Annotated in this window: 211 protein-coding genes, 4 tRNA genes, 1 pseudogene and 1 other annotated feature (1 of these 217 cut by a window edge); of the genes and pseudogenes, 73 read left to right on the top strand and 143 right to left on the bottom strand. The window is 59.7% G+C overall.

The window, feature by feature from the left end; all coding sequences use genetic code 11:
* Both RC54_RS01075 and RC54_RS01070 read right to left on the bottom strand, forming a co-directional pair.
* On the bottom strand, positions 1–24 hold the start of the coding sequence (locus RC54_RS01075) for a high affinity choline transporter 1 (RefSeq protein ID WP_061790599.1). The gene continues 1434 nt to the left of window position 1, outside the view; 24 of the gene's 1458 nt are visible here — the first part of the coding sequence; the start codon lies at positions 22–24; its stop codon lies off the left edge, out of view.
* Between the two features lie 276 nt (positions 25–300).
* On the bottom strand, positions 301–1188 hold the full coding sequence (locus RC54_RS01070; protein ID WP_061790600.1) for a hypothetical protein: 888 nt from the start codon (positions 1186–1188) through the stop codon (positions 301–303).
* Here RC54_RS01070 and RC54_RS24965 point away from each other — a divergent pair.
* A complete protein-coding gene (locus RC54_RS24965; RefSeq protein WP_156425785.1) occupies positions 1187–1447 on the top strand; it encodes a hypothetical protein in 261 nt (86 codons plus the stop codon). The two genes, RC54_RS01070 and RC54_RS24965, sit on opposite strands and share 2 nt — an antisense overlap.
* A 52-nt stretch (positions 1448–1499) precedes the next feature.
* Here RC54_RS24965 and lysA read toward each other — a convergent pair whose 3' ends face one another.
* Both lysA and lptM read right to left on the bottom strand, forming a co-directional pair.
* Positions 1500–2792, bottom strand: a complete 1293-nt coding sequence (gene lysA / locus RC54_RS01065; RefSeq protein ID WP_061790601.1) for a diaminopimelate decarboxylase — start codon at positions 2790–2792, stop codon at positions 1500–1502.
* Between the two features lie 97 nt (positions 2793–2889).
* On the bottom strand, positions 2890–3132 hold the full coding sequence (lptM, locus tag RC54_RS01060) for an LPS translocon maturation chaperone LptM (RefSeq protein ID WP_058893912.1): 243 nt from the start codon (positions 3130–3132) through the stop codon (positions 2890–2892).
* Positions 3133–3181: 49 nt separating this feature from the next.
* Between lptM and cyaY the strand changes: the two genes are divergently transcribed.
* From cyaY to RC54_RS01045, 3 genes are all read left to right on the top strand, one after another.
* Positions 3182–3514 (top strand): iron donor protein CyaY, encoded by a 333-nt coding sequence (cyaY, locus tag RC54_RS01055; protein WP_061790602.1) that lies wholly within the window; start codon positions 3182–3184, stop codon positions 3512–3514.
* A 113-nt stretch (positions 3515–3627) separates the two neighbouring features.
* Positions 3628–4095 carry a type II secretion system major pseudopilin GspG gene (gene gspG, locus RC54_RS01050; RefSeq protein ID WP_058893910.1) on the top strand — a complete coding sequence of 156 codons (468 nt, stop codon included), beginning with the start codon at positions 3628–3630 and terminating at the stop codon, positions 4093–4095.
* A 152-nt stretch (positions 4096–4247) separates the two neighbouring features.
* The gene (locus RC54_RS01045) at positions 4248–6389 is read left to right on the top strand and encodes a TonB-dependent receptor (RefSeq protein WP_061790603.1); all 2142 of its coding nucleotides are present in this window, start codon (positions 4248–4250) and stop codon (positions 6387–6389) included.
* Positions 6390–6428: 39 nt separating this feature from the next.
* Here the strand turns inward: RC54_RS01045 and RC54_RS01040 are convergent, their stop codons facing one another.
* The 6 genes from RC54_RS01040 to putA form a co-directional block, all read right to left on the bottom strand.
* Positions 6429–7964, bottom strand: a complete 1536-nt coding sequence (locus RC54_RS01040) for a tetratricopeptide repeat protein (RefSeq protein ID WP_061790604.1) — start codon at positions 7962–7964, stop codon at positions 6429–6431.
* Between the two features lie 569 nt (positions 7965–8533).
* On the bottom strand, positions 8534–9709 hold the full coding sequence (locus tag RC54_RS01030) for a porin (RefSeq protein ID WP_058893906.1): 1176 nt from the start codon (positions 9707–9709) through the stop codon (positions 8534–8536).
* Between the two features lie 329 nt (positions 9710–10038).
* Positions 10039–10242: a hypothetical protein gene (locus RC54_RS01025; protein WP_058893905.1), complete on the bottom strand. Its 204-nt coding sequence runs from the start codon at positions 10240–10242 to the stop codon at positions 10039–10041.
* Positions 10243–10274: 32 nt separating this feature from the next.
* Positions 10275–11621, bottom strand: coding sequence for an ATP-dependent protease ATPase subunit HslU (hslU, locus tag RC54_RS01020; RefSeq protein ID WP_058897450.1), 1347 nt, complete (start codon positions 11619–11621; stop codon positions 10275–10277).
* A 64-nt stretch (positions 11622–11685) separates the two neighbouring features.
* Positions 11686–12222: an ATP-dependent protease subunit HslV gene (gene hslV / locus RC54_RS01015; protein WP_017451826.1), complete on the bottom strand. Its 537-nt coding sequence runs from the start codon at positions 12220–12222 to the stop codon at positions 11686–11688.
* A gap of 199 nt (positions 12223–12421) precedes the next feature.
* The gene (gene putA, locus RC54_RS01010) at positions 12422–16120 is read right to left on the bottom strand and encodes a trifunctional transcriptional regulator/proline dehydrogenase/L-glutamate gamma-semialdehyde dehydrogenase (protein WP_061790605.1); all 3699 of its coding nucleotides are present in this window, start codon (positions 16118–16120) and stop codon (positions 12422–12424) included.
* A 372-nt stretch (positions 16121–16492) separates the two neighbouring features.
* On the opposite strand from putA, the gene RC54_RS01005 reads away from it, so the two are divergent.
* The 5 genes from RC54_RS01005 (at position 16493) to RC54_RS00985 (ending at position 23712) form a co-directional block, all read left to right on the top strand.
* A complete protein-coding gene (locus RC54_RS01005; protein ID WP_123020495.1) occupies positions 16493–19273 on the top strand; it encodes a type VI secretion system Vgr family protein in 2781 nt (926 codons plus the stop codon).
* 6 nt (positions 19274–19279) lie between these two features.
* Positions 19280–21550 carry a peptidoglycan DD-metalloendopeptidase family protein gene (locus RC54_RS01000; RefSeq protein WP_061790731.1) on the top strand — a complete coding sequence of 757 codons (2271 nt, stop codon included), beginning with the start codon at positions 19280–19282 and terminating at the stop codon, positions 21548–21550.
* Positions 21547–22257 carry a hypothetical protein gene (locus RC54_RS00995; RefSeq protein ID WP_061790730.1) on the top strand — a complete coding sequence of 237 codons (711 nt, stop codon included), beginning with the start codon at positions 21547–21549 and terminating at the stop codon, positions 22255–22257. The genes RC54_RS01000 and RC54_RS00995 overlap by 4 nt, the downstream gene beginning before the upstream one ends.
* 4 nt (positions 22258–22261) lie before the next feature.
* Positions 22262–22951: a hypothetical protein gene (locus tag RC54_RS00990; protein WP_061790729.1), complete on the top strand. Its 690-nt coding sequence runs from the start codon at positions 22262–22264 to the stop codon at positions 22949–22951.
* Positions 22952–23040: 89 nt separating this feature from the next.
* Positions 23041–23712 (top strand): hypothetical protein, encoded by a 672-nt coding sequence (locus RC54_RS00985; protein WP_061790728.1) that lies wholly within the window; start codon positions 23041–23043, stop codon positions 23710–23712.
* 159 nt (positions 23713–23871) lie between these two features.
* On the opposite strand, the gene RC54_RS00980 is transcribed toward RC54_RS00985, so the two are convergent.
* The 7 genes from RC54_RS00980 to RC54_RS00950 form a co-directional block, all read right to left on the bottom strand.
* Positions 23872–24597, bottom strand: a complete 726-nt coding sequence (locus RC54_RS00980) for an ABC transporter ATP-binding protein (RefSeq protein ID WP_017455455.1) — start codon at positions 24595–24597, stop codon at positions 23872–23874.
* A 15-nt stretch (positions 24598–24612) separates the two neighbouring features.
* Positions 24613–25380 (bottom strand): ABC transporter ATP-binding protein, encoded by a 768-nt coding sequence (locus RC54_RS00975; RefSeq protein WP_061790744.1) that lies wholly within the window; start codon positions 25378–25380, stop codon positions 24613–24615.
* Between the two features lie 15 nt (positions 25381–25395).
* Complete coding sequence (locus tag RC54_RS00970) at positions 25396–26610, bottom strand: ABC transporter permease subunit (protein WP_058893898.1); 1215 nt, start codon at positions 26608–26610, stop codon at positions 25396–25398.
* A gap of 87 nt (positions 26611–26697) precedes the next feature.
* Positions 26698–27627, bottom strand: a complete 930-nt coding sequence (locus RC54_RS00965; RefSeq protein ID WP_058893897.1) for a branched-chain amino acid ABC transporter permease — start codon at positions 27625–27627, stop codon at positions 26698–26700.
* A 160-nt stretch (positions 27628–27787) separates the two neighbouring features.
* Complete coding sequence (locus RC54_RS00960; protein ID WP_058893896.1) at positions 27788–28726, bottom strand: delta(1)-pyrroline-2-carboxylate reductase family protein; 939 nt, start codon at positions 28724–28726, stop codon at positions 27788–27790.
* 47 nt (positions 28727–28773) lie between these two features.
* Positions 28774–29784, bottom strand: coding sequence for a trans-3-hydroxy-L-proline dehydratase (gene lhpH / locus RC54_RS00955; protein WP_061790550.1), 1011 nt, complete (start codon positions 29782–29784; stop codon positions 28774–28776).
* A gap of 214 nt (positions 29785–29998) precedes the next feature.
* Complete coding sequence (locus tag RC54_RS00950; RefSeq protein ID WP_058893894.1) at positions 29999–31135, bottom strand: branched-chain amino acid ABC transporter substrate-binding protein; 1137 nt, start codon at positions 31133–31135, stop codon at positions 29999–30001.
* A 311-nt stretch (positions 31136–31446) separates the two neighbouring features.
* Here RC54_RS00950 and RC54_RS00940 point away from each other — a divergent pair, with 311 nt between their 5' ends.
* Complete coding sequence (locus RC54_RS00940) at positions 31447–31911, top strand: Lrp/AsnC ligand binding domain-containing protein (RefSeq protein WP_008334229.1); 465 nt, start codon at positions 31447–31449, stop codon at positions 31909–31911.
* Here the strand turns inward: RC54_RS00940 and RC54_RS00935 are convergent.
* Positions 31901–32878, bottom strand: a complete 978-nt coding sequence (locus RC54_RS00935) for a cupin domain-containing protein (RefSeq protein ID WP_058893892.1) — start codon at positions 32876–32878, stop codon at positions 31901–31903. The genes RC54_RS00940 and RC54_RS00935 overlap by 11 nt on opposite strands.
* Before the next feature lie 168 nt (positions 32879–33046).
* Between RC54_RS00935 and RC54_RS00930 the strand changes: the two genes are divergently transcribed.
* On the top strand, positions 33047–33580 hold the full coding sequence (locus tag RC54_RS00930; RefSeq protein ID WP_058893891.1) for a carboxymuconolactone decarboxylase family protein: 534 nt from the start codon (positions 33047–33049) through the stop codon (positions 33578–33580).
* Positions 33581–33738: 158 nt separating this feature from the next.
* On the opposite strand, the gene RC54_RS00925 is transcribed toward RC54_RS00930, so the two are convergent.
* The 7 genes from RC54_RS00925 to gpmA form a co-directional block, all read right to left on the bottom strand.
* Positions 33739–35793: a TonB-dependent receptor gene (locus tag RC54_RS00925; RefSeq protein WP_061790551.1), complete on the bottom strand. Its 2055-nt coding sequence runs from the start codon at positions 35791–35793 to the stop codon at positions 33739–33741.
* 159 nt (positions 35794–35952) lie between these two features.
* Positions 35953–36393 carry a hypothetical protein gene (locus RC54_RS00920; RefSeq protein ID WP_061790552.1) on the bottom strand — a complete coding sequence of 147 codons (441 nt, stop codon included), beginning with the start codon at positions 36391–36393 and terminating at the stop codon, positions 35953–35955.
* Positions 36394–36538: 145 nt separating this feature from the next.
* Positions 36539–37024 carry an RNA polymerase-binding protein DksA gene (dksA, locus tag RC54_RS00915; RefSeq protein WP_017453054.1) on the bottom strand — a complete coding sequence of 162 codons (486 nt, stop codon included), beginning with the start codon at positions 37022–37024 and terminating at the stop codon, positions 36539–36541.
* Between the two features lie 478 nt (positions 37025–37502).
* Positions 37503–38258 carry a HesA/MoeB/ThiF family protein gene (locus tag RC54_RS00910; protein WP_061790553.1) on the bottom strand — a complete coding sequence of 252 codons (756 nt, stop codon included), beginning with the start codon at positions 38256–38258 and terminating at the stop codon, positions 37503–37505.
* Positions 38259–38332: 74 nt separating this feature from the next.
* Entirely contained in the window at positions 38333–39829 is a 1497-nt protein-coding gene (locus RC54_RS00905; protein ID WP_061790554.1) for a S41 family peptidase, read from the bottom strand.
* A gap of 3 nt (positions 39830–39832) precedes the next feature.
* Positions 39833–41251 (bottom strand): murein hydrolase activator EnvC family protein, encoded by a 1419-nt coding sequence (locus RC54_RS00900; protein WP_058893887.1) that lies wholly within the window; start codon positions 41249–41251, stop codon positions 39833–39835.
* Positions 41252–41334: 83 nt separating this feature from the next.
* Complete coding sequence (gene gpmA / locus RC54_RS00895) at positions 41335–42081, bottom strand: 2,3-diphosphoglycerate-dependent phosphoglycerate mutase (RefSeq protein WP_058893886.1); 747 nt, start codon at positions 42079–42081, stop codon at positions 41335–41337.
* 154 nt (positions 42082–42235) lie between these two features.
* On the opposite strand from gpmA, the gene RC54_RS00890 reads away from it, so the two are divergent.
* The 5 genes from RC54_RS00890 (at position 42236) to RC54_RS00870 (ending at position 45066) form a co-directional block, all read left to right on the top strand.
* Entirely contained in the window at positions 42236–42649 is a 414-nt protein-coding gene (locus RC54_RS00890) for a rhodanese-like domain-containing protein (RefSeq protein WP_017453049.1), read from the top strand.
* A complete protein-coding gene (gene grxC, locus RC54_RS00885; RefSeq protein WP_017453048.1) occupies positions 42646–42906 on the top strand; it encodes a glutaredoxin 3 in 261 nt (86 codons plus the stop codon). The genes RC54_RS00890 and grxC overlap by 4 nt, the downstream gene beginning before the upstream one ends.
* A gap of 52 nt (positions 42907–42958) precedes the next feature.
* A complete protein-coding gene (gene secB / locus RC54_RS00880; protein WP_044529629.1) occupies positions 42959–43453 on the top strand; it encodes a protein-export chaperone SecB in 495 nt (164 codons plus the stop codon).
* Positions 43454–43571: 118 nt separating this feature from the next.
* The gene (locus RC54_RS00875) at positions 43572–44021 is read left to right on the top strand and encodes an SH3 domain-containing protein (RefSeq protein ID WP_058893885.1); all 450 of its coding nucleotides are present in this window, start codon (positions 43572–43574) and stop codon (positions 44019–44021) included.
* A 40-nt stretch (positions 44022–44061) separates the two neighbouring features.
* Positions 44062–45066, top strand: a complete 1005-nt coding sequence (locus RC54_RS00870) for an NAD(P)H-dependent glycerol-3-phosphate dehydrogenase (RefSeq protein ID WP_061790555.1) — start codon at positions 44062–44064, stop codon at positions 45064–45066.
* A gap of 153 nt (positions 45067–45219) precedes the next feature.
* On the opposite strand, the gene RC54_RS00865 is transcribed toward RC54_RS00870, so the two are convergent.
* The 6 genes from RC54_RS00865 to RC54_RS00840 form a co-directional block, all read right to left on the bottom strand.
* Positions 45220–45474: a hypothetical protein gene (locus tag RC54_RS00865; protein ID WP_058893883.1), complete on the bottom strand. Its 255-nt coding sequence runs from the start codon at positions 45472–45474 to the stop codon at positions 45220–45222.
* Between the two features lie 439 nt (positions 45475–45913).
* On the bottom strand, positions 45914–46504 hold the full coding sequence (locus RC54_RS00860) for a GNAT family N-acetyltransferase (RefSeq protein WP_058893882.1): 591 nt from the start codon (positions 46502–46504) through the stop codon (positions 45914–45916).
* A 67-nt stretch (positions 46505–46571) separates the two neighbouring features.
* Entirely contained in the window at positions 46572–47219 is a 648-nt protein-coding gene (locus RC54_RS00855; protein ID WP_058893881.1) for an HAD family hydrolase, read from the bottom strand.
* A gap of 64 nt (positions 47220–47283) precedes the next feature.
* Positions 47284–48438 carry a c-type cytochrome biogenesis protein CcsB gene (gene ccsB / locus RC54_RS00850; RefSeq protein WP_061790556.1) on the bottom strand — a complete coding sequence of 385 codons (1155 nt, stop codon included), beginning with the start codon at positions 48436–48438 and terminating at the stop codon, positions 47284–47286.
* 100 nt (positions 48439–48538) lie between these two features.
* Positions 48539–50692 (bottom strand): cytochrome c biogenesis protein ResB, encoded by a 2154-nt coding sequence (locus tag RC54_RS00845; protein ID WP_061790557.1) that lies wholly within the window; start codon positions 50690–50692, stop codon positions 48539–48541.
* A gap of 283 nt (positions 50693–50975) precedes the next feature.
* Complete coding sequence (locus RC54_RS00840; protein WP_017453039.1) at positions 50976–51638, bottom strand: c-type cytochrome; 663 nt, start codon at positions 51636–51638, stop codon at positions 50976–50978.
* 205 nt (positions 51639–51843) lie between these two features.
* Here RC54_RS00840 and yihA point away from each other — a divergent pair, with 205 nt between their 5' ends.
* The 4 genes from yihA (at position 51844) to RC54_RS00820 (ending at position 55432) form a co-directional block, all read left to right on the top strand.
* A complete protein-coding gene (gene yihA, locus RC54_RS00835) occupies positions 51844–52554 on the top strand; it encodes a ribosome biogenesis GTP-binding protein YihA/YsxC (protein WP_044529622.1) in 711 nt (236 codons plus the stop codon).
* Between the two features lie 292 nt (positions 52555–52846).
* Entirely contained in the window at positions 52847–53866 is a 1020-nt protein-coding gene (gene hemB, locus RC54_RS00830) for a porphobilinogen synthase (RefSeq protein WP_061790558.1), read from the top strand.
* 22 nt (positions 53867–53888) lie between these two features.
* Complete coding sequence (gene sigJ, locus RC54_RS00825) at positions 53889–54848, top strand: RNA polymerase sigma factor SigJ (protein WP_061790559.1); 960 nt, start codon at positions 53889–53891, stop codon at positions 54846–54848.
* 122 nt (positions 54849–54970) lie between these two features.
* A complete protein-coding gene (locus RC54_RS00820; RefSeq protein WP_061790560.1) occupies positions 54971–55432 on the top strand; it encodes a carboxymuconolactone decarboxylase family protein in 462 nt (153 codons plus the stop codon).
* 144 nt (positions 55433–55576) lie between these two features.
* Here RC54_RS00820 and RC54_RS00815 read toward each other — a convergent pair whose 3' ends face one another.
* From RC54_RS00815 to RC54_RS00805, 3 genes are all read right to left on the bottom strand, one after another.
* Positions 55577–56788 (bottom strand): ABC transporter substrate-binding protein, encoded by a 1212-nt coding sequence (locus RC54_RS00815; RefSeq protein ID WP_058893875.1) that lies wholly within the window; start codon positions 56786–56788, stop codon positions 55577–55579.
* A gap of 117 nt (positions 56789–56905) precedes the next feature.
* Positions 56906–58495, bottom strand: coding sequence for an aldehyde dehydrogenase (NADP(+)) (locus tag RC54_RS00810; RefSeq protein ID WP_058893874.1), 1590 nt, complete (start codon positions 58493–58495; stop codon positions 56906–56908).
* A gap of 143 nt (positions 58496–58638) precedes the next feature.
* The gene (locus RC54_RS00805; RefSeq protein WP_058893873.1) at positions 58639–59778 is read right to left on the bottom strand and encodes an iron-containing alcohol dehydrogenase; all 1140 of its coding nucleotides are present in this window, start codon (positions 59776–59778) and stop codon (positions 58639–58641) included.
* 201 nt (positions 59779–59979) lie between these two features.
* On the opposite strand from RC54_RS00805, the gene RC54_RS00800 reads away from it, so the two are divergent.
* The gene (locus tag RC54_RS00800; protein WP_044528188.1) at positions 59980–60924 is read left to right on the top strand and encodes a LysR family transcriptional regulator; all 945 of its coding nucleotides are present in this window, start codon (positions 59980–59982) and stop codon (positions 60922–60924) included.
* An 80-nt stretch (positions 60925–61004) separates the two neighbouring features.
* Here RC54_RS00800 and RC54_RS00795 read toward each other — a convergent pair whose 3' ends face one another.
* The 63 genes from RC54_RS00795 to RC54_RS00480 form a co-directional block, all read right to left on the bottom strand.
* Positions 61005–62471 carry an IS1182 family transposase gene (locus RC54_RS00795; protein ID WP_058896034.1) on the bottom strand — a complete coding sequence of 489 codons (1467 nt, stop codon included), beginning with the start codon at positions 62469–62471 and terminating at the stop codon, positions 61005–61007.
* 99 nt (positions 62472–62570) lie between these two features.
* Positions 62571–63209, bottom strand: a complete 639-nt coding sequence (locus RC54_RS00790; RefSeq protein ID WP_044528189.1) for a peroxiredoxin — start codon at positions 63207–63209, stop codon at positions 62571–62573.
* 111 nt (positions 63210–63320) lie between these two features.
* The gene (gene dsbD / locus RC54_RS00785; protein WP_061790647.1) at positions 63321–65111 is read right to left on the bottom strand and encodes a protein-disulfide reductase DsbD; all 1791 of its coding nucleotides are present in this window, start codon (positions 65109–65111) and stop codon (positions 63321–63323) included.
* Between the two features lie 29 nt (positions 65112–65140).
* Positions 65141–65488 carry a divalent-cation tolerance protein CutA gene (gene cutA / locus RC54_RS00780; RefSeq protein WP_058893871.1) on the bottom strand — a complete coding sequence of 116 codons (348 nt, stop codon included), beginning with the start codon at positions 65486–65488 and terminating at the stop codon, positions 65141–65143.
* 151 nt (positions 65489–65639) lie between these two features.
* A complete protein-coding gene (gene rplQ / locus RC54_RS00775; protein ID WP_008334167.1) occupies positions 65640–66035 on the bottom strand; it encodes a 50S ribosomal protein L17 in 396 nt (131 codons plus the stop codon).
* Positions 66036–66223: 188 nt separating this feature from the next.
* A complete protein-coding gene (locus RC54_RS00770) occupies positions 66224–67201 on the bottom strand; it encodes a DNA-directed RNA polymerase subunit alpha (RefSeq protein ID WP_006464909.1) in 978 nt (325 codons plus the stop codon).
* Positions 67202–67307: 106 nt separating this feature from the next.
* Complete coding sequence (rpsD, locus tag RC54_RS00765) at positions 67308–67931, bottom strand: 30S ribosomal protein S4 (protein WP_017453027.1); 624 nt, start codon at positions 67929–67931, stop codon at positions 67308–67310.
* A 172-nt stretch (positions 67932–68103) separates the two neighbouring features.
* Positions 68104–68508 carry a 30S ribosomal protein S11 gene (gene rpsK / locus RC54_RS00760; RefSeq protein ID WP_006464911.1) on the bottom strand — a complete coding sequence of 135 codons (405 nt, stop codon included), beginning with the start codon at positions 68506–68508 and terminating at the stop codon, positions 68104–68106.
* Positions 68509–68550: 42 nt separating this feature from the next.
* A complete protein-coding gene (gene rpsM / locus RC54_RS00755; RefSeq protein WP_006464912.1) occupies positions 68551–68916 on the bottom strand; it encodes a 30S ribosomal protein S13 in 366 nt (121 codons plus the stop codon).
* 28 nt (positions 68917–68944) lie between these two features.
* Positions 68945–69058 (bottom strand): 50S ribosomal protein L36, encoded by a 114-nt coding sequence (gene rpmJ, locus RC54_RS00750; RefSeq protein ID WP_006464913.1) that lies wholly within the window; start codon positions 69056–69058, stop codon positions 68945–68947.
* Between the two features lie 30 nt (positions 69059–69088).
* Positions 69089–69307: a translation initiation factor IF-1 gene (gene infA, locus RC54_RS00745; RefSeq protein ID WP_005663428.1), complete on the bottom strand. Its 219-nt coding sequence runs from the start codon at positions 69305–69307 to the stop codon at positions 69089–69091.
* Positions 69308–69340: 33 nt separating this feature from the next.
* On the bottom strand, positions 69341–70672 hold the full coding sequence (secY, locus tag RC54_RS00740; protein ID WP_017453026.1) for a preprotein translocase subunit SecY: 1332 nt from the start codon (positions 70670–70672) through the stop codon (positions 69341–69343).
* 19 nt (positions 70673–70691) lie between these two features.
* On the bottom strand, positions 70692–71126 hold the full coding sequence (gene rplO / locus RC54_RS00735) for a 50S ribosomal protein L15 (RefSeq protein ID WP_006464915.1): 435 nt from the start codon (positions 71124–71126) through the stop codon (positions 70692–70694).
* 26 nt (positions 71127–71152) lie between these two features.
* Complete coding sequence (rpmD, locus tag RC54_RS00730; RefSeq protein ID WP_006464916.1) at positions 71153–71332, bottom strand: 50S ribosomal protein L30; 180 nt, start codon at positions 71330–71332, stop codon at positions 71153–71155.
* A gap of 10 nt (positions 71333–71342) precedes the next feature.
* On the bottom strand, positions 71343–71861 hold the full coding sequence (gene rpsE / locus RC54_RS00725) for a 30S ribosomal protein S5 (RefSeq protein ID WP_006464917.1): 519 nt from the start codon (positions 71859–71861) through the stop codon (positions 71343–71345).
* Between the two features lie 12 nt (positions 71862–71873).
* Complete coding sequence (gene rplR / locus RC54_RS00720) at positions 71874–72236, bottom strand: 50S ribosomal protein L18 (protein ID WP_008334143.1); 363 nt, start codon at positions 72234–72236, stop codon at positions 71874–71876.
* 12 nt (positions 72237–72248) lie between these two features.
* Complete coding sequence (gene rplF, locus RC54_RS00715; protein WP_008334141.1) at positions 72249–72782, bottom strand: 50S ribosomal protein L6; 534 nt, start codon at positions 72780–72782, stop codon at positions 72249–72251.
* A 10-nt stretch (positions 72783–72792) separates the two neighbouring features.
* Positions 72793–73188, bottom strand: a complete 396-nt coding sequence (rpsH, locus tag RC54_RS00710) for a 30S ribosomal protein S8 (RefSeq protein ID WP_006464920.1) — start codon at positions 73186–73188, stop codon at positions 72793–72795.
* A 14-nt stretch (positions 73189–73202) separates the two neighbouring features.
* Positions 73203–73508, bottom strand: coding sequence for a 30S ribosomal protein S14 (rpsN, locus tag RC54_RS00705; RefSeq protein WP_006464921.1), 306 nt, complete (start codon positions 73506–73508; stop codon positions 73203–73205).
* 7 nt (positions 73509–73515) lie between these two features.
* Positions 73516–74055 (bottom strand): 50S ribosomal protein L5, encoded by a 540-nt coding sequence (rplE, locus tag RC54_RS00700; RefSeq protein ID WP_006464922.1) that lies wholly within the window; start codon positions 74053–74055, stop codon positions 73516–73518.
* 5 nt (positions 74056–74060) lie between these two features.
* Positions 74061–74375 (bottom strand): 50S ribosomal protein L24, encoded by a 315-nt coding sequence (gene rplX, locus RC54_RS00695; RefSeq protein WP_061790646.1) that lies wholly within the window; start codon positions 74373–74375, stop codon positions 74061–74063.
* A 9-nt stretch (positions 74376–74384) separates the two neighbouring features.
* On the bottom strand, positions 74385–74753 hold the full coding sequence (gene rplN, locus RC54_RS00690) for a 50S ribosomal protein L14 (protein WP_006464924.1): 369 nt from the start codon (positions 74751–74753) through the stop codon (positions 74385–74387).
* Positions 74754–74949: 196 nt separating this feature from the next.
* Entirely contained in the window at positions 74950–75222 is a 273-nt protein-coding gene (gene rpsQ, locus RC54_RS00685; RefSeq protein ID WP_006464925.1) for a 30S ribosomal protein S17, read from the bottom strand.
* The gene (gene rpmC, locus RC54_RS00680) at positions 75219–75413 is read right to left on the bottom strand and encodes a 50S ribosomal protein L29 (protein WP_006464926.1); all 195 of its coding nucleotides are present in this window, start codon (positions 75411–75413) and stop codon (positions 75219–75221) included. Before rpmC ends, rpsQ begins: the two co-directional genes overlap by 4 nt.
* 13 nt (positions 75414–75426) lie before the next feature.
* The gene (gene rplP, locus RC54_RS00675) at positions 75427–75846 is read right to left on the bottom strand and encodes a 50S ribosomal protein L16 (protein WP_008334136.1); all 420 of its coding nucleotides are present in this window, start codon (positions 75844–75846) and stop codon (positions 75427–75429) included.
* Positions 75847–75848: 2 nt separating this feature from the next.
* Positions 75849–76667: a 30S ribosomal protein S3 gene (rpsC, locus tag RC54_RS00670; RefSeq protein WP_058893869.1), complete on the bottom strand. Its 819-nt coding sequence runs from the start codon at positions 76665–76667 to the stop codon at positions 75849–75851.
* A 9-nt stretch (positions 76668–76676) separates the two neighbouring features.
* A complete protein-coding gene (rplV, locus tag RC54_RS00665) occupies positions 76677–77009 on the bottom strand; it encodes a 50S ribosomal protein L22 (protein WP_008334132.1) in 333 nt (110 codons plus the stop codon).
* Positions 77010–77015: 6 nt separating this feature from the next.
* On the bottom strand, positions 77016–77291 hold the full coding sequence (rpsS, locus tag RC54_RS00660; protein ID WP_007875308.1) for a 30S ribosomal protein S19: 276 nt from the start codon (positions 77289–77291) through the stop codon (positions 77016–77018).
* A gap of 10 nt (positions 77292–77301) precedes the next feature.
* A complete protein-coding gene (rplB, locus tag RC54_RS00655) occupies positions 77302–78129 on the bottom strand; it encodes a 50S ribosomal protein L2 (RefSeq protein ID WP_006464931.1) in 828 nt (275 codons plus the stop codon).
* Complete coding sequence (gene rplW, locus RC54_RS00650; protein ID WP_006464932.1) at positions 78129–78446, bottom strand: 50S ribosomal protein L23; 318 nt, start codon at positions 78444–78446, stop codon at positions 78129–78131. The genes rplB and rplW overlap by 1 nt, the downstream gene beginning before the upstream one ends.
* Positions 78443–79063 carry a 50S ribosomal protein L4 gene (gene rplD, locus RC54_RS00645; protein ID WP_006464933.1) on the bottom strand — a complete coding sequence of 207 codons (621 nt, stop codon included), beginning with the start codon at positions 79061–79063 and terminating at the stop codon, positions 78443–78445. Before rplD ends, rplW begins: the two co-directional genes overlap by 4 nt.
* A gap of 3 nt (positions 79064–79066) precedes the next feature.
* Positions 79067–79735 (bottom strand): 50S ribosomal protein L3, encoded by a 669-nt coding sequence (gene rplC / locus RC54_RS00640; RefSeq protein WP_174526153.1) that lies wholly within the window; start codon positions 79733–79735, stop codon positions 79067–79069.
* A gap of 151 nt (positions 79736–79886) precedes the next feature.
* Positions 79887–80204: a 30S ribosomal protein S10 gene (gene rpsJ, locus RC54_RS00635; RefSeq protein ID WP_006464935.1), complete on the bottom strand. Its 318-nt coding sequence runs from the start codon at positions 80202–80204 to the stop codon at positions 79887–79889.
* Positions 80205–80303: 99 nt separating this feature from the next.
* Positions 80304–81494 carry an elongation factor Tu gene (tuf, locus tag RC54_RS00630; protein WP_034312043.1) on the bottom strand — a complete coding sequence of 397 codons (1191 nt, stop codon included), beginning with the start codon at positions 81492–81494 and terminating at the stop codon, positions 80304–80306.
* Positions 81495–81603: 109 nt separating this feature from the next.
* Positions 81604–83709, bottom strand: a complete 2106-nt coding sequence (gene fusA, locus RC54_RS00625) for an elongation factor G (RefSeq protein ID WP_017454493.1) — start codon at positions 83707–83709, stop codon at positions 81604–81606.
* A 127-nt stretch (positions 83710–83836) separates the two neighbouring features.
* Positions 83837–84307: a 30S ribosomal protein S7 gene (gene rpsG / locus RC54_RS00620; protein ID WP_017454494.1), complete on the bottom strand. Its 471-nt coding sequence runs from the start codon at positions 84305–84307 to the stop codon at positions 83837–83839.
* A 155-nt stretch (positions 84308–84462) separates the two neighbouring features.
* A complete protein-coding gene (rpsL, locus tag RC54_RS00615) occupies positions 84463–84846 on the bottom strand; it encodes a 30S ribosomal protein S12 (RefSeq protein ID WP_006465490.1) in 384 nt (127 codons plus the stop codon).
* 327 nt (positions 84847–85173) lie between these two features.
* Positions 85174–86298 carry a hemin-degrading factor gene (locus tag RC54_RS00610; RefSeq protein WP_061790644.1) on the bottom strand — a complete coding sequence of 375 codons (1125 nt, stop codon included), beginning with the start codon at positions 86296–86298 and terminating at the stop codon, positions 85174–85176.
* Entirely contained in the window at positions 86295–87353 is a 1059-nt protein-coding gene (locus RC54_RS00605; protein WP_244216426.1) for a TonB-dependent receptor plug domain-containing protein, read from the bottom strand. Before RC54_RS00605 ends, RC54_RS00610 begins: the two co-directional genes overlap by 4 nt.
* Positions 87354–87704: 351 nt before the next feature.
* Entirely contained in the window at positions 87705–91946 is a 4242-nt protein-coding gene (gene rpoC, locus RC54_RS00600) for a DNA-directed RNA polymerase subunit beta' (protein WP_017455600.1), read from the bottom strand.
* 285 nt (positions 91947–92231) lie between these two features.
* The gene (rpoB, locus tag RC54_RS00595) at positions 92232–96338 is read right to left on the bottom strand and encodes a DNA-directed RNA polymerase subunit beta (protein ID WP_061790643.1); all 4107 of its coding nucleotides are present in this window, start codon (positions 96336–96338) and stop codon (positions 92232–92234) included.
* Between the two features lie 279 nt (positions 96339–96617).
* A complete protein-coding gene (gene rplL / locus RC54_RS00590; RefSeq protein ID WP_017455602.1) occupies positions 96618–96998 on the bottom strand; it encodes a 50S ribosomal protein L7/L12 in 381 nt (126 codons plus the stop codon).
* 96 nt (positions 96999–97094) lie between these two features.
* A complete protein-coding gene (gene rplJ, locus RC54_RS00585; RefSeq protein ID WP_006465496.1) occupies positions 97095–97592 on the bottom strand; it encodes a 50S ribosomal protein L10 in 498 nt (165 codons plus the stop codon).
* A gap of 334 nt (positions 97593–97926) precedes the next feature.
* Entirely contained in the window at positions 97927–98622 is a 696-nt protein-coding gene (gene rplA, locus RC54_RS00575) for a 50S ribosomal protein L1 (protein WP_006465497.1), read from the bottom strand.
* Complete coding sequence (gene rplK, locus RC54_RS00570; RefSeq protein WP_013232178.1) at positions 98622–99053, bottom strand: 50S ribosomal protein L11; 432 nt, start codon at positions 99051–99053, stop codon at positions 98622–98624. The genes rplA and rplK overlap by 1 nt, the downstream gene beginning before the upstream one ends.
* A 160-nt stretch (positions 99054–99213) precedes the next feature.
* The gene (nusG, locus tag RC54_RS00565; RefSeq protein ID WP_017455605.1) at positions 99214–99804 is read right to left on the bottom strand and encodes a transcription termination/antitermination protein NusG; all 591 of its coding nucleotides are present in this window, start codon (positions 99802–99804) and stop codon (positions 99214–99216) included.
* Between the two features lies 1 nt (position 99805).
* Positions 99806–100186 (bottom strand): preprotein translocase subunit SecE, encoded by a 381-nt coding sequence (gene secE / locus RC54_RS00560; protein WP_017455606.1) that lies wholly within the window; start codon positions 100184–100186, stop codon positions 99806–99808.
* 31 nt (positions 100187–100217) lie between these two features.
* Positions 100218–100293 (bottom strand) — tRNA-Trp (locus RC54_RS00555).
* A gap of 73 nt (positions 100294–100366) precedes the next feature.
* Entirely contained in the window at positions 100367–101557 is a 1191-nt protein-coding gene (gene tuf, locus RC54_RS00550; protein WP_034312043.1) for an elongation factor Tu, read from the bottom strand.
* Positions 101558–101637: 80 nt separating this feature from the next.
* A tRNA-Thr gene (locus RC54_RS00545) sits at positions 101638–101712 on the bottom strand.
* A gap of 46 nt (positions 101713–101758) precedes the next feature.
* Positions 101759–101832: transfer RNA gene (locus RC54_RS00540), tRNA-Gly, on the bottom strand.
* Between the two features lie 80 nt (positions 101833–101912).
* Positions 101913–101998, bottom strand: a tRNA-Tyr gene (locus tag RC54_RS00535).
* Between the two features lie 129 nt (positions 101999–102127).
* Complete coding sequence (locus RC54_RS00530; protein ID WP_061789858.1) at positions 102128–103390, bottom strand: AmpG family muropeptide MFS transporter; 1263 nt, start codon at positions 103388–103390, stop codon at positions 102128–102130.
* A gap of 120 nt (positions 103391–103510) precedes the next feature.
* Positions 103511–104113 carry a methionine biosynthesis protein MetW gene (metW, locus tag RC54_RS00525; protein WP_061789859.1) on the bottom strand — a complete coding sequence of 201 codons (603 nt, stop codon included), beginning with the start codon at positions 104111–104113 and terminating at the stop codon, positions 103511–103513.
* Positions 104110–105249: a homoserine O-succinyltransferase MetX gene (metX, locus tag RC54_RS00520; protein ID WP_061789860.1), complete on the bottom strand. Its 1140-nt coding sequence runs from the start codon at positions 105247–105249 to the stop codon at positions 104110–104112. The genes metW and metX overlap by 4 nt, the downstream gene beginning before the upstream one ends.
* Before the next feature lie 315 nt (positions 105250–105564).
* Entirely contained in the window at positions 105565–107355 is a 1791-nt protein-coding gene (gene ptsP / locus RC54_RS00515; RefSeq protein ID WP_017452638.1) for a phosphoenolpyruvate--protein phosphotransferase, read from the bottom strand.
* Between the two features lie 240 nt (positions 107356–107595).
* Positions 107596–107865: an HPr family phosphocarrier protein gene (locus tag RC54_RS00510; RefSeq protein ID WP_017452639.1), complete on the bottom strand. Its 270-nt coding sequence runs from the start codon at positions 107863–107865 to the stop codon at positions 107596–107598.
* A 73-nt stretch (positions 107866–107938) separates the two neighbouring features.
* Positions 107939–108349 (bottom strand): PTS sugar transporter subunit IIA, encoded by a 411-nt coding sequence (locus tag RC54_RS00505; RefSeq protein ID WP_171426925.1) that lies wholly within the window; start codon positions 108347–108349, stop codon positions 107939–107941.
* A 65-nt stretch (positions 108350–108414) separates the two neighbouring features.
* A complete protein-coding gene (gene gshB, locus RC54_RS00500; RefSeq protein ID WP_058893862.1) occupies positions 108415–109383 on the bottom strand; it encodes a glutathione synthase in 969 nt (322 codons plus the stop codon).
* 43 nt (positions 109384–109426) lie between these two features.
* A complete protein-coding gene (gshA, locus tag RC54_RS00495; protein WP_017452642.1) occupies positions 109427–110725 on the bottom strand; it encodes a glutamate--cysteine ligase in 1299 nt (432 codons plus the stop codon).
* A 403-nt stretch (positions 110726–111128) separates the two neighbouring features.
* Positions 111129–112664: an ammonium transporter gene (locus RC54_RS00490; RefSeq protein WP_058893861.1), complete on the bottom strand. Its 1536-nt coding sequence runs from the start codon at positions 112662–112664 to the stop codon at positions 111129–111131.
* A gap of 15 nt (positions 112665–112679) precedes the next feature.
* On the bottom strand, positions 112680–113018 hold the full coding sequence (locus tag RC54_RS00485; RefSeq protein WP_006713297.1) for a P-II family nitrogen regulator: 339 nt from the start codon (positions 113016–113018) through the stop codon (positions 112680–112682).
* 12 nt (positions 113019–113030) lie between these two features.
* Entirely contained in the window at positions 113031–113810 is a 780-nt protein-coding gene (locus RC54_RS00480) for a TorF family putative porin (RefSeq protein ID WP_058893860.1), read from the bottom strand.
* Positions 113811–114242: 432 nt separating this feature from the next.
* Here RC54_RS00480 and RC54_RS00475 point away from each other — a divergent pair, with 432 nt between their 5' ends.
* From RC54_RS00475 to RC54_RS00445, 7 genes are all read left to right on the top strand, one after another.
* Positions 114243–114488, top strand: coding sequence for an accessory factor UbiK family protein (locus RC54_RS00475; RefSeq protein ID WP_008334075.1), 246 nt, complete (start codon positions 114243–114245; stop codon positions 114486–114488).
* A 73-nt stretch (positions 114489–114561) separates the two neighbouring features.
* Positions 114562–116097: a YifB family Mg chelatase-like AAA ATPase gene (locus tag RC54_RS00470; RefSeq protein ID WP_061789861.1), complete on the top strand. Its 1536-nt coding sequence runs from the start codon at positions 114562–114564 to the stop codon at positions 116095–116097.
* 206 nt (positions 116098–116303) lie between these two features.
* Entirely contained in the window at positions 116304–116918 is a 615-nt protein-coding gene (locus RC54_RS00465) for a CDP-alcohol phosphatidyltransferase family protein (protein WP_082685951.1), read from the top strand.
* A complete protein-coding gene (locus tag RC54_RS00460) occupies positions 116915–118666 on the top strand; it encodes a bifunctional alpha/beta hydrolase/class I SAM-dependent methyltransferase (RefSeq protein ID WP_058893858.1) in 1752 nt (583 codons plus the stop codon). The genes RC54_RS00465 and RC54_RS00460 overlap by 4 nt, the downstream gene beginning before the upstream one ends.
* Positions 118663–120537, top strand: coding sequence for a phosphatase PAP2/dual specificity phosphatase family protein (locus tag RC54_RS00455; RefSeq protein ID WP_061789862.1), 1875 nt, complete (start codon positions 118663–118665; stop codon positions 120535–120537). The genes RC54_RS00460 and RC54_RS00455 overlap by 4 nt, the downstream gene beginning before the upstream one ends.
* A gap of 20 nt (positions 120538–120557) precedes the next feature.
* A complete protein-coding gene (locus RC54_RS00450; protein ID WP_082685950.1) occupies positions 120558–121178 on the top strand; it encodes a lysophospholipid acyltransferase family protein in 621 nt (206 codons plus the stop codon).
* Between the two features lie 17 nt (positions 121179–121195).
* Positions 121196–122137, top strand: coding sequence for a phosphatidate cytidylyltransferase (locus RC54_RS00445; RefSeq protein WP_373281445.1), 942 nt, complete (start codon positions 121196–121198; stop codon positions 122135–122137).
* Positions 122138–122156: 19 nt separating this feature from the next.
* Here RC54_RS00445 and RC54_RS00440 read toward each other — a convergent pair whose 3' ends face one another.
* Positions 122157–124163, bottom strand: a complete 2007-nt coding sequence (locus RC54_RS00440) for an OPT family oligopeptide transporter (RefSeq protein WP_061789900.1) — start codon at positions 124161–124163, stop codon at positions 122157–122159.
* 147 nt (positions 124164–124310) lie between these two features.
* On the opposite strand from RC54_RS00440, the gene RC54_RS00435 reads away from it, so the two are divergent.
* The 9 genes from RC54_RS00435 to RC54_RS00395 all read left to right on the top strand — a co-directional run bounded on the left by RC54_RS00435 (position 124311) and on the right by RC54_RS00395 (position 133087).
* Positions 124311–124838 carry a hypothetical protein gene (locus RC54_RS00435; protein WP_061789863.1) on the top strand — a complete coding sequence of 176 codons (528 nt, stop codon included), beginning with the start codon at positions 124311–124313 and terminating at the stop codon, positions 124836–124838.
* 175 nt (positions 124839–125013) lie between these two features.
* Complete coding sequence (locus RC54_RS00430) at positions 125014–125358, top strand: DUF1840 domain-containing protein (protein WP_061789864.1); 345 nt, start codon at positions 125014–125016, stop codon at positions 125356–125358.
* Positions 125359–125535: 177 nt separating this feature from the next.
* Positions 125536–126855 (top strand): 16S rRNA (cytosine(967)-C(5))-methyltransferase RsmB, encoded by a 1320-nt coding sequence (gene rsmB / locus RC54_RS00425; RefSeq protein ID WP_208652668.1) that lies wholly within the window; start codon positions 125536–125538, stop codon positions 126853–126855.
* The gene (locus tag RC54_RS00420; RefSeq protein WP_373281446.1) at positions 126852–127484 is read left to right on the top strand and encodes a DUF4390 domain-containing protein; all 633 of its coding nucleotides are present in this window, start codon (positions 126852–126854) and stop codon (positions 127482–127484) included. The genes rsmB and RC54_RS00420 overlap by 4 nt, the downstream gene beginning before the upstream one ends.
* Positions 127481–129760, top strand: coding sequence for a sensor histidine kinase (locus RC54_RS00415; protein ID WP_061789867.1), 2280 nt, complete (start codon positions 127481–127483; stop codon positions 129758–129760). Before RC54_RS00420 ends, RC54_RS00415 begins: the two co-directional genes overlap by 4 nt.
* A 166-nt stretch (positions 129761–129926) precedes the next feature.
* Positions 129927–130673: a response regulator gene (locus tag RC54_RS00410; RefSeq protein ID WP_017452657.1), complete on the top strand. Its 747-nt coding sequence runs from the start codon at positions 129927–129929 to the stop codon at positions 130671–130673.
* Between the two features lie 497 nt (positions 130674–131170).
* Positions 131171–131428, top strand: a complete 258-nt coding sequence (locus RC54_RS00405; RefSeq protein WP_006713246.1) for a BTH_I0359 family protein — start codon at positions 131171–131173, stop codon at positions 131426–131428.
* A 133-nt stretch (positions 131429–131561) separates the two neighbouring features.
* Positions 131562–132245: a tRNA (guanine(46)-N(7))-methyltransferase TrmB gene (gene trmB / locus RC54_RS00400; RefSeq protein WP_061789868.1), complete on the top strand. Its 684-nt coding sequence runs from the start codon at positions 131562–131564 to the stop codon at positions 132243–132245.
* On the top strand, positions 132242–133087 hold the full coding sequence (locus RC54_RS00395) for a DMT family transporter (RefSeq protein ID WP_061789869.1): 846 nt from the start codon (positions 132242–132244) through the stop codon (positions 133085–133087). Before trmB ends, RC54_RS00395 begins: the two co-directional genes overlap by 4 nt.
* Before the next feature lie 60 nt (positions 133088–133147).
* Here the strand turns inward: RC54_RS00395 and RC54_RS00390 are convergent, their stop codons facing one another.
* From RC54_RS00390 to RC54_RS00370, 6 genes are all read right to left on the bottom strand, one after another.
* Positions 133148–133870: an amino acid ABC transporter ATP-binding protein gene (locus RC54_RS00390; RefSeq protein ID WP_017452660.1), complete on the bottom strand. Its 723-nt coding sequence runs from the start codon at positions 133868–133870 to the stop codon at positions 133148–133150.
* Between the two features lie 5 nt (positions 133871–133875).
* Positions 133876–134628, bottom strand: a complete 753-nt coding sequence (locus RC54_RS00385; RefSeq protein WP_058893848.1) for an amino acid ABC transporter permease — start codon at positions 134626–134628, stop codon at positions 133876–133878.
* 123 nt (positions 134629–134751) lie between these two features.
* Positions 134752–135531: a basic amino acid ABC transporter substrate-binding protein gene (locus RC54_RS00380; protein WP_058893847.1), complete on the bottom strand. Its 780-nt coding sequence runs from the start codon at positions 135529–135531 to the stop codon at positions 134752–134754.
* A 97-nt stretch (positions 135532–135628) separates the two neighbouring features.
* Positions 135629–135778 (bottom strand): hypothetical protein, encoded by a 150-nt coding sequence (locus tag RC54_RS24960; protein WP_156481311.1) that lies wholly within the window; start codon positions 135776–135778, stop codon positions 135629–135631.
* A complete protein-coding gene (gene rocF, locus RC54_RS00375) occupies positions 135778–136692 on the bottom strand; it encodes an arginase (protein ID WP_058893846.1) in 915 nt (304 codons plus the stop codon). Before rocF ends, RC54_RS24960 begins: the two co-directional genes overlap by 1 nt.
* A gap of 181 nt (positions 136693–136873) precedes the next feature.
* The gene (locus RC54_RS00370; RefSeq protein ID WP_061789870.1) at positions 136874–138775 is read right to left on the bottom strand and encodes a potassium transporter Kup; all 1902 of its coding nucleotides are present in this window, start codon (positions 138773–138775) and stop codon (positions 136874–136876) included.
* A 455-nt stretch (positions 138776–139230) separates the two neighbouring features.
* Between RC54_RS00370 and RC54_RS00365 the strand changes: the two are divergent.
* From RC54_RS00365 to RC54_RS00350, 4 genes and pseudogenes are all read left to right on the top strand, one after another.
* Positions 139231–140260: pseudogene (locus RC54_RS00365) on the top strand (ABC transporter substrate-binding protein).
* Between the two features lies 1 nt (position 140261).
* Complete coding sequence (locus RC54_RS00360; protein WP_061789871.1) at positions 140262–141278, top strand: ABC transporter substrate-binding protein; 1017 nt, start codon at positions 140262–140264, stop codon at positions 141276–141278.
* A complete protein-coding gene (locus RC54_RS00355) occupies positions 141259–142128 on the top strand; it encodes an ABC transporter ATP-binding protein (protein ID WP_061789872.1) in 870 nt (289 codons plus the stop codon). Before RC54_RS00360 ends, RC54_RS00355 begins: the two co-directional genes overlap by 20 nt.
* 24 nt (positions 142129–142152) lie before the next feature.
* Positions 142153–143019 carry an ABC transporter permease gene (locus RC54_RS00350; RefSeq protein ID WP_058893841.1) on the top strand — a complete coding sequence of 289 codons (867 nt, stop codon included), beginning with the start codon at positions 142153–142155 and terminating at the stop codon, positions 143017–143019.
* A 65-nt stretch (positions 143020–143084) separates the two neighbouring features.
* Here RC54_RS00350 and RC54_RS00345 read toward each other — a convergent pair whose 3' ends face one another.
* Complete coding sequence (locus RC54_RS00345; RefSeq protein WP_058893840.1) at positions 143085–143657, bottom strand: methylated-DNA--[protein]-cysteine S-methyltransferase; 573 nt, start codon at positions 143655–143657, stop codon at positions 143085–143087.
* Positions 143658–143799: 142 nt separating this feature from the next.
* Here RC54_RS00345 and RC54_RS00340 point away from each other — a divergent pair, with 142 nt between their 5' ends.
* Together RC54_RS00340 and RC54_RS00335 are read left to right on the top strand one after the other, a co-directional pair.
* Positions 143800–144018 (top strand): ribbon-helix-helix protein, CopG family, encoded by a 219-nt coding sequence (locus RC54_RS00340; protein ID WP_017452670.1) that lies wholly within the window; start codon positions 143800–143802, stop codon positions 144016–144018.
* Complete coding sequence (locus RC54_RS00335) at positions 144012–144377, top strand: type II toxin-antitoxin system VapC family toxin (RefSeq protein WP_017452671.1); 366 nt, start codon at positions 144012–144014, stop codon at positions 144375–144377. Before RC54_RS00340 ends, RC54_RS00335 begins: the two co-directional genes overlap by 7 nt.
* A gap of 73 nt (positions 144378–144450) precedes the next feature.
* On the opposite strand, the gene RC54_RS00330 is transcribed toward RC54_RS00335, so the two are convergent.
* Complete coding sequence (locus tag RC54_RS00330) at positions 144451–144816, bottom strand: hypothetical protein (protein ID WP_044528012.1); 366 nt, start codon at positions 144814–144816, stop codon at positions 144451–144453.
* 358 nt (positions 144817–145174) lie between these two features.
* On the opposite strand from RC54_RS00330, the gene RC54_RS00325 reads away from it, so the two are divergent.
* Positions 145175–146380, top strand: coding sequence for a threonine ammonia-lyase (locus RC54_RS00325; RefSeq protein ID WP_058893838.1), 1206 nt, complete (start codon positions 145175–145177; stop codon positions 146378–146380).
* Positions 146381–146395: 15 nt separating this feature from the next.
* Here the strand turns inward: RC54_RS00325 and RC54_RS00320 are convergent, their stop codons facing one another.
* Genes RC54_RS00320 through RC54_RS00310 form a run of 3 tightly spaced genes read right to left on the bottom strand, consistent with a single transcriptional unit; the run spans position 146396 to position 148760 of the window.
* Positions 146396–146680 carry a DUF6587 family protein gene (locus tag RC54_RS00320; RefSeq protein ID WP_058893837.1) on the bottom strand — a complete coding sequence of 95 codons (285 nt, stop codon included), beginning with the start codon at positions 146678–146680 and terminating at the stop codon, positions 146396–146398.
* Positions 146677–148506: a ferrous iron transporter B gene (gene feoB, locus RC54_RS00315; protein ID WP_061789873.1), complete on the bottom strand. Its 1830-nt coding sequence runs from the start codon at positions 148504–148506 to the stop codon at positions 146677–146679. Before feoB ends, RC54_RS00320 begins: the two co-directional genes overlap by 4 nt.
* Complete coding sequence (locus RC54_RS00310) at positions 148503–148760, bottom strand: FeoA family protein (RefSeq protein WP_061789874.1); 258 nt, start codon at positions 148758–148760, stop codon at positions 148503–148505. The genes feoB and RC54_RS00310 overlap by 4 nt, the downstream gene beginning before the upstream one ends.
* Before the next feature lie 496 nt (positions 148761–149256).
* Between RC54_RS00310 and RC54_RS00305 the strand changes: the two genes are divergently transcribed.
* Positions 149257–149745 (top strand): hypothetical protein, encoded by a 489-nt coding sequence (locus RC54_RS00305; protein WP_058893834.1) that lies wholly within the window; start codon positions 149257–149259, stop codon positions 149743–149745.
* A 148-nt stretch (positions 149746–149893) separates the two neighbouring features.
* On the opposite strand, the gene RC54_RS00300 is transcribed toward RC54_RS00305, so the two are convergent.
* Complete coding sequence (locus tag RC54_RS00300; RefSeq protein WP_058893833.1) at positions 149894–150247, bottom strand: hypothetical protein; 354 nt, start codon at positions 150245–150247, stop codon at positions 149894–149896.
* Between the two features lie 305 nt (positions 150248–150552).
* Positions 150553–151572 (bottom strand): zinc-dependent alcohol dehydrogenase family protein, encoded by a 1020-nt coding sequence (locus tag RC54_RS00295; RefSeq protein WP_082803147.1) that lies wholly within the window; start codon positions 151570–151572, stop codon positions 150553–150555.
* 198 nt (positions 151573–151770) lie between these two features.
* Between RC54_RS00295 and RC54_RS00290 the strand changes: the two genes are divergently transcribed.
* Complete coding sequence (locus RC54_RS00290) at positions 151771–152697, top strand: LysR family transcriptional regulator (protein WP_058893832.1); 927 nt, start codon at positions 151771–151773, stop codon at positions 152695–152697.
* Here RC54_RS00290 and RC54_RS00285 read toward each other — a convergent pair whose 3' ends face one another.
* Positions 152698–153447 (bottom strand): glutamine amidotransferase, encoded by a 750-nt coding sequence (locus tag RC54_RS00285; RefSeq protein WP_061789875.1) that lies wholly within the window; start codon positions 153445–153447, stop codon positions 152698–152700.
* 482 nt (positions 153448–153929) lie between these two features.
* Here RC54_RS00285 and RC54_RS00280 point away from each other — a divergent pair, with 482 nt between their 5' ends.
* A complete protein-coding gene (locus RC54_RS00280; RefSeq protein WP_058893830.1) occupies positions 153930–154334 on the top strand; it encodes a DUF4148 domain-containing protein in 405 nt (134 codons plus the stop codon).
* A gap of 551 nt (positions 154335–154885) precedes the next feature.
* Positions 154886–155176: a DUF4148 domain-containing protein gene (locus RC54_RS00275; RefSeq protein ID WP_061789876.1), complete on the top strand. Its 291-nt coding sequence runs from the start codon at positions 154886–154888 to the stop codon at positions 155174–155176.
* A gap of 303 nt (positions 155177–155479) precedes the next feature.
* Here the strand turns inward: RC54_RS00275 and RC54_RS00270 are convergent, their stop codons facing one another.
* The 3 genes from RC54_RS00270 to RC54_RS00260 all read right to left on the bottom strand — a co-directional run bounded on the left by RC54_RS00270 (position 155480) and on the right by RC54_RS00260 (position 159999).
* Entirely contained in the window at positions 155480–156610 is a 1131-nt protein-coding gene (locus tag RC54_RS00270) for a mechanosensitive ion channel family protein (protein ID WP_061789877.1), read from the bottom strand.
* A 92-nt stretch (positions 156611–156702) separates the two neighbouring features.
* A complete protein-coding gene (locus RC54_RS00265) occupies positions 156703–158835 on the bottom strand; it encodes an FUSC family protein (RefSeq protein ID WP_061789878.1) in 2133 nt (710 codons plus the stop codon).
* 267 nt (positions 158836–159102) lie between these two features.
* The gene (locus RC54_RS00260) at positions 159103–159999 is read right to left on the bottom strand and encodes a LysR substrate-binding domain-containing protein (RefSeq protein ID WP_026052107.1); all 897 of its coding nucleotides are present in this window, start codon (positions 159997–159999) and stop codon (positions 159103–159105) included.
* Positions 160000–160184: 185 nt separating this feature from the next.
* Between RC54_RS00260 and RC54_RS00255 the strand changes: the two genes are divergently transcribed.
* Positions 160185–161687 carry an acetyl-CoA hydrolase/transferase family protein gene (locus RC54_RS00255; protein ID WP_058893826.1) on the top strand — a complete coding sequence of 501 codons (1503 nt, stop codon included), beginning with the start codon at positions 160185–160187 and terminating at the stop codon, positions 161685–161687.
* A 261-nt stretch (positions 161688–161948) separates the two neighbouring features.
* Here RC54_RS00255 and RC54_RS25655 read toward each other — a convergent pair whose 3' ends face one another.
* Both RC54_RS25655 and RC54_RS25650 read right to left on the bottom strand, forming a co-directional pair.
* Positions 161949–162470 (bottom strand): hypothetical protein, encoded by a 522-nt coding sequence (locus RC54_RS25655; RefSeq protein ID WP_244216425.1) that lies wholly within the window; start codon positions 162468–162470, stop codon positions 161949–161951.
* A complete protein-coding gene (locus RC54_RS25650) occupies positions 162454–163707 on the bottom strand; it encodes a hypothetical protein (RefSeq protein WP_244216424.1) in 1254 nt (417 codons plus the stop codon). The genes RC54_RS25655 and RC54_RS25650 overlap by 17 nt, the downstream gene beginning before the upstream one ends.
* A gap of 708 nt (positions 163708–164415) precedes the next feature.
* On the opposite strand from RC54_RS25650, the gene RC54_RS00245 reads away from it, so the two are divergent.
* Positions 164416–167025 (top strand): hypothetical protein, encoded by a 2610-nt coding sequence (locus RC54_RS00245; RefSeq protein ID WP_231738873.1) that lies wholly within the window; start codon positions 164416–164418, stop codon positions 167023–167025.
* Positions 167026–167061: 36 nt separating this feature from the next.
* Here RC54_RS00245 and RC54_RS00240 read toward each other — a convergent pair whose 3' ends face one another.
* The 3 genes from RC54_RS00240 to RC54_RS00230 all read right to left on the bottom strand — a co-directional run bounded on the left by RC54_RS00240 (position 167062) and on the right by RC54_RS00230 (position 170298).
* Positions 167062–168798, bottom strand: a complete 1737-nt coding sequence (locus RC54_RS00240) for a methyl-accepting chemotaxis protein (RefSeq protein WP_061789879.1) — start codon at positions 168796–168798, stop codon at positions 167062–167064.
* Positions 168799–168878: 80 nt separating this feature from the next.
* Entirely contained in the window at positions 168879–169076 is a 198-nt protein-coding gene (locus RC54_RS00235; RefSeq protein WP_231738869.1) for a hypothetical protein, read from the bottom strand.
* Positions 169077–169323: 247 nt separating this feature from the next.
* Positions 169324–170298 carry a LysR family transcriptional regulator gene (locus RC54_RS00230; RefSeq protein ID WP_058893823.1) on the bottom strand — a complete coding sequence of 325 codons (975 nt, stop codon included), beginning with the start codon at positions 170296–170298 and terminating at the stop codon, positions 169324–169326.
* 133 nt (positions 170299–170431) lie between these two features.
* On the opposite strand from RC54_RS00230, the gene RC54_RS00225 reads away from it, so the two are divergent.
* From RC54_RS00225 to RC54_RS00205, 5 genes are all read left to right on the top strand, one after another.
* Complete coding sequence (locus RC54_RS00225) at positions 170432–171688, top strand: MFS transporter (RefSeq protein WP_058893822.1); 1257 nt, start codon at positions 170432–170434, stop codon at positions 171686–171688.
* Between the two features lie 274 nt (positions 171689–171962).
* Positions 171963–172214, top strand: coding sequence for a hypothetical protein (locus RC54_RS00220; RefSeq protein WP_058893821.1), 252 nt, complete (start codon positions 171963–171965; stop codon positions 172212–172214).
* A 30-nt stretch (positions 172215–172244) separates the two neighbouring features.
* Entirely contained in the window at positions 172245–172883 is a 639-nt protein-coding gene (locus RC54_RS00215; RefSeq protein ID WP_061789881.1) for an ABC transporter ATP-binding protein, read from the top strand.
* 131 nt (positions 172884–173014) lie between these two features.
* Positions 173015–173386, top strand: a complete 372-nt coding sequence (locus RC54_RS00210; RefSeq protein ID WP_231738865.1) for a TetR/AcrR family transcriptional regulator — start codon at positions 173015–173017, stop codon at positions 173384–173386.
* A 203-nt stretch (positions 173387–173589) separates the two neighbouring features.
* Complete coding sequence (locus RC54_RS00205; RefSeq protein WP_061789882.1) at positions 173590–175194, top strand: methyl-accepting chemotaxis protein; 1605 nt, start codon at positions 173590–173592, stop codon at positions 175192–175194.
* Positions 175195–175211: 17 nt separating this feature from the next.
* Here the strand turns inward: RC54_RS00205 and RC54_RS00200 are convergent, their stop codons facing one another.
* The 4 genes from RC54_RS00200 to RC54_RS00185 are packed head-to-tail and all read right to left on the bottom strand — an operon-like array spanning position 175212 to position 181077.
* Positions 175212–175478: a PAAR domain-containing protein gene (locus RC54_RS00200; RefSeq protein ID WP_058893818.1), complete on the bottom strand. Its 267-nt coding sequence runs from the start codon at positions 175476–175478 to the stop codon at positions 175212–175214.
* Positions 175479–175507: 29 nt separating this feature from the next.
* Positions 175508–176596 (bottom strand): T6SS immunity protein Tli4 family protein, encoded by a 1089-nt coding sequence (locus RC54_RS00195; protein ID WP_061789883.1) that lies wholly within the window; start codon positions 176594–176596, stop codon positions 175508–175510.
* Positions 176593–178338, bottom strand: coding sequence for an esterase/lipase family protein (locus RC54_RS00190; protein WP_244216423.1), 1746 nt, complete (start codon positions 178336–178338; stop codon positions 176593–176595). Before RC54_RS00190 ends, RC54_RS00195 begins: the two co-directional genes overlap by 4 nt.
* A 3-nt stretch (positions 178339–178341) precedes the next feature.
* Positions 178342–181077 (bottom strand): type VI secretion system Vgr family protein, encoded by a 2736-nt coding sequence (locus RC54_RS00185; RefSeq protein ID WP_061789902.1) that lies wholly within the window; start codon positions 181075–181077, stop codon positions 178342–178344.
* A gap of 341 nt (positions 181078–181418) precedes the next feature.
* On the opposite strand from RC54_RS00185, the gene RC54_RS00180 reads away from it, so the two are divergent.
* Entirely contained in the window at positions 181419–183038 is a 1620-nt protein-coding gene (locus RC54_RS00180) for an acyl-CoA synthetase (protein WP_061789903.1), read from the top strand.
* A gap of 23 nt (positions 183039–183061) precedes the next feature.
* Here the strand turns inward: RC54_RS00180 and RC54_RS00175 are convergent, their stop codons facing one another.
* Positions 183062–184339 carry a DUF445 domain-containing protein gene (locus tag RC54_RS00175; RefSeq protein WP_058893815.1) on the bottom strand — a complete coding sequence of 426 codons (1278 nt, stop codon included), beginning with the start codon at positions 184337–184339 and terminating at the stop codon, positions 183062–183064.
* Positions 184340–184597: 258 nt separating this feature from the next.
* Here RC54_RS00175 and RC54_RS00170 point away from each other — a divergent pair, with 258 nt between their 5' ends.
* Positions 184598–184858 carry a helix-turn-helix domain-containing protein gene (locus RC54_RS00170; protein ID WP_017452712.1) on the top strand — a complete coding sequence of 87 codons (261 nt, stop codon included), beginning with the start codon at positions 184598–184600 and terminating at the stop codon, positions 184856–184858.
* 39 nt (positions 184859–184897) lie between these two features.
* On the opposite strand, the gene RC54_RS00165 is transcribed toward RC54_RS00170, so the two are convergent.
* Both RC54_RS00165 and RC54_RS00160 read right to left on the bottom strand, forming a co-directional pair.
* On the bottom strand, positions 184898–186307 hold the full coding sequence (locus tag RC54_RS00165) for a heavy metal sensor histidine kinase (protein ID WP_061789885.1): 1410 nt from the start codon (positions 186305–186307) through the stop codon (positions 184898–184900).
* Complete coding sequence (locus RC54_RS00160) at positions 186304–186975, bottom strand: heavy metal response regulator transcription factor (protein WP_061789886.1); 672 nt, start codon at positions 186973–186975, stop codon at positions 186304–186306. Before RC54_RS00160 ends, RC54_RS00165 begins: the two co-directional genes overlap by 4 nt.
* Positions 186976–187197: 222 nt before the next feature.
* On the opposite strand from RC54_RS00160, the gene RC54_RS00155 reads away from it, so the two are divergent.
* The gene (locus tag RC54_RS00155) at positions 187198–187488 is read left to right on the top strand and encodes a DUF4148 domain-containing protein (RefSeq protein WP_058893813.1); all 291 of its coding nucleotides are present in this window, start codon (positions 187198–187200) and stop codon (positions 187486–187488) included.
* A gap of 17 nt (positions 187489–187505) precedes the next feature.
* On the opposite strand, the gene RC54_RS00150 is transcribed toward RC54_RS00155, so the two are convergent.
* The 3 genes from RC54_RS00150 to RC54_RS25645 all read right to left on the bottom strand — a co-directional run bounded on the left by RC54_RS00150 (position 187506) and on the right by RC54_RS25645 (position 192277).
* Positions 187506–189839, bottom strand: coding sequence for an EAL domain-containing protein (locus tag RC54_RS00150; protein WP_061789887.1), 2334 nt, complete (start codon positions 189837–189839; stop codon positions 187506–187508).
* 27 nt (positions 189840–189866) lie between these two features.
* Positions 189867–190754 carry a hypothetical protein gene (locus RC54_RS00145; protein WP_061789888.1) on the bottom strand — a complete coding sequence of 296 codons (888 nt, stop codon included), beginning with the start codon at positions 190752–190754 and terminating at the stop codon, positions 189867–189869.
* 467 nt (positions 190755–191221) lie between these two features.
* On the bottom strand, positions 191222–192277 hold the full coding sequence (locus tag RC54_RS25645; protein WP_164471183.1) for a YgjP-like metallopeptidase domain-containing protein: 1056 nt from the start codon (positions 192275–192277) through the stop codon (positions 191222–191224).
* 61 nt (positions 192278–192338) lie between these two features.
* Here RC54_RS25645 and RC54_RS25945 point away from each other — a divergent pair, with 61 nt between their 5' ends.
* From RC54_RS25945 to RC54_RS00115, 5 genes are all read left to right on the top strand, one after another.
* Positions 192339–192791 carry an HNH endonuclease gene (locus RC54_RS25945; protein WP_082803150.1) on the top strand — a complete coding sequence of 151 codons (453 nt, stop codon included), beginning with the start codon at positions 192339–192341 and terminating at the stop codon, positions 192789–192791.
* 702 nt (positions 192792–193493) lie between these two features.
* The gene (locus tag RC54_RS00130) at positions 193494–193952 is read left to right on the top strand and encodes a hypothetical protein (RefSeq protein ID WP_244216422.1); all 459 of its coding nucleotides are present in this window, start codon (positions 193494–193496) and stop codon (positions 193950–193952) included.
* A 121-nt stretch (positions 193953–194073) separates the two neighbouring features.
* The gene (locus RC54_RS00125; RefSeq protein ID WP_082803151.1) at positions 194074–195657 is read left to right on the top strand and encodes a recombinase family protein; all 1584 of its coding nucleotides are present in this window, start codon (positions 194074–194076) and stop codon (positions 195655–195657) included.
* Between the two features lie 2 nt (positions 195658–195659).
* Complete coding sequence (locus tag RC54_RS00120) at positions 195660–196556, top strand: plasmid partitioning protein RepB C-terminal domain-containing protein (protein ID WP_061789890.1); 897 nt, start codon at positions 195660–195662, stop codon at positions 196554–196556.
* Positions 196553–197434 (top strand): plasmid partitioning protein RepB C-terminal domain-containing protein, encoded by an 882-nt coding sequence (locus RC54_RS00115; protein ID WP_061789891.1) that lies wholly within the window; start codon positions 196553–196555, stop codon positions 197432–197434. Before RC54_RS00120 ends, RC54_RS00115 begins: the two co-directional genes overlap by 4 nt.
* Positions 197435–197761: 327 nt before the next feature.
* Here the strand turns inward: RC54_RS00115 and RC54_RS00110 are convergent, their stop codons facing one another.
* From RC54_RS00110 to RC54_RS00085, 6 genes are all read right to left on the bottom strand, one after another.
* A complete protein-coding gene (locus RC54_RS00110; RefSeq protein ID WP_244216421.1) occupies positions 197762–198001 on the bottom strand; it encodes a hypothetical protein in 240 nt (79 codons plus the stop codon).
* Between the two features lie 35 nt (positions 198002–198036).
* Positions 198037–199878, bottom strand: coding sequence for a TniQ family protein (locus RC54_RS00105; RefSeq protein ID WP_061789892.1), 1842 nt, complete (start codon positions 199876–199878; stop codon positions 198037–198039).
* Positions 199875–200861, bottom strand: a complete 987-nt coding sequence (locus tag RC54_RS00100) for a TniB family NTP-binding protein (protein ID WP_244216420.1) — start codon at positions 200859–200861, stop codon at positions 199875–199877. Before RC54_RS00100 ends, RC54_RS00105 begins: the two co-directional genes overlap by 4 nt.
* A complete protein-coding gene (locus tag RC54_RS00095) occupies positions 200858–202888 on the bottom strand; it encodes a transposase (protein ID WP_061789893.1) in 2031 nt (676 codons plus the stop codon). The genes RC54_RS00100 and RC54_RS00095 overlap by 4 nt, the downstream gene beginning before the upstream one ends.
* A complete protein-coding gene (locus RC54_RS00090) occupies positions 202885–203655 on the bottom strand; it encodes a hypothetical protein (protein ID WP_061789894.1) in 771 nt (256 codons plus the stop codon). Before RC54_RS00090 ends, RC54_RS00095 begins: the two co-directional genes overlap by 4 nt.
* A 432-nt stretch (positions 203656–204087) precedes the next feature.
* Positions 204088–204417 (bottom strand): hypothetical protein, encoded by a 330-nt coding sequence (locus RC54_RS00085; RefSeq protein ID WP_208652666.1) that lies wholly within the window; start codon positions 204415–204417, stop codon positions 204088–204090.
* 180 nt (positions 204418–204597) lie between these two features.
* Here RC54_RS00085 and RC54_RS00080 point away from each other — a divergent pair, with 180 nt between their 5' ends.
* Entirely contained in the window at positions 204598–205548 is a 951-nt protein-coding gene (locus tag RC54_RS00080; RefSeq protein ID WP_061789895.1) for a hypothetical protein, read from the top strand.
* A 300-nt stretch (positions 205549–205848) separates the two neighbouring features.
* Positions 205849–206325: a 3'-5' exoribonuclease gene (locus RC54_RS00075; RefSeq protein ID WP_061789896.1), complete on the top strand. Its 477-nt coding sequence runs from the start codon at positions 205849–205851 to the stop codon at positions 206323–206325.
* 163 nt (positions 206326–206488) lie between these two features.
* Here the strand turns inward: RC54_RS00075 and RC54_RS00070 are convergent, their stop codons facing one another.
* Both RC54_RS00070 and RC54_RS00065 read right to left on the bottom strand, forming a co-directional pair.
* Positions 206489–207061 (bottom strand): hypothetical protein, encoded by a 573-nt coding sequence (locus RC54_RS00070; RefSeq protein WP_061789897.1) that lies wholly within the window; start codon positions 207059–207061, stop codon positions 206489–206491.
* Positions 207062–207937: a DUF4747 family protein gene (locus RC54_RS00065; protein ID WP_061789898.1), complete on the bottom strand. Its 876-nt coding sequence runs from the start codon at positions 207935–207937 to the stop codon at positions 207062–207064.
* A gap of 294 nt (positions 207938–208231) precedes the next feature.
* Here RC54_RS00065 and RC54_RS24955 point away from each other — a divergent pair, with 294 nt between their 5' ends.
* From RC54_RS24955 to RC54_RS00055, 3 genes are read left to right on the top strand one after another with little or no spacing between them, the layout of a single operon-like run.
* Positions 208232–211057: a hypothetical protein gene (locus RC54_RS24955; protein WP_156481312.1), complete on the top strand. Its 2826-nt coding sequence runs from the start codon at positions 208232–208234 to the stop codon at positions 211055–211057.
* A 2-nt stretch (positions 211058–211059) separates the two neighbouring features.
* Positions 211060–212124, top strand: coding sequence for a hypothetical protein (locus RC54_RS24950; protein WP_164471182.1), 1065 nt, complete (start codon positions 211060–211062; stop codon positions 212122–212124).
* A gap of 23 nt (positions 212125–212147) precedes the next feature.
* Positions 212148–217040, top strand: coding sequence for a DEAD/DEAH box helicase (locus RC54_RS00055; protein ID WP_123020396.1), 4893 nt, complete (start codon positions 212148–212150; stop codon positions 217038–217040).
* On the opposite strand, the gene RC54_RS00050 is transcribed toward RC54_RS00055, so the two are convergent.
* Positions 217001–218232 (bottom strand): IS3 family transposase gene (locus RC54_RS00050; protein ID WP_373281464.1). Its coding sequence is split into 2 segments (ribosomal slippage): positions 217001–217950 and positions 217950–218232, totalling 1233 coding nucleotides; the frame shifts between segments, so codons are not numbered across the junction. The genes RC54_RS00055 and RC54_RS00050 overlap by 40 nt on opposite strands.
* Positions 217835–217951, bottom strand: a sequence feature (AL1L pseudoknot). Its footprint overlaps the gene before it by 117 nt.
* Before the next feature lie 60 nt (positions 218233–218292).
* Here RC54_RS00050 and RC54_RS00045 point away from each other — a divergent pair.
* Entirely contained in the window at positions 218293–219009 is a 717-nt protein-coding gene (locus RC54_RS00045) for a DUF1998 domain-containing protein (RefSeq protein ID WP_208652665.1), read from the top strand.
* Between the two features lie 53 nt (positions 219010–219062).
* On the opposite strand, the gene RC54_RS00040 is transcribed toward RC54_RS00045, so the two are convergent.
* Positions 219063–220241, bottom strand: a complete 1179-nt coding sequence (locus tag RC54_RS00040; protein WP_082803157.1) for a Druantia anti-phage system protein DruA — start codon at positions 220239–220241, stop codon at positions 219063–219065.
* Positions 220242–220986: 745 nt separating this feature from the next.
* Here RC54_RS00040 and RC54_RS00035 point away from each other — a divergent pair.
* The 4 genes from RC54_RS00035 to RC54_RS25940 all read left to right on the top strand — a co-directional run bounded on the left by RC54_RS00035 (position 220987) and on the right by RC54_RS25940 (position 224453).
* Positions 220987–221421 carry a protein kinase family protein gene (locus RC54_RS00035; RefSeq protein WP_156481316.1) on the top strand — a complete coding sequence of 145 codons (435 nt, stop codon included), beginning with the start codon at positions 220987–220989 and terminating at the stop codon, positions 221419–221421.
* Positions 221422–221564: 143 nt separating this feature from the next.
* Complete coding sequence (locus RC54_RS00030) at positions 221565–222065, top strand: hypothetical protein (RefSeq protein WP_156481317.1); 501 nt, start codon at positions 221565–221567, stop codon at positions 222063–222065.
* A gap of 781 nt (positions 222066–222846) precedes the next feature.
* On the top strand, positions 222847–223671 hold the full coding sequence (locus RC54_RS00025) for a hypothetical protein (protein ID WP_123020393.1): 825 nt from the start codon (positions 222847–222849) through the stop codon (positions 223669–223671).
* A 188-nt stretch (positions 223672–223859) separates the two neighbouring features.
* Positions 223860–224453 carry a hypothetical protein gene (locus RC54_RS25940; RefSeq protein WP_061790043.1) on the top strand — a complete coding sequence of 198 codons (594 nt, stop codon included), beginning with the start codon at positions 223860–223862 and terminating at the stop codon, positions 224451–224453.
* 453 nt (positions 224454–224906) lie between these two features.
* Here the strand turns inward: RC54_RS25940 and gyrB are convergent, their stop codons facing one another.
* The 3 genes from gyrB to dnaA all read right to left on the bottom strand — a co-directional run bounded on the left by gyrB (position 224907) and on the right by dnaA (position 230686).
* Positions 224907–227405, bottom strand: a complete 2499-nt coding sequence (gene gyrB, locus RC54_RS00015) for a DNA topoisomerase (ATP-hydrolyzing) subunit B (protein WP_058893792.1) — start codon at positions 227403–227405, stop codon at positions 224907–224909.
* A gap of 136 nt (positions 227406–227541) precedes the next feature.
* Entirely contained in the window at positions 227542–228648 is a 1107-nt protein-coding gene (gene dnaN / locus RC54_RS00010) for a DNA polymerase III subunit beta (protein WP_058893791.1), read from the bottom strand.
* 634 nt (positions 228649–229282) lie between these two features.
* Entirely contained in the window at positions 229283–230686 is a 1404-nt protein-coding gene (gene dnaA / locus RC54_RS00005; RefSeq protein ID WP_044530170.1) for a chromosomal replication initiator protein DnaA, read from the bottom strand.

The following is a 230686-nucleotide window of genomic DNA, read 5'->3' as shown; positions in this document are numbered from 1 at the left end:
GACGAACCAGAGCAGTGCATTCATGCCTTTTCCTTGCAGGGGGGTGGTGAGAAAAACGCGCATTATAGCGGCAACTACCGTGCGCAAAGCCGCTTGTGGCAAGACTTTTCATCTGTCGCTGCCGGGCCACAGCCGCGCTGGCGGCACGGCGTCGATGAGCCTTTGCGCAAGCAAGAATTGCTCCCGCCCGCAGGGGCGGGGGGAGTCAGGATTTCGTCAGGGAATCAGCGCAACAATGAAGAGGAGCTTGCGCCGCCAGGCGCGGCGGCACGGGGGACGATACCGGGATGCCGGGCCGGCTCAGGCGCCTTCGTTGCTATGCTCGTAGGAGGGGCAGCCGTTCTTGCCCCACTGGCCGTCGCACAGTTTCCACAGGCAGCTTTCACGGGCAAACAGCGACAGGGTGCTGCATTGCTTGACCTGCTCGGCCAGCGAGGGCACCGGCACGACCTGCACCACTTCCGGCTGCGGCAGCGCGGCCTGGGCGCGTTCGGCCTTGGCGCGGGCATTGGCCAGTTGCGCCTCGGCTTCCCGGCGGCGCTGTTCGCGCACGGCCAGGGCGGCATCCTCGCGGCGCTGGCGGGCCTCGGCAGCGGCCCGTTTCTGGCTCAGCAGGTTGGCTTTCTGTTCGGCTTCCTGCTGCAACTGGGCGATCACCTCCGGGCCGGGAGCAGCTTGGCTGCTGGCAGGCTCGGCGGAGGGCGCCGGATCCGTGGTGACGGCGGACTGTGCCGGCAATTGCGGCAACACTGGTTTCAAGGAGCGCTGCGGCCACTGAGCCGCGGCCCAGACGGCCAGACCGATGATGACCAGGGTCAACAGCGACACCAGCAAGGCGCGGCGGGTGGAAACCTGGATCGGCGCCGGCTCGCGGGGACCACGCGGGCCCCGGCTGACAACCTGGGGACTGGCCTCGGGCTGCGGCGCGTCCTGGTCCGGGGTAGCTGATGTGGCTGTTGGAGAGCTGGCCGCTGCGGTCGCTACGGCAGCTGTCACTGCGGCCGCGGCGACGGCAACCGCGGTCATCTGCGAGGCGTGCACTTCGAGTTCGTCGGCGCTCAGGTGCGAGGCCGACGGCAGCCCATGGGCCCCGGTCTGGGCGCTGCCGCTGATTTGGCTGGCGCGTGCGGCGGCATCGGTGGTCGCGCGTCTGTCGCGATCTTCCCCTGTGCGTTCCAAGACTTGCATGGAATTCCCCTGTAAAGCACTACCGACCACCCTCCCGGTAGCCATGGTGTTCTCCCTTGCGTCCGTATTGCTGTGCCTGGCCTCGGGTGGCGCAGTAGCGCCTCAGGCGATTGTGATGAATCGTTTGTTTTTTGGACGGACGGTTATTTTGCGCCAAAATTTCCGAAAGGCAAAACAAAAATGCGGCTCTGCAAAAAATTTCTGCAACCCCGACCCGCTGGGTGTTGCCGGGCAATTAAGAAGTGATATCCAAAAATAAACGGCAGCCGCGTTTCCGCGGGCTGCCGTTGATCAAACAATCAACAATATGCTCAGTTGACGATCTTTTCGAGTGCGAACAAGTCAGCCGGGTTTTCACGGGCACGGACCAGGTGTGCCTGCTGGCCATCGACCAGCACTTCGGCAGCGCGGCCGCGGGTGTTGTAGTTGGAGGCCATGGTCATGCCATAGGCGCCGGCCGACATCAGCGCCAGCAGATCGCCTTCCCCGATGGCCAGTTCGCGCGCACGGGCCAGCCAGTCGCCGGATTCACATACCGGGCCGACGACGTCGTAGATGCAGGGCTGGCCGGCGTTTTCCTTCACTGTCTGGACGCCATGCCAGGCTTCGTACATGGCCGGGCGCATCAAATCGTTCATGGCAGCATCGACCACGGCGAAGTTCTTTTCTTCACCATGCTTGAGGTATTGCACCTCGGTGAGCAGCAGGCCGGCATTGCCGACCACCGAGCGGCCCGGCTCGAACATCACCTGGATCGGGCGACCATCGTACTTCTTGGCACGCCAGGCATCGACGCGGGCGAACACGCGCGCCAGATAGCCGCCGATGGCGACCGGTTGCTCATCGTCGTAACGGATGCCGATGCCGCCACCGATGTCGAGATGGTGGATGGGGATGCCTTCGGCTTCCAGTGCGTCGACCATGTCGATGATCTTGTCCAGCGCTTCCAGCAATGGCGAGTCATCCAGCAATTGCGAACCGATGTGGCAATCGATGCCGACCACTTCGATGTGGGGCAATGCCGCAGCGGTGCGGTAGCAGTTCAGTGCATCTTCATAGGCCACGCCGAACTTGTTTTCCTTCAGGCCCGTGGAGATGTAGGGATGGGTCTTGGCATCCACGTTGGGATTCACCCGCAGCGAGATGCGCGCGCGCTTGCCCAGCGCGCCAGCCACTTCATTCAGGCGGGCCACTTCCGGGATCGATTCGACGTTGAAGCACAGGATGTCGTGTTCCAGCGCCAGCTTCATTTCATCGCGGCCCTTGCCCACGCCCGAGAAAATCACCTTGCGCGCATCGCCACCGGCGGCCACCACACGCAGCAGTTCGCCAGCGGACACGATATCGAAGCCCGATCCCAGCTTGCCCAGCAGATTCAATACCGCCAGGTTGGAATTGGACTTGACCGAGTAGCACACCAGCGCGCCCCCCTTGGCACCATCGGCGCGGCCGGCAGTGCGGCAGGCGTTGGCATAGGCCGAGAAGTTTTCTACCAGGGCCGCCTTGGAATAGACGTAGAGGGGCGTACCGAACTGTTCGGCCAGCGCCTGCAAGGAAACCTGTTCGGCGTGCAAGGCGCCGTTGCGATAGGAAAAGTGGGACATGGAGATCCGGAAAATTCAGTGCTGTTGGGAAATCCGGCACGGTCCGCGTCATCGCTGGGACCGGCCGTTATATGGCGTACTGTGTTTCAGCCTGGCATCATCGTTTGGGCGAGTCGGCGTCCCGCGGGGTGGCTGTCACGCCATCAGCCTTTTCATTGGCGGGGGCGTCTGCCGCAGGCGCCGCCTGCGCCGGTTTGGCCGGCTGGGTGCGCACGAAGGGATCGGGCGGCACCTTGGGCATGTACAGCGGGCCTTTCTGGCCGCAGCCGGCCAGTACCAGGACGGCGGCGCACAGCGCCAGGGAAGCTGCACAACGGGCGGGAGAATAGTGTGACTTCACGATAAAATGTCGGATTACATCAAAATCTTAGAATGCCTTGGAGTGTAGCATGACCGAATCGGAATTCCTGGACCTGGCTGACGCCACCCTTAACGCCATCGAGACGGCCCTGGAAGACGCCTGCGACGCCAGCGACCTGGACGTGGAATGCAGCCGCAGCGGCAATGTGCTGGAAATCGAATGCGTGGAAAACGGCTCCAAGATCATCATCAACAGCCAGGCTCCCATGCAGGAAATGTGGCTGGCTGCGCGCTCGGGCGGTTTCCACTACAAGTATGACGGTCGCCACTGGCTCAACACCCGCGACGGCAGTGAACTGTACGCCACCTTGTCAGAGGTGGTCAGCAGCCAGGCCGGGGTACCGGTAAGCCTGCAAGCCTGAGTCAAGGTCTGCGTGTGCGCGCCGGATCGCCATCCGGTGCGGCGGCGCGCTTATCGCGCTTATACTTGCGACTTTGACACCTCTACCGTTGACTCAATCAACCAGCAGCATTCATGCGCCGTTCTCTTTTGCCCTCGCGGCGACATCCTGCCTTCTTGTTCCTGCAGCGCGGCCTGGCGCGCCTGCGCTGGATCCTGATACTGACCGTGCTGGCAGTGGCGGCCGCCTTGCTGGTACCGCCCTTGGTGGCGCGTTTCAACCACGACCATAGCCCGCAGGCGCTGGCTGCCGAAAAGGACATGCAAGCCATCGCCGCCGGCCTGGAACGCTACCGCCAGGACAACGGACGCTATCCCAGCGCCGCGCAAGGCTTGCTGGCGCTGGTGATCAAGCCCACGCGCGCGCCCGTACCGGGCAACTGGCAGATCGGCGGCTACGTCGACCGCCTGCCGCGCGATCCTTGGGGCAACTCCTACCAATATGGTGCCGATGACGATGGCACCAGCTACGAGCTGTATTCCTTCGGCCAAGCCGGGCCGGATGGCGACCCCGACGGCGAAGATGTACTGCGCCAGCACTGAAGCTGGCCGCGCTACTCCCCCATCAAACGCTTTTTCCCGCCAGCTAGGACTGGTGTGGCTTTGCGCGCGGTTTATATTTACAAGTTCTTACAATTGACATTTAATACGAATAATAATTATTCCTATTAATTCAACCAATTGTGAAGAATGTGATGAATTTCCATCTGCATCCCCTCGCCTTGGCCGCGTTGGCCACCTGTTCAGTCACTTCCCTGGCCCATGCCCAGCAGGCCGCCAGCGCCCTGCCCACCATCGAAGTCAGCGGCGCGCGCGCCAACGATGGCTACGTGGCGCCGACCGCCGTGAGCGGTACCAAGAGCGAGGCACCGTTGCGCGACGTGCCGCAGACCATCAACGTGGTACCGGCCCAGGTAATACGCGACCAGAACGCCATGTCAATGCAGGATGTGCTCAAGAACGTTCCCGGTCTCGGCTTGTCCACCGGCGATGGCCAGCGCGACCAGGTCTTCATCCGCGGCTTCACCGCCATCGGCGACCAGTTCGTGGATGGTTTCCGCGATGACGCGCTGTATTTCCGCGACCTTTCCAATGTGGACCACGTGGAAGTGATCAAGGGACCGGCTGCCGTGCTCTATGGCCGCGGGTCCTCGGGCGGGCTGATCAACCGGGTGAGCAAGAAGCCTGGGGACGACGTCAGCGACATCGGCTTAAGCGCCAACAGTACGGCAGGTCGCCGGGCCGAACTGGACCTGGGACGGGGCACCGACGATGGCATCCTGTCTTGGCGCCTGACCGGTGCGGTGGAACGCGGCGATGGCTATCGCGCCCAGCAATTCATCGACCGCACCGCGCTGGCCCCATCGATCGCCTTGCGCTTCTCGGCCGATACCCAGCTCTTGTTGCAGGCCGACTATCTGGAAGACCGGCGCGTGATGGACTTCGGCATTCCGTCCTACCGGGGCCGTCCGGTGGCGGTCGACCCCGGCACCTACTTCGGCGCGCGCAATGCCCGCGATGCCGACTTCGTGCAGGCGCGTGTGGCGTCCACTACGGCCACCTTCACGCATCGCTTCAATCAGGAATTCTCCTTGCGCAACGCTCTGCGCTATTACGACTACCACCTCAATCGCAACAGCACCAACATCAACGGCAACGTCAATGAAACCACGGCCACCATGGCCCTGAATCACGCCAGACTGGTGCGCGATGAAAATGGCTGGTTCAACCAGAGCGAACTGACCCAGAAGCTGACGCTGGGCCCAACCAAGCATGAAATCCTGTACGGGGTGGAAGTGGGCAGTCAAAGCAAGGACGCTGCCACCTATGGTGGCGTGCCGGTGGCAGGGAGCAGCTCGGGGTTGCCAGCGGTGTCGATCTTCAATCCGGTGCTACCGGTGGTCAATCCCAACCGCCTGGGTGCGGCCGCGCTGACCTACGGCACCTACGACACCTTCGCTGGCTATCTGCAGGACAGCATGAGCCTGAGCCCGCAATGGAAAGCGCTGATGGGCCTGCGCTATGACAGCTTCCGCCAGCAGTCACGGCTTTTGGCCGCCAATGGCGCGCCCAGCAACCTGGCGCGCACCGATACCGCCTACAGCCCGCGTGCCGGATTGGTGTGGCAGCCCAGCCAGACGCAATCCTATTACCTTTCGTGGAGCCGTTCGTTCCAGCCCTCCGGCGAAAATTTTGCGCTGGCCACCAACAATGCTGACCTGGCCCCCGAACAGACGCGCAATACCGAAGTGGGTGCCAAGTACGATTTCTGGGAAGGTCGCGCCAGCGCGACGCTCGCGGTATTCCGCCTGGAGCGCGACAACATCAAGTCTACCCTGCCCAACAACACCATCATCCCGGTCGGCAAGCAGCGTACCGATGGTGCTGAATTAACCTTCAGTGCCGACCTCAAGCAAGGCTGGAAACTGCTGGCCGGGTATGCCTGGCTGGATGCGGTAATCACCGATTCCTCTTCCTTCGATACCAGTGTCACCGCTGCTGGTAGCGTTCCCTTCAAGGGCAAGAACGCCACCCTGACACCACGCCACAGCGCCAACCTGTGGCTGACCAAGGAGCTGGGCGATGGCTTCGTGGTCGGTGCCGGTGCCAACGCCGTGGGCGCACGCTTTGCCAATCCGGGCAATACCGTCACCCTGCCCGGCTACGTGACCACCGATGCAATGGCGGCCTACCGCACCGCCAAATACGAGGTGCAACTCAACATCGGTAACCTCTTCAACACCGGCTACATCGTCTCCGGCCATGGCAGCAGCCCCAACCTCAGCCTGCCCGGCGCGCCGCGCAGCGTGGCGCTGAGCCTGCGCTACCACATGTAAGCCCCGCGCCAGCAGCCAGTGCAAGACCTGGCTGCCCTCCTACGCTGCCTCGGGAAAGGCGGTACGCAAGCGATACTGACGCTGCCGGTAATTGCCTTCCGGCCCGCTGAAACCGCAATCGACATCGCCGAACAGGCGGCTGACGCGATTGATGGCCGCGCGTTGCGCTTCACTCTGCACCGCGATCAGGCGCCGCTTGCTGCGGGCGTGATGCGCGCAGATATCCACCACCAGGCAGTGGCCGTAGTCGGCTTGCTTGATGTCGATGAGCAGCGCCTCCGGCTTGGTCAGCCCGAAGATGGCAGCCAGTTCGATGCGGGCACTGAGGAAGGGACTGCTGTTGCGCAGCTTGTCGCTGAGCTGGGCACGCGCCTGCTGGGCCCAACCTTGTGCCTGTTGCTCGACCGTAAAGGGCTGCAAGGCAGCCAGCGCCGCCGCATCCCCTTGGGCGGCCGCCTGCTGCCACCAGTACAGCGCCTTGACGTCATGCATGGGGTCGTCACGACGATTGCGCCAAAAGATCTGGGCCAGTTCGCTTTGTGCCTCGACCAGGCCGGCTTCGGCAGCCTTTTCCAGGTATTGCTGTGCCACCTGCAGATTGCGCTGCGAATAGATGGAACGCGAATAGATGCGCGCCAGCGCGTGCCAGGCCGGCGCCGAACCGCCCTCACCTGCTAGCACCAGCCAGTGCAGTGCCTTCTTGAAATTGGCCAGACCCAGTTCCATGAAGACCCGATTGCCGGCACGGTCGATCTTGGCGCATAGCAGTCCCAGCTCCAGCCGGGCCTCGATCTCGCCGGCCACCGCAGCCAGTTCGAACAAGCGCATCAACTGGGTCAGCTCAGGCGTCTGGGCACGCGCCAGCCATTGTCCGTAGCGCAGCAGTAGCGTTGCTTCTTCAGCGCTCAGCTGCACCAGGCCGGTGGCGTCGGCATCCTTGTCCAGTTGCGCCAGCGCGCCACTGTTGCGCTCAAAGAGGCGCGCCACCAACGGTGCCGCGCCACGTGCGAAGGCGTCGCCCTGGCCTTGCTGCCAAGCCTTGTCGAGCAATGCGTATTGCGCCTGTTCGATGCCGGCGCGTGCGGCTTCCTGCATCAAGCGCTCTTCCACTGCCGAGCCGGCCGCCCCCGGCACTACCGGCTGCCCGTGGCGCTGCATCTGCTGTGCCAGCAGCCACTGGGCCTGGTGGTCATCACGGCTGGCCAGTAGCGACAGCGCCGCGATGGCGCGGGCGTGGGTATTGCTGTCGAACTGCTCACTATGGTCCAGCACCAGGCGCGCGAAGATCAGACCGGCTTGCGGCACGCCGGCCTCAAAAGCCTTCTCGTACCACACCGCTGCTTCCTGTGGAGGAGACAACTCCTTGACTTGTTCGTAGGTGATGTTGCGGCCGATGATCATCCAGGCATCGTCCACACCCTGCTGCGCAGCACGTCGCAACCAGTAGAACGCCGTGCCCTTGCTGCGCGGCAGGCCACTGCCGCCGTTGAGGTAGCGCCGGCCCAGGGCCAGTTGCGCACGCGATTCACCCGCGCGGGCGGCCTTGATGACTGCCAGCTCTTCTCTTGTCGCCATGTCGTTTCCTTTCGTTGCAGGTCCGCAGCCAGAATCTGCGGACAAAGACTTCCCCTCCGGCGCAGCAAGCTGCGTCGGTCCGGTGAGCACCAAAACCTTAGAATTTGATGCAGCCCCGCCAGTCCGTGGAGGAGCGATACGATGCGCAGTTCATTGAAGAGCTTCAGCTCTGCGCGCATCGGCGGTGGCGTCCATTAGAGCAGTGCGCTGCGCAAAAGTGCGCGATCCTGGAGCCTTATTACGCTTTCTTTACAGTCATCAAGATCCGCTCCCAGAGCGTATTTCAAGATGTTTTTGCGACTGGAAAGCGAGCTTTTCGCAATGCCAAAAATGAGCTCTCCTATTGGTCAAGAGAAAACCTGCCATGCCGAACCCGAGTGCAACACGAAGAATATTATTTTTCCTTTTTTGACGACCGGCACGAGATCAGAACACGTTACAAAATCTAACAAAATGCAAAAAAGAAGCGCGCATAAAAAAAGCGCCGCATGAACCTCATGCGGCGCTTCTTCCTGCTCTGTTGTGCATCAGCTTGCTTGACCCGCAAAGGTCAAGCAGTGCAAGTCACATTAGAACTTGTGACGGATACCCACGGCGACAGCGCCTTGGTTGCCATCGGTACCGGTGCTGTCGGAGACGCCCGGGTTAGCCATATCGCTAGCCTTGGTGTAAGCCAAGAAGGCATACAGGTCGGTGCGCTTGGACAGCCAGTAGTCAGTACCCAGGCTGACTTGGGTCAGCTTGGTCTTGTTGGTCACGCCGTCGAAGTTGGCACGGGTGTGATCAACAGCCGCCAGCAGCTTGAGCGAGGGGCTCAGGGAGTAAGCGGTACCGATTTCATAGATGTCAGCCTTGTTGGAACGGGCCAAGGTACGGTTGGTCAGCGAGGTCAGCGAACCGACGCCAATGGCGGTCAGGTTGGCCTGGGTGTTGAGGTCTTGCTTGACGCGCGAGTAGTTACCGTACACACGGGCAGGACCGAACTGGTAGGAAGCTGCCACGTTCAGGACCTTCTGTGCGGTGTCACCAGCGAGGGTGCTGGTGGTACCCACGCTGCTGGCACCGGAAGCGCCCAGCAGAGAGGTGTCAGACGCGGTCGAACCAGCCTTGGACTGGTAGTAGTTGATGCCCAGACCCAGCGGACCGTTGTCGTACTTGCCGCCGATGCCGAAGGATTGACCAGCCGAGGTTTGGCCAGCGGTTTCGCCGAAGCCGTACATCAGGTTACCGGTGAAGCCGTTCAGGTTGGCAGTGGTGTAGCTGATGGAGTTGTTGGTACGGGTGCCTTGCAGGCGATCCAGACCGGAGCCGGAGTTGCTGACCCAGCCACCGAAGTCGTTCACAGCGGTGTAAGCGGAGATGGTGTCAGCGAAGTCGGTTTGACGACCCAGCAGCACGCTACCGAAGCCACCGGTCAGACCGACCACAGACTTGCGACGGAACAGGGTATTGCTGGTCTTGGAATCGTCCAGAGCGCCGGTGTCGTTGGAGAAGCCTGCTTCCAGGTTGAACACGGCCGACAGACCGCCGCCCAGATCTTCAACACCCTTGAAACCAATACGCGAACCCTGGATGATGCCCGAGTTCAGGCTGAACTTGGTGCCGGTGCCGCCAGTAGCGGTGGCAACCTTGCTTTGGTAGACAACACCGGTATCGACGATACCGTAGATCGTGACGGAGCTTTGCGCATGTGCTGCGCCTGCGAACGCGCCCAGAACGGCGAGTGCCAGCAGAGATTTTTTCATGTGACGTCCTTCTCTAAAAATAGTCTTGAGGATCCGCACTTGCAGTCGGATGGGCAAACATTAATGCTTCTGGTCGCGCATGACTGCACCTTGGTCGATAGAAGTCATTTTTTAGACGGGAGCGAAAGATTGAAATGGCAATTGTTGTATTTTTTTATCGCCACTTTGTCCGGCTCTTGCATTGCCCTGCTTCGCAAATAGCCTGTAGCAAGGAAAAAGCGCCGGTATCTCTACCGGCGCTTTCATCAAATCCTAACATTTTGAAACATCTTGCTGGCACCAGGTGAAGCAGTTGCACAGACGTGTATAGGTCGGCTTAGGCGTGGTTCTCACTCATCCTTGTCGCCACCGACCAGCTTCTTCAACAGCTCCGACTTCAATTGCTGCCGTTGTGCCGAGGCATTCTTGCGATGTGGCCCGGCCCCGCCTGCGCGCTGCTGGGCTGCCACGACCACTGGATTGCGCGGTCGGGATTGCGATGGCTCCACGCGAAAACTCAGCTTCTGCCGCGTTCCTAGAGTCTTGTTGGCCATCGCATTCTCCTCGGCGACACGCAATGCTTCAATTACAGCACGTAGCGCGACATGTCTTCGTCCACGGCCAGTTCACCCAGGCGTTCGTTGACATAGTCGGCATCGATCTCCAGCCCCTCCACGCCGGCTTCTCCGGCCGTGAAGGAAATCTCTTCCAGCAGCTTTTCCATCACCGTATAGAGACGACGCGCACCGATGTTCTCAGTCTTTTCATTGACCGTGTGCGAGATCTCGGCAAGGCGTTTGATGCCGCTGTCGGCGAACGCGATCTTGACGCCTTCGGTGGCCAGCAGCGCCTCGTATTGCTTGGTGAGGCAGGCATCGGTACCGGTCAGGATGCGCTCGAAGTCGGCAATGGACAGCGAATCCAGTTCGACGCGGATCGGGAAGCGGCCCTGCAATTCGGGGATCAGGTCCGACGGCTTGGACAAATGGAAAGCACCCGAGGCAATGAAGAGAATGTGATCGGTCTTGATCATGCCGTACTTGGTATTGACGGTGGTGCCTTCCACCAGCGGCAGCAGGTCGCGCTGCACGCCGGCGCGCGACACATCGGCATTGCCGTTCTGCGAACGGGTGGCGATCTTGTCGATCTCATCGAGGAAGACGATGCCGTTCTGCTCCACGTTGGCAATGGCCTTCTGCTTCAGCTCTTCCTCGTTGACCAGCTTGGCCGCCTCTTCCTCGATCAACAGCTTCATGGCTTCCTTGATCTTGATCTTGCGCGCCTTCTTGCGCTGGTTGCCCAGGCCCGAGAACATGGACTTGATCTGCTCGGTCATTTCTTCCATACCGGGAGGCGCCATGATTTCCATCGACGGCGCGGCGTCATTCAATTCCAGTTCGATCTCGCGATCATCCAGTGCCCCTTCGCGCAGGCGCTTGCGGAAGGTCTGGCGGGTGGTGTTCTTGTCGTCTTTCTCGCCGCCGGCATGGCTGCCATCGGGGGTGAAACCGAAATCGCGTGCTGGGGGCAGCAGCACGTCCAGGATGCGGTCCTCGGCGGCATCCTCGGCGCGGGTGCGGACCTTGCGGGTTTCCAGTTCACGCGTCTGCTTGATGCCGATATCGACCAGGTCGCGAATGATGGTATCCACATCGCGCCCCACGTAACCCACTTCGGTGAACTTGGTGGCTTCGATCTTGATGAAGGGCGCATCGGCCAGCTTGGCCAGGCGGCGTGCAATCTCGGTCTTGCCCACACCGGTGGGGCCAATCATGAGGATGTTCTTGGGCGTGATCTCATGGCGCAGCGGCTCCTCGATCTGCTGCCGGCGCCAGCGGTTGCGCAGGGCGATGGCTACCGCGCGCTTGGCGCGGGCTTGGCCGACGACGTGCTTGTCGAGTTCGGAGACGATTTCCTTGGGGGTCATATTCATGGTGGTGATCTTTTCGCTGTGACGATTCATCAGGGGAATGGGCGCAAAAGTGGCTGCGCGTGGCTTATTCCAGCGTCTCGATGATGTGGTTCAGGTTGGTGTAGATGCACAGCTCGCCGGCGATGGTCAGGGATTTCTTGACGATGTCGGCCGGCGCCAGGTCGGTGTTGTCGTACAGGGCCTTGGCCGCCGATTGCGCATAGCTGCCACCGGAGCCGATGGCGCCAATACCGTCATTGGGTTCGAGCACGTCGCCGTTGCCGGTGATGACCAGGGTGGTCTCCTTGTCGGCGCACAAGAGCATCGCCTCCAGACGGCGCAACATGCGGTCGGTACGCCAGTCCTTGGCCAGTTCCACCGACGCCCGCATCAGGTTGCCCTGGTGCTTTTCCAGCTTGGCTTCGAACAGGTCGAGCAGAGTGAAGGCGTCGGCCGTGCCGCCGGCGAAACCGACCAGAACCTTGCCGTGGTAGAGCTTGCGCACCTTGCGCGCACTGCCCTTCATGACGATGTTGCCAAGCGTCACCTGGCCGTCACCGCCCAGCGCGACCTGATTGCCGCGACGGACGGAAAGGATGGTGGTACCGTGAAATTGTTCCATGCTTGCCTCTGTTCAATATGTGCCTGGGAGCTGCAGACACTGCGTGCCGTGTCCGCGTTCCTGACGAGATGGGGCTGGCCAGCCGGATTGCAAGTCATGCGACCCGGCCGCCGCCGTCGAGGCCGATATTGTACGCCCGCAACAAAAACGGGCGCCCTGGCCTCATGGCCGGGGCGCCCGTCTCGCACGGTAGGAGTGCTTACACGGAAATGGTCATCAGGCTGGCGTTGCCACCCGCGGCCGTGGTGTTGACGCACAGCGCGCGCTCGGCCAGCAGACGCCACAAGGGAATGGCACCGTCTTCACGGCACAGGATCAGCGGCACCAGCGCGCCCTCACGCGCGGCCAAACGCACGCGCCAGGAAGCCGCCTGGTGGCTCTCCACCAGCGCCGCCTGCAGCGGCTCGGCATCGAGCTGGCTGGCACAACGGATGGCCGTGCGCACCGGCGCCGGCAAGCCCGCCGGCAGCAGTGCGGCGCTCGCCTCATCGACCAGCACCGTGTTACCGGTGGCAAAGGCGGCGGCCAGTTGATTCAACAGCGTACCGACGCTGCCAGCCACGCACAGCACCAGACCGCGCGGGGCAAAGCCCAGGGTATTGCGCTCGCCGGTAGGGCCAGGCAGCAGCAGACTGCGTTGCAAGAGGCTGTCGCGGTGATAGCGCTGGCCGCTGGCGGCCAGGCGTTCGTGGCCATGGGTACGGGCCCAGTCCAGCAGGCTGTCCAGCAGCGTATTGGGCACTTGTGCAGGTTGCGCACGGGTCAGTTCCTCGTGCAGTTGCGCATTGCGTTGCAGACGCTTCAAATAGAGCGGACCACCGGCCTTGGGACCGGTGCCGGACTTGCCTTCGCCGCCGAAGGGCTGCACGCCCACCACGGCACCGACGATGTTGCGGTTGACGTAGATATTGCCCACGTGCGCGCGCTGGGCCACGAAGTCGATGGTCTCATCGATGCGCGAATGTACGCCCAGAGTCAGGCCATAACCGGTGGCATTGATGGCATCGATCAGTTGCGGCAGCGCATCGCGGCGATAGCGCAGCACGTGCAGGATCGGGCCGAAGACTTCGCGCTGCAACTGCGCCAGGTCATCGATCTCGATCACGGTTGGCGCGACGAAGGTGCCATGCTGGCACTCTTCTCCCAGCGGCAATTGGTGTACCGCGCGAGCGGTGGCGCGCATGTGCTCGATGTGGGCCAGCAGCTTGTTGCGTGCATCGGCATCGATGACCGGCCCGATGTCGGTGGACAGGCGATCAGGGCGCCCCACCCGCAACTCCGCCATGGCGCCCTTCAACATCTCCAAGGTGCGGTCTGCGATATCTTCCTGCAGACACAGGATGCGCAGCGCCGAACAACGCTGGCCGGCGCTGTCGAAGGCCGAGGACAGCACGTCCTGCACCACCTGTTCAGCCAGGGCGGAGGAATCGACGATCAACGCATTCTGGCCACCGGTCTCGGCAATCAGCGGCACCTCGCCATGTTCACCGCTGCCATCACCATCATCATGCTTGCGCTGGGCCAGGGTGCGATTGATCAGTTGCGCCACTTCGGTGGAGCCGGTGAAGATCACGCCCTTGACGCGCACATCCGAAGTCAGTGCCGCCCCCACGGTCTCGCCACGGCCCGGCAGCAATTGCAGGGCCGCACGCGGCACGCCAGCTTGGTGCAGCAGTTGCACGGCGCGGTGGGCGATCAAGGCGGTCTGCTCGGCCGGCTTGGCCAGCACCACGTTGCCGGCGGCCAGGGCCGCGCTGACTTCACCGATGAAGATGGCCAGCGGGAAATTCCACGGGCTGATGCACACCACCGGGCCCCAGGCCAGCACATTGCCGTCATGGCGCGAGGCAACGGCGTAGTAACGCAGGAAATCCACGGCTTCGCGCACCTCGGCAATCGCATTGGGCAATGACTTGCCGGCTTCGCGCACGGCCAGCGCCATCAGTTCGGCGATATGCGCTTCGACCAGGTCGGCCGCGCGTTCCAGCATGGCGGCGCGTTCAGCGGCTGGCGTCGCTTGCCATTGCGGCGCATAGGCAGTCGCTGCCGCGAGTGCGGTATCGACATCGGCCACGCTGGCTTCGATGACCTGGCCCACCACTTCGCGATGATCGGCCGGATTGCGCACGGTCTGGGCCTCCTGCGCAGACAGTTCGCCCACGATCAGCGGTGCGGCTTGCCACTGTTGGTCGGCCATCGAAACGAACAACTGGCCCAGCTGCTGCAGGCGCGATTCATTGGACAGATCGATACCGACCGAATTCTTGCGCTCCTGGCCATACAGTTGATGCGGCAAAGCGATGGCCGGATGCGGCACGCCACCTTGGGCGCGCACGGTCTCGATGGGATCGGCCACCAGGCGCTCCAACGGCACGGCTTCATCGACGATCTGGTTGACGAAGGAAGAGTTGGCGCCATTTTCCAGCAAGCGACGCACCAGGTAGGCCAACAAGGTCTGGTGCGAGCCGACCGGCGCGTAGATGCGGCAAGCCTTACCCAGCTTGTCGGCACCGACCACCTGGTCGTACAGGGTCTCGCCCATGCCGTGCAGGCACTGGAATTCGTAGTTATCGATCTGATGCTGGCGTGCCCAGTGGTAGATGGCCGCGAGCGTGTGCGCATTGTGGGTGGCGAACTGCGGATAGATCACGTCGGTTGCCGCCAGCAGCTTTTGCGCGCAACTCAGGTAGGACAGGTCGGTGTGCACCTTGCGGGTATAGACCGGGTAGCCTTCCAGGCCATCAACCTGGGCCCGCTTGATTTCGCTATCCCAGTAGGCGCCCTTGACCAGGCGGATCATCAGGCGGCGGCCATGACGGCGCGCCAGGTCGACCAGGTAGTCGATCACGAAGGGGCAGCGCTTCTGGTAGCCCTGCACCACGAAACCCAGGCCCTCGAAGCCGGCCAGGTCGGGATCGGCCACCAGCACTTCCATCATGTCCAGCGACAGCTCCAGGCGATCAGCCTCTTCGGCATCGATGTTCAGGCCGATATCGTATTGCTTGACCAGCAGCAGCAGTTGCTTCAGGCGCGGCAGCAACTCGCCCATCACGCGCGCACGTTGGGCGCGCGAATAGCGCGGATGCAGCGCGGAGAGTTTCACCGAGATGCCCGGCCCGTCCTTGATGCCACGGCCATTGGAGGCGCGGCCGATGGCGTGGATGGCTTGTTCGTAGGATTGGTAATAGGCATCGGCATCCTGCATGGTCAGCGCCGCTTCGCCCAGCATGTCGTAGGAATAGCGATACCCGCGCTGTTCGTTGTCACGGCTGTTTTCCAGCGCTTCGTCGATGGTCTGGCCGGTCACGAACTGGTTGCCCAACATGCGCATGGCCAGGTCCACGCCCTTGCGGATGAGCGGCTCGCCGCCCTTGCCGATCAGGCGGGTAATGGCTTGCGTGAGGCCGCTTTCGCTGCTGGTGGAGACCAGCTTGCCGGTGATGAGCAAGCCCCAGGTGGCGGCGTTGACGAACAGCGAGGGCGACTCGCCCAGATGCTTGCGCCAATCGCCCTTGCTGATCTTGTCGGCGATCAGGCGGTCGGCGGTCTGGCGGTCGGGAATGCGCAGCAGCGCCTCGGCCAGGCACATCAGGGCCACGCCCTCTTCCGAGGACAGCGAGAATTCATGCATCAACGCATCCACGCCGGAAGAGCGGGTGCGTTTCTCGCGCACTTGCTGCACCAGCTTCTTGGCCAATTGCTGGGTGGCTTCCTTCCAAGGCTGCTCACCCTGCACCTGCTGCAGCAACCACTGCACGGCCTCGCGCTCATCGCGGCGATAGGCGGCAGTGATGGCCGCACGTAGCGAGCTGGGGGCCGCCAGCAACTCGGTCTGGAAAACGCCGAAAGGCAGGCTGGAAGCGATGGCCGCAGGCGCGGCGGAGGCGACGGTAGTCATGGTCTGGAGTCGGAAGCGGATCAGAATCGGTAGGAATTGGGCAAGCGGATTCTATGTGCTTGTTGCCAATATTAATTCTGAATTTCAGGCAGATATCCAATATTTAATTCGGCAACTTTTATTAATACGAGTTTAAATTTTTCACAACAGTAGCGCATCGACGCCATTTCCAGACCTGTCGCGGCTTCCGGTGCGGTGCGTGCTCTCAATTGGCCTGCGCTAATGCACTAAGGGTCAGGCCGGCACAAATCCCAAATTATTCGAGGGATTCTTCGGTTCCTTTCGAGCTTTACCCAGGATTTTCGTGGTTTTTCTGGCAAGACATACTTGCCGAACAAGAATGTTGGCCCGTCATTGCGCCTGACCACATTCATGGATATCGCCGACTCGTTGTTGTCCCGCCTGATCCGCTTTTCTGCTGCGACGCGGCTATATCGCCTGCACGTCAGCGACCAGGACGAAGATCGCTTCCTGGTCGAAGCCTATGCCGCACTCGACGCTTTACATGCGGTGGGGAGCAGCGAGTTGATCGTCCTGAGTCTGGAGGCGGAACCATCGCCCGCGTCCCTGCTGGGCTGCCGCGCCACGCTGGAGATGCGCCTGGCCGATGGTGGCCTGCATCGCTGCAGCGGCCTGCTCCATGAAGTCACCAAACTGGGCGGCGACGGCGGCTTCTGCCGCTACCGCCTGCGCATGGCGCCTTGGCCCTGGCTGCTGGGACAGTCCAGCACCAGCCGCGTGTGGCAAGACAAGCGCCTGCTCGACGTGATCGAGGATGTCTTCCGAGAATTTCCACAACATGCTGACTGGCACTGGTCCGCCGATGCGCTGGCCTACCTGGATCGCTTGCCGCTGCGCAGCTACACCGTGCAATACCGGCAGACCCATCTTGATTTCATCAGCCGCCTGCTAGCCGGAGAAGGGCTTTCCTGGCGTATCGAGGAACATGCGGCCAGCCCGCAGGGACATCGCCTGCTGATCTTTGGCGACAGCACTGCGCGTAGCGCCTTGCCCGAGGATCCCACCAGCGCGGCCCATGGCGGCATCCGCTTTCACGGCGCCAGGGAGCAGCAACAGCAGGACGGCGTCCAGGCCCTGGCCGCTTGCCGCAGCCTGCAAGCGACCAGCTACACGCTGCTGTCCTACGATGACCAGAACAAACAAGCCATCGCCGCCAGCATCCCCACCCATCACGCCTTCGGCAGCCGCACTGCACCTCGTCTGGAGAGCTACGACAGCGTCGGCCTGGATGCCCATGAAGACAGCCAGGCCGCAGACCGCCATGCGCGCCTGATGATGGAAGCCGCCGAAGCCCGCAACAAGCTCTGGCGCGCACGCAGCACGGTGCGTAGCTTGCGCGCTGGGACGCGCTTGACCTTGATGCAAGGACCACTGGCCGGGAAGGAACGCGAATATGCCGTGCTCGCACTGCTCAGTGTGGGCGTCAACAACTTGCCAGCCGACACCGAAGCTGCCCTGGCCGAGTTGTTCGGTCCCTTGCCGGTCTTGCTGGAAGACGCTATCGCTGCCTGCCTCAAGGCCAGCTCTGCTAACACGCTCACGACGCTGGCCCCTGATCAAGGCTTGATCGATCTGGCGCGCCGCATGGGCCATGCCAATGTCTTCGAAGCAATCCGCGCCGACATCCCCTGGCGTCCGGTGCTGGCCGATGGCACCGGCCTGCAGCGGCGTCCCCATGCCCTGGCGCGCGGCAGCCAGAGCGCGATCGTGGTCGGCTACTGGGGCGAAACCCAGGCCAACGGACCCGATGAAATCTGCTGTGACCGGCTGGGCCGCGTGCGCATCCGTTTTCATTGGCAGGGCCGGCATGACGATGCTGGGGCCACCTGCTGGGTGCGGGTAGGCCAGGGCTGTGCTGGACCAGGCATGGGGCTGCAATTCCTGCCCCGCATCGGACAAGAAGTCCTGGTGCAGTTCATCGAAAACGACCTGGAGCGACCGATTATTCTCGGGGCGCTCTACAACGGCCGTGGGGAGGGGGGCGTGATACCGACGCCGGGAGGCGAGGTGAAGGATTGTTCCAGCATGGAGGTCTTCGCCATGGCCAGCGATACCGGCATCAGCGGACAAGGCAACCTGGCCGGCACCCAGGCACCGACCTGGCATGGCGCCAGCGCCGACCGTGACGGACATCGCAACCCGGCTGCGCAATGGGGCATCCGCTCCAAGGAATTCGGTGGCTGGGGCTACAACCAGTTGCTCTTCGATGACAGCGACGGCCAGGGGCGGCTCCAGTTCAAGACCACGCAGGCTGGCAGCGAACTGAACCTGGGCCACCTGATCCACAGTGCCGACAATTATCGCGGCAGTTTCCGCGGCACCGGTCTGGAACTGCGCACCGATGCTTATGGCGTGATCCGTGCCGGAGCAGGCATCCTGTTTTCCAGCTACCGGGTGGAGCATCGTGCCCACCATCGTGATCCGGCGGCGGACAACACGGGCCTGCGGGCCATGGCGCGACAGGCCGCGCACATCAGCAAGAGCTTCGACGAGGCAGCCCGCACGCACCGCACCGTAGGCATGAGCCAGGGGCTCGATGCGATGAATGCGATGAAGCAGGCCGTTGCCAGTCAGGCAGAAATAGCGGGACAGACGCTGCCTGGCAGCAGTACGCCGCTCATCCAGATCGCCGCCAAGGAAGGACTTGGTGTCGTGGCAGGGCAGCATCTGCAATTGGCCAATGGCAGCAGCGTCAGCCTGATGGCCGGCCAGGATGCGCAGCACATCAGCGGTCACCAGTTCCGACTGCACACGCGGCAGGCCATCGGGCTGCTGGCGGGGGCCAGTGCTGCCGGTGACCAGGGTATCGGCTTGCAGATGATCGCCGCGCAAGGTGATGTCGCGGTACAGGCGCAGGCTGATGGCATGAGCGTGCAGGCGCGCGATCAGTTGATGGTGGTCAGCGCCAATGCCGGCGTCAACTGGGCTGCGGCGAAGAAGATCAGCTTGTCCACCGCGGGTGGGGCCAACATCACCATCGAGGGCGGCAATATTACCGTGCAGTGTCCGGGGGAGCTGACGGTTCATGCGGGGCAGATCTGGTTGGATGGCCCCGCGCGCATCACCACTGAACTTCCGCTCATGCCGCAGACCACGCCGGAAGAACAGAATCGATCCCCTTTTTCCACATGAGCCGATATGCTGCTAAGTCCTCCCTTCCTGCCGCCACGCTCCAACGACCTGTCCGATGCCGCATGGCTCAACACACTCCTGCCCGATCCAGCGGCAGGTACCGGGCTGTTTCCGATCAGCCGCGATCTCAACTGGCATGGTGGATTGCACGTCGAAGCCCCGCCTCATGCAAACGGCACCGAATGGGTTCACGCCATTGCGGACGGCACCATCATCTTCAGTCGTAGCGCTACACGGAAAAACGATGATACTGAGCATCCGCTGAATTACCTGGGCTGGACTGATGACGGTTGCATCGTTATCCGCCATGAAACCGATATCGGAGAGGGCACAGCGGCTACCGGCATCGTCTTCTATTCGCTCTATATGCATCTGAGCCAGATAGAAGCCGCCTTGAAACCAGGCAAGAGGATCTATCGGAAAGACCTTCTCGGGATCGCCGGTCAATCTCACAACAGTTCGCGCAAGCTGATCCACTTCGAAATCGTCTGTGACGACGACAATCTGAAAAAACTGATCGGCCGCAGCGATGACAAGCTGGATCTAAGCCGCGATGGGCGCACCGATGCGCTCTTTGGTGAGATGTATTTCCTGCTTCCTGCTGGCACCCGACTGTATGCCAAAGAGCCGCCGCGTCACCAGAGCGCGCCGGAAGGCGAAACGCTGCAGGTGACCAAGGAGGTGCTGATCGTCGGCCTGCGTTACGCCGAAGGCGATGGCGCCCCCGCACAACGGGGTGATCTGCTCATCACGACCTATCGTCCCGACGGTGAACGGATAGGACTGCCCATTCGATTGCCGGAAGCGGAATATCTTCTCTATGCCAGCGCCAACAAGATCAGTCTGGCCTACCCCGAAGGCAAACGTCCTGCACCCAGCGCAGTCTACGAACTACTGCGGTTCGGCAGGATTGTGGGCCCCGATCCGCTGTTACCTTCCGATGTACCGCACTGGAGAGAGATTGCCCTGGCGGGAGGAAAGGCTTGGGTCAATCTCAATGGCGCTGATATACGCAAATACAGCGACGCGGACTTCCCGCCATGGCAGCACTGGCATCTTGTCAGGGAAGAAGAAAACTCAAGGTCAGTGGATAGCCGATGCTCCGCCAAATCCGTCTCACGATGGCTGGATCTGGATGGCGACGGCAAGGTGACGGAGCAGGAAGTCTTGAAGGCGCTGGATGACCAGACTGCGCGTGAGAGACTTTCGCGATTGATCTGCCGGGTGGAAAGTGAGTGGGATGCGAGCAGGCTTGATGCTCGTTGGTCATGGCTGACACGCAGTGAGAACGGTGTGCCGGCGCGATTGAATGCCGACGGATTTGAAAAATTCAAGAAGCATGCGAAGGCGCTTTGCATCGATCACAAAGAGGTTTTGATGGCGAAGTGGCGATTCAATCCGCGTGAATTTTTGCTCATCTTTAGAAGGAATGGATGGATGTCGTTGAAGGAAATGGCTCAAATAATACCGACCAAGTCGTCAGTCGCAATGCTTGCAGGTGTAGATTGGAAAAAGGCAATCAAACGGCTAGAACAAGGTGCAATGGACGAAGATGGCGGATCAATGCCTGCCCATCTACACCCTCAATGGCAAATTCTCTCTCGCAAATATCAATTGTCGTCGTCACCTGTAAGAGTTGCCACTTTCTTCAGCCAGGTCATGGTTGAAAGCGATTTACTCAAGGCTGTCGTCGAATATGGCAACGATCGCCATTTTCGAACAATGTATGAGGTGATTACCGAACAGGAATGCGCTGAAGACTATTTGAATCCCAAAAGCGTTGCAAAGCGACTTGACCTCATTGTCAACCGCAAAACAAAAGCCAAGTATAGCTTGGAAGAATACAAATCCATTCGGCCTGATCAAGTTAAAGAAAAAGCAGCTCGCCTCGGCAACACGCAAGCCGGAGACGGCCCACGTTTCAAAGGACGCGGGATAATTCAGCTCACTGGCCGCTCCAATTACGCCGACTACGGTATCTATCGAGGCAAAGATTTCACGAGCGACGGTCGAGAGAAATTATTGGCAAGCAATGCATTTGAGGCAGTCGATTCCGCACTCAAATTTTGGGTAAGTCGAGAATACAAGAAACTAAACATCAATCGCTACGCCGATGGCGATTCACCTGCTTCGTTCCGGCTCGCGACGATTGCTGTCAATGGCGGGACGACCCATTTTCCTGCTCGCCAAGCCGCTTTGGCTTATCTGCTATTGATACTGGGAGATGTAAAAATCCCTTCCGCAATGCGCAATTCGATTCAGAGGCCGCCCGAATGACTATCTGGCCAACCATTGCCTGTATCGCCACCTTCGTGGCCGTCGGTTTTCCAACATTTGCGATCTCTCAAACCGAGGATCGTCAGCCACGCACGCTATCCATGTCCGGCGAAAAACGCTGCAGGCTGAACATGGTGATTCCCGAAGCCGCCTACTCGATAGCTTGCTCCGGTGACCTCCGTGAAGAGAAAGACGCGCTGGTCACTGTGACCTATTTCAGGAGTCAGTTTGTCCATAATGGTTTTGCGCGCTACATCGAGGCCATCGTGTCCAATGATTCCCTGGATAAGTACCTGCACGATGGTGCCTCGGGGGATGTTCTCCCCATTGGTTCGAGGGCGAACGCCACTTCCTCTGCGCTGCCAGAACTGACTGAGAAACACATGGCCAAGCTTTGTGCCAAGACAACGCACGACATCACGATCAACGTAATCGAGTCGAATGGCTGGCGTGGATATGTATGGCAACCTGTCCGCAGACTTAAGAGAAAACAGATGGAAGATGGTTGTCCAGGTCTCTCGGAATCAACCATTTGTTTTACGGCGATCTTGGGAAATGAAACAACGGTCTTGCATTTCTCCGATGTCTGCCTCTTCCGCAACGGAAAGAAAACTGACCCTGCTGAGTTTGATGCAGATGACTTCATGAAGATGATCTACAGCATTACTTTCGATACCTTAGATCCTTCTTTTTCCAAAGGCAGTTGAATAAATGAGCCCAAGTACGTTTTTTATCGTGTTCTGCCTTGGTTTTCTTATGCAATATTCCAGCTCGGCGACTACCTTCAAGTCGGAGCAACGTGAAAATTTGCCATTGGAGTTACTGGAAGATTGCGATTTGAAAATCCATTTTCCCGCGTCCATTAGTTCAGCTGGATGCGTTAGGGGTTTCAACGAACACGGCTACGTAATTCTAGACATTGAATACTTTCTCCAACAATTCATACACAACGAAGCCGTAAGATACATCTCTGGAATTGTCGAAAAAAATGTGTTTGAAAAATATATGGACGGTGGCGCGCGAGGCGTGGTCGTAGCCCGAGAATCGGGCGCTAACGGGCAGCTCCCCGAAAATCGAAAGCCCATTCTTCAGCCGGAGACAATGGAAAGTCTATGCGCAAGAAGCGAACTCGACATTGAGAGAAAAGCCATCAAGACTGATAACTGGTCAGGCTATCTGTGGGCACGTAGATCGCGGCCAAAACACGCTGATCTAACGGGTAAATGCATGACTTCTGATCTATCGGATACATGCTTCGTAGCTATCATCGGCAATCGATCCAGGATCTTACACTTTGGTCCAACCTGCTTGCCAACAAACCGCAAGAAAACCCATCCTGCCGATTTTGACTTTGAGGACTTCCTCAAGATGATTCACAGCATCAGATTCAATACGAATTAAATTTCCCTTTACTTCCCTTTCCTGAACAGACCGGCGACTTGCTTGCGCCGTCCGCTCGTGAAAACCATCTTCCATTCAGGAGAATATCGTTGAATAGATGTCTGCTCTATTGCTCTCTCTTGGTCGCGGTCACGCTGGCAAAACCCAGCACGGCAGGAAATCGCGAAGCCTTCGCAAGTGAAGTTCGGCGTGATGTCCGTCGGACCTGTCTCATCGATATGCAGCTTCCCCGCAGTGCCGCCTTCATCACCTGTGCGGACCTTCCCCGCTACCCAGGTGCCAAGGTGCTACAGATAGGCCATTATCCCGAAGACTTTCCAGGGCCCGGACTGCTGGCAATGACGGAAGGCTTTCTCTCCGGACAATCGACGCGGGACTATCTCGCTTCCGGCATCTCGGACTGGATCGCCGTCCCTCTGCGCACTGGCCATGTGGATCAGGAAGATGATGCGATACAGCTCAACGAGTACGGTGTGGATTTTCTCTGGGCGACACAGCCCGATGAGATCAAGCGGGAGAAAATTCACGGCAAGAACTGGACCGGCTATCTCTGGACACGGCGCACTGAGCCGACCAGGAAAGAGATGGGCGACGCGGCAACCAAGCGACCACAGCGATGTTTCATCGCCTTGATCGGCAATCAGAAAAACAGTCTGGAGTTCGCCACCTGCCTGGCCCGCGACCGCAATCCTCGCGAACCGAACGAACTCCATTATCGAGACTTCATGCGCGCGTTGAAAAGCATTGAGTTCGGCCCGTAGCGATGGCCCATGTCGCTGTCATCAAGATTCACGCAGGCGATGTACTCAGCCTCCCAGTAAAAAAGCGCAGCCTCGGCTGCGCTTCCCATGGGCGATCTGAGCAAATGATTTATATCATTTACCTGTTTCTTCACCAGACCCTCAAACCACCCTCATCCATCACCCCTCACCCAGGTAAGCCGCCTTGACCCGCGGATCATCCAGCATCTGCTTGGCCTGGCCATTCATGGTGATGAGACCGGACTCCATCACGTAACCGCGATGCGCTGCCTCCAGCGCCAGCTTGGCGTTCTGTTCCACCAGCAGGATGGTGATGCCCTGGGCCGACACATTGCGGATCACTTCAAAGATCTTCTCCACCATGATCGGCGACAGACCCATCGAAGGTTCATCCAGCAACAGCAGCTTGGGATGGCTCATCAGCGCACGCGCCATGGCCAGCATCTGCTGCTCGCCACCCGACAAGGTACCGGCCATCTGCGCAGCACGTTCCTTCAGCCGCGGGAAGACCTCGAACCAGCGGTCGATGTCGGCCGCGATCTGGCCCTTGTCATTGCTGGTGTAGGCGCCCATCAGCAGGTTTTCGTGGATGCTCATGCGGGTGAAGACGCCACGGCCTTCCGGCACCATCGCCAGCTTGTCCTTGACCAGCTCGAAGGACTTCTTGCCCTTCAAGGGATGGCCCAGATAGTAGATGTGGCCATCGACTTTACTGCTGGGCAGCGTCCCGGTGATGGCTTTCAAGGTGGTGGTCTTGCCGGCGCCGTTGGCGCCGATCAGCGTCACCAGTTCGCCTTCGTTGACTTCCAGCGCAATGCCCTTGACGGCCTGGATGCCGCCATAGGCCACGCTCAGTTGTTCGACTTTGAGGATGTTGGTTGTCATGTTCTGTGGTCTCGCTTAATGTCCGGCGCCCAGGTAGGCTTCGATCACGGCCGGGTTCTTCTGCACATCGGCCGGTACGCCTTCGGCAATGGGCTTGCCGTAGTCCAGCACGGTGATGCGATTGCACAGGCCCATCATCAGCTTCACATCGTGTTCGATCAAGAGGATGGTTTTACCTTCGGCTTGGATCTTCACCAGCAATTCGCGCAAGGCCAGTTTTTCGGTGGCGTTCATGCCGGCCGCCGGCTCGTCCAGCGCCAGCAGTTGCGGTTCGGTGGCCAGGGCGCGGGCGATTTCCAGGCGCCGCTGGTCGCCATACGAGAGGTGACGCGCCGTGCGCTTGGCGAACTGGCCGATGCCCACGAAATCCAGCAGCTGCTGCGACTTGGCGCGGATCGCCGCTTCTTCATCGCGGGCCGCCTTGTGGCGGAATACCGCACCGAAGACGTTCTGCTTGGTGCGCACGTGGCAACCCACCATCACGTTTTCCAGCACGGTCATTTCACCGAAGAGGCGAATGTTCTGGAAGGTGCGGGCAATGCCGGCCTTGGCCACTTCGTGCGGGGCGCTCGGGGAATAGGGCTTGCCGGCCAGTTCGAAAGTGCCGGTGTCCGGTTGATACAGGCCTGTGATGACGTTGAAGAAGGTGGTCTTGCCGGCGCCGTTGGGGCCGATCAGGCCATAGATCTGGCCGCGCTCGATGGTGATGCCCACGCCGTTCAAGGCTTGCAGGCCGCCGAAACGCTTGCTGACGTCACGGATCTTGAGCAGTGTCTGACTCATCTTTTGTTCTCCTGCTTAGGCTTTGACTTCGCCGGTGGTACCGACTTTGGTATGGTCCACTTCGGGACGGTCTTCATGGCGCGGCGAGGGCCACAGGCCGGCCGGGCGGGTCAGCATGATGACCACCATGGCCAGGCCGTAGAGCAGCTGGCGCAGCACTTCGGCATCGATCCACACACGGCCGAAGATGGCCATCTGCAGCGGTTCCACCACGTGGCGCAGCACTTCCGGCAGCGCGGCCAGGATCACGCCACCCAGCACCACGCCAGGGATGTGACCGATACCGCCCAGCACCACCATGGCCAGCACGGCGATGGATTCGGTCAGGGAGAAGGATTCCGGCGAGACGAAGCCCTGGAAGGCGCCGAACATGGCGCCGGCCACGCCACCGAAGGACGCGCCCATGGCAAAGGCCAGCAACTTGACGTTGCGGGTGTTGATGCCCATCGCCTTGGCGGCGATCTCATCTTCACGGATGGCCACCCAGGCGCGACCCAGGCGCGAGTCCTGCAGGCGCGTGGAGAAGAAGATCACGAAGATGCACAGCACCAGGAACAGGTAGTAGTAGGCATTGACCGAGGGCAGGCTCATACCCAACACCTTGACCATCGAACCGGAACCCGGTTCGCCCGCCAGCGACACGCCAAAGACGCGAATCGGGTCGATCAGGTTGATACCCTGCGGGCCGTTGGTGATGTTGACTGGCGCGTTCAGATTGTTCATGAAGATACGGATGATCTCGCCGAAGCCCAGCGTCACGATGGCCAGGTAGTCACCCCGCAGCTTCAGGGTCGGCGCACCCAGGAGCGCACCGAAGATCGCTGCCAGCACGCCCGAGATCGGCACGATCAACCACAGCGAGAGGTGGATACCGTTCTGCACGATCTGCGGACCACACAACCACACCAGGAAATTGCCGATGGAGGGATAGGTGTTGATGAAGGACTCGATCACCGCGGCGAACTGCGGCGAGGCCAGCAAGCCGGCGGTATAGGCACCGATGGCGTAGAAGGCGATATAGCCCAGGTCCAGCAGGCCGGCAAAACCCACCACCACGTTCAGGCCCAGGGCCAGCATGATGTAGAGCAGCGCCATATCCATGATGCGCACCCAGGAATTGCCGAACTGCTGGGCGACGATGGGGAAGACGATCATCAGCGCCAACAGCGCCAGCAGGCTCAGTTGTGCCTGCCGGGGATTGCGCTTCATATCGAAGGTCATGAGAGCCATAGTGTTCTCTTCCGATTTTCCAAGTTCTTGATTTCTAAGTTTCTAAGTTTCTGTCTCTAAGTTTTTAAGGTTTACACGCTTAAAAACTTAGGCACGATCCGCCACACGCTCACCCATGATCCCGGACGGGCGCAGGGTCAGCACGATGATGAGCACCACGAAGGCGAAGATGTCCTGGTAGTTGCTACCCAGGAAGTTGCCGGTCAGGTCACCGATGTAACCAGCACCGAGGCTTTCGATCAGGCCCAGCAGGATGCCGCCCAGCATGGCGCCATAGATATTGCCGATACCGCCCAGCACCGCCGCCGAGAAGGCCTTCAGGCCCGGCACGAAGCCCATGGCGAATTGCGCGGTGGAATAGTTGGCGGCCCACATCACGCCGGCAATCGCTGCCAGTGCGGCGCCGATGGCGAAGGTGACGATGATGACGCGGTTGGCGTCCACGCCCATCAAGCCGGCGATACGCGGGTTCTCGGCGGTGGCACGCATGGCGCGGCCCATCTTGGTTTTTTCCACGATCAGCACCAGGCCGATCATCGCGGCCAGGGCCAGGATCAGCAGCATGATCTGGGTCGGCGAAATGAGGGCGCCGGCGATATGCACCGGATCCGACGGCATGACCTGCGGGAACGGCAGCGGGCTGCGGCCCCAGATCATCATGGCGAAGGTCTGCAACAGGATCGACACGCCGATAGCGGTGATCAGCGGCGCCAGGCGCGGCGCATTGCGCAGCGGGCGATAGGCGATGCGCTCGATCAGCAAGCTCACCACGATACACACCGGAATGGCGCCGACGATGGCAATGACCAGTTGCACGATGCCCGGCAGGTGCGGCGCCACCTGTTGCACCACTTTGAGGAGCGACAGGCCCACCATGGCCCCCACCATCAGGATGTCGCCGTGGGCAAAGTTGATCAGGTTCAGCACCCCGTACACCATGGTGTAGCCCAGGGCGATCAGTGCGTACATGCTGCCTAGCACCAATCCGTTGATGATCTGCTGGATGAAAATGTCCATGAAACGCTATCTCCTTAAGGAGGATGATTTATATGAAACGACGACGGAATTGTTAAAACTTTGCGCACCAAGACAGGGCGCTCGGAAACGGGAGAAAAAATAAGGGGAAATAAAAAGTCGTAAATTATTTATCAAATTTTTCGCGCTCGCACGCAAAAGTTCATATCCCCAATGTAGCGCGCATCACCCGCGCTGCTGCCAGGTCCCATGCCGCCTGTCCTACAGTCTTGAACACCGGCAGCGCCCCCGCGCTGTGCAGTGTGGCCGACGGCACGCTGCCGGCCAGCACCTCGGCGATGCCCACTACCCGCGACCAGTCAACCTTGGCCTGGATCAGGTCACCGGCTTCGTGGTGCGCGCCGGCCACATCGTCGACCACGATGCGGCGTTCATGCAGCAGGCTGGCCGGGAATTCCACCATGTCCGGCTTGAAGGCCCCGACCCCGATGGCCAGCGTATCGGGTGCGATCTGTTCGGGGATGACGGCCACGCGCGAAGTGGTCAAGGCAATCACCACATCGGTGCCTGGCAGATCCTCTTGCAACATCTGTGCCGGCAATGGACTGGCCACGGCTTGCGGGTGGCGCGCACTGAGCGCATGACAGAACGCCTGGGTGCGTTCGAGGTCGCGTGCGGCAATCCAGAATTGATGCACGCCAAACACCTGCACCAGCGCATCGGCGTGCGCCGCAGCCTGAGCTCCGGTGCCGATCAGCAAGGCCGATTGCGGCGTGCGCGGCAACAAGCTGCGGATGCCCAGCATACTCATGGCCGCCGTGCGGCGGGCGGTAACAGTGGGGCCATCCATCAAGGCCAGGCGGCGCCCGGTGTGGGTGTCGAAGGCGATCACTTCACCCTGAATCGCCGGCAACTGGTGAAGTGCGTTGTCGGCGTGGACCGTGATGAGCTTGGTGACGGAAAGATCATCGGCAATGGCCGGCATGGTCAGCAGCACGCTGGCGGCATCGATGGGAACCACCTGGCGCTCGGGGGCGCGGATGGTGCCATTGGCCAGTTCCTGCGCGGCGCGCGCCAGGGCATCGACCAGGGCGGCGTAAGGCAGGGCTTGCGCGGTCTGGCGGGAATCGAGGATGTGCATGGGAGTCCTGTGGAGAGGTCAGGCAATGACAGGCGGGTGCGCTCGCATCAGCGCAGGAAGAAACCGGTCGGAAAGGGATCGGAGTCTTCCAGCACCCACTGGTTGGTACTCATGATATGGGCGTGACCGCTGACTTCGGTGAGCGCGCCATCAAAGGGGCCGACCTGGGTGGTACCGGTCACCCGCACGCCGAAGTTGCTGCCGACGATGCTGCCGTTGACGTAGGTCTGGTTCAACGCTAGTCGGCCGCGCAGGAACAACTGGGCGGCACGCCCGGAGGTGCCGGTGCCGGTGGGCGAGCGGTCCACTTCGCGGTCGGCGAAGATGCAGACATTGGATTGGTCGGCGCCGGGGAAATTGGGTTCGCTGTCGATGATGGTGCCGTAGAGCGTATTGAGGCCCGGCTCCAGCGGATGGGCGATGGCCACCTGGGCCATCACGGCGGCCTTGGTCTCGGCCCCCAGCTGGATCAGCTGGCGCACCAGTTCGGGCTTGACGCTCAGGCCGGCCTGGGCGGCGTTGATGTAGTAGTAGAAGGCGCCGCCGAAGACGATGTCACCGATGATCTTGCCAAAGCCGGGGGTGTCGACCTCGACGTCACGGCGATAGATGAAGGCCGGGACGTTGTTGAAGCTGACCTTGCCGGCACGCACGCCATCCCATTCGACGAAGGCTTCGATGAAGCCGGCCGGCGCATCGAAGCAGATGCGCGTGTGCGGCTGCGTGCGTTCGACATAGCCCATCTCCACCAGCACCTTGCCCAGGGCGATGATGCCGTGACCGCACATGTCGCTGTAGCCCTCGTTGTGGATGAAGATGACGCCGAAGTCGGCCCCTGCCGTCACCGGTGGCAGCAGGTAGGCGCCATACATGTCGGCGTGGCCGCGCGGTTCGTTCATCAGAAAACAGCGCAGGTCGTCGCGATGTTCGCGTAGCCAGACGCGTTGTTCGAGGATAGTGCCGGCGGGGATCTTGGGCAGGCCGGAGACCACGATACGCAGCGGTTCGCCGCCGGTATGGGCATCGATGGTCTGGACGGTACGGGTATAGCTGAGCATGGTCTTCCTTCCGGGTGTGCTGCCGGTGCGCCAAGGCTAGGTTAAGTCCGCCGGCTCCAGTATGGACGCTGCACGCGGGTACGACAAACCGTTCCCGAGCCGGCTGGGACCGGCGGGAAGCGAAAACTGCATATTGGAACCGGAGCTGGGCTGGAGGCCTGGCGTGCCGCCCGCAGCAGCGGGCGGCACAGGTTCAAGCCTGGTGAAGGAACGTTCAGTAGCTGCTCAGGGGGACCGGCAGGCCATCCTTGAAGCGATATACCGTCACCGGCGACTGCTTGAGGTCGTGGTTGGCGTCGAAGTCATACTGACCGGCCACGCCCTTGTAGTTGATCTTGGCCAGGGCCGGGCCGAAGGCCTTGGGCTCGACCGAGTTGGCCTGCTTCATGGCCTGGGCGATCAACATCATGCCGTCATAGAAGGAAACTGCATAGGTTTCGGCAGGACGGTTGTACTTCTTCTGGTAGTCGTCGGAGAAGACCTTGCCTTCCTTGGCTTTGTCCAGCATGGTGCCGCCCTGGGTACAGTAGACGCTTTCGCCGATGGCGTCACCACCCAGGCGCCCCATTTCCGGCGAACAGATGCCGTCGCCGCCCATCAAGGGCACGTCGATCCCCAGTTGCTTCATCTGGCGCTTGATCGGGCCGCCTTGCGGGGCGTAACCGCCCAGGAACACGGCGTCGGGCTTCTTGCTCTTGATCGAGGTCAGGATGGCGGTGAAGTCGGTGGCCTTGTCGTTGGTGAAGTCCTTGCTGACCACTTCGATGCCGTTGGCCTTGGCGACCTTGGCGAATTCCTCGGCCAGGCCCTGGCCATAGGCGGTGCGGTCATCGATCACGGCCACGCGTTTGAGCTTGAGCTCCTTGGCCGCGTACAGGGCCATCTTGCCGCCCAGTTGGCTATCGCTGGCGGCCACGCGGAACAGGGTGGCGAAACCTTGCTGAGTGATCTTGGGGTTGGAGGCCACGGTGGCCACCACGATGCCGGCATCGTTATAGACGCGCGAGGCGGGGATGGTCACACCCGAATTGTAGGGACCGACGATGGCCTTGACGCCCTGGTCGGCCAGCTTCTGTGCCACGGCCACGCCCTGCTTGGGATCGGCCTGGTCATCTTCGGCGAGGACTTCGAACTTGATCTTCTTGCCGCCCACGGTAATGGGTTGCGCATTCAGACGCTCGACTGCCATCATCAGGCCGCCCTGGTTATCCTTGCCGGCCGATGCCTGCGGCCCGGTCAGCGGGCTGGAGAAACCGATCTTGACGACCTGGGTTTCCTGCGCCATGGCGAAGGCGGGGATCAGCGCCAGCGAGGCGGCGATGATGTTGAGTCCGGAGACGCGCTTGAACATGGGGTGTTTCCTCTCTTCTAGAAAGTCAGACTGCGGTTGGTGATTGCATTTGAAAACGCTGGAAAAGCAGGATTTGCGCCACCCCCGCCTTGTGGGCCGGGGCGTGCATTGCATTGCTGACGAGATGCTGCTGTCATCCGCGCAGAAGCAGAGTGAACTTCAGGTGAACTCCGCTTCATGCCCGCACTACGTTATATTTTTTATGAGGGAGGATTCTATTGACTCTTCCTTGATATTAGGCGCGTTTATTACCTTTATAATCAGAATAAAATTTTCTCTATATTTTTTTCACTGAATAAAGTTCAGAAACCATGGCCGGACTCGACAAGATCAGCAAGAAAATTCTGGCGGAGCTGCAAAACGATGGCCGCATCAGCAACGTCGATCTGGCTGCCCGCGTGAACCTGTCGCCGGCCGCCTGCCTGGAACGGGTGCGCAAGCTGCAGGAGGCTGGCTACATCCTGGGCTACGCGGCGCAACTCAATCCTGAACTGCTGGATGTGTCGCTACTGGTCTTCATCGAGGTGGTGCTGGACCGCACCACACCAGATGTCTTCGCCGAATTCAAGAAGAGCGTGCAGAGCATTCCCGAGATCATGGAGTGCCACATGGTGGCGGGAGGCTTCGATTACCTGGTCAAGTCGCGGGTCAAGGACATGAACGCCTATCGTGAATTTCTGGGCAAGTCGCTGCTGCAACTCAAGGGCGTGCGCGAGACCCATACCTATGCAGTGATGGAAGAAGTGAAGAACACCATCCGCCTGCCTATTCGCTGATCGCTCCTTGCAGCGCTTGCGCGCCCCTCATCTTGCGCCGGTAAGCGCCCGGCCCCATCCCGCTGAATTTCTTGAAGACGCGATTGAAGGCCGCCTCCGACTGGTAGCCCACAGCTTCTCCGATCTGCGCCGTGGACATTTTGCTATAGCTCAAAAAGCGCGCCGCCTGGCTCATGCGCAGTTGCTGCACAACCTCGCCCGGGGTCGCGCCTCCCACTTCCTGGAAACGCCGCACGAAGGTAGCACGCGACATGTGGCACAACGCTGCCAGGCGTGGCAGCGACCAATCTTCGTGCGGGGCTTCCAGCATCGCCTGCAGCGCCTCCTGCAATACGGGATGGGCCAGCAACGCCAGCAAACCCGGCTGCGGGCCACCCTGGGCCAGCCAGGCACGGATGGCCAATCCGAACAGGGCCGCCGCCAAGGCGGCTACCACCGCCTGGGCACCGGCTCGTAACTCTCCACGCCCATCGGCACCGCCGCATTCGTTGCGCAACAAAGCAGCCAGCGTGCGCAGGCCATCGCCATCGGGCAGCTCGGCGCCACGCACCAGCAGCACCTCGGGCAAGGCCTGTACCAGGGCATTGGAATGCGGGGCATCAAAATGAAATTGTCCACAGAGGAAATCGGATAGCGGCTGAGCCCCTCCGCCCTGGTCATCGTTGACATGCAGCTGCACCGGCGCGGCAGTCACGCCCTGGCGCGGCGCGATGGCCTGCGCGGCGGGCGCAGTGAAGATGCCGTGGGCAGCACCACGCGTGAGGACGACCAGGTCGCCCGCCTGCAGCGCCAGTGGCTCGCCCTGGGCCAGTTGCAATTGCGCCTGCCCCTCCAGGATGAAGTGATACGGCGCCACCCCCTCGGGCAGGGCCGGGTGCGGCAGATGCCAGGGCTGGCCGAAGCGACAACGGATATCCAGGCCGGCGCGCACCGGATGCAGGGACAAGAGACGGCTGAGGGCATCCATCGGGCTTCCTTGAACAGTTTTCTTGAAGTGAGCTTTTTGAGCAATTTTAAGCCATTTTCAAGCATTCATAATTTCATCGAGCGCGCCTAAAGTACACCCATGCGCAACACGGCCACCACGGCAATCCCGCCAAGGCCCAGGCGCTAACCCTCACCAAGGAGAATGACCATGTCCCGTTTGAACACCACCCCCGTCAGCCAAGCCAGCGGCCAGGCCGCACAACTGTTTGCCGCCATCAAGTCGGCCATCGGCATGGTGCCCAATGCTTATGCCGGCATCGGCAGTCTGAGCCCGGTGGCGCTGGAGTCGGCGCTGCAGTTGGATGGCGCGCTGCGCAAGAGCAGCCTGTCGGCCAAGGAAATCGAAGCCATCAAGCTGGCCGTGAGCCAAAGGGCTGGTTGTGACTATTGCCTGGCAGCCCATGCGCTGATGGGCAAGAAGGTCGGCCTGTCGGCCCAGGCTATCGACGGTGTGCGCCACGGCCAGGCATCGGGCGACGACAAGCTGGACGTGCTGGCCGATTTCGTTCGTCAGTTGGTCGGTACCAGCGGCACCGTGGAAGCCAGCGTGGTGGAGCGCGTGCGCGCGGTGTACAGCGATGCCCAGATCGTCGATACCCTGCTGGCAGTAACGGCCATTACCTTCACCAATCTGTTCAACCGTGTGAACGATACAGTACTGGACTTCCCGCCCGCTCCGTAAGGCGCAAGTAGCGGCCAGGTGCGGCAAAAAAAGCCCGGCAGCCTCCTTGCGGAGACGGCCGGGCAAGCCGCGCTGGCGGGAGGCGCAGTCTCCCGCTGGCACTCGATGACGCCTGCCCACTGCGGCTGGCAGGCACCGTTGTGACCTATCCTCAGAAATCAGAAGCTCGTGCGCACCCCCACGATGAAGTTGCGGCCACCCAGCGGCACCGACTCGCGCAGCACCGAGGTGGACAGGCGGATGTCCTGGTTGAGCAGGTTGCGCGCCAGGGCGAACCAGGTCAGCTTGGCGCCATTGATGCGCTGGGTATAGGACAGGTTGGCGTCGAGCTGGGTATAGGACGGGGTTTCGTAGGTTTCGAAGGAGGCCAGGCGGTCCTGCTTCTGCGCGCGCAAGAGTTTCACGCCGCTGGCCCAGGGGCCGGTCTTGTAGCCCAGTTCAATGCCGTAGCGGGTGGCCGGTTGCAGCGGCAGGTTGCCCAGGTTTTCCAGCGTGCCGCGCGAGGTGTCGGCAAAGACACGCCCGGAGAGGCCTTCGCCGTTCCAGTTGTAGGTGACTTCGGCTTCCACGCCACGGATGGTGGCATCGCCCTGCGACCAGAAGCGCTGGGTGAATTCGCCGTTGGGGTCGGCCGCCCCACTGCTGTCGACTTGGCCGTTGGTACGGCCGTAGATGAAGTTATTGACCTTGTTGCGGAACACGTTGCCCTTCCAGCGCACCAGTCCCTCGGTTTTCTGCAGGCTCAATTCGACGTTGTGTGAAGTTTCCTTCTTCAATTGCTGATCGCCGATATCGAAGGTCGAAGTCGATTCATGCGGGCCGTTGGAATACAGCTCTTCCACGGTGGGGGCGCGCTGTGCGAAGGAATAGGTCAGGCCCAGGCCATAGCCGGGCTGGAAGGCCCACAGACCGCCAGTGGACCAGGACAGCAGGCTGAAGTCGCGTCCCGGCAGGCCGCTGCCGCTATCCGGGCGGCGGCTCACGCTTTCGGCCCGCAGGCCGGCGCTGGCCAGTACCTGGCCGAACTGGCGCTCTTCCACCAGGAAGCCGGCCAACGAGTTCGAGCGGGTCGGCGGGGTCAGTTCGGCCGCGCCGGTATCGGGCGCCAGGGCCGAATAATTGCTCTGCTCGGTCTGCACGCCGAAGGTGCCATGCCAGCCGGCCAGCGGTGCGTGGGTCAGCTCCCAGCGGGTCTGCAGGGCGCGGTTGGAGAACACCGTATTGGGCGTGCCATTCTGCTGCTTCTCGATGTGGGTGTAGTCGGTATAGCCCATGCGCACCCGCAATTTCTCGATACCGGCAAAGGGCCGGTTGACCACGGTATCGAAGTCGTAGCGGCTCTGGTGCAGGTCGATGAAGGACATCTCATCGGTGGGAATGCCGTAGTGGTCATCCAGCGTGGCTGCTGACAAGCCGATATAGCCCCAGTTGCTGACGTAGGAGATGCCGGCTCCCAGGCTGGTCTCGTGCGTGAAGGAATTGGGCAGGCGACCGGAGGCACTGCTGCTGTCTGCCTGGCGGGCGTTACCGGGGATCTTGTAGTTGTCGGTGTCGCGGTAGTTGCCGTCCAGGTGCAGGCCGATCTGGCCGGCCGAGGTGTCGAGCGAGAAAGAGCCGTTCTTTTCGCCATCGACCGTGCCGTAGCGTCCTTCGACGGTGCCGGTGGGCTTGCCAACCAGTTCGGTGGGAATGCGGTCATTGACCACGTTGACCAGGCCGCCGATGGCACCGGAACCGTACAGCAATGTGGCCGGGCCGCGCAGGATTTCGACCTGGCGCGCGGTGGCGGCTTCGGTGGCCACTGCGTGGTCGTTGGAGACGGTGGAGACATCGGCCACACCCATGCCGTTTTGCAGGATCATCACGCGCGGCCCTTCCATGCCACGGATGATGGGACGCGAGGCGCCGGCACCGAAGGCGGAAGCCGATACGCCCAGTTCGCCATTGAGGGTCTCGCCCAGTGAATTACCGAGCTTGTTGCGCAGTTCATCGCCGGCAATGACCTTGGCCGGGGTGAGTACTTGCACGTCTTCTTGCGAGGCGAAGGGAGTAGCGGTGACGACGATGGGTTGCAGGGCCGGCTGGGTAGCCGGGGTGGTCGGGGCAGCAGATGCTGCCGCAGCGGTATCAGCAACCTGGGCCGCAGCGGAAACGGACCAGGCAGCCAGGGCAGTGAGGACGGCCGAGGCGATGAGTTGGCGTTGCAATGCCATGTGAATTCCTTGTTATGCGCGAGGCGCCGCCCCTGTTGTTCTATGACGGATGGAGCGGCGCGGATACACCGGCCGTCGGCACGCGATCGCAACTGGCGACCAGGCCAGCTACGGATGCGCGAGAGACAACCGGTAACCAGTAATGTGGGAGGAAGGAATTCAGCGCGGCGGGGCGCGCGAGAAAAAATGGCAGTTGAGCGGCGCGTCCCAGGAGGCGAAGGCCTGCCACAAGGCCAGCAGGCGCACCGGGGGCAGCAGCGGCAAGGGTGGGAAATCGAAATGCACGCCTACCGACAGCGCGGCGGCGTCATAGTCCAGGCAGGAGTGATGTGGATGATGGGCATGGACGTCGTGAAGATCATGTGCATCGGCGTCACGACCGGAATCGCTGCCCAGTGCAGCGCTGGTCGCGACCGAAGCAGCAGCATGATCATCCTCGGTTTCGTCGAAGAGCGCCTCACTGATCAGCGAATGCAGCGTCCCGGGTACCCAGCCGGCGTGCGCGATGCCGTGTACGAAACCCAGCATCTGCGCAAACAGCAACGTCATCGCCAGGAAGACGATGACGGCGGGACGACGCAAGGAACGCAGACGGTTCATGGAATGGGACGGTTTGGAATCGACAGACAGCAGCGCCAGGGGCGCCGGCCCGATATGACGGGGTCAACGATCCGGCACCGGCAACAGGGCTGCCGGCGCTGCGCCCACGCACCCGAGGCGCAGGCTTGGATCTGCACGGCGAAGATCAGTCGCCGTAGAGCTTTTGCTTCAGTTCGCGGCGTTGCTGCGCTTCCAGCGAGAGGGTCGCGGTCGGGCGCGCCAGCAGACGCGGGATGCCGATCGGTTCACCGGTCTCTTCACACCAGCCGTATTCGCCGTTGTCGATGGCCACGATGGATTGCTGCACCTTCTTGAGCAGCTTGCGCTCGCGGTCGCGGGTGCGCAATTCCAGAGCATGTTCTTCCTCGATGGTGGCGCGGTCGGCCGGGTCCGGCACCAGCACGGTTTCGCGCAGGTGTTCGGTGGTTTCATCCGCGTTCTTGAGCAGATCCTTTTCCAGTTGCTGGAGACGGGCCTTGAAGAAAGCGAGCTGCGCTTCGTTCATGTAGTCCTTCTCATCCATCTTGAGGATTTCTTCCTCGCTCAGCAACTGCGCTGCAGGGGTAGTTTTGGGAGTCTTGGTTGCCACTTCGCTTACTTTCAATACTACGGGTTTTTCAACTATATCCATTATCCCGGCTGATACTGGGCTGCCGGAACAGGTCGCTTTTGAATCCACTTCCCTAGCCGCGTTGGCACCTCTTCAATTGACGTTGACGCGTTCGGCTGGCCCGCCCGGTTACCCAGGCCGCAGCGCAGCGGTTGGCGCACGCTTTTTCGCGGTCAAGGATTGTACACCAACGATTCGCAATGCCAAGCCTTTGGCGCAGCGGCCCTGTAGGCCATGTCTGGGACGGCGACGTGCAGGCAGCAGTACAGCTCATGGAGCGGTTCATGACTCCCCCTGTGACGGGCAATGCGGGGCGGGCTGATCGCGTTATGAATTATCGTCGTTCCGGACATCAGCCTGGCTCGATGCTGCGCAGCAATTCAATGGCGACTCGAGGGTGACCATTGTGAATTGCGTTGCAACATCCAAACGAGTTTATACCAGAAGAGTGGGGCAGGATGGAAGCGGACATGCGTGCCATGGCATTCCCGCACGGCGTTCAGTCATGCCGCTGGGTGCATACCGGGCACTGGCGGTCGCGGCCGATGGCTATGGCGGTCCATTCCATCTCGCGCGCATCCAGGATCAACAGGCGTCCGGCCAGCGAGCGGCCTATCCCGGCCAGCAGCTTGATGGCTTCGGCGGCCTGCATGGTGCCGATGATGCCCACCAGGGGCGAGAACACGCCCATGGTGGAACATTGCACTTCCTCGAACTCGCGCTCGGGCGGGAACAGGCAGGCGTAACAGGGTGCGCTTTGCTGGCGCGTATCGAACACGCTGACCTGGCCGTCGAACCGGATCGCCGCACCCGACACCAGCGGCACGCCGGCGGCCACGCAGGCGCGATTGACGGCATGGCGGGTGGCGAAGTTGTCACTGCAGTCCAGCACTACGTCGGCCTGCGTCACCAGAGCTTGCAGGCGTGCGCCTTCGACGCGCTCGGCCACGGTGGTGACCTGCACGCCGGGATTGATCTCTTGCAGGGCCTGGCGACCGGACTCCACCTTGGGTTCGCCCACACGGGCGGTGGTATGCATGATCTGGCGCTGCAGGTTGGTCAGATCGACCGTGTCGTGATCCACCAGGGTGATGTGCCCGACCCCGGCCGAGGCCAGGTACATGGCGGCAGGCGAGCCCAGGCCACCAGCGCCGATGATCAGGGCGTGCGACTGCAGCAAGCGGGTCTGACCGGCGATGTCGATATCGTCGAGCAGGATGTGGCGCGAGTAGCGCAGCAACTGTTGGTCATCCATTGTCAGGCCTGGCTGGATTCCATGAAAAAGGGCCGCTTGGTAGCGGCCCGATGTGCCTGCCCGGGGGCGGCGACTTACTTGGTGGTGTCGATCTTCTCGGCCGGCGCCTTGTTGTCCTTGCGCTCATCCTTGACCGGGGCGCTGTTCTTGCCTTCTTCGTTGCGCACTTCCGGCTTGGCGTTGGAGACCTTCACCGGCAGGCCCTTGAGGTGATTCAGGGCCTGGATCAGCTGGAAGTCATCCTTGCTGCCGAAGTCCATGGGCTTGCGCTTCTTCTCGGCGGCGATCAGGCGTTCTTCGGACTGTTCGTCCATCGATTGCGCCTTGACCTCGGCGGACTTGTCGGTATCGTTGGTCAGGTGCTTGGAAAGATCGGCTTCACGCAGACGCAGGCCGTTCAAGCCATCGCCGTCCGGGTATTCGTCCACCATGATGTCCGGCACGATGCCCCGCGCCTGGATGGAACGGCCCTTGGGCGTGTAGTAGCGCGCGGTGGTCAGCTTGACGGCGGTGTTCTTTTCCGGCGGCAGTGCGATCACCGATTGCACCGAACCCTTGCCGAAGGATTGCGTGCCCATGATGGTGGCGCGCTTGTAATCCTGCAGGGCGCCGGCCACGATTTCGGAAGCCGAGGCCGAGCCGCTGTTGATCAGAACCACCATCGGCACCTTCTTGATGGCATCCGGCAGGCGCAACAGCGGGTCCGACAGCGGGTTGGAAGCGTAGTACTCACGCTTGGCGTAGAAGGTCTGCTTGGAGCTGGGGAGCTGGCCATTGGTGGAGACCACCACCGAATCCTTGGGCAGGAAGGCCGCGGCCACGCCGATGGCGCCCGGCAGCACGCCGCCCGGGTCATTGCGCAGATCCAGCACGATGCCCTTGAGGTTTGGTTCCTGGGCATAGATGGCGGCCAGCTTCTTGGACATGTCGTCCACCGTCGGTTCCTGGAACTGGGTCACGCGCAGCCAGGCGTAGCCGGGCTCGACCACCTTGGACTTGACGCTCTGGACGCGGATTTCCTGGCGGGTGATGGTCAGCACGATGGGCTTGTCTTCATCCTTGCGGGCGATCGTCAGGGTGATCTTGGTATTGGGTTCACCGCGCATCTTCTTGACGGCTTCATCCAGGGTCAGGCCCTTGACCGGGGTGCTGTCCAGGCGGGTGATCAGGTCACCGGCCTTGATCCCGGCGCGGAAGGCCGGCGAATCCTCGATGGGGGAGATGACCTTGACGTAGCCATCTTCCATGCCGACCTCGATGCCCAGGCCCACGAACTTGCCCATGGTACCTTCGCGCAGTTCCTTGTAGGCCTTCTTGTCCAGATAGGCGGAGTGCGGGTCGAGCGAGGCGACCATGCCGGAAATGGCTTCGGTCAGCAGCTTCCTGTCATCGACAGGCTCCACGTAATCCGACTTGATGAGACCGAAGACGTCGGCCATCTGCCGCAGCTCCTCCAGGGGCAGCGACGCCGTTGCATTCTTTTGCGCGATGGCGTCGAACTGAATCATCGCGGTGGCGCCTGCCACCATGCCCAAACCGATCAAACCGATATTCTTGAGTTTGCTGCCCATGTGTCACCTAGAAGTTACCCACCCCAGTGGGTCGAATGCGCGGCCTTGATACCGCATTTCAAAGTATAAACCCGATTGCTCGTTGCCGCCGCTGTTGCCTGCGGTGGCGATGGTTTCACCTGCCTTGACCAGATCACCGGCGCGTTTCAACACCGACTGGTTATTACCATAAATGGTCATGTACTGGTTGCCGTGGTCGACGATGATCAGGTTGCCGAAACCACGCAACCAATCCGCAAAGACCACCCGACCGGCGGCCACCGCCCGTACTTCCGAACCTTCCTGGGCGCGGATGAACAGGCCTCGGCTGGTCGGTCCGTCACCGCGCCGGCTGCCGAACTTGGAGACCAGCTCGCCCTTGACCGGCAAGTGCAGTTGCCCGCGCAGGCTGGCGAAAGGCTTGCCGAAGTTATCCGACGGTTCGGGCAGAGTGTCGTTGCGCCCCAGGGAGGCGCTTTGCGGCGGTTCGTCATCGTCGATGGCGTCGGCCGGATCGGGCGTCTTGGGCGCTGGCTTGCCTTCCTTGGCGGCCTTGGCCGCTTCGGCGGCGCGCTTTTCGGCGCGGGCCCGCTGTTCAGCCAGACGCTTCTCGCGTTCGGCCTTGGCTTTGGCCAATTGTTCCTGGCGCCGCTTCTCGCGGGCCTCGGCTTCGGCCTTTTTCTGCTGCTCGATGATCTGCGCCAGCTTGTCCACCAGGCTGGACAGGCGCTGCTGGTCCTGTTCCAGGCGGCCGGCTTCCTGGCGCTGGGCATTGAGCTTGGTGGAGAGCTGCGACAACAGGGTCTGGCGACGGCCCTTTTCGCGCTCCAGCACCTTTTTCTGTTCCAGTTCTTCCTGGGCGATTTCTTCCAGTTCGAACTTGGCATTCTGGGTGTCGGCCTTGTTGGCGCGAATCGCCTGCTGGTTGGCACGCAGGGTTTCGATCAGCTTGGCCTGGGCTTGCGAGACATAGCCCATGTACTGCAGCTCGCGGTTGATGCGATTGGGATTGTCGCCCGAGAGCAGCAGCTTGATGCGGTCTTCATTGCCGGCCACGTACTGCTCGCGCAGCAGCTTGGAGAGCTGCGCCTGCTGAGCGTTGACTAGCGCCGTCAATTCATTCAACTGCTTGACCAGTTGCGCCAGGCGCGCTTCGGTGGCCTGCTGTTCCTGGGCCAGGTCGCGCAGCGAGCGATTGGCTTTGGAGATGGCTTGCTCGGAAGCAGACAGCGCATCGGCGGCGTTGTCCTTGGCGGTCTCGGTCTTGTCGATGTCGCGCTTGAGATTGGCCAGGCGCTGTTGCAGGTCGGCCTGTTCCTTCTCGGCGGCCTGCTTCTGTTTGGTGCGCTCGGTGATCGGCTGGGCCTGCACCGCTGCGCACAGCAGGCAACCCACGCCGATGGCTGCAAGCGCGCGCAGACAGCCCCGCAGCGCGTCGGCCAACAGGCCGGGACGCGCCGGTGGTGTGCACTTGCCGGAAAGGGACGCGGCCTGTGCGGCCGGCGTCTTGCTGGAAAAACGCAGTTTTATTTCGACTTCCCTTGGTTGGCCACGGCCTTGAGCGCTGCCTCGATGGCAGACTGGTCGCCCAGGTAGTAGCTCTTGATGGGCTTGAGGTCGGCGTCCAATTCATAGACCAGAGGCTGGCCGTTGGGGATGTTCAGGCCGACGATGTCGTTGTCGCTGATACCGTCCAGGTACTTGATCAGGGCACGCAGGCTGTTGCCGTGGGCCGAGACGATGATCTGCTTGCCGGCGCGGATGGCCGGGGCGATGGCGTCGTTCCAGGCCGGCAGCACGCGGGCCACGGTATCCTTCAGGCATTCGGTCAGCGGCACCTGTTCACGCGAGAGGCCGGCGTAGCGGGCATCACCGAAGGAATCGCGCTCCTCGCCCGGGGTCAGCGGGTTGGGCGGGGTGTCGTAGCTGCGGCGCCAGACCAGCACCTGCTCGTCGCCATACTGGGCAGCGGTTTCGGCCTTGTTCAAGCCTTGCAGGGCGCCGTAGTGGCGTTCGTTGAGGCGCCAGTCGTTTTTGATGGGGATGTACATCTGGTCCATTTCATCCAGCGTGGTCCAGAGGGTGCGGATGGCGCGCTTCAACACCGAGGTATAGGCCAGGTCGAACGAAAAACCGGCTTCCTTGAGCAGCTTGCCGGCTTGGCGGGCTTCGGCCACGCCCTTCTCGGTCAGGTCGACGTCGACCCAGCCGGTGAAGCGGTTGGCCAGGTTCCAGGTCGATTCGCCGTGGCGCATGAATACGATTTTGTACATAGCGGACTAGTTTCTGATGATGAATAAAGCAATGCGGCTGCCCCAAGGGGGACTACGCGAAAAGAAGCGCAAACCGTAGACTGTTCGGTCCAAATGAAAACCGCGAATGCTTCTATTTTATAATGCCGGGATTCAGTAAACTCATTGGACTGCCGTGAAATTCATCATCGACAATATTTTCCTGATCGCCCTGGCCTTGGTCTCCGGCGGTGCGTTGCTGGTTCCCTACCTGCAGCAGCGCGGCAACAAGCTCAGCCTCCTGCAGGCTACGCAGATGCTCAACCAGGGCAAGGTGCTGGTGCTGGACGTGCGCGACAGCGAACAGTTCGCCGCCGGCCACCTGCGCGACGCCCGCAACATCCCCCTGAAAGAGTTGCCGCAGCGCATCGGCGAACTGGACAAGTTGAAGGGCCGTCCGGTGATCGTGGTCTGCCAGACCGGCACCCAGGCCAGCCGCGCCGAGTCTTCGCTGAAGAAGGCCGGCTTCACCGAGGTCTATGGCTTGCATGGTGGCATCGCCGCCTGGCAGGGCCAGGGCCTGCCGCTGACCACCAAGGAGGCCAAATGAGCGCCCCGGTGACCATGTATTGCACCGCCGTGTGCCCGTATTGCATGATGGCCGAGCGTTTGCTGGCCAGCAAGGGGATCACGCAGATCGACAAGATCCGCGTGGACCTCGACCCTCAGCAGCGTGAGCTGATGATGCAAAAGACCGGCCGCCGCACCGTACCCCAGATCTATGTCGGCGATACCCACGTCGGCGGCTTCGATGATCTGAGCGCACTGGACCGCGCCGGCAAGCTGGACCCGCTGCTGCAAGCCTAAGGCCGGCTCAGCAACCTTCCCCTTATCGATTCACCGAACCTGAAAGAGATCCATGTCGGAACAGAACCAAGAAGCCCAACAGCAACCCGTCTTCCAGATCCAGCGCGTGTACCTCAAGGATCTGTCGCTGGAACAGCCCAATTCCCCGGCCATCTTCCTGGAACAGGAAGCGCCCTCCATCGAAGTGTCGGTGGACGTCGGTGCCGAAGCGCTGGCTGAAGGCGTGTTCGAATCGACCGTGACCATCACCGTGACCGCCAAGGTCAACGACAAGGTGGCCTTCCTGGTCGAAGGCAAGCAAGCCGGCATCTTCGAGATCCGCAACGTGCCGGCCGAACAGCTGGACCCGCTGCTGGGCATCGGCTGCCCCAACATCATCTACCCGTACCTGCGCGCCAACATCGCCGATGCCATCACCCGCGCCGGTTTCCCGCCGGTGCACCTGGCCGAGATCAACTTCGAGGTGTTCTACCAGCAACGCCTGCAGGCACTGGCCGAGCAACAAGGCGCGACCCTGGTCAACAACGGCTCCACCGCCGTCAACTGATCCTGCTTCACCCTCTGTCCGCCTGCCGGGCCGGCCGCCTCCCCTGCGACCGCCCGGCACGACATCAAGTCGCCGCAGCCCGCGCTGCGGCGCTTTCCCTTCTGCGGAGACCTTCACGATGAAACGCCTGCCCCTGATTCTTTGCGCCACCCTGCTGGGCGCCTGCATGGCCAAGGATGCCCTGGCCCTGGACTTCAAGTCGGTCGGTGCCGCCCCCGCCATCATGTACGACGCCCCGTCCGAAAAGGGCCGCCGCGTCTACGTCGCCCCGCGTGGGATGCCGGTGGAAGTAGTGCTGACCTATGGCGAATGGAGCAAGGTGCGGGATGCCGCTGGCACGCTGTCCTGGATTTCCTCCAAGGCCTTGACGCCCAAGCGCATGTTGATGGTATCGGTGGCCAATGCACGCATCTTCAGCGCCGCCGATGAAGGCAGCCCGGTAGTCTTCACGGCCGACAAGTCAGTGCTGCTGGAAATGCTGGAAAGCCCCAACAATGGCTGGGTCAAGGTGCGCCATCGCGACGGCCAGAGCGGCTTCGTGAAGGCCGGCGAGGTCTGGGGCGATTGAGCAAGACCGCAAGACCAAGACTGAGCAAAGAACGACAACCATGAAGATCACCATTCTGGGCGCCGGCGCATGGGGTACGGCGCTGGCCATCCCGCTGGCGCGCAAGCACCAGGTCGTGCTGTGGGGGCGCAATGCCCAGGCCATGCAGGAAGCCGACCAGCAGCAAGAAAACCGCCTTTACCTGCCGGGATTCGCACTGCCGCCGGAGTTGAAGGTCAGCGCCGATGTCGACGCCGCGGTGCGCCATGTCTGCGACGATCCAGCCGACTCGCTGCTCATTGCCGCCTCCTCGGTATCGGGCCTGCGCGAACTGGCCGGCCATCTGCGCGTCTATCCCATCCCCAACCTGGTGTGGCTGTGCAAGGGTCTGGAAGAAGGCACGCGGCTGTTGCCGCACCAGGTGGTGCAGGAAGTGCTGGGGGCGGAACTGGCAGCGGGTGTGCTCTCCGGCCCCTCCTTCGCCCAGGAAGTGGCGCGCGGCCTGCCCTGCGCGCTGACCATCGCCGGCGCCGACGCGGCCCTGTGTCAACGCGTGGTCACCGCCGTGCATGGCAACAATATCCGCATCTATTCCAGCGACGATCTGGTGGGGGTGGAAATTGGCGGCGCGGTCAAGAACATCCTGGCCATTGCCACCGGGGTGGCCGATGGCCTGCAACTGGGCCTCAACGCCCGTGCGGCATTGATCACGCGCGGCCTGGCGGAAATCACGCGACTGGGCGTGGCGCTGGGCGGACGTGCAGAAACCTTCATGGGATTGTCCGGCGTGGGCGACCTGATCCTGACCTGCACCGGCGACCTCTCACGCAACCGGCGGGTCGGTCTGAGCCTGGCCCAGAACAAGAAACTGGAGGATATCGTGACCGAACTCGGTCACGTCGCCGAGGGTGTGCGCTGCGCGCAGGCCGTGCGCGAACTGGCGCGCGAAAAAGGCATCGAGATGCCCATCACCGATGCGGTGGCGGCAGCCTTGTTCGATGGCGTGTCGGTACAGGAAATGGTGGCCAGGCTGCTGGCGCGGGACGCGCGTGAGGAAAGCCTGTAGCCGCGAGGTGCCCGCCGCCGGCAAAGGTTCATCAAACCTCATATCCAGCCAGCACTGCAGAAAACGACAGCCGGAGCGAAACCGCCTCCGGCTGTTTTTTATCGCTCGGGAATGATTAAGCCTGATTCAGGGTCAGGGCCGCACAGCGGTTCATTAGCGGGCGATGATGTCACTTTCCATCTTGGGCCGCTTGAAGCGCTGCGGCGAACCGCCTTCCAGCGCGTCATCCATCTGCTTGGAGATCTTGTCGTAACGCGCGTTGCAGTCGTCGTCCTGATGCGCGGCCTCGGGGCCCTTGAAGCGCTTGGCCAGGCGGGAACTGCGGGCTTCCCCGCCCATGACGTATTGTTGGGCGGCGCGGCCGGCGTGGTTGTTATTCGTGGTCTTGTTGCGTTGTATGGCTTGCATCGTATTTCCTCTTACGTCGCTGACGCTCAACGTTCTTCCATTGCCGAGTTGTTGTTGGAAGAACACGCAGCGCCCGGAAAGATATTGCCTAAGTCTTGATCCCGGGAAACTGCTCCAGATACACAAGCGCTACGTTTCTTGACAGCGCTTTAGCTATGTAACGCCCGAGCGCCGATTTGGAATACGCGAAAAGTCAGTATTTTGTCAGCCAAATTCAAATTTCCTCGACACAAGAATTCCATGCGGCTACGCAAAAAACCGCGCAAACCCACGTCCATCAAGGCTGACAGCGCTGTCAGAATGCGCTGGATTGTGCAGGTTTACGGAACAAAAAAGCGCAGAAAAATTTGTTGCGAAACGTATCTTTCTTCACTTTTCACAACAAAAATACGACGAAAAACTTACCCCAAGGAATGTTTATCAGTGCCTGCGACAAGGCTCATCCGTGCACCGGTACGGCCATCCCCAGATCGGCCGGCACCAGAGAAAACACCTTGGCGTCACGCGGCTCACCGTGGAACACCAGCCGATTGCGGGCCAGGCATTCCAGCGTGGCGCCGGCCTTCTCGGCGACACGCTGGCTGCGCAGGTTGCCGGCCTGGGCCACGATTTCCAGCCGGGTCAGGCCGGTCCTGGAAAAAGCGAAGGCTGCCGCCGCCCGGGCGGCCAGGGCGGCAATGCCGCGCCCGGTATAGCCTTCCCGCACCCAGTAGCCGAGGTTGGCCATCTGGTTCAACTGGCTGACCTGGTTGATGGCCACCGAACCGATCACCAGGCCATTGCTGCGATCGATGATGTTGAAGTCGTAGGCCGCGTGGACCTGCCATTGCTCGATGGCGCGCTGCAGGAACAGCTTGGCGTCCAGCAGGCCATAGTCCGGGGTACACCAGGCTTCCCACTGACCGATGGCATCGCGCGACTGGCGCACCGCGTCATACAGCGCCGGCGCCTCGCGCAGGCCCAGCGGACGCACTTCAATGGCGCGGTCGCAGTAAATGATTTGCCGTTCGCGGTCGATGGGACGGAGCATAGGAGCAGGATATGAAGATTCTTACTGATCTTACCTAAATTGCGCGCCGCTGGAACTGTCCACAAGGTCAGGCCAAATGCGAATGCAACTGCGCCAAGCGGGTGATGATCGGCACGCCAGCCGGCATTTCGGGATGCACGCCATGCTCCTGCAAGGCGATGACCTTCATGCCCGCCGCCAGAGCGGCCTGTACGCCCGGCAGGCTGTCCTCGACCACGGCGCAGCGTGGCGGGTCCACGCCCAGGCGCTCGGCGGCAAACAGGAACAGGGCGGGATCGGGTTTCCAGCGTTGCACATCGTAGGCGCTGAAGATACGTCCGGCGAAGTGCGGCAGCAGGCCGGTCACGCGCAGGCACAGTTCGATTTTGTGATGCGGGGCATTGGAGGCCAGTGCAAAGGGCAGGCGCAGTTGCTCCACCATCTCCACGGCGCCGTTGATGGGCTGCAGGTGCTGCTCCAGCATTCCCCCCATGAGCGCACGCAATTCCTGCTCGAAATGCGCCGGCAGCACTTGGCCGCTCAATTGTTCGATATGGGAGATGCACCACTTCATGCTCACGCCGCGAAACCGCGCCAGGGCCTCTGCCGGGCTGAGCGTGACACCATAGCCGGCCACATACTCCGACCAGGCGCGCGCGGCCACTACTTCGCTGTCGACCAGGGTGCCGTCGCAATCGAAGATGACCAGTGCGGGCGCGATAGTGGGTTCGCTCATTGTTGCTCCTTGGGTTCGGGGTCAGGGTGGCGGGGCCGCCCTGACCAAGGAGCCGCCTGCGCCGTCAAAGTTCGCCGTAGGAATGCAAGCCGGAGAGGAACATGTTCACCCCCAGGAAGGCAAAGGTGGTCACCAGCAGGCCCACCAGCGCCCACCAGGCCGCCGTGCGGCCACGCAAGCCCTTCATGAGGCGCATGTGCAGCCAGGCGGCATAGTTGAGCCAGACGATCAGGGCCCAGGTTTCCTTCGGGTCCCACGACCAGTAGCCGCCCCAGGCCTCGGCCGCCCACAGCGCGCCCAGGATGGTGGCGATGGTGAAGAAGGCAAAGCCCACCGCAATGGCCTTGTACATCACGTCGTCCAGCACCTCCAGCGTGGGCAGGCGATCGGCCAGGATGCCGCGCTCGCGCAGCAGGTAGGCCACCGCCACCATGGACGCCAGGGCGAAGGTGCCATAACCGATGAAGTTGGCCGGCACGTGGATTTTCATCCACCAGCTCTGCAGGGCGGGCACCAGAGGCTGGATCTCGGCCGCATCCCGCGAGACGGTGTACCACATCAGGAAGCCCACCGCCGCCGTGATCACGGTCAGCACGAAGGCACCAAGCTGGCGTGTTGCGTAACGTTGTTCGTAATACAGGTAAAAAAGCGCCGTAATCAGGCAGAACAGGATGAAAACTTCATATAAATTGGAAATGGGGATGTGCCCCACGTCTGGCCCGATCAGATAGGACTCGTACCAGCGCACCATCAGCCCGGTGAACCCCAGTACCACAGCCGCCCAGCACAGGCGCGAACCGATCGCGTTGCCGGTGCCGGCAGTGGTGGCCAGGCCGCCCCAGTAGAACAGCGTGGACAGGCAGAACAGCGCACTCATCCAGAGGATGGCGGACTGGCTGGAGAGCATGTACTTGAGGAAGAATTTCTTGTCGGCCAGCTCCAGGGCGCCGCCATACATGGCGATGGCACCCAGCGAGAGCACCGCGATCACCACCATCAGCAGGCGCACCGGCTTCCAGTGCCAGCCCAGCCAGGCGAAGGTGGGGGCCGCCAGCAGCAGCACCGCCTTCTCGTAGTAATCCATATAGCTGCCGAAACGCCCGAAGGCGTACAACGAGCCCGCCACCAGCAGGGCGGCGTAGATCCAGTCCACGATGCTGAGGCGGCGGAAGAACCCTTGTTCTTCGGCGTAGGCCTGGTTTGCTTGCGTCAATTCCATTGCGTTCTCCACTGCTGCTGTCCTGGGCGCTGCGCCAACGCGACGCGCTGGCTCAACTGCCTGGGTAAATGACCGCCATCTGCCGGCGGCATGGTCAATGCTATGCCGCCGGGCCCTGGGGGGGACTTGCGGCGCCGGTGAGACGGGCCTTCATCTGCTCGAATTCCTGGTCGAAGTCCAGCGTGCGGCGTTGCGTGCTCATGGCCAGGAGCGCCTGGCTGCCCTGGCCATCGGCAGCGGGCTTGATCCAGATCCACAGGCGACGCTCGCGAATGTAGAGCATCGAGAACACACCCAGCACCAGGAACAGGCACCCCAGATAGACCACCTTCTTGCCCGGCGAACGCGTCACCTGCAGCACGGAAGCCTTGATCTCCTGGAAGCCTGATAGTTGCAGGAATACCGGCGCCGGGTAGAAGGCGGCATCGGCCAGGGCATTGATGGCCAGTTGCAAGAAGCGGCCGTGCTTTTCGTCGCTGGCCACCGGCGCCAGGCCATCCTGGGCACGCGCAGCCTGCCACAGTTCCCACATGCTGCCGTTGAGGATCTTCATGAAGATATCGGCCGCCTTTTCCTGCTCGGCGGCGGGCAATTGCTCCAGGAAGCGGGTCACGGCGATATAGCCGGAGACCTTGCCGTCACCGGCGAAGATGGTCAGCCCGCGCAGCGCCGACTGTTGCAATTGCTCGCGCAGCACCGGCGACGCCTCGCGCCCCCCGCTGATGGCCTGCTGGGCGTAGCGATGCGCCGCTTCCTCGCGCAGGGCCGGATTGGCCAGGGCCGCGCGCAGGCGCATCCACTCGGCCACGCTGTCCTTGTCATCGGCGGGAATGCGCAGGTAGCGGAAGGGCTGGTCGGGCTGCTCACGCACACCGGCCAGGAAGACATCGGCGCCATCGATGGGCAGCGACTGCATGTAGTTGAAGTATTCGCGCGCCTGGCCGGTCTTGTCGCGCAACTTGTATTGCACGCTCGGACCGACGTTCTTGAAATCCTTGCTGTTGGCGTTCTTGGCGCTGGAACCGAGGTGCTTGTCGAGGTCGGCGATGAAACCGCGATTGACGCTCTTGCCGACGTTGACCGCCCGCGCATCACCCGAGGTCGAGCCGGCGCCCTGGGCCCGCATGTTCTCCACGTTGAAGGGACGGAAGCCACTCCATTCGATGGTGTAGTCGCCCATGCCGGCCGGCAGCGGCGTGCTGCCGTTGACTTCGCCGGCCAGGTCGAAGTGGCTGTTGGTGCCGCCGCGCATCGGATAGCCGACCAACTTGAGCTTGCTGCCGCCATCCTCGAAGCTGGACTGGTAGATCGCCACGCCCTTGTAGATCAGCGGTTCGTTGACCTTGATGGTGGCGGCGGTTTCCTTGCCCGTCTCATGGTCGCGCACCACCACTTCACTGGCGAAGAGCTTGGGCATCCCGGTCGAATAGAAATCGATGATGAAGCGCTTCAACTGGATGGTGAAGGGCAGATCCTGGATCATCACGCCATCCTTCTGCGGGATGATGGCGGTGCTGCTGCTGGCGCCTTCCGGGATCAGGGTATTGCCGCGGAAGGTGGGATTGTTCAGGCCCAGGCGATAGCGTTCGGGAATCTCCGAGATGATGCCATTGCCGGCAAAGGCCGACTTGCCATAGAACCATTGCTGGAAGCGGATGGGCAAGTCCGAATCGAGCAAGCCGCCCAGGCAGATGATGACGATGGCCGCGTGCGCGAAGATATAGCCCCACTTGTTAGCCGCGCCCTGCTTGGCCGCCAGCAGCGTGCCGCCGTCCTTGTCGGCCAGCTTGGTCTGGTAGCCACGGGCAGCGACCTGCCGCGCCAGCCGGGCGGCGGCCTCGGCCGGGGCTTCGGCGGTGGTCCATTCATGCTTGTGGTGGAAATTGCGCAACGACTGCTCGCGCACATTGTCGCGCCAGCTCTTCACATCGCGCAGCATCTTGGGCGCGTTGCGGGCGATGCACAGCGACGTCGACAGCACCAAGAAGCCCATGATCAACAGGAACCACCAGGCCGAATAGACCGCGTACAACCCCACCTTGCCGAATATCTCGAACCAGAACGGACCGAACTGGTTCACGTAGTTGGGCATCGGTTCGTTCTGCTTCATCACCGTGCCGATCACCGAAGCGATGGCAATCAGCGTCAACAGGCTGATGGCAAAACGCATCGATGAAACCAGTTCTACCGCCTCGCTCAACCAGCGCTGGCGGGTCCTGATCTGGATTCCTTGGGTACTGCTGCCCGTCGTCATATTCCTGCCTTACCGGACCGGGCCTGCCGGTTCCGCTTACCTGGGGGGGGATCGCCTTGCCAGTGGGCAAAGCGATGCGAACCCGGAATTCTACCGCTCCCGGGAAAACTCCGTGATATGCGCCTGTACAGCCCCGGTATGCCGGTGCGCTGATGTGGCGCGGCGAGGAGACATCATGCCGCCAGGGCGACCAGGGCGCCACGACGTGCGTCAATCCTGATGAAAAAAGGCGGCACGCCGGCCGCCTTCTCACTGACCCGGCCGCGATGCGACCGGTCGCTGCTTACTTCAGGCCGGCGATGTAGTCAGCCACGGCCTTGATTTCCTTGTCCGACAGGCGTTCGGCAATGGCCGTCATCTGTACGCTGTTGGTACGGGCACCGCCGCGGAAATTGGTCAGTTGGGCCACCGTGTAATCCTGGTGCTGCCCGGCCAGACGCGGATACTGGGCCGGGATGCCAGCGCCGTTGGGGCTGTGGCAACCGGCACAGGCCGGCACGTTCTTGGCGGCGATGCCGGCGCGCCAGATGTGCTTGCCCAGCTCGATGGTTTCCTTGTTCTTGGCCGCACCCGGCTTGGGTTCCTGGGCCGACAGGTAGGCGGCGAGGTTGTGGATGTCTTCTTCCGACAAGGCCTTGGCCATGGGCGTCATCACCGGGTTGTTGCGCTCGGGGGTGCGGAAGTTGAGCAGTTGCTTGGCGATATAGGCCTCATGCTGGCCTGACAGCTTGGGATTCTGGGTGATGGTCGAATTGCCGGCCGCGCCGTGGCAGGACACGCAGGCCACGATGTTACGGGCGCTATCGCCATTGGTGTAGAGGGCTTCTCCCTTGGCCGGATCGGCCTTGAACGGAGCTTTCTTGTCATCGGCTGCATGAGCCGCCGAGGACACTGCCAGCACGGCAGCAAGAACGGTATACAACAGTGGGGAAAAGGCACGGTTCATTCGTCACCCTAATACTTATTGTGGAATTGAGAGATTTTGCCCGTTCGGCGGCTGGCTGCCCCCTACCCAAATGCCTGTTGTTTGACCTGTCTCCAATGGTCGCCATATTTTTTGCTTGCTCGGCGTCAACGCGGCGCTGGGTTTCGGGCCATTGTACAATAGCTTTTCCGCGTTTTTGCCCTCCTCTTTCGGATTTCCCCCCACCATGTCGCAACTTTGGCAAGCCCGTTTCTATACCACCGTCAATCATCTACGGGATCTGCCCAAGACCAGTGTGCCGGAAATCGCCTTCGCCGGCCGTTCCAACGCCGGCAAGTCTTCTGCCATCAACGTACTGTGCAACCAGAAGCGCCTGGCCTTCGCCTCCAAGACGCCGGGGCGCACCCAGCACATCAATTATTTCTCGCTGGGCGGTGCCCATGTGGGCCAGCACCGCAATGACGAAGCGCGTCCCGATGAGATCCGCGCCATGCTGGTGGACTTGCCCGGTTACGGCTATGCGGAAGTATCCGGCTCGGCCAAGCACCACTGGCAGGCGCTGCTGGGCGACTACGTGCGCCAGCGCGAGCAACTGGCGGCGCTGGTGATGATCGTCGATTCGCGCCGCCCCTTCACCGATCTCGATATCCAGATGATCGAGTGGTTCGCCCCCACCGGCAAACCCATCCACTGCATCCTGAGCAAGGCCGACAAGCTCAACCGCAATGAATCGACCAATGCCCTGCGCCAGGCCCAGACCTTCCTGCAAAGCTATGTGGATGCAGATGGCCAGCCCTTCCCGTTCACGGCCCAGCTGTTCTCGGCCTTGAAACGCATCGGCCTGGAAGAAGCCAATGACAAGATCCTGGAACTGGCCGGCCTGACCGGCGATGCAGAAGACCAGACCACCGCTGCCACCGATACGCCGCAAGCCTGATCGGCGACAAGGCAATAAACTTCCAGACGGAGTACAACGCATGAATAAAAAAAAACCCGGAGAACAGGGAAATTCTCCGGGGCAGAACGCCTTTCGCTTGCGCAATCGGCCCCGCTCAGGGAGGGAAGGGGAAGCGGGAGGTGAGTAAATCACCCGCCGCTAAGGTAAAGTATCCCGCGAAAATTTGAGCGGATTTGAAATCAAAATGATCAAATCTCCGAAGATAGCGATATTTGTCTCGAAAATATTTCAAGATAGCCTCAAATAACATCTATTTTTTGAAAGCCTACCTATGTCCTTGACTGACTTCAGTTCCAACGCCGGCTACCCCGCACTACGTATGCGCCGGATGCGCCGCGACGCGTTCTCGCGTGCGCTGATGGCCGAAAACGTCATCACCAGTGCCGACCTGATCTATCCGGTGTTCGTCCAGGAAGGCCAGAACCTGCGCACCCCCGTGGCCTCGCTGCCGGGCGTGGAACGCCTGTCGCTCGATACGCTGCTGCCGGTGGCCGAGCAATGCGTCAAGCTGGGCGTGCCGGTGCTGGCGCTGTTCCCGGTGATCGATCCGGCCTTGAAGACCCCCGATGGCATCGAAGCCACCAATCCCGACGGCCTGGTGCCGCGGGTGGTGCGCGCCCTGAAGGACCGCTTCCCCGAGCTGGGCATCCTGTGCGACGTAGCACTGGACCCCTACACCAGCCACGGCCAGGATGGCGTGCTAGATGACACCGGCTACATCCTCAACGATGAAACCCTGACCCTGCTGGTCAAGCAGGCGCAAACCCAGGCCGACGCCGGCGTGGACGTGGTGGCGCCCTCGGACATGATGGATGGCCGCATCGCCGCCATCCGCGACATGCTGGAAGCCAACGGCCACATCTACACCCGCATCATGGCCTACTCGGCCAAGTACGCCTCGGCCTTCTATGGCCCCTTCCGCGATGCGGTCGGCTCGGCCGCCAACCTGGGCAAGGGCAGCAAGTCGACCTACCAGATGGACCCGGCCAACAGCGACGAAGCCCTGCGCGAAGTGGCGCTGGACCTGCAAGAAGGTGCCGACATGGTGATGGTCAAGCCGGGGATGCCCTATCTGGACATCGTGCGCCGCGTGAAAGATGAATTCCGCGTGCCCACCTTCGCCTACCAGGTCAGCGGCGAATACGCCATGATCAAGGCCGCCGCCCAGAACGGCTGGCTGGACCATGACAAGACCATGATGGAATCCATGATGGCCTTCAAGCGCGCCGGCGCCGATGGCGTGCTGACCTACTTCGCGCTGGATATCGCGCGCAAGCTCAAGCAAGGCTGATCGCCCTCCACGCGCCAGGCCGATGACCGACGATCTCGATGGCGACCTCTTCCTGCAGCTACGGCCACGCCTGTTCGGCGTGGCCTACCGCATGTTGTCCTCGCGCAGCGATGCGCAAGACGTGCTGCAGGATGCCTGGCTACGCTGGCAGGCCCAGGACCGGCAGACGCTGGCCTCGGCCGAAGCCTGGCTGGTGACGGTGGTCACGCGCCTGTGCATCGACCGCCTGCGCCAGTTGCAGCAGGAGCGCCAGCACTACGTCGGCCACTGGCTGCCGGAACCGCTGGTGGGGTTGACCGAGCCTGGCCCCGACATCGACCTCTACGGCCAGGCGCAGCTCGCCCCCTCCCCGGAAGCCCTGTTGGAACAGCAAAGTGACGTTTCCTTCGCCTACCTGCTGCTACTGGAGCATCTGAAGCCCGAGGAACGCGCGGCCTTCCTGCTACGTGAAGTTTTCGACAACGACTATCCCGACATCGCCGCCATCCTGCAAAAGTCCGAGGCCAACTGCCGCCAACTGGTGCATCGCGCCCGCGCACGGCTGGCACGACAGCATACCGATGCCAGCCGCAAGCCAGTGCGCACCGCCACCGGCCCGGTCACGCGTGAGACCCACGCCCTGCTGCTGGAAAAATTCCTGCACGCCGTACAGAGCGGCCAGCGCGAGGCCATGCTCGGCCTGCTGGCCGAAGACGCGCGCCTGATAGGCGACGGCGGCGGCAAGGTGGCGTCCTTCCCGCATCCACTGGCCGGTGGCGAGCGCATCTCCTGGCTGTACTACGCCAACGTACGGCGCTTGGCCCAGCGCATCGTCTATCGCGCCGCCTGGATCAACGGCAGCCCGGGCTTGCTGCGCTACGTCGATGGCGCGCTGGAATCGGCCCAGGTGCTGGAAACCGACGGCACGCACATCCACGCCATCTACGTAGTGCGCAACCCCGACAAGCTAGCCGCCATCGCGCAGCAGACGCCGCAAGCCTGACTCTTTCAGGTTTCTTCACTTCTTTTTGATCGACACTGTCACAACGGGATATCCCCCTGCGTCTAGTGGAGGAACAGCGGCGATTGGCGCCGTTGTCACCTCACCCTAGCTGGAGAATTCCCATGTCCGACTTCAAGCAACGCCTGCCCCATGCCAAGCTGGCCGCCCCCGCCTTCAATGCCCTCATCAAGGCCAGCGAAGCGGTACACCAGAGCGGCATCGATCCCAAGCTGGTAGAACTGGTCTTCCTGCGCGTATCGCAACTGAACGGCTGCGCCTTCTGCGCCGACATGCATTCACATGACCTGCTGCAAAAGGGCGAAGACCAACAGCGCCTCAACACCCTGGCGACCTGGCGCGAAATCCCCTTCTTCACCGACGCCGAACGCGCCGCACTGAACTGGGCCGAGCGCTTCACCCACCTGCACCAGCAGGATGGCGAGAAAGAAGATGCCGCCTTTGCCCTGTTGCAGCGGCACTTCAGCGATACCGAGATCGCCAACCTGAGCTTCGCGGTCGCCATCATCAATGCCTGGAACCGCCTGGGCGTGGCAATGCGTCCGCAGGTGCCGCGCCGCGCCTGATCCCGGCCTGAAGCGCTGAAAAAAAACGCACCCCGGTCACCCGGGATGCGTTGAACATGGTCCGATCCACATCGGACCGCTTGCTCAAAACCTGGCCGGCGGCGGCCTGCAGTGCGCCGCCGGGCTTGTCATCTCAGCCTGCCCTCACTTCCACAGCGCACACTTGGACTCTGCCTTGGTCATATAGGCTTGCTCGCCGGGGATGGTCTGGACCAGCTTGTAGTAATCCCAGGGTCGCTTGGACTCTGAAGGTTTCTTCACTTCCATCAGGTACATGTCATGCACCATGCGGCCGTCCGGGCGCACCACGCCATTGCTGGTGAAGAAATCTTCGATGCGGTGCTTGCGCAGGTAATCCATGACCTGGTCGGCATCGGTACTGCCGACCGCCTTGACGGCCTTGAGGTACTGGCCCACGGCCGAGGCGTCGCCGGCCTGGAACATGGAAGGCATCTTCTTCATCTTCAGGAAGTAGCGATTGGCCCAGGCCCGGCTCTGGTCGTTGAGATCCCAGTACCAGCCATCGGTGAGGTACATCCCTTGCGTCATCTGCAGACCCAGCGAATGGGTATCGTTGATGAAGATCAGCAGGCCGGCCAGCTTCATGGTCTTGTTCACGCCGAATTCATTGGCGGCCTTGATGGCATTGATGACGTCGCCCCCGGCCACGGCCAGGCCCAGGATCTGTGCCTTGGAGGACTGCGCCTGCAGCAGGAAGGAAGAAAAATCCGAAGTCGCCAACGGTACCCGCGTGGCCCCCACGACGTTGCCGCCATTGCTCTTGACAACCTCGCTGGTGTCCTTCTCCAGCGAGGTGCCGAAGGCATAGTCGGCCGTCAGGAAATACCACGACTTGCCCCCCTGCCGAGTGATGGCAGCCCCCGTGCCGCGCGCCAGCGCCGTGGTGTCATAGGCGTACTGAATGGTGTAGGCATTGCATTCCTCGTTGGTCTGGCGGGTGGTGCCGGCGCCCACCGAGATGAAGACCTTCTTCTTCTCGCCCGCCACCTTGCCCATGGCCAGACTGGCGGCCGAGTTCACGCCGCCGACCAGCATGTCCACGCCATCACGGTCAAACCATTCACGGGCCTTGTTGGCGGCAATATCGGCCTTGTTCTGGTGGTCGGCAAAGACCAGTTCCACCTTCTTGCCGTTGATGGTGCCACCGGCATCGGCAATGGCCATGCGGATGGCCTCGACGCCGCCCTGGCCGTCGAAGTCGGCATAGGTACCGGACATGTCGGTGATGAAGCCGATCTTGATGGTATCGCCCGCCGCCTGGGCGGATGGCAGGGTGGCTGCGCCCAGCAGGGCACAGGCGGCCGACAGCGCGGCGCGCCGGATGAAAGCGGTCATGGGTCTCCTCCTCTTGGGGTCTGCGGATGGGGTTCTTGTTACGACCCCGCAATCGAGTGCGGGGAAGGTCTTGCGGGACCGGCAGTGCTTTGCCGGTCCGGTCTTGCGTGGGGACGATCAGCCGACGGTGGCGCGCGTCTGTTCGCCATCGACCAGGCGCATCAGGCCCAGCGGGTTGGCGTTCTGCAGCGGAGCCGGCAGCATCGCATCCGGGTAGTTCTGGTAGCACACCGGGCGCAGGAAGCGCTCGATGGCCAGCGTACCGACCGAGGTGCCACGCGCGTCGGACGTGGCCGGATACGGGCCACCGTGGACCATCGCATCGCACACCTCGACACCGGTGGGGAAGCCGTTCAACAGCAGGCGGCCGGCCTTCTGCTCCAGGATCGCGATCAGGTCCTGGTTGCCTTGCAGGTCGCCGATCTCGGCTTGCAGGGTGGCGGTCAGTTGACCATTCATCTTGGCGGCGAAGTCCAGCAATTGTTCACGGCTTTCCAGCTCGACGATGACGGTGGAGGGGCCGAACACTTCTTCTTCCAGCGGCGCTTCCTTGGAGAACAGCAGCGCGGCATCGGCCTTGAACAGGTGCGGCACGGCCTGGGTATAGCTGGTGCCGCCGGTGGCGATCACCTTCACGCCCGGCAACTGGGTCAGGCGCGCCACGCCGCCGTTGTAGTGGGTCAGGCCGCCGCTGTTGAGCATGGTGGCCGGGTTGCTGCCGCCAAAAGCCGCCGACAGCTTCTCGATGAAGGCAGTCAGTTCCGGCGAACGCACGCCCAGCAGCAGACCGGGGCTGGTACACAACTGGCCCACGCCGACCGTAACCGAACCGGCCAGGTCCTTTGCGATGGCGTCACCGCGTACCTTGAGCGCTTCGGACATCAGGATGATGGGGTTGATGCTGGACATCTCAGCAAACACCGGGATCGGCTGCGGACGGGCCGCGGCCATGTCGCACAGGGCACGACCGCCACGCAGCGAACCGGTGAAGCCGACTGCCTGGATGCCGGCGCTCTTGACCAACTGGGCGCCCACGCGGTCGCCATAGATCATGTTGAAGGTACCGGCGGGCATCCCGGTCTTCTTGACGGCGCGCTCGATGGCATTGGCCACCAGTTCGGAAGTGACCAGGTGGCCGCTGTGGGCCTTGAACACCACCGGGCAACCGGCCGCCAGCGCAGCAGCGGTATCACCACCGGCCACCGAGAAGGCCAGCGGGAAATTGCTGGCACCGAACACGGCCACCGGGCCCACGCCGATCTTGTACTGGCGGATGTCCGGGCGCGGCAGCGGCTGGCGTTGCGGCAGGGCGGTATCGATGCGGGCGCCATAGAAGTCGCCGCGACGCACGACCTTGGCAAACAGGCGCATCTGGCCGCTGGTGCGGGCACGTTCGCCGGCCAGGCGCGGGGTCGCCGGCAGGGCGGTTTCGCGCGAGACGGCGGCCAGGAAGTCGTCGCCCAAGGCGTCGATTTCATCGGCGATGGCTTCCAGGAACAGGGCGCGCTGTTCGGCGGCAATGGCGCGGTACAGCGGATAGGCCTTCTCGGCCGCATCCACGGCGGCGGCCACTTCGTGCTCGGTGGCAGTCAGGAAGGGGGTTTCGAAGAGGGCACCGGTGGTCGCGTCCACGCTGTGCAGGGCGATGTCGCCCTTGCCGCTGCGCTGGCCGCCGATGTAGTTGTGTCCAAGAATCTTGTCGCTCACGTTGTGCTCCTGCTGGTTTCGTTGATACCGCCCGAGTTCGGGTCAGGCATGAAAGCTGCACCCGCACGGGGCGGGCACAGCTGAGGGGGAACTGCGGAACAGGCTGGCCTTGGCCGCTGTCCCGCGCTGCTCATTGTCGGCCATCACATGGATTGCTGCAGCATCTGCAGGTAATCCTGTTGCGAGGCCTCGCGCGGATTGGTCTTGTGGCTGTGGTCGGCCAGGGCACCCTTGATGATCTGCGGGAACAGGGATTCGCTCACGCCCAGTTCGCGCAGGCCGGCGGGCAAGCCCAGGCGACGGCTCATCTCACGAATCGCCGGGCCGATCTCGGCGCCGCTGGACAGACCCATGGCGTGGGCCATGCGCGCCATCTTGTTGTCCTTGACCATACTCGGCGCGCTTTCGTTGAAGGCGATGATGGCCGGCAGGAAGATCGCATTGAGGGTGCCATGGTGCAGCCTGGGATTGATGCCGCCCAGCGAATGCGACAGGCTGTGCACGCAACCGAGTCCCTTCTGGAAGGCCATGGCGCCCTGCATGGAGGCGCTCATCATGTTGAGCCGTGCTTCGCGGTCGCCGGGCTCGCGGGTGGCGCGCTCGATGTGTGCCCAGGCACGCCACAGGCCATCCAGTGCGATGCCATCGGCCGGCGGGTTGAAGGCTGGCGCCATGAAGGTTTCCAGGCAGTGCGCGATGGCATCCATGCCGGTGGCGGCCGTCATCAGCGGCGGCAGGCCCAGGGTCAGTTCGGGGTCGCAGATGGCCAGCCTGGGCACCAGGTACGGCGAGATGATGCCGACCTTGCGGCCATCGTCGAGGATCAGGATGGCACCACGGCCGACTTCGCTGCCGGTACCGGCGGTGGTCGGGATGGCGATCACCGGGGCGGTCTTGGCCGTGATGTTGGCCAGGCCACCTTCGATGAGCGCAAAGGACTTCAGCGGGCCTTCGTGGGTGCCGCAGACGGCCACACCCTTGGCCAGATCGATGGAGGAACCACCGCCGACGGCCACGATGCCATCGCAGCCATGCTCACGGAACAGCGCCACAGCAGTGCGAACCGCGCCTTCGTTGGGATTGGGCGGGGTCTGGTCATAGACCACGGCACCGGCACCATCCTTCAACTGGCCCAGGACCTTGTCCAGCAGGCCGGCATTGCGGATGCCCGGGTCGGTCACCAGCAGCGGCTTCTTGATGCCCAGGCGGTCACATTCCTGCTGCAGCAGCGCCAACGCGCCGTAGTCGAACTGGACCTGGGTGATGTAGTTGATAAGTGCCATTACATAGCCTTGATTTATAGATGTCGCCACCGGGTCCGCTGTCTGCGGGCTGGGTCGGCAACCTGCCAGGAGCAGCTCTTCCCTCTCGGGCCCGGCTTTGGAAAGCCAGACTCTAAGCCATCGCACGGCCCTTGGCTAATGAGAGCTGTTGATATGGGTATAACCAGGGCTCATACTGGAGCCCGCTTCCAAGGATACCCCATGCACACCACCCTACCCTCGCTGGCCTCCATCACTTCCCGCCTGCACCTGCGCCAACTGCGCCTGCTGATCGCCCTGGCCGACCACGGCTCGCTGCTCAAGGCCGCCGAGCAGGTGGCGCTGACCCAGCCCGGCGCCAGCAAGGCTCTGCAGGAAATCGAAAGCACCCTGGGCGCACAATTGTTCACCCGCACCAATCGTGGCCTGGAAGCCACCGAGCTGGGCCATTGCGTGATCCGCTATGCGCGGCTGATCCAGACCGACCTGACGCACCTGCGTGAAGAAATGTTATCCATCATGCAAGGCCACGGAGGCCGACTGGCGGTGGGCACCATCATGGGCGCGGTGCCGCTGCTGACCGATGCGCTTACGCAATTGCTGGAGGCGCATCCGACGCTGTCGGTGGAAATCGTCGAGGACACCAGTGCGCGGCTGCTGCGCCTGCTGGACCAAGGCCGGCTGGACCTGGCGATCTGCCGCACCAGCATCAGCCAGCGCCCGGACCTGTATGACGCCTTCAACATCCACGAGGAAGAGCTGGCCGTGGTGGCCAGCGTGCAGCATCCGCTGGCAGCAGCGCCCAGCCTGCAACTGGCGGACCTGGCCGATTCGCGCTGGGTGGTCTACTCGGCCAACATGCCCATGCGGCTGACGCTGGAGCGCGAATTCCACGATGCCGACCTGCGCTTCCCGCTGCACCTGATGGAAACCACTTCGGCCTTCACTACCTTGTCGCTGCTGCAGAAGAATCCGCACTTCGTGGCGCTGCTGTCGGTGGACGTGGCGCAGTTCTGCACGCGCTTTGGCATGACGCGCATCCTGCCGCTGAAGTTGCATACGCGCAGCGAGCCCTACCAACTGGTGACGCGGCGCGGGACCTTGCTCTCGCCGGTGGCGCGGCTGTTCCTGGACGGTTTTGCACGGACGGTGGCACCAGAAGTCTGAAGGCAAACAAAAAGCGCTCCCGCAGGAGCGCTTTCAGGTTGATGACGAACCCCGTGTTTTCGAACACGGGGTTTTGTTTTTCAGGCGCAGGTAATTTGCAGATGGTCGATGGCGCAGAAGCCAAGCAAGGCGCTCATTTTTCGCTGTAGCCACTTTTGTACGCTGGCAGAGGCGCTCAAGCCGTGTAAAAGCGCGCGCAAGCGCGCCACCAACAGGGCAATCTTCTTCATGTTCTGGGCCGCCGCCGCCAACAAGCACTGCTCGGCGACCTTGCGCAATCCCCGCATACGGGCATAACGATGTCCGTGCAATTGCTTGGCGTCGGCGAAGCTGCGTTCTACCGTTTCCTTGCGTCGGGCATAGATGCGCTTGCCCCATTCGGTACGACGCCGATCATCCACCTTCTCCTTGGAACGCTCCCACACATGGCGCGTCACCACCTTGACCGCATTGGCGCTATTGGTGCATTGCTCGCGTACCTTGCAGCCTCGGCATTGCTCAGGGTTGGATTTGTATTCCCGATACCCCAGTCGATTGGTCGTGCTGTAGCGCAAGGGTTGACCCTGCGGGCAGATGTATTCGTCACGGTAGGCATCGTACTCATACGCCCGTTTAAAGAATGTCCCCGGCTTGTGGTTGGGTGTGCGGTAGCCCATCACGCCGCTGATCTCGCGATTCTCCAGTCCCTGGCAGACGGCCGGTGTGAAGTAGCCCGCATCCAGGCCAACGGCCTGTACATCAAATCCGAACGTCTGGCGCTGACGATCCAGGCGCGCCAGATAAGGCTGACTGTCATGGACTGAGGCGGGCGTGACATGGGTATCGGTAATGATGGAATGCTTGGCATCGACGGTGCGGTGATCCAGGTAGAAGAAGCCCTTGGGCTTGTCGTCGCGCACCATGTAGCCACTCTCGGGATCGGTGCGACTGACCTTGATCTCTTTGGTGGGCGGCTCATCATCGTCGTCACGCTTGAGCGGTTTCTTGCCATGCTCGGCACGGTCGATATCCACAGCGGCATCCAATTCGGCCAGATAGGCCGAGGGGGTCTGGGTAACTTGAACGTAGTCGAACTTGTTCTTGTTGGCGTTGGCCTTGAGGTGGGTGCTGTCGCTGTAGAGCACACGGCCATCGACCATGCCGCGTCCAATGGCCTGGCGCACGATCTCGTCGAAGATCTCTTGATAGACGGTGGTATCAATGAAGCGGCGGCGCCGGTTCTGGGAGAAGGTGGAGGAGTCCGGTACCTTGTCGGTCAAACGGAATCCGGCAAACCAGCGATAGGCCACATTGACCTGGACCTCGCGGATGAGCTGGCGCTCGCTGCGGATACCGAAGAGGTAACCGATGAACAAGAGCTTGAAGAGTACCACCGGGTCCAGTGCCGGGCGGCCATTGTCGGCGCAATACAGATGCGCCACCTTCTCTCGGATGAACTCGAAATCCACCGCCGCGTCGATCTTGCGCAGCAGGTGGTCCTTGGGCACGAGCATCTCGATGGTCACCATCTCTAACTCGTGCTGGGCGGCTGTCGGTTTTTTGAGCATGACCGATTAAACAACAAAGCCTTGGCTCTCGCCAAGGCTTTGTCATCAATCTGAAAGCGCTCCCGCAGGAGCGCTTTCTGATCGATTCCGACGCAACGATTACTTGTTCGGCTGCGGCGTGATGCGCAGGTAGGGGCGTGGTGCCTTGTAGCCCTTCGGATACTTCTGCTTGATGACTTCCTCATCCTTGACCGTCAGCGGGATGATGACGTCGTCGCCATCCTTCCAGTTGCCCGGGGTGGCCACGGTGTAGCCGTCGGTCAGTTGCAGGGCATCGATGACGCGCAGCACTTCGTCGAAGTTGCGGCCGGTGCTCATCGGGTAGGTGATGATGAGGCGCACCTTCTTCTTCGGGTCAATCACGAAGAGCGAACGCACGGTCGCCGTTTCGGATTGGTTGGGGTGGATCATGTCGTACAGGCCCGCGACCTTCTTGTCGACGTCGGCCACGATGGGGAAGCCGACCACGGTCTGCTGGGTTTCCTCGATGTCCTTGATCCACTGGTTGTGGGCCTCGGCGCCATCCACCGACAGCGCGATGGCCTTGACGTTGCGCTTGTCGAATTCGGGCTTGAGCTTGGCAGTCAGGCCCAGCTCGGTGGTGCAGACCGGCGTGAAGTCGGCCGGGTGCGAGAACAGTACGACCCAGGAGTCGCCCGCCCAGTCGTGGAATTTGATCTTGCCGATCGAGGATTCTTGCTCGAAATCCGGTGCGGTATCGCCCAGGCGCAACGTCATGGTGGTCTCCTTGGTGGACAGAGTGAAAACGGGAAGGCTGACTATAACGCGAGGCCAGCCTCAGGCCAACGACTATAAAGTGGTTTTCAAATAACGCGATGCAATGTGGAACTACAGATTTTGCAGCGTAGAAATGAATCTGTCGGCATCCTGGTAACCGATCACGCGGCGCGACGTCAGTTCCCGGCCGTCGCCATCGAAGAACATGATGCCGGGCGGACCAAAGAGCTTGAAGCGCTTCAACATGGCGCGGTCGTCAGCATTGTTGGCGGTCACGTCGATCTGCAGCAGCAGCATCTGGCCGAAACGTTCCTTCACGCGCGGGTCCGTGAAGGTGAAGCGTTCCATTTCCTTGCAGGACACGCACCAGTCAGCATAGAAATCCAGCATGACCGGGCGGCGCTCACCGGCAGCATTCTGCTGTAGCGCGGCATCCAGCTCGGCGCTGGAGCGGATGCGCACGAAGTCGGTAGCCCCCGTCGCGACCGCCTGCCCGCGCAGATGCGACAGCGGTGCCAGCGGATCGCGTCCGCCCGTGGCGACACTGACCAACTGCAGCAAGCCCAGCGTGACCACCGCCAGTCCGAGCGCCCGCGACATCCATCCGGCCGGGCGCGTCCATAGCAGGAAGGCGCCATAGCCGATGCCCAGTACCGCCCAGCCGGCGACCTGCAACCAGGCGGGGATGACCGGCGCGACCATCCACAGCGCAGTACCCAGCATCAACACGCCAAAGAAGCGCTTGACCGCATCCATCCAGGCCCCGGCGCGCGGCAGTAGCGCGCCGGCGGAAGCGCCGATCAGCAGCAGCGGCACGCTCATGCCGGCCGCCATGGCAAATAGGGCGCTGCCGCCCAGCAACACATCGCCGGTTTGACTGATGTAGAGCAAGGCGCCGGCCAGCGGGGCGGCCACGCAGGGGCCGACGATGAGGGCCGAGATCGCGCCCATCACGAATACCCCCAACCACTTGCCGCTGCCGCCGCCGGAGGCGGTGGATAACCTGGATTGCAATGAGGCGGGCACTTGCAGGGTGTAGAGATCGAACATCGACAAGGCCAGCCCGGCCATCAACAGGGCAAACGCAGCCAGCACCCAGGGATTCTGCAGATAGGCCGACAAGCCCTCGCCGAGCATTCCGGCCACGACGCCCAGCGCGGTGTAGATCAGGATCATGCCGAGTGAATAATCGAGCGAGAGCAGGAAGCTACGGCCACGTCCGCCTCCCTTCGCCGGCTGCTGGCCAACGATGATGGAAGACAGGATAGGCAACATCGGCAGCACGCAGGGTGTGAAGGACAGGCCGATGCCCAACAAGAAGAACAGCGTGAGGATAGGCCACAGCTTGCCCGCCTTGAGCACGGCGGTGATGCGGTCAACATCACTGCCGCCTGAGGCGGCCGTTTCAGCACCCGTACCGACCGGGCTCACACTCTGGCCGATGGCCTGGGCCGACATGGACAGCTTCAAGGTCATCGGTGGATAACACAATCCCTTGTCGGCGCAGCCTTGCGACACCGCCAAAACGACGAAATCCTTCACTTCCCCGCTGACAGGAACACGCACGGTGACCGACTGATGATAGGTTTCGACTTCCTTCTGGAAGTTTTCGTCATACTTGCGTTTACCCGCCGGAAACTGGGGTTGCCCCAGCGTGGCCCCTTCGGCGCTGAAGTGAAAACGATCCCGGTACATGTAGTATCCATCGGCGATGCGATAGCTCAGCTCCAGGGTCTGGGCATCGACCATGCGGCCGCTGAGCTGGAAGGCTTGTTCGGGCGGCAGGTAATCGTCTGCGGCCTGGGCGGCCTTGGCCACCAGCAGGCCGAGCAGCACCAGGAGCGCCAGCACGATCAGCAGGGGAAATCTTGTCAGGCGCTCGCGCCGGTTGATGCGGTTCAACGGTAGTCCTCGTTCTAAGGGGGCTGTGCTTACACCCGCAGGGGCCGGGCGGTCTCATCTTGCATCCACGCCAGATAAGCGGGCAACCCTGCCGTGATGGGCAGCGCAATGATTTCCGGCACGTCATAGGGATGGAGTTGGACAATCGCCTGCTCCAGTTCCTGATAGCGCGCCTGGGTCGTCTTGATCAGCAAGGGGAGCTCGGTATCGCGCTGGACCTTGCCCTGCCAGCGATAGACCGACCTGGCCGGCGCCAGGATATTGACGCAGGCCGCCAGGCCTTGCTCCACCAGGGCATCGGCAATGCGTTCGGCCACTGCCTGGTCGGGCACATTGGCCAGCACCAGCAGCGGCTGATTCAACAGGGAAGCGGACATGGATAGGTCTCCTTGCAGAAGCCGTATTCAACCACATCCAGAGGCCAGGCGTGACGGTGCCAATCAGCCGGATGAAAGAAAATACCGGCGCGCCAAACAAAAAAGCCAGGCAGAGCCTGGCTTTTTTGTCGATGATGCAGCGTCCGGTGAATTATTCAGCGGTCGGCGCGTCAGCGGCGTCGGTGACTTCCGGACGATCGACCAGCTCGACGAAGGCCATCGGTGCGTTGTCGCCTTGACGGAAGCCCATCTTCAGGATGCGCAGGTAGCCGCCGTTACGGGCAGCGTAGCGCGGGCCCAGTTCGGAGAACAGCTTGCCGACGATTTCGCGGTCACGCAGGCGGTTGAAGGCCAGACGCTTGTTGGCCAGGGTGTCGGTCTTGCCCAGGGTCAGGATCGGCTCGACGACGCGGCGCAGTTCCTTGGCCTTCGGCAGGGTGGTCTTGATGGCTTCATGACGCAGCAGCGAGACAGTCATGTTGCGCAGCATGGCCAGACGGTGGGACGAAGTACGATTCAGTTTGCGGAGACCGTGACGGTGACGCATGGTAATTTCCTTTCAGGTTACAGTTTTGATCCAGTTCTTCTATCGGCAGGCCAGCGTTGCTGTCCGGACCGCGGACCGGTAAATGACGGATAAGAGTTTTTTACTACGGGTATGACGATAACTTCAGGTACTGCTTCGTGTCAGCCTGGGGGCGGGGACTTTCATCGACGCCCGCCAGGCGACATGAATTACTTTTCCAGACCGGCCGGCGGCCAGTTTTCCAGCTTCATGCCCAGGGTCAGGCCACGCGAAGCCAGGACTTCCTTGATTTCGTTCAACGACTTGCGACCCAGGTTCGGGGTCTTCAGCAGTTCGTTTTCGCTGCGCTGGATCAGGTCGCCGATGTAGTAGATGTTCTCGGCCTTCAGGCAGTTTGCCGAACGGACAGTCAGTTCCAGGTCGTCCACCGGACGCAGCAGGATAGGATCGACCTGCGGTGCGCGCGACGGTGCTTCTGCCGTCGCTTCGGTGCCTTCCAGGGCAGCGAACACGTTGAGTTGATCAACCAGCACGCGAGCCGACTGGCGGATCGCTTCTTCCGGGGTGATGACGCCGTTGGTCTCGATGTTCATGACCAGCTTGTCCAGGTCGGTACGCTGTTCCACACGCGCGGATTCGACGGCGTAGGACACGCGACGCACCGGCGAGAACGAGGCATCCAGAATGATGCGACCGATGGTCTTGTTGGTGTCTTCGGACAGGCGACGCACGTTACCCGGCACGTAGCCACGGCCCTTTTCGACCTTGATCTGCATGTCCAGCTTGCCGCCACCGGTCAGGTTGGCGATGACGTGATCCGGGTTGATCAGTTCGACGTCGTGCGGCAGATCGATATCGGAAGCCAGGACGGCGCCTTCGCCTTCCTTCTTCAGGGTCAGGGTGACTTCGTCACGGTTGTGCAGCTTGAAGACCACGCCCTTCAGGTTCAGCAGGATGTCGACGACGTCTTCCTGCACGCCGTCCAGGGACGAGTATTCGTGCACCACACCAGCGATGGTCACTTCGGTGGGAGCGTAACCGCTCATGGTCGACAGCAGCACGCGACGCAGCGCGTTGCCCAGGGTGTGACCGTAACCACGCTCGAACGGCTCCATCACGACCTTTGCGTGACCGGGGGCCAGGGTTTCCACTTCGATGATGCGGGGCTTCAACAAACTGTTTTGCATGAATTGTCCTTTTCAATACCCTCGGCTCGTTACACCGATAAGGCTGATGGCAGTTCGGAAAAATGCCCACCATGAGGTGGGCACAGGGGTACAGCAGTACGACGAATTAACGCGAGTACAGTTCGACGATCAGCGATTCGTTGACGTCGGCAGCGATTTCGCTACGGTCCGGAGCGGACTTGAAGGTGCCTTCCAGCTTCTTCGAATCCACGGAAACCCACTGCGGGAAACCGTTCGATTCGGCCAGCGACAGGGCTTCGGCGATACGCACTTGCTTCTTGGCCTTTTCGCGGACGGCAACCACGTCACCAGCCTTGACCGAGTAGGAAGCGATGTTGACGACTTGACCGTTCACGGTCAGGGCCTTGTGGGACACCAGCTGACGCGCTTCAGCGCGGGTCGAGCCGAAGCCCATGCGGTAGACGACGTTGTCCAGACGCGATTCCAGCAGCTTGAGCAGGGTTTCGCCGGTGTTGCCCTTGCGGCGGTCGGCTTCAGCGAAGTAGCGGCGGAACTGGCGCTCGAGGACGCCGTACATACGCTTGACCTTCTGCTTTTCGCGCAGCTGGTTGCCGTAGTCGGAGGTGCGGGCGCCCGAGGTGCGGCCGTGCTGACCCGGCTTGGAATCCAGCTTGCACTTGGAGTCCAGCGAGCGGCGTGCGCTCTTCAAGAACAGGTCGGTGCCTTCGCGGCGGGAGAGTTTTGCTTTCGGTCCGATATAACGTGCCACGGTATTTCCTTTATCAATGACGTCCCATGTTGCCGGACGCTAGTCTGACCTGTATACAGCCAGACAGTGGTCTTAAGAACAAAACCCGCCAAGGTGATTGGCGGGTGATTTGCCTGCGCTTTTGCCTGACGAACAGGCGAAAGCGCAAGATTATACTACAACTTACTACAACTTAGATGCGACGGCGCTTCGGCGGACGGCAGCCGTTGTGCGGGACCGGGGTCACGTCCTGGATCTGGGTGATCTTGATGCCCAGGTTGTTCAGAGCGCGCACTGCGGATTCACGGCCCGGGCCGGGGCCCTTGATACGCACTTCCAGGTTCTTGATGCCGCATTCGATGGCAACCTTGCCGGCGCTTTCAGCGGCGACCTGGGCTGCGAACGGAGTCGACTTGCGCGAACCCTTGAAGCCAGCACCACCCGAAGTTGCCCACGACAGAGCGTTGCCCTGACGGTCGGTGATCGTGATGATGGTGTTGTTGAACGAAGCGTGAACGTGCGCGATGCCTTCAGCGACGTTCTTCTTGACTTTCTTACGAACACGCGATGCTGCTGCGTTGTTGGGGGACTTTGCCATAATTTCTTCCTTGAATCCGACCAGTGCTTGCGCCTGCCGGGATTATTTCTTCAGCGATTGAGCGGCCTTGCGCGGACCCTTGCGAGTACGGGCGTTGGTGCGAGTGCGTTGACCACGGACCGGCAGACCACGACGGTGACGCAGACCGCGGTAGCAACCCAAGTCCATCAAACGCTTGATGTTCATGGACAACTCACGGCGCAGATCGCCTTCCACGACGAACTTGGCGATTTCGTCACGCAGCTTTTCCAGCTCGTTATCGTCCAGGTCCTTGACCTTCTTGTTGGTCGGAACGCCGGTAGCAGCGCAGATGTCTTGTGCGCGGGGACGGCCAATACCGTAGATGGCGGTCAGGCCGATCACGGTGTGCTGATGGTTGGGGATGTTAACCCCTGCAATACGTGCCATTCGTTATTCCTCGATCAATAACGTTAAGTTAACCCTGGCGCTGCTTATGACGGGGTTCGGTGCAGATCACACGAACGACGCCATTGCGCTTGATGATTTTGCAGTTGCGGCAGATCCGCTTGACTGATGCGAGCACTTTCATTGTGGCCCTCTTTCTTTCAATGTTTCACTGTTACTTGGTTCGGAACACGATACGTGCCCGGCTCAAATCGTAAGGCGTCAGTTCCACCGTTACCTTATCGCCAGGCAGGATGCGGATGTAATTCATGCGCATCTTGCCGGAAATATGGCCGAGTACAACGTGACCGTTTTCCAACTTAACCCTGAATGTCGCGTTGGGGAGATTTTCAAGAATCTCGCCCTGCATCTGAATAACGTCGTCTTTTGCCATTCCGTGTCTTCTTCCTCTGGAGCATGAGCCCGCTTATCGCGGTGTCATGCCACCCTTGAAATTAGCTTTGCGGAGCAACGATTCATACTGCTGCGACATCACATAGTTCTGCACTTGGGCCATGAAATCCATCGTCACGACCACAATGATCAGCAGCGATGTGCCACCGAAGTAGAACGGCACCTTCCAGCGTGCGATCAGGAACTCTGGCAGCAGGCACACCAAGGTGATGTACACGGCGCCGGCCAGGGTCAGGCGCATCAGGATCTTGTCGATATAACGCGCGGTCTGGTCACCCGGACGGATACCCGGAACAAATGCACCACTCTTCTTCAGGTTGTCTGCCGTTTCCTTGCTATTGAACACCAGTGCGGTGTAGAAGAAGCAGAAGAAGACGATAGCTACCGCATACAGCAAGGCATGGATCGGTTCGCCTGGTGCCATCGATGCCGCCAGATCCTTCAGGAAACGAATGAAGGGATTGGACGTATCACCCGATGTAAACCAGCTGGTGATCGTGGCAGGGAACAGAATGATCGACGATGCAAAGATCGGCGGGATCACGCCAGCCATGTTCAGCTTCAGCGGCAGGTGGCTGCTTTGACCACCGTAGATCTTGTTGCCGACCTGACGCTTCGCATAGTTCACCAGGATCTTGCGCTGGCCACGTTCGATGAACACCACCAGGAACGTCACCAGACCCACGATCGCACAGATCAGGATTGCCGACAGAGCGTTCATCGAACCGGTACGGACCAGCTCGAACAAGCCACCCAGAGCATTCGGCAGACCTGCCGCAATACCAGCGAAGATGATGATCGAGATGCCATTGCCCAGACCACGTTCAGTGATCTGTTCACCCAGCCACATCAGGAACATCGTACCGGTGATCAAGGTCACCACCGTGGTCAGGCGGAAGGCCAGACCCGGATCCAGCACCAACCCGGCTTGCGATTCCAGCGCCACTGCAATGCCCAGCGCCTGGAAGGTCGCCAGCACCAGAGTGCCGTAGCGGGTGTACTGGGTGATCTTGCGACGACCGGCTTCACCCTCTTTCTTCAACGCTTCCAGCTGCGGCGAAACCACCGACAGCAGCTGCATGATGATCGATGCCGAGATATACGGCATGATCCCCAGTGCGAAGATCGTAAAGCGCGACAGGGCACCACCAGAGAACATGTTGAACATGCCCAGAATGCCACCCTGATTCTGCTTGAACAGCTGCGCCAACTGCGTCGGATCAATACCCGGAACCGGGATATGTGCACCGATGCGATAAACGATCAACGCCCCCAGCAGGAACCACAAACGACCCCAGGGGAATCCTTTTGCGGCGCCTTTTGCTAATTGAGGAGTAGTTGCCAATTAATGCTCCGGGACCGGATCACTCAGCGATGGAACCACCGGCAGCTTCGATAGCGGCCTTGGCACCAGCAGTTGCGATCAGACCCTTGACGGTTACCTTCTTGGTCAGTTCGCCAGCCTTGATGATACGCACGACACGAGCCAGTTCCGACACGAGGCCGGCTTGCTTGAGTGCCAGCACGTCGATCTCGGCGACGGGCAGCTTTTCCAGGTCGGACAGGCGCACTTCAGCCTTGTAGGGCGTTGCCAGCGACTTGAAACCGCGCTTGGGCAGACGACGTTGCAGGGGCATCTGGCCGCCTTCGAAGCCGACCTTGTGGAAACCGCCCGAACGCGACTTCTGACCCTTGTGGCCACGGCCGGCCGTCTTGCCCAGGCCAGAACCGATACCACGACCGACGCGACGCTTAGCGTGCTTTGCGCCTTCTGCGGGTTGGATAGTGTTTAATTGCATGATTCGCTCCGTTCGCAAGCCGTGGCTTACGACACAACTTTCACAAGATAGGACACTTTGTTGATCATGCCGCGCACCGACGGGGTGTCTTCCAGTTCGGACACCGAGTTGACGCGACGCAGACCCAGACCGCGCACGGTAGCGCGGTGGTCCTGACGAGTACCGATCAGACCCTTGACCAGCTTGACTTTGATTGTGTTAGCCATCTCGATCACCTTAGCCCAGGATTTCTTCGACCGACTTGCCGCGCTTGGCAGCAATTTCAGCCGGAGTGTTCATCTTCGACAGACCGTCCAGGGTGGCACGGACCATGTTGTAGGGGTTGGTCGAACCAGTCGACTTGGCCACCACGTTGGTCACGCCCATCACCTCGAAGATCGCGCGCATCGGACCACCGGCGATGACGCCAGTACCGTCCTTGGCCGGCGAGATCATCACCGAGGAGGCGCCGTGCTTGCCGATGACGGTGTGTTGCACGGTACCGTTCTTCAGGGTCACCTTGATCAGCTTGCGACGGGCTTCTTCCATCGCCTTCTGCACGGCCACGGGCACTTCCTTGGACTTGCCCTTGCCCATGCCGATACGGCCATCGCCGTCACCGACCACTGCCAGCGCTGCGAAACCCATGATGCGGCCGCCCTTCACCACCTTGGTGACGCGGTTGACCGCGATCATTTTTTCGCGCATGCCGTCATCAGGCTTGTCGCTTTGCGTTTTCGATTGCATTTTTGCCATGATCGATAATCCTTAGAACTTCAGGCCGGCTTCACGCGCAGCCTCAGCCAGCGCCTTGACGCGACCGTGATAACGGAAACCGGAGCGGTCGAATGCGACTTCAGTCACACCGGCCTTCAGAGCCTTCTCCGCCACGCGCTTGCCGATCAGGGCAGCAGCGGCAGCATTGCCGCCCTTGCCAGTCTGACCTGCCAGCTGGGCGCGGACTTCTGCTTCCAGGGTGGAAGCGGAAGCCAGCACGTTGGCGTCGGGGCCGATGACGCTGGCGTAGATGTGCGTGTTGGTACGGTGCACAGCCAGACGATTCACCTTCAGTTCTGCGATCTTGGCGCGAGTCTGAGTCGCACGGCGCAGGCGAGATTGTTTCTTGTCCATCGTCAACCCCTATTACTTCTTCTTGGTTTCTTTGAGCGTCACCACTTCGTCAGCGTAGCGCACACCCTTGCCCTTATAGGGTTCGGGTTCGCGGTACGCGCGAATTTCAGCGGCGACCTGGCCAACCACCTGGCGATCGATACCCTTGATCAGGATTTCGGTCTGGGTCGGGGTCTCAACCTTGATGCCGGCAGGCATCTGGTGAACGATGGGGTGCGAGAAGCCCAGCGACAGGTTCAGCTTGTCGCCTTGTGCTTGAGCACGGAAACCCACGCCGACCAGGTTGAGCTTCTTTTCGAAGCCCTTGGTGACGCCGTTGACCATGTTGTTGACCAGAGCACGCAAGGTGCCCGACATCGCGTTGGCTTCGCGGCTATCATCAGCCACTTCGAAGCTCAGCGAGCCATTGTTGTTGACCACCTTGACCTTCTTGGTCAGCGGTTGGGTCAAGGAGCCCAGCGGGCCCTTGACGGTGATTTGCTCTGCAGTGATGGTCGCTTCCGCGCCATTCGGCAGTGCAACAGGCATTTTACCTACACGAGACATCTTGCACTCCTTAGGCCACGTAGCAAATCACTTCGCCACCGACACCGGTTGCGCGTGCTTTGCGATCAGTCATCACGCCGCGCGGGGTGGACACGATTGCCACACCCAGGCCGTTCATGACGTTGGGGATATCGTCCTTGCCCTTGTAGATGCGCAGACCCGGACGGGACACGCGCTCCAGGCGCTCGATGACCGGACGGCCAGCGTAATACTTCAAACCGATTTTCAATTCAGCCTTGCCATCAGCGGCAACCACGGCGAAATCTTCGATATAACCCTCGTCCTTGAGGACGTTGGCAATGGCGACCTTCACTTTGGAAGACGGCATGACGACGGTAGTCTTGTTCACGCCTTGCGCATTGCGGATACGGGTCAGCATATCGGCGATAGGATCGCTCATACTCATTGCTTCTTCTCCTATTACCAGCTAGCTTTGGTCAAACCCGGGATTTCGCCGCGCATGGCGATTTCACGGACCTTGATACGGCCCAATCCGAACTTGCGGAAAGTACCACGGGGACGGCCAGTCAGCGCGCAACGGTTGCGCTGGCGGGTCGGAGCGGAGTTACGCGGCAGGGCCTGCAGCTTCAGGCGGGCTTCGTAACGCTCTTCATCCGACTTGGATTGGTCGTCGATAATAGCCTTCAACTCGGCGCGCTTGGCAGCATACTTCTTCACCATTTCTGCGCGCTTCTGTTCACGGTTAATCAGTGCCAGTTTTGCCATGGCATCCTCAGTTTCTGAACGGGAATTTAAATGCGGCGAGAAGCGCCTTCGCTTCGTCGTCGGTCTTTGCAGTCGTGGTGATGCTGATGTTCATGCCACGCAGTGCATCGATCTTGTCGTACTCAATTTCGGGGAAGATGATCTGCTCTTTCACACCGATGTTGTAGTTACCACGACCATCGAACGCACGACCGGACACGCCACGGAAGTCACGCACGCGCGGCAGGGCCACGGTGATCAGACGATCCAGGAATTCGTACATGCGGGCGCCACGCAGGGTCACCATGCAACCGATCGGGTAGCCTTCGCGGATCTTGAAACCTGCGATAGCCTTGCGAGCCTTGGTCACCACCGGCTTCTGGCCAGCGATCTTGGTCAGATCGCCAACGGCGTGCTCAATGATCTTCTTGTCCGCAACTGCTTCGGACAGACCCATGTTCAGGGTGATCTTCAGGATGCGCGGAACTTCCATCACCGACTTGTACGAATACTTCGTGGTCAAATCGGCGACGACCTTATCTTTATAAAACTGTTGAAGACGTGCCATGATGTTTAAACCTTAACGACTTCGCCGTTGGACTTGTAAGCGCGGACCTTCTTGCCGTCCACTTCCTTGTAAGCCACACGATCTGCCTTGCCGGTCGCAGCGTTGAATAACGCGACGTTCGACATATGAATTGGCATCAGCTTATCGACGATGCCGCCAGTTGCACCCGTCATCGGGTTCGGACGGGTCGCCTTCTTTGCGACATTCACGCCTTCCACGACGACATAATCGGTCCCGACGCGAGCAGTCACGACACCGCGCTTGCCCTTGTCTTTGCCGGTCAACACGATGACTTCATCGTTTTTACGAATCTTTGCCATGACCACTCCTTACAGAACTTCAGGCGCCAGGGAGACGATCTTCATGAAGCGCTCTGTACGCAGCTCACGAGTCACCGGCCCAAAGATACGGGTGCCGATGGGCTCCAGCTTGGCGTTCAGCAGGACGGCAGCATTACCATCGAACTTGACCAGCGAACCATCCTGACGACGCACGCCCTTGGCGGTACGAACGACGACAGCGTTATAAATTTCACCCTTCTTGACGCGACCACGCGGTGCTGCGCTCTTGACAGTAACCTTGATCACATCGCCAATGCCCGCATAGCGGCGCTTGGAACCACCCAAGACCTTGATGCACAGAACTTCGCGCGCACCAGTGTTGTCGGCCACTTCGAGCCGGCTTTCAGTTTGAATCATGATATTTTCTTTCCCAACTTAATCCGCTTCGCAGGATGCGCTGGCGGTCAGTCTTGGTCCTGTTAGCAAGCGAACTCGCTAGTTAGGGGACGAATAGAGCTACTCTTGAGCCTTTCTCTGCAAACTTTGTTTTGCAAAGAAAGAGCTCGATATTATGGCAGCATAATATCGAGCACGCAAGTACTACATTTACTACTTAGACGATTTGTGCTTCCTGTACCACACGGGTCACAGTCCACGACTTCGTCTTGGAGATCGGACGACTTTCGGTGATTTCCACCACATCGCCGGCCTTCGCCGAGTTTTGTTCATCATGCGCGTGGTACTTCTTGGTGCGCTTGATGATCTTGCCGTACAGCGGGTGCTTCATTTGACGCTCGATTTCGACAGTGACGGTCTTATCCATCTTGTCCGACACAACTTTGCCAATCAGCGTGCGCTTGAGCGCTTGTTTCACTTGATCGTTCATTGTTGGCCATCCTTCGAGTTGATCACAGTTTTCACACGTGCGATGTCGCGACGTACCTTCTTCAGCTGTGCGGTATTGTTCAGTTGCTGGGTCGCAATTTGCATGCGCAGGCTGAACTGAGCCTTCAACAGCTCGCCCAGTTCCTTTTCCAGTCCTGCCTTGTCCTTACCGCGGAGTTCAGATGCTTTCATGTTCCGCTCCTAATTATTGACCGACTTGGCGAACAACGAAAGTCGTCGACAGCGGCAATTTGGCAGCAGCCAAACGGAACGCCTCGCGCGCCAGGGCTTCGTCCACACCGTCCATCTCGTACAGTACCTTACCCGGCTGGATTTCAGCCACGTAGTACTCCGGATTACCCTTACCGTTACCCATACGCACTTCTGCGGGCTTCTGGGAAATTGGCTTGTCCGGGAAGACGCGGATCCAGATACGACCACCGCGCTTGATGTGACGGGTCATCGCACGACGAGCAGCTTCGATCTGACGGGCAGTGATACGGCCGCGGCCGGTTGCCTTCAGACCAAAATCGCCGAACGAGACGGCGGTTCCGCGGGTGTGCGAAATGCCGGTGTTACGACCTTTTTGTTCTTTACGATATTTTCTACGTGCTGGTTGCAGCATGATTATTCTCCTGCTTTCTCAGCCGACACACCGGCATCGGCAGCTTGAGGACGACCACCGCCACGCTTTGCACCAGCGCCAGGAGCGCCAGTCTTGGAGCGGGGACGTGCACCCGGCTTGCCGTCGTCACGACGGGGGCCACGACGCTTCTTGTCGTCTTCCGGTTCGCCGACCAGCACCGGCGCTTCGCCGTTTGCCAGGCGATCGCCCTTGTAGACCCACACCTTCACACCGATGATGCCGTAGGTGGTTTCAGCTTCGCCGAAGCCATAGTCGATATCGGCGCGCAGGGTGTGCAGAGGCACACGGCCTTCGCGGTACCATTCGGTACGTGCGATTTCGATGCCGTTCAGACGACCCGAGGACATGATCTTGATGCCTTGGGCGCCCAGACGCATGGCGTTCTGCATCGCACGCTTCATGGCGCGACGGAACATGATGCGCTTTTCCAGCTGCTGGCAGATCGAGTCAGCGATCAGCTGAGCATCGGCTTCCGGCTTGCGGATTTCTTCGATGTTGACGTGCACGGGCACGCCCATGAGCTTGGCCAGTGCGGTCTTCAGCACTTCGATGTCTTCGCCCTTCTTGCCGATCACAACGCCCGGACGGGAGCTGTAAATGGTGATGCGGGCGTTCTTGGCCGGACGCTCGATGACCACGCGGCCAACCGAAGCGTTCTTCAGCTTCTTCTTCAGGTAAGCACGGACCTTCAGGTCCTCGTTGAGCATGTCGGCAAAGTTGTTGTTGCCTGCATACCAACGCGAGCCCCAGTTACGCGTAACCGCCAGACGGAAACCGGTTGGATGAATCTTCTGTCCCATCGTGACTCCTTAGTTTCCGACGGTCACGTAAATGTGACACGACTGCTTGGAAATACGATCACCACGGCCCTTTGCACGCGCTGTGAAGCGCTTGAGGACCGCACCCTTTTCCACATAAATGGTCTTGACTTTCAGCTCGTCAATGTCGGCACCATCGTTGTGTTCGGCGTTCGCAATGGCGGACTCCAGAACCTTCTTGATGATGACCGCGCCCTTCTTGGGGCTGAAGGCCAAGATATTCAGTGCCTGATCAACTTTTTTACCGCGGATCAGGTCTGCAACCAGGCGGCCTTTCTGGGCCGACAGGTGCACACCGCGCAGAGTAGCTTTAGTTTCCATCATAGGACCTTATTTCTTAGCCTTCTTATCGGCGGCGTGACCCTTGAACGTACGGGTCAGCGCGAATTCGCCGAGCTTGTGACCAACCATGTTTTCCGACACATAGACCGGCACGTGTTGCTTGCCGTTATGCACCGCGATCGTCAGGCCGATGAAGTCCGGCATGATGGTCGAACGACGCGACCAGGTCTTGATCGGCTTCTTGTCCTTGGTAGCCTGGGCAGCCTCAACCTTTTTCACCAGGTGGGCGTCGCAGAAAGGACCTTTTTTCAATGAACGTGTCATGTTTTATCCTTTATTTCTTGCCGCGACGCGAGACAATCATCGAAGTCGTACGCTTGTTGCTACGAGTCTTCTTGCCCTTGGTCTGCTGGCCCCACGGGGAAACCGGGTGACGGCCAGCGGCGGTCTTGCCTTCACCACCACCGTGCGGGTGATCCACCGGGTTCATGACAACGCCACGAACGGTCGGACGCACACCGCGCCAACGGGTTGCACCGGCCTTACCGATCTTGCGCAGGTTGTGCTCGCCGTTACCGACTTCACCGATGGTGGCGCGGCATTCGATGTGAACGCGACGCACTTCACCGGAGCGCAGACGAACCTGGGCGTAGGTGCCTTCGCGTGCCATCAGCACGACAGCGGCGCCAGCGGTACGGGCGATTTGCGCGCCCTTGCCCGGCAGCATTTCCACGCAGTGGATGGTGGTACCGACGGGGATGTTGCGGATCGGCAGAGTGTTGCCCGACTTGATCGGAGCTTCAGAACCGCTGATCAGCTGATCGCCAACCGACACGCCCTTGGGAGCGATGATGTACTTGCGCTCGCCGTCCGCGTAGCACAGCAGTGCGATGTGCGCGGTACGGTTCGGGTCGTATTCGATACGCTCGACCTTGGCAGGGATACCATCCTTGTTGCGACGGAAGTCGACAACACGGTAGTGCTGCTTGTGACCACCGCCGATGTGGCGAGTGGTGATGTGGCCGTTGTTGTTACGGCCGGCGGTCTTGGACTTCTTTTCGACCAGCGATGCCAGCGGACGGCCCTTGTACAGGTCGGGATTGACGACCTTGACCATGCCGCGCCGACCGGGCGAGGTCGGCTTCACTTTTACGAGTGCCATTATTTAGCCTCCTCGGTGAAGTTGATTTCTTGACCCGGCTTCAGGCTGACGAAAGCACGGCGGGTGTGGTTGCGGCGGCCCATACCGTTGCGCGAGCGCTTCTGCTTGCCCTGACGGTTGGCGACTTGCACCGATTCCACTTCCACCTTGAACAGCAGTTCGACGGCGGCCTTGACTTCCAGCTTGGTGGCGTCCTTGGCGACCAGGAAGACGACTTGCTCGTTCTTCTCGGCGACAAAGGTTGCCTTTTCGGAGATCACCGGTGCCAGCAGCACCTTCATCAGGCGCTCTTCGCTATGTTTCACGATTGCGTTCATGCCAGCAACTCCTCAATCTTTGCCAGAGCCGGCTTGGTGATCAAGACATTCTTGAAGTACACCAGCGACACGGGATCAGCTTGACGCGGCTCGACCACCAGCACGCCCGGCAGGTTGCGCGAGGCCAGCAGCAGCTTTTCGTCCAGGCTGTCGGTAATAACCAGCACCGATTCCATGCCCATGCCCTTCAACTTCTGGGCCAGCAGCTTGGTCTTCGGGGCTTCGACGGCGAACTCTTCGACGACCGACAGGCGGCCTTCACGTGCCAACTGCGACAGGATCGAGCAGACACCTGCGCGATACATCTTCTTGTTGACCTTGTGGGTGAAGTTTTCGTCAGGCGAGTTCGGGAAGATACGGCCACCACCGCGCCACAGAGGCGACGAGGACATACCGGCACGTGCACGGCCAGTACCCTTTTGACGCCACGGCTTCTTGGTGGTGTGGCTGACTTCTTCACGATCCTTCTGCTTGCGATTGCCGCTACGCGCGTTGGCTTGGTAGGCAACCACGACCTGGTGGATCAGGGCTTCGTTGTAGTCACGGCCGAAAATGGTATCCGGTGCGGCGACGTTCGAAGCAGCTTGACCTTGGTCATTCAGGAGCTTCAGTTCCATTGATTAGGCTCCCTTCTTCGCTTTGACTTTGACTGCCGGCGACACGATCACTTGACCGTTCTTGGCGCCAGGAACGGCACCCTTCACCAACAGCAGCTGACGCTCTGCGTCCACACGGGCGATTTCCAGGTTCTGGACGGTGGTCTTGACATCACCCAGATGACCGGTCATACGCTTGCCGGGGAACACGCGGCCCGGATCCTGCGCCATACCGATGGAGCCAGGAACGTTGTGCGAGCGGGAGTTACCGTGGGTCGCGCGACCCGACGAGAAGTTGTAACGCTTGATGGTACCGGCGTAGCCCTTACCGATCGACACGCCTTGCACGTCGACTTTCTGGCCAGCTTCAAACATGCCGATGCCAACGACGTCGCCTGCCTTCAGTTCGGCAACCTTGGAAGCGTCAACACGGAATTCTTTGAGGACAGTACCTGCCTCGACGCCAGCTTTGGCGAAGTGGCCGGCGGCGGCTTTCACCACGCGCGAAGCGCGGCGTTGACCGAAGGTCACCTGAACAGCGGAATAACCATCCACTTCAGGCGTTTTGATTTGAGTCACGCGGTTGTTGGACACGTCCAGCACGGTCACAGGGATCGAATCCCCATCTTCCGTGAAGATGCGCATCATACCAACCTTGCGACCAACAAGGCCCAGGCTCATTGTTTTCTCCATTCCCGCCTGCGATTGGGCGGGGCTGATGTTCGTACTACCATAAATTATGGGTCTTGCAAACGCAAAACCCACATCGAAGCCGAGCATTATAGCCCGTAAAACAAAAGCGCACAACCTAGGTTGTGCGCTTTTCCAACACTATGCCAGCTGATTACTGCAGCTTGATTTCAACATCAACGCCAGCGGGCAGGTCCAGCTTCATCAATGCGTCAACCGTCTTGTCGGTCGGATCGACGATATCCATCAGGCGCTGATGGGTACGGATTTCGAACTGATCGCGGGAAGTCTTGTTGACGTGCGGCGAACGCAGGACGTCGAAGCGCTGGATGCGGGTCGGCAGGGGAACCGGGCCCTTGACGACAGCGCCGGTACGCTTGGCGGTGTCAACGATTTCCAGTGCGGACTGATCGATCAGACGATAGTCGAAAGCTTTCAGACGGATACGAATTTTTTGGCTAGGAACCGACATGATTTTCCTTTAAAGAACGAACCGGGGATGGGGATCACCCCCGGCGATGTTAAAAATGCGACTAGTGTTACTTGGTTACTGCGACTACTGATTCGACGATTAGTCGAAGATCTTGGCAACCACGCCGGCGCCGACGGTACGACCGCCTTCACGGATAGCGAAGCGCAGACCTTCTTCCATAGCGATCGGGTTGATCAGTTGCACGGTGATCGACACGTTGTCGCCCGGCATGACCATTTCCTTGTCCTTCGGCAGTTCGATCGCACCGGTCACGTCGGTGGTACGGAAGTAGAACTGCGGACGGTAGTTGTTGAAGAACGGGGTGTGACGGCCGCCTTCATCCTTCGACAGAACATAGATCTCGCCGGTGAAGTGCTTGTGCGGCTTGATCGAACCCGGCTTGGCCAGAACCTGACCACGCTGCACGTCTTCACGCTTGGTGCCACGCAGAAGCACGCCAACGTTGTCGCCAGCTTGACCTTGGTCCAGCAGCTTGCGGAACATTTCCACGCCGGTGCAGGTGGTCTTCTGGGTGTCAGCGATACCGACGATTTCGATTTCTTCGCCGACCTTGATGATGCCGCGCTCAACGCGACCGGTCACCACGGTGCCACGGCCGGAGATCGAGAACACGTCTTCCACCGGCATCAGGAAGGTACCGTCAACGGCACGTTCCGGGGTCGGGATGTAGGTGTCCAGGGCTTCTGCCAGGGCCATGATGGCTTGCTCTCCCAGGGGACCGGTGTCGCCTTCCAGCGCCAGCTTGGCCGAACCCTTCACGATGGGCAGGTCGTCGCCAGGGAACTCGTACTTCGACAGCAGTTCACGGACTTCCATTTCCACCAGTTCCAGCAGCTCTTCGTCATCCACCATGTCAGCCTTGTTCAGGAAGACGATGATGTAAGGAACGCCAACTTGGCGCGACAGCAGGATGTGTTCGCGGGTCTGGGGCATCGGGCCGTCAGCGGCCGAGCACACCAGGATCGCGCCGTCCATCTGGGCTGCGCCGGTGATCATGTTCTTCACATAGTCGGCGTGGCCTGGGCAGTCAACGTGCGCGTAGTGACGGTTCGCGGTTTCGTATTCGACGTGCGCGGTGTTGATGGTGATGCCGCGGGCCTTTTCTTCAGGCGCTGCGTCGATCTGGTCGTAGGCCTTCGCTTCGCCGCCGAACTTCTTCGACAGAACGGTTGCGATTGCAGCGGTCAGGGTGGTCTTGCCGTGGTCAACGTGACCGATGGTGCCGACGTTCACGTGCGGCTTGGTCCGTTCAAACTTGCCTTTTGCCATTTTAGATTTCCTTCAAAAGAACGATATGTTCGATGTTCAATATTCAATGATTGGCTGGTGATCCAGCCGGCGATCCGCCCCACACGGAACGGACCGCCATTCCTGCAACTTACTTGGCCTTGGAGGTGACGATTGCGTCGATCACGTTCTTGGGCGCTTCGGAGTAGTGCTTGAATTCCATCGTGTAGGTTGCGCGGCCTTGGGTTGCCGAACGCAGCGAGGTCGAGTAACCGAACATTTCCGACAGCGGAACTTCGGCCTTGATGATCTTGCCGCCACCACCAGCGATTTCGTCCATGCCCTGCACCATGCCACGACGGGACGACAGGTCGCCCATCACGGTACCGGCGTAGTCTTCCGGGGTTTCCACTTCCACGGCCATCATCGGCTCCAGGATCACCGGCGAAGCCTTGCGGCAGCCGTCCTTGAAGGCCATCGAGCCGGCCATGCGGAAGGCGTTTTCGTTCGAGTCCACATCGTGGTACGAACCGAAGAACAGGGTGACCTTGACGTCGACCACCGGGTAACCCGCCAGCACGCCGGTGTTCAGGGTTTCACGGATACCCTTTTCCACGGCCGGGATGAATTCACGCGGAACCACACCACCCTTGATCGCATCGACGAACTCGAAGCCAGCGCCCGGTTCTTGCGGTTCGATCTTCAGGACCACGTGACCGTACTGACCACGGCCGCCGGACTGCTTGACGAACTTGCCTTCGATTTCGTCGCAGGTCTTGCGGATGGTTTCGCGGTAGGCCACTTGCGGCTTGCCGACGGTGGCTTCCACGCCGAACTCGCGACGCATACGGTCGACGATGATGTCCAGGTGCAGCTCGCCCATACCGGAGATGATGGTCTGGCCGGATTCTTCATCGGTCTTGACGCGGAAGGACGGATCTTCCTGTGCCAGGCGGTTCAGGGCCAGGCCCATCTTTTCCTGGTCAGCCTTGGTCTTGGGCTCGACGGCCTGCGAGATCACGGGCTCAGGGAAGACCATGCGTTCCAGGGTCACGATAGCCGACGGATCGCACAGGGTGTCACCGGTGGTGGCTTCCTTCAGACCAACGGCAGCGGCGATGTCGCCAGCGCGCACTTCCTTGATTTCTTCACGCTGGTTGGCGTGCATCTGCAGAATACGGCCCAGGCGTTCCTTCTTGTTCTTGACCGGGTTGTACACGGTGTCGCCCGAATTGACGACGCCGGAGTACACGCGGAAGAAGATCAGTTGGCCGACGAACGGGTCGGTCATGATCTTGAAGGCCAGCGCCGAGAACTTCTCGTCGTCAGCAGCCTTGCGCACGGTTTCGGTTTCGTCTTCGGCGATACCCTTGACCGGGGGAATGTCGGTCGGTGCCGGCAGGTACTCGATGACCGCGTCCAGCATGGCTTGCACGCCCTTGTTCTTGAAGGCGGTGCCGCACATCATCGGGACGATTTCGCCAGCCAGGGTGCGCGCGCGCAGGGCCTTCTTGACGTCTTCTTCCGACAGGTCACCTTCTTCCAGGTACTTGTTCATCAGGTCTTCCGACGACTCGGCGGCGGTTTCGACCATCTTTTCGCGCCATTCCTGGGCAGTTGCCTTCAGGTTTTCGGGGATGTCGCGGTAGTCGAACTTCATGCCTTGGGAAGCGTCGTCCCAGTAGATCGCGCGCATCTTGACCAGGTCGATCACGCCTTCGAAGTTGTCTTCGGCGCCGATAGGCACTTGGATGGGGATCGGGTTGGCCTTCAGGCGGCTACGCATCTGCTCGTAGACCTTGAAGAAGTTGGCGCCGGTACGGTCCATCTTGTTGACGAAGGCCAGACGGGGCACGCCGTACTTGTTGGCCTGACGCCACACGGTTTCCGACTGCGGCTGCACGCCACCCACTGCACAGTAAACCATGCAGGCGCCGTCCAGAACGCGCATCGAACGCTCCACTTCGATGGTGAAGTCGACGTGGCCCGGGGTATCGATGATGTTGATGTGGTGCTCGGGGAAGTTGTTGGCCATCCCCTTCCAGAAGCAGGTGGTCGCAGCCGAGGTGATGGTGATGCCACGCTCTTGCTCTTGCTCCATCCAGTCCATGGTGGCCGCGCCGTCGTGCACTTCACCGATTTTGTGGTTCACGCCGGTGTAGTACAGGATACGCTCGGTAGTGGTTGTTTTACCTGCGTCGATGTGCGCCGAAATACCGATATTACGGTAGCGCTCGATGGGGGTCTTACGGGCCATAATTAATCCTAAGTCTTTAATGCACGAAACCGAGCGTCATTTTTTTCAAATAAACGCTCGGCTCGAACCAATTTTAAGATGCGAACCCAGGCTTCCCATCATCGCAAAAGCCCAGGTCCAGTCTTGATTAGAAGCGGAAGTGCGAGAACGCCTTGTTCGCTTCTGCCATACGGTGCACTTCATCACGACGCTTCATTGCGCCGCCACGGCCTTCGGCGGCTTCCATCAGCTCACCAGCCAGACGCTGGGGCATGGACTTTTCGCTGCGCTTGTTGGCAGCTTCACGCAGCCAGCGCATCGACAGGGCCATACGGCGCACCGGACGCACTTCAACGGGCACCTGGTAGTTGGCGCCACCGACGCGGCGGGACTTGACTTCCACCATCGGCTTGCAGTTGTTCAGGGCTGCGGAGAACACTTCCAGCGGGTCCTTGCCCGACTTGGACTGGATGTGGTCGAAGGCACCGTAGATGATGTTTTCAGCGACGGACTTCTTGCCCGACAGCATCAGCACGTTCACAAACTTGGCGACTTCAACGTTGCCGAACTTCGGATCCGGCAGAATTTCCCGCTTGGGGACTTCACGACGACGTGGCATTTCGATTCCTTTCAATCTTCAGTTGAGTGGGCGAACCCTGCTTCAACTTCGCCTGCACTCGCGGAGAGCCATCATGGCTTCCACTTACTCGGCCCGACCTGGACCGACTCTGAGTCTGTTCACACGACGCGATGCGTCATGATAAACACCAATTATTACTTCTTCGCTGCCTTGGCGCGCTTGGCACCGTACTTCGAGCGAGCTTGCTTACGATCCTTGACGCCCTGGGTATCCAGTGCACCGCGAACCATGTGGTAACGCACACCCGGCAAGTCCTTCACACGGCCGCCGCGGATCAGCACGACGCTGTGTTCTTGCAGGTTGTGGCCTTCACCGCCGATGTACGAAATGACTTCGAAACCGTTGGTCAGACGCACCTTGGCCACCTTACGCAGCGCCGAGTTCGGCTTCTTCGGAGTGGTGGTGTAGACGCGGGTGCAGACACCGCGCTTTTGCGGGCTGTTTTCCAGCGCCGGCGACTTGCTCTTCACGATCGCGCGGACACGTGGTTTGCTAATCAGTTGATTGATGGTTGGCATCGTTTTAATCCAACAAAGTACAACATTGAAAACAGGTTCCGGAATCGGTTGCCCGGAACCACACAGGAAACTCTTGTGCGCAAGACAATGCGCAAATCGGATTTAAGACCGGAAGGGAGAATAGCGTCGCAGAAGCGATGTTTCAGACCAAAGAACGCATAAGCCCGGGAGAGCCTAAATTCGAGAACTCGCGAGTGTACGCCTGAATGTCCAGCGGGTCAACCCGAACCCGGCTCTGGAGCCGATTTGACCCGGTTTATGGCCATTTCGCCACGCTTTGGGGCGGCGAAATGGCAATATTTTCCCTGATGCAAGGCTTTACAGGGCTCAGCCACGCGGCAAGGCCTCGACCATCTGGCGCCATTGCCCGGTCTCCGGCTGGCCGCGCTCGCGGCGGGAGAAGAAGTTGACGATCTGGCGGCCCTGGGCATCGTAGAACTCCACCGAGGTGACCATGCCATGGTCGGTCGGGCGCCGCACCACCCAACCATGGTCCACGGCGCTGGCGCGCAGGTGCAGGTTGAAGTCAGGATCGAGCACGTTGTACCACTCGCCCACGGTGGCCGTCTTGCCGATCAAGCCGCTGTAGATCTGGGTCATGCCGCCATTGCTGACAAACACCATGATGGGCTGCTGGCGCGCTTTGGCCTCTTCCAGCAAGGCCTGCGCCGCCTGCGGTCGGATACGCCAGGCCGACTCGGGGCCGATCAGTTGCAACGCCTGCTCGCGCGTCAACTTCAGTTCGCGCAGCAGACGCGGGAACTGGTGCACATCGGTCAGCTCCTGCCAAGACTGGCGCAATTCGCGTATCGCCTCGGCACTCGGCGTGGCAGCGGCTGCCGGCAGCGCAGGTGGCGCAGCCGGCTCCACCGTCAGCGCGGCGTGTTGATCGGCCATCCTGAAGTCGGCCACCAGCTGGTCGAATTGCGCCACGTGCTGCTCATTGTCCAGATAGACCTTGTGCACGGCATTGCCCTGGCGGTCGAACAATTGCAGGCTGCGACTGGTCTTGCCAGCGCGCCCCGCTTGCACCACAGCGAAGGCGCTGCCCCAGCGTGCGTTACCAAAGCGCAGATCGATGGGACCACCGGCAAAGCCGGTGCCGGGCACCACCCTGCCCTGCTCATCGCGCCGCACCGGCGTGACTTCACCGGCGCGCTCCAGCACCGCATCCTCGTTGCGGGTGATGGTCTTGATGCGGCCCAGTTCAGGCAGGCGCTCCAGCAGCGCCTGGATATCCTGCTCGCTGGCCCGCAAGCGCTGGGCGCCGTGGCCGATCTGGGTGGCCAGCAATTGCGCTTCCGAGACGCCAAGTTCACGTGCAGCGTCACGCGTATGAAGTTTTGGCTGCGCCTGCTGCAACTGCGCCCAGCGTTCGGCCAACGATGGCTGGGTGGCGCAGCCGGCCGCCAGGACGCTGGCCAGCAACAGGGCGTTGAGGTGCTTGTTCATGCTATTCCTTGGTAGGTATCGGCGTTGCGGTAGTAGAGATTGGCCTTGAATTTCTGCATCCACGGCTGGTCGGGATCGACATGTTCGTAGGCCAGCGTGGCACGTTGCCCGGTGGACTTGCTGCTGGTGCTATAGGCCGTGACGCCATTGGCCAGCGCCGACAGGCTGTCGCCGCTGTCGCGCTCTTCAGTGGCTTGCAGGGTCAGCTTGAAACTGTCCACGCCATTGGGCTTGAAGACCAGCTTGCCCAGCGCCGAGCGATTGGTATAGCTCATCGGATCGGGGGTGGTGCGTGCGGTGCCGAGCACGTCATTGGTCCCCTTGTTATCGGCCTGGTTGCCGTGTCGGGTGTTGAGGATCAACATGCCCTGCCATTGCTCGCCACCCCAGGCGGCGCTGGCGGTAGCACCAAAGCTCTTATCGACCGAATCGTAAGAAGGCTTGAAGGAGAAATACGTGCTCTTGCCGTACACGCCCAACAGGTCCGCGGGATCCTTGGTGATGAAGTTGATCGCCCCGGTCAAGCCATCGCTGCCATAGAGCGAAGAGGCCGGGCCGCGCAAGACCTCGATGCGACGATACAACTCGGTGTCGGTGGTGGCGCCCCGCCCCACGCTGGCCACACCCTGGCTGAAGGCACGCGGCATGACGATGCCGTCTTCCAGCATCAGCACCCGGTTGCCATCGAGGCCGCGCATGGTGATGCCCTCGTTGCCGCCGCGCCCGGTGGTGGCGCTGGCTCCGGTGATGCCGGACATGCGATAGACCGAACGCCGCACTTCCACACCCGGCTCATAGCGCAAGGCGTCCTTGATGTCCTTGGTATTGTGTTCTTCCATCTCCTGCGAAGTGATCACGGAGACGGTCGCCGCCGCGTGATCGAGGTCGGTACTGCCGGCGCGATTGGCCGTGACGACCACGTCCTGCAGCTTCCTGACACTGGGCTTGGCGGAATTGGAATTGACATCGGCCGACTGTGCGAAAGCACCCGCACAGAGCCACTGCTGCAGCGCCATCAACACGGCCGCTGCACACCTCGATTTGCTTGGAGACACTGGTAACCACCCCTTGGTTGGATCGGTTACGAGCGGTGGCTGGCTACCTCTTGGATAAAAAACGACCTGCGAACGCGGGTCGTCATGCATATGAAGCTTGATTCCATCGAGCAGGCCTCAGATGAGAATCGTTATTATTTGTAAATGATAGAAGATTCACGCATCCTTGGCAATGCCGCTACCGGTATGCCCAGGCGTTGTAGGGATATGAAGGGTGCGACGAGCCGGTCAACACCGCCTATGAACGAAAAAGCGGCGCCGGAATTGCTTCCGGCGCCGCTCTTCTTGCAGCTATGTTCTTGCTGGGGCAGCCGCTGCTGCTGGCCGCCCCGGATGCAGCAGATGAAGTGCTTACGCTTCGCTTTCGCCGCCACCGATGGATTCGGTCGAGGAGACTTCCTCGTCGGCGAACTCGGAACGGGAGGCACGTTCGGCTTCGAGCAGTGCTGCGCGCTCTTCGGCTTCCCAGGCATCCTTTTCCTTGCGGGCGCGGTGGAAGGCCAGGCCAGTACCGGCCGGGATCAGGCGGCCGACGATGACGTTTTCCTTCAGGCCGCGCAGGCCATCCTTCTTGCCCATGATCGCCGCTTCGGTCAGCACGCGGGTGGTTTCCTGGAACGATGCGGCCGAGATGAAGGAGTCGGTCGACAGCGATGCCTTGGTAATACCCAGCAGCACGTTTTCGTAGGTCGCCGGGATCTTGCCTTCGGCGGTCACGCGGTCGTTCTCGTCCAGCAGTTCGGAGCGCTCGACCTGCTCACCGGTGATGTAGTTGGTGTCGCCCGGCTCCACCACTTGCACGCGGCGCAGCATCTGGCGCACGATCACTTCGATGTGCTTGTCGTTGATCTTCACGCCCTGCAGACGGTACACGTCCTGCACTTCGTCGACGATGTAACGAGCCAGCGCTTCGATACCCAACAGGCGCAGGATGTCCTGCGGGTCAGCCGGACCGTCCACGATCATTTCACCCTTGTTCACCACCTGGCCGTCGTGCACCAGCACTTGCTTGTCCTTGGTGATCAAGAACTCGTGCTTGGTGCCTTCCATGTCGGTGATTTCCAGACGCTGCTTGCCCTTGGTTTCCTTGCCGAAGGCAACGGTACCAGTGACTTCGGCCAGCATACCGGCGTCCTTGGGCGAACGGGCTTCGAACAGTTCGGCCACGCGCGGCAGACCACCGGTAATGTCACGGGTCTTCTGCGATTCGGTCGGGATACGGGCCAGCACTTCACCCACATGCACCTGCTGGCCGTCCTTGACGGTGATCAGCGCGCCGACCTGGAAGCCGATGGTCACCGAGTGTTCGGTGCCGGCGATCTTCACTTCTTCGCCTTGTTCGTTCAGCAGTTTCACCTGCGGACGCATGACCTTGGAGGACGGACCACGACGCTTGGCATCGATGACCACCAGGGTCGACAGACCGGTGACTTCGTCGATCTGCTTGGCCACGGTGGAGCCTTCTTCCACGTTTTCGAACTTCACGGTACCGGAGTACTCGGTGATGATCGGACGGGTCAGCGGATCCCAGGTTGCCAGGGCAGTACCGGCCTTGATGGTCAGGCCATCCTTGACGATCAGGGTGGCGCCGTACGGCACTTTGTGACGCTCGCGCTCACGGCCCAGGTCGTCGGTGATCAGCACTTCGCCGGAACGGGAAATGACGATCTGTTCGCCCTTGCCATTGGTCACGTAACGCATCGTGGCGGTGAAGCGCACGGTGCCGTTGGACTTGGCTTCCACCGAGGAGGCCACCGCTGCACGCGATGCCGCACCACCGATGTGGAAGGTACGCATGGTCAGCTGGGTACCCGGCTCACCGATGGATTGCGCAGCCACCACACCGACGGCTTCGCCGGAGTTCACCAAGAGGCCACGGCCCAGGTCGCGGCCATAGCACTTGGCGCACAGGCCATAGCGGGTGTCGCAGGTCAGCGGAGTACGAACCTTCACTTCGTCGATACCCATGCGTTCGATCTCTTCGACCTTGTCTTCGTCCAGCAGGGTGCCGGCTTCGAACAGGGTGGATTGATCTTCCGGGTTGACGATGTCGGTCGCAGCCACACGGCCGAGGATACGGTCGCGCAGGGCTTCGATGACTTCACCGCCTTCGACCAGCGCCTTCATGGCCGAACCGTTGGAAGTGCCGCAATCGTCTTCGATCACGACCAGATCCTGGGTCACGTCCACCAGACGACGGGTCAGGTAACCGGAGTTTGCGGTCTTCAGCGCGGTGTCGGCCAGACCCTTACGGGCGCCGTGCGTCGAGATGAAGTACTGCAACACGTTCAGGCCTTCGCGGAAGTTCGCGGTAATCGGCGTTTCGATGATGGAGCCGTCAGGCTTGGCCATCAGGCCGCGCATACCGGCCAGCTGGCGAATCTGGGCAGCCGAACCACGGGCGCCGGAGTCGGCCATCATGTAAATCGCGTTGAACGATTCTTGGGTGGTCTTCTTGCCTTCGCGGGTGATGACGTCTTCCACCTTCAGCTGGTCCATCATGGCCTTGCCGACTTCGTCACCGGCCTTGCCCCAGATGTCCACCACCTTGTTGTAGCGCTCGCCTGCGGTCACCAGACCCGAGGAGTACTGCTGTTCGATCTGCTTGACTTCGGACTCGGCAGCGGCGATCAGGGTGGCCTTTTGCGGCGGCACCAGCATGTCGTCCACGCAGATGGAGATACCGGCGCGGGTCGCCAGGCGGAAGCCCGACTGCATCAGCTGGTCAGCAAACACCACGGTGGCACGCAGACCGCACTTGCGGAAGGACGTGTTGATGAGCTTGGAGATTTCCTTCTTCTTCAGCGCGCGGTTCAGCACCGAGAACGGCAGGCCCTTGGGCAGGATCTCGGAGAGGATGGCGCGGCCGATGGTGGTCTCGTAGCGCTTGACGGTACGCACGAATTCGCCGGTGACCGGGTCCTTCGGATGTTCCACGATACGCACCGTGATACGGGTAGCCAGCTCGACTTCCTTGTTGTCGTAGGCGCGGATGACTTCCGACACGTCCTGGAACATCATGCCTTCGTTCTTGCCGTTGATGGCTTCACGGGTGGCATAGTACAGACCCAGCACGATATCCTGGGACGGCACGATCGACGGTTCGCCGTTGGACGGGAACAGGATGTTGTTGGAGGCCAGCATCAGGGTGCGGGCTTCCATCTGCGCTTCGATCGACAGCGGCACGTGCACGGCCATCTGGTCGCCGTCGAAGTCGGCGTTGAACGCGGCGCACACCAGCGGGTGCAGCTGGATCGCCTTGCCTTCGATCAGGACCGGCTCGAACGCCTGGATGCCCAGACGGTGCAGGGTCGGTGCGCGGTTGAGCATGACCGGGTGTTCGCGGATGACTTCTTCCAGGATGTCCCAGACAACCGGCTCTTGCGCTTCCACCAGCTTCTTGGCGGCCTTGATGGTGGTCGACAGACCCATCAGTTCCAGCTTGTTGAAGATGAAGGGCTTGAACAGTTCCAGGGCCATCAGCTTGGGCAGGCCGCACTGGTGCAGCTTCAGTTGCGGACCCACCACGATGACCGAACGGCCCGAGTAGTCCACGCGCTTGCCCAGCAGGTTCTGACGGAAACGACCGCCCTTGCCCTTGATCATTTCGGCCAGCGACTTCAGCGGACGCTTGTTGGCGCCGGTCATGGCCTTGCCGCGACGACCGTTGTCCAGCAGCGAGTCCACGGCTTCCTGCAACATGCGCTTTTCGTTGCGCGTGATGATTTCAGGCGCGCGCAGTTCCATCAGACGCTTCAGACGGTTGTTGCGGTTGATGACGCGGCGGTACAGGTCGTTCAGGTCGGATGTCGCGAAGCGGCCGCCATCCAGCGGCACCAGCGGACGCAGTTCCGGCGGCAGCACGGGCAGCACTTCCATGATCATCCACTCGGGCTTGATGCCCGAGCGCTGGAACGCCTCCAACACCTTCAGGCGCTTGGCGTACTTCTTGATCTTGGCTTCGGACTTGGAGTCCTTCAGTTCCTGGCGCAGGGTTTCCGCTTCGCGGTCGATGTCGATCGAGCGCAGCAGTTCGCGGATACCTTCGGCGCCCATGAAGGCGATGAAGTCGTCGCCGTACTCTTCGTACTTGGCGGCGTAGTCATCTTCGGACATGATCTGGCACTTCTTCAGCGGGGTCATGCCGGGATCGGTCACGACATAGGCTTCGAAGTACAGCACGCGCTCGATGTCGCGCAGGGTCATGTCCAGCACCATGCCCAGACGGGATGGCAGCGACTTCAGGAACCAGATGTGGGCAGTCGGGGAAGCCAGCTCGATGTGGCCCATGCGCTCACGGCGCACCTTGGCCAGGGTCACTTCCACGCCGCACTTCTCGCAGATCACGCCACGGTGCTTCAAGCGCTTGTACTTGCCGCACAGGCACTCGTAGTCCTTGATGGGGCCGAAGATCTTGGCGCAGAACAGGCCGTCGCGCTCGGGCTTGAAGGTACGGTAGTTGATGGTTTCCGGCTTCTTGACTTCGCCGAAGGACCACGAGCGGATCTTGTCAGGCGAAGCCAGACCGATCTTGATCGCGTCGAATTGTTCGTTTTGCTGGACTTGCTTGAATAGATCGAGCAGTGCTTTCATGTATCACTCCAGGTTGGCGTGAAAAACTAAATTTACGTGTGGCCGGTTCACCCTGCTTAACCCTGTTCGCATCGGCGGGAGAGCCAGCGAAGCCTCTGCTTCGTGGTGCCGCTCGATACCGGGACAGACCTCCCCAGCTTACTGCCGTACTTCGCTTGAATCGCTTGAATCTCTTGATTCGCTCACATCGCCCGTGGAGCGATGCGTCAATACTGAATTCTTGAATTCTTGGTTCGCCGGAAAAACCGGCGGGGTGCGCAGCCTGCGCCGCGCACCCCTTTTACATCATTCGCGTTCCAGGTCGATATCGATACCCAGCGAGCGGATTTCCTTGACCAACACGTTGAAGGATTCCGGCATACCGGCATCGATCACGTGGTCGCCCTTGACCAGGTTCTCGTAGACCTTGGTACGGCCGTTCACGTCGTCGGACTTGACCGTCAGCATTTCCTGCAGGACGTAGGAGGCACCGTAAGCTTCCAGTGCCCACACTTCCATTTCGCCGAAACGCTGGCCACCGAACTGCGCCTTGCCGCCCAGCGGCTGCTGGGTCACCAGCGAGTACGGGCCGGTGGAACGGGCGTGCATCTTGTCGTCGACCAGGTGGTGCAGCTTCAGGTAGTGCATGTAGCCGACCGTCACGGTGCGCTCGAAGGCTTCGCCGGTACGGCCGTCATACATGGTGACCTGGTTCTTGGACGGGGTCATGCCCAGTTGCTTGGCAATCGGATCCGGGTAGGCCAGGTCCAACATGCGACGGGTTTCTTCTTCATGCGCACCGTCGAACACCGGGGTGGCAAAGGGCACGCCCTTCTTCAGGTTGGTGACCAGTTCGATGATTTCTTCATCGGTGAACGAGTCCAGCTCTTCCTTCTTGCCCGATTCGTTGTAGATGGTAGTGAGGAACTTGCGCAGTTCCGCCACCTTGGCTTGCGCCTGCACCATCTCGCCCAGACGCAGGCCCAGACCCTTGGCGGCCCAGCCCAGGTGAACTTCCAGCACCTGGCCGACGTTCATACGGGACGGCACACCCAGCGGGTTCAGCACGATGTCAGCGGGGGTACCGTCGGCCATGTGCGGCATGTCTTCGATCGGCAAGATACGCGAGACCACACCCTTGTTACCGTGACGGCCGGCCATCTTGTCACCAGGCTGCAGGCGACGCTTCACGGCCAGGTAGACCTTGACCATCTTCTGCACGCCCGGCGGCAGTTCGTCGCCCTGGGTCAGCTTCTTGCGCTTCTCTTCGAAGGCCAGGTCGAACTGGTGACGCTTCTCGGCGATGGATTCCTTGATGGCTTCCAGTGCGTTGGCGATGTCGTCGTCGGCCGGGCGGATGTCGAACCAGTGGAACTTGTCCAGATCGTCCAGATAGGCCTTGTCCAGCTTGGTGCCCTTGACCAGCTTCTTGGGGCCGCCATTGGCGACCTTGCCGATCAGCAGACGCTCCAGACGCTGGAAGGCGTCGCCTTCCACGATACGCAGCTGGTCGTTCAGGTCCAGGCGATAGCGCTTGAGTTCATCATCGATGATCTGCTGGGCGCGCTTGTCGCGCTGGATGCCTTCGCGGGTGAACACCTGCACGTCAATGACGGTGCCGACCATGCCCGAGGGCACGCGCAGGGAAGTATCCTTCACGTCGGAAGCCTTCTCGCCGAAGATCGCGCGCAGCAGCTTTTCTTCCGGGGTCAGCTGGGTCTCGCCCTTGGGGGTGACCTTACCGACCAGGGTGTCGCCGGCTTCGACTTCCGCGCCGATGTAGACGATACCCGACTCATCCAGACGGGCCAGTTGGTTCTCGGCCAGGTTGGAGATGTCGCGGGTGATTTCTTCTGCACCCAGCTTGGTATCACGTGCCACCACCGACAGTTCCTCGATGTGGATCGAGGTGTAGCGGTCATCAGCCACGACCTTCTCAGAGATCAGGATCGAGTCTTCGAAGTTGTAGCCGTTCCAGGGCATGAACGCCACCAGCATGTTCTGGCCCAGTGCCAGCTCGCCCATGTCGGTCGAGGCGCCGTCGGCGATCACGTCATGCTTGGCCACGCGGTCACCGATCTTGACGATCGGGCGCTGGTTGATGTTGGTGTTCTGGTTGGAACGGGTGTACTTGATCAGGTTGTAGATGTCCACACCGACTTCGCCAGCTTGCGCTTCGTCGTCGTTGACGCGGATCACCACACGGCCTGCATCGACGTAGTCCACCACGCCGCCACGCAGGGCTTGCACGGTGGTACCGGAGTCCACTGCCACGGTACGTTCGATGCCGGTGCCGACCAGCGGCTTTTCCGGACGCAGGCAAGGTACGGCCTGGCGCTGCATGTTGGCGCCCATCAGTGCACGGTTGGCGTCATCGTGCTCCAGGAACGGAATCAGCGAGGCTGCCACCGACACCACCTGGCCCGGGGCCACGTCCATGTACTGCACGCGTTCCGGCGAGACCAGGATGGTTTCGCCAGCTTCACGGGCCGACACCAGTTCGTCGGACAGCTTGCCTTCACCGTCGATGGTCGCGTTCGCCTGGGCGATCACGTAACGACCTTCTTCGATGGCCGACAGGTAGTCGATCTGGTTGGTGACCTTGCTGCCCTCGACCTTGCGGTACGGGGTTTCCAGGAAACCGTATTCGTTCAGGCGGGCGTACAGCGCCAGCGAGTTGATCAGGCCGATGTTCGGGCCTTCAGGCGTTTCGATCGGGCAGACGCGGCCGTAGTGAGTCGGGTGCACGTCGCGCACTTCGAAGCCGGCGCGTTCGCGGGTCAGACCGCCAGGGCCCAGAGCGGAAACGCGGCGCTTGTGCGTGATTTCCGACAGCGGGTTGGTCTGGTCCATGAACTGCGACAACTGCGACGAACCGAAGAACTCACGGATGGCAGCCGAGATCGGCTTGGAGTTGATCAGGTCGTGCGGCATCAGGTTGTCCGCCTCGGCTTGACCCAGGCGTTCCTTCACAGCACGTTCCACGCGCACCAGGCCGGCACGGAACTGGTTCTCGGCCAGTTCGCCCACGCAACGCACGCGACGGTTACCCAGGTGGTCGATGTCATCGACTTCGCCACGGCCGTTACGCAGTTCGACCAGGATCTTGATGACGGCCAGGATGTCGTCATTGGACAGGGTCATGGTGCCGGTCAGCTCATCGCGACCGACGCGACGGTTGAACTTCATGCGGCCCACGGCCGACAGGTCGTAGCGGTCTTCGCTGTAGAACAGGCCATTGAACAGGGCTTCCACCGACTCTTCGGTCGGCGGTTCGCCAGGACGCATCATGCGATAGATCGCCACGCGTGCGGCGGTCTGGTCGGCGGTGTCGTCGGTGCGCAGGGTCTGCGAGATGTAGCCGCCCTGGTCCAGGTCGTTGGTGTACAGGGTCTGGATGGCCGAGATGTTGGCTTCGCGCAGCTTGGCCAGCAGTTCTTCGGTCAACTCGTCGTTGGCGCTGGCCACCACTTCACCGGTGTCAGGATCGACGATGTTCTTGGCCAGCACGCGGCCCAGCAGGTAGTCCTCAGGCACGGAGATGTGCTTGATGCCGGCGGCTTCGATGTCACGCACGTGCTTGGCGTTGATGCGCTTGTCCTTGGCGACCATCACCTTGCCCGACTTGTCGGTGATGTCGAAACGTGCGACTTCACCGCGCAGGCGCTCGGAGACGAACTCCATGTCGGCGCCTTCGGCGTGCAGGTTGAAGTTGTCGAAGACGAAGAAGTTCGCCAGGATCTGCTCGGAGGTCATCCCGATGGCCTTCAACAGGATCGTCACCGGCATCTTGCGGCGGCGGTCGACGCGGAAGAACAGGATGTCCTTCGGATCGAATTCGAAGTCCAGCCAGGAGCCACGGTAAGGAATGATGCGGGCCGAGAACAGCAGCTTGCCGGACGAATGCGTCTTGCCGCGGTCGTGTTCGAAGAACACGCCCGGGGAGCGGTGCAGCTGCGACACGATCACACGCTCGGTGCCGTTGATGACGAAGGAACCGGTGGTGGTCATCAGGGGCAGTTCGCCCATGTAGACTTCCTGCTCCTTCATTTCCTTGACGACCGGCTTGGTCGGCGACTCCTTGTCCAGGATCACCAGGCGCACCTTGGCGCGCAAAGGGGACGCAAAGGTCAGGCCACGTTGTTGACACTCTTTGACGTCAAACGGCGGAGCGCCCAGCACATACGACAGGAATTCGAGGCGCGCAAAACCATTGTGCGACACGATGGGGAAAATCGAGGTGAAAGCCGATTGCAGGCCTTCGTTCTTGCGTTCCGATGCAGCACGTTCGGGTTGCAGGAAATTCTGATACGACTCGATCTGAGTCGCGAGCAGGAACGGAACGTTGTGGACGTTTGCGCGTTTCGCGAAGGATTTGCGAATGCGCTTCTTCTCAGTAAATGAGTAGTGCATGGACACTCCGTGAGTGACAGGAAGGATAGAGAATTCAAGATTCGATCAGACCGCACGACTTGCCGGCAAAGCAGTCCGGGCCATCGGCACTCAAATCTTCAAATGTCTACCCTAGTTTTTTGCTGTGATCGCGCTTAATATTCCCGACAACGAATACTGCAGCGCATCAACATCACCCGCAAAAATAAGAAACGACAAAGGAGCCAAAGCCGAATCCCTTTTTCAAGGGATTCTGCACTTTGACTCCGGAGTAATGACTCGCCTTGGTAGGCAAGAGAATTACTTCAGTTCGGCCTTGGCGCCAGCTTCTTCCAGCTTCTTCTTAGCGGCTTCAGCGTCAGCCTTGGCAACACCTTCCTTAACCGGCTTCGGTGCACCGTCGACCAGATCCTTGGCTTCCTTCAGGCCCAGACCGGTGATTTCACGCACGGCCTTGATGACGCCGACCTTGTTGGCGCCGACTTCAGCCAGCACAACGGTGAACTCGGTCTGTTCTTCAGCAGCGGCAGCACCACCACCAGCAGCGCCACCGGCGGCCGGAGCGGCCATTGCGGCAGCGGAAACACCAAACTTCTCTTCGAATGCCTTGACCAGGTCATTCAGTTCCATCACGGACAGCGCGCCAACGGCTTCCAGGATGTCTTCTTTGCTAATTGCCATTTGAAACTCCTAAATTTATTTCGGTAATAACATCAGATTGGTAGTGACGCGAAAGCGTCGAAACTGCAGAGCGGGGCCGCTTCAAGCGGCCCTGCCTCATGCGGCTTCGGCTTCCTTCTTGGCTGCCAGGGCAGCCAGAGCGCGCGCAAAGCCCGACACCGGAGCCTGCATCATGCCCAGGACCTGGGCCAGCAGAACTTCGCGAGACGGGATGTTTGCCAGCGAAGCCACAGCAGCCTTGTCCAGCTGCTTGCCTTCGTAGTTACCTGCCTTCACAACCAGCTTGTCGTTGGTCTTGGCAAAGTCCGACAGGACTTTGGCAGCGGCCACGGCATCTTCCGAGATCGAGTAGATCAGCGGACCGGTCAGTTGCGGGGCGAGGTCGGCAAACTTCGTGCCTTCAACGGCGCGACGAGCCAGCGTGTTTTTCAACACGCGCAGGTACACGCCTTGGGCACGCGCTTGTGCGCGCAGTTGCGTCAAGGAACCAACCTGGATGCCACGGTATTCGGCCACGACGATCGTTTGCGCAGTTGCTACCTTTGCGGAAACTTCGGCGACGACGGCCTTCTTGTCATTCAGATTGAGACTCAAGATCAACCTCCAAAAATAGTACTCGGCCACTACGCAGGCCAATGCCTGCTTGCCTTGCACCGGTTCGAACACGGCGTCCGACGTTTAGGAGTTCACTGCAGCATAGGGCAAAACTGAATATGCTGCCTGAGACTACGAAACTTGCTCGGGTTCACCATCTGCGTTGGGTCACTGCACTTGCGTCCAGCATTTTTAACTTCGTCCGGCTTGTTGCTGCCGGCTTCCGCCCAACGGTCTTTGAAGGCCTGCCGCAATCCATCGCTGATTGCGTTGAACTGCGACAGCCCAAAGAGATGCCCCGCTTCCTCACGGAAACGGGGACTGTATTGCTTGCTTAGGCAGCCAGGGAAGCCTGGTCCACGCGAACGCCAGCGCCCATGGTGGACGACAGAGCGATCTTGCGCAGGTACACACCCTTGCTGCTGGCCGGCTTGGCCTTGTTCAGGGCATCGATCAGGGCCAGCAGGTTGGCCTTCAGATCGGCGTCGGAGAACGACTTGCGGCCGATGGTGGCGTGGATGATGCCGGACTTGTCGGTACGGTATTGCACTTGACCAGCCTTGGCGTTCTTGACGGCGGTAGCCACGTCCGGGGTCACGGTGCCAACCTTCGGGTTAGGCATCAGGCCACGGGGACCCAGGATCTGACCCAGGGTACCGACGATACGCATGGTGTCGGGCGAAGCGATGACGATGTCGAACGGCATGTCGCCGGCCTTCACGCGCTCTGCCAGGTCTTCCATGCCGACCACGTCAGCGCCGGCGGCCTTGGCAGCCTCAGCCTTGTCGCCGGAGGCGAACACGGCCACGCGAACGGTCTTGCCGGTACCGGCAGGCAGCACCACCGAACCACGGACCACTTGGTCCGACTTCTTGGCGTCCACGCCCAGCTGGACGGACACGTCGATCGATTCGTTGAACTTGGCGGTTGCGAATTCCTTGATCAGGGAAACGGCGTTGTCGAACGGATAGGCCTTGGTACGGTCGACCTTTTCCTTCATTGCCTTGACGCGCTTGGATACCTTAGCCATTACAGACCCTCCACCGTGATGCCCATCGAACGTGCGGAACCAGCGATGGTGCGCACGGCAGCTTCCAGATCAGCAGCGGTCAGGTCCGGCTTCTTCTGGGTTGCGATTTCTTCCGCTTGCTTGCGGGTGATCTTGCCGACCTTGTCGGTATGCGGCTTGGAGGAACCCTTCTGGATACCTGCAGCCTTCTTGATCAGGATGGTCGCCGGCGGGGTCTTCATCACGAAGGTGAAGGACTTGTCCGCGAAGGCGGTGATCACGACCGGAATCGGCAGACCCGGCTCAACACCTTGAGTCTGGGCGTTGAAGGCCTTGCAGAATTCCATGATGTTCAGACCGCGCTGACCCAGCGCAGGACCGATCGGGGGAGACGGGTTCGCTTTACCAGCTGGCACTTGCAGCTTGATAAAACCAATAATCTTCTTTGCCATGACGGCTCCTTATTGATTGAGTTGTAGCGCCGTTTCATCGGCCTTGCGGCGTCTTACTCTGGCTCCTCGGAATGCTGGATTGGCAGACGATGAGTTGTCCGGTGCGCTCCAGCGGGCGCTGAAAATCTGGCAGGGAAAGGTGGGATTCCGAAATGCGGGATCAGACTTTTTCCAGTTGGCCGAATTCGAGCTCGACCGGGGTGGCGCGACCGAAGATGGTGACCGAGACGCGCACGCGCGATTTCTCGTAGTTCACTTCCTCGACGTTGCCGTTGAAGTCGGTGAACGGGCCTTCCTTGATGCGGACCATTTCGCCAACTTCGTAAAGCACCTTTGGACGGGGCTTCTCGACGCCTTCTTGCATCTGGCGCAGCAACGAATCAACTTCACGCTGCGGCAGCGGGGTCGGACGATTGGACTTGCCGCCGATGAAACCGGTCACTTTGGCGGTGTTCTTCACCAGGTGCCAGGTTTCGTCCGTCATTTCCATCTCGACCAGGACGTAGCCCGGGAAGAAACGACGCTCGGTCACGGACTTGTGACCATTCTTCATATCAACGACTTCTTCAGTCGGCACCAGGATCTGGCCGAACTGGTCTTGCATGCCGGCGCGATTGATGCGCTCGGTCAGCGCGCGCTGCACGCTCTTTTCCATGCCGGAATACGCATGCACCACGTACCAGCGCTTGTTTCCTGCGCTTGAAACGCTTTGCGCACCAACCGGTGCGCTTTCTTGCGTGCTATCGCTCATGTTATTTCCAGCCCAAAATTACGTCGTACAACAGGAACTCGAGCAACTTGTCCGTACCCCACAGGAAGATGGCCATGATCAGCACGAAGGCGAAAACCACCCCGGTGATCTGCATGGCTTCCTTGCGGGTGGGCCAGACGACTTTCTTGGTTTCTTGGACGGATTGCTTGGCGAAACCGATGAAGCCGCGGCCTTGCGCAGAGGTCCAGGCAAACGCCACAGCCACCAGAAGACCAGCGACCAGGGCGGCAGCGCGCACCGGAGTCTGCTGATCAGACAACACAAAAAAACCGACCACGCCTGCAACCACAGCCACGATCGCCAATGCGATCTTGATCTTGTCGTTGGAGGTGTTGACGGTTTGAACTGGCTGGCTAGACATATTTACTTTCAGTACCCTGCACCAGATTCGGTGGCAGGGGCGGAGGGCATCGAACCCCCAACCTTCGGTTTTGGAGACCGACGCTCTGCCAATTGAGCTACGCCCCTACAAAAACTCGCGATTGAGACACGAATGCCGCGATACATTACGCACCGCGGCAAAGTGTTTTACAGCTTGATCTTAGTCGAAGATCTTGGCAACCACGCCGGCGCCGACGGTACGACCGCCTTCACGGATAGCGAAGCGCAGACCTTCTTCCATAGCGATCGGGTTGATCAGTTGCACGGTGATCGACACGTTGTCGCCCGGCATGACCATTTCCTTGTCCTTCGGCAGTTCGATCGCACCGGTCACGTCGGTGGTACGGAAGTAGAACTGCGGACGGTAGTTGTTGAAGAACGGGGTGTGACGGCCGCCTTCATCCTTCGACAGAACATAGATCTCGCCGGTGAAGTGCTTGTGCGGCTTGATCGAACCCGGCTTGGCCAGAACCTGACCACGCTGCACGTCTTCACGCTTGGTGCCACGCAGAAGCACGCCAACGTTGTCGCCAGCTTGACCTTGGTCCAGCAGCTTGCGGAACATTTCCACGCCGGTGCAGGTGGTCTTCTGGGTGTCAGCGATACCGACGATTTCGATTTCTTCGCCGACCTTGATGATGCCGCGCTCAACGCGACCGGTCACCACGGTGCCACGGCCGGAGATCGAGAACACGTCTTCCACCGGCATCAGGAAGGTACCGTCAACGGCACGTTCCGGGGTCGGGATGTAGGTGTCCAGGGCTTCTGCCAGGGCCATGATGGCTTGCTCTCCCAGGGGACCGGTGTCGCCTTCCAGCGCCAGCTTGGCCGAACCCTTCACGATGGGCAGGTCGTCGCCAGGGAACTCGTACTTCGACAGCAGTTCACGGACTTCCATTTCCACCAGTTCCAGCAGCTCTTCGTCATCCACCATGTCAGCCTTGTTCAGGAAGACGATGATGTAAGGAACGCCAACTTGGCGCGACAGCAGGATGTGTTCGCGGGTCTGGGGCATCGGGCCGTCAGCGGCCGAGCACACCAGGATCGCGCCGTCCATCTGGGCTGCGCCGGTGATCATGTTCTTCACATAGTCGGCGTGGCCTGGGCAGTCAACGTGCGCGTAGTGACGGTTCGCGGTTTCGTATTCGACGTGCGCGGTGTTGATGGTGATGCCGCGGGCCTTTTCTTCAGGCGCTGCGTCGATCTGGTCGTAGGCCTTCGCTTCGCCGCCGAACTTCTTCGACAGAACGGTTGCGATTGCAGCGGTCAGGGTGGTCTTGCCGTGGTCAACGTGACCGATGGTGCCGACGTTCACGTGCGGCTTGGTCCGTTCAAACTTGCCTTTTGCCATCTTAGACTCCTAAATTTGATGAGAATGTCCAGGCAACACGCCCGACTGATTACTGACTTGTCAGCGATACGACGAGAAACTGGTGCCCTTGACGTGGATTGAACACGTGGCCTCTCCCTTACCAAGGGAGTGCTCTACCACTGAGCTACAAGGGCATTTTTCCGACTGCACAACAACCAAACATGCAACCGGACCAAAACTTGGAGCGGGTGAAGGGAATCGAACCCTCGTCTTAAGCTTGGAAGGCTTCAGCTCTACCATTGAGCTACACCCGCGAGGAAACAACCTTCACTTCACAACCGCCGCGTCTTTCGATCGCGTATGTACTGCAGAACTGCTTTGACTCCCGGCCTAATGGTGGAGAGGGCTGGATTCGAACCAGCGTACTCGTAAGAGGGCAGATTTACAGTCTGCTGCCATTAACCACTCGGCCACCTCTCCGTGCAGGGAACTCAAAACTATAGAGGAACATCTTTGGACTGTCAACTAAATTTTCGCGAAGAGGCAAAATATTTTTATCAACTGCCGGATGTTGCTCAGAGGAACGACCCGCGACGTTTTTTCGAATCTTCAGGCTTTTTGTGTCTGCGACTCAACCGGCTTTTCATTCCAGGGCGCAATTCTAGGCAACATCAGCATTCCAGGCAAGGCCAGAACGAAGCAAATCAGAAAAAAATTTAACCAACCGGTCTCGGCGACGATATATCCGACCGAAGAATTGACAAAAGTCCGGGGTACGGCCATCAAACTGGTGAACAACGCGAACTGCGTGGCGGTGTAGCGCGGATCGGTCTCGCGCATGATGTAGGCCACGAAGGCGGTGGTGCCCAACCCCACGCCAAAGGCTTCCACCCCGATTACCGTGGCCAGCACCGGCAGGCTGGTGCCGACATGGGCCAGCCAGGCAAAGCCCAGGATGGGGATGGCCTGCAACACGCCGAACACCCACAGGCCGCGATTGATGCCCAGCCGCACCATCCAGATGCCGCCGATGATGCCGCCGGCCACGCTGGCCCACAGGCTGGTGGTCTTGGAGACCACGCCGATCTCGGTCATCGAAAAGCCCAGATCGATGTAGAACTTGGTGGCCAGGGCGGTGGCCATGCTGTCGCCCAGCTTGTAGAGGAAGATGAAGCCCAGCACCCACAACGCATTGCGCCAGCCGCCACGGGCGATGAATTCGCGGAACGGCAGCACCACCGCCTCGTAGAGGTTCTTGGGCGGGCTGCCATAGACCTTGGGTTCCTTGACCACCAGCGAGCACAGCAGCCCCGGCAGCATGAAGGCCGCGGTGATCCAGAACACGGTCGGCCAGGGCATCTGGTCGGCCAGCACCAGCGACAAGGCGCCGGGCACCATGCCGGAGAGCTTGTAGGCATTGACGTGGATGGCGCTGCCCAGGCCCAGCTCGGCTTCGGGCAGGATTTCGCGGCGGTAGGCATCGATGGCGATGTCCTGGCTGGCCGAGAGGAAGGCCACCACCGAGGCCATGAAGGCGATGGTGCTCACATCGGTGAGCGGATCGAGCATCCCCATGCCGCCGATGGCAACAAACAGCAGTAACTGCGTGAAGACCATCCAGCCGCGCCGCCGCCCCATGCTGCCGAAGTGGAAGCGGTCCATCAAGGGCGACCAGAGGAATTTCCAGGTATAGGGGAACATCACCAGCGCAAACAGTCCCAGGGTCTTCACATTGAGCCCCGACTTGGCCAGCCAGGCCTGCAACAGGCTCAGGAGGATGAACAGCGGCAGGCCGGAAGTAAAGCCGAGAAAGACGCAGATCAACATGCGCCGGTTCAGGTATTGTTGCCAGGAAGCGGCAGGTGCGGTCATGGGCGGGTCGGCTCGGAAAAGGCAGGATATGAAAGAAAAAACGCCGGTGGCAAGCGATTAGGCGCTGCCAGACCGGCGTGGGCAAAGCATGGTGAAGCTTTTTGCTTTGAAGCGTTGTGCTTATTTCTTGCGCAGCCTGAACACCGCCAGGCTGCCACGCCAGTTGGGCAGGCAGCGCACCGGTTTGCCGTCCTTCAAGGCCACGCATTCCAGCACTTCCAACCCCAGCTCGTTGGCCAGCGCCTCGAAGTCCCGAATCGTGGCGCAGCGCAGGTTCGGCGTATCATACCACTGGTACGGCAGGCTCCTGGACACCGGCATGCGCCCGCGCAAGAGCGCCACGCGGTGCGGCCAGTAGGCAAAGTTGGGGAAGGACACCGTCACCTCGCGCCCGACCCGGGCGATCTCGCGCAGCGTCCCCTCCACATCCTTGACCATCTGCAGCGCCGACAGGCACAGCACGGTATCGAAGGCATTGTCCTCGAACATGGCCAGGCCACCGTTCAAGTCCTGCTGGATCACCGAGACATTGCGCGCCACGCACTTGGGGATCTGGGCATCGTCGATCTCCACCCCATAGCCCGAGCAGCCCTTGTCGCTTTGCAGGTAATCCAGCATCACCCCATCGCCGCAGCCCAGGTCCAGCACCTGCGACTTCTCGCGCACCCAGTGGGCGATGAAGGCCAGGTCGGGGCGCAGTGCGCTCAATTGTTCGAAAGTCATGCGCGGCCCTCCTGCTGCAGTTCATTCCAGATGCTGGCGTAGTACTCGCGCACCACCTTCATGTAGCGCGCATCGTCCAGCAGAAACGCGTCATGCCCGTGCGGGGCGTCGATTTCGGCATAGCTCACGCGGCGCTTGTTGGCCACCAGCGCCTGGACCATCTCGCGGCTGCGTTCGGGCGAGAAGCGCCAGTCGGTGGTGAAGGACACCAGCAGGAACTTGGCCCGGGTGCGCGCGAAGGCCTTGGCCAGATCACCGCCGAATTCGCGCGCCGGGTCGAAGTAATCCAGCGCCTTGGTGATGAGCAGGTAGGTGTTGGCGTCGAAGTAGGTGGAGAACTTGTCGCCCTGGTAGCGCAGGTAGGATTCGATCTCGAAATCCACCCCATAGCCGAACTGATACTGCCCCGAGCGCAGGTCACGGCCGAATTTCTCGGCCATGTCGTCATCCGACAGATAGGTGATGTGACCCACCATGCGCGCCACCCGCAAGCCATTCTTGGGCACCACGCCATGCGCATAGAAGTCACCACCGTGGTATTGCGGATCGGTCAGGATGGCTTGGCGCGCCACGTCGTTGAAGGCGATGTTCTGGGCCGACAGCTTGGGCGTGGAAGCGATCACCAGGCAGTGGCGCAGACGATCTGGATACATCATGCTCCAGGCCAGCGCCTGCATCCCGCCCAATGACCCGCCCATGACGGCGGCAAAGCAATCGATGCCGAGCCGGTCCGCCAGACGGGCCTGGGCATTGACCCAGTCTTCCACCGTCACCACCGGAAAATCGGCGCCGTAGGGCTGGCCGGTGGCCGGGTTGGGATGCATCGGGCCGGTGGAGCCGAAACAGGAGCCCAGGTTATTTACCCCAATGACGAAGAAGCGATCGGTGTCCAGCGACTTGCCGGGACCGACCATGTTGTCCCACCAGCCCACGTTGTCCGGGTCGTCGGCATAGACGCCGGCCACGTGATGAGAGGCATTGAGCGCGTGGCACACCAGCACGGCATTGGATTTGTCGGCATTCAGCGTGCCGTAGGTTTCATAGGTCAGCGAGTAGTGCGCCAGCGAAGCGCCGCTTTGCAGCGGCAGCGGCTCGGCGAACTGCATGACCTGGGGCGATACGATTCCGATCGACATGATTGTTCTGCGTAAGTGACTCGGCGCCAGGCGGCCTTTGACGGGGCGGCACTGGCGGTCGCTTCGCCGGGCGGGTGGCCAGTCTCGTGCGCGGGCAACAAAAAAGCCCGGAAGCAGTGCTTGCGGGCTCACTCATCGATGGGGCTACGTCTTGGGAAGAACAGCAGATCCAAGCTCGCTTTAGCCGCATTTAGATGGGATCAGGATCCCGGCGCCCGCAAGCTGAAGTTGGTCAAACCGTTCAAATCGGCGCAGTGGTGTAAGAATACCCAAGTCGGGCAGACCCGTCAAACGGCCCTGCCCGCAGGTGCGGCTTCAGCGGCGACGCGCCGCGATCTTGGTATCGAGCTCGACCGCTTCGGCCTGCAGCGCCTGCAACTGCGCCATGGCCGCGTTGATGGCGGCAGGTTCGGTGGCGCGCAGCACCTTCTTGACCTGCGGCTCCAGAAGGCGCAGGTCGCTGTTCAAGATCTCGTTTTTCACCGACAGGATCTGCGAGGGATGCATGGAAAACTCCAGCAAACCCATCCCCAGCAGCAGTCGCGTCCACTTCAGGTCGCCCGCCATTTCGCCGCATACCGATACCGGAATGCCGGCCTTGCGGCCCTGCGAAATCACGGTCGACAGCAGGAACAGCACCGCCGGATGCAGCGGATCGTAGAGATGCGCCACCTCGTGGTCCACGCGGTCGATGGCCAGGGTGTACTGGATCAGGTCATTGGTGCCGATGGAGAGGAAGTCCAGGCGCTTGATGAACAGCGGCAGCGCCAGGGCCGCGGCCGGGATCTCGATCATGGCGCCGATCGGGATATCCTCATCGAACTTCTGCTTGCGATCCCGCAGTTGCTGCTTGGCCTGCTCGATCATGGACAGCGTCTGGTCGATCTCGAAGGCGTGCGCCATCATCGGCACCAGGAGCTTGATGGGCCCATAGGCCGAAGCGCGCAGGATGGCGCGCAATTGCGTGAGGAACATCTGCGGCTCGGACAAGCAATAGCGGATCGCACGCAGGCCCAGGGCCGGGTTGAGCGCAGTTTCCTCATCCGCATCCAGAGGCTTGTCGGCCCCCACGTCGAGCGTGCGGATGGTCACCACCCGGCCCTTCATGGCAATGACGGCCTGCTTGTAGGACTCGAACTGCTCATCCTCGCTGGGGAATTTCTCCAGGTGCCCGGCACGCCCCATGAACAGGAATTCGGAGCGGAACAGGCCGATGCCCATGGCTCCCGCTTCGAAGGCCGGCGCGGCGTCGTTGGGCAACTCGATATTGGCCAGGAGCGTGATCGGTTCGCCATCCTGGGTGATGGCCGGGGTCTTCTTCAGACGTGAAAGCTTCTTCCGTTCACGCAGCAGCCTTTCCTGCCGCGCCCGATACTGCGCCAGCACCAGCGGCGAAGGATCGACGATGACCACGCCGGCATCGCCATCGATGATGAGCACATCATCGTGCTTGACCAGCACGGAAGCGTTATGCATCCCCACCGCGGCCGGAATGGCCAGGCTGCGGGCGACGATGGCGGTATGCGAATTGGGGCCGCCCAGGTCGGTCACGAAGCCGGCAAAGGCGCTCTCGCGGAACTGCAGCATGTCGGCTGGCGAGATGTCGTGCGCCACCACGATGATGTTGGCGGCGGCTTCGCCGGTCGGCGGCAGATGGCCGGCGCTGCCGGTCAAGACCTTGAGGATGCGTTCGCCCACCTGCTGGATATCGGCCTTGCGCTCGCGCAGGTAGGGATCTTCGATGTCGTCGAACTGGGCCGACAATTCCTCGATCTGGGTCACCAGCGCCCATTCGGCGTTGTAGTAGCGATGGCGGATGATGTCCTGCGGCACCTCGGCCAACAGCGGGTCCGACAGGATCAGCGAATGCACGTCGATGAAAGCCCCCAGCTCGGGCGGGGCATCCTTGGGCAATTCGGTGCGGATGGTGTGCAACTCCTGGTGCACCGCCTTGACGGCGCTCTTCAAGCGCGCCACCTCGGCCTCCACCTGGGGCGCGGCGATCAGGTAATGTTTGACGTCCAGTGCGGCCGGCGCCATCAAGTGGGCGCGTCCGATGGCGATGCCTTGCGACACCGCGATTCCATGTAAGCTGAATGAAGCCATCGCGTATCTCCTGCCTGTTTTCTTATAGTCCGCCGTGCTTCAGCGCGCGGTAGCCTGGAGCAAATTACCTAACAAACAGCAATTTGGCAATTGCGAGAGACAAATCTCGGCGAAACAGGCAGCTAGGGTGAACATTGTTTCATGTCACGCAATATCTGCGTGATCATCCTTACACCGCAAGAAGCATTCCAGCCGCGCCGCGATGTTGCGGCGCAATACCGCCAGCGCGGTCAGGGAAGATTACTGCCCTTCGCCGAACTTGTCGGCAATCAGGGCCTCCAGCGCGGTGAAGCATTCCTGCTCATCGGCGCCATTGGTTTCCAGGGTCACCAGGCTACCTTTGCCGGCGGCCAGCATCATCACGCCCATGATGGACTTGGCATTGACGCGGCGCTTGTTGAAGGTCAGCCAGACTTCGCTCTTGAACTTGCCGGCGAGCTGGGTGAACTTGGCGGAGGCACGCGCGTGCAGGCCGAGCTTGTTGACGATCTCGAGTTCTTTTTGAATCATTTTCAGCTTTCGTTTTTATCTTGTTGGCGCGGCGTGGGAAACCATGTGGCAACGCGACAGCCCGCACTCACCCTCAGGCCGAAGCGGCCACGCGGATGCGATTGTCGATCCGCACTGCACCATTCTGGCCCCCGGCCAGCGCCATTTCAACCACCACGTCCAGCGTATCGTTGCGATAGGTCAGCGCCCGCAACAGCATGGGCAGGCTGATACCGGCGATCACCTGGACATTGCCCAAACCGCACAGGAAGCCCGTACAGTTGGAGGGCGTGCCGCCCATGACATCGGTGATGACCAGTACACCGCTGCCATCGTCGAGGCGTTCGACCGCCTCGATGGCCAGTTTTTGCACTTCGGCCGGGTTCTGATCGGCGATCACGTCGATCGCCTCCATCCGTTCAGGCCGGCCACGGAAGACATGGGTGGCGGCGGCCACGAAGGCTTGCCCCAGCGGGGCGTGCGTCAAGAGAAGAATACCGACCATGGAATTGTTGCCATCTGTTGCGACGCGCTTTTCCCCGAGCAGCCCGTCATGCTCTGTCGATCCCATTATCCGACCGACGCTGTTGTTGCACTTGCTCCTGCTGCCGTCTCCAGCGCGTCCACGAACATCGCCGCCACATCGAACCCGGTCTGCTGGGTGATTTCCTGGAAGCAGGTCGGGCTGGTGACGTTGATCTCGGTGAGATAGTCGCCAATGGCGTCCAATCCTACCAGCAGCAAACCACGTTCATACAGGATCGGCCCCAGTGCCTCGCCGATCTCGATATCCCTTGCCGAGGCCGGCTGAGCTTTACCCAGACCGCCTGCGGCCAGGTTGCCGCGCACCTCGTTACCCTGCGGAATGCGTGCCAGCACGTTGGGCACCACCTTGCCGCCGATCAGGAGGATACGCTTGTCGCCGGCGCTGATCTGGGGAATGAAACGTTGCGCCATGATCGTGCGTTGACCGTTGTCGGTCAGGGTTTCGATGATGGAGCCCAGGTTCATGCCATCGGCCTTGACCCGGAAGATGCCCATGCCGCCCATGCCGTCCAGGGGTTTCAGGATCACGTCCTGGTGTTCGGCATGGAAGGCGCGCAAGCGCTTGTCGTCGCGCGTGACCAGCGTGGGCGCGGTGTACTGCGGGAACTGGGCGATGGCCAGCTTCTCGTTGTGACTGCGGATCGCCGCCGGCTTGTTGAACACCCGCGCGCCCTGCTTTTCGGCCAGCTCCAGCAGGTAGGTGGTGTAGATGTATTCCATGTCGAAGGGCGGATCCTTGCGCACGATCACCGCATCGAATTCGGACAGGAAGCTCGATGCCGCCTTGTCGGCCCGATACCAGTTCTCGGCGTCTCCGGTCAGCGTCAGCTTGCGGGCATTGGCCGTGACCAGGCCGCTCTCCAGCACCAGGTCAGCCTGTTCGAAGGCATACAGGCTGTGACCGCGACGGGCGCACTCGCGCATCATGGCAAAGGTGGAATCCTTGTACGTCTTGAACGTATCGAGCGGATCGGCGAGGAAAGCGATTTTCATGAGGCTTGGGTCCTGTTGAGCCTGGCGTGGGGCCGCGAATTGGTTAATAGACTTCCGGGTTGGGATCGGTCTTTTCCATCTCCACCGAGGCCGCCAGCAGCGCCAGTCGCGCCACCACGCCATACATGTAGAAACGGTTGGGCGCGGCCGTACCCGGCTTGGCGTGCATGTCCGGCAAGGCGTGCTGCTGGGCAAAGGCCAGCGGCACGAAATGCGCGCCGGGCGCATTGAGGTTTTCATTGACGCCACGGTCGGCGTGCACGCGGTAGAAGCCGCCCACCACGTAACGGTCGATCATGTAGACCACCGGCTCGGCCACGGCCTGGTTGATGCGCTCGAAGGAGTGCACGCCTTCCTGCACGATCACCTCCGACACCTCCAGCCCTTCCTTGCCGGCCAACATGCCGCTGCGCTGCTTGCGGTTGAGGTCCTTGATCTCGCTGGCATCCTTGACCGTCATAATGCCCATGCCATAGGTGCCGGCATTGGCCTTGATGAAGACGAAGGGCTGCTCCTTGATACCGTATTCCTTGTACTTCTTGCGGATCTTCGACAGCAGCGAAGAGACGCTATCGGCCAGCGCATCGGTACCAGTGTTGTCCTGGAAGTCGATATTGCTGACCTTGGTGAAGAGCGGATTGAGCATCCACGGGTCGACCTCGACCATCTTGGAAAATTTCTTCACTACCTCATCATAGGCGGCAAAGTGATTGCTCTTGCGGCGCAGCGCCCAGCCCGCGTGCAGCGGCGGCAGGACGCTTTGTTCATATAGCCCTTCCAGCACCGAAGGGACGCCACTGGACAGGTCATTGTTGAGCAGCACGGTACAGGGGTCGAAGTTCTTCAGGCCCAGGCGGCGGCCATTGGCCGAGCGCTCCAGCGGTTCCAGCGTGATGTGGGTGCCATCGGGCAGTTCGATCTGCTGCGGCTTGGTGGCGCCCGGCGCCAGCGTCCCCAGACGCACGTTCAGACCGGTCTGGCGGAAGATCTGCATCAGACGGCCGATATTTTGCAGGTAGAAGGTATTGCCGGGCTGGTTTTCCGGGATCAGCAACAGGTTGCGCGCATCCGGGCAGTACTTTTCGATGGCCGCCATGGCCGCTTGCACCGCCAGCGGCAGCATTTCCGGCGAAAGATTGTTGAAGCCGCCGGGGAACAGGTTGGTATCGACCGGCGCCAGCTTGAAACCGGCATTGCGCAGGTCGACCGAGCAATAGAAGGGCGGCGTATGCTCCTGCCACTCCATGCGGAACCAGCGTTCGATGGCCGGCGTGGCGCCCAGGATTTTCTTCTCCAGCTCCAGCAGAGGACCATTGAGAGCGGTGACAAGATGCGGGACCATAAAAGACCTTAACTAAATGTAAATGCCGGCAGCGAGGATCGATTTTAGCGGATTCCTGAAACCGTGTTGCGACGCACTAGACGCCACTGTTGCCATTTCAGCAAAGCCGGAGCCGCCCACGGTCGCTGCAAAGGCGTGGTCGGGAGTGTTCAGATGGCGATGATGCGGGCATTTTAAAGAGTCCGAGTCAAATAGTCGGGAATTGTTGGCGTGTCGACCCGGCAATGCATCTGGAAAACTGATTGCGTGAAGAAAATGGCTTAAAAGAGACATATTGCATTCGGGCAATTGTCGAGATATTCACTGTATCGCGCACCAACATGAAAAAAGGCGCCCGAAGGCGCCTTATAAAGAGGCCGTTTCCAGCCCCGAAGGAATACTGCAGACTCAGTACGACAGATGCTTAGTGGTAAGCCGATTCGCCGTGGCTGGAGATATCCAGGCCTTCGCGTTCTTCTTCCTCGGTCACACGCAGGCCGATGACGACATCCACGATCTTGTAGGCGATGAAGGAGACCACACCCGACAGGATCACGGTGGTCAGCACGCCCTGGAACTGGATCCAGACCTGGCCGCCGATGGAGTAATCCGGTGCCACAGCGTTGGCCACGTAGTCATAGATACCGGTGCCGCCCAGGCTGGGAGCTGCGAACACGCCGGTCAACAGGGCACCCAGGATGCCGCCCACGCCGTGCACGCCAAACACGTCCAGCGCATCGTCCGAACCCAGGATCTTCTTCAGACCGCTCACGCCCCACAGGCACAGCAGACCAGCGATCAGGCCCATGACCACGGCGCCGATGACGCCCACGAAACCAGCCGCCGGGGTGATGGCCACCAGGCCAGCGACCGCACCGGAAGCGGCGCCCAGCATGGAGGGCTTGCCCTTGCCGATCCATTCGCCGAAGCTCCAGGACAACACGGCGGCGGCAGTTGCCAGGATGGTGTTGACGAAGGCCAGGGCAGCGCTGCCGTTGGCTTCCAGGGCCGAGCCGGCGTTGAAGCCGAACCAGCCGAACCACAGCAGCGAGGCACCGACCATGGTCAGGGTCAGGCTATGCGGCTTGAAGGCTTCCTTGCCGAAACCGATACGCTTGCCGATCACATAGGAACCGACCAGGCCAGCGATAGCGGCGTTGATGTGCACCACGGTACCGCCAGCGAAGTCCAGCGCGCCCTTCTGGAACAGCCAGCCCGAGATGGCGGTCGCCTTTTCAGCGGCAGCAGCGTCGGTGAAGGCGTCCGGACCCGGCCAGAACCAGACCATGTGGGCCATCGGCAGGTAGGAGAAGGTGAACCACAGGATCGAGAACAGGATCACGGCCGAGAACTTCACACGTTCAGCGAAGGAACCGATGATCAGCGCCACGGTGATGGCGGCGAACGCACCTTGGAAGGCGACGAAGGACAGTTCAGGAATGACCACGCCCTTGCTGAAGGTGCCGGTGTTGGAGTCACCGGTCAGACCGTGCAGGAACAGGCGGTCGAAGCCACCGAAGAAGGCGTTGCCCTCGGTGAAGGCGATGCTGTAGCCGTAGACGAACCACAGGATGTAGATCAGCGAGAAGATCACGAAGCACTGCATCAGCACCGACAGCATGTTCTTGCTGCGCACCAGGCCGCCGTAGAACAGGCCCAGGCCCGGCAGCGTCATCAGGATGACGAAGGCGGTCGAGATCAGCATCCAGGCGGTGTCGCCCTTGTTGGGCACCGGCGCCGGTGCGGCCGCAGCAGCAGCCGGAGCGGCCGGGGCAGCCGCAGCAGGGGCGGCGGCGTCAGCCTTGGGCGCGGCCGGAGCGGCAGCGGCCGGGGCAGCGGCGGCGGCCGCTGCAGCTTCAGGCTTGGGCGCGTCCTGCGCCTGGGCCGGAGCGGTAAAACCTACCGCCAACAACAGCGCGCCAATGGCCAGCACGCCGGAAAACATTTTCTTCATGCTCATTAGAGTTCCCCTTTTTTACAGAGCGTCTTTGCCGGTTTCGCCGGTACGGATACGGATCACATCCAGCAGATCCTGGACGAAGATCTTGCCGTCGCCGATCTTGCCGGTGCGTGCGGCGGTCTCAATGGCTTCCAGGGCGCGCTCGACGATGGCGTCGTCCACCGCGGCCTCGATCTTGGTCTTGGGCAGGAAATCGACCACATACTCGGCCCCGCGATACAGCTCGGTATGGCCTTTCTGACGACCGAAGCCCTTGACTTCGGTCACGGTGATGCCTTGCACACCGATCGCGGAGAGGGCTTCACGCACCTCGTCCAGCTTGAACGGTTTGATGATCGCAGTGATCAGTTTCATACGAACCTCTTGTTAGAAAGTTTTGCTGAGGGAGACGACAAAGCCATTCTTGCCGACGTTCTTGAAGCCATCCGAGGCCGGCGTGGTGGACACGCCATCCTTGAGGTCGGTACCGACATAGGCCAGGCCCAGGGTGATACCGGCGGCTTGGTCGAAGGTCTTGGACAGACCGATCTTCCAGTCGGTGTAGCTCAACTGGTTGGGATTGCCACGCACGTTCTGGTGACCGACATGCAGACCCAGGATGACGCCATAGTAGGTCTCGATGTTGGCACCCAGATCGAAGTATTGGCTGTACTTGCTGTTGGCAGCGCCGAACAGGTTGGTCAGCGATTGCGAATACTTGAAGTAGCCCGGGCCGTAACCGACCTGGCCGTACAGTTCGAAGGTGTTGGCGTTCTTGGCCACCTTGTCCAGGGTGTTGCCCGGATAGTAGTAGGCCAGACCACCGACGTCATAAGTGAAGCCGCCGCCGATGTCACCGCGCTTGCCGCCGTAGATGTCCCACTCGACGTCGCCCTTGGTATCGGTACCGGCCAGCGTGCCGGCGTCCTTGATCCACTTGATGTTGGTCAGCCAGGTGCCTGCGTAGAGACCGGTCGGGTTGTGCGTGTAGTCAGCACCAACCTGCAGGGCCGGGTCGAAACGGGTCTGGGTCAGGCCGCGGTAGCGGTAGTCGTTCACCACGGCGGCGTTGAAGGTCAATTCATTATCCGGCTTGGCGTCCTCTGCACGGGCCACGGTAGAAACGAAGGATGCGGCGATGGCTGTTGCAAGAATCAGTTTCTTCATGACTTTCCCTCTGGTTTATGTTTGAACAATAAAGTCTTTTTTTGTCTTTCTCCCATCCTGTAGCAGGAGCCGTGCCATGTCGTTGTGGCAAGGCTGACTTGTGTTTGCCCGTGAAACCAGAGATTTACGACGATTTTTTTCGAGCCCAGCCTCAAAATAGTGCATCAAATGAATAAATGCACGCTGCTGGTGCGATATTGATGGTTTTTTATTAATCTTGCGTCAAACGCGGCAAACACATTTTGGTGCGCGGACGGCGGGCGAAGAAAAAGTCACCAAGTCGGAGCATTTCCTGAAGGAAAATTCATCCAAGGCCGGGCACCTGGTGGCAAAAAAGCGGTCTGATCAGGACCATCGCGGTTCGAGGATGGTTTGAGGATGGGCGGGAAACCGCTAAACTTGCAGTACAGCTATCTGCCAAGGAGATCCGACATGGACAAGCCCCCATTTTTTGAAGACCTGCAATCCAAGATCAACAAGGCGATCGAGAACTCTCCGGCCAAGGACATCGAGAAGAACGTCAAGGCCATGTTGAGTCAGGGTTTTGCCAAGCTGGACCTGGTCACGCGCGAGGAATTCGACGTCCAGGCCCAGGTCCTGGCCAAGACCCGTGCCCGCCTGGAGGCGCTGGAAGCGCGTGTTGCCGAGCTTGAAGCTCAGCAAAAACAGACTCCATGATCCCGGCGACGACATTTTTCTCTTTCCCTCCCCCTTCCCTTTTTCTCTCTGACAAGCTGCCAGGCCCATTGCAATGAGCCTGGCAGTCTTGCGTAGCCGCGCCCTGGCCGGCATGAGCGCCCTGCCGGTAACGGTCGAGGTGCATCTGGCCAATGGCTTGCCGGCCTTCACCATCGTCGGGCTGCCCGACACCGAGGTGAAGGAAGCCCGCGACCGCGTGCGGGCGGCACTGCAAAATGCCCGCTTCGAATTCCCGGCACGACGCATCACGATCAACCTGGCCCCGGCCGACCTGCCCAAGGAATCGGGGCGCTTCGACCTGGCCATGGCGTTGGGTATCCTGGCCGCATCCGGCCAGATCCCGGCCGACCGGCTGGACGAACATGAATATGCAGGCGAGTTGTCACTCTCGGGACAACTGCTGCCCATCCGCGGCGCGCTGGCCATGACCTGCGCCATCCAGCGCGATACCCAAGCCCACGCCGAGACCGCCGGCCACCAGCGCAGCTTCATCCTGCCCGCCGCCAACGCCGACGAAGCGGCGCTGGTGCCGCAGGCCTGCATCCTACCGGCGACTTCGCTGCTGGACGTGTGCGCCCATTTCAGCACCCGCGACCAGCGCGAGCGCCTGCAGCCACACCAGGCAAGGGCGACCTCTCCCCGGCCAGCGTATCCCGACTTCAGCGACATCAAGGGGCAATTGCAGGCCCGACGCGCCATGGAAGTGGCGGCAGCCGGCCAGCACAGCATGTTGCTGGTCGGTCCGCCCGGTGCCGGCAAGTCGATGCTGGCCACGCGGTTCCCCGGGATTCTGCCGCCGATGACGCAGGAGCAAGCGCTGGAATCGGCAGCCGTGCAATCGCTCTCGGGCAGTTTCGATATCAGTCGCTGGCAGCAGCGCCCTTTTCGGGCGCCGCATCACACAGCCTCAGCCGTGGCACTGGTGGGGGGTGGCAGTACGCCGCGGCCGGGGGAGATTTCGTTGGCGCATCACGGAGTGCTGTTCCTGGACGAAATCGCCGAATATCCCCGAAGCGTGCTGGACGTGCTGCGCCAGCCGATGGAATCGGGCCGCATCACCATCTCACGCGCGGCACGCCAGGCCGAATTTCCGGCACGCTTCCAACTGGTGGCGGCGATGAATCCCTGCCCCTGTGGCCTGCACGGCGAAGCGAGCGGGCGCTGCCGCTGTACGCCGGAACTGGTCAAGCGCTACCAAGCGCGCCTGTCCGGCCCGCTGCTCGATCGCATCGACATGCAATTGCAGGTCGGCGCGCTCAGTCCGGCAGAACTGGCAGCCCATCAACCGGGAGAGCCCAGCGCCGCCATCGCGCAACGGGTGGCGCTGGCCTTCGACCTTCAACTGCAGCGCCAGGGCAAACCCAACAGCCAGTTAAGCGGCAGCGAGATCGACCGCTATTGCCAACCGGACCAGGCTGCCAGTCAACTACTGCAAGCCGCCATGGTGCGCCTGGAATGGTCGGCGCGGGCCTATCACCGCGTGTTGAAACTGGCCCGCACCATCGCCGACCTGGCCACTAGCGACGCGCTCGGGCAAGCCCATGTGGCCGAGGCAATCCAGTATCGACGAGGACTGGCCGGCCAATGACACAAATGGTCGATTTGGCTTGTCCAGGCAATAACACTTTGCATGTAATTTCCCCTTACTTTGTGCAATAGCGGGAACAGAAGAGCTACTTGCGTGGACAAAGACCACAAAGCGCCCGCGCACAAAAGAAGAACTCAAGCAAAACCTATAACAACGGACGATGCCATGCCCTCCCTCTTTATTCTCCGCCATGCGGCAGGTGCTGCATGATCAGCATCTATCAACTCAAACCCCGCTTCCAGGCGCTCTTGCGCCCCATGGTGCGAGCCTTGGCCCATGCCGGCGTGACAGCCAATGCGGTGACCCTGCTGGCCATGCTGATCTCGCTGGCCCTGGGTGCATGGCTATTCATGCTGGGGGCGCAACGGCCCGGCTGGTTCCTGCTGCTGCCGCTGTGGATGTTCCTGCGCATGGCCTTGAATGCGGTGGACGGGATGCTGGCGCGCGAATTCGGCCAGCAATCGGCGCTGGGCGCCTATCTCAATGAATTGAGCGACGTCATCGCCGATGCCGCACTCTACCTGCCCTTCGTGCTGGTGGCGCCGTTTGGCTGGGCCAGCGTGGGCAGCGTGATCTTCCTGGCGGCCGTCTCAGAGATGGCCGGCGCGCTGGGCCCGATGGTGGGGGCGCCGCGCCAGTACGCCGGCCCCATGGGCAAGAGCGACCGCGCCTTCCTGTTCGGCGCCCTGGGCCTGTGGCTGGGCCTGGCCGGCGCACTGCCGGACTGGATCTTCTGGGCGCTGCCGCTGGCGGCAGTGGCCATCCTGCTCAATATCGTCAACCGTATCCGCAGCGGCCTGGCCGCTCTCCCCCGCCCATGAACCGACCTGTCCAGGAACACCAGTTCATCACCCACGACGACCAGACCCTGTTCTACCGTCGCTGGCCCGCCACCTCAGCCCAGCGGCGCGGTGCAGTCGTGATGTTTCACCGCGGCCACGAGCATGGCGCTCGCATGGCGCATCTGGTCGATGAACTCGATCTGCCGGACTTCGATTTCTACGCCTGGGATGCCCGCGGCCACGGCCGCTCGCCTGGTCCGCGCGGCTATTCGCCCAGCTTTGCCGATTCGGTGCGCGATGTGCAGACCTTTATCGGCCACCTGCGCCAGCAATGGCAACTGGCCGAAGAAGACTTGGCCGTGCTGGCGCAAAGCGTGGGCGCGGTGCTGGTGTCGACCTGGGCGCATGACTATGCCCCGCGCGTGCGCTGCCTGGTGCTGGCCTCGCCGGCCTTCAAGGTCAAGCTCTACGTCCCCTTTGCCCGTACCGGCCTGGCCCTGCAGCAGAAGCTGCGCGGCAATTTCTTCGTCAACAGCTATGTCAAGGCCAAGTTCCTCACCCACGACCGGCAGCGTCAGGCCTCCTACGACAGCGACCCGCTGATCAGCCGGCCGATCTCGGTGAACATCCTGCTGGCGCTCTATGAGGCGGCCGAACGGGTGGTGGCCGACGCCCAGGCCATCACCATCCCGACCCAACTGCTCATCTCCGGTGCCGACTGGGTGGTGCATCACGGCCCGCAGCACGACTTCTTTGCGCGCCTGGGAAGCACGGCCAAGGAAAAGCACGTGCTGCCCGGTTTCTACCACGACACCTTCGGTGAAAAGGATCGCAAGATTGCCACCGATCTGGCCCGCGACTTCATCCTGCGCCAGTTCGCCCAACCCTGGTCGCGCCCGGACCTGCGCCAGGCACACCGCCAAGGACCGACCTTCGATGAAGCCCAGGCACTGGCTGCACCACTGCCGGCCTTGAGCCCAAAAGGTCTTTACTGGGCCGGCTATCGCGCCAACCTCAAGCTGGGCGGCCTGCTGTCGACCGGGGTGGCGCTGGGCCACCGCACCGGCTTCGATTCGGGCAGCACGCTGGACTACGTCTATCGCAATCGTCCCCAGGGCGTCGGGCCGCTGGGCCGCGCGATTGACCGCCACTACCTGGATGCCATCGGCTGGAAGGGCATCCGCCAGCGCAAGCTGCACATCGAACAATTGCTGCGCCTGGCGCTGGCCCGCCTGCAAGCCGAAGGCCAGCCGCTGCGCGTGCTCGACATTGCGGCTGGACACGGACGCTACGTGCTGGAAGCCCTGGATAGCGGCCCGCGACCCGAATCCATCCTGCTGCGCGACTACAGCGAACTGAACGTGCGCCAGGGAAGCGTGCTGATCAAGGAAAAGGGCCTGGGCGACATCGCCCGCTTCGTCCAAGGTGACGCTTTCGACCGGGCCAGCCTGGCAGCGCTGCAACCACGGCCGACGGTGGGCATCGTCTCGGGCCTATATGAACTTTTCCCCGACAATGACGCGGTGGCCACTTCGCTGGCGGGCCTGGCCGACGCAATTGCGCCCGGTGGCTACCTGATCTATACCGGCCAGCCCTGGCATCCGCAACTGGAAATGATCGCCCGCGCCCTCACCAGCCATCGCGGCGGACAGGCCTGGGTCATGCGTCGCCGCACCCAGGCCGAGATGGACCAGTTGGTCGCCGAGGCCGGTTTCGAAAAACTGGAGCAGCGCATCGACCCGTGGGGCATCTTCACGGTCTCGCTGGCCCGGCGCAAGGTCTCATGAGCCAGGTGGTGCAGCCGCTGGCACCTGCGGCGCCGCCCACGCCGCTGCCTTGGAAGCGCGGCGTGGCGTGGCTGTTGCTACTGGGCCCCTTGTTCTTCCTCAGCTACGGCTTGGCCAACCATGCCGCCGCCGCACGCGCCAACGTTCCCAGCTTCTTCTATGCCTGGGAAAGCCATATCCCCTTCCTGCCCTGGACCATCGTTCCCTACTGGTCCATCGACCTGTTGTACGGCTTTTCCTTCCTGTGTTGCCGCACCCCGCGCCAGACCGACCGTCATGCCCTGCGGCTGTTGAGCGCGCAGTTGATCGCGGTGGCCTGCTTTCTGGCCTTTCCGCTGCGCTTTGCCTTCGTGCGCCCGCCTTCGGAGGGTCTGTTCGGCGCCCTGTTCGCTTCGCTGGCGGCCTTCGATCTGCCCTACAATCAAGCGCCATCGCTGCATATCGCACTACTGGTGCTGATCTGGGTGCAGTTCGCCCGCTTGCCCAGCGGATGGCTGGTCAAGCTTTTCATCCACGGCTGGGCGCTGCTGATCGGCCTGTCGGTGCTGACCACCTGGCAGCATCACTTCATCGATATTCCGACCGGTGCGATGCTGGGCCTGTTCTGCCTGTGGCTGTGGCCGGACCAAGGCGCAAGCCCGCTGCGGCGCGACGGCCTGGGCAGCACGCGACGCCTGCGTCTGGCGCTGGCCTATGGCCTGGGTGCCTTGCTGGCACTGGGTCTGGCCGTCAACGTGCGGCCTCTGGCCGCGCCACTGGGCTGGCTGGCCTTGTCGCTGGCCATCGTGGCCTGGAACTATGCCTGGGCCGGCGCTGGCGGCTTTCAGAAGATCGACGGCAAACGTTCGCTGGCGGCAACATGGCTGCTGGCGCCGTATACCTGGGGCGCCGCGCGCAATGCCCGCCTATGGACACGCCGCCATCCCCAGCCGGATGCCATCGCCGATGATGTCTGGCTGGGCCGCCTGCCCACCAGCATCGAGATGTGCACAGGCCGCTTTGCCGCCCTGTGCGACCTCTGTGCCGAATTGCCCGCCCCGCGCGGCTACTGGCGCTACGCTGGCCATGCCTGGCTGGACCTGGTCGCGCCCGACGCCGATCAATTGCTGGCCGCTGCCCGCAGCATCGAATCACTGCGCGGGCGTGGTCCGGTGCTGGTAGCCTGCGCCCTGGGCTATTCGCGCAGCGCCGCTGCCGTGGCCACCTGGCTGTGCCTGAGCGGACGTTGCGCCGACATGACTTGCGCCCTCGCGCTGCTGGCCGAACGCCGGCCCACGGTGGTCATCAACGACGCGCTGCGCCAACGCCTACAGGAGGTGGAGCAGCGCCTGCTCAAGGAGAATCACATGCCTGACCTGCGCCAGGGTTCCTGTGGCGATGCCGCCAACGACGCCGCCCATCTGAATCTCCTGCCCGATGCACTGCAAGCCGCGCACCAAGCTGAAATCGCCGCAGCACTGTTGGGCCTGAGCCGTCCGCTGGACGCCGCCAGCCGGATGCTCAGCGGCGCCGCCTTGATCCTGCTGGCCTTGCAGGTGGACACGCCGAAGCTCTGGATACCACTGACGCTGTCCATCGCCTTCGGAATTGCCGAGTACTGCTTCGCCCTGCGCTGCGCCTTCGACGCGCCCATCTTCGCCTCCTGGGCGCGCCGCTGGCATCAGGGAAATCAGGGAATACGGCCCGAGGACGATATGGCTGCCTTTGACCTGGCCATCAGAGAGAGCGGCCTGGGCCAGCAACCAGAGCCCACCCGTTCGCTGGCTCAACGCACCGCAGGGGCGCGCCGGCTGCTGCGGTACCAGTACCGATGCTTGGCCGGACAGCTAGGGGCTTGGGTGGGCAGCTTCGTGGTGTTGTTCTTTTTCTGATCCTTGAAGACTGAATCTGTATGCTGATCGATCGCCTCTTCGCTTCCGCCATCTGCAGCTTCGCGCGCGTGCTTACGGGCGTGCGCGCACGCTGGTTCGCCGCCCCCGACCCCAGCAAGCTGCGCGTCTATTATCCCAACCACCGCAGCCATGGCGATTTCGTGCTGGTCTGGAGTATGCTGCCGCGCTTGATGCGCAAGCAGACGCGCCCCGTGGCCGGAGCCGATTACTGGCTCAAGGGCGCGCTGCGCCGCTACGTCATCAACCGCGTCTTCCGCGGTGTGCTGGTGGACCGGCAAGCCGGGCGCAGCGCCGACCCTATCGGTGTGATGGGCCAGGTGCTGGCCGCTGGCGAATCGCTGATCCTGTTCCCGGAAGGCACGCGCAACCTCGACGATGGCCTACTACCGTTCAAGAGTGGCCTGTACCACCTGGCCTGCGCCCACCCGGAAGTCGAATTGGTGCCGGTGTGGATAGAAAACCTGGGGCGCGCCATGCCCAAGGGCCACCTGGTGCCGCTGCCCCTGCTGTGTACCTTGAGCTTCGGCGAACCGCTGATGCTGCAAGCCGGTGAAAGCAAGGAGCAATTCCTGACCCGAGCCCGGGAAGCCCTGCTCAAACTCGCCCCCATCGCCGAATGAACCTGCCGGAATCGATCATGAATCCCCAAACTACCTTAATCGCCCTCTTCGCCGGCGTATTTGCCGTGCTCGCCCTGGCCAGCGCGATCGGCGGCCTGCTGCGCTGGCGCCTGGCCGGGCGCAACAGTAGCGTGGTCGACAATCTGAATGCTCGCATCAAGGCCTGGTGGTGGATGATCGGCGCACTGGCGCTGGCATTCTGGATGGGCAAGACCGGTGTGGTGGTGCTGTTTGCCTTCATTTCACTGCAGGCGCTGCGCGAATTCATCTCGGTGACCTACACCCGCGTGGGGGATCATCGCGCCCTGCTCTGGTGTTTCTTTGTGTTCCTGCCGCTGCAATATGTGTTGATCTGGATGGACTGGTATGGCCTGTTCTCCATCCTGATCCCGGTCTACGCCTTCCTGCTGCTGCCGATCTCGGCCTCGCTGTCGGCCGATACCAAGCATTTCCTGGAGCGAGCAGCCAAGGTGCAATGGGGATTGATGATCTGCGTGTACTGCATCTCGCATGTGCCGGCCCTGTTGACGCTGTCCATTCCCGGCTTCCAGGGACGCAATCTGCAATTGATCGTGTTCCTGGTGCTCACCGTGCAGTCCAGCGATGTCTTCCAATATGTATGGGGCAAGCTGTTCGGCAAGCGCAAGCTGGCGCCGCAGATTTCACCGTCCAAGACGCTGGAAGGACTGGTCGGCGGTGTGCTGACTTCCACAGCGGTCGGCGCGGCGCTGCACTGGATCACGCCCTTCAACGTCTGGCAGGCGGCCTTGGTGGCGCTGACCATCAACATCCTGGGCTTCTTCGGGGGCTTCGTGCTGTCCGCGATCAAGCGTGACCGCGGACTCAAAGACTGGGGCGCCATGATCGAAGGTCATGGCGGGATGCTGGACCGGGTCGATTCGATCAGCTTTTCGGCCCCGATCTTCTTCCACATCCTGCGTTATTGGTGGGTGCCCTGAGCCAAGCGGCGCACCGACCTCAACGCACGGGCATGATCCGACGCGCAAATGCCAGCAGGATCAAGGCCAGCGCCGCCAGCCCCAGCCACTGTCCGGTGGACTCGAAGGCCCCGGAGACCAGCGCCAGCGGGGCATCCTTGCCGGTAAAGCCGATGATGGCCGCCAGCAGCACGCCCACCAGGCTTTCCCCCACGATCAGGCCGGAGGCCACCAGGATGCCGCGCTGACGCGGCTTGTCGGCGTAGGCCTCGAAGTCGGCACCGGCTGCCTGGGCGCGACGACGCAGGACGCGTTCGATCAGCCAACCCAGCAACGCGCCCAGGAACAGAGCGCTGCTGACCATCGGTGGCAGATAGATGCCGATGCCCACAGCCAGCACCGGCAGGCGCGCCACGCCGCCACGGCGGGCCAGCAACCAGTCGATCACGATGAGCACGATGCCCAGCGCCACGCCCACGCCCAACATGGTCCAGTTCAGTTCACGGGTGAAAATGCCGGTGGCAATGGCGGTCATCAGCGTGGCCTGTGGTGCCGCCAGGGCCTGAGCCGCATCCATACCGGCGCGCGGCAATGCGCCAGTGAAGCCATAGGCGTGATAGAGCAGGTTGAGCACCGGAGGAATGATCAGCGCACCGACCACGCATCCCACCAGCAGCGCCACCTGTTGCCGCCAGGGGGTGGCACCGACCAGTTGGCCGGTCTTGAGGTCTTGCAGGTTGTCATTGGCAATGGCTGCCACCGCGATGATGGCGGCGGTCACGAACAGCGCCACGGCGATGGCCAGCTTGCTGCCCTCGGGGGTGGCCAGCAGCGGATCGACCGCGCCCGAGACCAGCAACAGCACCGACACCAGGATCACGGCCACGATGCCGATGCCCGAAATCGGGCTGGAGGATGAACCGATCAGGCCGGCCATGTAACCGCAGGCCGCCGCCACCAGGAAGCCGAACACGAAGGCAAATACCACCGCATAGACCACCAGTCCGATGAACAGCCCCGGCGAGACCGGCGCGCCGGACAGGAAGGAGGCGAACACCACTGCCAGCAGCGCAATCATGCCCAGGCTGATGACGATGATCCAGCGCGGCGACAAGTCCTGGTCGGTGCGCTCGGTGCTGCCCTGCTGACGTCGCGCCAGCGTCGACAGCGAAGCCTTGACGCCATCAAGCATGGGCTTGAAGAGGGTCGCCAGGGTCCAGATCGCGGCCACGCCGATCATGCCGGCGCCGATGAAGCGCACCTGGCTTTTCCACAGGCCATTGGCGAAGTCTGAAAGGGCCAGGTCCGGTGCGTGCGCGGTGACTGCCGTCAGGTAAGGCACGGCCACGCCCCAGGCGAGTACCAGGCCGATCAGGATGGCGATGCCGGAGACGATGCCAATCATGTAGCCCGCCCCCACCAGCGCCAGAGAAAAGCCCATGGTCAGACGTACCACCGAGGCGCCGGCGGTGAGCCACAGGCTGATGCTCTCGGAAAAAAGCTTCAGTCCGCTGGAAATCAAACTGAAGACTGCTGCCAAGCTACCGCCAAACAGGATGTCGCGCAGGCCGCGCCGTGTTTCCTCGCCGCCCCCGGCGTCGGCACTGCCCACGCGCAGGATTTCGGCCGCCGCCACGCCTTCCGGGTAGGGCAGCGCGCTTTGTACCACCATCACGCGGCGCAGCGGGATGGAAAACATCACCCCCAACATGCCGCCGGCGGCACAGATGCCCAGCGTCTGCAGGAAGGGAAAGCCCTGCCAGTGGCCCATCATCACTAGCCCGGGCAGGATGAAGATGATCGAAGACAAGGTGCCGGCTGCCGAGGCCTGGGTCTGCACCATGTTGTTTTCCAGGATATTGGCATTGTTGAACAGGCGCAGCACCTCCATCGAGATCACGGCGGCCGGAATGGCCGAAGAAAAAGTCAGCCCGACCTTGAGGCCGAGATAGACGTTGGAGGCCGTAAAGACCACCGTAATGAGCGCGCCCAGCAGCATTCCGCGCAGGGTCAGTTCCGGCAGGCCGGCGTGGTTGTCGTTTTTCATATCGGTAAAGGGTTCGATCCATTTGGATGCGTTCTTATACCGCAAGAATTGCCTGACGACCATCGGACAATGGCGCTTTTTTTCAGCGCGAAAGAGAGCGCCGGCGAGCTTTGCTATGATGGCCACCCACCCTCCTGGAGCCTGAAGATGCGCCGCCTTCGTCCTGCCATGCTCTGCCTGTCGTTGGCCTGCCTGTGCCTGGCGGCCTGTTCGCCACGCTACAACTGGCGCCAGGCCAGCGACAACGGCGCCCATTTCATGGTGCTGCTGCCGGCCAAGCCCGCTAGCGTGACGCGCCCGATCGACCTCGATGGCCCCAGGGTGGACATGAGCATGACCGCTGCCGAGGTCGACGGCCTGACCTTCGCCGTGGGCAGTGCCGAACTGCCCGATCCCGCCGCCGCCATGCGGGCGCTGGAAACCATGCGCACGGCCCTGTTGAACAACATCGCCGGCCAACCCCAGGGCACACCTACCTGGCCTGGCCAGACCACGGTTTTTGCCCGCACGATCGACCTGGACGCCCGCGGCCTGTCGCGCGGGCGGCCGCTGCGGCTGGTGGCACGGCTGGCCGTGCGCGAGCGACGGGTTTATCAGATTCTCATCGTGGGAGATGAAAAAGCCTTCAAGGAGGAAAACATTGAAACCTTTTTCAGCTCTTTCAAACCAATCTGAGCGGGGCCGAGCCGGGTGACAAGATTCCGGCTGCCGGGGTATTCTTGTGCTACCCGTCACTCCAAACGGGTATTCCCGCAGAAATGCGGATGCAATCCGCAGCGCATTTCCAACATAGCCCGGTCGACCCGGCCGCGCCCAAAAAACGTTTTCACTTCAAAGATCCTGAGGAAATATGCTGATCACCTTCAAATCAAAAGCGGCTGCCGATGTGGTGATGTACGAGTCGCACGCCAAACCCATCTTGGACCTGCTGCACAAGGACGTCGCCCGCGGCGTAATCACCGCCACCGAGGCTGGTGAAGCCATCGCCGTGCTGGAACAGCAGATCAACGCCAGCAAGTCGCACGAAGCGGCCGAAGCCCTGGCACGTGACGTCAACGCTCACCACAACGGCGAGGTCGATGACCACAAGCACGAAAAGATCGAACCTGTGAGCTTCTCGGCACGTGCCTATCCGTTGCTGGACATGCTGCGCGAAGCCAAGAAGGGCAATCACGACATTCTGTGGGGCGTCTGAAAGACCTGCGCCCCCCGGCCTGAAACAAGACGGCTGCCGCGATCATCCACCGCGGCAGCCGTTTTGTTTTTGTGCCCCGGCATTGGCCGCTGGTACACTGGCGGCCCGCGCCCCTTGCGTCGACCATTGCTGTGCCGCAACACGGGTGCTGTCCTACCTTCCAGAGCTAGCCAAGACGTGATCCAGATTTCTCTCCTCCCTGCCGGCGTGAAGGCCGATTCCCTGGCCTACCAGTTGGCCTATGCCGCCCAGGCGGTGGCTGCGGTACGCGCCGGTCAGGCACTGCCACAGGCGCTGGCCCAGATTTTCGCGCGCAGCGATGCGCCGCCGCCGGCCCGCGGCGCCATCCAGGACCTGAGCTACCGCGCCATGCGCCATCTGGGCCTCACCGACAGCCTCTTGAGCCTGCTGGCCAACAAGCCGCCCCAGCCGGAGGTATTGCACGGTCTGCTGGTAACCGCCCTGGCGTTGCTGGTGGATGAACAGGATGCCGGCTACGACAGCTTTACCGTGGTCGACCAGGCCGTGCAGGCGGCGGCCATCAGCCAGGAAATGAATTTCGCCAAGGGCGTGGTCAACGCCATCCTGCGCCGCTACCTGCGCGAGCGCGTGTCGTTGATGCCGCAAGCCAGCAAGACCCCGCCCGGCACCTGGAATTACCCGACCTGGTGGATCGACCGCCTCAAGGGCGCTTATCCCGAGCAATGGCAAGCCATCCTGCTGGCCGGCAACCAGCCGCCGCCGCTCACCTTGCGCGTGAACCGCCGCCGTGCCAGCGTCGAGCAATACCTGGCCACGCTGCAGGGGGCCGGCATCGGCGCGCGCGCCGTCGGCCCCTACGCGGTGCGACTGGACAAGCCGGTGCCGGTGCAACAGATTCCCGGCTTTGCCGAGGGCGTGGTGTCGGTGCAGGATGCCGCCGCCCAACTGGCCGCGCCGCTGCTGGACGTGGCCGATGGGATGCGCGTGCTGGACGCCTGCGCCGCCCCCGGCGGCAAGACCGGCCACCTGCTGGAACTGGCCGATCTGGAACTGCAGGCACTGGACCACGATGCCCGCCGCCTGCAGCGCATCGCCGAGAACCTCGAGCGCTTGCAGCTCAAAGCGCGCCTGACCGCTGGCGACGCCCGCGAGGATGGCTGGTGGGATGGCCAGCCGTTTGACCGCATCCTGGCCGACGTCCCCTGCACCGCCTCGGGCATCGTGCGGCGTCACCCGGATATCCGCTGGCTGCGCCGCAAGACCGATACCGCGCAGCTTGCAACACTTTCCTCGCAAATTTTGGACAAGCTTTGGCAGATGCTGCGACCGGATGGTAAATTGCTGCTCGTAACCTGCTCGCTGTGGCCCCAGGAATCGGAGCAGCAAGCGATCGCCTTCGCGCAGAAAAACCATGCCATCCGGCTGCCCGCTCCAGGTCAACTGTTGCCGACCGCCAGTGACAATGCCGATCACGATGGCCTGTTCTATGCGCTGTTCCAAAAACCTGGTGCATGAATTTGACGCAATCGGTCCCTCTCCCCACTCCCGCTCGCAGCCTGCATCTTGGCTGTGGACGGCTACTGCGCGCCATGCTGCGCTGGCTGCTGGTGCTGCTGGCCTTGACTACGCTGTTGACCGGCTCGGCCGCGCAGGCCGCTGAAATCACGGTCAACCAGGCCAGCATCGAAGCCAGCGATGAAGGCTACCGGCTCTCGGTCTCGTATGACTTCGATCTCAATCGCGGCTTGGAAGATGCGCTCTCACGCGGTGTGCCGCTGTATTTCACCACCGAAGTCCAACTGACCCGGCGGCGCTGGTACTGGTTCGACGAAACCAGCGTCTCCTCCACGCGCACCCTGCGGCTGTCCTATAACGTGCTGACCCGGCAATACCACACCGCCATCAGCGGCCAGTTGCAGCAGAGCTTCACCAACCTGGACGACGCCCTGACGCTGATCCGTCGCCCGCCGCGCTGGATCATCGCCGACAACAACACGCTCAAGGCTGGCGAAATCTATCATGTCGGCCTGCGGATGCGGCTGGACGTGGCGCTGCTGCCCAAGCCCTTCCAGGTCAATGCGCTCAACAACAGCGACTGGCGCCTGTCCTCCGACTGGATTGAATTCAACTACAAACCCGAATGAGCCGCACCTTACGCTATCTGCTGGTGGTCGGCGGGGGCGTGATCAGCATCCTGCTCTTCCTGCTGGCCTCGGCTTCCGAAAACTCCGCCCTCTTCGAGCAACACTATCCCTGGCTGCTGTTCTTGAACGGCCTGGCCGCCATCTCGCTGCTGGGCCTGGTGCTGCTGCTGCTGGGGCGGCTCTACAAGCGCTACCGGCGCGGCAAGTTCGGCTCCAAGCTGCTGGCGCGGCTGGTGCTGATGTTTGCGCTGGTGGGCATCGTGCCGGGGGCAGTGATCTACCTGATGTCGGTGCAGTTCGTCTCGCGCTCCATCGAATCCTGGTTCGACGTGCGCATGGAAGCCGCGCTCGAATCCGGCCTGAACCTGGGCCGCAATGCGCTCGATTCGTCGCTCTCTGACCTGGTCTCGCGTGCCCGCGGCATGGCCCAGGAGCTCTCCGACATGAGCGACTCGGAACAGGTGACCTACCTGTCACGCCAGCGCGACCAGAACATGGAAATCACCATCGTCAACGCCAATGGCCAGGTGATGGGGACGGTGGGCGGCTCGATCGGCTCGCTCACCCCTACCCTGCCCAGCCCCCAGGCCACGCGCCAGGCGCGGGTCTCACGGGCCTTTTCGGCGGTGGAAAGCGATGACACGCGACCGCCCAATGGTGAATCCGATTCCGATGGCAACCTGCGACTGCACGTGGTGGTGCTGATCCCGGCGCCCAGCCGCGGCATGTCGCTGCAAAACGAGACGCGCTATCTGCAGATCCTGCAGCCGGTGCCGGATTACCTGGCCAGCAATGCCGAGACGCTACGGCTGGCCTACAACGAATACCAGCAGCGCTCTGTCTCGCGCTCGGGCCTGCGCAAGATCTACCTGGTGACGCTGACCCTGACGCTGCTGCTGGCCATCTTCGCCGCCATTGCCAGCGCCTTCCTGATCGCCAGCGACCTGGCCAAGCCACTCTTGCTCTTGGCCGAAGGCACCAAGGCAGTGGCCGAGGGCAATCTGTCACCGCGGCCCATCGTCAGTACCTCCGACGAACTGGGCACGCTCACGCAATCCTTCAACACCATGACGCGCCAGTTGCTGGAGGCGCGCACCTCGGTGGAAAAAAACCGCGCCGAGCTGGAAAACGCCAAGGCCTACCTGGAATCGGTGCTGGCCAACATGTCGGCCGGGGTGATGGTGCTGGATGGGCACTTCAACATCGTCAGCGCCAATGATTCGGTGCGCCGCATCCTAGGCTACGACTTCTCGGCCAACATCGGCACGCCCCTGCAGACCATCGACAGCCAGGCGCCGTTTGCCCAGGCCATCATCCGCGCCTTCTCCGAACAACTGGCCCAGCACAGCAGCGACGGTGCCGATGGTCTGCACTGGCAACGCCAGTTCGAATTGTCACGCCAGCCCGGCGCGGTGCTAGAGGCCAACGATGAGCAAGGCGGCAAGCCCGACCATGACAAGCTGACCTTGCTGGCACGCGGCTCGCACCTGCCGGTGGAAAATGGCGTGGGTTACGTGGTGGTGTTCGATGACATCAGCAACGTCATCTCAGCCCAGCGTTCGATCGCCTGGGGCGAAGTGGCACGCCGCCTGGCCCACGAAATCAAGAACCCGCTGACCCCCATCCAGCTCTCGGCCGAACGCCTGCAACATCGCCTGGCCGACAAGCTCATGCCGGCCGACGCCGCCATTCTGGACAAGGGCACCACCACCATCGTCAACCAGGTCACGGCCATGAAGCGCATGGTCGACGACTTCCGCGACTACGCCAAGACCCCGCCGGCCAAGCCGGTGGCGCTGGACCTGAACGCCCTGATCGAGGAAATCCTCAACCTCTACCTGGCCGGCGATGGCCGCGACGTGATCCATGCGCGCCTGGCACCGGAGATGAGCAAGGTCATGGGCGACGCCACCCAGATGCGCCAGGTCATCCACAACCTGCTGCAAAATGCCCAGGACGCAGTCACCGATGATGGCCAGCAAGCCCCCCGCATCGACGTGCTGACCGAGCAGATCGACATTGCCGGCACCAATGGGCAGCGCCAACCCGCCGTGCGGCTGTCCATCATGGATAACGGCCCCGGTTTTTCGCCCACCATCCTGGCGCGTGCCTTCGAACCCTACGTCACGTCCAAGGCCCGCGGCACCGGTCTGGGACTGGCCATGGTCAAGAAAATCGTCGAGGAACACGGCGGCCGCATCGATATCCAGAATCGTACCGATGGGAGAGGCGCAAAAATTGTAATTTTGCTGGTAAAGTTAGCACCTATTGATTAAGAGACAGTTTTCTCTGGAAAACGTCGACAGGCTCAAGATTCGAATGCACCACACCGGCAGGGATCGGCAGTTCATCAAGGTAGACTCGCTAACGCCGCGTCGAGCCTACCGGCCCGGAACAAGATCGAAAACTTGGACAATGAACTAGCAGCGAGGAAAGCAGCACATGGCTAACATCCTGGTCGTCGATGACGAAATGGGTATCCGCGAATTGCTCTCAGAAATTCTGGGCGATGAAGGACATGTCGTGACCACTGCGGAAAACGCGCAGCAGGCACGCGAGCTTCGCCAGGCCGGCGTCCCCGACCTCGTATTGCTCGATATCTGGATGCCCGACACCGATGGCGTAACGCTGCTGAAGGAATGGCAGCGCGATGGCCTGTTGACGATGCCGGTCATCATGATGTCCGGCCACGCCACCATCGACACCGCCGTCGAAGCCACCCGCATCGGTGCCCTGAACTTCCTGGAAAAGCCGATCGCCCTGCAAAAGCTGCTCAAGGCCGTCCAGCAAGGCCTGTCGCACAGCCGCGAAGCGGTGCGCCCGGCCAGCTACCGCCCGGCCCCGGTGGCAGCGGTCGCCAATGGCGCCACCGATGGCCTGCATGTGGAACACGTCACCCCGGCGACCACCTACGCCCCCGCCCTGGGCGGCGAAGCGCTGCATCAGGGCGCCCCGGCAGCGGCGCCCTTCGGCCAGGTGGCCGACAATGCCGCCAACATCTCCTTCGACCTGCCGCTGCGCGAAGCGCGCGATGCCTTCGAGCGCGCCTACTTCGAATACCATCTGGTGCGCGAAAACGGCAGCATGACCCGCGTGGCCGAACGTACCGGCCTGGAGCGCACCCACCTCTACCGCAAGCTCAAGCAACTGGGCGTGGAACCAGGCAAGCTGGCGCGCAAGAATCACTGAAACTCGCCATGCGGGCCCACCAGCCAGGAGCAAAAGAAACGGGATCGCAACGCGGTCCCGTTTCTTTTGGTAGGCTCTATCGTATTGTATTGGCATGACAGCGCCGCCCATGGGGATGTGGCGGCGTCAGAAATTTCCTGATGTTCTTTTCGCTCCGACAGCGGCATTCTGAACCCATGGCAAGGCTTGCTCGTCCGCAATATCCAAGATGAACTTCCGCGGCGGCTTGTCATCTACTTTTGGCTGGCAGGAGCTGCCTGGCGGCAAAAAAGCAGCAAAACGTTGGCAATTCATCCAGGCAACATGGCCGGCATCAAAGTTTTGTGGCCAGGCTGCCGTAACCAGACTCAGGAGCGCAAGCGACGCGGCGTTCCCCGAGGGAGCTGTATCGAAGTAGCAGAAATGCACCAAGGGCGCGGCCCAAGTGAAGGGTCTTGAAATTTACAGTGAAGGCGCCACTTCCTTTTCGAAGCAGTATTCCAGCATAAGGAGTCACTATGAACCTGATCTACAACAGTGAGCAGTACAGCGTCGTCGAATTCGGTGCCGACACCGACCACGAAGCCCTACGCTTCGGCGGCTACGAGATCATGGACAAGTCCGGCCAACGTGAAATCTACATCGATGGCCCGGCCGCCGAACTGTTCCGCAAGGACGTCCAGGAGTTGATCGCGTCCGAGCCGACCATGGAAGACATCGACAACTTCCTGAGCCGCTATGACGTGATGATGCGCCATCCCATGACCTTGCACTGATCCGGTCCTGCCAGCCCAACGAGGCCACAGCGCCGCGCCCACCGCGCGGCGCTTTTTTTTGGTCAGCTTGCCATCGGACAGCCGGGTGCGCCGTCCTTTAAAATGGCGCTTTGCCGCCCTGCCCTCTTTTTTCGTGAATTCCTCGCCCATCCGCAGCGCCCAGACCGGCGTGCATGACCAACTGAGCGCCCTAGTCGCGCGCCACGCCCACCCGGCCCATCCTTTTCGCAAACCCGTGACCGACTACAACCTGCGCGCCTTCGAGGCCAGCATGGCGGCCTGGGGCGCGGCGGGCGAGCCGCCCCTGATCCTCGACACCGGCTGCGGCGTGGGCCTGTCCACCCTGCACCTGGCGGCGCAATACCCGGATCACTTCGTCATCGGCATCGACCAGTCGGCCGACCGTCTGGCCCGCCATACCCACTGGGATGGCCCGGAACCGGACAACCTGTGCTTCGTGCGCGCCGACCTGGTCGACTACTGGCGCCTGGCGCAACAAGCCGGCCTGCGCCCGGCGCAACACTACCTGCTCTACCCCAACCCCTGGCCCAAGATCGGCCACCTGGCCCGACGCTGGCATGGCCATGCGGTGTTTCCCTTCATCTTGTCACTCGGTGGACGGCTGGAATGCCGCAGTAACTGGCGTATCTATGTAGAAGAATTCATATCGGCCCTGAACCAGCTCACCGGACGCAGTATCCAGGCCGAACCCTGGCTACCCGCCACCCCCATCACCCCCTTCGAGCGCAAATACCTGGCTTCCGGCCATGCGCTATGGCGTTGCGTGGTCGATCTCGATGACGGGGCCACCGCATGAACCTGGCCGTCATTGCCCTGGTCCTAACTGCCGCCCTGCTGCACGCGTCCTGGAACGCGCTCCTCAAAAGCAGCCACGACCGCCTGGCCTCGCTGTCGCTCATGACCCTGGGCGCCGGCCTGGGCGCGATCCCGCTGGTGCTGTGGCGACCGCTGCCGCAGGTCGATAGCTGGTGCTACATCCTGCTCTCGGGTCTCTTGCACACCGGCTACAACCTGTTCCTGATCCGCGCCTACCGCATCGGCGACTTCGGCCAATCCTATCCGATTGCACGCGGCTCCTCACCGCTGCTGGTGGCGCTGGGGGCGGCCCTGTTCGCCGGCGAGCAACTGGGCATCTACACGGTCATCGGCATTACGCTGGTGTCGGTGGGCATCGTCAGCCTGGCTGACCTGCGCGCCATGCGCCGTCGCCAACACCTGTCTGCCCCGCTGGCGGCCTTGGCCACCGGCGCCTTCATCGCCGCCTACACCATCACCGATGGCATCGGCGCGCGCCTGGCAGGCGACGCCATCGCCTATGCCGGCTGGCTGTTCCTGGCCGACAGCTTTGCCCTGGCCGTGATCTACCACTACCAGCATGGCCGCTCGCCAGTGGTGCTGTCGCACAAGGAAACCTGGATCGGGTTGGGCGGCGGCCTCATGTCGCTGCTGGCCTATGGCATCGTGATCTGGGCCGTGACGCTGGCGCCCATGGGCATGGTCTCGGCGCTGCGCGAAACCTCGGTGCTGTTTGCGCTCTTGATCGGTACCTTGTTCCTCGGTGAGAAGCTCACCTTGCGACGGGTGCTGTCCTGCCTGGTGATTGCGGCCGGCGCCATCGTGCTGGGGGCGCATCACTGAGACGGCGCGGCTGCAGAAATGAAAAACGCCGGGAATGATCCCGGCGTTTTTCATTGATGCTTACAACACCTTGCGCAGGAAATCGCGCGTGCGCTCATGCACCGGTTCGCCCAGCACCTGCTGCGGCGGTCCCTCTTCCATGATGACGCCCTGGTCGATGAAGAAGACACGATCCGAGACTTCACGGGCAAAGCCCATCTCGTGCGTCACCACCACCATGGTCATGCCTTCCTCGGCCAACTGCTTCATCACGCTCAGCACTTCGCCTACCAGTTCCGGGTCCAGCGCCGAGGTCGGTTCGTCGAACAGCATTACCTTCGGTTCCATGGCCAGCGCGCGGGCAATGGCCACGCGCTGCTGCTGGCCGCCCGAGAGCTGGTTGGGGAAGGCATCGATCTTGTCCAGCAAGCCCACCTTCTGCAACAGCTTCTCGGCCACCAACACGGCCTGGCGGCGCGACATCTTCTTGACCTGCATGGGCGCCATGATCAGGTTTTCCAGCACCGTCATGTGCGGGAACAGGTTGAAGCGCTGGAACACCATGCCCAGCTCGGCGCGCAAGGCGTTCAGATCGACCTTGGGATCATTGAGCTTGACGCCTTCGATGAAGATATCGCCATCGCTGACCTCTTCCAGACCATTGAGGCAGCGCAGGAAGGTACTCTTGCCCGAGCCGGAGGGGCCGATCACGCACACCACTTCACGCGCGCGAATCTCGCAATCGATGCCGCGCAGGATGTGCGCCTGGCCGAAGCGTTTCTGCAGTTGATTGACCTTGATCATCGTACTCATCGTGCATCTCCCTTGCCGTAACGCGCTTCCAGATGGCGCACCAGCGCCGACAGCGCCAGCGTGATGACCCAGTAGATCACCGAGATGGTCAGATACGGCTCCCAGTAACGCGCATAGGCGCCGGAAACAGTGCGCGCCGCATAGGCCAGTTCAGCCAGGCCGATGGCCGAGGCCAGCGAAGAATCCTTGACGATGGCAATGGCATTGTTGCCCAGCGGCGGCAACATGCGACGGAAGGCCTGCGGCAGCACCACGCGGCGCAAGGTCGCCATGTAGCTCATGCCCAGCGAGCGCGAGGCTTCGCTCTGGCCACGGTCGATGGACTGGATGCCGGCGCGGAAGATTTCCGACACATAGGCACCCGAGTTGAGCGTGATGGCCAGCACCGCCGAAGCAAACGCGCCATAGTGCGAGCGGATTTCACGCGCCAGGTCACCCGAGAGGATCAGGCCGCCACTGGGGTTGATCAGCATCGGCATGAGCGCAAAGTGGATCAGCAGGATCTGCACGAACAAGGGCGTGCCGCGCAGAAAGCTGACGTAGAAGCGGATCGGCCACTGCACGCAGTAGCGCAGGAAATATTTCCAGAAACCATGGCGTGCCTCGGCCAGGCGGCCCACGCCCAGCACCAGGCCCCAGCAGGTGCCGGCAATCACGCAGATGATCGCGGCCTTCAAGGTCATCCAGGTGCCTTCGACGAACAGCGGCAGGTATTCGCCGATGATTTCCCATTGGAAGAAGGGATGCATGATGAGTCCGTTCAAACGGAGGTGTTGAAAAAACGGTCGAGCAAGAACAAGCAGGCGGAACCAGCGGGACGGGCCCACGGCACCCTGCCCGCCAGGGGCATGGGCCGTGCGCCGGAGAGAGGCTTACTTCAGCGGCAGGGTCGGCACTTCGCCGTCGAACCAGGTCTTATAGATCTTGGCATAGGTGCCATCGGCGACGATCTGCTTCAGGCCGGCATTGATCTTGTCCAGCAGTTCCTTGTTGCCCTTCTTGACGGCGATGCCGAAGTACTGGCGCACGAACTTGCTGTCGCCCACCACCTTGAACTGTTTCTCGGGATGGCTCTTGATGTAGAACTTGATCACGCCCACGTCACCCACAGCCGCATCGACGCCACCGCGATACAGTTCTTCCAGCATCAGCACGGTATTGTCGAAGCGGTGAATGGCGGTGCTGGCCTTGCCCAGTTCTTCGGAGACCACGATGTCACCGGCAGTGGAATTGACCACGGCCACCTGGCTCTTCTTCAGGTCAGCCAGCGCGGTGATCTTGGCGTCGGCATTGGTGATGATGACTTGCTCGGCCGGGAAATAAGGCAGCGAGAAATCGACCATCTGCGAGCGCTTGTCGGTGATGGTGATGCCGGAGATGATGATGTCGCGGTCACCCTGGCCCAAGGTGGCGAAGATGCCTTCCCAGGGGGTGCTGACCAGCTGGATCTTGAAGTTGGAAGCCTTGGAGATGGCCTTGATCAGGTCGATGTCGAAGCCCACCAGTTCCTTCTTGGGGGTTTCGAATTCGAAGGGACGGTAGGTACCGCCAGCGCCGACCACATAAGTCTGGTCAGCCGCCAGGGTGGTGCCGGCAGCACAGGACAGGGCCAGCGCGCTGGCGGCGATGGTGAATAATTTCTTGATCGACATGATGCCTTCTTTCAGAGGATGGAAATGAACCCGGGGCTGGCGGCGGGTGCCTGGCCCGGATCTGCCCGGTGGACAAGCGTTTCCTGGCAGACGGGAATCACGCGGCGGCAAGCCGCGCCAGTGCGCCAGAAACGAAAAACCCTGAATAATCCGGCATTGGCTGCAATCCTTCAACCTCAAATTGCAAGCCTGTGGCAATCGCTCTAAAAAAATCAGTAATTTTCAAACCTTGCCCCAAGCTTGCCATCAAGGCTGGCGGATCAGGGTCGATTTGCCGAACAGGCTTTCCACCAGGTCCACCACCAGCTCGGCGGTCTGGTTGCGCACGTCGCAGGCCGGGTTGAGCTCCATGATGTCCAGCGAAGCGAGACGTCCGGTGTCGGCGATCATCTCCATGCACAACTGCGCTTCCCGGTAGGTGGGACCGCCCGGCACGGCCGTGCCCACGCCCGGCGCCAGCGCCGCATCGAGGAAATCGACATCGAAGCTCACATGCAGATGGGTATCGGCATCCAGGCCGGCCAGCGCCTCTTCCATGGTCTGCCGCATCCCGTGTTCATCGATGTGGCGCATGTCATAGACGCGCACGCCGAGTTCGCGCAGGTGGCGTTTTTCTTCCCTATCGACGCTGCGGATGCCCACCTGGCAGATCTGCTGCGGCTGCAAGGCCGGCGTCTGGCCGCCGATGGTCGTCAACGCCTGCGGGCCCACGCCCAACAGGCAAGCCACCGGCATCCCGTGGATATTGCCGGTCGGGGTGGACTGGCTGGTATTGGCATCGGCATGGGCATCCAGCCACAGCACGCGCAGTGGCTTGCCGTGGCGGCGGCAATGTGCTGCCACGGCAGCGATCGAGCCCACCGCCAGCGCATGGTCGCCACCCATCAGCAGCGGCACTTCGCCCTGTGCCAGGCTGGAGGCCACCGCCTCGAACACCGCCTGGTTCCACTGCACCACCTGCTCCAGGTGGCGCAAACCCTGCACCGGCGGCTGCTGCGGATTGGCCGGGCCGCCCAGGTCGCCGCCATCGATCACTTCCACGCCATGCTGCTGCAAACCGCGCTGCAATTCGGCCACGCGCAAGGCGGCCGGTCCCATCGAAGCGCCACGACGGCTGGCGCCTACGTCGGTGGGGGCACCCATCATCCTGATCTTGTTCATGTGCTTGCTGCTCCTTGCTAAAAGTGATGGTGAACGATACTGCACCCATGCCCGCCACGCTACGGCCCTGGCTCTTCGATGCGGCCTGGCGATATGAATTCCTTCGGCATTTTGCAGCCACCAAGAAAAATGCCGTTCAGCGACACACTGAACGGCATTGTTCACGCAGGACATGCAACGGTCAGATCTCGACCTTGGTCCCCAGCTCCACCACCCGGTTGGCCGGGATGTGGAAGAAGTCCGACGGCTTGGCGCCGTTCTGGTACATCCAGGCGAAGATGCGTTCGCGCCACAGCGACATGCCCAAGAGCTTGCTCGGCACCACGGTGTCGCGCGCCAGGAAGAAGGAAGTATCCATCAGGTCGAAGTGATGACCGAACTGTTGCTCGGTCAAGGTCATGACCTTCTGCACTTCCGGTGCCTCCTTGAAGCCGAAGGCGGCACGCAGCAGGTAGATGTCGCCGCCCAGGTCCTTCATGGTCAGGCGCTCGCTATCGGCCACATAGGGCACGTCCCAGATGCTGATCTTCAGGAAGAACACGCGCTCATGCAGGATACGGTTGTGCTTCAGGTTGTGCAGCAGCGCCACCGGCACGGTGGCGATATTGCCGGTCATGAAGACGGCGGTGCCGCCCACGCGATGCGGCGGATGCGCCAGCAGACCTTCGATGAAGGGCTCGATGGGAATACCGTCATCCTTGATGCGCATACGCAGCAGCATCCGGCCCGAATACCAGGTCATCAACAGGAAGAAGGCGGCGCCGCCGATGACCAACGGGAACCAGCCGCCTTCGGTCAACTTCAACAGGTTGGCCGCAAAGAAGGCCAGGTCCACCACCAGCAGGAAGGTGATGGTCACCACCAGCGCCGAATTGCGCCACTTCCAGATATGCCGCATGACCACCCCCAGCAGCATGGTAGTGATCACCATGGTGGTGGTCACGGCCACCCCGTAGGCGGCGGCCAGGTTGTCGGATTTCTTGAAAGCCAGCACCACGGCCACCACCAGCACCAGCAGCATCCAGTTGATGAGCGGGATGTAGATCTGGCCCTGTTCATCCTCGGAGGTATGCAAGATGCGCATCCGTGGCACGAAGCCCAGCAGGATGGCCTGGCTGGTCAGCGAGAAGGCGCCGGAAATCACCGCCTGCGAGGCAATGACGGTCGCGCAGGTGGCCAGCAGCACCATGGGCAGCACCAGCGGCTCGGGGATCATCAGGTAGAAAGGATTGGCAATGGCCTTCGGATTGGCGATCAGGTTGGCGCCCTGGCCGAAGTAATTGATCAGCAGCGAGGGCATGACCGTAAAGAGCCACGCATAACGGATCGGCTTGATGCCGAAGTGCCCCATGTCGGCATACAGCGCCTCGGCCCCGGTCAGCACCAGCACCACCGAGCCCAGCACGATGAAGGCCTGCAGCGAGTGCTCGGCCATGAAATGCACGGCGTAATAGGGATTGATCGCCACCAGCACTTCCGGCGCCTTGACGATGTTGTACAGGCCCAGCAGCGCCAGCGAGAAGAACCACAGGAACATCACCGGCCCGAAGAAGCGCCCCACCACGCTGGTGCCGTGGCGCTGGATCAGGAACAGCACCACCACGATCACCAGGGTCAGCGGAATGACCACGTGCGCGGTGGACGGCGCGGCGATTTCCAGCCCCTCCACCGCCGAGAGCACCGAGATGGCCGGGGTGATGACCACGTCGCCATAGAACATGCAGGCACCGAACACGCCCAGCATCAACAACAGCTTGGCCCGTGGCGAACCCGAGACGGCTGAACGCAGCGACAAGGCCATCAAGGCCAGCACGCCGCCTTCGCCGTTGTTATCGGCGCGCAGCACGAACATCACATACTTGATGGTGACCACGATGGTGATGGCCCAGAACAGCATGGAGATGATGCCCAGCACCGCGCCCGGGGAAAAGGCGATGCCGTGGTCGGGGCTGAAACATTCCTTCAAGGCGTACAACGGACTGGTACCGATATCGCCAAACACCACGCCCAGCGCCGCCAGGGTAATCACGTGGAATTTGCGGGACCGGAGGGAAAGGCTTGGATTGGTGTGAGATGAACTCATCTTGCTCCCTTTGCTTCTTCAAATGAGTGCCGGCGGACAGCGATCCGGGATCAGCATGGACCTCTAGGCAAAGAGGTCCGACCACCGTCCGGGCAGGAGGCGTACTTTATCGCACTCTACCCGTGGTGCGCTCAAAATGCCGCTGACGTCATCCTGACGTTGCGTGGCCGCCTCTTGCTTCACGTGCAGAACTTGACAGCCGGGCAAGGACGCGGTTGCGGAATCGTCCTTGCGAAAAATCCTTCATTTCGGCTGCAGCCCACGGTAGACAAGGCTTTGCCGCCCATACGCAAGCTGCATATGGATATGCGGTAATCGAATTTTTCTTTCTGCCCGGCCCTTTATATACTCCGAACGAATAAAGAACCGCAATTTCTCTATTCAACGGTTCTAAGCCACTTCCTGCCGGACCCTCCACGGGATTTGCTGTACCGGCCTCCACCGCACAGGACACCATGACCACCAAACTCTCTGCCAAGGGGCGCCTGCGGCGTCTGTTGACCACTACTGTGGCCGTATCACTGCTGGGCGCGCCGCTAGTGGCGCGTGCCGAAGGTCAGCTACGCATCGCCGAGCAGTTCGGCATCGTCTACCTGCTCTTGAACGTGGCGCAGGACCAGCAACTGATCGAAAAGCATGGCAAGGCCGCGGGTGTCGATATCAAGGTCCAGTGGCTCAAGCTCTCCGGCGGCTCGGCCGTCAATGACGCCTTGCTGTCGGGCTCGGTCGATATCGCCGGTGCCGGCGTGGGGCCGCTCTTGACCATCTGGGACCGCACCCGTGGCCGCCAGAACGTGCGCGGCGTAGCCTCGCTGGGCAACTTCCCCTACTACCTGGTGAGCAACAATCCCAAGGTCAAGACCATTGCCGACTTCAGCGACAAGGACCGCATCGCCTTGCCCGCCGTGGGGGTGTCGGTGCAGTCGCGCGTGCTGCAACTGGCCTCGGCCAAGCTGTGGGGCGATGCCCAGTACAACCGCCTGGACAAGATCAGCATCGCGGTGCCGCACCCGGATGCGACGGCAGCCATCATCAGCGGCGGCACCGAAATCACCGGCCACTTCGGCAACCCGCCGTTCCAGGAACAGGAGCTGGCCGGCAATTCCAATGCCCATATCGTGCTCAACGTCCTATGACGTGCTGGGCGGCCCCTCTTCGGCCACGGTACTGTACGCCACCGAGAAATTCCGCCAGGACAACCCCAAGACCTATGGCGCCTTCCTGGGCGCACTCGATGAAGCTGCCCGCTTCATCGCCGCCAACCCGGAGAAGGCCGCTGACATCTATCTCAAGGTCAGCCAGGGCAATACCGACCGCAAGCTGCTGCTGCAGATCATCAAGAACCCGGAAGTGCAATTCAAGATCGCCCCGCAGAATACCTATGGCCTGGCCGAGTTCATGCACCGGGTGGGCGCCATCAAGAATAAACCGGCCTCGGTGAAGGATTATTTCTTCGATGATGTGCACATCCAGGGGGGAAGCTGAGATGCCCTCCTTGCGTAAATCATATAAATCATTTGCGGCATTGCTGGCCAGCCTGATCACCCTAGGTAGCGCAGCCAACGCCCATGCCGAAGGCAGCATCCGCATCGCCCAGCAGTTCGGCATCGGCTACCTGATCCTGGACGTGGTGCAAGACCAGAAGCTGATCGAAAAATACGGCAAGCAGGAAGGCCTGGACATCAAGGTCGAATGGACCAGCCTGTCCGGTGCCACCGGTATGAACGAGGCGTTGCTGGCCGGCGCCCTGGACGTGGTGTCGGCCGGCGCGCCACCGGCCCTGGTGCTGTGGGACCGCACGCGCGGCCGGCAGAACGTCAAGGCCATCGCCTCGCTGGGCTCCATGCCCAACTACCTGCTCTCCAACAATCCCCAGGTCAAGAGCATCAAGGATTTCAGCGACAAGGACCGCATTGCGGTACCGGCTGCCGGCGTAGGATTCCAGTCGCGCACGCTGCAGATTGAGACTGCCAAGGTCTATGGCAAGGCCGACTTCAAGCGCTTCGACCGCATCACGGTCAGTCTGTCGCATCCCGATGCCACGGCGGCCCTGATCGCCGGCGGTTCCGAGATCAACGCCCACTTCTCCAGCCCGCCCTTCCAGTACCAGGCGCTGGAACACAAGAACGTGCACAAGGTCATCAGCTCCTACGACATCCTGGGCGGCCCGGCCACTTTCAACGTGCTCTACACCACCCAGAAATTCCACGACGACAATCCCAAGACCTACCTGGCGTTCTACCAGGCGCTGGTGGAAGCGGCCGAATTCGTACGCAATAACAGGGACAAGGCGGCCGATACCTTTATCCGCGTGCAAAAGTCCAAGTTGTCGCCGCAATTCGTGCGACGCATCGTCGAGGACCCGGAAATCAACTTCACCGTCTCTCCCGAACGCAGCTTCGTCTATGCCGAGAAACTGTATGAACTGGGCATCCTGAAGAACCGCGCCAGTTCCTGGAAAGATTATTTCTTCGAGGAAGCCTATGCACAACCCGGCAGTTGAAACCGCCAGCGTCAGTGCAGCGGCGGCCTTCCAACCCTTGCTGCAGGTCCAACACGTGAGCCTGCAATACCGCAGTGCCACGGCGGTGGTACAGGCCACCCACGACGTCAGCTTCGATGTTCATACGGCCGATCGCTTCGTGCTGCTCGGACCTTCCGGCTGTGGCAAGTCCAGCCTGTTGAAATCGGTGGCCGGATTCCTGCCGCCGGCGGCCGGTGACATCCGTCTGGACGGACAGATGGTGCGGCAACCTGGACCGGACCGCATCGTGGTATTCCAGGAATTCGACCAGTTGCCACCCTGGAAGACGGTATTGCACAACGTGATGTTCCCGCTACTGGCCTCGCGCACCCTGGGCAAGCGCGAAGCCGCCGAACGCGCCCGCCACTATCTGGACAAGGTCGGCCTGGCGCACTTTGCGAACGCCTATCCGCATACCCTGTCGGGCGGCATGAAGGCGCGTGTGGCCATTGCCCGCGCCCTGGCCATGCAATCCAAGATGCTGCTGATGGATGAACCCTTCGCCGCGCTCGATGCGCTGACCCGGCGCAAGATGCAGGAAGAATTGCTGGCGCTGTGGGAGGAGGTGCGCTTCACGCTGCTCTTCGTGACCCACTCGATCGAAGAAGCGCTGGTGGTGGGCAACCGCATCCTCTTGCTCTCGCCCCATCCGGGCCGCGTGCGTGCCGAGATCAACAGCCACCAGTACGACCTGGGCAGCCTGGGCGGCGTGGGCTTCCAGCAGACTGCGCAGCGCATCCATCGCCTGCTGTTCGAAGACGGCGAGGGCAGTGCCGCGCCGGCGCCGCAACCTGCCATCAACTTCAGCGACGTCCGCTTCTCCTACTGAACTACTGAACTACTAAACATTGCCATGCCCCAGACGCCCCCGATCCGCGACGAATACGAAATCCCGCTCACACCCCTGCCCGGTCTGGTCCTGCAACGTCAATTCTCGCTGCCACAGCGCATCTGGCAACAGGGCTGGGTGCGCAAGGGCGCCATCTTGCTGTTGCTGGCGCTGGTATGGGAAGGCGTGGCGCGCTGGCAGAACAATGACCTGTTGCTGCCAACCTTCCTGCAGACGGCGCAGGCCTTCGTCGATGGCATCCGGAGTGGCGAACTGTTCGGCAAGACCTGGCTCTCGCTGCAGGTGCTGATGAAGGCCTATGTCCTGGGCATCGTGGCGGCCTTCGTGCTGACCACGCTGGCGGTATCCAGCCAATTCGGGCGAGACCTGCTGGGCACGCTGACCTCGATGTTCAATCCGCTGCCGGCCATTGCCCTCTTGCCCATCGCGCTGCTGTGGTTCGGACTGGGTCAGGGCAGCCTGATCTTCGTGCTGGTGCATTCGGTATTGTGGGCGCTGGCGGTCAATACCTATGCGGGATTCCTGGGGGTGTCGGACACCCTGCGCATGGCCGGGCGCAACTATGGCCTGCACGGCCTGCGCTTCGTGCTGCAGGTACTGGTGCCGGCGGCCCTGCCCTCGATCCTGGCCGGTCTGCGCATCGGCTGGGCCTTCGCCTGGCGCACGCTGATCGCCGCCGAGCTGGTCTTCGGCGCCACCAGCGGCCAGGGCGGACTGGGCTGGTACATCTTCCAGAACCGCAACGAGCTCTACACCGACAAGGTCTTCGCCGGGCTGGCGATGGTCATCCTCATCGGTCTGCTGGTGGAAAACCTGGTCTTCAATACGCTGGAACGGGTGACCGTGAAGAAGTGGGGAATGCAGCGCTGAGGAGCCACACTAAAAAGTAGGCCGGAAAAGCAGCGCCACCAATCCATATAAATGATTTATATCATTTACAGCAGCGACAATTGATTCGGATCTTCGCGCCGCCGCGACTGCGCCTTGCGGCGCGGGTCGATGACCTGGCCGATGTCGCGGCCCTCGGTGGAAATGCCTTCGATGGCCAGCAGCAGTTTCTTCACATGCAGGCCACCGGCAAAACCGGTCAGCTCGCCACCCGAACCAATGACGCGATGGCAGGGCGCAATGATGGAAATGGGATTGCGCCCATTGGCCGCTCCCACGGCGCGCACTGCTTTTTCGTTGCCAAGCTGGCGGGCGATATCCAGGTAGGTACGGGTCTGGCCGTAGGGAATATCCAGCAGCGCTGACCACACCTGGCGCTGGAATTCGGTGCCCTCGAAGTGCAAGGGCAGATCGAAGCTCTCGCGCTCACCAGCGAAGTATTCACGCAGTTGCTGCTCGGTCTCCAGCAGCACCGGACGGTCTTCGTCTTCCACCATCTCGCCCAGGCGCACGCGCAGGGCATCGTCGTCTTCCCACAGGATGGCCGCCAGATGATCGCCCTTGGCCACCAGCTTGAGCAAACCGGCCGGGGAGGTCATGAGCTTGTAGGCGTAGTCCATTGGTTTGTCTTTTGTTGCGTTGAGGGGACTGATTCTACTGTGCCAGTACGCAAAATAGTCAAGCATTCTAGAGAATGTTCGTCCATCTATTTCTATGGATGATATATGATATGTATATCATTCATCAACTATGGAGCCTACGATGAGCCGCATCCTGGTGGATATCCCGGATTCGCAATTGGCAGACCTGACTCAAATCGTCGAAAGTCAGCAGCGTCCGCGTGCAGTCATCATACGGGAGGCAATTGCCGCCTACATCACTCAACACAAGCTGGAACATAATGCCGAAGTCTTCGGCATCTGGAAAAAGAAGAAGGTAGATGGCCTGGATTACCAAAAGGAGTTGCGTGCAGAATGGTAAACGCACTCTTCGATACCAATATCCTGGTCGATTATCTCAATGGCATTGCCGTTGCCAAAAGGGAGCTGGCACGTTATGAATACCGCGCCATCAGCATCGTGACCTGGATGGAAGTGATGGTTGGCGCCTCGGAAGAAAACGAGGATGCCCTACGTTCCTGGCTTTCATCATTTCACCTGATCAATCTGGATAGTTCAGTGGCAGAACGCGCGGTACATATCCGGCAACGCCGGCGAATCCGCCTGCCGGATGCCATTGTATGGGCATCTGCACAGGAGCACTCCCTGCTCTTGGTATCTCGCAATACCAAGGATTTCCCTGCTGATGATCCAGGGGTACGTGTTCCCTACAAGCTCTAAGGCATGTACACATTCAGAAAAATAAACAGGGCGCCACGTTGCAGCAGCGCCCTGCACACGACAAACAAGCCCTTCAAACGGTCAACACCGAATACCCACTCTCATTGAGCGCGTCATACACCCGCGTGCAACTGCGGCAGAACAGGTGGCTGCGCTTGACGTGGTGATGCCTCAGCACCAGTTGCAGCGCCACCCCTTCGCAATGCGGGCAAGCCTCGCGCATGGGGCCCACCGGGGTGACCTCGGCGGTCAGGTAGCCGTTGGGGGTCATGACGCCTTCCACCACTTCGCGCGGGTCCAGTTCAACCAGCCGCAACAGCAAGGGGGCGGTACGTTGCTGGTAACGCGAACGCTCGCGCGCGGGGCTGGCAGCAATGCCGGGTAGGGGTGGAAGGGACGGGGACGATCTGACATCCGGGTGCCGGGTGGCCATGCTCATGGGTATCTCCTTGGTGAGAACTGCTGAGGCTGATCGGGTCTGCGTGCGGGAGAAGGCCGCAAGGGCGCTTCCGGGTGCCGCGCCTGCTGGCTTGAAGTCAGGAACAATGCGCTGACGGCGCGACGAGTCTTCACTCTAGTCGGCCAAAAGGCGGACTTCAATGGCCACTCGCAAAGAAATTTTGTGTTGTCCTGACTGCAATTTGCACGATCAGGGTTATCAACAAAACGGCAAGAATTTGTGCTCCCGGTTTTCGATTTTTACAAGCTAGTCCAAGCGAAACTTCGATTTCCCGCCATTCTTGCACCTGACATGCACGAACTGCTACAAACCCGTGCATTGGCTCTACAATCTCAGCATGACAACGCTCAACGACATCCAAGCCGCGGCCCAGCGGCTGCAAGGCCAGATCCTGGAGACCCCCTGCGTGGAATCACGCACGCTGTCCCAGATCGTCGGCGCCCAGGTCTTCCTCAAGTTCGAGAACCTGCAATTCACCGCCTCCTTCAAGGAACGCGGTGCCTGCAACAAGATGGTGGACGTGGCGGCCAGCGAAGCGGGCGCACGCGGCGTGGTGGCGATGTCGGCCGGCAACCATGCCCAGGGCGTGGCCTATCACGCGCAACGGCTGGGCTTGCCGGCCACCATCGTCATGCCGCGCTTCACGCCGGGCGTGAAGATCGAGCGCACACGCGGCTTCGGCGCCAACGTGGTGTTGCATGGCGACACCCTGGAAGCGGCCCGCACCCACGCCTATAAACTGGCCGAGAAAGAAGGCCTGACCTTCGTCCATCCCTATGACGACGAAGCCATCATCGCCGGCCAGGGCACGGTGGCGCTGGAGATGATGCAGGCAGTGCCGGACCTGGATTGCCTGGTGGTAGCCATCGGCGGCGGCGGTCTGTTGGCCGGCATGGCCGTGGCCGCGCGCGCCCTCAAGCCGGAGATCGAGATCGTAGGGGTGCAGACGCGGCGCTTCCCGACCATGGTCAACGCCGTCAAGGGCACCGAACATCCGGTGGGCGCCAGCACCATCGCCGAGGGCATTGCCGTGGGCACGCCGGGCACGCTCACGCGCGCCATCATCGCGCGCGAAGCCAACGAGCTGCTGCTGGTCGATGAAGGCGATATCGAACAGGCCGTGCTGATGCTGCTGGAAATCGAGAAGACCCTGGTGGAGGGGGCCGGTGCGGCTGGACTGGCGGCGCTGCTGCGCTATCCCGACCGCTTCCGTGGCAAGCGGGTCGGGCTGGTGCTCTCGGGCGGCAACATCGATCCATTGCTGCTGACGGCCATCATCGAACGCGGCATGGTGCGCGCCGGACGCCTGGCGCGCGTGAAGGTCAGCTCGCGCGACGTGCCCGGCACGCTGGCGCGCATTACCGGCATCGTCGCCGAAGCCGGCGCCAATATCGATGAAGTGCACCACCAGCGCGCCTTTACGCTATTGGCGGCGCAGAACGTGGATATCGAGCTGGTGCTGCAGACCCGTGGCCGTGCGCATCTGGCGCAGGTGCTGCAAGCCTTGCGGGTGGCCGGCTTCGAGGCCGAAGAGCTGCACTGAACAGGCGCTGGGGCCTCAGCGGCGGCGATGGAACTGGATCTTCTGTTCCAGCGGCGGCAACGCATCGCCGCTGTCGCCACACCCATCACAGGCACCCCCGCCACATCCTCCCGCCTTGGCCGGCGGCAACAGTCGGCGCCCCAGCGCCTGCCATGTTCCGGCGCCACGCCGCAACAGCCAGCTTGCCAGCCTGGCCTGCCAGCGCCAACTGAGGGCCGGGGCCAGCTTGCGCAGCATATAGCCCAGGCTGGCCGCCACCAGTGCGGCGATCACCGCGTATTGCCACCATAAGTGATTCATGCCAGCCACCCTGCGACGCGATAGGTTAGGAACGACGCCACGTAGGCCAGTACGAACATGTAGCCGAAGGAGAGCGCCACCAGGCGCCAGGATTGCGTTTCGCGGCGGATGATGGCCAGCGTCGACATGCACTGCGGCGCAAAGGCGAACCACACCATCAGCGACAGCGCGCTGGCCAGCGAGATATGCGTCGCCAACGCTTGTTGCAGCGCTGCACCTTCTTCGCCACCGACCGCATAGACGGTAGCCAAGGTGGCCACGGCGGTTTCGCGCGCGGCGAAGGCCGGGATCAGCGACAGGCTGATCTGCCAGTTGAAGCCCAGCGGCGCAAACAGGTATTGCAGGCTATGGCCGATATAACCGGCGATGGAATAGTCGATGGCCGCCCGCGTGGCATCGGCCGGTGGGGAAGGGAAGGTACAGATGGCCCACATCAGTACCGTCAACGCCAACATCACGCCGGTCAGGCGTTTCAAGAAGATCGCGCCGCGTTCCCACAGGCCCAGCGCGATATCGCGCCAGTGCGGCAGGCGATAGGAGGGCAATTCCATCAACAGCGCGCGCTCCTGGCGCGAACGGCCGATGCGCTTGGCCACCCAGGCTACCAGCATGGCCGCCGCGATGCCCGCCACATACAGGCAGAACAGCGCCAGCCCCTGCAGGTTGAAGATGCCCAGCACCGGATGATGCGGGATGAAGGCCCCGATCAGCAGCGCATACACCGGCAGGCGCGCCGAACAGGTCATCAGCGGCGCGACCAGGATGGTCGCGAGGCGGTCCCGCGGATCGGTGATACTGCGCGTCCCCATGATGCCCGGAATGGCACAGGCGAAGCTGGAGAGCAGGGGAATGAAGGAACGCCCCGACAAACCCACCGAGACCATCAGCTTGTCCAGCACGAAGGCCGCACGCGGCAGGTAGCCCGATTCTTCCAGCAAGAGGATGAAGAAAAACAGCACCAGGATCTGCGGCAGGAAACCCAGCACCGTCCCCAGCCCGGCCAACAGGCCATCGGTCACCAGTCCGCGCAGCGGACCTTCCGGCAACCATGCACCGACCACGCCACCCAGGGTGCCAAAGCCATCGGCAATGGCATCGGTCATCGGCTTGCCGATGGCATAGACGGCCTGGAATACCAGGAACATGGTCAACGCCAGCACCAGCAGCCCCAGCACCGGATGCAGGACGATCCGGTCGATCGCATCGTCGCGGCGGTCGGTGGCAGCCGGCATCACTACGGTCGCGGCCAGGATGGCGCGCACCTCGACGTGCAGGTCATCAATGGACGGCACCGCTGCCGCAGCAGCAGGCACTTGCTTGACATCGATGGCGTCCACCAGCGCGCGCGCACCGCCACGCTTGACCGCCACGGTCTCGATGACCGGCATCCCCAGCCGCTGTGACAGTGCCGCCACATCGATGCGGATGCCGCGGCGGGCGGCGGCGTCCATCATGTTCAGCGCCAGCACCATAGGCAGCCCCAAGCGCCGCACTTCCAGCACGAAACGTAGATGCAGGCGCAGATTGGTGGCATCGGCCACGCACACGATCAGGTCGGGCACCGCCTCGCCCGGATAGCGGCCCTGCAGCACCGCTTGCGTGACGCGCTCATCAGGGCTGACCGATTGCAGGCTGTATGCGCCCGGCAGATCGACCACACGTACCTGGCGGCCGGAAGGGGCGGTGAAGGCGCCGGATTTGCGCTCCACTGTCACGCCGGCGTAGTTGGCCACCTTCTGGCGCGCCCCGGTCAACTGGTTGAACAGTGCCGTCTTGCCGCAATTGGGATTGCCCACCAGAGCGATATTGAGCGCGGCACCGTTCATGCTGCCATTCCTTGGACATCCGAGGCCTGCAGCGTGACCCGCTCGGCTTCGGCGCGCCGCAACGCAAAGCGCGTCGAGCCGATCTGCACCACGATGGGGTCACCGCCAAAGGGCGCGCTGGCGACGATGCGCACCGGTTCTCCGCGCACGAAACCGAGGTCACGCAGACGTGCGGCGACGGCATCGCCAGCGTGCGCATCGGTGACATGATCGACGATGGCGGCAACGCCCTTGGCTAGTTCAGTAAGACGCATGGCTTTTTATTCTGATCAGGATTCAGTAACGATTCTCATTATATTGCTTCACCCTGATAAGTGCCTGACTGAAGTAATCGGTCAATTCGGGCAAGCGCGCCAGGTGGGCTTGAGCGGCGGCGGCTGCGACCATATGCCGCAGCGGGCTGCCGGGAATCCTCACAGAAATGTTAGATTATTAGCAATAAAATAAACGCAACACGTGGTTTTTCTTTTATTATCTAGACAATAAATTCGCCAAATGTGTCGCTTCTTCGCCGAATCTCACAGAATTTTCCATGCGTAAATTATTGCAGCGCACTATACTTCGATTTATTTCCTTGTGGAAATTAATGCCGAGCGCGACAAGCCGGACAGCTGGGGCCGGGCGCTCCCAGCGCCGGGGAGCGGCAGCGCCGGAACGATCGATTCAAGCAGCTTGCATGGAAATGGGCCTGGCGGCCTGAGCGACCACCACAACATGACTCCACATTCAGCAGGTCCAGCCGAATCCGATATGCCGCAGCAGATGCCGCTGCGCAGCCTGTTGGCCGAAATCAGTGCATTGACGCTGCAGGTGCAACAGTTGAGTCGCATGGCAGGCGAAGCCAGCGCACTCATCGACAATAGCCAGATGCCGGCCCCCATTGATCCGGTCTCCTTGCAACAGGCACAGCAAGATGCCGACGACGATGCCGACGATCTCGACCAGACCGCCCACCAAGTCCAATGGGTCGAACTGGAAGAGGCCATCATGCGCATCTTCGACCAGACCTTCGGCCCACGCCTTGATACCCTGGAGCGTCAGATGAGCATGGGGCTGATAGCCGAGATCGGCCCGGCCGCCTTCGTACAGAAGGTGTTGTGGGGCGAGGAGATCAGCGACATTGCGCTCACCATCGCCCTGGAGCGCATGTTGCCGGCGCTGGAGCAACTGGTCGAGGCGCATCCGCGTGCCTTCCTGCGCCAGGCCAATTCAGTGCTGGGACGCTTCAAGAGCAACTAGCTGCGTCGGCTTTTTGCCCTTTCCTTTCTAGAGCCTGTTCCGTTCAATCATTCAGTGGCGAGCAAGACCGTCGAGGTGACGTCCACAACGCAAAATAAAACGCCCCGGCCGCAGCCGGGGCGCTTCATCACCGCATCCCACTCAAACGTCAGTGCGTAGTGTCGGTCTTGGTCTTGGGAGTGGTCGCCAAGGCTTCATTGCGCTGGGCGGTGGACTCCGTCTTTTCCTGCTTCAGCTGCGCCTTGGCAGCCTTCTTGTCGGATTTGTACTCTTGCTTGGCAGCCTTTTTCTGGGCCTTGTACTCGGCCTTGGCGTCGGCATCGGCCTGGCGCTTCTGGACGAACGGATCGTTGGACGGCACGGCCGACGGCGTCGTCGCCGAGTTCATCGAAGTGCCCGGGGCGGTGTCCACGGCATTGCCGCTGGTCGGGGCATTCTGGGCCATGGCGCTACCGGCCAGGGCCATGAACAGGGTCGAGATCAGGATATGACGAGTCTTCATATGTACCTCCTTGGGTTGTGTTTATCGGAAAGCCCGTGGCTTCGATATCGAGAAACAGGATGCGGGATCGATGACGATCCATGTCGCTACTATAGGCAAGTTGGCTGTTGCGCTATGTCGGACAAGGTCTGATTCCGCGCTTCCGCGATGACGCAAATTGCCGGGTATCCATACCCACATTCCCACGCGATGTTGCGTCATACGTGTTGCTCTGAACGTGTTGCCGACATGAAGGTTCGGACAGAAATGCAAGCGATGGTGAACGATGCAAGCAATCGTAACAAGCAGAAACAGGCCTTAGCGCCCTAGCCATCGACCCGTACCACCACCTTGCCGAAGGCGCCGCGTTCCAGATGCGCCAGCGCCTCGGGCAACTCGGCAAATCCATATTCCTGCTCGACCATCGGCACCAGGCCCAGCTGATCGACTGCACGCACCAAGTCTTCCAGCGCACGGCGATGGCCCACGCCGATGCCCTGGATACTCTGGCGACCCAGCAGCAGCGGGATGCTTGAGGCTTGCAGCCGCATGTCGCCCAGCAAGCCTATCAGCGACAGACGACCGCCTTGCGTGAGCGCTTGCAGCGAGCGTTCCACGTTCTCGCCACCGACCAGTTCCAGCACGTGGTCGGCACCACGGCCCTGGGTCATCTCGCGTACCTGATGCTGCCATTGAGGATGAAGACTGCGCAGGATGCCGTGCGTGGCGCCCATTGCGAGCGCGCGCTCCAGCTTGCCCGCATCGCCGGAAATGACGATGGTGCGCGCACCCTGTGCGGCCGCCAGTTGCAGCCCGAACAGCGCCACGCCACCGGTTCCCTGCAACACCACCGTCTGGCCGGCGTGCAATTGGCCCTGTTCGATCAGCGCGGTCCAGGCGGTGAGACCGGCGCAGGGCAGCGTGCTGGCCTGGGCATCACTCAGGGTAAGCGGTGCGGCCACGGCCCAATCCTCATCGAGCAGCACGTACTGGGCCAGCATCCCCGGGCCCGGTGCACCCAAGGCTACAGCTTGCGGCGGCCAGTGGCCGTCCAGCCAGCCGCCCCAGAACGTAGAGATGACGCGTGCCCCCGGCGCGAAGCGGCGCACGCCAGCGCCCACCGCCACGACTTCACCCGCCATGTCGGAGGCGGGCGTGAAAGGTAGCTGCACTTGCGGGCCACCGCTGCCGCTATCGATATTCATCTTGTCCCGGTAATTGAGCGCAACGGCGCGCACGCGCACCAGAATCTGTCCAGGTGCCGGCTGCTCGATGGGCAGGGTCTCCAGTTGCAGGTGCTGCTTGCCGAATTGATGCAGGCGCCAACGGCGCATGGTCTGGTCCATGGTTGCTCCTTGAGCGAACGATAGGTGATGGTGATAGGTCGTGCGTGAGACCAAGGGCTCACGCCGAACTGCGAACAGGACACCAGTCTATGGGCCGCACCAACATCGTAGTGGCGACGATTTTTCCCTGCTTTGTAGCGCTGATTTCGCCAATGCTTGCCAGCGCGGTGCACAATCCCGCCTGGCAAAGGAGGATCCATGGATAGCTTCAATGGCATTGCCGTCTTCATCCAGGCGGTGGAGGCGGGTAGTTTCATCCGCGCAGCACAGCGTCTGCACCTGTCGCGTTCAGCGGTGGGCAAGAGCATTGCGCGTCTGGAAGAACGACTGGGCGTGCGCCTGTTCCTGCGCAACACACGCAGCCAGAGCCTGACCGAGGAAGGGCGCGCCTATTACCAGCGCTGCCTGCGCGCACTGGAAGAACTGGAAAGCGGCCAGGCGCTGGTGGCCGAAGGGCGATGCGAACCCACGGGACGGGTACACATCAGTAGCCCGGTGCTGTTCGGGCGCATGTGCGTGGCACCGGTGCTGGTGGAACTGGCGCGGCGCTGGCCGCAACTGGATATCACGGCCTCCTTCACTGATCGTCGGGTCGACCTGGTCGAGGAAGGCGTGGACCTGGTGCTGCGCAGCGGCCCCTTGCCCGATACCAGCCATCTGGTGGCGCGCAAGATGGGCGTGCAGACCATGATGCTGTGCGCCTCGCCGCAGTATCTGGCCGATCACGGCCGGCCGCGCCACTTCAGCGACCTGGCACGCCATCACGCCATTCTCTATGGCAAGACAACGGGTTGGCCGATCCGGGATGAAGAAGGCAAAGTGCGCATGGCCCCGGTGACCAGCCGCCTGCACTTTGACGATCTCGAAGCGATTGCCGCGGCCACCGTCGCCGGGGCCGGACTGGCGCACCTGCCGTGCTGGCTCATCAGCACACACGTCAAGGCGGGACGACTGGTCAAGCTGATGCCCGAGGAATCCTTCGCCACCATCGACATGCATCTAGCCTGGTCACCGACGCGCCACTTGCCCCTGCGGATACGCACCGTGATCGATGCCCTGGCTGCCGCATTGCCACCCTTGCTGGGTGTGGGTGTGCCCAGATCCAGGCGGGGCCGGGGGCGGTAGTCAGGCGCGGCGGCGGCGCTGCGTGATGTAATGCTGCTGACCCGGCAGGCTGTCCAGCCAGCCCTGCCAGAAGCGCAGCATGGCCGCTTCGAACTGGGGGCCGTGACGCTGCGCATCGGCACGCAGGCGCGCCACGCTGATGTCGCGGGTGTGAGCAATCTCATGGGCGTGACTGACCAGCCAGTGCTCCACCGTGCGCACGTCCACTTCCGGGTGGAATTGCAACGCCAGGCAATGGCGCCCCCAAGCAAAGGCCTGGTGCGGATACCTGGCCGATGCAGCCAGGTGACGCGCCCCGGCCGGCAGGTCGAAGGTATCGCCGTGCCAATGCAGCACCGGGGTCTGCTGCTCCACCACCTCGCGCAACCAGGGCGAATCGGCCAGATGCTGGCCGGGCTGCAGGCTGGCCCAGCCGATCTCCTTGCCACAGCTACCGGGATAGACACGCGCGTGCAAGGCCGCCGCCATCAACTGCGCACCGAGGCAGATGCCCAGGGTGGGCAGATCTTCCAACATCCGCGCCCGCAGCCAGGCGACTTCGGCGCGCAGCCAAGGATAGGCGTCGCTGTCATAGACCGCGACCGGGCCACCCAGCACGATGACCAGGTCCGCATCCAGCGGCGAAACATCGACCAAGGCATCCACTCCCACCTCGACATAGCGGATCTGGTAGCCGTTGCCCAACAACAGCGGGGCCAGTTGGCCCAGATCTTCGTTGGGTACATGACGCAGGGCGAGGGCGGTTTTCATCGGACGACTCCTGTCAGGGGGTGAGGGCGCGGCAGCAACCACGGCCAGCTTCGTTATCTCTTATCGAATACAACGTCTGCCTGAAAAACTTACTCAAATCTATTGAACAAGTTCCTTGAATCTTGAAGCTTTTCGGTCGGAAAATCTTTGCGGCATCGCAAAAGATATGACGTAGACAACAAGCCGGAAAAGCCCAATGATTAGATTTATTCCTTATTTATCATAGGCTTATTGAATAATCTCGACCGTTTTTTTCTTCACAATCTTTCCTTTTTTGATGTGCAGTTGCGATATAAAAATCGCAGCACAGGATCGAAAAAACTGATTGTTCGTCTTTCTGGAATGATGTATTCCGGTTTGTCTTCTTTTTCCGGCGGCCTTGGGTCTCTACACTTGGTCTCACGATGACAGCACACAACGACTGAACCACAAGCGTAGTCACAGCTTGCCGTGCGCATCTCCTCACTCACAAAGGAACGATCATGAACACCAAGAACATTGCCAAGAACCTGTTTGCAGGCCTGCTGTTGAGTACCGCCGTTGGCGCCGCCATGGCTGAAGCCCCGTATCCGGCCGAGACCCAGATCGTCTCGACCAAGAGCCGCGCCGAGGTCGTGGCCGAACTGCAGCAAGCCCGCGCCAACGGTGAACTGCTGGTGACCGACCAATATCCGGTGGACAAGCCCTTCGTCTCCACCAAGACCCGTGCCGAAGTGCGCGCCGAACTGCAACAAGCCCGCGCCAATGGCGAGCTGCTGGTGAGCGACCAGTATCCGGCCGACAAGCCCTTCCACTCGACCCTGACCCGCCAGCAAGTGCAACAGGAACTGCAACAAGCCCGTAGCCAGGGCAACGCAGTGAGCAACGCCCCGGATCGCTCGCTGTAAATCGGACGATCCGCAAGTCTCCTTCCCCCGGCGCCACCATGCCGGGTGGAGGCGCAACAAGCGCAGCGGCCAACCCGCTGCGTCAGTCTCTCCCCAGGCGGGCCCCATGAAAGCGACACCCTCTCCCCTCGGTCGCCGGTAGTGGGGTCCGCCTGTCCTGTTTTCACTTTCATTTCGTGGCCGCGTTTCTGGTTTTTTCATACGGCCATTTTCTAAGTTTTCTCCTCTATTCCCTCTGCCGTTTTCCTTTCCGTTTTCCCTCTGTATTTCGTTCTTTTCCACCTTCCTTGAATAAAAACCATCTCTAAGTTTTTGTATTTTCCATTTATAAGTTTTAGTTCAATGGTTTTCTAAGTTGATGAACGCATCCATGAACCTGCCATGATCGCTGCGCTTGTTCTGAAATTCGGAACGATGAATTCCGATTCCGCGTCTTTATCCGACCGCCGATGATCTCTAAACTTGGTTTCACGATGACAGCACACAACGACTGAACCACATGCGTTGGCCCGGGTTGATGTACTCATCTCCTCACTCACAAAGGAACCATCATGAACACCAAGAACATTGCCAAGAACCTGTTTGCAGGTCTGCTGTTGACCACCGCCATTGGCGCCGCCATGGCCGAGGCTCCGTATCCCGCCGAAACCCGTTTCACCTCCACCAAGACCCGTGCCGACGTGATCGCCGAACTCAAGCAGGCGCGCGCCAATGGTGAATTGCTGGTGAGCGATCGCGACCAGGAAGTCAAGCCGGTGGCCTCGACCAAGACCCGTGATGAAGTACGCGCCGAGCTGGTCCAGGCACGTGCCAATGGCGAACTGAGCATCTCCAATCAGTAAGTACATCCACTGGCGGCAATGGCCGCTACCACGCCAGCGTTTCTCCTCAGGCGGGCCCACGAAAGCGACACTCTCTCCCTCTGTCGCAAGTAGCGTGGCCCGCCTGAATTTGTCTTTTTGGGATTTGCATTTTCTAAGGTTGTTGACTTCCCATTCCTTAGATTCGTCGATTTCACTTTCTAAGTTTTTACCTCAGACAGCATGGCCTCTACAAGCACGAGTTATCGGAGAGCAAATTCCCCCTCCACGAAAAATTCTCCGCCCTGAAATAGTTAGGGTTGCGAGCCATAAAAAATGACGGTTTCAGTCTGCCGTCTTCTCGCCCGGCGGCCCGTCGATCACGGTATCGAGCGCGTCGGGCTGGTTGCGTGCCGAGACGTCCGCGCGCAGGCGGGGCAGGGCGTCGGGGTAGTGGGTGGCGATGAAGCTGATCATGTGCTCGCGAATCTGGCAGCGCAGGTCGAAGGCGCTGCCGGAATCCCTGGCCGAGACCAGCAGGCGGACCTGCATGGTGCGCTCGCTGGCGTCGGTGACGTGCATGACGCAGACCCGCCCATCCCACAAGGGCAGGGTCTGACAGACCCGCTCGAATTCGGCCCGAATGGCCGCCGTGGGCACCGAGAAGTCCAGCCACAGGAAGACCGTGCCCAGGATGGTGGAAGAGGTATGGGTCCAGTTCTCGAAGGGATTTTCGATGAACCATTGCAGCGGCACGATCATGCGGCGCTCATCCCAGATCCTGACCACCACGAAGGTACCGGTGATTTCTTCCACGCGACCCCATTCCCCCTTGACGATCAAGACGTCATCGATGCGGATCGGCTGCGAAAAGGCGATCTGCAGACCGGCAAAGAAGTTGCCCAATACCGGCTTGGCGGCAATACCGGCGACGATCCCGGCCACGCCCGCCGAAGCCAGCAGGCTGGCACCGAACTGGCGCGCGCCGGGCAAGGTCAGCAGCACGAAGGCCAAGCCCAGCAGGGCGATGATGAAATAGGCGCTGCGCGAGAGCACGCGAGTCTGGGTCAGGATGCGGCGGGCCTTGAGATTGTCGGCCACGTCATAGGGGTTGAGGTTGATGACGGTCAGGCTGACCGACTTCACGCAACGCATCAGGAACCAGGTCAGCGCCAGGATGAAGGCCACCGAGGTCAGATAGGAAATGCGCGTGAGCCCGGGTGTGTTGTCGGGCGCGCCGGCCAGCACCAGGCGCAGCATGAAGAGCATCACGCAGGCGCGGCTGGCATTGAAGGTGACGGTGGTGGCGGTGGTGGTGAAGGGATGGCCCCGTGCCAGACGCCGTACCAGGGCAATGCCCATGCGATGCAGGAAGATCGCCAGCAGCATTGCCAGCAGGGCCACGCCCAGCACGATCAGGCCGGAGCGCAACGGGCCTTCGTTCATGTTGTACAGAAAACCGAGATCCAGGTTCATCCTTTCCCTTCCATGTCTGATGTTGTCCGGTGGCTACGCGCAAGGCGTTTTCCGGTTCGAACAGGGAAGGGCGGTTTTGTTTCCGAGCTGGGCTAATTGGCGGGCGGTGATTGCGCCGCCTCCAGCGTGCCGACCAATAGGCAAGCCGTTTCCACCGCGGCGGCCAGGGCCAGTTGGACCGGCGCGGGGCGCTGGCGGGTGAGCTGCTGCAGGGCCGGCCCATCCTGGGACTGCAGCGCTTGCGCCAGGGCTTGCAACCAATCCAGCAATTCCGGCGCGACCGCTTGCGGATGCGCCCACAGGTGGCTGGCCGCCGCCGCCAGGCGTCGCGACAAGGCCACGGCGGTGCGGCCCCGGCCATGGTCGCGCTCGGGCCAGCCGCGTTCGCGCGCCAGGCGCTGCAACAACAGCCCGGCCTCGACATTGGCCACGCAGGCGTCACGCCGGTGCGCGTGCAGTTGCGCCATGCGCGGCTTGTCCTGCAGAGCAGGCGCGGCACTGAGCGCGGCATTGAGATAGGCCAGGTTGAGCTGGGCCATGCGGCGCAGCTGGGTCTGCGGATCGTCCTGCTGGCGGCGCGGCCAGAACAGGTAACTGGCCAGCACCGCCACCAGCGCGCCGATGACGTTGTTGCCAGCGCGCAGGGCGGCATTGGTGAGCTCATGCGCCGGATCGCCACCGACATCGGCCACCAGCACGAAGACCGGGGTAAGGAAAGTGGCATACAGGCCATAGCTGACCGGACGCAGCGCCATGGTCAGCACCGTCAGCGGAAACACCAGCACTGCCAGTCCCAACGGCGAATGCACCACCAGGCAGACCGCCACCGCCAGCACGCCACCGACCACGCTGCCCACGGCGCGCTCCATGCTGCGCGACCAGCTATCGGAAATACTGGGCTGCATCACCAGCATGGTGGCCATGGTGGCCCAATAGCCGAAGGGCAGTTCCAGCAGATGCACGATCAGGTAGGTGGCACCGGCGGCGGCGGCGCAGCGCCAGGCGTGATGCCATTCGGCCGAACCGGCGCGCACATGCAGCGCGGCCTTGCGCCACAGCGCAGCCAGCAGGTGCAGCAGCGCCGCCACACCCCGACGTTGTGGCCGGGCCACGCGGGCGGCCTGCTTGAGGCCGGCCGGATCCTGGCCGCCCAGCGCCAGCGGCGTATCGACCTGCTGCAACAGACGTCCGGTGCCGCTGGGCAGGCGCGCCACCAGTTGCCGCAGGCGCAGCATGATGCGCGCATCGTCATCGGCGGCAATCGCCTGGCCGCCTTGCATATCCCGCTGCATGGCCTGCAACTGGCGCGCAATCGCGCCCAACACACGTGCGGTGCGCTGGCGCGCGTGGGCGGGCTGGTAGTGCGTCAACTGCAGATCGGCCAGCACCGTAATGCCATCGAGCAGCACCTCGGCGCGCGCCAGGCGCACCAGCAGGTTTTCGTACAGACGGCGGGATTCGGTACGCTCGACGGCCACCGCTTCCAAGGCGCGATGGGCGCTGGCAATGTCAAAGCGTGCATGACGGCGGGTGTGCGCCGCCAGTTCGGCGGCATGGACCGCATACGCCACGTCATCCAGATCATTGGCCGCGGCGATGGCGGCCAGCTCGGCCAACGTGCCATAGGCCCGCGCCACCGCCTGGCGCGCCGGGGCAAAGGGGTGGATGCGCCAAGCCGTCAGGCCCAACAGCAGCGCCCACAGGCAGCCGCCGAAGTAGATCAGCACGTGGCTTTGCGTCAGCGGCCACAGCACCACCGGGGCATCGGCCATGATGGCCGACACGCCCGCGGCCAGCATCAATACCAACCCGGCAGCGGCACCATAGATGCGCGAGAAACCGGCCACGCCAGCACACGCCATGATGGTCAGCAAACCCGCTTCCACGCTGAAACCGGCGGCGGTGGCAGCGACCATGCCGCCCAGGGTGGAGGCCAGCGCAAAGCCGCCCATCGAGGCCAGGCGGGCGCGATTGGAGCCGGCACTGTCGGCCAGGCAAGTCAGGAAGGCGCCGATGGCGGCCCAGGAAAACAGGGGATTGCCCAGCCACTCGCCCAGTAGCAGCATGGCCGCTGCCCCACAAGCGGCGCGCAGGCCCTCGGAGAGATTGGCATGACGCAGGGGAAACTGCATACGCCAGCGTTCCACGCGGGTGCGGCAGCGGCGGCAATAGTTGAGCAACAGGAAGCGGTACAGCGAGAAACGCGACGACAAGAGCGGCGGCATGATCGTGCTTGGATAGACGGCTGGCGGAGCAGGGCAGGGGCCTGGAGGGACCATGGAGGATGGCCGACACCCGCACACTCACGAGCGCGATGACGTCATTCCGGTTCCGCCTTCACGGGTGAGGAGGGGCGGCAGGTATCGGCATGATCAGTATAGGAAGAGGCAGTCATGCACGGCATGACTTAAATTCCCATTTTGCATTCGCAGATGGAATACAAGAAAAAAAAAGCGAAGCAAGATAGCGGAGCGCAGTGCGCCCCTGACACATTACTTGCGCCCTCGGCCACCGGCAAACAGTTCAGCGCTGATGTCCATCCAGGCCCTTGCCGCATGGGACAGGTAAGCGCCGCGCGTGACATAGGCCACCTGCCATTGCACTTCCGGTTCCACCAGCCGCACCGCCTGCAACTGGTCGCTGGCCAGGCGGTGGATGAAGGGTTCGGGCAGGAGCGCCGCGCCCATGCCGGCCAAGGCCATGGCCACCAGCCAGTCCCATTGCGCGCTCTGGGCCACGATCCGGGGAGTAATCTCTTGCTCGCGGAAGACGCCGCGCAGGCTGCGGGTGAGGCCGAATTCATTGTTCAACAGCACCAGCGGCATCCCATCGAGCTGGGCGCAGCGCAGGGTGGCGCGGTTCTTCTGGAAGCTGCCGGCCTGCGCCACCGCCCACATGGGGTAGCGCGCCACCGGCAGGGTCTGCAATTCCAGGTCGGGGTCGGCCGGCAGCACGGTCATGCCGATTTCCAGCTCGCCGCTGGCGACCCGCTGCTCGATCTGCGGGCCGGTATCTTCCTTGAGCACGATGGCAATCTCTGGATGACGCTCGCGGAAGGCCTTCAGTACCGGCGTGCAGAGGATGTTGATCATGGGCGGGATGCCGATTTCCAGGCGGCCGCAGCGCAGCGCCTTGGTATCGCGCACCTCGGCGTCGAGCCGCTGCATCGAGGCCAGGATCTGCTGGCCCTGCTCATACACCACGCGACCGGTATCGGTCAGTTGCAGGCGACGCCCATCGCGGATCAGCAAGGGCGCGTCCACCTCGTCCTCCAGCTGGCGCACCATCTTGCTGACGGTGGACTGGGTCACGTGCAAGGTGTCGGCGGCGCGGCTGAAACTGTTCAGACGCACCGTTTCGGTGAAATAGCGCAGGGCGCGGATATCCATGGCGGCGGGGGCTTCAGGCAAAAGTGGAGTGGCTTGGAAAAGTATGCATTTTCCGACTGCAACGGCGGAATTTAAATCATACAGCGCATACAGACCGACTTCTATACTTGGTTCAAACAAGATGCAAGAAGTCCGTCAAGGATGCACTTCGCCCCACCCTAAAGAACCCGAGCAGGAGCACACTCATGGATAGCCAGCGCATCCGCCAGCCCGCATTGGCCGGCAAAGTCATGTCTGCCGCACAGGCGGCGACCTTCTTCCACAACGGCATGACCATCGGCTTGAGCGGCTTTACCCGCGCCGGCGATGCCAAGGCCATGCCGCGTGCACTGGCCGACCGTGCTACGCAGGAAGAACTGCATTTCACCGTCATCACCGGCGCCTCGCTGGGCAATGGCAGCGACGGCCTGATGGCCGAAGCGGGGCTGCTGGCACGACGCCTGCCGTTCCAGGTCGACCCCACCCTGCGCAAGCAGATCAATGCCGGCCAGGTCATGTTCATCGACCAGCACCTGTCGGAAACCGCCGAGCAATTGCGCAGCGGCACGCCCTCGCGCATCGACATCGCCGTCATCGAAGCCGCGGCCATCACCGAAGAAGGCATCGTGCCCACCATGTCGGTGGGCAATTCGGCCAGCTTCGTGGAGCAGGCCAAGCAGATCGTCATCGAACTCAATACCAGTATGCCGATGGCCCTGGAAGGCTTGCACGACATCTACCTGCCGGCGGCCCGTCCCGAGCGCAAACCCATCCCGCTGACCGCCGCGGGCGACCGCATCGGTCATCCGACCATTCCCTTCGATCCGGCCAAGGTGGTGGCCATCGTGTTGACCGAAACGCCTGACAGCCCCTCCACGGTCTTGCCGCCGGACGACGAGACCCGCGCCATCGCGCGCCACGTGATCCACTTCCTGGAGTGCGAAGTGGAAGCTGGTCGTCTGCCGCATACGCTGGCACCGCTGCAGGCCGGCATCGGCACGATTGCCAATGCGGTCTTGCACGGACTGGTGGATTCACCCTTCCGCAACCTGGTGATGTATTCGGAAGTGCTGCAGGACAGCGCCATCGAACTGCTGGACTCGGGCCAGCTGGCCTTTGCCTCGGCCTCGTCGATCACGCTGTCGCAAGCCAAGTACGAGCACTTCCTGGCCAACCTCGATCGCTATCGCGACAAGCTGGTACTGCGCCCGCAGGAGATCAGCAATCACCCGGAAGTGGTGCGCCGGTTGGGCATCATCGGCTTGAACACGGCGCTGGAGTTCGACCTCTACGGCAACGTCAATTCCACCCACGTGGGCGGCACCCACATGATGAACGGCATCGGCGGCTCGGGCGACTTCGCGCGCAATGGGCAGATCTCGATCTTCGTCTCCAAGTCGGTGGCCAAGGACGGCGCCATTTCCAGCGTGGTGCCGATGGTGTCGCACGTGGACCACAGCGAGCATGATGTCGATGTGCTGGTCACCGAGTGGGGGCTGGCCGACCTGCGCGGACTGGCGCCGCGCGAGCGGGCGCTGAAGGTGATCGAACAGTGCTGCCACCCGGACTACCGACCGCAACTGCGTGACTACTTCGAACGTGCCTGCCAGGCGGGCGGTCATACGCCGCATCTGCTGGGCGAGGCATTCTCGTGGCACCAACATTACGCACAGCATCGCACCATGCGCCTGGATCAGCACAAGGGCTGAAGCTGCCGATGATGTGCCAGGGAAAATGCCTGCATCAAGCATCAAGCTATTGCCCCTTTATTTATACCTTCTTAGAACTCATTTCACCAATAGGCGTGAAATGAGTTCTAGATAAGGGGCAAATCTGTTCCTCGTCCACCTGCTTCTCGGCACAATCTACGCGGCTGGGTATGCGTATGCGGATTCGTCTTCGAATTGACACGCCGCTTGCGTCGCGTGTTCCAGCACGTATCTGGAGAGGCGTCCGTTGACGCGAGACTATCAAGCGTCGTTCAAGGAGGATGGTTGGCGCAACTTCTTTTGAGCATCTTGAACATCCGGGAACAAGGCTAAAGCATCATTTTGAATGCGCTGCCGGTTAACTTCTTCGCTGTAGTAGCCAAGCTTGGTCATCGTATCGCTGGGCAATCCATGTCTGATATTGATCGCCCGCGCCGATTGTTCCCGATAGGCTTGCTCAGAGGCTTCCCTCGTGGCAGAAGTATTTAAATGATTTACCAGATTCTCAAGAATCTGCGGATAGGCCGCCAGCGCCAATGATCCCCCTAACGCGCCCACAGGAGAGCCTGACCCAGCCGAGTCTCCGACAAGCACGACATTCGACCGCATGGTGTTGTCGGCGCGCTTCATTTTTACATCAATTCTCTGAGATGAGAATTCGATCGTTTCATCCGAAATCCTCGTGTCTGAGCCACCAACCTCACACATAAGCTGTGCTGCACTCATGGCGTTGCTGATGGCGGCAGCATCGAATGGCTTGTCAGGCTCAATGCCTAAGGACATGTTGACGAGCGCCCCCTCTTGCCGATGAAGATGATGAATCGCGGTCAGTTGTTTTTTTTTCTTTATCAAACATCACGCCAAACAGTCCTGGCGCAGTATTTTCGGGGCCAGTGTAATTGGCCTGGTACCAGCTCTCTACGGTAGGGCTAATGGTTTGTTCACTCACCAGCGACGCATTCTTACTGTTTGCACCCTCGGCCACGACAATGAGATCGAATTTAATGGCTGGATCGATATCTTCTTTTTCATCGTTGTCGCCCACCGTCAGTCTCGCAGCGTAGTCAGTGCTTGGTCCCATTGAAGTTAGCAAGGAGACTTCGGCGGAAATGACATCGATATTCTCCTGGGTCAGGCAATACTGGTTCAACCCTTTTTCCAGATTCCTGATCTGGCATAGTGCTACGTTGTGCGCACTGATCGTCGACAGATTCGGATATTGCCAATCCCTGGCATCAACCGCTGCAACAGGCTCCCCTTGCGGCCATTCGAGATTCATATAGGCCATAGGCTCAGTTTGCCGCGTCTTCGTAGACGTCTGCAAATCCAGATAGTCGGTTTTTTCCCGATTCTTGCCGAGGCGAACCGGTATCTGCGCCGAAGTATGGATGCCATCATTATTGGTCAGCCACTTCACAAATCTAAAGGCAGAGTTAGCCGACTTGATGACTCTTCCTTGATTCGTGGCGAAAATACCTTCTTCCGAGCCGATATTATTCCGATTGATATCGATTAACTTGTGTTCGATCAGATGTCGAAGCAAGTCTCCTTCTGGCGCCAATTTGGCCAGCGTAAACAGCGCTTCTTCTTTGAGTACGAAGGTATTTTGGCGCGTGTATGCGGTTCTCTTTTCAGCCACGATCACATGAAATCCGCTGTTCTTCAGCGTCAGTGCTGCAGCGAATCCCGCGGTACTTCCCCCGGACACAAGAGCGACCCTCATGCTTGGATTGCGCTCTTTTTTCTCCGCTAGTTCAGACATCAGTGCCTTGATGGCAGACACATCATTTGCGGTAGTGTTCACTGCATAGTCCGACGCACCATGAATAGTAGGCAAAGCACCCGCCAGTTGACGAAGAACTGCGCCCTTTCCCTGGTTCTTGTTCACCTGCTGCATGGTGTTGCATGTGCTGGCCTCACTTGGTTCAGGAGTTGCTACTTCCGGTTGAGCCTGGGTAGGTAATTGCGAAGGAAATTCATAGTCTTCCGCTGGATGCGGGGGGGATGTGACATTCATCATATTGGTTCCATTTTTAGTTGACTGAAACAGAACGGGTCGCCATAGGCAGATCGCCGCCAACGACTTTCTGTTTGTAGAGATCTGTTGTGAGATGCAGCATGTCGCTGCAAATGGTATGTGCCCACAGCCAGGCGATAGTTTCAGCAGTCTGTAAGGGACTTGCACAGCGTCTGTGTCCGGCACATTTTTGCGGAAAAGCTCTTCGGAAGTTTTCCTCAAAAATGTGCTGCTTTCTCTGAGGAAAAGCAACGTCAATCCGGCAGACGGACTAGCAGGATGCACATATCGAGTGACGCTTACGCTGCGCACGGCATACCTCATGGTGCGCGATGCGCGGACATACCGGTTCACCGTTCGGTGGAACCGTCAACCTTCGGTGGTCGACATACCCATGCACAGGCAGACGCCGATTTCATCTGCAAACTCCTGCAAGCCTCGCGGCGTCGGCGGTAGTGGGAGGATCCCTTCATCTCCCTACCTCGCTGCCGCCTGCCTCCAATCGAAAGAGAACAATGAACACCTGTTCAATCCCATGAGGGGCGCGGCCTTATTGCATACCTTGATCATAGAAGCGTTTCATTTCCCCGGTCGCAGTGAAGAAATTTGCTCCAACGGAGTAATGACAACAGCCTTGGACCATGATCGGTATGTCGTGATCCGCTTGAACGGGCGGAGTATTCCGAAACAAAAAACCTATTAGATCATTTCATGAAAAACCTACCTCTTCATTCGGCCGTCGACATCCGCTTCTTGCAGGAACCCATGCTCGATGCTCCCAGTGCACCAGAGCCTGGCACTGCTTCTTCCGAGATGACGACGCAGCCTGAACTGCCATGTCGACCCGCCATGCTGGACATTCGCCACGAACAGCGAATCCGCGCGCAGCAGCGCGCAACCCATTCGGAAATCACATCTGTGCAAGCCGATGTAGAGAGCACTCAGGATCATCACGATATCGACGTTCAGGCCAGCCCTCTGGACTGGCCTGTGCTGCGGTGTCTGCTGATGATTGATGTTGCCAGTGGCCGCCTGTCGGCGGCCAGCACCGGCGCCGCAGACGATGCTCGTGCCCTGACCAGCCTGCTCGACGAGCTGAACCTCGCTCCCGCGTTTCTGGAACAGATCAAGCATCTGGCCCAGGAACTTCCGCCAGGGCAAGCACTGGAGTTGCGTTATTGCATGGGTGCATCGATGGACGCACAGTATCGTCACCTGCAGTCGCGCTTCGCGGTCAAGCAGGCGCTGCTATGGAAGGACGGCGACCATGCCGCGCGCCGTCGCGAGGAGGTGCTGGCGGCCGCGACCGAACATGCGCCTTGCACCGGAGCCGCAGATGACTTTGTGGAGATCGAACTCAAGGGCATCAGCGTCATCAGTGCCGCCTTGGCCGGGATGCGCCAGCAAGCTGCGCTCTGGGACGAAAAAACCGGCCATGACGATTACGCCCGGCTATGCAGCGTGATGCCGGAGGTCTCGGTGCATATCGCTCCCGATGGTGCCTCCATCGAGTCGTTCAGCCAGGCGATCTGTTGCGAACTGGCCAAGCCTGCACATGCAGACTTTCGCGCCAGCCAAGCTCTTATCCACGCACGTTATCAGGCTGGGCGGATCGAGCACAGCTGGCGCGCGCTGGGCGGCAGTATGATAGGTGGTGCCGTGTATTCGCTGGGCATGATGATGCTCAACAACTACATCAACCACAGCATGATCCCGGCCGAAATGCGCCGCGAAACTGGGTTGAGTCGCCAGAGCACGGCGGAGAAGCTGTTTTCGGATGTATCTGAAGAGCTCCTGTCGGTGGCGACGCCCTGGCAGAAATTCCTGATGACATTTGATCCCAGCTGGCAACTGGGTAGTTGGGAAATCTTTGACAACGCCATCCTCGACTGCGTCCTGGGTGACGATGAGGCAAAGCAGGAGACGTCCCAGAAAACACTTGAAGGCCCCTCGGGTGGCGATGTTCATCCTCAGGGTAGTAAGGACAGTGGCGCTGCGGCAATTGCCGATACCGAGGCAGCGTCGCTGGCCGGTGCGTTGGTGGCGTCACAACAGAGGATAGGGCAAGGGCTGTCAGAACTGACCTCGGCCAGTTTGCGATCAGGACTAAGTTCAGTGGCCGCCAAAGCGGCGGCGATGATGGGGCAGATGGCCTCTTCCGCTTCGTTCGCGGTACCGGCAGGCATCATGTCCGGAGTATTCTCCTGGCCTGATAAGGCCATCGAGATCTGGAAGCCCGGTCGCACCGCCAGCGCCTTCAAGTCCGGATTCAAGGTTGCGGTGACTTCGCCGCTCTCCAGCCTGGCGTGCAGTGCCGGATTTTTCCTGAAAATGGGTGAAGTGGCGGCCGAGACTGAGGCAGCGGTCTTGCAGGCGCTTGAGCAGGGACAACTGGCCTGGCCACAGTACAATCCCTTCGATGCCACCCAATCATTCGACCGCAGCGACATTGAGCAGGTCAAGCGAGCTGTCTGGGATATGACCCAAGAACAGCTCAACAATGAGCCTGATGCACTAGCGGTGCGGCTGTCGGTGCCGATGGAGTTTATCTCGGGCGTCGTGCAAGGCAGCATTTCGCTCATTCCTGGGATGAATCAGGCGATTTCGTTTGCCTTGGATACGCTGTTCTTCGGTCCTGGCGAGTTGCTCTGGATGACCATCACGGGGGTCATCTCCAATCGCGCCAATGAACAGGAACTGCGTAGTCGTCTTGCCGCGGTGATGCAGTCCTGTTCGCATGAGGCAGTTGGCTCGATCCAGAGCAGGCGCATTGCCGTGCAGTTCCTGCTGGATAACCGGCTGATCTCCGAGGAAGGCTTGCGTCAGTGGCAGCAACAGACAGTTGCGATGTTGGGCGGCGCCATGATCCATCCGGTATATGAGGGCGGCAGCTACCTCAAAAATGGAGGACGGGTAGGGCTGCGGGCATTGGCCGAGCTACCCACACGCGTCGGTGCGACCATGCCTAACGCACTACGCCGTCTGAGCTCGCGCACCGGAGAGCTACTCTCTACGGCTGGTAAGTACGCACGTACCGGCGCTGGAGCAGCCGTGGATTGGGCGGTTTCCGCAGGCGTGTCGGTGGCGCGTCCGCCGATTTCCTATCTGCGTGGCGAAGAACACGCACCGGATGCTGCGGCCGCGAGCCGCTATGCTGAGACGCTCAAGGCACTTCCTGCACGGGTAAGCAAGACGATGACGGATCTGCTCGGACCGGATGAGCACAATCTATCCATACGGACCCGCTTGCCCTACGAAAGGGCCGTGACAGGAAAGCCTCGCAGCGATGCGCTCGCGCAGGTACCAGCGTCAAATAATTGATGCAGGCATTGTTGCATTCGGCACGCACGGCCACCTTCAGAAGGTTTCCCAATCTCCATCAGCCTCTTCCTTTTTGAATGAGGATGAGGGTGCGGGCGCAGGTTTGTTGACACTGGGCTGTACCTTGGGAGGTAGTGAGCGGGCCGCGGCAGGCGCCGGCTTGGGCGCCGTCTTCACCACTGCGGCCGCGCGGGCCACCGGAACCGAGTGGGCGATGCCGCCCGCTGTCTTGAAGATGCCCACCGCACTACGCAATTCGGTGGCCTGTTCGGACATCGCCTGGGCCGCCGCCGCAGCTTGCTCCACCAAGGCCGCATTTTGCTGGGTGACCTGGTCCATTTGACCCAACGCCTGGTTCACCTGCTCGATACCGGTGGTCTGTTCCAACGACGCAGCGGAAATCTCGGTCATGATATCGGTCACGTTGCGGACCGCCTGCACCACTTCATTGATGGTCTGGCCAGCTTCGCTGACCAGGTGGGTACCGCGTTGCACGCGCTCGCCCGACAGGTTGATGAGATCCTTCACATCCTTGGCGGCAGCAGCGCTGCGCTGGGCCAGCGAGCGCACCTCGCTGGCAACCACCGCAAAGCCGCGCCCTTGCTCACCGGCCCGGGCCGCTTCCACGGCGGCGTTGAGCGCCAGGATATTGGTCTGGAAGGCGATGCCTTCGATGACGGTGATGATGTCGGACACCCTGTTGGAGCTGTCGGAAATTTCATTCATGGTATCGATCACACGCCCAACCACCTCACCGCCCTTGACCGCAAGCGTGGAGGCGTTTTCCGCCAGGACATTGCCCTGCCTGGCATTGTCCGAATTCTGGCGCACCGTGGAGGTCAGCTCTTCCATGCTCGACGCCGTTTCTTCCAGCGATGCTGCCTGCTGCTCGGTGCGTTGGGACAAGTCCGTGTTGCCGGTGGCGATTTCGCCAGCGGCCACGGAAATGGATTCACCCGAGGATTGGATGCCGCGCACGATGGTCGTGAGCTGTTCACGCATGGTCGACAGCGACGCCATCAAGCTATCGCGGTCGTTGTTTTTCAAGGGCACTGGCACGGTCAGGTCACCGGCGGCAATATGCTGGGCCACCTGGGCGGCGGCCGCAGGCTCTCCCCCCAGGGCATTGACGATACTGCGCGTGATTGCAAAGCCGGCGACGATGGCCAACAAGACGGTCAAGGCACCGGCACCGATGAGCACCGACAGGGTCGAACTGCTCAATGCACGGACCTGTTCGCCACGCACCTTGAGCAGGGACTCTTCGGCCTGATTGAATTCAGCCTGCAGCGCACGGAAGCGGTCCATGTGGACCTTGTCGTGAGCCGCACCGAAATACGCTTGCAGGGCTTGCGTGGAAGCACTGGCGTTGGCCTCTTTGCGCAGTTTGATCAAGGTCTGGTCGACTTCTTCGATCTTGTTGGTCAGCTCCAGCATTGCGGCCAGGCGTTTTTGCTGGGCCGGATTGTCAGAGGTCAGCTTCTTGGCTTCGTCGAAGGCCTTCCTGAATTCTTTGCGCCCCTCCAGATAGGGAGCGAGGAAAGCCTCGTTGCCCGAGGCCACGTAACCACGAATGCCAGTCTCGATGTTGACCATATTGACCAGCATATTGTCAGCCGTGCCCATCACCTCGTAGGTATGAACATTCATGGCGCTGGCGGCTTCCAGCTTGTTGAAATTGAACAGCGACAAGGCACTTCCCGCCAGTGACACCAGCACCATGCAAAGAAAGGCCAACCCCAGTTTTCGACCGACGGTCAATGATCCAAACATTTTCCCCACCCCATTGTTCCCAGCCGAATCGCTGGTTCGTTTTCATTTGAATAGCACGCAAAAGGAGAACTACAAGCGCATCAGGTCTTCATGGCTTTGGCAATCGCCGCAGCGGCCACGGATTGGGGCGAATCATCAGGCTGCATGTCGGCATGAAGGGCGAGCTCTTCAAACGTGGAATTCAGGCTCTCCATGATTTCCTGGAGCCTGTGGAGCTGATGCATCAGCTCTCTGGAACGACGAGAGGCGAGCTCGTCGCCGGTTTGTTCCATGGACATGATCTGGCTCCCAAATTTAGAAATCCGATGCGAATGCATACTCCGCGCCTTGGCGCCAGTCATCATTCATTTCCAAAGTTGCCCTGAACCAGGGCAGCAGTTGCCACCCGCGATTCCGCAAAGCAATTTGTTGGGGCCACTATAGGTGCTTGACTCATCGTTGAACCTCAGGGATTTCCTTATGCCGCCACACTCCGGGGGAGTTTGAGAATGCTGTGTCGGAGACACTTCTCATACTGTGGAAATCTCACGAACTCAATGCCCCTTTTCCGACGGCCTTGTGCACCACAGCCGGCATGGCCTCCTTCATGGTATCGATGAAGTGACGTAGTCGCGCCGGATAGAAGCGCGCATAGGGATAGAGCAGCGACACCGGCAGCGGCGCGGGCTCCCATTCCGGCAGCAATTGCACCAGGCGACCGGTCGCCACATCCTCGGCCAGTACCCAGGACGAGCCCACGGCCACGCCCATGCCTTCGATGGCGCAGTTGCGCAGTGCATACAGGCTGTCGGTGACCAGTTGTGGACGAAACGCCACCTGGCGCTGCTCGCCGGTGCTGGCATGGGTCAGCGTGATGTCGCGGCGGTAAAAGGCAGGAATGGCGATCCAAGGAAAGGTCGCCAGGTCGGAGGGGCGCCGCGGCAAAGGACGCCCCTGCAGCAGCGCGGGGGCCACCACCGTCATGCGCGGCACCTCCGCCAGATGGATCGCCACCACCGAGGAATCATTGACTTCCCCCACCTGGATGGCGCAATCGATGCCCTGGCTGATGAAATCGGCGGCGCGGTCGTGCAGCAGCCATTCCACCGTGATGCGCGGATGCGCGCGCATGAACTGGGCCAACGGCCCGATCAGTTGTTGCTGTCCGAAGGCATGTGGCACCGCCACCCGCAACGATCCCTCGGCGTGCTGGCGCGCTCCGCGCAACTCGTTTTCGAACTCATCCCAGCCGGCCAGTAACTCCTTGGCACGCTCGTAGCAGCGCTCGCCATCCTCGGTCATCTTCATGGCGTGGGTGGAGCGCTGCAGCAGGCGCACCCCCAGCGAGCGTTCCAGCGTTTGCAGGCGACGACTGATAGTGGGCTGGGTAGTGGCGAGCTGGGCGGCGGCGGCCGAGAGGCTGCCGGCCTCGACGATGCGCACGAAGGTCTGGATCAATTCGATGCGGTCGGTCAGGCCGGTGGCCGAGAAACTGGGAGCAGGGGAGGCGGGCTTGGTCATACGGCTAACGTATAACAATTCTGCCGGTGACGCTACTACCGAATGTGAGCCCGTCAGCGGACAATCCGTTCCAACGCTGGCAGAGAGGGGGTTTCCCGGGCCGGCCGCAAGACCAACCCTATCGAGGTCCATCATGAACAGTCTGCAAAAACCGCATCCCGCCAGTACCGCCGCTGCGCCGGCTGCTGCCACTCATGCGGCATCCCATTCCCACGGTCTGTCGACCGGCCTGATCGGCCTGCTGGCCAGCGGCGCTGGCCTGGCCGTGGCTTCGCTCTACTATTCGCAACCCATGCTGGGCGTGCTGGCCGATGACATCGGCGCCTCCGAGCGTGCCGTGGGCATGGTGCCGATGTCGACCCAGCTCGGCTATGCGCTGGGCATCCTGCTGCTGGCCCCGCTGGGCGACCGCTATGACCGCCGCCGCATCATCCTCATCAAGGCCGCCATCCTGACGGTGGCCCTGCTGCTGGCCGGTGCTGCCTCGGGTGTAAGCACGCTGCTGGCCGCCAGCCTGGCCATCGGCCTGACTGCCACGCTGGCCCAGGACATCGTGCCGGCCGCCGCCACCCTGGCACCGGAACAGCATCGCGGCCGTATCGTCGGCACCGTCATGACCGGGCTGCTGCTGGGCATCCTGCTCTCGCGCGTGGTCAGTGGTTTCGTGGCCGAGCACTTCGGCTGGCGTGCCATGTTCGTGGGCGCCTCGGCCAGCATCGCCTTGATCGGGCTGGCTGCCTGGCGTGGCCTGCCGCGCTTCCACCCGACTACGCACCTGTCCTACGGCGCGCTGCTGGGTTCGCTGGGCAGCCTGGTCAAGAAGCATGGCGCCTTGCGCCGCGCCGCGCTGGCCCAGGGCTTGCTGTCGGTCGGTTTCTCGGCGTTCTGGTCGACGCTGGCGGTGATGCTGCATGGCGCACCGTTCCACCTGGGCAGTGCTGCAGCTGGCGCTTTCGGCCTGGCCGGTGCCGCTGGTGCGCTGGCTGCACCGCTGGCTGGCCGCATCTCCGACAAGAAGGGCCCGGAACTGGTGACCCGTCTGGGCGTGAGCCTGGCGGCGCTGTCCTTCGCCTCGATGGCACTGTCGCCGTGGTTCTCGACCCAAGGTCAACTGGTGTTGCTGGCGCTGGCCGCCATCGGTTTCGACCTCGGCGTGCAGGCTACGCTGGTGGCGCACCAGACCATCGTCTACAGCATCGAACCGGGTGCCCGCAGCCGTCTGAATGCGGTCCTGTTCGTGGGCATGTTCATCGGCATGGCCGCTGGTGCCGCCCTGGGCAGCCTGGCGCTGGCCCAGTGGGGCTGGATCGCGGTAGTCGGGCTGGCCGTGATTTCTGCCGTGTTGGCCTTGGTGGTGCGTTTGTGGCCGGGGGCAGCCAAGGCACGGTGAATTCTCTTGAAGCTGTGCAGGAACAAAGAAGAACGGTCCCGGCCTGTTGGTCGGGACCATTTTTTATTTTTCGCTGGCGGATGGATGCGTTGAGGTCTATGCACCCGCATTTTTGCCAGGCGAGAACACGCGCCACCAACTCCCTCGGTCTTGCCACATCTCTTATAATCCGAGGCAGGAGACAACCCCGCCAACATGTTGCCAGGCAATCAGCGCGCCCATCCGGGGCGGCGTACAGCGGCCATGCGGCGAATACCAAAGCAGGGTGGATGGCATGGCACTGTATTTCAAGAACAAGCGACAAAAGACTTTCCTCGGCGCCCCCGTCGGTTGGCCATTGATGTTCCTGATGGCAGTGGACCTGTGCATCGCCGTGCTGATGTTCCTCTCGGACCATGACTGGAGCGGCCTGATCCTGCTGTATCCGCCGCTGGCGCTGGCGCTGGCCATGCTGGCCGATGCCCGCAAGGAAAAAGCGGCGGCACAGCAAGCCCAACGCCAGGCCGCGCGCCGCCGGCAGCCTTAAGCCGGTCCCATTGCTCACAGACTCGAACCGATGACCCAAGCCTCACAAGCTGCCGCACTGCTGCTGGTATCACGCCTGAATTTTTCCTATCCCGGCCTGGACCTGTTCCAGGATTTCTCGGCCCGCATCGATGCTGGCGTCACGCTGGTGCGCGGTGGCGATGGCCGTGGCAAGACCACGCTGCTCAATCTCCTGGGTGGCTTCATGCCGGCGCGCGACGGCGTGCTGGAACTGGACGGCCTGCGTCTGGATAGCGATGGCGAAGCCTACCGCCGTCGGGTCTTCTTCATCGACCCGCGCAGCGAGGCCTATGACCAGATGACGCCACCGCAAGTGTTCGCCACCCTGGCCGAGCGCTATCCCCGTTTCGAGCACGGCCTGCTGCCAGCCTTGATCGAAGGGCTGTCGTTGACACCGCATCTGGAAAAGAAGCTCTTCATGCTCTCCACCGGCAGCAAGCGCAAGGTCTACCTGGCCGCCGCCTTCGCCGCCGGAGCCACCTTGACGCTGCTGGACGATCCCTACGCCAGCCTGGACCGCGCCTCGATCAACTTCGTGGCGACCACGCTCAATGCCCATGCCGATGATGTGCAGCAGGCGTGGGTGGTGGCGATGTATGAGGGGCCGGAGGCGATCAGGTTGGCGGGGATGATTGATCTGGGCGATTAAGCGCTGACGGGTATCCGCTCTACTGCTCGTATTTTTCTTCCGATTGACAGAGCTAGGACAATCATCCTAGCCCCCCCCCCATCGAATTAGGACATATGTCCTAAATTTCACTCTTCCCCATCCCCATCATCATGAGTGAAGTCAATACACGCGAGAAGATCGTACGAGAAGCCGATCGCCTGCTCTATGAATCCGGCTACGAGAATACCTCCTTTGCCACCATCGCCGAGACGGTAGGAATCTCGCGTGGCAACTTCTATCATCATTTCAAAAGCAAGGATGACATCCTCTCGGCCGTGATCGGTTTGCGGCTGACGCAACGCCAGAGCCTGCTTGAGCGCTGGGAAATGCAGGATGAACAGCCAGCCTCCCGCATCCGCAGCTTTACAATGAACCTCAGCATGGGACTGATCCTGGCCATGCTCGCCCTGGTGTCGACACTGGCCATTGCCGTGCTGGGTCGGCGTGTGCCAGCACGACCGTTGGTGCCGACTACTACCTGAAGGGTGTTGCCTGTTTCCGACGCCGCAGCCTTGTGCGGCGGCGTTTCTATTGACCAGCGCCAACGCTGCGCTTGGCTTCCTCCCGCTTGTCTTCTATGCTGAAGCAGCCGGATCGCAATCAGGATGTCCGTGAATAGTTGCCTTCCGGTCACGCCGCGCCACCGGCTTGCCTACCGACAATGAAACGATAACAGGGGAATTCCATGCAACTTTCCAACGTCACTATCCGTGTGCGCCTCTGGCTGGGCTTCGGCCTGCTGATGGTGCTGATGCTGGCCATGGCCGCCAGCGGCATTGCGCGCCTGGGGCAATTGAATACCCAGATGAAGGATGTCATCCACGACAAGTATCCCAAGACCGTCGTGGCCGGCGACATCGTCGACCAATTGAACCTGATCGCGCGCTCGGTGCGCAACATCCTGCTGCTCAAGAAAGACGCCCAGATCAAGAGCGAATACGACCGCATCACCGGGGCCGACAAGGCCGTGCGCGACGACCTGGCCCAGCTCGACCAACTGCTCACCGACGCCGACAGCCGCGCCTCGTTGGACAAGTTGCGCAGCGCGCTAGCCGCCTACATGGACAAGCGCGACAAGGTATTGAACATGATGCAGCAAGGCGGCAAGGAGGGTGCCATCGATGTGCTCATCGATGAAGTACGCCCCGTGCAAAGCGCCACCATGAATGCCGCCGACGCCCTCATCAAACGGCAGCAGGATATGATGAAAACCGCCGGCGATGAAGTCGAGAACAACTACGTACAGGCCCGCACGCTGCTGCTGGTACTGACCGCACTGGGCCTGGCAGCCGCTGCAACCATCGCCCTGATGATCACCCGCAGTATCACCGCTCCATTGGATCGTGCGGTGCGGGTCGCCGAGACGGTAGCAGCCGGCGACCTGACCTCGACCATCGATGACAGCGGCCGCGATGAGACCAGTATGCTGCTGCGGGCATTGAAGAAGATGAATGATCGCCTGCTGGACATCGTCAGCCAGGTGCGTGTCTCCACCGACACCATCGCCACGGCCAGCAGCGAGATCGCGCGCGGCAACCTGGACTTGTCTTCGCGCACCGAAGAGCAGGCGGCCTCGCTGGAAGAGACAGCTTCCTCGATGGAGCAGCTCACCGCCACCGTCAAGCAGAACGCCAGTCATGCCGGCCAAGCCAACCAGTTGGCTGGTTCGGCTTCGGACATTGCACGCCAGGGTGGAGAAGTGGTCAGCCAGGTGGTACAGACCATGGGGGCCATCGATGCCTCCTCCAAGAAGATCGTCGATATCATCGGCGTGATTGATGGCATCGCCTTCCAGACCAACATCCTGGCCTTGAATGCGGCTGTGGAAGCGGCACGCGCCGGTGAACAGGGGCGCGGCTTTGCCGTGGTGGCGGCGGAAGTCCGCGCGCTGGCACAACGCTCGGCCACCGCCGCGCAAGAGATCAAGAGCCTCATCGGCGACTCGGTGGCACGCGTGAGCGATGGCAGCAAGCTGGTCGAGCAGGCCGGATTGACCATACAGGAGGTGGTGCAAAGCGTGCAGCGGGTGGGTGCCGTGGTCAATGAAATCAGCGCGGCCGGGCAAGAGCAGAGCGCCGGCATCGAACAGGTGAACCTGGCCATCGTGCAGATGGACCAGGTGACCCAGCAGAATGCGGCGCTGGTGGAACAAGCGGCGGCGGCCGCGCAATCGCTGCAGGACCAGGCGGCGCAACTGGCGCGGCTGGTGTCGGTATTCAAGCTGGAGGGTAGAGAACCGGAGCTGGCGGTGATCACCGCGCCGATGAAGGCGCGGCTGGCGTATGCCTGAGTGCAGGCCGGGGGCCGCTAGGATGCGCTGAAATGGCGGGTACTGGCCACCAGCGTCGCACCACAACTGGTCTTGTGGCCCTCGTAGGCGACCGCGATACCACCGATGCGATGATGGGGATGACCTTCGACGATGGTGCAGTTGTCGTGTCCCTTTTGAGGGCAACTACAGGCATCGCCGACCCGCGCCACTGGAAGGCCACCAACCTTGAAATGGGTGGCGCTGACGCTGGTGACCTTGCCACCGTGGGAAGTCGCGTCGCCTAGGCGGATGATGTGGGGCATGGTGCTTCCTTTCCTGGACAAAGTTGAAATCACGAGGGTTGGGTGGGGGTGGCCGATGGTGGTACAGCGTCGACGGGGCGCAATCTGAAGCTATTCAATACGTCATCCCACAGCTTCATGGCCTGTTCATCGGTCAGCCTGGTCTTTTGGGGATTGCCGTCTTTGGCGCGATGACCGGTGGTCAACTCGATCTTCAGCGCAGGGGTATCGAGCGTACCTTCGCCCTCGGTCTCCCAGATGAAACTGTGGCCGCGCATTCCGCCGCTGTTGGGGGCGGTGACCAGAAACTCCTGGCCCTTGTAGGGACCGACCTGACGGTCTCCTCTTCGCAGCACATGCACTGAGGTCGCCATCCGGCCCAGCATTTGCAGCACACCACCCATGCGATCCAGCAATGGCTGACTGTGCGCTCGCATGGAGAGAGGATAGAACCAGACGGAGACGAAGGCATCGGGATGGCCGGCGATGTCGATGTCGATGCCAGCTTCTTCGTTTTCCCATTCCGGGTTGGCGATGAAACCATCTTCAAAACAATAGCCGGGTTCTGTTGGGATGTCGTGCGTTGAACGTTTTCTCAAGCCGGCAAGTGTCGCGCGCATACGTTCGACTGCATCGTCTTGGTAACTCTTCGTGCCGGTAGGAGGCTTGCTCATGCCTGCCTTACTTCTAAAGAGAAAACGTGTCCCATCAACCCAGCGATATCCATCTACTAATGCTATGCCCCCACTAAAGTCATGTTCCCAATAGACGAATATCCACGAATATGAATCAGGCTTTTCCAACAACCGCAACAAGCTGGGCTCAATTTCATGCTTCGCCGCTCTGAGCTTCTTTTCCTTAGCCATCATTTCCGCGTCGAATTCTTCCAGGTTCATGGCCTTTGGCTTCTCCAATCGCGCGAAGTCGTAACGGTAGTTACCACCACTGAGTACCGATCCCGCAGGCATATCGAGCAGGAAGCGACCTGTACAGAAAGTTGAAAGAGGCGGTGCGGGCTGATTTGCCTGGGCAGCATTCATGATGGAAAATCCTTGTTTAGGTGAGATATCTCCAGCTAAAAACAACCAGGCCGCGAATGCAAAAATAGCGATGAGACGAAGCGACGTCTTCATGATCATTTTTCTCCTGAAGGTGTTTTCAAATACGCCGATGCACTGACGATCCTAATAATGGAATAGAGGGTGACCGCCTGCGAAATCTTGGCGTTATAGGAAAACTGGTGGTCATAACTGTCGTGGGATTTCAGCTTTCCCTCATGCTTGAATAGCTGAACGACATGCGGCTTCGGAGCGCCACCCGATTCTGCTGGCACCGTGCCATCCCCAGGGCCGGTGCCGTTCTGGAGAGTGAAGTAGTGGCATTGATGCTCCCCGAAACAAAGCTCCAACATCCCATTCAGATCATCCTCTGCAAGCTTTGCTTTCATGGGATCACCGGGCACCATCGGCGCGCACTTCCAGTTGATCTCGTTCCACGCAGGCCGTTGCGGGTCGGCAGCGTAATACGCATAGGTATTGGGGTGATAGCTATCTGCAATCTGTTGATGAAGTGTTCTCGCGATTCGCATTTGTGAAACAAATTCATCAAAGTCCGAAGAAGGTCGTTTCTTCTGAACTAAAACCGTTCCCTCCCTCTCTGCCCGCTCCCGATCCTCTTTACCCGCCGGGTCAATCAAGTCCTCCCGCACCAACTTCCACCAATCCGGCGTATTGTTCAGATAGATATTCGCGTAGGGATCACCCTCCCCCAGAAAGCTCTCCAACTCCTCGGGCATCCCACTCTGCCCAATGGCCCGATAACTGGTCCGCAGCCAATGCTGTTCGCCGCGATTGGTCCAGGTCTTGTATTGCGCCGTCGGTAGCAATTCCAGAGGCCCCGGTGCATTGGCCATCACTGCTGTGCAGTCCGCGGCATTGCGGCCCAGGACTACCTGGGCGATCCCTTCAAACCCCGCACGGATACGCTTGTAGGTCGCGGGTGCGCCAATGGCGGGCATCACACCGTGCACCACGCCCAGAATGCGTTGATCCATTCCGGGGAGTTGTGCGCACGCCCGCGCTACCAGTCCACCCATGCTGTGGGTGACCAGAATCACTTGCTCGCAATGCTTTCCCTTGCTGCGGTAATACGCGGTGATGCGTTCGATCTCGTCAGCCAATCTCTTGGCTGAGAGCTTGTTGCTCTGCAGCCAGTTGTACCCAACCGCATGAACCGGATAGAGCAATTCGGCAGCATCCCGCAAGTGCTCTTCCTCCAGCGGAACAAAAGGCTTCTGCGCCCCCAGCTTGGCCGCATCCTGCCGATCCATGACCAGCTCCTTCCAATGGGCAGTCAACACCGTCCCCTGGCTGGCTGGATCGAAAATCATCGCCATGCTGGTCTCCAGCAGCGAGAGAATCTGCAAATAACTATCCGCGTGGAGCTGTCCCCAGCCACGCCACTTGATGCGCTCGTCATCGGTCTTACCGGGCGCCAGCGCGAGCAGGATCTTGCTGGTGTCGTCGGGCGAGGCGGGTCCGTCTTCATCCACCTCGGTGGTGTCCGGATTGAGCAGTCGTTGCCGGTCTGCCGCCGTGCGCACCAAATACTTGAGCGCCAGCACAAGCTCCTCCCATGTGGTATCGGGCGGGAACCACGCCGCGCCCTTGTCACGCCCCTTGACCTTGAGCCGCGTTCCCATGATGCCCGGCACGAACAGGATGGGGACCACGGCATCCGGCGTGGTCAGGCACAAGGCCCTGACCTTCATGTTCTGTCCGGTCAGCACCGACTGCGCCACGTCATTGCCGTCTTCATCCCAGGCCGTGCCGACCAGGCGGGTCGGTTCGGCTGTCGGCATCGGATTGGAAGATGCACTCATCGTCTACTCCTTCACTATGCGCAAGCGCGCGATACGCAAAGCCATGTCCTGGCTCAACACCGTGCGGCCCTGCTCATCGGTGACGCCTTCGATGACGCTGCCGTCATCGAGCTCGATGCGGTAACGCTGGCGCACATGCGGGCGCCCAATGCCACGCCGCGCCAGGATGAAGCGTTCATCGGTGCGCATCTGGCTGGCCGGCATTGGCACACCCGGAGGCTGTGCGTCGGCACCGTTCAAATGATGGAAGTCAGCCGAGCGGATGACGTGGTCGCCACTGCTCTGCTGGGTGATCGCGCCACCGCCCAGGTCGATCTGCGCGCCCTCGGCCAGCAGCCGCAACTTGGGGGCCTGCAGCACGATTTCATCGGCGGCGCTCAGGACGATGCGCTTGGCCGAGCTGGCTTCGATATCGTCGGCATGGGTGGTCAACTCCAGCTTGCCGCGTGCGGCCACCAGCTTGATGCCCAGACGCTGGGCAAACAGGCTGATGCTCTCGGCCACGCGTGCCAGCAGTCGCTTGCCCACCGAGAGCTGGGTGTTGCCCACGCTGATGATGTCGACCTGGGTCTGCGCCCCGATGGCCACGCCGTCCTCGCTGGTGATGGCCACGCCCGCCGGGGCGGTGACGGCGACCACGGGCTTGCCGCCGCCACTGCCCTGGGCATCGGTGTTGCTGCCGGCCTCCCAGCCTGCAAGCTGCTCGCGCAGTGCCTGAAAGGTCTTGGCCTCGGTGCTGCCGGCGTCATGGGTCTTGGCCAGCTCGGCCAACTGCTGCTGGACATCCTGCAGCACGCGCAGCAGGCCCAGCATTTCCTGGCGGTCGAGTTGGCCGCCGCTGGCGCGCTCGCGTGCGGCAGCGCTGATGAGCACGCCTCGTCCTCCACGCAGGGCCAGCGCTTCATCGGTGCGCAACTCAGCGCCCACGCCGCGGGCCTCGCCATGGCCTTCGTGGCGCAGATGGGTGAGCCAGCCCAGGTTCAGTTCGCTGTGGCCATGCTCCGAAGACAGTTGCGCGCTGATCTGATGCGGCGTGTCGTCCAGTCGCAGCTGGTTGTAGCGGTAGCCCTGGACTTCCTTGCTCTTGATGCCTGCCAGGAAGCGGTTGCCGGGCAGGCTGCCGATCTGGCTGAAGGAAGGCGGCAAGGCCAGGCCGCTGTAGACGCGGCCAACCACGATGGGCTTGTCAGGATCACCGCCCAGGAAGTCGACGATGACCTCATCGCCGATGCGCGGCAGGCTGATCGCTCCCCACTGGCTGCCAGCCCAGTAACTGGTCACGCGCACCCAGGCCGAATCGCGTTCGCTATCATTGGCGCCGGCGCCGTTGGCATGGGCGTGATCTTCGATGCGCGTGCCGGGGAAGCGCAGCTTGACGCGGCCCAGTGCGTCGCAATACAACTCTTCACCTGCCGGGCCGACCACGTGCGCGTTCTGCAGACGCGGCCTGGGCAGGTCGCGGCGCGGGTCGAAGGCCGGCAGGATCGGCGTGCCGCGGCGTACGCAGTCGAAGCGATTGAGGTAGCGCCGGCCTTGCGCATGACAACGCTGGCGCAGCGCTGCCAGCTCCGGCGCAAGGGGCCAGCCGGCCAGCGCGCCCGAGGACTGCAGATGTTCGTCCAGCGCAGCCGGGAGATTGTTTTCGGCATAGACCTCCAGCCGGGTCAGGATGAACTCGCGCTCATGCGCAGGGTGGCGCTCCAGTTCCGGGTGGTCTTCCACCGCGATCCATTCGCCCACGCGCAGCGCGCGCACGTCCGATTCGGCGTGGAAGCACTTGGCTTCGTAGGCGTGACGCTGCATCCGCAACTGGCCCAACTGCTGATAGTCCTCGTGGTCCTCGCCGATGTGCGGGACGTCGATCAGATAGTCATCGAGAATGGAGGCAAACCGGTTGCCCAGCTCGCCCTGGTCCACGCGCATATCGACATGGCTGCGCATGGCCGCAGCGGGCACATGGTCCCAGGCATGACGACTCACGCTGCCGGGCCGCAGCTGGCGCGTGGCGCTCCATCGGAGGATGCGGTCCTGCTCCTGGGGCGCATGGTCGCGCCGATAACGCACCATCTGCGCGACGTTGCGCGGCAGCTCAAAGGCCTCATTGAACAGCACCAGGGTATGGCGCGCACTGTGGCTTTGGTTCGGCGCGAGCGGCTCACCGGGACGGATGAACCAGCTGATGCCGCGCCGCTTCCACAGGCGGCGCAGAAAGTCGGCGTCGGATTCGTTATGCTGCATGGTGAATTCGCGCGCCGGGCCAAGCTCGCTCATCAGCGACCAATCCACCTCGAAACTGCTGGCCAGCAAAGCATTGCGTTGGCGCCATTCCTGCAGCATCACCTGGGTGATGTCCTGCTCGCTGGCGTGCAGGAAGACGCGGGTATTGATGCGCTGGCCCATCAGCGCCAGTGCGTCGCGCAGCACCAGGCGGTAGCGCGCCAGCCCTTCATCGAGTTGGCCCTCGGTGGCTTCGGCGACGAAGCCGCAGACCGTACGCAACTGCCCACCGTCGGTCACGAACTGCAATTCGAGCGGCAGCGCCATGAATTGCTTGAGCTCCAGACCGGAGGTAGTCGAGATGCAGAACAGTTGATAGTCCAGCGCACCGCAGACGGATTCGCTGCCGGCCACATGGGTGACCAACAGTGTTTCCTGCAGGTGCTGGTGCGAGTCTGGCAAACGCAGGCGGATGGCGCGCGCCGACTGGGTCCAGGCGGCCAACGCGGTGGTGAGGGTCATGGGCAACATGCGGAAGTCCTCGCGGGCGCTGTCTCACAGGCCGATGCGGCGAAGACGGCGCAGGTTAACGGGAGGGCTCATGCTAGCGGCAGACCACGCGCAGTTAAGTGCGAGGAGGAGGAGTTGATGGCGAAAATCGTCGGAGTTCGACCGGCGCACTTCCGGCATGACATTTCCTTGTGCCCTGCTGCCAGCGGGCGGGGACGTTATGATAGGCAGCCAGCGACATCCGCCATTCCCGGAGCCCACGCCCGATGCAGGCCAGGCCCACCGCATCCTCCAAGGAGACCAACGTGACCCCAGACATCCCGCCACGCCCGACGATCACTCGCGCCCATTACCTGCAGGACGGCAATGGCGATCAGCAAGAGCGGACGCCCTACGCATGGCACATCCCCGAGTTCTTCAACATCGCCATCGCCGCCTGCGATCGCTGGGCCGATGGCAGCGGTCGCACCGCCATCCTCTGCGAGGAGAGCGACGGCAGCCTCACCACCTGGAGCTTCGACCAGCTCAAGACCTTGAGCGACCAGTTCGCCAATGCGCTGGCCGAGGCCGGTATCGGGCGCGGGGATCGCATCGGCATCTACCTGTCGCAGCGCATCGAAACCGTCATCACCCACCTGGCCGCCTACAAGCTGGGCGCGGTGACGGTGCCGCTGTTCTACCTGTTCGGGCCGCAGGCCATCGCCTACCGGCTCGACAACAGCGAAGCGGTGGCGCTGGTGACCGATGCCAGCGGCATGGACAAGCTCCACCTGGCAGGCGAACTGCCGGCCTTGAAGGTGGTGTTCTGCGTGGAGCCGTCCGACATCGTGCTGCCGCAGACCACCGACTTCTGGGATCGCCTGCGCGCTGCCTCGCCGGTGCTGGAGCCGGTCATGACGCGCGCCGATGAGGCGGCCATGATCATCTATACCTCCGGCACGACCGGCAAGGCCAAGGGTGCGCTGCACGCGCATCGCGTGTTGCTGGGCCATCTGCCGGGGGTGGAGGTCTCGCACGACAGTTTTCCGCAACCGGGGGATCGCTTCTGGACTCCGGCTGACTGGGCCTGGATCGGGGGCTTGCTCGACGTGCTGCTGCCAGCGCTGTATCACGGCGTGGCGGTGCTGGCGCGGCGGCTGGAGAAGTTCGATGCCGAGACGGTCTTCGGTCTGCTGGCGCGGCATCAGATCCGCAATGTGTTCTTTCCGCCGACCGCCTTGAAGATGCTGCGCGGCACGCCCGATCCACGCTCGCGGTGGCCGTTCTCGCTGCGCAGCGTGGCCAGTGGCGGGGAGACGCTGGGTGACGACTTGATCGCCTGGGGCCGCGAGGCGCTGGGCGTGACCATCAACGAGTTCTATGGCCAGACCGAGTGCAACCTGGTGGTGTCCTCTTCCTCACAGCTCTATCCCAGCGCCTCGGGCAGCATGGGGCGGGCAGTACCGGGGCATGAGGTGCAGATCGTCGATGAAGAAGGCCATCTCCTGCCGCGCGGCCAAGTGGGTCACATCGCCATCCGCGCACCGGACCCGGTAATGTTCCTGCGCTACTGGCGCAATGAAGACGCCACGCGCGAGAAGTTCGCCGGTGACTTCCTGTTGACCGGTGACTTGGGCAACATGGATGAAGCCGGCTATATCCGCTATCTGGGGCGCAATGACGACGTCATCACCAGCGCCGGTTATCGCATCGGACCGGCGCCGATCGAGGAATGCCTGATGCGCCATCCGGCCGTGCGCATCGCGGCGGTGGTGGGGGTCAAGGATGCGCTGCGTACCGAGGTGGTGAAGGCTTTTGTCGTGCTCAAGGAGGGTCATGCGCCAGGAGCCGCACTGGTGGCGGAGCTGCAGCAGCACGTGCGCGCGCAACTGGCGGCACATGAATATCCGCGCATGATTGCCTTCGTCGATGCCTTGCCGACCACGGCCACCGGCAAGATCATGCGCAAGACGCTCAAGGAGATGGAGCCGTAGCGCCCATCATCACCAGGGCTGGCTCATACACCATGCACCAGCCATTGCATCAACCATGACAGCGCGAACAACACGGCCCCGATCAGACCACCGACCAGGGTGCCGTTGATGCGTATGTATTGCAGGTCGCGGCCGATGTTCAGTTCGATCTGGCGCGACAGTTCGGCGCTGTCCCATTGCTTGATGGTGTCGCTGATGTGGCGCGTCAACAGTTGCGCCAGTTCCGGGCTCAAGGTGGCCACCGCCTGTTCCAGGTGCTTGTTCAGAGAGGCGCGCAGTTCGACATCGTCCTGCAGGGCGTGGCCTATCCACTGGGTGGCAGCAGCCGCTTGGGCGTGCAGGGCTGAGTCGGCTCGCTCCAGATCTTGTCGCAGCCAATCGCGCAGGCTGTCCCACAGGCCGGCCACATAGGCGTTGACGGCCTCGCCCTGCAGCACTTCGCGCTTGATCTGTTCGGCCCGCGCGCGCAGGGCCGGGTCTTGCTTGAGGCGTGTGATGAAGCTGGCCAGTTGACGGTCGAAGGCCTGGCGCAGCGAATGATGCGGATCCTGGGCGATGCCGCTCAAGAGCTTGTCGAGGATATCGGCCAGAGTGGCGGCGGACTTCTCGCCGATCCAGTTGGAGGGCAGCAGTTTTTCGATCTTGGGATATTCGCGCTGCAGCCAGTCGACCATGCGCTCGGCGATGAAATCGCGTGTCTCTTCGCGGTTGAGCAGTTCGGCCAGGGCCACGATGGCGCGGTCCAGCAGTTGCTGGTGGCGGCCATCAAGGGTCAGGGTGTCGAGGATGCTGGCCAGCGAGCGCGACAGGTCCAGCTTGCCCAGCGCGGTATGCAAGGCCTCGCGCACGAAGGCCTGGATGCGGCGGTCGTCGGTGAGCGTGAGCACGCCCGCCACTGCCTGCGCCATGTAGTGGCCCAGGCGGGCGGCATGGTCAGGATCGGCCATCCAGGCCGAGAGGCGCTGCGCCGGGTCATGCCGACGCACCAGATTCACCAGCGACTGCGGACTCAGGAATTTTTCTTCCACGAACACCGCCAGGTTGTCGGCGATGCGCTCCTTGTTGCGCGGGATGATGGCCGTATGCCGTGCCAGCAGCGGCAGGGGAATACGTCGAAACAATGCCGTCACCGCAAACCAGTCGGCCAGCGCGCCTACCATGGCCGCTTCGGCCATGGCGCGCAGCAGAGCGCTGCCGGTGCTGGCCGGTGCCAGCGAGGCAGCCACGAACAAGGCTGCCGATCCTAGCAGGCATCCCAGGGCCCATCGTTTGGTGTGACGCAAGGCTTGATGTTTGTCCATGGCAGGCGATGAGAAACGGAACGGCGGGTCACTCGCACGATGAGAGGAGGAGTGCAAACTAAAGGCAAAGTTCTGAAATTTTTCTAAAGATCACTAGTAGATTTTCGAAAATTGACTACTCAAATTACGAACAGAATCTCGATAAATTTCGATTAATTACCAAGAGATTCGGAGGTATAAGTGTTTGTCACCGATAGTTTGTGCCTTTGTAATTGTAGCTAATCGACCGTCACCCCTAGCCGCCCGATCCCTGCGCTCATGAAAAATCAAGAGACTCCACCGAGCGCCCGCGTCATCTTCGGACAAAACGTCCGCAGGGTACGCCGGCTGAAAGAGATGTCACAAGAAGAACTTGCCTTCCGTGCTGACATCAGTCGCACCTATCTCAGCGAAGTTGAACGCGGTGAGAGGAATATTTCCGTCGACAACATGGAAGCCCTGGCTATCGCGTTGGAAATGGAACTGCCCGACCTGATGCGCATCTCGCTGCTGTCATTGCCGAGTGAAGATTCACGCTGAACCAGCGTGGCCGCAGCGCCTCGCTCCAGTCTTTCAGGACTAGCCCGACAAACTCGCCTGCGCCGTGGGAAAGCGCAGGACAAAAACCGTCTGCCGCCCCGGTTCGCTGTGCACGCTGGCCTGTCCTCCATGCAATGCCATGATGGTGCGCACGATGGCCAGCCCCAATCCGCTGGAGCCGCCGGCGCTGCTGCGCGAGGGATCGGCGCGGTAGAAGCGATCGAAGATGCGCTCGACCTGGTCGGGCGGGATGCCGGGGCCAGGATTGGCCACCTCGATGATGGTAGCCCCTTCGGTCAGGCTGGCCTGCAAGGTAATGACACCGTCAGCAGGCGTATAGCGAATCGCATTGGCCACCAGGTTGCCCACCGCCCGACGCAGCAGCATGGTATCGGCCCGCAGGTGCCCGGCGCCGCTGACGGCAATGCGCACCTGCGCCTCCTCGGCAATACCCTCGAAATACTCGGCGATGCGGCTCAGTTCCTCCGCCACATCCAGCTCCTGCAGCTGCAATACCACGTGGGCATTGTCGGCACGGGCCAGGAACAACATGCTCTCCATCATGCGCGAGAGCCGTTCGTATTCCTCGATGTTGGAACTGAGCAGCGCCTGGTACTCATCAATGCCACGCGGCTTGCCCAGCGCCACCTGGGTCTGCACCATGAGATTGTTGAGGGGGGTGCGCACGTCATGCGCCAGATCGGCCGAGAACTGGCTCAATTGCTGGAAGCTGCGATGCAGGCGGTCCAACATTTCGTTGAAGGATTGCACGATCTCGTGCAGCTCGCGCGGGGCGGCCTGCAGGTCGAGCCGGGTGTCGAGCTTGTGGGCGGAAATGGCGCGCGTCTGCGCCGCCATCATGCGCAAGGGAGATAAGCCGCTGCGCACCAGGAAATAACTCAGCAGCGTAGCCAGCAGGGTGCCGATCCCCGCTGCCCACCACACATCGGCACGATAGTCGGCCAGCAGCAACATGCGGTCCGAGGCGGTGCGCACCACCAGCACGATGGTTTTTTCACCCGAGCGCGTAGCCGGCATACTGGCGATATAGCGTGCGCGCAGCTCGCCCACGCGCAGCGCTTCGATGCGGTCCCAGCTGCGGACGTTGATCGCCGACAGATCCAGGTCCGGGGCACTGCGCGCCGGGTCGTGGCTTTCCATCAGGGTGCTGCCATCGGCGCGGGCGATGCGCACCAGCATCTGGTCGTGGCCGGAGAGGGTGTCGAGCATCAGGTGGCGGCGCGCCAGGATATCCTCCAGCGACGCGGCATGTTCCACCAGGTGATTGATGGAGCGGCACTTGCCGGCCAGTTCTTCATCATCGCGCCGCTCCAGTTGCACATGCAGCGAATGCGAAAGATAACTGCCCACGGCAGTAAAGAGCGCCAGCGCCAGCAGCCCGAACAGCACCACCAGCCGCAGGCTCATCGACGCCGGCGTACGGCTCACCGCCTGACCTCGAAGACGTAGCCCATGCCCCACACGGTATGCAGCAGTTTCTGGTCGAAACCTTCATCCAGCTTGGCACGCAGACGCCGCACAGCCACATCCACTACGTTGGTATCGCTGTCAAAGTTCATATCCCACACTTGCGAGGCAATCTGGGGGCGTGACAAAACTTCACCCGGGCGACGGATCAACATGTACAACAACGCAAATTCCTTGGCGGTCAGATCGATGCGCTGACCGGCGCGGCTGACCTTGCGTCGCACCACATCGACCACCACATCGTCATATTCGATCACATCGGCCTCGCGGCTGGGGCCACGCCGCAGCAGGGTGCGCACACGCGCCAGCAATTCGGTAAAAGCGAAGGGCTTGACCAGGTAATCGTCGGCGCCCAGCTCCAGGCCCTTGACGCGGTCTTCCACTTCGTCGCGCGCGGTCAGGAACAGCACCGGCGTGTCGTGCGTGCGGCGCAGTTCGCGCAGGATGTCCCAGCCATTCATACCGGGCAGCATCACATCCAGGATGATGAGCTTGTAGTCCAGCGTGCGCGCGTTGTGCAGGCCATCCACGCCGGTCTGCACCCAATCCACCACGAAACCGGCCTCGGTCAGGCCGCGCCGCAGGTAGTCGCCAGATTTCGGTTCATCTTCTACCAACAGGATATGCATGATCGGATCTTTGACGGATAAGCCGGTATTGTGAACCAGCGGCGTACGGCATTCATTACAAATCTGTAATGACTAGGCAATCTTTCTGTGCGCAGCCACGCCCTAGAATCCATTCCAACGAACCGCCAGAACCAGTCCTGACGATCGCGCCGCCCCTGCCGCGACCTCCCCCCATAGCGCGCCAGCGGGCCTTGTCAAACCTCTCTACAAAGGAGCCCCACCATGAAAACCTCGCATCTCATCATCGCCACCCTGGCCACCGCATTCTCCGTCTCGGCCTTCGCCCAATCCACCGTCACCACCGAGGCCGCGCGTGACCAGGCCAACCTGAACGCTCACAACAACTATCCCGTCGTCAAATTCCAGAGCAGCAAGACCCGCGCCGATGTCCTGGCCGAACTGCAAGCCGCGCGCCTGGGCGAGCCGATGCAGAACAGCGGCGCCAAGCCATCCGTGAGCGACAACAGCACCCAAGGCCAGGCCTTGGATTCCTCGCTCTACAACGGCGCGTAAGCAGGCTGTCGTAATGCTCAAGATGCAGGTAGCGGCGTCTGCAACAGCGCTGCGAACTGCTCGCCCGGCATCGGCCTGCCATACCAGAAACCCTGGTACAGCGTGCAACCCTGCGCATGGAGCAGGTCGCGCTGCTCCTGGGTTTCCACCCCTTCGGCAATGATGGACAAGCCCAGGCTCTGGCCCAGCATGATGATGCTACGGATGATGCTGGCCGTGGCAGCATCGGTCTGAATCTGACGCACGAAGCTCTGGTCGATCTTGATCTGATCGATCGGGAAACGCCCCAGATAGGACAGCGACGAATACCCGGTGCCGAAATCGTCCAGCGAAATCGACACCGCATGAGACTTCAGGTCATTCATTTTTTCGATGACCTCATCGATATTTTCAATCATCATGCTCTCGGTCAGCTCTACCTTCACCGCCTTCGAATGGAGGCGATGGTGACGGATGGTCTCGTGGAAGCGCGCCACGAAATGATCGACCTTGAATTCCTGCGCCGACACGTTGACCGCCACCACCAGGTCCTGCGCCAATCCTGCCCGCTGCCAGCTTTCCAGGTCGCAGCAGATGACCTCCAGCACCAGGTGACCGATCTCTTCCATCAACCCCAGCTGTTCGGCCACCGCAATGAATTGCGCGGGCGCGACCATGCCCTTGCTCGGATGCATCCAGCGCACCAGCGCCTCGGCGCCCACCACCTGGCCTTCGTAGGTCACCTGCGGCTGGTAGTAGACCACGAACTGCCCCTGCGCCACCGCTTCGCGCAGCTCCACTTCCAGCGCGCTGCGCTGGCTGGCCAGGGCCTGCATGGCCGGGTCGAAGAAACGGAAGGCATTGCGCCCGGCCGCCAGTGACTGCACCATGGCCAGCTTGGCCTGCATCAAGGCTTCCTCGGCCGATTGCACTTGGCCGCGCAGGATGTTGATACCGATATTGAGCGAATACGGGAAGCTCACCGCCACCCCTTGCGGTTCGGCCAGTGCTGCGGTGAGCCGGCGAGCCAGCGCCTCGCAGAAGCGGATGCCGTCGGCCAGCGCCTCACTGCGGATCTCGCAGCCCAGCGCAAAGTGCTCGCCATCCAGACGCGCCAGGGTCTGGTCGACACTCACGCAAGCCCCCAGGCGGCGCGCACATTCCTTGCTGAGATGGTCGGCATCATCGGCTTTGACCAGCCCATGGGAAAGGTCGGCACGGTGGATCTCCAGGTAGAACACCGCGATCGGTGAGCCCTGCGACTGTTGCCGCACCAGACTGCGCCGCAAGCGGTCCAGGAACAGCTTCTTGTTGGGCAGCTCGGTCACCGGGTCATAGAAGGCCAGACGGTCGATCCGGTTTTCCGCCTCCAGCCGCTCGGAGACATCGATGATGACCCAGATCTGTCCTCCCGGGCTGGCGCCATCGATCATCGCGCAATGCAATTCCGCCGGGAAGCTGTGACCGTCACCGCGCTTGAGCAAGACGATCTCGCCGGCCGCACCCTGCTCACGCACCAGCTTGTTGGTGACATAGACCGCCTGCTGCAACGGATCCTGAAAAATCTGTGCACAAGGCAGCGCCTCCAGCTGGTCCGTCGGCCAACCCAACATGGTCTGCGCCGCGCCATTGGCAAAGGCGATCCGCCCATCGCGCACGAACAGCACGCCGGCCGGGATATTGCGCAGGATCGCCGCCTGCTCATCGAAGAGCGCCTTGAGGCTGGTCTGCATGGCATCCATGTGGCACGCCAGTACCCCGATCTCATCATGTTGCGGCAGCACGATGCGGGTATCGAAATGGCCATGCTGGATGCGTTCGGTCGCCTGGGTCAATTTGCTGATCGGCGCCAGGATGCGACGATAGACCAAGAGCCCGATGATGAGCAGCGACACCACCGCCTGCGCCAGCAGCACCAGGGTCTGGAAGCGCTTGTCGGCCGCCAGCTTCTGCTGCAACTGGGCATCCGACATCACCACCTGCACGCTACCGAGACTGAGCTTGCGCTCCTGCTGCGGCATCACCAACGGCACGCTGCGCGTGATGAGATTACCGGACCTGCGCAGCGGCTCTTCCTGACGGATGATGATCTTCTCCTCTGGATCACGGATTTCCACCGCCACCACCTGACTATCGAGCATGGCCCCTTGCAGCAGGGCGCGCATGTGCGCCTGGTCCAGGCTCCACACCGGCAGTACCAGGCTGTGTTGCAGACTCTCGGATTTTTCATCGACCAGTTCTTGCATCTCGCGACTGATCTGCTTTTCGCGCGTGCCATTGAGCACCGTCAGCGCTACCACCACCGGCAGGCTCAAGGCCAGCAGCATGGCAAAAGCGATGTAGAGGCCGAGGCTGTTGGTGTTCTTGTTCATGGCGGCACGCGCAGGTCGAAGATGGGGTTACTTGAACCAATCCAGTTTGTAGGTCTCGATGGCCTGGCGCTCCATGGGCGTGAGCCGATCATTGTCCAAGGCAATGACGCGCGGATGCCTGCCCTGCATGGCCTGGCGCACATTGCGGGTGGAGCGATGCTGCTGGATCAGCTCCAGCAGAGCGCCGCTGCGATGGATCTTCTTGAGACCATCGAGTAAGGCCGCGCAGATGTCATCGCGGCCGGGTGTGGTGTAGAAGAACAGGTCGGCCGGGTAGTACAGCACCAGGTCCGGCACGATGGCCAGTTGCTGCTCGCGGTCATAGGTCTCCAGCTCGCCGACCGCCTCGAAGATGGAACGGTTGTAGAAATCGAAGCGACGCGCCTTGAGCATCGCGAACAGGTTCAGGTAACTGTCTTGCACGACCTGAAGCTGGTTGGCCTGCATGATGCTGGTATCGACCCAGCCGGTGCCGGAGCCGATGCTAAAGCGACGCAGGTCATTGAGCGTGCGGATCGCCTGGGCGTGCTCCAGGCTCTGGCGATGCGCCAACAGCACGCGATAGCCGCCGCCGCCCAGATAGATGGGGAAGGGGATCGCCTCCAGCGAGCGCGTCATGCCGCTGCCGGCCGAGGTCGCCATCAGGTTGCAGTACTGGCCGGACTGGATCAGTTGCACGTAGCGCTGGTCCGAGGTGGCCACGTTAGCTACCTGGCAGCCCTTGATCACGAAGGGCTTGCCACTGGCGCGCATGGCCAGTTCCAGAACGGCCATGCGATAGTTGATGAGGGGATTGTCGTCATTGAGATCGGCGAGCTTGATCTCGATGATGGGACCGTGGCTGGCGGCGGATTGTGCGCGGGCGATGCCGGTGCAGAACAAACCCATGGCCAGGATGAGCAAGACTGCGAGCACGCTTCGGGCGCTCGACTTGTCTTTACTCATGGCGGCGGGGAGCTCGAATTGTTAGTTGATGTTAGGCAGACGGGGGGAGAATCGCAAGGATTTGTGCGTGGGGGTATTGGGTTTTGTGGTGCGCTTGCACAGAAGTTGGCAAATGGGCAGGGAAGCAGGGTGGGGGCGGGTTTGGGGCGTGAGGATGTGGGATTTTTGGGGGCTGGATGTGGGGTGTTGAGCGTATGTGTTGGTATTGCAATGTAATGCGTAGAGGCTTCTTGAGCATTACAATCTCCCTCGATATACCGTCCAAGTCATGCGGGCAACAGGAGAGGGTCATCAAACTCTTCGGCATAGGTCGGAGTTCATGCAACTTCGTCACGCCTGTTCATTGCGCGTCATACAAGTGGACGACATCCGGTCTGGTAGAGGATGTTAGCGTCCGTCCGACTTTAACGATCGCGCCATGAGTCTTGGTCAGCGCCTCACCGATTGAGCAACAGCTCCGCCAGCTCATCAAGCTCCGCCTTGCGCGCCTCCCAATCCGGCAATGCTCGCGCCAGGTGCTTGTAGAAACGATCGCTGTGGTTGTGCTCGCGCAGATGACACAGTTCGTGTGCAACAACGTACTCGATGCATGGCCTGGGTGCCTTCACCAACGATGGATTGAGCAATATCTCGCCTTTAGGTGAGCAACTGCCCCACTGCGTGCGCATGGACAGCAGACGCACCGGTGGCATTGTTCGGCGCAGTCCCAGGCGTGGCGCCATCTCGAGGAGCACCTTGGCAAATACATCGGTAGCACGCTGCCGGTACCAGTCCTCCAACAGTTTGCGCACAGTTAGGGCGTCTGGCCTCACGGCCCTGATCTCCAATCGGCCGCGCCATAGACGCACACCCGATTCGCCACCTTCGGCGCGCAAGACCTTCAGCATGTGACGCCGGCCGAGATAGAAGTGCGTCTCACCACTGACGTATTCCCTGGGAAGTACGTGCAGTCTGCGCCGCGTCACTGCTTGCAACTGCTGCCAGATCCAGGCTGCACGCTTGCGCACAGCTTGCTTGATCTCTGGCAGTGCCGTCAGTTCCGGCACACGCTCTTCATACAGCAGTGGCGCCACCGTGCCGTCTTCCACGGCGCGCTGCATGGTGTAGGCATGCACGATGGAACCGAATTTGTTGGCCGTCTTGTCCTTCTTCAGCAAGGGCGTGCCGGTGAAAGCCACATAGGCCGCACGCGGCAGCGCCTTGCGCATGCGCTCGTGGGTTTCGCCGCCGTGGCTGCGGTGGCCTGGCATCAGGAAACAGCCGATCACCGCCTGCTTCTGCTTGTAGCTATTGGCAAGGAGTTTCTCTGCAGCGGCAATAGCACCGCTCCATGTTTGAATAACACGCGCAATACGAAGCTGCTCTTCAAATGGAGGAAGTATTACCGGGAAGCTCTTTAGCTGAGTAGAGTTCAGCGACGAAAGACCAGTTGATCCTTTGGCACAAGACAAGAAATAGTTGCGGCCATATTTAGATTGGATCTGCAACTCCAAGAACGCAGGTAGCAACGGTCCATTCTTATGTGTTCAGCGAGCATCCGCTATTGCCAGAACAATGCCCAACCGGGTGGCTGATAAATTCCGGCAGGAGAAAGCAAAGTTCCCGCAATCGACAGAAGCTGAGCGCCTAATCATTCAACGGGTGGGCCAAGACATTTTTAGAGCTGCGCTGCTTGACTACTGGCAGGGCTGCTGCTGCGTGACGGGTTTAGCTGTACCCGGCCTTCTTCGGGCATCTCACATCAAGCCTTGGGCAAAATGTGAATCGGATGATGAAAGGTTGGATGTCTTCAATGGCCTGCTCTTGGCCCCTCATATTGATGCGCTGTTCGACGGTGGATGGATTTCATTCTCTGACGATGGACGACTAATCGTTTCAGACTCACTACCTCTTTCGGCAAGAAGACAGCTTGGCGTATCAATCGACTGGTCAATCAATGACCTAAAGCCATCGCACGCTCGGTATTTGCAATTCCATAGGAATCGGGAGCTTCGGCGCCCGGAGTGAACCATTTCGATTACTCCTGCGCGTCCATTTGAGCTGCCATGCCACAGCGGCCACCAAAATTACGGTGCCGGCCAAACAGGTCTTGTCCGGCCCTCGCTCCGAGCAGGGCTAAAAGAGAACGGTCAACTCAATGAGATGGCCGCTCTCTTCCAGAGTAAGCGCCAATCTGGGTTCAATCAGCTCAAACTATCAAGATGCATCTATCAATAAATGTCTCAATAGATACTTCCCAAAATCTCACATTACGGTTCCCGCTACATTGATGTAGCGAGACTCATAAGGTGAGATTTTCTGCCTCGTCAGATAAGGCTCTGCGGGGTGTGGGAAGCGTCAAATGAGATTTTGGTAAGCATCTGGTGAGACTTTTCTTTTGCAGCCAGGCCAAGATGAGGACAGAGGAAGGCCGCTACAAAGTTCTCCCATCACCCTCGACCGGCGGAGTATGAGCAATGCTTCATCTGCTAAAGGTAGGAGCTCCAGAATGGTTCAAATTTTGCCCTGAAAATCACTGGAACTTAGAGTCGGCGAGAAGAGCGAAACTTCAGCAAGCACATCCCTCCCCATGATGGAGAACAGGATGCTAAGAACCTGATCTCTTCATTGCCCCATTGGAATATTTAGTAGCAATGAATAATGCTCGTCAGATAACTAGCGCGTAACAGATAGCACTATTATTCGTTCTTGCCGTCGGCATGGAGAACGATGATGAACACAAAGTGCTGTGCTGCCTGCGGGAAAAAGTTCGAACCGAACCCCCACTCGCCCCGCCAGGCTTATTGCTCCAACCCCACCTGCCAACGTACCCGCAAGCGCCGATGGCACAAAGAGAAACTCTTGCATGATCCAGACTACGTAGACAATCAAGCCCGTGCACAGCAGGCGTGGTGCAGCCGAAACGTCGACTACTGGCGCAACTACCGGGGCGAGCATCCGGATTATGTAGAACAGAACCGCGAAAAACAACGTAGCCGCAATGCCAAGAAACGTGGCAAGTTGATTGCAACGATGGACGCGCCAAATAGCCAAAATGACATGCCTGACCTGCGGTCCGGCCTCTACCAGATCAGTCCTGTACACGAGTCCATGATTGCAAAGATGGGCCTGTGGATCGTCGAAATCAGAGTGCTGTCACGCGCATCGATGCCGCATCCGTCGTTGTAAAGAGAGGACTTGTTCGAAGCTGCGGCCGACACTGTTATCGTATAAGACATGTTCCCCGGCGACATCGACCTTGGATCCTTGCTTCGGAACTCCTGATTTAACAACTTGGGGGTTGACGTCTATGCTGCACGACCAATTCTCTGACTTCGACACTTCACCACAGGGCGACTCGCTGTCACCGTCTGTTAGGCGCGCCGTGGAGTACGTTCGAATGTCGACCGAACACCAGCAATACTCCACCGAAAACCAAGCTGATAAGATCCGAGAATACGCCAGCAGACGACACATCGAAATCATCCGGACCTACACCGATGCCGGCAAAAGCGGCTTACGTATTGATGGGCGCGAAGCGTTACAGCAACTGTTGCGAGACGTCGAGAGCGACGAGCGGGACTTCGAGATGATCCTGGTATACGACGTTAGCCGCTGGGGCCGTTTCCAGGACGCCGACGAAAGCGCGTACTACGAGTACCGCTGCCGCCGTGCCGGTATCCAGGTAGTGTACTGCGCTGAGCAGTTCGAAAACGACGGTTCGCCGGTCTCTACCATCGTCAAAGGCGTCAAGCGAGCCATGGCAGGGGAATATAGCCGTGAGCTGTCGGCCAAGGTGTTCGCTGGCCAGTGCCGTCTGATCGAATTGGGATTTCGCCAGGGCGGCCCGGCCGGCTACGGGTTGCGCCGTATCCTAATTGACCAGAACGGCAACATAAAAGCCGAGCTCCAGCGCGGCGAGCACAAGAGCTTGCAGACCGACCGCGTTATCTTGGCTCCCGGAACGGACGATGAAATCCGAATCGTCAATCAAATCTACCGCTGGTTCATAGACGACGGTTTAGTCGAATCCGACATTGCCGCACGCCTTAACGCCATGTTGGTCAAGACCGATCTGGGGCGACAATGGACTCGCGCCACAGTACACGAGGTACTCACAAACGAAAAATACATCGGCAACAACCTATACAACCGGACCTCCTTCAAACTCAAGAAGGTGCACGTAATCAACACACCTGAGATGTGGGTGCGAAAAGATGGCGCGTTCGATCCCATCGTCGCGGCCGAAATGTTTTATACGGTGCGGGGTATCATGCATGCGCGTGCCAGGCGCTATACCAATGCGGAATTAATCGAGCGGCTACGCAACCTGTATGAGCATCGCGGCTTCTTGTCAGGCCTGATAATAAATGAAACCGAAGGAATGCCGTCCACTGCCGTGTACTCGCACCGATTTGGCAGCTTGCTGCAAGCGTACCAGACGGTGGGATTTTCTCCGGATCGGGATTACCTCTATCTCGAGGCAAACCGCTTCCTGCGGCGCTACCATCCAACAATAGTCTCCCAGACGGAAAAGGCTATTGCCGGGCTCGGAGGTTCAGTTCAACGCGACCCGGCTACCGACATGCTGCTGTTGAACGGGGAGTTCAACGTCTCCTTGGTGCTTGCACGCTGCCAGAAAAACGGTGCAGGAAGGTACTCTTGGAAGGTGCGTTTCGATACCAGCCTAGCACCGGACATCACGGTCGCGGTCCGACTCGATCGGCTCAACCAAAGTCCGCTCGACTACTATCTTCTGCCGCGGCTCGATTTCGGCCACACCCGCGTCAATTTACGGGAGCACAATCCTATTGAGTTCGATACCTTTAGGTACGATACGCTGGACTATCTATACGGCATGGCTGAACGAATTCGCGTGAGGAGGGCCGCTTGATCATGGAACAAAGGCTGAGCGAGATGCGGATGATTCCGATCGACCAAATCGAAATACTCAATCCTAGGGAGCGCAACAACCGTATTTTCGAAGAAATTGTCGCAAACATCAAAACGATAGGATTGAAAAAGCCGATTACTGTGACTCCACGGAAGAAACAAGATGGAACCGAGCATTATTTACTGATATGTGGTGAGGGACGGGTAAAGGCCTTCCGCTTTTTGGGAGAGGCGACTATTCCGGCGCTTGTCGTGACCGTCAGCGATGAAGATGCTCTCCTCATGAATCTCACTGAAAACATCGCACGTCGTCAATATCAACCGCTGGAAGTGTTGCAAGGGATCGAACGCCTACACAAACAGGGATATGACAAAAAGATCATTGCAACCAAAACCGGCCTTCGCGCAGAGTATGTCCAGGCCATTTTGAACTTGCTGCGGGATGGTGAAGAGCGACTGCTAGTTGCAGTTTCAAAAGGACGCATCCCGATCACCGCAGCGATCATGATTGCCAATGCTGGGGACGACAATAAGGCTGTCCAAGTCGCTCTGCAAGATGCCTATGAATCCGGCGATCTGCGCGGTCAACAATTGTTACAGGCGCGACGCATAATTGAAAGCCGACAGTCGATGGGGCGCTCGATGGCCGCTGGCCCTAGACGTAAGCGAAGCGACGTGACTTCGTCGAGTTTGATCCGGACTTATCAGAAAGAGGTGGCAAGGCAGAAGATGATGGTCAAGAAGGCTGAATTTTCCCAACAGCGCTTACTGTTTGTGACCGGTGCTCTTCGTCAATTGCTAGGGGACGAGCATTTTACGACACTGCTACGAGCAGAGGGGCTTGATACGCTGCCAAAGTATCTTGCCGAACGGGTCTGGTCTTTAGGTCATGCGGCATGAGCAACATAACACTGGGCTTCATTCCAGAGCCGATGAGTCTTCCAATCGATCAGATCCTGCCGTCGCGTAAGATTCCGCCCGAGACGCAATCTTTGCGAAAATTCATCCAGATCCTGTCATCAATCGAAGAAATTGGTTTAATTGAACCCCTATCGGTAATTCCCACTGGCAAAGACTCAAATCAGTACATTTTGTTGGACGGACATATCCGGCTCATCGCTTTGCGACAATTGAACTGCACAGAGGCACTTTGCCTATTGGCGACGGACGACGAGAGTTATACATATAACAGCCGCATCAACCGGCTTTCGACAATCCAAGAGCATTTCATGATGCGCCGTGCGATTGAGCGCGGCATCACAGCACAACGCCTGGCCAAAGCTCTCAGCGTGGATATCAGCCAGATCACAAAAAAGCTAACACTATTGGACGGAATATGCCCGGAGGCTGTCGAACTACTGGCGGATCGACAGTTCTCATCAGCGATTTCACCTGTGCTGCGCCGGATGAAGCCGACGCGGCAGGTCGAATGCGTCGAACTTATGGTGGCGGCTAACAACGTCACGATAGCATATGCAGAGGCAATGCTTGTCGCCACGCCGGCGGCGATGCTCGTTGAGGGGAAGAAACCACAGCGTATGGGAGGCGTCTCGCAAGAGCAGATTGCAAAGATGGAGCGCGAGATGAGCAATTTGCAGGTGCAGTACAAGACCGTCGAGCAAACGTATGGCCAAGATGTCCTGCATCTTGTACTAGCAAAGGGATACCTGGCAAAACTACTTGAAAACAAGGCGGTGTCGCTCTACCTTCAGCAGCGGCAGCCAGAGATATTTGCCGAATTCGAAATCATTGTGAACACCATTTCGATTGATCAATAAATAAAATACTTAATTTCGATTTATGTACTTCATTGAACGTGGTCAATCAGATCAGCGACGTAAGGGTCTGTGTTCAGTTTAGATCGGATGCAAAAAAGCCCAACAGAAGCTGGGCTTTTTCTATGCCAAACATGGCATAGGTAAAACTAAGGCCTCAAGGGCAATCTCATCAATGTACCAGAAATTCTTGCTTTTTAAAAATCACGTTAGTGCAATCGATACATACCGATTTGCAACACTGCATTATCTTTAATGGATGCTCGCTTAAATTTGCAGCCTGTTTTCCAGTTTGTCACGCATTGGAAGGCGTTATAACAAAGTCCACTCTCAAAGAGTACGGAGCACAATGATATTCCCGTGCAGGTCTCCCTGCATCAATTCGCGCTTGCCGTTGGGCCATTCGCGCACCATGAAGCCAGGATAATTTCTATCCCGATATGTAATCCAGCGGCCAGCCTCTAGATGTGATCGCGCTGCAGCCCCATCATCATGCTCAATCAGCCTTTCCAGCTCAATCCATAGATCGTCTTCTCCCGTGCGGCGCTGATCGTCGTTTTGACTGCTCACTTTATCCCCTTAGTGTTACCAGACCTGGCAGAGAGTTACGCCGCGGACACAAATAAGTCGTGCCCCGCCCGAGCGCCGATGACAGCCAGCCGGCCGAGATCAGCAAGTCGAATTAGCCCGCCCCGCATAGCACCATCAGGAAGCCGTTTCGCTCCAACCAGCTCGATATCGGGCAACAAGCGCGAGAGTGCAGACGCTTTCGTACCCATAGAATGAGCCAGATCAGCCAATGGCACAAACAACTGGCGAAACGCTAGCAACTGATGGGGCAATATAACTCGGCATGACTGGCCGCGGCGTTCAATAGTTTCGGATGCCAGCAGACCTTCATTCACCCAGTGATCAATAGACTCCCATTTCCAGCCGGTTGTCCTTGCAAGCTGCTGGATAGACATGCCGGCTTCGAGTAATGGCGTACCAAAATATTCCAACACGTCGGTGCGCCTAAAAACCATATTACCGAGTATATGAGCATGCGCGATGGCTTTCACCTCACCATTTGCAATTGCTGTCATCAGAGACTCGATCGCTCTTTTGTCACCCATATGACGAGAGGTGAATTGCGCCCATGCAATCTTAGTGTCGTCGGTCATACTGGTAAACTCAGCTTGCCGGCTTATCCGCAAGAACAAATCATCTATAGACTGGCGCTCGACCGGACCAGCTTTCATGAGATCTTCGCGCCAACGAACGTCTGAGCGAATAACTGCAGCGGCTTTCATTCGCTCAAGCACCGCGGGCAGAACACCAGCCAATTCACAGGCCGCGTTGTCGGAAATCCATGCGGCACGTCGCTGAAGTATCCGCTCCACCTCAGCACATGGAATCTCACATACCTGGCCGCGGGTACCTGTCCGACGCGTCCGGTACTCGCATTCACCAAGCTGAATCGACTCATGGAGACGTGAAACGCTGATACCCATGGCCTTTGCTGCATCTGGTGCCCGCATGTATCCGGTCGTATCTTTGGCCATGGCCTTGGCGGAGTCCAGACCAAGTAGGCAATCGGATTTTTCGGACGCCACGTCAATGATGACTTGTAAGAGCGGTTCGAATGCCGAACTTTGGCATAACTTTCGTAGGCTGATATACCAATCTCCTAGTAACGTATTCAGTGTGCGCGCATCCTTCCGTCCAGCGACTATCCGCTGCTCAACATGCCTCCGAAAACCCGTTGGCCAGTCAGCACATAACGCTTCAAGTGGTGCGAGAAATTCGACCGCTTCGGCGATGGATTTTGGCAAGGAGGCACGACGCGGCAATTTGGGTCGGTTGGGATCTATATGTATGCAAAGCGTTCGAATCACCTTCACCAGAACATTAACATCCAGGTCGTTCACAAATAGCTTAGTACTGCCCGGCTGTTGTCGGCCGTTACTCGAGATTAGCAGCGACAACCAATGTTGTGCCTGGGTCGCCAGCAACCGCGGTAAATTTTTAAGATCGTGTCCACACGCGCAGAATCCGATGTGGAGCCGCTCTGGAGAAAGGTAACGTCCACAGGCGTCGCATTGATCGACCAATTGCACGTGGTGTTGCGGACAGGCCGTGACATATGTATGTTCCCACTGATGTCGAAGGTAAGGCGATTCAGCTAAGCAAACCGGACACACTGCATCATATCTTGTACGGTGTAGATGGCCCCAATTGCGGCAGCACTCTTCTTTTTGTCTAGCGGATTCTGCCCAGTCAGGCTCCAGACCAAGATTTAGGGCAACATCCTTCGTCCGCGTGAGCAATGCCTCACGACTACGCTCGACGCCGGCTGTGTCTGCCAGATTACGCCAGCCGGACAGCTCATTATCATCTGAAAGCCGGCGATAGTAGCCCATTCCAGATTCATCATCTCGAGATGCATAAGTGACGATAAGGCTCATGATTTTTCTCTTGTCTTTTTACGAATCGGCACCGATGCAGTATTACTGGTCAGAACATGGACGTAAGCCTGCCTCAATATGATCGGTGCCACATCCACTTCTTCGCTATCCGCATCTTCGAAAGCTAACTTGTGCGGTGATCCTGCGTGGCTAACGTACTCAACTGCTTTTTGACAGTCTGCATATGTGATGGCGCGCGGTGCGTCAGCCGCTAATGAGCTTGCCAATTCACGCATGAAGTCAGCAAGCACCCCGATCAGGCCACCGGTAAGGAGATAGGTTTGCTGCGTCAACACTCGTGGAAGTACGTCAATGGGGTAGCCAGCCGCAGCAAACAAGCGCGCATAATTCACCACGCATGAAAAGTACGCCGACATATGCTGGCTGTCGCTAGCATCGTATGGCAAGAAGCTACGCGCAGGACAAGCGCGACGGCGCAACTGTTCATTGGCAGAAAATAGCCTCTCTAGTCTAGGAATTCCAAACAAAATCAATGTCATGTTGAGTTTGTCAGTCAGAGTCTTAAGCCAGTCACTGGAGGCGCGCGGAGGCACCCGGGAGCCTTCATCAACGAGGTGCGATATTTCATCAAACACCACTACTCGTGTGCCGGCCAGGCGCAGCTGCGTCACCATCAAATCGAACATCGCTCCGGCTGTCATCCGGCCAGAAACCTCAATTCCCAATGCGCGCAGTACGCTTTTTGGGAGCAATTTGGCTGTGGCAGATTGAGGCACTTCCACCACCAATACGGGCACGCGGCGGCGACCGTCGATGCGGGTTTCACGATAGTCGCGCGCGAGTGTGGCAATGAGGGAAGATTTACCCACCCCACTAGGCCCAGGTACCCGCATAATTTTTGGAGCGAAATCAACGAGAGCGTCATCGATGCGTTGTTTAAGTACACGTAAATGCTCCATAAACATAGGGTGAGGAAGCTCACAAGTCTCGATATCCCGACGCAATTTTTGAGCTGGCGTCACAGTAGTTTTTCTCCTGTCGTTCTGTTCACAATGGTCATCAGCGGCGCATCGTCGTACGAGACGGGCTCTTGCATTTCTTCAGCGGGTAATGATTGTTCAGCCGAAGGTAAAGGGCCAAACGGGGCAGTCGGTGAAAGCGGCCGATCCATCGTCCGCTGGATGGCCGAGTATTCTTTGGCTCGGCGGACCGTTTCCTTATTTTCTTCACGTTTGCCGCGCGATTTGGCTTTCCGTTCTTTTCTATTTCCGGTAACTGCTTCGTCAAGTTCTCGCTGGAATTTCCCCTTCGCATCTGGAACATCCCAGTCATCCAAGCCCGAATCAAATCGTTCCTTAGCTTCTGCAAACGTCCATGCAGGTGTTTCTGGCCGGACATGTTCGTGCGTTAGCGTGATAAGCGGCAGGTCATCGTCCTCATACACATATACCTGGCGAAAATCGTCGGGGTTATAAACCACGTGGAGCGATGCGCGGTCACCGTATTTGGCCAACAGATATGAAATTGGGTCCCCCTTGTAACGAAACCCGTGTGCAATCGTGATGCCAGTCTTGGCACTCAGCGTGCAATTCTTATGCTCGAAGAGCGCTGTAAGCCATTGCTGCCGAGACGGCGGCATGGTGATAGGAACTCCCCTGTCTTCCGTCAGGTAATTCAAGCGCTCAAGCGGCGTCTTTCCTTTGACTGATTCGACAAGAAGTTCATCCCAGCGCAGACGGTCGAGCGGAGAATTGATCCAACTCTCGTAAAGCCATCGTACAATCCATTTCTCAAGCTCGTCCATAGTCATCAAGTCATCACCTAAGGCCTCCGGATCACGCCTACCATCCTTTCCTTCGAAGCGTGTACAGCCAGGTAGGAGCTGTAACGCGTCCTTAAGCGACCTGTTCAGACGCTCAATGAATGGCTTACCTTGCGCTTCCTTCGCCTTGCAATGCTTGACGTCTATCTCCAACAATTCCAAGCGAACGATTCGGCCGCCCTTGGTCTCGGGACCATTATCAAAAATGACTTGGCTAGGCGTACCATATATATTCAGTGCATGTGCGATACCCAGCTCCTTGAAGCGGGCCGGCTTGGCCGGGGTCAGATACATCTCAATGCATAACAGCGAATCTATTTCCCGAGGGGAGCCAATCACAAGACGCCATCCCACTGGATACCCAGTGCAGACATCTATTGCCAATATCAAATAGATTGTTCGAGCGACGCCGTGCGGAGTGCGTACTACGAATGGTAGATGCAATGCATCCTGTTCAATTCGAGCGAAAGGAAACGCCGCCCGAATGCGCCTTTTAGCGAAAGACTTGCCGGCGACCCGGTTAAGTGGATCCATTCGATCATATTCAGCATCTGCGGTCAGCTCTTCTATAGCGGCGGCTATGAATTTGCGGCTTATAGAGCATTGGGCAACATGTAGTCCGCGACGCCGAGCTTCACGGTTGACGTAGTTGGTCAGATCCAGAACTGTCCACTTGGACTCCGTGACAAGAAACTCATTCTGAATTACGCCATGGACAAATTCGATAAGCTCATTCGAGTACCTAGCCGATCGATTGCCCTTATTTTTTTCTCCTTTAAGAACAGGCAGGCCGAGTAGTTGGTTCTTATGCGCTCGGAACAGGGTCGGACGGGATGGAAATCTGCAGGAAATTAGTTTGTCTGCGTTTTCTTTCTCGTAGGCTTCACGAGCATGGGAAATCGCTGCATTAAACGATAGTTTCCATTTCGAGCAGATAGCATCGATACGCCGAAGTGCATCCTGAAGCAATCTAATCTGGGCATGAAGTTTCGGATTATCGTACTGGGCGGAGATCCCAACGCGAGGTAGTCCCTTTCGACGCAATATTAAGCATCCAGTGGCGATTCGGTCCCGAATGCCGGATTCGTCGACATAGCGGGCCTCACGTTTATCCGCATCGAAAATATGAATGGCGCCGGCATGGATACGAGCGTCCAGTACCTCCAAGTAGCTATTCTGATTGCCAGGCAACGTCAGTCTGTCACCAACGCGCAGGTCGGACATCATGACCGCAGTTCCTCAATCAAGCAAAGGTGACTAAGATCACCATATCCGGCTGACAGCTCAAGTGCTGCAAAAATATGGTAGCGTGCCAAGTCTGCCTGCAGCACCCCGGTAATCAGCAGAGGTGGGATCAGCGCCGTCGGAATCTGGAGGCTGGTGCACAGTGCGTGCTGCAGCACCGGACCGGATTCGCAATAGCGCTCGACTCGCTCGATGATGTCCGGCGTCAGATATGTATGGGCACGCGCTAACGCTGGTTTTAGCAGTTGAGCGTTGACGATGACTGGATGCCGTTCGTCCGCAGGTACGATCACCATAGATAGCGGATAGCAGTAAGCCTCCATGATTTTCCGAGCACGCTCGAGTTTCATCCAGTACTGGTCGTCGCCCTCGTAGCCCTGAATTTTGACTTCGTACGCACAAAGCAGACCATCGGTCTGAACCACAGAAAAATCTGGTGTGTACTCCATCTCTCCGGTGCGGCATCCACGCATTCTACGTGCCTCAGATACTTCTTCGCGCGTGAACAGCAGCCGTTCGCTGACCAGGTCAACGGTGAACGGTTGTTGCTTAAATGAGCGCACACGCGGGTCGATGCTGAGTATGTGTGCAACCAGTCGTTCTGCGTCGGATTCGACGGTAATGTGGCCATCGGCTTTTTCTGCATAGGTGCCGATGCGAGCTTTACCGTATGTCCGAGCGGTGAACCGGACTCCGGCATTCGCCGCATTTCGACGACTCCGGGTGCCATAGGATGGTGAGCTTTTCATACCTGTCTCCAGGTAGCGCTCGCTTGCTTCACTATAACTTTTGCCGCAATAGCATTACTCAATGACAGGCTTGCACTTTGCCATTTACTGCTAGGCACCCGCCGATGGATGAATTTGCACCTCGTCATGTGACCTCCTGTCAGATAGATTCCACTCGCGTGTTACCCTGACTCATCAGGGCAGCATAGGCGTATCGCGCCAAGCGCCCGAGTTAACGGTGGCCAGCGCGGAAATGAAAAACTAGGGGGACGTACGAACCCACTTGAACCGGCCCATTAGGGGTTCAAGGCGTTGACAGTGGATTAGGGAAGGACCATACTTTGCGCCGGATCAGTCAATATCCAAGCAGTAAATACAAGGCCCAAGAGCTCCAACTCTTGGGCTTTGGCCGTTCTAGCACCCCAATTTTGCTCGCGATCGAATTGGGTTATGTCATCGGTCGCCTCCAGATGTAATTGTGGAACCTGCCTCTGGCGTCTCTGCAGCGGTCATGATTGCTATATCGTCGCTGAAGGCGCGCTCCCGTTGCGCCGCAAGCCATACGGCAACATCCTTAACAAGTGCAAACTTGCCACGCCTATTTTCGATCTCGAAAACTGGGATAGGAATTGTCTTGCGTGATACAGCCTGACGAAAGGCCTCCATCGACGAGTATCCAAGCACCAGCCGTAGGTTGTCGTTTGACACAATGGGGCCGTACCGACTTGTTAATTCTCTATCCAAAAGGACCGCCAGCGGCTCATTGATATGCGTTGGATTCATGTCATTCGCTCTGTCACGATTAGTCACATCAAATACTAGCAACTCCGCTGGTGAAGGCCTAGATAGACGCCGAGGGTAGTATGTCACTCTATTTTTTGATAACTTATGAATCTAACTCTTTGAAAATATTAAGTTTTGCACAATGAACGCGACCTTTAGTAATCCGTCACAAAAGTCAGCATGACCAAAAATTCTGCGTCCAAAGCCGACCCTGTTGAGAGGATAAGGCGGATTTATTGGTACGAAGGTGTTCGCCAAGCGACCGGCCTAACTAGTGCCTATGCGCTTGAGCGACTGTTCGTCCCGGACGGTTTCGGAAGGAATAAAGACGGGATCCTATTTAATCGGTCCACCTGGGTAACCTATAAGAAGGGGGACCACACACCGAAGCCGGCACTCGTAACGCGAGTGGAGTTGTCGGTGCCTGGGTCCAGTGAGGAGTTAAACCATGTGTTGTGGGAGATTTTGCGCGAGAGCACGCAAAGGTCAGTAAATGCGCAAAGGTGGTTACGGCAAATAGAACCAGAATTACAAATACTAGTATTCGATGGCGGGACCAGAATTCGCGATCATGGCTGGCCGCGACTGCTGGAGAAAATTGAGCATAGAGCCAGCATGGATGCGCTTGCATGCTTGACGATACTGTTATTCATGAATTTGGAACGACGCAACTTCGACTTGGCATCAGAATTTGCGCGCAGTACTCTTCGTGTACTCCTTATGCTCGGACGTCACTTTGAATGCCGAAGAATTGGAAATGACTTATTTAATGTGTACGTTGAGCGAGTCTTCGATAATGTTCGATGGAACGGTCGGCGATTTTATTTGAATGATTATTCGTTTTCGCTATGGACTGATTTTTTGCATCGGGTCGCTGACGATTCAACTGATGCCGCGGCATACTTGAGACCGTCTCCTGAAAAAGTTCGGATAATGTGCAAGATACTTCGCGGTGGACGTGGCTTCGCGATAGCGCTCGCAATTAATCCATTGATTGGGCCAGATCTTGAGGTTGGCCCTCCTAAGAAGAAAGACCTCGATACTTTTGAACGGGATGTCTACATCCAGAGGCAGTCGGTGAGCGAGATGTTAGCCGGCAAGCGTAAGCAAGGTTTTCCAACAGGGATATAGCAGCGACATTCATCTCCTAGAGCGAGAGAATTCAAAACAAGTGAGTTCTCTCGATGCAGCGGCAATACTTCCATCTAGACTCATGCTGGGGTCTGTTCACACTTAATCTACGAGTGCGAAAGGTCGCCAAGCGTTGACTGCTACCTAGGCAAGGAGCTGCAACAACGACAGGCGACGCTTGGCGGCCTCCCGGAGGGTTGCCCCCAGAAGGTGCATCTCGCAGATTAAGTGTGAAAGGCCCTAGCGTAGCGATACATTCGCGTTCAAAATAGCTACCACGCGATCCTATCTAACGCCCCCATGAGCCTAAAAGTATTTATCGATACCGAGTTCACCAACTTTGTTGGTCCTCGTCTGATCAGCATTGGCATGGTGGCTAGGTCCGGCGAAGAATTTTACGCGGAAGTGCCATATCCTTTGAACAGCTGCAGCGACTTCGTAGTTGAAACCGTAATCCCCTTACTAGGTCGCGTCCCCAATGCCTTCTGCCCAGCAAATGACCTAAGTATGAAATTAAGGCAGTGGTTGGAGACCGTCCGACCCGATGATGAAGATGTTGATATCTGTTTTGATTATCAAACTGACTGGGATTTATTTTCGGATGCGCTCAGCGGCCAAGTCCCGGCATGGTGTAGGCCCTGCATGATCAACCGTAACATCAACGAGCTGTTGCGATACGAATTTCACAAAAAGAACAAGCTTCCAGAGCATCACGCTTTATATGACGCGCGGGCAAACCGATATGCCTACCGTGAACGACCGTTGATATCGTCATGATGAGCACCACATGCCACGAATGTTGCGCCGCCACGAAACAGGAACCATTCCAAATTTTTCAGATTTATAGCATTTGGACAGGCCGGAAGACTATGCGTTTTCCTTAATTCAAAACCTTCGAAGGAAAATCTATATAGGATATAAGTGATGCTATCTGTACCTATTATTTTTGTTTTCTATTATGCGTTTGAAACACGTCATACCAGAATGAAACCCTAAATATAGCTAAGGCGGAAGCAGCAATAATGCACAGCCCATATAAGAACAACCAATACCCTAGAAAATCAGCAGGAGCGCGCAGCCATGTGAGCATCCCCAATATGCTCTTGAGGCAATCTGGGGTATCGAAGCTTACTGCTTTGGCGATGATTGCTGCTAGCAATGCGAATAGCTGAATCAACACAAAATGCAGAAAGGTTGCGCTGACTTCCATATAGGCAGATGCACTATTGTCTCCTTCATCTTGCCCACTGATTAACTCTCGAAATTTTTCGTCACCGAATCCCAAGAAAATTGCAAAGCCTCCCAATGTGAAACCCAGGACATTCGGCATCACCGAAAGAACTTGGTCCCACCAAGGCTGCGTTAGCCAAAAATGGGTTGATATGATGGCGAGAATTATCGAAATCCAAAAAAATGGCGAAAATATGATGGCGCGCCATCCTCCGTATGCGTGCCAGTATGTGGATAACACAGCCTTTAAGTTGTGTTCGTCCTGTTCGCTCGTGTCATCCATTTAATCGTGTCCAGGAAGATGTGCGGTGGCTGTAACTAAAGCCTCTGCGGAGGTTTGCAAATTAGGATCATATCGAATGGCCTCAGTCCAGGGCTTGTCGACGGTTGACTCTTCTATCTGCTGGCCGTCCCGGCTATACCCTTTTCCAATTACCTTACCGTTACCTGCAGCAGCGACTTTAGCTACGAGCTGCAAGTCCTCGTCTACAACTATCGATTCTTTAGATTCCGCAAGCACCTCAACTTTCATTTTGCGCGCATTGAGATTCTGAAGCCTTCTAAACACTTTTTCCTGTGCTTTGCCCAGTTCGTCTGCGTTGGGGCGGGTGACCTCAATGACCAAACGACGCAGCTGGGGGATTTTTAGAATCTTATTCAATTGTTCTTTATCGGAGAATACATTCACTTCGACCTCTCCAAATTCGCTAACGATACTCGCATCGGTAAATAGGACCTTAAGAAGCTTGGCAGCCAAACCAGGACTTAACGATCGACTTCCGTTTTTGCTCTCCAAATAGAACGCGTGTCCCTTTGGGTAAAACACAAAGTCAAACATCTCGCAATTAGGACGAAGATTCTCGGGAATGTTGATCTGAGCCAACTCATCATCAGACGCGACATCGTTCTTCTCGACGTTAAACCATGGTGCTTTTCTATCGATATGCGTAAATCGATAAAGTTGTCCTCGAACTCCGGCTTGGGGCTTCGCTCCATCGAGATACCACATCTCTCCAATCATTAAGTGTTCCGTCCCCCTTATTGCAACGCTCTTCCCGCTGTGAAATGCTCTCTGCATCAGCCTCAGGTAGGCGGCCGGCGCGTGCGGATGAGTGACGATATTGATGCGGGAGATACTCAGAGAGCGGTGACGTGACATGCGAGAGATCCTTGTTTGTTCGGCTTTATGTAAAAGATCAGCAACTTACAATGTATCGGCTGCGTATTCGCATTCCTTCGCTAGAAAATGTCTGGAAAAAATGGCGCAACTGCTAGAAACAGATTTGCTATCTTATCAAATCGGTGTCGGCAAGCTCAAATTATGGTAATTTTTAGTTAACGGCATGAGAGCTTTCTTTTTGGAAAAAAGTATCGCCACATGCTCACAGGGGAAATACAGCGTTTGGGGTAACAGGACGCCGATATAAAAATATATGTCTGATAAAAAATTCACATGCTCGACGATGCATCGGCTCTACAACAGCAATTAAAAACGCATTTCGATTCGCTTATGCGGCTACGGCCTGGTAGCCCGCTGTTTGCAATAGAGCATGGCTTAGATGCGGCCGCGAGGGCAAATCTAAAAAATGCCGTTCAGGAAAGCTTGAGAAAAGATGGATTGAGGCAGGACCTTTGGCTTTTATGGGTCGTATATGCAGCCGAAAACGGATATACCTTCGACGGAATCCAGTTTTGGGACAACTTTGAGCGCCTAACGCCTGGCTGGCGAGGGGCCGACCGCCAAATTATCAGAGATTGGTTTCAGAGATTTGCTCGTGACTACCACGGAATGATGCCTGTTGGCCGATGGTCTACTCATTTTTCAATCATTTCTTGGCCAATCACCCATGCAATTTTGCCAATAGATTTGCAGCGCCAATTGGCAAAGGCTCTATATCAAGCCCAGTATGTACTTCAGGGGGTATCCGATCACCCCTTTGAGGAAATTGGCCGCGCGCTGTCACGTTCAATTCGTCATTGTTCACAACGACTCCGCATATTCCTGGAGCAAGAAGCAATGCTCGGAAGAATTGTCGTCTCTCTACTAGGGACACCAGAAGAGGCTGCAGCAGAGATTGAGTCTTCGGCTCTGAAGCGAATTGCGTCGGACTTGGCAAGTATGAGAGATGCGCAGGAGTGGCTCGAACAAGCGCAAAGAACTTGGCGCGCTCGAAAATCTTTAGTCAAGGCAAGGGGCATCATTTCCAGGGCGAAAGCGGACACCTCGTCTCTCATCCCCCTTAGCAGGCCGGAAGGCAGTACGCCTAAACACGTTGAACTCCTGAACCCAGTCAGTATTGAAGCTCAAAAAATAGGAAAGGATTCGTGGCAGTTCGAAATCACTATTCCTTCTTTTGAACGGATCGCGTCACTAGATGAGGACTGCTCGACCTTTCTCCAGCAATCAAGATTCAAGGTTCCCTCCGTTGGGAATGGAATGCTGCCAAATGCTTGGCTATTAAGAGGCGGCAGGCGATTATTGTTGAACAGCTGGCCAGACAGCGAAAAGCCAATTTTGTCGTTTGAAAGTTCTCCACCGATAAGACGTGAAACTGATTGGAAATTACATTTTCCGTTCCAGAGGATCTTTGTTCTAAAAATACAGAGTGACGGCAATGCCCGGCTTTTATTCAAGCCGCAGGTAAGAGCAGAAACAGACTATTTACTTGTATCTGACGAAACCGAGGATCTCAGCGAAATTGGGGATCTCTGCTCTACGAATTGCACTGGAATTCTTGTATGGAAGATTCAGATTCCTAGTGTTATACCCAGTAATTTACAGATGCGGCTCTCTTCTTACGGGTTGACGTGTGTGAATCAACTGAGTATTGCCCCTATTGGCATAGCACCTCTGGAATGGACGGAAGATTTTGGGGGAACGTGGCTTTCATCAGCTCCACCTCTGTTGGCCATTAGCCGCGATCACGAATTCGACATGTATCGTCTGCAATTAGACGATGGTCCACCTCTAGATCAAGCAGTTACCTCGAGTGATGCGCTTCTTATCCAGCTTTCAGATCTTTCTATTGGCTCACACAATCTTTGGGTAAACACGTATAAATCTGATGGCAGTCGGGCGCATGAGCTAGGAACACTTCAGACAAAACAAAACATTGTCATTACCATTCAACCCCCTCCCACTTGGCTAGCTAGCACAAACAATAGCCAAGCCCTATTTGTAAAAGCAGTGCCGCAGGCCCCGTCTTTAGAAGATTTTCTTGCCGGGGATGTTCGCTTAGAAGTTCGAGGACCACAAAATCTCTCTGTTCGCGTATCTATAGTGCTCGAAGGAAAGGAGTCTATCCCCTTACTTCGATTACATATTTGTGAACAGAATTTGCCTATTTCAAATGAGTCTTGGAAGAACGTATACAGACAATTTATTCAGAAGGCACTTTCCAATCCGAAATTCTATGAGTGCCATTCCGGCTTCATGGAGGTGTCATCGGATGCGATGGGGAGCTTTAGAATCACTCTAGACAAAGCATTCTCTTCTTTGCGTTGGGTATTGACACAGCGTAACGGAAACCCGTATCTAAAACTGATTGAATATGTCGGAGCAGAAGAGCCGGCGGTGGCATTTTCAGCATTCAGTGCCCCGTTTTCTGAGACAGAGCTGAAGAATTCGGCAGGCCAACAAGGCCTAACTATACCGGCACATGCAGGTCTTTACAGAGCGACGCAAGGTGAGTTTTCCGACGATGTTGTGTTTGCTCCTCAGGACGTCAGATCACTCACAGAACTACAACCTCCTCGGTTTGAGCAAACCGATAAATTTTCAAATGACCTTGCCGCAATTCTGGACAGAGCTATCCTATGGAACAAAGCTAGGCCACTTACCTACCTCGCAAAGCACTGGCAATCTGGACTAGTAAAAAATCTCTATCAGACCGTCCTAATGCGGCTTTGCGGCCGGAAATGGATGACCGCCGAAAACAAAATTTCCGAAGGAGAAGTCACTCCGGGCCAGTGGGAGGAAATGGAGTCCCTGGTCTCCTTCCCTCCGAATTTTGGAATTGCGGTAGGGAAAATATCAATCGAGGAAGAGACACGGCCGGACGATTTGAAGGAGCAATTATCGGCAAAATTATACCGCTATGAGCAGCATCCTTGTGACAGACGTCTACTCGATGTGATCTGGAGAATTGGCTGGTTTGACACCTTGTTTTTGCCAATCTCTGCGAATGAGATCGAGGAAGCAAGATCATTGCAAGTAGCGATTAGAGCAGCTCGACTCCTAAACCTGAAATTCGCGGAGAAAACACCAAAGGTGCTCTAGAAATGATTTCCATATTAGGTACTTACCAAGCCAACCTTCTGGTCTCTTCGCAAATAGGCGTTGCCTGTGATTCGGCGGAAGAGCGAAGTCATACGTGGTACTGCAATTTCGTCCGAAAGGTTTGCGCCTCACAGTGTCCTTTGCCAAGAAGGAATTTAATCAAAATTAGTAAGCAATTACTGGAGCACCTTGGTGGGAACAGCTCGGATATCTATGCAGAGATCGAAGATGCCGTAGAAGGCCTATTTGAGGCGGGAGATTTGGTTGAACTGACCAAAGCTGGCGGAGACGACGAGGACTATGCCGCTGAATGGGTATTCTTGTCGCCACTAGCTTACACCATACGAGAAAGTGGCCGAATATACATCGTGGGAGCAACAACGTGCGATACCCACGTCCTTCCGGCGAGTATCGCGTCTTCTCTGATCTACAACGGCCCCTATCGGTACCTCGCAAATCCCGATAGCGATAACCAAGATATTCTCTCATCGATTGGGCTACGAAGTATTTCATCAAGTCATTGGCACTCGCCTTCGACGGTGCTCAATGCCGAACAGGTTATACAACAAGCGCAGAAGCGACTTAATACGTCCACATCTTCCGAAGCAACCTATGGCGTAAAAATCATTAGTCCGTTTGTCAGTTTTGATCAAAGTTATAAAAGTCGACTAGTGGCACCCACAATAGAGACCGGCTTTTTTGTCGGCAGGAGGCCAGCATCTTTTGGTAATGAGCATTGGTGTTTTTTTCAAATGATCAATGGAAGCGTAGTCAAATTCGTCGATCTTCCACTAAAAAATAATTGTGAACGGGCCTGCGATGCTGCTTGGACGTTGCAGCTTGCGCTGGACTACGTAAATGGTAGGCCGGCACGATTCCGAATAGAGACAACAACTCAGGCCGTGCATGTATCTTTTTCTTTTCCACTACCTTTGTGGGCCTCCCGCCGTTTTCGCGCTATCGAACAATACTCAAATCGGTCTAACTTTTCACGTACCTTCTCGCTAGCAGAATGGGAAAGTGAGAAAAGGATTATTACTGAGAAGCTTTGGTTTCAAGAACTTTAAGAATTAGCTATAGGGAAAAGCAAATGACTAAGACCATTCATGAAGCAGTCTCCGAATTGCATAAATCCTTAGTTCAATATGTTGAGGCGACTTATCACATTAGCGATCCAGTTTTAATCTCCCAGCGCAACAGCATTCTCAATAAACCTGGAGTTCTTCATCAAAAGCCGTTTATTGAATCAACTCCGAAGTATTTAACTGGCCGCAATTTTCGGGACATTGAAGGCCTACCCTCTTCGGCGCTCCAGCTATTTGAAAAACTGTCTGAGCCAATAGATGGCAAGAAAGTTGTCTACGATCCGCCTTACGAGCATCAAGCAGATGCTGTCGACGAGGTCGTTGTCAAAGGCAGGAACATCGTAATCATGACTGGGACTGGGTCAGGAAAAACAGAGTCCTTCTTACTTCCATTACTAGCAAAGTTAGCGGTAGAAGCGAAAAGTTCACCAGACGATTTCCGAAATTTGACCGGAATGCGGGCATTAATTCTTTATCCGATGAATGCACTGGTCAACGATCAGCTGGGTCGTCTAAGAAGCTTTTTTGGGAATCCACATCTTCAGCAACTGTTCTCTACCTGGTCTGGGCGCATTCCACGATTTGCTCGCTACACCAGTCGGACCCCTTATGCTGGAGTCCGCAGCGCTCAAAAAGATAGTACTCAACTCAAGCCATTTCGAGACTTTTATGTCCAGCAGCTTAAAACAGCAAAAGAAGACTCCGACGATGGCCGTTTCTCCAAGAGGCTCATTAACCAGCTTCGAGAGCGAGGTAAGTGGCCGGCGAAGAAAGATATCGAGACTTGGTACGGTGCAGACAAAACTGAATGGTTAGATCGCAAAACCGGTCTTTATAAAAGGGCGGTTGCAATGCCAGAAGATGCTGAGCTGCTGACTAGACACGAAGTCCAGCAGCATGTTCCAGATCTCATGGTGACCAATTACTCAATGCTTGAGTACATGATGATGCGCCCCATTGAGAGATCAATTTTTGATAAAACGAAAGCATGGTTAGCCGCATGCCCTGACGAGAAATTCCTCGTAGTCCTAGATGAAGCACACCTTTATCGAGGTGCCGCTGGTGCCGAGGTCGGATATCTTTTACGTCGACTAAGTGATCGTCTAGGAATAACTTCGGAAAGATTACAAGTCATCTGCGCAACCGCAAGCTTCGATAATCCGGACAGCGCCATTATTTTTTCTTCACAGTTAACGGGAACTCAGCAAAGCTCCTTTGCGCAACCTATTCGTGGCACCTTAGCAAAGCATCCAGATGCGGCAATCGGCTCTCAAAGAGACGCTGAAATACTCGCAGAAATTAGTCTAGAGGAGTTCTATGACGAAGATATTCAAGTCCGACGCAATGCAGTCGCTGAGCTCCTTCTTTACCGCGGTATTGAAGCCAATACTGTCATCGAAGAGGCCCTCTATCAGGCATTAAAAGACTACCCACCTTTCTTGAGCCTTGTTAATGCAACAATGGGGAAAGCACAGCCGATAGAAGAAATCGGCCGAATGGTTTTTCCATCAGTAGATGACTTGCTGGCCGGTAGAGCCGCTTCTAACTTGGCCTCTTTGGCAAGTGCAGCACGTCCATCTGTGGACGGCACCAATTTGTTCTCTTGCCGAGTTCATAGTTTTCATCGAGGCCTGAGAGGTCTTTGGATTTGTATGGATCCTGAATGCTCTCATTCACCACAGGACAGCCCTAACAAGATTGCTGGAAAGTTATATAGCCAGCCAGTTGAAGAATGCGGATGTGGTTCTCGTGTGCTTGAGCTTTTTACCTGCCGGCATTGTGGGACTGCCTATGCTCGTGGTTACGTGGAAGATGTTATTAACCCCAGGCATGTTTGGCCACTACCCGGCGCAAGACTCACAACAAACGAAGGTGAGGTTAAGCCGCTCCACCCGATAGACATATTGCTTGAGTCTCCTCCGAAGGATTCAGATGCTGAGATTCGAGAGTTTGATGTGGTAACTGGGCAATTCGGAATTCGCGGTCCTCGTACTCGCCAAGTTTTTCTCAGAGGTGCTAGACACGTTCCACCTCAAATTGATCCAGAAATTAATGACGACAGTGACATCGCGTCGAAGGATATGGAGTCTGGAATTTTTCTTCCATGCGGTATTTGCTTAAAGGCGGGTTATCTCGGCCGAAGTCCCGTACAAGATCATGAGACAAAAGGCGATCAGCCCTTCCAAGTATTAGTGAGTAAGCAGCTTAGTATCCAACCGCCAGGTCCGAACCCGGCGACTTCATTTGCTCCGCTAAGAGGTCGAAAAGTTCTTGCCTTTTCCGACTCCCGGCAGGTAGCGGCGCGACTGGCACCGAATTTACAGATGTTCGCGTCACGCGACACATTACGCGCGTTAATAGTGTCAGGCTTCAAGACAATACTATCATTGGAGGACGGGATCTTCGAGTCGCGGCTCGACGATTTGTATGCGGCGGTCATGCTTGCGGCAGCTGAGTCTGACATCCGATTGCGGCCGGAGACTAAGACCAATGAGTCATTCGAATTTGAGCAAGTTCGTATGCTGGTCAAGAAGGAACGCATTTTGGAGAATCCCGATAGGCTGCGATTGTTAGTTACTGACCTGCGCACACATCGTCCTCCAGAGGCTCTATATGCCGATATATATATTTCAATGAGGGATCGTGCACGTGGACTTGAGGCTCTTGCTCTCGGCTCTATCGTTGAGAAGAAGGATAAGCGACAGCCAATATATTCTCTGCCCTCGATTCCTGGTGCAGCGGAATCCAACGATGAAAAGATTGCTCTAGTACGTGCCTGGCTTCGCTGTTGGCATACGTCTGGTTTCTTCCTACGAGTGGCTACGCCTGAGCACTGGTACGAAGGAGACGTTGGTGCACGCAAGGTCCAGAGTAATAAGGGTCAATTTAAGAAAGTGATGGCAGTAATTCTCTCCGACCTGGCTCAACGAAAGGTTTTTGAGAAACAATGGTTGCCGGTTTTATTAAAGCTTTTCGCTGAAGAAAGAGCATTAAAGAAATATCGACTCAAAGGCAGCGAACTTACCTTAGATTTTGAAGGAAGTTGGATTCGATGCGAGCTGTGCAAAGCCGTTCATCGACCGATTTCTAATATCTGCCTTGAATGTAAGCGAAAAACTGCTGTTCATCTCGACCCACAAAATGACAATGTCTTTATTGCTCGGAAAGGGTTTTACCGCAACTACGCGCTTAGCCTTGCCAGTGCGCCGTTTTCCCTTATCGCTGCTGAGCATACGGCCCAACTAAATTCTCCCCAAATTCAAGATGTTTTCTCCAAGGCTGAGCAGAACGAATTACTGTTCCAAGACGTAGAACTTCCTCCCGAGCCCGGAAAAATGCCGTTTTCTGCAATTGATGTTTTATCTAGTACCACCACAATGGAGGTAGGAATTGATATTGGTCAATTGTCAGGCGTCGCACTTCGAAACATGCCCCCTGCGCGAGCGAATTATCAACAGCGTGCTGGGCGTGCTGGCCGCCGGGGCACGTCTATTGCAACGGTCGTCGGTTTTGGAGGTTCCGACACGCACGATGAATATTATTTTCAGAATCCTCAGAAGATGATTTCGGGGAAAATCGTAGATCCAAAGTTAAGCCTCCATAAAAAGGAAATAGCTCAACGTCACATCCAAGCTTTCTTATTGCAAAACTACCTACAAGCAAGAGTCACCATTACGGATCAGACCAATGCTGATTTATTTTCCGTTCTAGGTACAGTTTCCGAGTTTCAGAACAATGGTTTACTTAATATTCAAGATTTTGAGCGTTGGTTGACGTTGGAAGAAGATTCTCTAAGAAATAGGATTTCCAAATGGTTATCTGATCAACTTAGTGATAGCGATCGTCAGGACCTGCTATCCAAATTTCTGAGCGATAGTGTTTCTGCGATAAAGCAGGCTATAGATCAATACGAGCCGCCTCCTGCGGTCAAAAGGAAGCGAGAATCCGCAAACGAAGAGCATGAACCGTCAGTTTCAGAGTCGCCACCAGAGGTGGGTGAAGAGAAGCCAATCGAGATACAAGATAAAAGTAAATTACTTGACTGGCTTCTTTACAAGGCGGTACTCCCACGCTATGCGTTCCCTACCGATGTAGCAACGTTTTACGTCTTTGATGCTGAAAAATCTAGTGCATATAAAACTGTCCCAAAATTTGCACCAAGCCAAAGTCTGCCGGTGGCATTAAGCCAGTACTCCCCTGGAAAGCAGGTGTGGATATCTGGCAAGTGCTACACGTCCGGCGCGCTGTTTTCGCCTGCGAGAAGAAGTCTTAAAGATGCTTGGGCAGCAAAGAAGATTTATCTCGACTGCAAGACGTGTGGATACTCACAGCTCGCGCCAATAGGCTCAGGCCTCGCCATCGGATCTCATATGGACTGTGATGCATGCGGGTCCAGCAATTCTGTTGGTCCTCTGCGGCACTGGATTAGACCTCCAGGGTTCGCGCATCCAGTTACAGAACAAGAGGTCACGTCGCCGGATGAAATTCCTGAAACAAGTTATGCGACAAGAGCGCAGCTAACTATGCCAAGTCCGGCTAGAGATATGTGGACGGACATAAATTCGCGGTTAGCTGTGTTTTCAACCCAAGCATCATTACTAGTATCAAATTCCGGTCCACAAAAAGAGGGATATCGTTATTGTGTTGGGTGTGGCCGCATTGAGGCAGAGACAGCTCATCACAAAACCCTTGGAAAGGCTCATGACAAGCCGTATAAGGACGATAATCAGACCTGCAGCGTATTCTCTACGCCAAATATAGTTCTGGGGACAGACTTTCTGACAGACATAGCGTTGTACTCGATACGAGTACAAGAACCTGAACCGCCCCGACTTTCGCGGAGGCTATTTGGTTTAAGTTATGCCGACACTGCAGTATTGCTGGCGAACCGGCTGTAGTAGTTTGCCTCAGCTTCTGCCGGAGGGATATAGCCGATGGATTCCAGCAGTCGATGATGGTTGAACCAAGCCACCCATTCGAGCGTGGCCAGTTCGACGGATTCCCTGGTTTTCCAAGGGGCACGGCGATGAATTAATTCAGCTTTGTACAGGCCATTGATGGTTTCGGCCAAGGCGTTATCGTAACTGTCGCCACGGCTTCCGACCGATGGCGCAATGCCCGCCTCGGCCAGGCGTTCACTGTAGCGAATCCCGACGTATTGCGATCCCCTGTCGGAATGATGGATCAAGCCGCCGTTGCCTTCGGGCTGGCGAGCATAGAGCGCCTGCTCCAGCGCATCTAGCACGAAGTCCGTCGTCATACTGTTGCTGACACGCCAGCCAACGATGCGACGGGCAAACACGTCGATGACGAAGGCCACATACAGCCAGCCTTGCCAGGTCGATACGTAGGTAAAGTCGGACACCCAAAGCTGGTTGGGACGATCAGCCTTGAACTGACGATTGACCCGGTCCAACGGGCAGGCTGCCTTGGGATCAGAACGCGTGGTGCGAAGTTGCTTACCACGCCGGGCTCCCTGAAGCCCTTGCTTTCGCATCAACCGCTCTACCGTACAACGTGCGATAGATACGCCCTCGCGATTCAGCTGTCGCCACACCTTGTCAGCACCGTACACACGCATGTTGGCGTGCCACACCCGGCTGATTTCAACTCGCAGTACCGCATCACGCTTGCTACGAGCACAGCACAATTGAGGATTGCGCTGCCTCGCTGCATAACGCCGATATGCTGACGGGGCAACCTGCAATACCTTGCAGATCGGCTCGACCCCGTGGATATCCCGATAGCGATCGATATAGGTATTTACGACTTCAGTTTGCGGTCGAGCTCCGCCTGCGCGAAAAAAGCGCTCGCGGTCTTGAGAATCTCGTTAGCACGGCGCAATTCCTTGACCTCGCGCTCCAGTGCCTTGATACGCTCACGCTCGGCCGTGCTGACGCCATCCCGCTCGCCGCTATCGACCTCGGCGCGTTTGACCCAGTCCAGCAGCGTCTGAGGCGTACAGCCGATCATCGGCGCAATCGATTGGACCGCAGACCACGTGGAGGAATGCTCATCCCGCTGCTCACGCACCAAGCGCACCGCACGCTCTCGTACCTCAGGGGAAAACTTGCTTGATTTCTTGTTCATGGCTCTATTCTCTCAAGAGTTAGAGCCTCCTCAAAATCCGGGGCGGTTCAACCTGTTCTGTTGCTTCCTGCTCACTCGGTTACCAAAGTAGCGTTGCGGACGGTAAGTGAAGCATTGGTCAGCGCAGCAACTTCACTCTTACAGATCGAGCCTGGAGAGCTAATGGCGGAATTTCGCCCTGCGCTAACACCGGAAGGTATTCAAGGAAACGAAGCTCAGATTTTTATATACGACACTTTGCCGGGTGGCGCCGGTTTTGCGCAAGATGCTGCTAGCCTAGGTATTCGGCTATTTGATGCGGCCTTGAAGCTAATGGAGGGATGTCCGGAGAAATGTGATGGGTCTTGTTATGCATGTTTACGAACATTTCGGAATCGATTAGATCACGGGTTGATCGACAGGCATGTTGGAGCATCACTTCTACGCTACGTCATCCATGGTACCTCCAGCTATTCGGCTGAACGCCTGCAGTCCTCTGAGCATCTCCTGTACAGCTCATTGCTGTTGTCTTCAATTCCGGATACATCTATTCGTCGTGAAGCAACGATGCAGCTAGCTCAGGGTGGGGAAATGTCAGTGCCAATAGTATTGTTCAAGAATGATGGTAAAAAACTCTGTATTTTTCTTTCTGATCCTTTGGCCGAGAGTATTCCCGCAAGTTTTGACGCTTTACCTGATCTTGCTGACAGCTCGCTAATAATCGTTAACGAACTGATCGTGAGGAAGAATTTGGCGACTGCTATCGACCAAGTTGTGGATGCTCTGAACAGGCTCTAAGATCGGGCCTTACGTAGGCGAGTCCGATTAAAGCGGGCTCGTCTTTCAAGTATTCAAAAGGAATTCAGTGTATTTGTTATTAGCTGGCGCGCGTCGATCTGAGACCATTCAGGAAATCGGTTAGCACGGGGCACTGCCCATCTATCGAGCCAATATTCCGAGAATTCTTCTTCCGGCAAATTTTGGGTTGCGCCAAAGCTGCCTCCGCTCATACCATCTTCTAGCCCCTCAACAAATCGGAAGAGGAAAACCTCTCTCTTAAGTCCATGTTTGAGCAGACTTGGAGACACACCGAGCTTCATCAGACCCTTTGTGATATTTTGCCATCGTACTTTCGGACCATTTCCGAAACCGGCGGGGGTAAACGATTCATTGGCCTTTAGTACCTCAGATATGCGCTCGTACAGATGTTCGAGATGAATCGTACCGAAGCCTTTTGTATAGCCTATTGGCTCCGCCAAAAGCCGGTCCTTATATCTAAGTCGGTTATATATTGAACTGCGTCCGAATGCACTGGTGGTAGTTACGGCGACCAGAGGTTGTTGAATCGAGGCCTCTAGCATCAGAGATTTCTGACTTGCGTACTTGCGCCAGTAGCTTCTACGAATCGTGTCCGTGCTAATTAACCCCGCACACAGCTTTCCTCCCAATAAAAATGAATATGGTGGAATAGCCCCTACGGTATAAGCATCGAGCGTATTATTCACCAACTCCAATTTTCGCTTAGCGGGGAATTTAAAAAGACCATCCCGACTTTGCAAATCAGCCGGCGGCGACTGCAAGCCGATAATGCCCATAACGGCTTCGTGCGCTTCATCAAATACGACAAAACGTAGTCTCCGCCCATATCCCTTGTTATAGGGCATCGACCAACATGCTCGAGTTATGGCGAACAGGTCTTTCCATAGTGTGCTATCGCAAGCGACAAGCCTAGGTTTGATACGTTTCAGATCAATATCTTTTCCCGAGCGGAAATAGTCTTTATAACGATTGAATTTCTTTCGTATTAGTTCTGCATCTAACCCACTGGAAGTTTTTTTGGCCTGAAGGTGAATAGCACGTATGTAATCTTTATCTTGAGTGTTGAGTGCATGACTGAACGCGGCATGAGCCTCTTCAATATCTCTGGATAGCGCGTCTAGCTCCTCCGGATCAACAATGACGTGCGGATCCAGTGGATTTGAAACCTCCATTAGGTCTATCAGCTCAGGGTTTTGTCGGAGTGCGTGCATTTTTGACCCAAGTTTCCCAATTGTTTGTGTTTTCTATGCCAAGACCGTATTTGGCCACGAAAAAAGCATGAAGTCAAAAAAATAATGTTGTCTTTTATATAATTTTTTAACTTGCGAATATTTTCCCCGGGTATAGGCAAACGCGATAGCCACCATTTCAGGCAGTCATCCTAACCGTCCGATTTAATTGAGATCACTTCCTTTCTATGGCCCCAACAACAAGAAGGGCTCCCATGTTTATCACATGAGAGCCCTTTTTCTCAGGTTGTGCGTAGTTATCTACAACCAAGTTTGCCTTTGTGGCTTTCTAGTTAAAAACTTTCAACAAACTAGCACTACGGCTGCTTTCTGCGTCATTAGACACAGCAGGAACTGAGCTATCAGATCACACCATTTGATAATAATCTCAAAGGATACCTCTTAAAACCCACATTATGGTTCCCGCTACACAAAGTCATTCTGCAACGATATCTCTTGGAACACGTAGTTATTTCGCTCAAAAAAAGCTTGAGCTGAATTGATGCCTTCACGCTCAATACGGCGTTTGGGGAAATTATTGGAGAATTTGACACCGTGTATGGAGATGGTCACTTGAAGGGCGTACAAACTGAAGAATACTCGAATCCACGCGCATTGATAAAAGACGATGTCTCTGCCGCCCAGGCGTGCGTAGGCTGGGGAGGCGTCTGAATTCGACCAAGGCTCTACATGGGAAACGATCTTCTGGTCATTGTAGAATCATTGCATGACAATCCAAATACCTGACCCGAATACCCCAGATCAATTTTTTGAAGCTATGTGGCAAAAATGCATATCGAGAATTGGCCGAGGATCAACGAGAGACGTGTATGAAATTCCCGATCACGCGGACAAAGTACTTAAGGTCATGAATCAACCGGGTTATTTTACGAACTGGGTTGAGATCATTACATATCAGGTTGCTAGCGAGAAGCAGTACTTTGCCCATGTATTCTCTTGGAGCATGTCAGGAAAATTTCTTGTAATGGAACGGCTGAGTCCGGTGAAGCTAGCCGATCTCGCTGGTCATGCAACACCAGCGTACATAAACGATAAAAAGCCAGAGAACTTCGGACGCTCTAAGTCAGGAGAAATCAAATTGCTGGACTATGGAATGCTAGAACTTCCTATCGGCCAACTGTACACATTTCCTCAATCTTAAGCTTAGCAGTTAAGTACGAGATACACGTCAGCGAGACACGGGAAAGTGCGGACAGATGCAAGAGCTAACGAAATAAGCAATCTAATATCGATAACTTAGACAGCAGTTGATTCCTGCTCTCCACTCTTACTAAAACGCAGCCGATGAATGCAGTAGACAAAATTAAGACGGTTCGAAATCTCACTCGTTTGGCATTGCCAGAAGACGATGGCTATCTATTTCGACTGGGGGTAGCACTTTATTCCTTCGCATCGCTCAGCAACTTTATGGTAGAAGTGGCCAGCTATCTAGATCCCGCAGCAATCAATAGAACTTCGTTACAGGCTAAGATGGGGGGCACGATACTTAAAGAATTTCGCAAATCGGTACAGACGGCCGAAGTACACTTCCCAACTGTCGGCCCAATTGGCCGAGCAGCCGCAGACTTGTTCGATGAATTGAATTCGAAGCGCTCCGACATTGTTCATGCCTATCCCATTACGAATAGCTCTAACGCTCAAATTCTTCATCGTCGGCTTGACACAAAGGGCAAACATTTTGAGGTGACCAACGAATTTCTGAACGGCTTTATCTCGCGACTTGAAGATGTTAGCGATCAGCTTTACAAAATTCGAAAAATCGTACGTCCGGATCTAGACGACTGATAGAAAGTTAAGCCTTGCTTACAACCAAGTACAGCCGTTTAATACACTCTCTACCGGGGTCTGCATGTCGTTATCAATTGCTTCTTGCGCTTTCAGAATTTCTTAATGATGCGCTGCTCGGCTGTACCTTATCGGTGCGCGTTGCCCTGCTGTAAAACGAACGTGGTCAATATTGGCATACGGGGAAATTAGATTTCCCTTCTCCGGAGTTTGCAGGCAGCTCGCACAGACGTGAAACTCACACTCCACGATCATTCGCTTGTGGCTTGAGAAAATTAAGTTTTCATACGTGTTGAGTCATTTATTGACGTGGCCCTCTAGTCTGCACCTCATGCCATTTCATACTGTTGCGGCTTCTCACGGAGATTGGCATAAGTGACAGTCTTATGAAAGACGGTGCCACTATCTTACTAGAGCGGGTTATCCGTTGATCATTTCTCCAGACAAGGTTTTTGTGTCAACATCTCTTCGCCCTAGTCAACCGAGTCATAAAATTGAATTTCCCGACTTTATTTGCGATGCCGTTCTCTGCAAACATGGGGACCAACGAGCAGAACTCTTTGTAGAATCGATGAATGTATCGCATTTTTTTACGTAGGACTCGAAAAATTGGAAGAGGTCCGCGAACGCCATGAAGATGACCAGAAAAAAAACAAAGGAAAAAATAGAAAAGGACTTGTAAATTCAGTTATCGACTTAGTTCGAGATGCTTTAGAAAAAAGATAGCAACTCGGTTACTCTAAGCAGTTCAGAACGGCCCTTCAAAACTGTCCCTCTAATCATGACCGACTTAGCCGAATTCCAGCATGCCGTCGAAGCCGCCAGAGTGCAGCTCGGGAGATACTCAGTAACATTGATCACTGTTAGTAAAAATGGCATCCCCGACGATATTGGCTCAGGAACGTGTGTGGACTTGGATGGCCGCCGAGGTATTTTTACTGCAGCGCACGTTGTACTAAAGACGCCTGTAGATCGTATTTCTATCGGATTGCCGATCTCAGGAGGGTTCAACTCCTATATCCGTTCAATACATTTAGAGGGCGGAAAATGGGACGATTTGGGCCTTGAAACAGACCCAATCGATGTCGCTTTTCTCGAGCTAACTGACGAAGGAATCCAGGCAATTTCGCGGTCCAAGGAATTCTTGAAGAACGATCGCATTGAGAAAGGAGTTAGCTATCGAGAGCGCCAATTTTTAGTCTACGGAACACCAAGGGCATTGCTTGATGAGGCCGCTATCGCTGAAGAGAAATTGATCCTTAGGCCGATCTGCTATGCAACAGTGCCAAGCAAAGAACGCCCTGGCGAAACAACTATCGACGATCACATCCTCCTTGAATTTCCTGCAGAAGAAAATATATGGACAGCGAGTGGGGAACCGCTCGACGTTCGTATCCCAGAAGAGAAAAAGTTAGTTTCTGATCCTGGCGGATTTAGCGGTGGTGGAATTTGGACAATGCGAAGTGAGAAGTCTGTCGTCTGGAGCCCAGAATCAATAGCTTTGGTAGGAATTCAAACCGGTTGGTTGGAAAACCGTCGCCTAATAGTTGGGAACCAGATACAGCACGCAATAGCTGCAGCAACGAATGCCCCACAAGATTCTTAGCAGGCACCGTGATTTTCGTAATATTCAGGAAAATGACCTAATTCATAGGGGTATTTTTTGTCCGACCTGTGAATATATGTTGATTTGAAGCGAAATCTGACCCTCTTTTGGAGTGAAACCCTCGGGCTGGACCAAGGCCATGAGATGAAGTGATACGCTTGTCGAGCCTTCTCAGGAGGAGCGACATCATGGCATCACGAGCTCCATATCGGCGGCACAGCCCGCAATTCAAGATACAGATATGCGCCGATATTCGCAGCGGCAAGATTGGGCGAGGCGAGGCGCTCAAGACTCATAACTTGTCGGCCAATCTCATGCAGATGTGGCTAGGGCAGTTTGATCGTGGTGAGCTGGATGCAGAAGATGCTACTGCGTCGACGGTTGAAGAGTACGAGGCACATATTGCTGCATTGGAACGGAAGGTAGGCCAGCTGACGATGGCGTTGGATCTCCTTAAAAAAACGCCACGGCTAAGACTCGTCAGCAACAGCGAGAACTCATCGATCATCAGCGGAAACCATGAGCCAGCCTGCGCTGAGCGGGGCTCCACCCACGCTATCGACAACTACGCGTTCCAGCTTTCAGCGCTCCTCAGGACCGAAGCGGCGAAGTCACGCAAGCAGTGGCGCACGCTGAAACAGATCCATGAGGACTTGAAGGAATTGGGATTCAAGGGGTCTTACGACAGGGTCGCGGCGTTCGCGAGGACCTGGAGGGAGGGTCAATCCGGCCAGCAAACGGACATTCGTAGAGCACAGGAGAGCGCTGCAGATGACGTTTGAAAAATCAGACCGTCAGGCGTGTGGCTACTTGGGCGACCGTTCGGCAACGTGTAGGGAATACGAATTGGCTGAGGCTTAAATCCTCAACATAGTTGATAAAATCAACAAAGCTATTCAATCGCCTTCTGAGGTCCATTCAAACCGGCCCTTTCCAGGGACATTCCCGCGGATGCCCCGTTGGCCTGAGCGGATTTTTCGAACGGGGTCAGAGGGTAGAATGATGTCCATATTTAAATTCCGCCGGAAATTATATCTACCTGAAGACTGAAACATCCGACGCCCTTACTCTGTCCGCACGCCAAAACAGCAACGGCCACCTCAATGAGGTGGCCGTTGCTGTTTTAATGCGAATGACTCGACACCATTAATCTAAACTATCGAGATGCGCCAAGAAGATTTATCTCAATAGATGCATCCCAAAATCTCAGGTTATGGGTCCTGCTACAATTGAGATCAAACGTCAATATTCCCCGCCTGCAAAGCATTAGATTCAATAAACGCCCGACGCGGCTCGACATCATCCCCCATCAGCGTCATGAAGATCTGATCCGCAGCAATCGCATCCTCAATCTGCACCTTCAACAAACGGCGCACCGTCGGATCCATGGTGGTTTCCCACAGCTGCTCAGGATTCATCTCGCCCAGACCTTTATAGCGCTGCTTGTTCACGCCACGCTCAGCCTCATCACGCAGCCACGCCATGGCCTGGCGGAATTCGGTAATGACCGATTCCTTGCGCTTTTCACCCTGGCCACGCGCCACGACGGCGCCCTTGCCGATGAGCCCCTTGAAGGTCTCGGCAGCATTCGAGAGCTGCAAGTAATCCGGACCACTCACGAAATCCGCATCGATCACGGTGGCCTTGATGTTGCCATGCTGGCGACGATGGATATGCAGCGCCACCTTCTCGCTGTGCTCATCCACGCGCGCCTGCACGTCGATGTTGATGTCGTTGATGGCCTTCTTCAGTTCTTCGGCAGTGGCGGTGGCCTGTTCGAGGTTCTCCAGCTTCAGCGCCACGCCACCGGTCATGATGGCATTCAAGGCCGACTCATCGATGGCGCGCGACAGGCGCATGATGATGGCGTTGGCGGTGTTGTATTGGCGTGCCAGTTCCACCAGCGCCTCGCCGCTGATCGGCGCTGCGTCTTCGGCCGGCTTGATCTCGGCATCGTTGAGCGCAATCTGCATCATGTACTGCGCTTCCTCGAAGTCGTCCTTCAGGTAGCGCTCATCCTTGCCTGCCTTGACCTTGTAGAGCGGCGGCTGGGCGATGTAGATGTGGCCGCGTTCGACCAGCGCCGGCATCTGGCGATAGAAGAGCGTCAGCAGCAGGGTGCGGATGTGGGCGCCGTCAACGTCCGCATCGGTCATGATGATGATGCGGTGGTAGCGCAGCTTGTCCGGGTTGAATTCGTCCGCGCCGATGCTGGTGCCAAGCGTCGCAATCAAGGTCGTGATCTGTTCGGAAGACAGCATCTTTTCGAAGCGCGCCTTCTCCACGTTCAAGACCTTGCCGCGCAGCGGCAGGATGGCTTGGAACTTGCGGTCGCGGCCTTGCTTGGCCGAGCCGCCTGCGGAGTCACCCTCGACGATGTACAGCTCGCACAGGGCCGGGTCGCGTTCCTGGCAATCGGCCAGCTTGGAAGACAAACCCAAGCCATCCATCACGCCCTTGCGGCGCGTCAGTTCGCGTGCCTTGCGCGCAGCCTCGCGGGCACGCGCGGCTTCAACGATCTTGCCGCAGATGATCTTGGCGTCGTTGGGTTTTTCGGCCAGGAAGTCGGTCAGGGTCTTGGCGACGATTTCTTCCACCGGGCCGCGCACTTCGCTGGAGACCAGCTTGTCCTTGGTCTGCGAACTGAACTTGGGTTCCGGCACCTTCACCGACAGCACGCAGGTCAGGCCTTCGCGCATGTCGTCGCCGGAGATCTCGACCTTGGCCTTCTTGGCGAGATCGTTTTCTTCGATGTACTTGTTGATGACGCGGGTCATCGCGGCGCGCAGGCCGGTCAGGTGGGTGCCGCCGTCACGCTGCGGGATGTTGTTGGTGAAGCACAGCACCTGCTCGTTGAAGGCATCGTTCCATTGCATCGACACGTCCACCGACACCAGCGTGCCCTGGTCGGATTGCTTCTCGCCGGTGGCCTGGAAAATGGTGGGGTTGAGGATGCTCTTGTTCTTGTTGATGTATTCGACGAAACCGCGCGTGCCGCCTTCGAAAGCGAAGTCTTCTTCCTTGCCGGTACGCTGGTCGGAGAGCTTGATATGAACGCCATTGTTGAGGAAGGACAATTCGCGGATGCGCTTGGCCAGGATCTCGTAGTGGAATTCAACGTGGGTGAAGATTTCTTCGTCGGCCCAGAAGTGGACTTCGGTGCCGCGCTTGTCGGATTCGCCCACCACCTTGATGGGGGAGACCTGCACGCCATCGACCATTTCCAGCTCGCGGTTCTGCACGATGCCCTTGGCGAATTCCATGGCGTGCACCTTGCCGTCGCGGCGGATGGTGAGCTTGAGTTTCTTCGACAGTGCATTCACGCAGGACACGCCCACGCCGTGCAGGCCGCCGGAGACCTTGTAGGAGTTCTGGTCGAACTTGCCGCCGGCGTGCAGTTCGGTCATCACGATTTCGGCGGCCGAACGCTTGGGTTCGTGCTTGTCGTCCATCTTCAGGCCCGTGGGGATGCCGCGGCCGTTGTCGGTGATGGAGATGGAATTGTCGGCGTGGATGGTGACGTGGATCTCGCTGCAATAGCCGGCCAGGGCTTCGTCGATGGAGTTGTCCAGCACTTCGAACACCAGGTGGTGCAGGCCGGTGCCGTCAGAGGTGTCGCCAATGTACATGCCGGGACGCTTGCGCACCGCCTCCAGGCCTTCCAGGATCTGGATGGAAGAAGCGCCATAGCTTTGTTGCGCGGAATTGGTGTTGTCTGCGGGGCTGGAGGACATGGTTACCTTCTGAAAATGCTAGCCAAACGACTAGGGAGCTGCAAAAAACGGAATTCTGGGGACGAATCTTTGGAATTCTTAAAAGCAACCGAGGGGCCGTCTGGGACGGCCCCTCGGGCGCGTGGAGCGGGTTTGCTCAGATCCGCATCGGCATGACGACGTACTTGAAGTCGGCGTTGTCAGGGATGGTGATCAGGGCCGACGAGTTGGCATCGCCCAGGGCGATGTTGACGTAGTCGTTCTTGAGGTTGTTGAGAACGTCGAGCAGGTAGCTGACGTTGAAACCGATGTCCACGGTGTCGCCGCCGTAGTCGATTTCCAGTTCTTCGACCGCTTCTTCCTGGTCGGCGTTGGTGGAGCTGATCTTGAGGCTGCCGGGAGCGATCACCCAGCGCACGCCCTTGAACTTGTCGCTGGTCATGATGGCCGCGCGTTGCAGCGAGCGCAGCAGCTGGTCGCGGCTGATGGTGAAGCTGTTCTTGTAGCCCTTGGGCACCACGCGGGTGTAGTCGGGGAACTTGCCTTCGACCAGCTTGGAGATCAGTTCGATGTCAGCAAAGGTCAGCTTGACCTGGTTGTTGGCGATCTGCAGCTGGACTTCTTCATCGCTGTCGTCGAGCAGGCGTTGCAGCTCGATGATGGTCTTGCGCGGGATGATGACTTCCTGGCGCGGGAAGTCCTGTTCGGTCTCGACCTGGCAGAAGGCCAGGCGGTGGCCGTCGGTGGCCACTGCGATGACGTTCTTGCCTTCCACCACCAGCAACAGGCCGTTCAGGTAGTAACGGATATCCTGCTGGGCCATGGCGAAATGAACCATGTTGAACAGGTGCTTCAAGGTCTTCTGCGGCAGGTTGACCTGGGCGTTGTAGTGCTCGGCCTGGGCGACGGTCGGGAATTCTTCGGCGGCCAGCGTCTGCAGGGCGAAGCGGGACTTGCCCGATTGCACGGTCAGACGCTTGTTGGACAGCGAAATGGAGACTTCACCGGAATCCGGCAGGGCGCGCAGGATGTCGAGCAGCTTGCGGGCGGCCACCGTGGTGGCGGTCGCTTCACTGCCGGAGCCGACGTCGGCGTGCGTGGTGATCTGCACTTCGATGTCGGTAGACAGGAAAGACACCTTCTCGCCGTCCTTGCGAATGAGAATATTGGCCAGAATCGGCAATGTGTGCCGACGCTCGACAATACCACTCACGATCTGCAGAGGACGCAGGAGCGTGTCTCTTTGGGTTTTAACCAATTGCATAGTCAGTTTGTCCTTGCTAATAGTGGTTTAAAGGGCGCCGTCGGTCGGCCTTTGGTCTTGCCCATGTCGCGCGTGTTCCTCCTCTGGTGAAAAACAGCTGCTTGCACTGCAACCTGCCTGAAATACGCAACGCTCCTGCATGTGCATGACCGGTGGCCATACCGGTTAAGAACCCGTTCCCGAAAAGCTGGTGATACAGCGACCTGGCATTGTCCACCTGCGCCTGACAAAGCCGGGCTGCCAGAACCACTTGGCTACACGTTTAGAACATTTGAATACTTTTGCCGGATCTTGCCGGGTATTTATTCGAAGTTTCCTTGATACTTCGCGGATTTCCTGCTCCGTGGTCGGCCCTTGCGTCCGCCTGCGAAATAACGTCTTCCATTGTACCAATCATCCCCTCTTCGGAGTAGAGCGCCATGGAGGTGAGAAGGGGAAATCAGGTCAAAAAAGCCAGGGATTTTGTTGGGCTGATATCACTATGATATGCCGCCGTAGGCGGCAGTTTTCAAGTTATCCACAGCGGCGTTTTTCTTCACCTCTGTCAGACCTGTGGATAAAAGAAATGCCGCCTGGTCGGCAAGACGCAGGCGGCATTGTCAGTTTGTTCATATACAGCAGTCAGAGGGCCGACTCAGCCCTTCAGGGTTTGCTCCAGCACGTGCAGCTCGTGGTTGCATTCCGGGCTCTTGGCGCGGTCGGCGGCGATCTTGCGCACCGCGTGCAGCACGGTGGTGTGGTCGCGCCCACCGAAGAGGTCGCCGATTTCCGGCAGGCTCTTCTGGGTCAGTTCCTTGGCCAGGTACATGGCGATCTGGCGCGGGCGGGCGATGTTGGCCGGGCGCTTCTTGGAATACATGTCGGCGACCTTGATGTTGAAGAAGTCGGCCACCGTCTTCTGGATGTTTTCCACCGAGATCTGGCGGTTCTGCACCGACAGCAAGTCCTTCAGGGCTTCCTTGACCACGTCGATGGTGATGTCCTTGCCGTGGAAACGCGAGTAGGCCAGGATCTTGCGCAGCGCGCCTTCCAGCTCGCGCACGTTGGAGCGCAGGTGCTTGGCCACGAAGAAGGCCACATCATCGGACAGCACCACGTCTTCGGCGGAAGCCTTCTTCATCAGGATCGCCACCCGCATCTCCAGCTCGGGCGGCTCGATGGCCACCGTCAGGCCGGAGTCGAAGCGGGAGATCAGGCGGTCATCCATGCCGCTGATTTCCTTGGGATAGGTATCACTGGTGATGATGATCTGCTTCTTGGCCGCGATCAGGGCTTCGAAGGCATAGAAGAATTCTTCCTGGGTGCGGCTCTTGCCGCCGAAGAATTGAATATCGTCGATCAGCAGCAGGTCCAGCGAGTGGTAATAACGCTTGAAGTCGTCAAAGCCCTTGCGCTGGTAGGCCGTGACCACGTCGCGCACGTATTGCTCGGCGTGGATGTAGCGGATCTTGGCGCCCGGGTTATCCACAAGCACCTGATTGCCGATGGCATGGATGATGTGGGTCTTACCCAGACCCACGCCGCCATACAGGAACAGCGGGTTATACGAGGTGCCGGGATTGTTGGCCACCTGGGTGGCGGCGGCGCGCGCCAACTGGTTGGCCTTACCGGTGACCAGGTTGTCGAAGGTCAGCACCGGGTTGATGCGCGACTGTTCCTGGCGCGGGGCGACCGCGCGCACCGGCTGGGCCGGTTCCGGGTCCAGGTGCAGTTGTTCGTGGTTGGGCAAACCCAGGCCATTGGCGCCACCGCCATTGGCTTGCGCATTGGCGGCGGCCGGGCGGCGGCCCTGGTTGCCGCGCGGGTCCAGCACGAACTGCACTTCGGTGGGGGCGTCCCAGTATTCGCAGGCCAGCGCCGTGATGCGGTTGGCGAACTGGGTCTTGACCCAGTCCAGCTTGAAGCGATTGGGTGCGGCAATGCGCAGCAGCCCGTCTTCGAAGTCGAGCGGCACCAGCGGCTTGATCCAGGCGCTGTATTGCTGAGGCGTCAACTCCTGCTCAAGTTTGTGGGAGCAGGCTTGCCAGAAGTTTTCCAT

Origin of the sequence: Herbaspirillum rubrisubalbicans (assembly GCF_003719195.1) — a bacterium.
Lineage (GTDB): Bacteria > Pseudomonadota > Gammaproteobacteria > Burkholderiales > Burkholderiaceae_D > Herbaspirillum > Herbaspirillum rubrisubalbicans.
Note: the sequence above shows the minus strand (reverse complement) of the source record. Positions and strands in the feature narration are given on the sequence as shown.

Coding starts and splice junctions, on each gene's coding strand:
- rpsL (WP_006465490.1), bottom strand. CDS start 84,846: ATGCCAACCATCAATCAACTGATTAGCAAACCACGTGTCCGCGCGATC.
- RC54_RS00530 (WP_061789858.1), bottom strand. CDS start 103,390: ATGACCGCACCTGCCGCTTCCTGGCAACAATACCTGAACCGGCGCATG.
- RC54_RS00940 (WP_008334229.1), top strand. CDS start 31,447: ATGGCCGGACTCGACAAGATCAGCAAGAAAATTCTGGCGGAGCTGCAA.
- RC54_RS00340 (WP_017452670.1), top strand. CDS start 143,800: ATGAGCCGCATCCTGGTGGATATCCCGGATTCGCAATTGGCAGACCTG.
- RC54_RS00025 (WP_123020393.1), top strand. CDS start 222,847: ATGACCGACTTAGCCGAATTCCAGCATGCCGTCGAAGCCGCCAGAGTG.
- RC54_RS00490 (WP_058893861.1), bottom strand. CDS start 112,664: ATGAGCATGAAGAAAATGTTTTCCGGCGTGCTGGCCATTGGCGCGCTG.
- RC54_RS00865 (WP_058893883.1), bottom strand. CDS start 45,474: ATGCAAGCCATACAACGCAACAAGACCACGAATAACAACCACGCCGGC.
- rplB (WP_006464931.1), bottom strand. CDS start 78,129: ATGGCACTCGTAAAAGTGAAGCCGACCTCGCCCGGTCGGCGCGGCATG.
- dnaN (WP_058893791.1), bottom strand. CDS start 228,648: ATGCAATTGGTTAAAACCCAAAGAGACACGCTCCTGCGTCCTCTGCAG.
- rpsJ (WP_006464935.1), bottom strand. CDS start 80,204: ATGTCGGTTCCTAGCCAAAAAATTCGTATCCGTCTGAAAGCTTTCGAC.
- RC54_RS00455 (WP_061789862.1), top strand. CDS start 118,663: ATGAGCCAGGTGGTGCAGCCGCTGGCACCTGCGGCGCCGCCCACGCCG.
- RC54_RS25650 (WP_244216424.1), bottom strand. CDS start 163,707: ATGATGAATGTCACATCCCCCCCGCATCCAGCGGAAGACTATGAATTT.
- RC54_RS00790 (WP_044528189.1), bottom strand. CDS start 63,209: ATGACGTTGCGCCTGGGCGATACCGCACCGGATTTCGAGCAAGAATCC.
- rplO (WP_006464915.1), bottom strand. CDS start 71,126: ATGCAATTAAACACTATCCAACCCGCAGAAGGCGCAAAGCACGCTAAG.
- rplK (WP_013232178.1), bottom strand. CDS start 99,053: ATGGCAAAGAAGATTATTGGTTTTATCAAGCTGCAAGTGCCAGCTGGT.
- RC54_RS00380 (WP_058893847.1), bottom strand. CDS start 135,531: ATGTCGATCAAGAAATTATTCACCATCGCCGCCAGCGCGCTGGCCCTG.
- RC54_RS00980 (WP_017455455.1), bottom strand. CDS start 24,597: ATGACAACCAACATCCTCAAAGTCGAACAACTGAGCGTGGCCTATGGC.
- RC54_RS00200 (WP_058893818.1), bottom strand. CDS start 175,478: ATGCCCCACATCATCCGCCTAGGCGACGCGACTTCCCACGGTGGCAAG.
- metW (WP_061789859.1), bottom strand. CDS start 104,113: ATGACTTTCGAACAATTGAGCGCACTGCGCCCCGACCTGGCCTTCATC.
- RC54_RS00460 (WP_058893858.1), top strand. CDS start 116,915: ATGAACCGACCTGTCCAGGAACACCAGTTCATCACCCACGACGACCAG.
- sigJ (WP_061790559.1), top strand. CDS start 53,889: ATGACCGACGATCTCGATGGCGACCTCTTCCTGCAGCTACGGCCACGC.
- infA (WP_005663428.1), bottom strand. CDS start 69,307: ATGGCAAAAGACGACGTTATTCAGATGCAGGGCGAGATTCTTGAAAAT.
- RC54_RS25940 (WP_061790043.1), top strand. CDS start 223,860: ATGGCATCACGAGCTCCATATCGGCGGCACAGCCCGCAATTCAAGATA.
- RC54_RS00905 (WP_061790554.1), bottom strand. CDS start 39,829: ATGGGCAGCAAACTCAAGAATATCGGTTTGATCGGTTTGGGCATGGTG.
- RC54_RS00475 (WP_008334075.1), top strand. CDS start 114,243: ATGGACAAGCCCCCATTTTTTGAAGACCTGCAATCCAAGATCAACAAG.
- RC54_RS00990 (WP_061790729.1), top strand. CDS start 22,262: ATGAGCCCAAGTACGTTTTTTATCGTGTTCTGCCTTGGTTTTCTTATG.
- RC54_RS00245 (WP_231738873.1), top strand. CDS start 164,416: ATGAAAAACCTACCTCTTCATTCGGCCGTCGACATCCGCTTCTTGCAG.
- RC54_RS24955 (WP_156481312.1), top strand. CDS start 208,232: ATGCTCGACGATGCATCGGCTCTACAACAGCAATTAAAAACGCATTTC.
- secE (WP_017455606.1), bottom strand. CDS start 100,186: ATGTCTAGCCAGCCAGTTCAAACCGTCAACACCTCCAACGACAAGATC.
- RC54_RS00960 (WP_058893896.1), bottom strand. CDS start 28,726: ATGCACATCCTCGATTCCCGCCAGACCGCGCAAGCCCTGCCTTACGCC.
- rplA (WP_006465497.1), bottom strand. CDS start 98,622: ATGGCTAAGGTATCCAAGCGCGTCAAGGCAATGAAGGAAAAGGTCGAC.
- RC54_RS00350 (WP_058893841.1), top strand. CDS start 142,153: ATGCCCCAGACGCCCCCGATCCGCGACGAATACGAAATCCCGCTCACA.
- RC54_RS00465 (WP_082685951.1), top strand. CDS start 116,304: ATGATCAGCATCTATCAACTCAAACCCCGCTTCCAGGCGCTCTTGCGC.
- RC54_RS00480 (WP_058893860.1), bottom strand. CDS start 113,810: ATGAAGAAACTGATTCTTGCAACAGCCATCGCCGCATCCTTCGTTTCT.
- rpsK (WP_006464911.1), bottom strand. CDS start 68,508: ATGGCAAAGTCCCCCAACAACGCAGCAGCATCGCGTGTTCGTAAGAAA.
- RC54_RS00485 (WP_006713297.1), bottom strand. CDS start 113,018: ATGAAACTGATCACTGCGATCATCAAACCGTTCAAGCTGGACGAGGTG.
- RC54_RS01005 (WP_123020495.1), top strand. CDS start 16,493: ATGGATATCGCCGACTCGTTGTTGTCCCGCCTGATCCGCTTTTCTGCT.
- rpsN (WP_006464921.1), bottom strand. CDS start 73,508: ATGGCAAAACTGGCACTGATTAACCGTGAACAGAAGCGCGCAGAAATG.
- RC54_RS00505 (WP_171426925.1), bottom strand. CDS start 108,349: ATGGTCGGTATTCTTCTCTTGACGCACGCCCCGCTGGGGCAAGCCTTC.
- RC54_RS00925 (WP_061790551.1), bottom strand. CDS start 35,793: ATGGCATTGCAACGCCAACTCATCGCCTCGGCCGTCCTCACTGCCCTG.
- gyrB (WP_058893792.1), bottom strand. CDS start 227,405: ATGTCCTCCAGCCCCGCAGACAACACCAATTCCGCGCAACAAAGCTAT.
- RC54_RS00115 (WP_061789891.1), top strand. CDS start 196,553: ATGAGCAACATAACACTGGGCTTCATTCCAGAGCCGATGAGTCTTCCA.
- RC54_RS00125 (WP_082803151.1), top strand. CDS start 194,074: ATGCTGCACGACCAATTCTCTGACTTCGACACTTCACCACAGGGCGAC.
- rpmJ (WP_006464913.1), bottom strand. CDS start 69,058: ATGAAAGTGCTCGCATCAGTCAAGCGGATCTGCCGCAACTGCAAAATC.
- RC54_RS00395 (WP_061789869.1), top strand. CDS start 132,242: ATGAACCTGGCCGTCATTGCCCTGGTCCTAACTGCCGCCCTGCTGCAC.
- feoB (WP_061789873.1), bottom strand. CDS start 148,506: ATGAACGGTGCCGCGCTCAATATCGCTCTGGTGGGCAATCCCAATTGC.
- RC54_RS00035 (WP_156481316.1), top strand. CDS start 220,987: ATGACAATCCAAATACCTGACCCGAATACCCCAGATCAATTTTTTGAA.
- rplC (WP_174526153.1), bottom strand. CDS start 79,735: ATGGAGAAAACAATGAGCCTGGGCCTTGTTGGTCGCAAGGTTGGTATG.
- RC54_RS00995 (WP_061790730.1), top strand. CDS start 21,547: ATGACTATCTGGCCAACCATTGCCTGTATCGCCACCTTCGTGGCCGTC.
- RC54_RS00860 (WP_058893882.1), bottom strand. CDS start 46,504: ATGCTCCGTCCCATCGACCGCGAACGGCAAATCATTTACTGCGACCGC.
- RC54_RS00065 (WP_061789898.1), bottom strand. CDS start 207,937: ATGTCACGTCACCGCTCTCTGAGTATCTCCCGCATCAATATCGTCACT.
- RC54_RS00435 (WP_061789863.1), top strand. CDS start 124,311: ATGCGCCGCCTTCGTCCTGCCATGCTCTGCCTGTCGTTGGCCTGCCTG.
- RC54_RS00085 (WP_208652666.1), bottom strand. CDS start 204,417: ATGAATCCAACGCATATCAATGAGCCGCTGGCGGTCCTTTTGGATAGA.
- RC54_RS00055 (WP_123020396.1), top strand. CDS start 212,148: ATGACTAAGACCATTCATGAAGCAGTCTCCGAATTGCATAAATCCTTA.
- RC54_RS00820 (WP_061790560.1), top strand. CDS start 54,971: ATGTCCGACTTCAAGCAACGCCTGCCCCATGCCAAGCTGGCCGCCCCC.
- rplE (WP_006464922.1), bottom strand. CDS start 74,055: ATGGCACGTCTTCAACAGTTTTATAAAGATAAGGTCGTCGCCGATTTG.
- hslV (WP_017451826.1), bottom strand. CDS start 12,222: ATGGAACAATTTCACGGTACCACCATCCTTTCCGTCCGTCGCGGCAAT.
- gshA (WP_017452642.1), bottom strand. CDS start 110,725: ATGGTCCCGCATCTTGTCACCGCTCTCAATGGTCCTCTGCTGGAGCTG.
- lhpH (WP_061790550.1), bottom strand. CDS start 29,784: ATGCTCAGCTATACCCGTACCGTCCAGACCATCGATGCCCATACCGGC.
- RC54_RS00160 (WP_061789886.1), bottom strand. CDS start 186,975: ATGCATATCCTGTTGGTAGAAGATGAACCGAAATCTGGCGACTACCTG.
- RC54_RS00390 (WP_017452660.1), bottom strand. CDS start 133,870: ATGATCAAGGTCAATCAACTGCAGAAACGCTTCGGCCAGGCGCACATC.
- RC54_RS00355 (WP_061789872.1), top strand. CDS start 141,259: ATGCACAACCCGGCAGTTGAAACCGCCAGCGTCAGTGCAGCGGCGGCC.
- RC54_RS00040 (WP_082803157.1), bottom strand. CDS start 220,241: ATGCACGCACTCCGACAAAACCCTGAGCTGATAGACCTAATGGAGGTT.
- RC54_RS00450 (WP_082685950.1), top strand. CDS start 120,558: ATGCTGATCGATCGCCTCTTCGCTTCCGCCATCTGCAGCTTCGCGCGC.
- RC54_RS00770 (WP_006464909.1), bottom strand. CDS start 67,201: ATGCAAAACAGTTTGTTGAAGCCCCGCATCATCGAAGTGGAAACCCTG.
- RC54_RS00300 (WP_058893833.1), bottom strand. CDS start 150,247: ATGAAGACTCGTCATATCCTGATCTCGACCCTGTTCATGGCCCTGGCC.
- hemB (WP_061790558.1), top strand. CDS start 52,847: ATGTCCTTGACTGACTTCAGTTCCAACGCCGGCTACCCCGCACTACGT.
- RC54_RS00290 (WP_058893832.1), top strand. CDS start 151,771: ATGGATAGCTTCAATGGCATTGCCGTCTTCATCCAGGCGGTGGAGGCG.
- rpsM (WP_006464912.1), bottom strand. CDS start 68,916: ATGGCACGTATTGCAGGGGTTAACATCCCCAACCATCAGCACACCGTG.
- RC54_RS00610 (WP_061790644.1), bottom strand. CDS start 86,298: ATGAACAAGCACCTCAACGCCCTGTTGCTGGCCAGCGTCCTGGCGGCC.
- tuf (WP_034312043.1), bottom strand. CDS start 81,494: ATGGCAAAAGGCAAGTTTGAACGGACCAAGCCGCACGTGAACGTCGGC.
- cutA (WP_058893871.1), bottom strand. CDS start 65,488: ATGTCCGCTTCCCTGTTGAATCAGCCGCTGCTGGTGCTGGCCAATGTG.
- RC54_RS01030 (WP_058893906.1), bottom strand. CDS start 9,709: ATGAAAAAATCTCTGCTGGCACTCGCCGTTCTGGGCGCGTTCGCAGGC.
- RC54_RS00280 (WP_058893830.1), top strand. CDS start 153,930: ATGAACACCAAGAACATTGCCAAGAACCTGTTTGCAGGCCTGCTGTTG.
- RC54_RS00845 (WP_061790557.1), bottom strand. CDS start 50,692: ATGACGACGGGCAGCAGTACCCAAGGAATCCAGATCAGGACCCGCCAG.
- RC54_RS00930 (WP_058893891.1), top strand. CDS start 33,047: ATGTCCCGTTTGAACACCACCCCCGTCAGCCAAGCCAGCGGCCAGGCC.
- RC54_RS00270 (WP_061789877.1), bottom strand. CDS start 156,610: ATGAACCTGGATCTCGGTTTTCTGTACAACATGAACGAAGGCCCGTTG.
- RC54_RS01040 (WP_061790604.1), bottom strand. CDS start 7,964: ATGGCGACAAGAGAAGAGCTGGCAGTCATCAAGGCCGCCCGCGCGGGT.
- RC54_RS00855 (WP_058893881.1), bottom strand. CDS start 47,219: ATGAGCGAACCCACTATCGCGCCCGCACTGGTCATCTTCGATTGCGAC.
- RC54_RS00440 (WP_061789900.1), bottom strand. CDS start 124,163: ATGAAAAACGACAACCACGCCGGCCTGCCGGAACTGACCCTGCGCGGA.
- gshB (WP_058893862.1), bottom strand. CDS start 109,383: ATGAAAATCGCTTTCCTCGCCGATCCGCTCGATACGTTCAAGACGTAC.
- RC54_RS00190 (WP_244216423.1), bottom strand. CDS start 178,338: ATGAGTGCATCTTCCAATCCGATGCCGACAGCCGAACCGACCCGCCTG.
- RC54_RS00800 (WP_044528188.1), top strand. CDS start 59,980: ATGCACACCACCCTACCCTCGCTGGCCTCCATCACTTCCCGCCTGCAC.
- yihA (WP_044529622.1), top strand. CDS start 51,844: ATGTCGCAACTTTGGCAAGCCCGTTTCTATACCACCGTCAATCATCTA.
- RC54_RS00950 (WP_058893894.1), bottom strand. CDS start 31,135: ATGTTCAAGCGCGTCTCCGGACTCAACATCATCGCCGCCTCGCTGGCG.
- RC54_RS00170 (WP_017452712.1), top strand. CDS start 184,598: ATGAAAAATCAAGAGACTCCACCGAGCGCCCGCGTCATCTTCGGACAA.
- RC54_RS00215 (WP_061789881.1), top strand. CDS start 172,245: ATGACCCAAGCCTCACAAGCTGCCGCACTGCTGCTGGTATCACGCCTG.
- rpmD (WP_006464916.1), bottom strand. CDS start 71,332: ATGGCTAACACAATCAAAGTCAAGCTGGTCAAGGGTCTGATCGGTACT.
- rpsQ (WP_006464925.1), bottom strand. CDS start 75,222: ATGAACGATCAAGTGAAACAAGCGCTCAAGCGCACGCTGATTGGCAAA.
- RC54_RS00415 (WP_061789867.1), top strand. CDS start 127,481: ATGAGCCGCACCTTACGCTATCTGCTGGTGGTCGGCGGGGGCGTGATC.
- RC54_RS00075 (WP_061789896.1), top strand. CDS start 205,849: ATGAGCCTAAAAGTATTTATCGATACCGAGTTCACCAACTTTGTTGGT.
- cyaY (WP_061790602.1), top strand. CDS start 3,182: ATGACCGAATCGGAATTCCTGGACCTGGCTGACGCCACCCTTAACGCC.
- rplW (WP_006464932.1), bottom strand. CDS start 78,446: ATGAACGCAATCGTGAAACATAGCGAAGAGCGCCTGATGAAGGTGCTG.
- RC54_RS00970 (WP_058893898.1), bottom strand. CDS start 26,610: ATGGCTCTCATGACCTTCGATATGAAGCGCAATCCCCGGCAGGCACAA.
- rpoB (WP_061790643.1), bottom strand. CDS start 96,338: ATGCACTACTCATTTACTGAGAAGAAGCGCATTCGCAAATCCTTCGCG.
- RC54_RS00310 (WP_061789874.1), bottom strand. CDS start 148,760: ATGCGTCTTACTGAACTAGCCAAGGGCGTTGCCGCCATCGTCGATCAT.
- RC54_RS00175 (WP_058893815.1), bottom strand. CDS start 184,339: ATGGACAAACATCAAGCCTTGCGTCACACCAAACGATGGGCCCTGGGA.
- RC54_RS00030 (WP_156481317.1), top strand. CDS start 221,565: ATGAATGCAGTAGACAAAATTAAGACGGTTCGAAATCTCACTCGTTTG.
- RC54_RS00370 (WP_061789870.1), bottom strand. CDS start 138,775: ATGAGTTCATCTCACACCAATCCAAGCCTTTCCCTCCGGTCCCGCAAA.
- RC54_RS01045 (WP_061790603.1), top strand. CDS start 4,248: ATGAATTTCCATCTGCATCCCCTCGCCTTGGCCGCGTTGGCCACCTGT.
- grxC (WP_017453048.1), top strand. CDS start 42,646: ATGAGCGCCCCGGTGACCATGTATTGCACCGCCGTGTGCCCGTATTGC.
- tuf (WP_034312043.1), bottom strand. CDS start 101,557: ATGGCAAAAGGCAAGTTTGAACGGACCAAGCCGCACGTGAACGTCGGC.
- rpsS (WP_007875308.1), bottom strand. CDS start 77,291: ATGACACGTTCATTGAAAAAAGGTCCTTTCTGCGACGCCCACCTGGTG.
- metX (WP_061789860.1), bottom strand. CDS start 105,249: ATGTCGATCGGAATCGTATCGCCCCAGGTCATGCAGTTCGCCGAGCCG.
- RC54_RS01070 (WP_061790600.1), bottom strand. CDS start 1,188: ATGCAAGTCTTGGAACGCACAGGGGAAGATCGCGACAGACGCGCGACC.
- RC54_RS00210 (WP_231738865.1), top strand. CDS start 173,015: ATGAGTGAAGTCAATACACGCGAGAAGATCGTACGAGAAGCCGATCGC.
- RC54_RS00235 (WP_231738869.1), bottom strand. CDS start 169,076: ATGTCCATGGAACAAACCGGCGACGAGCTCGCCTCTCGTCGTTCCAGA.
- RC54_RS00360 (WP_061789871.1), top strand. CDS start 140,262: ATGCCCTCCTTGCGTAAATCATATAAATCATTTGCGGCATTGCTGGCC.
- gpmA (WP_058893886.1), bottom strand. CDS start 42,081: ATGTACAAAATCGTATTCATGCGCCACGGCGAATCGACCTGGAACCTG.
- RC54_RS00220 (WP_058893821.1), top strand. CDS start 171,963: ATGGCACTGTATTTCAAGAACAAGCGACAAAAGACTTTCCTCGGCGCC.
- RC54_RS00155 (WP_058893813.1), top strand. CDS start 187,198: ATGAAAACCTCGCATCTCATCATCGCCACCCTGGCCACCGCATTCTCC.
- RC54_RS00260 (WP_026052107.1), bottom strand. CDS start 159,999: ATGGATATCCGCGCCCTGCGCTATTTCACCGAAACGGTGCGTCTGAAC.
- RC54_RS00240 (WP_061789879.1), bottom strand. CDS start 168,798: ATGTTTGGATCATTGACCGTCGGTCGAAAACTGGGGTTGGCCTTTCTT.
- RC54_RS00935 (WP_058893892.1), bottom strand. CDS start 32,878: ATGGATGCCCTCAGCCGTCTCTTGTCCCTGCATCCGGTGCGCGCCGGC.
- RC54_RS00805 (WP_058893873.1), bottom strand. CDS start 59,778: ATGGCACTTATCAACTACATCACCCAGGTCCAGTTCGACTACGGCGCG.
- RC54_RS00840 (WP_017453039.1), bottom strand. CDS start 51,638: ATGAACCGTGCCTTTTCCCCACTGTTGTATACCGTTCTTGCTGCCGTG.
- RC54_RS00105 (WP_061789892.1), bottom strand. CDS start 199,878: ATGAGCCTTATCGTCACTTATGCATCTCGAGATGATGAATCTGGAATG.
- RC54_RS00975 (WP_061790744.1), bottom strand. CDS start 25,380: ATGAGTCAGACACTGCTCAAGATCCGTGACGTCAGCAAGCGTTTCGGC.
- rplP (WP_008334136.1), bottom strand. CDS start 75,846: ATGCTGCAACCAGCACGTAGAAAATATCGTAAAGAACAAAAAGGTCGT.
- RC54_RS00095 (WP_061789893.1), bottom strand. CDS start 202,888: ATGATGTCCGACCTGCGCGTTGGTGACAGACTGACGTTGCCTGGCAAT.
- RC54_RS00255 (WP_058893826.1), top strand. CDS start 160,185: ATGGATAGCCAGCGCATCCGCCAGCCCGCATTGGCCGGCAAAGTCATG.
- RC54_RS00205 (WP_061789882.1), top strand. CDS start 173,590: ATGCAACTTTCCAACGTCACTATCCGTGTGCGCCTCTGGCTGGGCTTC.
- RC54_RS00070 (WP_061789897.1), bottom strand. CDS start 207,061: ATGGATGACACGAGCGAACAGGACGAACACAACTTAAAGGCTGTGTTA.
- rplX (WP_061790646.1), bottom strand. CDS start 74,375: ATGGCAAAGATTCGTAAAAACGATGAAGTCATCGTGTTGACCGGCAAA.
- RC54_RS00470 (WP_061789861.1), top strand. CDS start 114,562: ATGAGCCTGGCAGTCTTGCGTAGCCGCGCCCTGGCCGGCATGAGCGCC.
- RC54_RS25945 (WP_082803150.1), top strand. CDS start 192,339: ATGCCCAACCGGGTGGCTGATAAATTCCGGCAGGAGAAAGCAAAGTTC.
- rplR (WP_008334143.1), bottom strand. CDS start 72,236: ATGGACAAGAAACAATCTCGCCTGCGCCGTGCGACTCAGACTCGCGCC.
- RC54_RS01025 (WP_058893905.1), bottom strand. CDS start 10,242: ATGGCCAACAAGACTCTAGGAACGCGGCAGAAGCTGAGTTTTCGCGTG.
- rplQ (WP_008334167.1), bottom strand. CDS start 66,035: ATGCGTCACCGTCACGGTCTCCGCAAACTGAATCGTACTTCGTCCCAC.
- RC54_RS00320 (WP_058893837.1), bottom strand. CDS start 146,680: ATGAATCACTTATGGTGGCAATACGCGGTGATCGCCGCACTGGTGGCG.
- RC54_RS00410 (WP_017452657.1), top strand. CDS start 129,927: ATGGCTAACATCCTGGTCGTCGATGACGAAATGGGTATCCGCGAATTG.
- RC54_RS25655 (WP_244216425.1), bottom strand. CDS start 162,470: ATGTCCTTAGGCATTGAGCCTGACAAGCCATTCGATGCTGCCGCCATC.
- rpsG (WP_017454494.1), bottom strand. CDS start 84,307: ATGCCACGTCGTCGTGAAGTCCCCAAGCGGGAAATTCTGCCGGATCCG.
- RC54_RS00965 (WP_058893897.1), bottom strand. CDS start 27,627: ATGGACATTTTCATCCAGCAGATCATCAACGGATTGGTGCTAGGCAGC.
- RC54_RS00335 (WP_017452671.1), top strand. CDS start 144,012: ATGGTAAACGCACTCTTCGATACCAATATCCTGGTCGATTATCTCAAT.
- RC54_RS00330 (WP_044528012.1), bottom strand. CDS start 144,816: ATGAGCATGGCCACCCGGCACCCGGATGTCAGATCGTCCCCGTCCCTT.
- rpsC (WP_058893869.1), bottom strand. CDS start 76,667: ATGGGACAGAAGATTCATCCAACCGGTTTCCGTCTGGCGGTTACGCGT.
- rplL (WP_017455602.1), bottom strand. CDS start 96,998: ATGGCAATTAGCAAAGAAGACATCCTGGAAGCCGTTGGCGCGCTGTCC.
- rpoC (WP_017455600.1), bottom strand. CDS start 91,946: ATGAAAGCACTGCTCGATCTATTCAAGCAAGTCCAGCAAAACGAACAA.
- hslU (WP_058897450.1), bottom strand. CDS start 11,621: ATGAATATGACCCCCAAGGAAATCGTCTCCGAACTCGACAAGCACGTC.
- RC54_RS00225 (WP_058893822.1), top strand. CDS start 170,432: ATGAACAGTCTGCAAAAACCGCATCCCGCCAGTACCGCCGCTGCGCCG.
- RC54_RS24965 (WP_156425785.1), top strand. CDS start 1,187: ATGGAATTCCCCTGTAAAGCACTACCGACCACCCTCCCGGTAGCCATG.
- RC54_RS00815 (WP_058893875.1), bottom strand. CDS start 56,788: ATGACCGCTTTCATCCGGCGCGCCGCGCTGTCGGCCGCCTGTGCCCTG.
- RC54_RS00870 (WP_061790555.1), top strand. CDS start 44,062: ATGAAGATCACCATTCTGGGCGCCGGCGCATGGGGTACGGCGCTGGCC.
- RC54_RS00795 (WP_058896034.1), bottom strand. CDS start 62,471: ATGCTCAAAAAACCGACAGCCGCCCAGCACGAGTTAGAGATGGTGACC.
- RC54_RS00445 (WP_373281445.1), top strand. CDS start 121,196: ATGAATCCCCAAACTACCTTAATCGCCCTCTTCGCCGGCGTATTTGCC.
- rplV (WP_008334132.1), bottom strand. CDS start 77,009: ATGATGGAAACTAAAGCTACTCTGCGCGGTGTGCACCTGTCGGCCCAG.
- RC54_RS00275 (WP_061789876.1), top strand. CDS start 154,886: ATGAACACCAAGAACATTGCCAAGAACCTGTTTGCAGGTCTGCTGTTG.
- RC54_RS00150 (WP_061789887.1), bottom strand. CDS start 189,839: ATGAACAAGAACACCAACAGCCTCGGCCTCTACATCGCTTTTGCCATG.
- RC54_RS00920 (WP_061790552.1), bottom strand. CDS start 36,393: ATGAACCGTCTGCGTTCCTTGCGTCGTCCCGCCGTCATCGTCTTCCTG.
- rpsH (WP_006464920.1), bottom strand. CDS start 73,188: ATGAGTATGAGCGATCCTATCGCCGATATGCTGACCCGTATCCGCAAT.
- putA (WP_061790605.1), bottom strand. CDS start 16,120: ATGACTACCGTCGCCTCCGCCGCGCCTGCGGCCATCGCTTCCAGCCTG.
- RC54_RS00385 (WP_058893848.1), bottom strand. CDS start 134,628: ATGCATCCCTTCTTCCAATGGGAAATCATCGGCGAATACCTGCCGCTG.
- RC54_RS00430 (WP_061789864.1), top strand. CDS start 125,014: ATGCTGATCACCTTCAAATCAAAAGCGGCTGCCGATGTGGTGATGTAC.
- RC54_RS00295 (WP_082803147.1), bottom strand. CDS start 151,572: ATGGACCAGACCATGCGCCGTTGGCGCCTGCATCAATTCGGCAAGCAG.
- RC54_RS00185 (WP_061789902.1), bottom strand. CDS start 181,077: ATGACCCTCACCACCGCGTTGGCCGCCTGGACCCAGTCGGCGCGCGCC.
- RC54_RS00090 (WP_061789894.1), bottom strand. CDS start 203,655: ATGAAAAGCTCACCATCCTATGGCACCCGGAGTCGTCGAAATGCGGCG.
- RC54_RS00285 (WP_061789875.1), bottom strand. CDS start 153,447: ATGAAAACCGCCCTCGCCCTGCGTCATGTACCCAACGAAGATCTGGGC.
- rplD (WP_006464933.1), bottom strand. CDS start 79,063: ATGGAACTGAAGCTCCTGAATGACCAAGGTCAAGCTGCTTCGAACGTC.
- rpsE (WP_006464917.1), bottom strand. CDS start 71,861: ATGGCAAAAATGCAATCGAAAACGCAAAGCGACAAGCCTGATGACGGC.
- RC54_RS00195 (WP_061789883.1), bottom strand. CDS start 176,596: ATGATCATGAAGACGTCGCTTCGTCTCATCGCTATTTTTGCATTCGCG.
- RC54_RS00910 (WP_061790553.1), bottom strand. CDS start 38,258: ATGGATGACCAACAGTTGCTGCGCTACTCGCGCCACATCCTGCTCGAC.
- dksA (WP_017453054.1), bottom strand. CDS start 37,024: ATGGATATAGTTGAAAAACCCGTAGTATTGAAAGTAAGCGAAGTGGCA.
- nusG (WP_017455605.1), bottom strand. CDS start 99,804: ATGAGCGATAGCACGCAAGAAAGCGCACCGGTTGGTGCGCAAAGCGTT.
- RC54_RS00510 (WP_017452639.1), bottom strand. CDS start 107,865: ATGATTCAAAAAGAACTCGAGATCGTCAACAAGCTCGGCCTGCACGCG.
- rplN (WP_006464924.1), bottom strand. CDS start 74,753: ATGATTCAAACTGAAAGCCGGCTCGAAGTGGCCGACAACACTGGTGCG.
- RC54_RS00130 (WP_244216422.1), top strand. CDS start 193,494: ATGATGAACACAAAGTGCTGTGCTGCCTGCGGGAAAAAGTTCGAACCG.
- RC54_RS00230 (WP_058893823.1), bottom strand. CDS start 170,298: ATGACCAAGCCCGCCTCCCCTGCTCCCAGTTTCTCGGCCACCGGCCTG.
- lysA (WP_061790601.1), bottom strand. CDS start 2,792: ATGTCCCACTTTTCCTATCGCAACGGCGCCTTGCACGCCGAACAGGTT.
- RC54_RS00305 (WP_058893834.1), top strand. CDS start 149,257: ATGCCGCAGCAGATGCCGCTGCGCAGCCTGTTGGCCGAAATCAGTGCA.
- rocF (WP_058893846.1), bottom strand. CDS start 136,692: ATGAACAAGATCAGGATGATGGGTGCCCCCACCGACGTAGGCGCCAGC.
- RC54_RS01000 (WP_061790731.1), top strand. CDS start 19,280: ATGCTGCTAAGTCCTCCCTTCCTGCCGCCACGCTCCAACGACCTGTCC.
- RC54_RS00345 (WP_058893840.1), bottom strand. CDS start 143,657: ATGGACTACGCCTACAAGCTCATGACCTCCCCGGCCGGTTTGCTCAAG.
- RC54_RS24960 (WP_156481311.1), bottom strand. CDS start 135,778: ATGGCAAGCTTGGGGCAAGGTTTGAAAATTACTGATTTTTTTAGAGCG.
- fusA (WP_017454493.1), bottom strand. CDS start 83,709: ATGGCCCGTAAGACCCCCATCGAGCGCTACCGTAATATCGGTATTTCG.
- RC54_RS00325 (WP_058893838.1), top strand. CDS start 145,175: ATGACAACGCTCAACGACATCCAAGCCGCGGCCCAGCGGCTGCAAGGC.
- rplF (WP_008334141.1), bottom strand. CDS start 72,782: ATGTCTCGTGTAGGTAAAATGCCTGTTGCACTGCCGAATGGCGCGGAA.
- RC54_RS24950 (WP_164471182.1), top strand. CDS start 211,060: ATGATTTCCATATTAGGTACTTACCAAGCCAACCTTCTGGTCTCTTCG.
- dnaA (WP_044530170.1), bottom strand. CDS start 230,686: ATGGAAAACTTCTGGCAAGCCTGCTCCCACAAACTTGAGCAGGAGTTG.
- RC54_RS00420 (WP_373281446.1), top strand. CDS start 126,852: ATGAATTTGACGCAATCGGTCCCTCTCCCCACTCCCGCTCGCAGCCTG.
- gspG (WP_058893910.1), top strand. CDS start 3,628: ATGCGCCGTTCTCTTTTGCCCTCGCGGCGACATCCTGCCTTCTTGTTC.
- RC54_RS00080 (WP_061789895.1), top strand. CDS start 204,598: ATGACCAAAAATTCTGCGTCCAAAGCCGACCCTGTTGAGAGGATAAGG.
- ccsB (WP_061790556.1), bottom strand. CDS start 48,438: ATGGAATTGACGCAAGCAAACCAGGCCTACGCCGAAGAACAAGGGTTC.
- RC54_RS00265 (WP_061789878.1), bottom strand. CDS start 158,835: ATGCCGCCGCTCTTGTCGTCGCGTTTCTCGCTGTACCGCTTCCTGTTG.
- RC54_RS00405 (WP_006713246.1), top strand. CDS start 131,171: ATGAACCTGATCTACAACAGTGAGCAGTACAGCGTCGTCGAATTCGGT.
- secB (WP_044529629.1), top strand. CDS start 42,959: ATGTCGGAACAGAACCAAGAAGCCCAACAGCAACCCGTCTTCCAGATC.
- RC54_RS00120 (WP_061789890.1), top strand. CDS start 195,660: ATGGAACAAAGGCTGAGCGAGATGCGGATGATTCCGATCGACCAAATC.
- RC54_RS00875 (WP_058893885.1), top strand. CDS start 43,572: ATGAAACGCCTGCCCCTGATTCTTTGCGCCACCCTGCTGGGCGCCTGC.
- rpmC (WP_006464926.1), bottom strand. CDS start 75,413: ATGAAAGCATCTGAACTCCGCGGTAAGGACAAGGCAGGACTGGAAAAG.
- ptsP (WP_017452638.1), bottom strand. CDS start 107,355: ATGGCTTCATTCAGCTTACATGGAATCGCGGTGTCGCAAGGCATCGCC.